General features: G+C 65.3%; 178 protein-coding genes, 2 tRNA genes, 1 other RNA gene and 1 pseudogene. 122 read left to right on the top strand and 60 right to left on the bottom strand.

Features of this window, described 5'->3' with window-relative positions:
* The 4 genes and pseudogenes from EDE12_RS13860 to trxA all read right to left on the bottom strand — a co-directional run.
* A pseudogene (locus EDE12_RS13860) lies at nt 1-1230 on the bottom strand (hypothetical protein); the annotation flags it as partial.
* Between the two features lie 460 nt (nt 1231-1690).
* Nucleotides 1691-2785 (bottom strand): molybdenum ABC transporter ATP-binding protein, encoded by a 1095-nt coding sequence (modC, locus tag EDE12_RS13865; protein ID WP_026598099.1) that lies wholly within the window; start codon nt 2783-2785, stop codon nt 1691-1693.
* Nucleotides 2782-3501 (bottom strand): molybdate ABC transporter permease subunit, encoded by a 720-nt coding sequence (gene modB / locus EDE12_RS13870; RefSeq protein ID WP_026598100.1) that lies wholly within the window; start codon nt 3499-3501, stop codon nt 2782-2784. The genes modC and modB overlap by 4 nt, the downstream gene beginning before the upstream one ends.
* Before the next feature lie 41 nt (nt 3502-3542).
* The gene (gene trxA, locus EDE12_RS13875) at nt 3543-3869 is read right to left on the bottom strand and encodes a thioredoxin (RefSeq protein ID WP_024879349.1); all 327 of its coding nucleotides are present in this window, start codon (nt 3867-3869) and stop codon (nt 3543-3545) included.
* 268 nt (nt 3870-4137) lie between these two features.
* Between trxA and EDE12_RS13880 the strand changes: the two genes are divergently transcribed.
* Together EDE12_RS13880 and EDE12_RS13885 are read left to right on the top strand one after the other, a co-directional pair.
* On the top strand, nt 4138-4878 hold the full coding sequence (locus EDE12_RS13880) for an ABC transporter permease (protein ID WP_024879350.1): 741 nt from the start codon (nt 4138-4140) through the stop codon (nt 4876-4878).
* The gene (locus EDE12_RS13885; protein ID WP_024879351.1) at nt 4868-5608 is read left to right on the top strand and encodes an ABC transporter ATP-binding protein; all 741 of its coding nucleotides are present in this window, start codon (nt 4868-4870) and stop codon (nt 5606-5608) included. The genes EDE12_RS13880 and EDE12_RS13885 overlap by 11 nt, the downstream gene beginning before the upstream one ends.
* A 93-nt stretch (nt 5609-5701) precedes the next feature.
* Here EDE12_RS13885 and EDE12_RS13890 read toward each other — a convergent pair whose 3' ends face one another.
* The gene (locus tag EDE12_RS13890; RefSeq protein WP_026598102.1) at nt 5702-6865 is read right to left on the bottom strand and encodes an LptF/LptG family permease; all 1164 of its coding nucleotides are present in this window, start codon (nt 6863-6865) and stop codon (nt 5702-5704) included.
* Nucleotides 6866-6946: 81 nt separating this feature from the next.
* On the bottom strand, nt 6947-7846 hold the full coding sequence (locus EDE12_RS13895) for a hypothetical protein (RefSeq protein ID WP_026598103.1): 900 nt from the start codon (nt 7844-7846) through the stop codon (nt 6947-6949).
* 272 nt (nt 7847-8118) lie between these two features.
* Between EDE12_RS13895 and EDE12_RS13900 the strand changes: the two genes are divergently transcribed.
* Entirely contained in the window at nt 8119-9336 is a 1218-nt protein-coding gene (locus EDE12_RS13900) for a glycosyltransferase (protein WP_024879354.1), read from the top strand.
* Nucleotides 9337-9350: 14 nt separating this feature from the next.
* On the top strand, nt 9351-10595 hold the full coding sequence (locus EDE12_RS13905) for a glycosyltransferase (protein WP_024879355.1): 1245 nt from the start codon (nt 9351-9353) through the stop codon (nt 10593-10595).
* Here the strand turns inward: EDE12_RS13905 and EDE12_RS13910 are convergent.
* Nucleotides 10586-11602 carry a patatin-like phospholipase family protein gene (locus EDE12_RS13910; protein ID WP_348625810.1) on the bottom strand — a complete coding sequence of 339 codons (1017 nt, stop codon included), beginning with the start codon at nt 11600-11602 and terminating at the stop codon, nt 10586-10588. The two genes, EDE12_RS13905 and EDE12_RS13910, sit on opposite strands and share 10 nt — an antisense overlap.
* A 120-nt stretch (nt 11603-11722) precedes the next feature.
* Here EDE12_RS13910 and EDE12_RS13915 point away from each other — a divergent pair, with 120 nt between their 5' ends.
* The 4 genes from EDE12_RS13915 (at nt 11723) to EDE12_RS13930 (ending at nt 14297) form a co-directional block, all read left to right on the top strand.
* Nucleotides 11723-12004, top strand: a complete 282-nt coding sequence (locus EDE12_RS13915; RefSeq protein ID WP_024879357.1) for a type II toxin-antitoxin system ParD family antitoxin — start codon at nt 11723-11725, stop codon at nt 12002-12004.
* On the top strand, nt 12001-12345 hold the full coding sequence (locus EDE12_RS13920; RefSeq protein ID WP_024879358.1) for a type II toxin-antitoxin system RelE/ParE family toxin: 345 nt from the start codon (nt 12001-12003) through the stop codon (nt 12343-12345). Before EDE12_RS13915 ends, EDE12_RS13920 begins: the two co-directional genes overlap by 4 nt.
* A gap of 116 nt (nt 12346-12461) precedes the next feature.
* The gene (gene hrcA, locus EDE12_RS13925) at nt 12462-13550 is read left to right on the top strand and encodes a heat-inducible transcriptional repressor HrcA (RefSeq protein ID WP_024879359.1); all 1089 of its coding nucleotides are present in this window, start codon (nt 12462-12464) and stop codon (nt 13548-13550) included.
* 33 nt (nt 13551-13583) lie between these two features.
* Nucleotides 13584-14297: a class I SAM-dependent methyltransferase gene (locus tag EDE12_RS13930; protein ID WP_024879360.1), complete on the top strand. Its 714-nt coding sequence runs from the start codon at nt 13584-13586 to the stop codon at nt 14295-14297.
* 80 nt (nt 14298-14377) lie between these two features.
* On the opposite strand, the gene EDE12_RS13935 is transcribed toward EDE12_RS13930, so the two are convergent.
* The 10 genes from EDE12_RS13935 to lnt all read right to left on the bottom strand — a co-directional run bounded on the left by EDE12_RS13935 (nt 14378) and on the right by lnt (nt 23908).
* Complete coding sequence (locus EDE12_RS13935; RefSeq protein ID WP_024879361.1) at nt 14378-15883, bottom strand: ammonium transporter; 1506 nt, start codon at nt 15881-15883, stop codon at nt 14378-14380.
* Between the two features lie 31 nt (nt 15884-15914).
* The gene (locus tag EDE12_RS13940) at nt 15915-16253 is read right to left on the bottom strand and encodes a P-II family nitrogen regulator (RefSeq protein WP_003610684.1); all 339 of its coding nucleotides are present in this window, start codon (nt 16251-16253) and stop codon (nt 15915-15917) included.
* Nucleotides 16254-16570: 317 nt separating this feature from the next.
* Nucleotides 16571-17458: an acyl-CoA thioesterase II gene (locus EDE12_RS13945; RefSeq protein ID WP_026598106.1), complete on the bottom strand. Its 888-nt coding sequence runs from the start codon at nt 17456-17458 to the stop codon at nt 16571-16573.
* Nucleotides 17458-17682, bottom strand: coding sequence for a Trm112 family protein (locus EDE12_RS13950; protein ID WP_024879363.1), 225 nt, complete (start codon nt 17680-17682; stop codon nt 17458-17460). Before EDE12_RS13950 ends, EDE12_RS13945 begins: the two co-directional genes overlap by 1 nt.
* Nucleotides 17683-17813: 131 nt before the next feature.
* On the bottom strand, nt 17814-18482 hold the full coding sequence (locus EDE12_RS13955) for an LON peptidase substrate-binding domain-containing protein (RefSeq protein ID WP_024879364.1): 669 nt from the start codon (nt 18480-18482) through the stop codon (nt 17814-17816).
* A 47-nt stretch (nt 18483-18529) separates the two neighbouring features.
* Nucleotides 18530-19423 carry a co-chaperone YbbN gene (locus EDE12_RS13960; protein ID WP_036290290.1) on the bottom strand — a complete coding sequence of 298 codons (894 nt, stop codon included), beginning with the start codon at nt 19421-19423 and terminating at the stop codon, nt 18530-18532.
* A 109-nt stretch (nt 19424-19532) separates the two neighbouring features.
* A complete protein-coding gene (gene trmB, locus EDE12_RS13965; protein WP_245267248.1) occupies nt 19533-20276 on the bottom strand; it encodes a tRNA (guanosine(46)-N7)-methyltransferase TrmB in 744 nt (247 codons plus the stop codon).
* Between the two features lie 41 nt (nt 20277-20317).
* Nucleotides 20318-21508 carry a methionine adenosyltransferase gene (metK, locus tag EDE12_RS13970; protein ID WP_024879367.1) on the bottom strand — a complete coding sequence of 397 codons (1191 nt, stop codon included), beginning with the start codon at nt 21506-21508 and terminating at the stop codon, nt 20318-20320.
* Nucleotides 21509-21659: 151 nt separating this feature from the next.
* A complete protein-coding gene (locus tag EDE12_RS13975) occupies nt 21660-22103 on the bottom strand; it encodes a helix-turn-helix domain-containing protein (protein ID WP_024879368.1) in 444 nt (147 codons plus the stop codon).
* 119 nt (nt 22104-22222) lie between these two features.
* Nucleotides 22223-23908, bottom strand: coding sequence for an apolipoprotein N-acyltransferase (gene lnt / locus EDE12_RS13980; protein WP_026598109.1), 1686 nt, complete (start codon nt 23906-23908; stop codon nt 22223-22225).
* 217 nt (nt 23909-24125) lie between these two features.
* Between lnt and EDE12_RS13985 the strand changes: the two genes are divergently transcribed.
* The 7 genes from EDE12_RS13985 to der all read left to right on the top strand — a co-directional run bounded on the left by EDE12_RS13985 (nt 24126) and on the right by der (nt 29509).
* The gene (locus EDE12_RS13985) at nt 24126-24587 is read left to right on the top strand and encodes an NAD(P)H-dependent oxidoreductase (RefSeq protein ID WP_026598110.1); all 462 of its coding nucleotides are present in this window, start codon (nt 24126-24128) and stop codon (nt 24585-24587) included.
* Nucleotides 24588-24692: 105 nt separating this feature from the next.
* Complete coding sequence (locus EDE12_RS13990; RefSeq protein ID WP_026598111.1) at nt 24693-25100, top strand: DUF350 domain-containing protein; 408 nt, start codon at nt 24693-24695, stop codon at nt 25098-25100.
* Nucleotides 25101-25105: 5 nt separating this feature from the next.
* A complete protein-coding gene (locus EDE12_RS13995) occupies nt 25106-25531 on the top strand; it encodes a hypothetical protein (RefSeq protein WP_051592365.1) in 426 nt (141 codons plus the stop codon).
* Complete coding sequence (locus tag EDE12_RS14000; RefSeq protein WP_026598112.1) at nt 25528-26682, top strand: glutathionylspermidine synthase family protein; 1155 nt, start codon at nt 25528-25530, stop codon at nt 26680-26682. The genes EDE12_RS13995 and EDE12_RS14000 overlap by 4 nt, the downstream gene beginning before the upstream one ends.
* Before the next feature lie 60 nt (nt 26683-26742).
* Nucleotides 26743-27108, top strand: coding sequence for a 2Fe-2S iron-sulfur cluster binding domain-containing protein (locus EDE12_RS14005; protein ID WP_026598113.1), 366 nt, complete (start codon nt 26743-26745; stop codon nt 27106-27108).
* Nucleotides 27109-27353: 245 nt separating this feature from the next.
* Nucleotides 27354-28061: a tetratricopeptide repeat protein gene (locus EDE12_RS14010; protein WP_026598114.1), complete on the top strand. Its 708-nt coding sequence runs from the start codon at nt 27354-27356 to the stop codon at nt 28059-28061.
* A 50-nt stretch (nt 28062-28111) separates the two neighbouring features.
* A complete protein-coding gene (der, locus tag EDE12_RS14015) occupies nt 28112-29509 on the top strand; it encodes a ribosome biogenesis GTPase Der (RefSeq protein WP_026598115.1) in 1398 nt (465 codons plus the stop codon).
* Between the two features lie 10 nt (nt 29510-29519).
* Here the strand turns inward: der and EDE12_RS14020 are convergent, their stop codons facing one another.
* The 3 genes from EDE12_RS14020 to EDE12_RS14030 form a co-directional block, all read right to left on the bottom strand.
* A complete protein-coding gene (locus EDE12_RS14020; RefSeq protein WP_134188128.1) occupies nt 29520-29804 on the bottom strand; it encodes a hypothetical protein in 285 nt (94 codons plus the stop codon).
* A 16-nt stretch (nt 29805-29820) separates the two neighbouring features.
* A complete protein-coding gene (locus EDE12_RS14025) occupies nt 29821-30441 on the bottom strand; it encodes a hypothetical protein (RefSeq protein ID WP_134188129.1) in 621 nt (206 codons plus the stop codon).
* A gap of 222 nt (nt 30442-30663) precedes the next feature.
* Nucleotides 30664-31170 (bottom strand): molecular chaperone DnaJ, encoded by a 507-nt coding sequence (locus EDE12_RS14030; RefSeq protein ID WP_024879380.1) that lies wholly within the window; start codon nt 31168-31170, stop codon nt 30664-30666.
* A gap of 239 nt (nt 31171-31409) precedes the next feature.
* Here EDE12_RS14030 and EDE12_RS14035 point away from each other — a divergent pair, with 239 nt between their 5' ends.
* The 7 genes from EDE12_RS14035 to EDE12_RS14065 all read left to right on the top strand — a co-directional run bounded on the left by EDE12_RS14035 (nt 31410) and on the right by EDE12_RS14065 (nt 36938).
* The gene (locus EDE12_RS14035) at nt 31410-31829 is read left to right on the top strand and encodes a rubrerythrin family protein (protein WP_018264950.1); all 420 of its coding nucleotides are present in this window, start codon (nt 31410-31412) and stop codon (nt 31827-31829) included.
* A 206-nt stretch (nt 31830-32035) separates the two neighbouring features.
* Nucleotides 32036-33373 carry a heterodisulfide reductase-related iron-sulfur binding cluster gene (locus EDE12_RS14040; protein ID WP_026598118.1) on the top strand — a complete coding sequence of 446 codons (1338 nt, stop codon included), beginning with the start codon at nt 32036-32038 and terminating at the stop codon, nt 33371-33373.
* 161 nt (nt 33374-33534) lie between these two features.
* Nucleotides 33535-34125, top strand: a complete 591-nt coding sequence (locus EDE12_RS14045) for a DUF3501 family protein (RefSeq protein WP_024879382.1) — start codon at nt 33535-33537, stop codon at nt 34123-34125.
* Nucleotides 34126-34221: 96 nt separating this feature from the next.
* The gene (locus tag EDE12_RS14050; RefSeq protein ID WP_026598119.1) at nt 34222-35820 is read left to right on the top strand and encodes a peptide chain release factor 3; all 1599 of its coding nucleotides are present in this window, start codon (nt 34222-34224) and stop codon (nt 35818-35820) included.
* Nucleotides 35821-35881: 61 nt separating this feature from the next.
* Nucleotides 35882-36112 (top strand): DUF433 domain-containing protein, encoded by a 231-nt coding sequence (locus EDE12_RS14055; RefSeq protein WP_026598120.1) that lies wholly within the window; start codon nt 35882-35884, stop codon nt 36110-36112.
* The gene (locus tag EDE12_RS14060; RefSeq protein WP_026598121.1) at nt 36113-36472 is read left to right on the top strand and encodes a DUF5615 family PIN-like protein; all 360 of its coding nucleotides are present in this window, start codon (nt 36113-36115) and stop codon (nt 36470-36472) included. It begins immediately after the preceding gene.
* Between the two features lie 82 nt (nt 36473-36554).
* The gene (locus EDE12_RS14065) at nt 36555-36938 is read left to right on the top strand and encodes a hypothetical protein (protein ID WP_024879387.1); all 384 of its coding nucleotides are present in this window, start codon (nt 36555-36557) and stop codon (nt 36936-36938) included.
* Nucleotides 36939-36949: 11 nt separating this feature from the next.
* Here the strand turns inward: EDE12_RS14065 and EDE12_RS14070 are convergent, their stop codons facing one another.
* Together EDE12_RS14070 and EDE12_RS14075 are read right to left on the bottom strand one after the other, a co-directional pair.
* Complete coding sequence (locus EDE12_RS14070; RefSeq protein WP_024879388.1) at nt 36950-37330, bottom strand: hypothetical protein; 381 nt, start codon at nt 37328-37330, stop codon at nt 36950-36952.
* Nucleotides 37331-37442: 112 nt separating this feature from the next.
* Nucleotides 37443-39188 carry an alkaline phosphatase family protein gene (locus EDE12_RS14075; RefSeq protein ID WP_024879389.1) on the bottom strand — a complete coding sequence of 582 codons (1746 nt, stop codon included), beginning with the start codon at nt 39186-39188 and terminating at the stop codon, nt 37443-37445.
* A gap of 403 nt (nt 39189-39591) precedes the next feature.
* Between EDE12_RS14075 and glyA the strand changes: the two genes are divergently transcribed.
* The 4 genes from glyA to EDE12_RS14095 all read left to right on the top strand — a co-directional run bounded on the left by glyA (nt 39592) and on the right by EDE12_RS14095 (nt 43273).
* Entirely contained in the window at nt 39592-40866 is a 1275-nt protein-coding gene (glyA, locus tag EDE12_RS14080; protein ID WP_024879390.1) for a serine hydroxymethyltransferase, read from the top strand.
* 154 nt (nt 40867-41020) lie between these two features.
* On the top strand, nt 41021-41530 hold the full coding sequence (gene nrdR, locus EDE12_RS14085) for a transcriptional regulator NrdR (RefSeq protein WP_036290296.1): 510 nt from the start codon (nt 41021-41023) through the stop codon (nt 41528-41530).
* Complete coding sequence (gene ribD / locus EDE12_RS14090; protein ID WP_024879392.1) at nt 41527-42666, top strand: bifunctional diaminohydroxyphosphoribosylaminopyrimidine deaminase/5-amino-6-(5-phosphoribosylamino)uracil reductase RibD; 1140 nt, start codon at nt 41527-41529, stop codon at nt 42664-42666. The genes nrdR and ribD overlap by 4 nt, the downstream gene beginning before the upstream one ends.
* 1 nt (nt 42667) lies before the next feature.
* Complete coding sequence (locus EDE12_RS14095) at nt 42668-43273, top strand: riboflavin synthase (RefSeq protein WP_026598122.1); 606 nt, start codon at nt 42668-42670, stop codon at nt 43271-43273.
* A gap of 277 nt (nt 43274-43550) precedes the next feature.
* On the opposite strand, the gene EDE12_RS14100 is transcribed toward EDE12_RS14095, so the two are convergent.
* A complete protein-coding gene (locus EDE12_RS14100; protein ID WP_134188130.1) occupies nt 43551-43922 on the bottom strand; it encodes a hypothetical protein in 372 nt (123 codons plus the stop codon).
* Nucleotides 43923-44212: 290 nt separating this feature from the next.
* On the opposite strand from EDE12_RS14100, the gene ribH reads away from it, so the two are divergent.
* The 6 genes from ribH (at nt 44213) to EDE12_RS14130 (ending at nt 49447) form a co-directional block, all read left to right on the top strand.
* Nucleotides 44213-44713: a 6,7-dimethyl-8-ribityllumazine synthase gene (ribH, locus tag EDE12_RS14105; RefSeq protein ID WP_026598123.1), complete on the top strand. Its 501-nt coding sequence runs from the start codon at nt 44213-44215 to the stop codon at nt 44711-44713.
* The gene (gene nusB, locus EDE12_RS14110) at nt 44710-45168 is read left to right on the top strand and encodes a transcription antitermination factor NusB (protein ID WP_026598124.1); all 459 of its coding nucleotides are present in this window, start codon (nt 44710-44712) and stop codon (nt 45166-45168) included. The genes ribH and nusB overlap by 4 nt, the downstream gene beginning before the upstream one ends.
* Nucleotides 45169-45354: 186 nt before the next feature.
* A complete protein-coding gene (gene thiL / locus EDE12_RS14115; protein WP_026598125.1) occupies nt 45355-46338 on the top strand; it encodes a thiamine-phosphate kinase in 984 nt (327 codons plus the stop codon).
* 202 nt (nt 46339-46540) lie between these two features.
* Nucleotides 46541-48724 (top strand): sodium-translocating pyrophosphatase, encoded by a 2184-nt coding sequence (locus EDE12_RS14120; protein WP_026598126.1) that lies wholly within the window; start codon nt 46541-46543, stop codon nt 48722-48724.
* Between the two features lie 127 nt (nt 48725-48851).
* Complete coding sequence (locus EDE12_RS14125) at nt 48852-49079, top strand: hypothetical protein (protein WP_026598127.1); 228 nt, start codon at nt 48852-48854, stop codon at nt 49077-49079.
* The gene (locus tag EDE12_RS14130) at nt 49076-49447 is read left to right on the top strand and encodes a type II toxin-antitoxin system death-on-curing family toxin (protein WP_026598128.1); all 372 of its coding nucleotides are present in this window, start codon (nt 49076-49078) and stop codon (nt 49445-49447) included. The genes EDE12_RS14125 and EDE12_RS14130 overlap by 4 nt, the downstream gene beginning before the upstream one ends.
* 31 nt (nt 49448-49478) lie before the next feature.
* Here the strand turns inward: EDE12_RS14130 and EDE12_RS14135 are convergent, their stop codons facing one another.
* The 4 genes from EDE12_RS14135 to EDE12_RS14150 form a co-directional block, all read right to left on the bottom strand.
* On the bottom strand, nt 49479-50180 hold the full coding sequence (locus tag EDE12_RS14135) for a hypothetical protein (protein ID WP_026598129.1): 702 nt from the start codon (nt 50178-50180) through the stop codon (nt 49479-49481).
* Nucleotides 50181-50214: 34 nt separating this feature from the next.
* On the bottom strand, nt 50215-51708 hold the full coding sequence (locus EDE12_RS14140; protein ID WP_026598130.1) for a YcjX family protein: 1494 nt from the start codon (nt 51706-51708) through the stop codon (nt 50215-50217).
* 147 nt (nt 51709-51855) lie between these two features.
* Complete coding sequence (locus EDE12_RS14145; RefSeq protein ID WP_026598131.1) at nt 51856-52401, bottom strand: hypothetical protein; 546 nt, start codon at nt 52399-52401, stop codon at nt 51856-51858.
* 57 nt (nt 52402-52458) lie between these two features.
* Nucleotides 52459-52998, bottom strand: a complete 540-nt coding sequence (locus EDE12_RS14150; protein ID WP_348630681.1) for a histidine phosphatase family protein — start codon at nt 52996-52998, stop codon at nt 52459-52461.
* A gap of 363 nt (nt 52999-53361) precedes the next feature.
* Here EDE12_RS14150 and EDE12_RS14155 point away from each other — a divergent pair, with 363 nt between their 5' ends.
* From EDE12_RS14155 to EDE12_RS14170, 4 genes are all read left to right on the top strand, one after another.
* Entirely contained in the window at nt 53362-53667 is a 306-nt protein-coding gene (locus EDE12_RS14155) for a hypothetical protein (RefSeq protein WP_024879401.1), read from the top strand.
* Between the two features lie 115 nt (nt 53668-53782).
* The gene (locus tag EDE12_RS14160; protein WP_024879402.1) at nt 53783-54148 is read left to right on the top strand and encodes a tRNA-binding protein; all 366 of its coding nucleotides are present in this window, start codon (nt 53783-53785) and stop codon (nt 54146-54148) included.
* 33 nt (nt 54149-54181) lie between these two features.
* On the top strand, nt 54182-54631 hold the full coding sequence (locus EDE12_RS22245) for a DUF1778 domain-containing protein (protein ID WP_245511934.1): 450 nt from the start codon (nt 54182-54184) through the stop codon (nt 54629-54631).
* A complete protein-coding gene (locus EDE12_RS14170; protein WP_026598134.1) occupies nt 54628-55149 on the top strand; it encodes a GNAT family N-acetyltransferase in 522 nt (173 codons plus the stop codon). Before EDE12_RS22245 ends, EDE12_RS14170 begins: the two co-directional genes overlap by 4 nt.
* A 45-nt stretch (nt 55150-55194) precedes the next feature.
* On the opposite strand, the gene EDE12_RS14175 is transcribed toward EDE12_RS14170, so the two are convergent.
* Both EDE12_RS14175 and EDE12_RS14180 read right to left on the bottom strand, forming a co-directional pair.
* The gene (locus EDE12_RS14175) at nt 55195-55599 is read right to left on the bottom strand and encodes a DoxX family protein (RefSeq protein WP_024879405.1); all 405 of its coding nucleotides are present in this window, start codon (nt 55597-55599) and stop codon (nt 55195-55197) included.
* Between the two features lie 53 nt (nt 55600-55652).
* The gene (locus EDE12_RS14180; protein ID WP_026598135.1) at nt 55653-55883 is read right to left on the bottom strand and encodes a DUF4287 domain-containing protein; all 231 of its coding nucleotides are present in this window, start codon (nt 55881-55883) and stop codon (nt 55653-55655) included.
* 50 nt (nt 55884-55933) lie between these two features.
* On the opposite strand from EDE12_RS14180, the gene EDE12_RS14185 reads away from it, so the two are divergent.
* A complete protein-coding gene (locus EDE12_RS14185) occupies nt 55934-56593 on the top strand; it encodes a TetR/AcrR family transcriptional regulator (protein WP_024879407.1) in 660 nt (219 codons plus the stop codon).
* Between the two features lie 42 nt (nt 56594-56635).
* On the opposite strand, the gene EDE12_RS14190 is transcribed toward EDE12_RS14185, so the two are convergent.
* Complete coding sequence (locus EDE12_RS14190) at nt 56636-57691, bottom strand: cell wall hydrolase (protein ID WP_036290499.1); 1056 nt, start codon at nt 57689-57691, stop codon at nt 56636-56638.
* 168 nt (nt 57692-57859) lie between these two features.
* Nucleotides 57860-58279: a secondary thiamine-phosphate synthase enzyme YjbQ gene (locus tag EDE12_RS14195; protein WP_026598137.1), complete on the bottom strand. Its 420-nt coding sequence runs from the start codon at nt 58277-58279 to the stop codon at nt 57860-57862.
* A gap of 217 nt (nt 58280-58496) precedes the next feature.
* Between EDE12_RS14195 and EDE12_RS14200 the strand changes: the two genes are divergently transcribed.
* The gene (locus EDE12_RS14200) at nt 58497-58946 is read left to right on the top strand and encodes a hypothetical protein (RefSeq protein ID WP_134188131.1); all 450 of its coding nucleotides are present in this window, start codon (nt 58497-58499) and stop codon (nt 58944-58946) included.
* Between the two features lie 70 nt (nt 58947-59016).
* Here EDE12_RS14200 and ppdK read toward each other — a convergent pair whose 3' ends face one another.
* On the bottom strand, nt 59017-61698 hold the full coding sequence (ppdK, locus tag EDE12_RS14205; RefSeq protein ID WP_026598139.1) for a pyruvate, phosphate dikinase: 2682 nt from the start codon (nt 61696-61698) through the stop codon (nt 59017-59019).
* A gap of 284 nt (nt 61699-61982) precedes the next feature.
* On the opposite strand from ppdK, the gene EDE12_RS14210 reads away from it, so the two are divergent.
* From EDE12_RS14210 to EDE12_RS14230, 5 genes are all read left to right on the top strand, one after another.
* On the top strand, nt 61983-62192 hold the full coding sequence (locus tag EDE12_RS14210; protein WP_026598140.1) for a DUF1192 domain-containing protein: 210 nt from the start codon (nt 61983-61985) through the stop codon (nt 62190-62192).
* Between the two features lie 100 nt (nt 62193-62292).
* Nucleotides 62293-63354, top strand: a complete 1062-nt coding sequence (gene tsaD / locus EDE12_RS14215) for a tRNA (adenosine(37)-N6)-threonylcarbamoyltransferase complex transferase subunit TsaD (protein ID WP_026598141.1) — start codon at nt 62293-62295, stop codon at nt 63352-63354.
* Nucleotides 63355-63384: 30 nt separating this feature from the next.
* On the top strand, nt 63385-63927 hold the full coding sequence (locus tag EDE12_RS14220; protein ID WP_026598142.1) for a phospholipase D-like domain-containing protein: 543 nt from the start codon (nt 63385-63387) through the stop codon (nt 63925-63927).
* Nucleotides 63924-64916 carry an NAD(P)H-dependent glycerol-3-phosphate dehydrogenase gene (locus tag EDE12_RS14225; protein WP_026598143.1) on the top strand — a complete coding sequence of 331 codons (993 nt, stop codon included), beginning with the start codon at nt 63924-63926 and terminating at the stop codon, nt 64914-64916. Before EDE12_RS14220 ends, EDE12_RS14225 begins: the two co-directional genes overlap by 4 nt.
* A gap of 64 nt (nt 64917-64980) precedes the next feature.
* Nucleotides 64981-66534, top strand: a complete 1554-nt coding sequence (locus EDE12_RS14230; RefSeq protein ID WP_134188132.1) for a hypothetical protein — start codon at nt 64981-64983, stop codon at nt 66532-66534.
* Here the strand turns inward: EDE12_RS14230 and EDE12_RS14235 are convergent.
* Complete coding sequence (locus tag EDE12_RS14235) at nt 66515-67570, bottom strand: DUF2865 domain-containing protein (protein WP_245275713.1); 1056 nt, start codon at nt 67568-67570, stop codon at nt 66515-66517. The two genes, EDE12_RS14230 and EDE12_RS14235, sit on opposite strands and share 20 nt — an antisense overlap.
* A 242-nt stretch (nt 67571-67812) precedes the next feature.
* Here EDE12_RS14235 and EDE12_RS14240 point away from each other — a divergent pair, with 242 nt between their 5' ends.
* Nucleotides 67813-68337, top strand: coding sequence for a CreA family protein (locus tag EDE12_RS14240; protein ID WP_026598146.1), 525 nt, complete (start codon nt 67813-67815; stop codon nt 68335-68337).
* 29 nt (nt 68338-68366) lie between these two features.
* On the opposite strand, the gene EDE12_RS14245 is transcribed toward EDE12_RS14240, so the two are convergent.
* Together EDE12_RS14245 and EDE12_RS14250 are read right to left on the bottom strand one after the other, a co-directional pair.
* On the bottom strand, nt 68367-68702 hold the full coding sequence (locus EDE12_RS14245) for a hypothetical protein (RefSeq protein ID WP_024879419.1): 336 nt from the start codon (nt 68700-68702) through the stop codon (nt 68367-68369).
* A 213-nt stretch (nt 68703-68915) separates the two neighbouring features.
* Nucleotides 68916-69314 (bottom strand): carboxymuconolactone decarboxylase family protein, encoded by a 399-nt coding sequence (locus EDE12_RS14250; RefSeq protein WP_026598147.1) that lies wholly within the window; start codon nt 69312-69314, stop codon nt 68916-68918.
* Nucleotides 69315-69399: 85 nt separating this feature from the next.
* Between EDE12_RS14250 and EDE12_RS14255 the strand changes: the two genes are divergently transcribed.
* Nucleotides 69400-69897 carry a hypothetical protein gene (locus EDE12_RS14255; RefSeq protein ID WP_245275714.1) on the top strand — a complete coding sequence of 166 codons (498 nt, stop codon included), beginning with the start codon at nt 69400-69402 and terminating at the stop codon, nt 69895-69897.
* A 191-nt stretch (nt 69898-70088) separates the two neighbouring features.
* Nucleotides 70089-70832 carry a hypothetical protein gene (locus EDE12_RS14260; RefSeq protein ID WP_024879422.1) on the top strand — a complete coding sequence of 248 codons (744 nt, stop codon included), beginning with the start codon at nt 70089-70091 and terminating at the stop codon, nt 70830-70832.
* Here EDE12_RS14260 and EDE12_RS14265 read toward each other — a convergent pair whose 3' ends face one another.
* Complete coding sequence (locus EDE12_RS14265; RefSeq protein WP_026598149.1) at nt 70833-71732, bottom strand: LysR family transcriptional regulator; 900 nt, start codon at nt 71730-71732, stop codon at nt 70833-70835.
* A 94-nt stretch (nt 71733-71826) separates the two neighbouring features.
* Here EDE12_RS14265 and EDE12_RS14270 point away from each other — a divergent pair, with 94 nt between their 5' ends.
* Complete coding sequence (locus tag EDE12_RS14270) at nt 71827-72747, top strand: alpha/beta hydrolase (protein ID WP_134188133.1); 921 nt, start codon at nt 71827-71829, stop codon at nt 72745-72747.
* A 27-nt stretch (nt 72748-72774) separates the two neighbouring features.
* Here EDE12_RS14270 and EDE12_RS14275 read toward each other — a convergent pair whose 3' ends face one another.
* Complete coding sequence (locus EDE12_RS14275; RefSeq protein WP_280949678.1) at nt 72775-73971, bottom strand: beta-ketoacyl-[acyl-carrier-protein] synthase family protein; 1197 nt, start codon at nt 73969-73971, stop codon at nt 72775-72777.
* A gap of 292 nt (nt 73972-74263) precedes the next feature.
* Here EDE12_RS14275 and rnpB point away from each other — a divergent pair.
* The 21 genes from rnpB to aspS all read left to right on the top strand — a co-directional run bounded on the left by rnpB (nt 74264) and on the right by aspS (nt 99217).
* Nucleotides 74264-74656, top strand: an RNA gene (rnpB, locus tag EDE12_RS14280) — RNase P RNA component class A.
* Nucleotides 74657-75182: 526 nt separating this feature from the next.
* The gene (gene rsmH, locus EDE12_RS14285) at nt 75183-76193 is read left to right on the top strand and encodes a 16S rRNA (cytosine(1402)-N(4))-methyltransferase RsmH (protein ID WP_026598151.1); all 1011 of its coding nucleotides are present in this window, start codon (nt 75183-75185) and stop codon (nt 76191-76193) included.
* Entirely contained in the window at nt 76193-76579 is a 387-nt protein-coding gene (locus tag EDE12_RS14290; RefSeq protein ID WP_024879428.1) for a hypothetical protein, read from the top strand. The genes rsmH and EDE12_RS14290 overlap by 1 nt, the downstream gene beginning before the upstream one ends.
* Nucleotides 76576-78345: a penicillin-binding protein 2 gene (locus tag EDE12_RS14295; protein ID WP_026598152.1), complete on the top strand. Its 1770-nt coding sequence runs from the start codon at nt 76576-76578 to the stop codon at nt 78343-78345. The genes EDE12_RS14290 and EDE12_RS14295 overlap by 4 nt, the downstream gene beginning before the upstream one ends.
* Nucleotides 78345-79793 (top strand): UDP-N-acetylmuramoyl-L-alanyl-D-glutamate--2,6-diaminopimelate ligase, encoded by a 1449-nt coding sequence (locus EDE12_RS14300; RefSeq protein ID WP_026598153.1) that lies wholly within the window; start codon nt 78345-78347, stop codon nt 79791-79793. Before EDE12_RS14295 ends, EDE12_RS14300 begins: the two co-directional genes overlap by 1 nt.
* The gene (locus EDE12_RS14305; protein ID WP_026598154.1) at nt 79794-81212 is read left to right on the top strand and encodes a UDP-N-acetylmuramoylalanyl-D-glutamyl-2,6-diaminopimelate--D-alanyl-D-alanine ligase; all 1419 of its coding nucleotides are present in this window, start codon (nt 79794-79796) and stop codon (nt 81210-81212) included.
* 12 nt (nt 81213-81224) lie between these two features.
* The gene (gene mraY, locus EDE12_RS14310) at nt 81225-82307 is read left to right on the top strand and encodes a phospho-N-acetylmuramoyl-pentapeptide-transferase (protein ID WP_026598155.1); all 1083 of its coding nucleotides are present in this window, start codon (nt 81225-81227) and stop codon (nt 82305-82307) included.
* Between the two features lie 4 nt (nt 82308-82311).
* Complete coding sequence (gene murD, locus EDE12_RS14315) at nt 82312-83736, top strand: UDP-N-acetylmuramoyl-L-alanine--D-glutamate ligase (protein WP_026598156.1); 1425 nt, start codon at nt 82312-82314, stop codon at nt 83734-83736.
* A complete protein-coding gene (locus tag EDE12_RS14320) occupies nt 83733-84896 on the top strand; it encodes a putative peptidoglycan glycosyltransferase FtsW (protein WP_026598157.1) in 1164 nt (387 codons plus the stop codon). The genes murD and EDE12_RS14320 overlap by 4 nt, the downstream gene beginning before the upstream one ends.
* Nucleotides 84893-86017, top strand: coding sequence for an undecaprenyldiphospho-muramoylpentapeptide beta-N-acetylglucosaminyltransferase (gene murG, locus EDE12_RS14325; RefSeq protein WP_026598158.1), 1125 nt, complete (start codon nt 84893-84895; stop codon nt 86015-86017). The genes EDE12_RS14320 and murG overlap by 4 nt, the downstream gene beginning before the upstream one ends.
* A complete protein-coding gene (murC, locus tag EDE12_RS14330) occupies nt 86014-87420 on the top strand; it encodes a UDP-N-acetylmuramate--L-alanine ligase (protein WP_026598159.1) in 1407 nt (468 codons plus the stop codon). The genes murG and murC overlap by 4 nt, the downstream gene beginning before the upstream one ends.
* Before the next feature lie 223 nt (nt 87421-87643).
* Nucleotides 87644-88570 carry a UDP-N-acetylmuramate dehydrogenase gene (gene murB, locus EDE12_RS14335; protein ID WP_026598160.1) on the top strand — a complete coding sequence of 309 codons (927 nt, stop codon included), beginning with the start codon at nt 87644-87646 and terminating at the stop codon, nt 88568-88570.
* On the top strand, nt 88567-90081 hold the full coding sequence (locus EDE12_RS14340) for a hypothetical protein (RefSeq protein ID WP_026598161.1): 1515 nt from the start codon (nt 88567-88569) through the stop codon (nt 90079-90081). The genes murB and EDE12_RS14340 overlap by 4 nt, the downstream gene beginning before the upstream one ends.
* 118 nt (nt 90082-90199) lie before the next feature.
* On the top strand, nt 90200-90475 hold the full coding sequence (locus EDE12_RS14345; RefSeq protein ID WP_026598162.1) for a hypothetical protein: 276 nt from the start codon (nt 90200-90202) through the stop codon (nt 90473-90475).
* Between the two features lie 115 nt (nt 90476-90590).
* A complete protein-coding gene (locus EDE12_RS14350) occupies nt 90591-90929 on the top strand; it encodes a hypothetical protein (protein WP_134188134.1) in 339 nt (112 codons plus the stop codon).
* A gap of 202 nt (nt 90930-91131) precedes the next feature.
* The gene (locus tag EDE12_RS14355) at nt 91132-92055 is read left to right on the top strand and encodes a D-alanine--D-alanine ligase (RefSeq protein WP_026598164.1); all 924 of its coding nucleotides are present in this window, start codon (nt 91132-91134) and stop codon (nt 92053-92055) included.
* On the top strand, nt 92052-93050 hold the full coding sequence (locus EDE12_RS14360) for a cell division protein FtsQ/DivIB (RefSeq protein WP_036290310.1): 999 nt from the start codon (nt 92052-92054) through the stop codon (nt 93048-93050). Before EDE12_RS14355 ends, EDE12_RS14360 begins: the two co-directional genes overlap by 4 nt.
* Nucleotides 93047-94360: a cell division protein FtsA gene (ftsA, locus tag EDE12_RS14365; protein ID WP_026598166.1), complete on the top strand. Its 1314-nt coding sequence runs from the start codon at nt 93047-93049 to the stop codon at nt 94358-94360. The genes EDE12_RS14360 and ftsA overlap by 4 nt, the downstream gene beginning before the upstream one ends.
* A gap of 97 nt (nt 94361-94457) precedes the next feature.
* Nucleotides 94458-96164, top strand: coding sequence for a cell division protein FtsZ (ftsZ, locus tag EDE12_RS14370; RefSeq protein WP_024879442.1), 1707 nt, complete (start codon nt 94458-94460; stop codon nt 96162-96164).
* A 218-nt stretch (nt 96165-96382) separates the two neighbouring features.
* On the top strand, nt 96383-97303 hold the full coding sequence (gene lpxC / locus EDE12_RS14375; RefSeq protein ID WP_245275716.1) for a UDP-3-O-acyl-N-acetylglucosamine deacetylase: 921 nt from the start codon (nt 96383-96385) through the stop codon (nt 97301-97303).
* 135 nt (nt 97304-97438) lie between these two features.
* Entirely contained in the window at nt 97439-99217 is a 1779-nt protein-coding gene (aspS, locus tag EDE12_RS14380) for an aspartate--tRNA ligase (protein WP_026598167.1), read from the top strand.
* 230 nt (nt 99218-99447) lie between these two features.
* Here aspS and EDE12_RS14385 read toward each other — a convergent pair whose 3' ends face one another.
* The 4 genes from EDE12_RS14385 to EDE12_RS14400 form a co-directional block, all read right to left on the bottom strand.
* Complete coding sequence (locus EDE12_RS14385) at nt 99448-99924, bottom strand: GNAT family N-acetyltransferase (protein ID WP_026598168.1); 477 nt, start codon at nt 99922-99924, stop codon at nt 99448-99450.
* Nucleotides 99921-100631, bottom strand: a complete 711-nt coding sequence (locus tag EDE12_RS14390) for an aminotransferase class IV family protein (RefSeq protein ID WP_026598169.1) — start codon at nt 100629-100631, stop codon at nt 99921-99923. Before EDE12_RS14390 ends, EDE12_RS14385 begins: the two co-directional genes overlap by 4 nt.
* A complete protein-coding gene (locus tag EDE12_RS14395) occupies nt 100583-101782 on the bottom strand; it encodes an aminodeoxychorismate synthase component I (protein ID WP_026598170.1) in 1200 nt (399 codons plus the stop codon). The genes EDE12_RS14390 and EDE12_RS14395 overlap by 49 nt, the downstream gene beginning before the upstream one ends.
* A 76-nt stretch (nt 101783-101858) precedes the next feature.
* Entirely contained in the window at nt 101859-102293 is a 435-nt protein-coding gene (locus tag EDE12_RS14400) for a MarR family transcriptional regulator (protein WP_036290318.1), read from the bottom strand.
* Nucleotides 102294-102373: 80 nt separating this feature from the next.
* Between EDE12_RS14400 and EDE12_RS14405 the strand changes: the two genes are divergently transcribed.
* The 4 genes from EDE12_RS14405 to EDE12_RS14420 all read left to right on the top strand — a co-directional run bounded on the left by EDE12_RS14405 (nt 102374) and on the right by EDE12_RS14420 (nt 107082).
* Complete coding sequence (locus EDE12_RS14405; protein ID WP_051592368.1) at nt 102374-103135, top strand: SDR family oxidoreductase; 762 nt, start codon at nt 102374-102376, stop codon at nt 103133-103135.
* 123 nt (nt 103136-103258) lie between these two features.
* Nucleotides 103259-104134: a TIGR00282 family metallophosphoesterase gene (locus tag EDE12_RS14410; protein ID WP_051592369.1), complete on the top strand. Its 876-nt coding sequence runs from the start codon at nt 103259-103261 to the stop codon at nt 104132-104134.
* The gene (locus EDE12_RS14415; protein ID WP_024879451.1) at nt 104131-105048 is read left to right on the top strand and encodes a neutral zinc metallopeptidase; all 918 of its coding nucleotides are present in this window, start codon (nt 104131-104133) and stop codon (nt 105046-105048) included. Before EDE12_RS14410 ends, EDE12_RS14415 begins: the two co-directional genes overlap by 4 nt.
* 123 nt (nt 105049-105171) lie before the next feature.
* Nucleotides 105172-107082 carry a S9 family peptidase gene (locus EDE12_RS14420; RefSeq protein ID WP_026598172.1) on the top strand — a complete coding sequence of 637 codons (1911 nt, stop codon included), beginning with the start codon at nt 105172-105174 and terminating at the stop codon, nt 107080-107082.
* A gap of 96 nt (nt 107083-107178) precedes the next feature.
* Here EDE12_RS14420 and EDE12_RS14425 read toward each other — a convergent pair whose 3' ends face one another.
* Nucleotides 107179-107748, bottom strand: a complete 570-nt coding sequence (locus tag EDE12_RS14425) for a transposase (protein WP_245275717.1) — start codon at nt 107746-107748, stop codon at nt 107179-107181.
* Between the two features lie 60 nt (nt 107749-107808).
* Nucleotides 107809-108564 (bottom strand): hypothetical protein, encoded by a 756-nt coding sequence (locus EDE12_RS14430; RefSeq protein WP_026598173.1) that lies wholly within the window; start codon nt 108562-108564, stop codon nt 107809-107811.
* Between the two features lie 183 nt (nt 108565-108747).
* On the opposite strand from EDE12_RS14430, the gene EDE12_RS14435 reads away from it, so the two are divergent.
* The gene (locus EDE12_RS14435; protein WP_134188135.1) at nt 108748-108981 is read left to right on the top strand and encodes a hypothetical protein; all 234 of its coding nucleotides are present in this window, start codon (nt 108748-108750) and stop codon (nt 108979-108981) included.
* 37 nt (nt 108982-109018) lie between these two features.
* Here the strand turns inward: EDE12_RS14435 and EDE12_RS14440 are convergent, their stop codons facing one another.
* A complete protein-coding gene (locus EDE12_RS14440; protein WP_026598175.1) occupies nt 109019-109687 on the bottom strand; it encodes a glutathione S-transferase family protein in 669 nt (222 codons plus the stop codon).
* Nucleotides 109688-109815: 128 nt separating this feature from the next.
* On the opposite strand from EDE12_RS14440, the gene phaZ reads away from it, so the two are divergent.
* From phaZ to mtnA, 3 genes are all read left to right on the top strand, one after another.
* On the top strand, nt 109816-111030 hold the full coding sequence (phaZ, locus tag EDE12_RS14445) for a polyhydroxyalkanoate depolymerase (RefSeq protein ID WP_036290321.1): 1215 nt from the start codon (nt 109816-109818) through the stop codon (nt 111028-111030).
* Between the two features lie 609 nt (nt 111031-111639).
* The gene (locus EDE12_RS14450; RefSeq protein ID WP_024879459.1) at nt 111640-111930 is read left to right on the top strand and encodes a hypothetical protein; all 291 of its coding nucleotides are present in this window, start codon (nt 111640-111642) and stop codon (nt 111928-111930) included.
* 121 nt (nt 111931-112051) lie between these two features.
* The gene (mtnA, locus tag EDE12_RS14455; protein ID WP_026598178.1) at nt 112052-113140 is read left to right on the top strand and encodes an S-methyl-5-thioribose-1-phosphate isomerase; all 1089 of its coding nucleotides are present in this window, start codon (nt 112052-112054) and stop codon (nt 113138-113140) included.
* A 57-nt stretch (nt 113141-113197) separates the two neighbouring features.
* Here mtnA and EDE12_RS14460 read toward each other — a convergent pair whose 3' ends face one another.
* Nucleotides 113198-113848, bottom strand: a complete 651-nt coding sequence (locus tag EDE12_RS14460; protein ID WP_026598179.1) for a class II aldolase/adducin family protein — start codon at nt 113846-113848, stop codon at nt 113198-113200.
* A gap of 89 nt (nt 113849-113937) precedes the next feature.
* Here EDE12_RS14460 and hslV point away from each other — a divergent pair, with 89 nt between their 5' ends.
* The 4 genes from hslV to EDE12_RS14480 all read left to right on the top strand — a co-directional run bounded on the left by hslV (nt 113938) and on the right by EDE12_RS14480 (nt 117284).
* Nucleotides 113938-114504 carry an ATP-dependent protease subunit HslV gene (gene hslV / locus EDE12_RS14465; RefSeq protein ID WP_024879462.1) on the top strand — a complete coding sequence of 189 codons (567 nt, stop codon included), beginning with the start codon at nt 113938-113940 and terminating at the stop codon, nt 114502-114504.
* A gap of 18 nt (nt 114505-114522) precedes the next feature.
* Nucleotides 114523-115830, top strand: coding sequence for an ATP-dependent protease ATPase subunit HslU (gene hslU / locus EDE12_RS14470; RefSeq protein ID WP_026598180.1), 1308 nt, complete (start codon nt 114523-114525; stop codon nt 115828-115830).
* Nucleotides 115831-115949: 119 nt separating this feature from the next.
* Nucleotides 115950-116025, top strand: a tRNA-Ala gene (locus EDE12_RS14475).
* A 143-nt stretch (nt 116026-116168) separates the two neighbouring features.
* On the top strand, nt 116169-117284 hold the full coding sequence (locus tag EDE12_RS14480; RefSeq protein WP_026598181.1) for an acyltransferase: 1116 nt from the start codon (nt 116169-116171) through the stop codon (nt 117282-117284).
* Between the two features lie 22 nt (nt 117285-117306).
* Here EDE12_RS14480 and pstS read toward each other — a convergent pair whose 3' ends face one another.
* Complete coding sequence (gene pstS, locus EDE12_RS14485) at nt 117307-118338, bottom strand: phosphate ABC transporter substrate-binding protein PstS (RefSeq protein ID WP_051592370.1); 1032 nt, start codon at nt 118336-118338, stop codon at nt 117307-117309.
* Nucleotides 118339-118384: 46 nt separating this feature from the next.
* The gene (phnA, locus tag EDE12_RS14490) at nt 118385-119602 is read right to left on the bottom strand and encodes a phosphonoacetate hydrolase (RefSeq protein WP_026598183.1); all 1218 of its coding nucleotides are present in this window, start codon (nt 119600-119602) and stop codon (nt 118385-118387) included.
* 196 nt (nt 119603-119798) lie between these two features.
* On the opposite strand from phnA, the gene EDE12_RS14495 reads away from it, so the two are divergent.
* Nucleotides 119799-120692, top strand: coding sequence for a LysR substrate-binding domain-containing protein (locus tag EDE12_RS14495; RefSeq protein ID WP_026598184.1), 894 nt, complete (start codon nt 119799-119801; stop codon nt 120690-120692).
* Here EDE12_RS14495 and EDE12_RS14500 read toward each other — a convergent pair.
* The 3 genes from EDE12_RS14500 to EDE12_RS14510 all read right to left on the bottom strand — a co-directional run bounded on the left by EDE12_RS14500 (nt 120689) and on the right by EDE12_RS14510 (nt 122736).
* Nucleotides 120689-120991, bottom strand: coding sequence for a hypothetical protein (locus EDE12_RS14500; RefSeq protein ID WP_024879468.1), 303 nt, complete (start codon nt 120989-120991; stop codon nt 120689-120691). The two genes, EDE12_RS14495 and EDE12_RS14500, sit on opposite strands and share 4 nt — an antisense overlap.
* A 78-nt stretch (nt 120992-121069) precedes the next feature.
* Nucleotides 121070-121873 (bottom strand): 23S rRNA (guanosine(2251)-2'-O)-methyltransferase RlmB, encoded by an 804-nt coding sequence (gene rlmB / locus EDE12_RS14505; RefSeq protein WP_026598185.1) that lies wholly within the window; start codon nt 121871-121873, stop codon nt 121070-121072.
* Nucleotides 121870-122736 carry a 4-(cytidine 5'-diphospho)-2-C-methyl-D-erythritol kinase gene (locus tag EDE12_RS14510; RefSeq protein ID WP_024879470.1) on the bottom strand — a complete coding sequence of 289 codons (867 nt, stop codon included), beginning with the start codon at nt 122734-122736 and terminating at the stop codon, nt 121870-121872. Before EDE12_RS14510 ends, rlmB begins: the two co-directional genes overlap by 4 nt.
* A 206-nt stretch (nt 122737-122942) precedes the next feature.
* Between EDE12_RS14510 and EDE12_RS14515 the strand changes: the two genes are divergently transcribed.
* The 10 genes from EDE12_RS14515 (at nt 122943) to EDE12_RS14560 (ending at nt 135589) form a co-directional block, all read left to right on the top strand.
* Nucleotides 122943-123347: a hypothetical protein gene (locus tag EDE12_RS14515; protein WP_134188136.1), complete on the top strand. Its 405-nt coding sequence runs from the start codon at nt 122943-122945 to the stop codon at nt 123345-123347.
* A gap of 73 nt (nt 123348-123420) precedes the next feature.
* A complete protein-coding gene (locus EDE12_RS14520; protein WP_026598187.1) occupies nt 123421-123921 on the top strand; it encodes an RNA polymerase sigma factor in 501 nt (166 codons plus the stop codon).
* A gap of 94 nt (nt 123922-124015) precedes the next feature.
* A complete protein-coding gene (locus tag EDE12_RS14525; RefSeq protein ID WP_026598188.1) occupies nt 124016-124963 on the top strand; it encodes a FecR domain-containing protein in 948 nt (315 codons plus the stop codon).
* Nucleotides 124964-125132: 169 nt separating this feature from the next.
* Complete coding sequence (locus EDE12_RS14530; RefSeq protein WP_026598189.1) at nt 125133-127622, top strand: TonB-dependent receptor; 2490 nt, start codon at nt 125133-125135, stop codon at nt 127620-127622.
* Between the two features lie 797 nt (nt 127623-128419).
* Nucleotides 128420-128920: an RNA polymerase sigma factor gene (locus tag EDE12_RS14535; protein ID WP_026598191.1), complete on the top strand. Its 501-nt coding sequence runs from the start codon at nt 128420-128422 to the stop codon at nt 128918-128920.
* A gap of 83 nt (nt 128921-129003) precedes the next feature.
* On the top strand, nt 129004-129999 hold the full coding sequence (locus tag EDE12_RS14540) for a FecR family protein (protein WP_348630682.1): 996 nt from the start codon (nt 129004-129006) through the stop codon (nt 129997-129999).
* Nucleotides 130000-130111: 112 nt separating this feature from the next.
* Nucleotides 130112-132637 (top strand): TonB-dependent receptor, encoded by a 2526-nt coding sequence (locus tag EDE12_RS14545; RefSeq protein ID WP_245275718.1) that lies wholly within the window; start codon nt 130112-130114, stop codon nt 132635-132637.
* A 160-nt stretch (nt 132638-132797) separates the two neighbouring features.
* Nucleotides 132798-133778 (top strand): MbnP family copper-binding protein, encoded by a 981-nt coding sequence (locus EDE12_RS14550; RefSeq protein ID WP_026598194.1) that lies wholly within the window; start codon nt 132798-132800, stop codon nt 133776-133778.
* A complete protein-coding gene (locus tag EDE12_RS14555; RefSeq protein WP_026598195.1) occupies nt 133775-134923 on the top strand; it encodes a methanobactin export MATE transporter MbnM in 1149 nt (382 codons plus the stop codon). The genes EDE12_RS14550 and EDE12_RS14555 overlap by 4 nt, the downstream gene beginning before the upstream one ends.
* 477 nt (nt 134924-135400) lie before the next feature.
* Nucleotides 135401-135589 carry a hypothetical protein gene (locus EDE12_RS14560; protein WP_134188137.1) on the top strand — a complete coding sequence of 63 codons (189 nt, stop codon included), beginning with the start codon at nt 135401-135403 and terminating at the stop codon, nt 135587-135589.
* Nucleotides 135590-135644: 55 nt separating this feature from the next.
* Here the strand turns inward: EDE12_RS14560 and EDE12_RS14565 are convergent, their stop codons facing one another.
* Together EDE12_RS14565 and EDE12_RS14570 are read right to left on the bottom strand one after the other, a co-directional pair.
* Nucleotides 135645-137000 carry a HAMP domain-containing sensor histidine kinase gene (locus EDE12_RS14565; RefSeq protein WP_026598196.1) on the bottom strand — a complete coding sequence of 452 codons (1356 nt, stop codon included), beginning with the start codon at nt 136998-137000 and terminating at the stop codon, nt 135645-135647.
* Nucleotides 136997-137677 (bottom strand): response regulator transcription factor, encoded by a 681-nt coding sequence (locus EDE12_RS14570; protein ID WP_026598197.1) that lies wholly within the window; start codon nt 137675-137677, stop codon nt 136997-136999. Before EDE12_RS14570 ends, EDE12_RS14565 begins: the two co-directional genes overlap by 4 nt.
* 257 nt (nt 137678-137934) lie before the next feature.
* Between EDE12_RS14570 and EDE12_RS14575 the strand changes: the two genes are divergently transcribed.
* The 16 genes from EDE12_RS14575 (at nt 137935) to EDE12_RS14655 (ending at nt 155258) form a co-directional block, all read left to right on the top strand.
* A complete protein-coding gene (locus tag EDE12_RS14575; RefSeq protein ID WP_026598198.1) occupies nt 137935-140157 on the top strand; it encodes a TonB-dependent receptor in 2223 nt (740 codons plus the stop codon).
* Nucleotides 140158-140166: 9 nt separating this feature from the next.
* Entirely contained in the window at nt 140167-141000 is an 834-nt protein-coding gene (locus EDE12_RS14580; RefSeq protein ID WP_026598199.1) for a DJ-1/PfpI family protein, read from the top strand.
* A gap of 694 nt (nt 141001-141694) precedes the next feature.
* Complete coding sequence (locus EDE12_RS14585) at nt 141695-142171, top strand: RNA polymerase sigma factor (RefSeq protein ID WP_348625813.1); 477 nt, start codon at nt 141695-141697, stop codon at nt 142169-142171.
* Nucleotides 142172-142322: 151 nt separating this feature from the next.
* Nucleotides 142323-143252, top strand: coding sequence for a FecR domain-containing protein (locus EDE12_RS14590; protein ID WP_026598200.1), 930 nt, complete (start codon nt 142323-142325; stop codon nt 143250-143252).
* Nucleotides 143253-143426: 174 nt separating this feature from the next.
* The gene (locus EDE12_RS14595) at nt 143427-145880 is read left to right on the top strand and encodes a TonB-dependent receptor (protein WP_198029869.1); all 2454 of its coding nucleotides are present in this window, start codon (nt 143427-143429) and stop codon (nt 145878-145880) included.
* A gap of 3 nt (nt 145881-145883) precedes the next feature.
* Entirely contained in the window at nt 145884-147104 is a 1221-nt protein-coding gene (locus EDE12_RS14600; RefSeq protein WP_026598202.1) for a PepSY-associated TM helix domain-containing protein, read from the top strand.
* 580 nt (nt 147105-147684) lie between these two features.
* Nucleotides 147685-148203, top strand: a complete 519-nt coding sequence (locus EDE12_RS14610) for an arsenate reductase ArsC (RefSeq protein ID WP_026598203.1) — start codon at nt 147685-147687, stop codon at nt 148201-148203.
* 81 nt (nt 148204-148284) lie between these two features.
* The gene (locus tag EDE12_RS14615) at nt 148285-149166 is read left to right on the top strand and encodes a helix-turn-helix domain-containing protein (protein WP_026598204.1); all 882 of its coding nucleotides are present in this window, start codon (nt 148285-148287) and stop codon (nt 149164-149166) included.
* Nucleotides 149167-149209: 43 nt separating this feature from the next.
* Nucleotides 149210-149656, top strand: coding sequence for a hypothetical protein (locus tag EDE12_RS14620; RefSeq protein ID WP_134188138.1), 447 nt, complete (start codon nt 149210-149212; stop codon nt 149654-149656).
* Nucleotides 149657-149828: 172 nt separating this feature from the next.
* On the top strand, nt 149829-150173 hold the full coding sequence (locus EDE12_RS14625; RefSeq protein WP_026598206.1) for a metalloregulator ArsR/SmtB family transcription factor: 345 nt from the start codon (nt 149829-149831) through the stop codon (nt 150171-150173).
* The gene (locus EDE12_RS14630; protein WP_026598207.1) at nt 150170-150682 is read left to right on the top strand and encodes an ArsI/CadI family heavy metal resistance metalloenzyme; all 513 of its coding nucleotides are present in this window, start codon (nt 150170-150172) and stop codon (nt 150680-150682) included. Before EDE12_RS14625 ends, EDE12_RS14630 begins: the two co-directional genes overlap by 4 nt.
* Nucleotides 150679-151116, top strand: coding sequence for an arsenate reductase (glutaredoxin) (arsC, locus tag EDE12_RS14635; RefSeq protein ID WP_026598208.1), 438 nt, complete (start codon nt 150679-150681; stop codon nt 151114-151116). Before EDE12_RS14630 ends, arsC begins: the two co-directional genes overlap by 4 nt.
* 18 nt (nt 151117-151134) lie before the next feature.
* Nucleotides 151135-151491 carry an arsenite efflux transporter metallochaperone ArsD gene (gene arsD / locus EDE12_RS14640; RefSeq protein WP_026598209.1) on the top strand — a complete coding sequence of 119 codons (357 nt, stop codon included), beginning with the start codon at nt 151135-151137 and terminating at the stop codon, nt 151489-151491.
* Nucleotides 151467-153269, top strand: a complete 1803-nt coding sequence (gene arsA / locus EDE12_RS14645; RefSeq protein ID WP_348630683.1) for an arsenical pump-driving ATPase — start codon at nt 151467-151469, stop codon at nt 153267-153269. Before arsD ends, arsA begins: the two co-directional genes overlap by 25 nt.
* 88 nt (nt 153270-153357) lie before the next feature.
* Nucleotides 153358-154398: an ACR3 family arsenite efflux transporter gene (arsB, locus tag EDE12_RS14650; protein WP_026598211.1), complete on the top strand. Its 1041-nt coding sequence runs from the start codon at nt 153358-153360 to the stop codon at nt 154396-154398.
* Nucleotides 154399-154427: 29 nt separating this feature from the next.
* Complete coding sequence (locus tag EDE12_RS14655) at nt 154428-155258, top strand: class I SAM-dependent methyltransferase (RefSeq protein ID WP_026598212.1); 831 nt, start codon at nt 154428-154430, stop codon at nt 155256-155258.
* Nucleotides 155259-155504: 246 nt separating this feature from the next.
* On the opposite strand, the gene EDE12_RS14660 is transcribed toward EDE12_RS14655, so the two are convergent.
* A tRNA-Ile gene (locus tag EDE12_RS14660) sits at nt 155505-155580 on the bottom strand.
* Between the two features lie 183 nt (nt 155581-155763).
* Between EDE12_RS14660 and EDE12_RS14665 the strand changes: the two genes are divergently transcribed.
* Nucleotides 155764-156510 (top strand): peptidase, encoded by a 747-nt coding sequence (locus EDE12_RS14665; RefSeq protein ID WP_024879503.1) that lies wholly within the window; start codon nt 155764-155766, stop codon nt 156508-156510.
* Nucleotides 156507-157487, top strand: coding sequence for an L-threonylcarbamoyladenylate synthase (locus EDE12_RS14670; RefSeq protein WP_026598213.1), 981 nt, complete (start codon nt 156507-156509; stop codon nt 157485-157487). Before EDE12_RS14665 ends, EDE12_RS14670 begins: the two co-directional genes overlap by 4 nt.
* A 13-nt stretch (nt 157488-157500) precedes the next feature.
* Here the strand turns inward: EDE12_RS14670 and EDE12_RS14675 are convergent, their stop codons facing one another.
* Nucleotides 157501-158538, bottom strand: a complete 1038-nt coding sequence (locus EDE12_RS14675) for a hypothetical protein (RefSeq protein ID WP_024879505.1) — start codon at nt 158536-158538, stop codon at nt 157501-157503.
* Between the two features lie 333 nt (nt 158539-158871).
* Here EDE12_RS14675 and pgi point away from each other — a divergent pair, with 333 nt between their 5' ends.
* Complete coding sequence (pgi, locus tag EDE12_RS14680; RefSeq protein WP_026598215.1) at nt 158872-160512, top strand: glucose-6-phosphate isomerase; 1641 nt, start codon at nt 158872-158874, stop codon at nt 160510-160512.
* A gap of 134 nt (nt 160513-160646) precedes the next feature.
* The gene (locus EDE12_RS14685; RefSeq protein WP_134188139.1) at nt 160647-161603 is read left to right on the top strand and encodes a hypothetical protein; all 957 of its coding nucleotides are present in this window, start codon (nt 160647-160649) and stop codon (nt 161601-161603) included.
* Nucleotides 161604-161611: 8 nt separating this feature from the next.
* On the opposite strand, the gene EDE12_RS14690 is transcribed toward EDE12_RS14685, so the two are convergent.
* The 3 genes from EDE12_RS14690 to EDE12_RS14700 all read right to left on the bottom strand — a co-directional run bounded on the left by EDE12_RS14690 (nt 161612) and on the right by EDE12_RS14700 (nt 164954).
* A complete protein-coding gene (locus EDE12_RS14690; protein WP_036290327.1) occupies nt 161612-162652 on the bottom strand; it encodes a Mu transposase C-terminal domain-containing protein in 1041 nt (346 codons plus the stop codon).
* A 22-nt stretch (nt 162653-162674) separates the two neighbouring features.
* Entirely contained in the window at nt 162675-163193 is a 519-nt protein-coding gene (locus tag EDE12_RS14695) for a transposase (protein ID WP_083967314.1), read from the bottom strand.
* A 423-nt stretch (nt 163194-163616) separates the two neighbouring features.
* The gene (locus EDE12_RS14700; protein WP_026598218.1) at nt 163617-164954 is read right to left on the bottom strand and encodes a hypothetical protein; all 1338 of its coding nucleotides are present in this window, start codon (nt 164952-164954) and stop codon (nt 163617-163619) included.
* Between the two features lie 796 nt (nt 164955-165750).
* Here EDE12_RS14700 and amoC point away from each other — a divergent pair.
* The 9 genes from amoC to EDE12_RS14745 all read left to right on the top strand — a co-directional run bounded on the left by amoC (nt 165751) and on the right by EDE12_RS14745 (nt 175635).
* Nucleotides 165751-166527 (top strand): bacterial ammonia monooxygenase, subunit AmoC, encoded by a 777-nt coding sequence (gene amoC / locus EDE12_RS14705; RefSeq protein ID WP_024879510.1) that lies wholly within the window; start codon nt 165751-165753, stop codon nt 166525-166527.
* A gap of 139 nt (nt 166528-166666) precedes the next feature.
* Nucleotides 166667-167437 carry a bacterial ammonia monooxygenase, subunit AmoA gene (gene amoA / locus EDE12_RS14710; RefSeq protein WP_024879511.1) on the top strand — a complete coding sequence of 257 codons (771 nt, stop codon included), beginning with the start codon at nt 166667-166669 and terminating at the stop codon, nt 167435-167437.
* Nucleotides 167438-167586: 149 nt separating this feature from the next.
* The gene (gene amoB, locus EDE12_RS14715) at nt 167587-168873 is read left to right on the top strand and encodes a bacterial ammonia monooxygenase, subunit AmoB (protein ID WP_051592383.1); all 1287 of its coding nucleotides are present in this window, start codon (nt 167587-167589) and stop codon (nt 168871-168873) included.
* Between the two features lie 332 nt (nt 168874-169205).
* On the top strand, nt 169206-169697 hold the full coding sequence (locus tag EDE12_RS14720) for a hypothetical protein (protein WP_036290329.1): 492 nt from the start codon (nt 169206-169208) through the stop codon (nt 169695-169697).
* Nucleotides 169698-170710: 1013 nt separating this feature from the next.
* Entirely contained in the window at nt 170711-171433 is a 723-nt protein-coding gene (locus tag EDE12_RS14725) for a hypothetical protein (RefSeq protein ID WP_134188140.1), read from the top strand.
* A gap of 954 nt (nt 171434-172387) precedes the next feature.
* Nucleotides 172388-173731, top strand: a complete 1344-nt coding sequence (gene aroA / locus EDE12_RS14730; RefSeq protein WP_026598220.1) for a 3-phosphoshikimate 1-carboxyvinyltransferase — start codon at nt 172388-172390, stop codon at nt 173729-173731.
* A complete protein-coding gene (gene cmk, locus EDE12_RS14735) occupies nt 173724-174380 on the top strand; it encodes a (d)CMP kinase (protein ID WP_024879516.1) in 657 nt (218 codons plus the stop codon). Before aroA ends, cmk begins: the two co-directional genes overlap by 8 nt.
* 13 nt (nt 174381-174393) lie before the next feature.
* Nucleotides 174394-175209 carry a tRNA glutamyl-Q(34) synthetase GluQRS gene (gene gluQRS / locus EDE12_RS14740; RefSeq protein WP_026598221.1) on the top strand — a complete coding sequence of 272 codons (816 nt, stop codon included), beginning with the start codon at nt 174394-174396 and terminating at the stop codon, nt 175207-175209.
* A gap of 93 nt (nt 175210-175302) precedes the next feature.
* On the top strand, nt 175303-175635 hold the full coding sequence (locus EDE12_RS14745) for a hypothetical protein (RefSeq protein ID WP_134188141.1): 333 nt from the start codon (nt 175303-175305) through the stop codon (nt 175633-175635).
* A 3-nt stretch (nt 175636-175638) separates the two neighbouring features.
* On the opposite strand, the gene EDE12_RS14750 is transcribed toward EDE12_RS14745, so the two are convergent.
* Nucleotides 175639-176670 (bottom strand): AI-2E family transporter, encoded by a 1032-nt coding sequence (locus tag EDE12_RS14750; RefSeq protein ID WP_026598223.1) that lies wholly within the window; start codon nt 176668-176670, stop codon nt 175639-175641.
* 152 nt (nt 176671-176822) lie between these two features.
* Here EDE12_RS14750 and EDE12_RS14755 point away from each other — a divergent pair, with 152 nt between their 5' ends.
* Both EDE12_RS14755 and EDE12_RS14760 read left to right on the top strand, forming a co-directional pair.
* Nucleotides 176823-177068 (top strand): hypothetical protein, encoded by a 246-nt coding sequence (locus EDE12_RS14755; RefSeq protein WP_024879520.1) that lies wholly within the window; start codon nt 176823-176825, stop codon nt 177066-177068.
* 112 nt (nt 177069-177180) lie between these two features.
* Nucleotides 177181-177735, top strand: coding sequence for a hypothetical protein (locus EDE12_RS14760; protein ID WP_026598224.1), 555 nt, complete (start codon nt 177181-177183; stop codon nt 177733-177735).
* Between the two features lie 194 nt (nt 177736-177929).
* On the opposite strand, the gene EDE12_RS14765 is transcribed toward EDE12_RS14760, so the two are convergent.
* Entirely contained in the window at nt 177930-179963 is a 2034-nt protein-coding gene (locus EDE12_RS14765) for a M23 family metallopeptidase (RefSeq protein ID WP_026598225.1), read from the bottom strand.
* A gap of 247 nt (nt 179964-180210) precedes the next feature.
* A partial coding sequence (locus tag EDE12_RS22115) for a hypothetical protein (protein ID WP_208326066.1) occupies nt 180211-180416 on the bottom strand: 206 nt, incomplete at its 5' end.

Consider the following 180416-nt stretch of genomic DNA (forward strand, 5'->3'; position numbering starts at 1 on the left):
GGTCGTCGAGAGATCGCCGACGCTTGTCGCGCTGAAGGCCGCGATCTGGCTTGTCGAGAAGTCGGCCGCGTCGATAGCGTCGAGATAGGAGGCGGCGAGGCCGCCGATCTGCGTGGCGGTGAGGCCGCGGACCTGCGTCGAGGTCAGATCAGTGACCTGCGTCGTGGAGAGGTTCGAGATCGCCGTCGTGCTGAGCTTGCCGATCTGCGTGGCGGTGAGGCCGGCGAGCTGCGTGGAGGTGAAGGCCTGCACCTCGGTCGAGGTCAGCGCGCCGAAGGCGGTGGCCGAGAGCGAGCCGATCTGGGTTGAGGTGAGGTTGGCGACCTGGGTCGTCGAGAGATCGCCGACGCTTGTCGCGCTGAAGGCCGCGATCTGGCTTGTCGAGAAGTCGGCCGCATCGATAGCGTCGAGATAGGAGGCGGCGAGGCCGCCGATCTGCGTGGCGGTGAGGCCGCGCACCTGCGTCGAGGTGAGGTCGGTGACCTGCGTGGTGGAGAGGTTGGACAGCGCCGTGGTGGTGAGCTTGCCGAGCTGCGTTGCGGTGAGGCCGGCGAGCTGCGTGGTGCTCCAGGCCTGGACTTCCGTCGATGAGAGGCCGGCGAAAGCCGTCGCCGACAGGGCGCCGATCTGCGAGGCGCTGAGGCCTTCCGCCTGAGTGGTGGAGAGATTGCCGGCCGCGGCGCCGTCGAGTCCGGCGATCTGGGAGGTGGTCAGATTGGCGAGATTGACCGCGATGAGATCGTCGGTGCTCAGCGCATTGAGCTGCGAGGTGGTGAGGCCGCGCACCTGCGTCTGGCTCAACGAGGAAATCTGCGTCGTCGAGAGATTGCTGATCGCCGTTGTGGTGAGCTTGCCGATCTGCGTGGAGGTGAGCGCGCCGATCTGTGTGGCGTCCCATCCCTCCAGCTCGGTCGAGGTGAGCGCGCCGATCTGCGAGGAGGTGAGCGCCGCGACCTGAGTGGCGGTGAATTCGTCGGCTTGCGTCGTCGTCAAATTGCCGATCTGCGCGAGCGAGAGGCCGGCGATGGCGTTGGCCGAGAGCGCTGCGATCTGCGTCTGCGCGAAAGATTGGAGATCGGTCGAGTTGAGCGCGTTGAGCTGCGTCGATTTGAGCGCCGCCGCCTGCGTGGTGCTGAGCGCCGCTATGTCCGTTGTCGTCAGATTGGATATGATCGTCGTGGTGAGCCCGGCAACCTGAGTGGCGGTGAGAGAGGTGAAGATCGAGGTCATCGGGCGCTCCGCTTCCAATGAAGCTGTTTACGAAGAAACGAAAGTTTGACGGCGTGACGGTTCTCGGCCCGAGCGCGCTCGGTCCGCATCGGGCGTGAGCGTAGGACGCAGCGAGGACGCGCGAGCGATCGCTCCGGCGCGAGGGGCCGGCGGCTGTGCCTTGGTCACGAAGGTTTTTGGAGAACACCGTCGCGCTTGGCCGTGCCTCCAGCGGAGTCCTGCGAGCCGGAATGGGCTCGCGAGTTCCTGGCCGGGCCGGCGGCGGACAGATCATCTGTCCTGTTCGGCGCGAATACGAAGCGATCCCTTATCGGAGGCTTCGCGGTTTTGAAGATCGCATGGAGGTCTTAATAAACATCTAAATGAAAGAGCTAACGAATTCCTATGATTTCGGTTCGAGGATTCGTGTCCGAGGGAGCCGTCCGCGAAGCGGCGTCGCCATGCTCGCGCAGCGGCGGGCTCACGCGTTTGCGCGGAGTTCTCTCTCGTCCAGCGCCACCGATTTCACCAGCGCATAGACTTGCGCGCCGACGCTCAGATTCATCTCGGCGACCGATAGCCGCGTCGTCGCCGAGATGAGCCGATCGCCGCCTTCGAGCTCGAGCCGCACGAAGGCGAGCGGACTCGCGTCCTCGTCGATCGCGACGATGCGGCCGAGAAGCACGGTGCGTATGCTGGTGTTCTCCGGCTTGCGGTAGGCGAGCGCCACATCGGTGGCGTTGATGAGCGCGCGCACCTTCCGGTCGCCGTTGACGATATGCGCCGCGACGACGATCTCGCCCGAGGGATGCGCGAGCCGCGTCACGCCATAACGCGCATCAAAGGCGCCGACATGCGCCACCAGCGCGCTGACCACCGAGAAGCGGCCGCCTTCCGTATATCGGCTCGCGGCGGCGAGCGTCTCCGAGGGCAGGCCCTGCGCGACAATGCCGCCGCGCTCGAGCGAGATCACCTCGTCGGCGAGGCGCAATATCTCGTCGGCCGCGTGAGAGACGAGCAGGATCGGAATCGAGAATTCGTCGCGCAGCCGCTCGATCAGCGTCATGATCTCCTGGCGCCGGTCATAGTCGAGCGAGGCCATGGGCTCGTCCATCACCAATAGGCGCGGCGAGCAGAGCAGGGCGCGGGCGAGGCCGACGCGCTGCCGCTCGCCGCCCGAGAGCGCGCCGGCGCGGCGGCGCAGCAGATGCGCGACGCCGAGCGTCTCGACCACGGCCTCGAATGGCACGCGGCGCTCCGCCTTGGGCGTGAAGAAGCGGCCGAACAGAATATTCGTCTTTACGTCGAAATGCGGAAACAGCAGCGCATCCTGAAACACGAGGCCGATTCGGCGCTTCTCCGGCGGCACGAAGAGACGCTGCGCCGTATCGACGAGAAGCGCGCCATTGACGACGATATGGCCCTCGTCCGGCGCCGCGAGGCCGGCGACGAGATGGGCGAGCGTCGTCTTGCCGGAGCCGGACGGCCCATGCAGCGCGAGGATGCGGGCCTTGGAGGTGAAGGCGGCGGCGAGAGTGAAATCGCCCCGGCGCAATTTTATATCGACGCCGATCATTTGCCGGCTCGCGTCGCATCGGCGCGCTTTTGCAAAATCTCCGAGACGACGAGGGCGGCCACGGCGATCGTCGCCGATACGGCGGCGAGCCGCAGCGCGTCGGCGTCGCCGTCCGGCGTCTGGGTGAAGCTGTAGATGGCGGAGGGAATCGTCTGCGTCTCGCCGGGAATATTGGAGACGAAGGTGATCGTTGCGCCGAACTCGCCGAGCGCCTTGGCGAAGCCGAGAATCGAGCCGACGATGACGCCCGGCGCCGCTAGAGGCAGCGTCACCAGGAAGAAGGTCCACAGTGGATCGGCGCCCAGCGAGCGCGAGGCGAGCGCCAGCCGCTCGTCGATGCTCTCGAAGGAGAGGCGAATCGGGCGGATCATCAGCGGAAAGCTCATCACGGCGGCGGCCAGCGCCGCGCCGGTCCAGCGAAAGGCGAAGACAATGCCGAAATATTCCGCGAGGAAGGCGCCGAGCGGCGTCTTGCGGCCGAGCAGCAGCAGCAGGGCGAAGCCGGTGACGACCGGCGGCATGACCAGCGGCAGATGAATGAAGGCGTTCAGCGCCGCATGGCCGGGAAAGCGCCAGCGCGCCAGAGCATAGGCGACGAAGACGGCGAGCGGCAGGGAGAACGCCGTGGCCGTCCCCGCGACCTTCAGGCTGAGGACGATCGCCGTCAGCTCCTGCGGGGAGAACTGGAGGGAAGGCGCAAAATCCGAGAGGTTCATGCTCTGAGGATTTACGCCTTCACTCCCGCTACGTCGAGCGCTTATATAGCGCCGTTGATCCAGCGCAGCAATTCGCCCTTGGGCGCGGCGCCCACCTTCTGCGAGGCGGCCTTGCCGTCCTTGAAGATGATGAGAGTCGGGATGGAGCGAATGCCCAGCATGCCGGCGACATTGGGATTCTCGTCGACGTTGAGCTTGACGATCTTGAGCTTGTCCTTGAGCTCGGTGGCGATCTCCTCGAGCGCCGGCGCAATGGTGCGGCAGGGGCCGCACCATTCGGCCCAGAAATCCACGACGACCGGCTGGTCGGATTTCAGAACCTCGGCTTCGAAGCTCGCATCGGAGACTTTGACGGTCACGGCAGACATGGCTTTCCTTTCGAATTGAAACTTTTCCGAAAGAGTAGGAACCGCGCGGCGCCGCGTCAAGCCGAGGTCGACCCTGGCCGGGCGGCGCCCGGCCGATCCGGCCCGCGCGGCGCCGGACCGTTGACAGAGGCGGCGCCGAGCTGGTCTATGCGGCTGCGCCGCCGCATTCGATCCCAGGAGGTTCGGCCTGTCGCTCGCTCAGATACCGCCCATCGCCTATGTCGCTCCCTTTGAGCGGGCCTGGCACCATAGGGAGCTCATCCGCGCCGTGGTGCGGCGGGAGCTCACCTCCAGATTCCGCGGCTCCGTGCTCGGGCCGCTCTGGGCCGTGCTCGCCCCGCTGATCATGCTGCTCACCTATACCGTTTTGTTTTCTATAACGGTTCCGCAATTGTCCGCGGGCATGAGCACCAGCGATTACGCGGCCGGCATCTTCATCGGGCTCATCGTCTTCAATTTGTTCAGCGAGCTCGCTTATCGCGGGCCGGGCCTGCTGCACGAGCATGTGACCTTCGTGAAGAAGTCGATCTTTCCCAGCGAGACCATCGCCTGGGTGGCGACGATTCGCGCCTTCGTCTATGGCGGCATCAGCCTCGGCGTCTATGTGGTCTTCCGCCTGCTGACGGCCGGCGAATTGCCGATGACGATTTTTTTCGCGCCGCTGCTGATTCTGCCCTTCGCCTGCTTCATGCTCGGCGTGGTGTGGTTTTTGATGGCGCTCGGCGCCTTCACCCGCGATGTGGCGCATATCATGGTGTCGGTCGTGCCGGTGCTGATGTTCGCGACGCCGATCTTCTATCGGCTCGATCAGATGCCCTCGCATATCTCGATCTGGCTGCGCCTCAATCTCGTCGGCGACTATATAGAGATGCTGCGCGGCGTAGCGCTCGACGGCGTGCTGCCCAATCCCATCGCTTATGTCGCGCTGTCGCTGGTGTCTTACGGGATATTCCTGTTCGGCTATCAGTTCTTCATGCGCTACAAATCGGTCATCGTCGATGTCATCTGAACCCATCATCCGCTGCGACGGCGTCGGCAAGGCGTTCCAGCTCTATCTGCATCGCAACGACCAGCTGAAGCAGATCCTGTTCGGCCTGTGGAAGAAGTTCTATCAGGAGCATTGGGTGCTCCACGACATAGGCTTCGAGGTCGGCAAGGGCGAGAAGGTCGGCATTATCGGCCGCAATGGCGCGGGCAAGACGACGCTGCTGCAAATTCTCTGCGGCATCACGCGGCCGACGCGCGGCTCCTTCGAGGTGAAGGGCCGCGTGGCGCCGATTCTGGCGCTGGGCTCGGGCTTCGACGGCCTGCTCACCGGACGCGAGAACGCCATGATCGGCGGCGCGATCCTCGGTCTCAAGCGCAAGGAGGTGGAGAAGCGCCTGCCGGCCATCGCCGAATTCGCCGATATCGGGCCTTTCTTCGATCAGCCAATGCGGCTCTATTCCAGCGGCATGGTGGCGCGCGTCGCTTTCGCCATCTGCGCCAACGCCGACGCCGATATTCTCATCGTCGATGAGGCGCTGTCGGTCGGCGACGAGGTGTTCCAGGCCAAATGCGAGGCCTTCATCGCCGATTTCGCCAAGACCGGGACCATTTTGATGGTCTCGCACGATCTGCGCTTCCTCGGCGATCTCTGCGACCGCGTGATCTGGATCGACGAGGGCGCGGTGCGCGAGACCGGCGCGCCGGATGTCGTCATTCCCCATTATCGCGAGGTCGTGCTCGCCGCCGCGTGATGTCGTCATTGCAAGCGAAGCGAAGCAATCCAGGAGTCGAGGGCGGCCCCTGGATCGCCGCGTCGCTTCGCTCCTCGCGATGACGAAGGTTGGTCAGGCCGCGAGGGTCTGCGGCTCCGCGGCGATGGTCTCGAAGGCCGAGAGCTTGCGCATCGGGCTGGTGTTTCTGTTGCGCCGGTAGATCAGCAGGATCGACACGCCGATCTCGAGCGCCGCCGCTCCCGCCAGAAGAAAGGCGAAGCGCGCATCGGCGCGCAGCAGCGATTCGAGCGCCACCAGAAAGAAAATATGCGTCGCCGGAATGGCGATGATGACCAGCGAGCTCATGCTGCCGCGTCGCCCGGTGACGCTGCCGAAGGTCAAGACCAGCGCCATGGCGAGCAGCGTATGCGCGATGGCGAGCGAAGGCACGCCGAAGCGCTTGGCCGCCTCCGCCATCCATTCGCCGGCCTGGCGGCGGTCGAGCTTGGCGGTTTGCCAATTGGCGATGAATTCCGGCAGAGTCAGCTCATAGACGCCGCGCCAATTGCGCGGCGGCAGCGATTCGCTACCCTGCATCGGCAGCGCCATCGCATATTCGTCGAAATTGGCGATGCGGACCTCGTCCGTGTCGAAGGGCTTGGTTTGAATGCTGCCGTTGGACAGCGCCACCACGACGCCGGAGGGCTGGCGGCGGAACTCTGCACGCGCCGCGGTGATCGTCTCCTCCTGGCGCTTCTCGATGGAAATCTGCCGCACGAAGAGATTGACGGCGACGTCCGGCGACTCCCAGCGCTGGAGATAGAGAGTCTTCACGCCATTGTCGAAAGTGTAGAAATGCGCCGCGTCCAGCATGCGGTGATTGAGCGAGTTGCGCACCACATTGATGACGTCCTGCAGGCCGCTGGCGTAATAGGGCGCCATGAGATTGGCGAGCCCATAGCCGAAGACGACCAGCGCGCCGGCGCAGACGATCGCGGGCCGGCAGATGGACCATACGGACAGCCGCAGCGCATAGAGCACGGCGATCATGCCCTCATTGGACATGCGTGCGAATTCGAGCGCCGTGGCGACGCCTATGGCCATGGGCAGAGTGATGAAGCCGACTGTCGGCATGGTGCCGACCAGCGCCGGGGCCAGCAGGCCGGCGCGAATCGCCGCCGGGGTCAGCGTGTAGAGCAGATAGGAGAGCACGACCGGCACGATGAGCGCGAGCTGGACGACGAGCGTGCTGAACAGGATGCGCCGTGCGAGATAGAGGAAAAGTAGGCGAGGCATGTGTCCTGTTCCGTGCGACGAAATCGACCCGTCCCGGAGGGAGGGCCGCCGCCGCACGGCAGTCTCATAGCGGAATTCGGCCTATTTGCGAAATTTCGTCCAGGCGGCTTTGGAAAACTCCTTCCACGAGGCGTCGAAAACGCCCGTCGAGGGGAGGGCGGTCGCCCCAGCCCAATGGCAGAAGTAGATTTCCTTGCCGTCTGGATCGAGCGGCTTGCCCTCGGAAAAGGTGATTCCGGGCGCCTGATAGAAGCTCTCATGCGAGGCGCGCTCGACGCAGTGCGGCAAAAGCGTGATGGCGAGCCCGCGCCGATGCGTCACGAAATTCACCAGAGGCTGGGCGAAGAGCTGCCCGCGCTTGCGCACCTCGTGGAAGAGCTTGGCGTCCTCGCGCATCGTCTCGATGAAATGGTCGAGCTTCAAATATTGGTTGGACGTGACCCAAAAGCCGTCGTTGAACAGCAGCGCGTCGCGCAGGAAGGGGTAATTGGCCTTCTTCTCGTTATAGACATATTCGAAGCTCGGCGAGGCGACGATGAATTCCGTCTTCTTGGCCTCGAGCCGGCCGAAAATGGGCGAGAAATCGCGATAGAGCACCACATCGACATCGACATAGGCGACCTCGTCGAGCGGCAGGGCGAGGGCCTGCAGCTTGCGCAGCCGGCGGCGATTGCCGTTGAACGGGCCGGGATAGAGCTCGGCGGCGAGTCTGTCGATCGCCTCGGGAACCTCCTCGATGAAATGCGCGCCGTATATGTCCGCCGCGCGCCGCGTCTGCGCGACATTCTCGTCATAGGGGACGAGATAGAGCGGCAGATGCGCGTTGGTCTGCGCATAGCTCTCGAGGAAGGGGAGCAGCCAGTCGATGATCTTGTCATTGCCGACGATGGCGATCCCATAACGCTTGCCGGCCGCGGCCCCGCTCTGATCGGGGGCGGCGCGTGGCAGGGAAAAATCTGGATTTGCGGGTCGAAGGCTCATATACCCCGTCTACTTGGAAACGCGGCCGCAGGGCAAGCGGGGCGGGCCGATACGGGGACGCGCAGGAAGAGGCGTTTCCACCTCCCCCTTCGAGGGGGAGGTCGAGCGCCGAAGGCGCTCGGGAGGGGGTGCTCTCCGAGTCTCGGGGCTTCGCACCACGCCGGCCGAGCCTCTTCCTCATTGGGGGTGGGTGGGGCGCGCCTGCGTCCCATCGTCGCGCGGAACGGGAGGGGTCGATCGAGCAGCTTGTTTCCAACGACGCTTCCGTCGCCGTGGGGCCGCTCGCGGGGAAGACGGTCGCGGTGGTTCACGCCGCCTGGCATTCCTGCGGCAGCTATCAGGTCAATGTCAGCCAGCTCGAGGCCTATCGCGCGCTCGGAGCGCGGACGATTTCCGTCGCTCTGATGGACACGCCGGCCCCGCGGCCGCCGCGTGGGCCGCGCTGGGAGGCCTATTTCGCCGCCTCCGCCGATCTGCCGGCCGACAAGCGCTATTTCTGCGGGCCGAGCCGGCTCGCCGCTCTCTCGCCGTCCTTTCTCGCCCATGCGTGGTGGCGGCTGATCCATGGCGATCAGGCGACCTGGCTCGTCGAGCTCGCCAAGCTCGTCGCTCTTCCTCCCGGCCTCGCAGACGAGAATGTCGATCTCGTGCATGCGAATCATTATTTCACGCTGCCCTTTGTTGCTCGACTGCTTCGTGGAAGAAATGCGCCGGTCATGGTCGAGACGCAGGACATACAAGCGCGACAATATATTCTGCGCAATCAGGGCGGCTTTTTCCTGCCCCCCTACGTGACCTATGACGATATGTTGTCGGTAGAGCTCGAGTGGATGCGCGCGGCGGATCTCTGCATACATCTCAATGAGGAGGAGCGGGCGGAGTTCGTCCGTCTGCTGCCGCAGGCGCGTCATCGCCTCGTCTATCCCGCCATTGCGCCGGTTCCCTGCGGGCCGGGCGGCGATCGCATCATCATCGTCGCCAGCGACAATTACGGAAATTTCGTCAGCCTGCGCTGGTTCCTGCGCGAGGTCGCGCCGCTCGCGCCTAGCGTCGAGGTGGAGATCTACGGCAATATCGATTCGGGCGTGAAGCGCCTCGACAAATCGCTCTACGAGTCTCACCGCGCGCTGTTCAAGGGGCGCATCGACGACATCGGCGCCGTCTATGCGCAGGCCGCCTGCGTGCTGCTGCCGACGATCGAAGGGCATGGCCTCTCGGTGAAGGCGGTGGAGGCGATGGCGAGCGGCGCGCCACTCATCGCCACGCGCCGGGCGTTTCGCGGCATGGCCATCGATCCCGAGCGGCTCGGCAATGTCATTCTCGCCGATGAGGCCGCCGATTTCGCCGCCGCCCTGCGCGAGATCGGCCAGCGTCGCGACGCGGGCGCGCGCGAAGTCTCCGACACGCGCCGCCTCTATGACGATATGTTCAGCCCTGCGGCCTATGCGCGCGCCTTGCACGAGACGGCCGCGCCGTTGCTCGTGCGATGAACGACGCTCACGCAATGAAAGACACTGCTTCTCTGCCGCTCGCCGGGCGTCATGTCGCCATTGTGCATCCGGCCTGGCACTCCTGCGGCACATATCGCGTCGTGCTGGGGCAGGTCGCGGCCTATCGCGCGCTCGGCGCCCGCGTCGCGCCGGTCGCCATATGCGATCTGCCCGGCTTCACGCCGGAACGCGCCTGGCGCTGGCGCGCTTTCGTCGAGGCGACGCCCGAGCTATCGCGAGGCGAACGCTGGTTCGGCGGCGCGTCTTTCCACGCTTTCGCGGCGCCGCGCTTTCTGCGCGATGTTCTGTGGCCCTTTCTCCATGGCGATCAGGCGGTCATTCGCGCCGGCGTCGCCGAGCGCGCGGAGCTGCCGCTGGGCCTCATGGATCGCCGCTTCGATCTCGTGCATTGCAATCATTTCTTCCTGATGTCGGTGGCGAAGCGCCTCGCGCGCGGCGCGCCCATAATGCTCGACAGCCATGATCTGCAAGCACGCCAATTCGCGCTGATGAACGAGCGTGCGCCCTTGCTGCCGCCGCGCGTGACCTATGAGCAAATGCTCGCCCGCGAGCTCGATCTGATGCGCGGCGCCGATCTTCTGCTGCATCTCAATGCGCAGGAATATGATGATTTCCGCGCGCTGCTGCCTCAGAAGCAGCATGCGCTGCTCTATCCGAGCGCGCCGGAAGCGCCGCTCGGCCCCGGCGGCGAGGATATTCTGCTCGTCGCCAGCAACAATAGCGCCAATGTCGATAGCGTCTGCTGGTTCCTGCGCGAGGTTCTCGGCGATACGAAAATTCCGCATTTGCGCATCGTCGGCAATGTCGACGCCGGCGTGAAGGCGCGCGATCCCGCGCTCTATGCGGCGCATCGCGCGTGTTTCGTCGGCCGCGTCGACGATCCGGGCGCCGCTTATGCGACGGCGCGGCTCGTGCTGCTGCCGACGATCAGCGGCCATGGCCTCTCCATCAAGACGGTGGAGGCGCTGGCGAGCGGCCTGCCGCTCGTCTCGACGACCCACGCCTTTCGCGGAATGCATGTCGATCTCGCGCGCTTTACCGATGTGACGATTGCCGACAGCGCGGAAGATTTTGCGCGCGCGTTGAAGGCCGCGGCGGTCGACGCGCGCGTTCCGAGCGAGACGCAGCGCGCGGCGAGCGAGATGCGCCGCTTCTATGACGCGCATTTCTCGCTCGACGCCTATCGCGCCAATCTCGCCGCTCTGGCGCCGACGCTCATCGGCGCGCGTCACACATAGTCCAGCATAGATGCGAGATCGAAGCTCGAGCGCTTCCCCAGCGCATCGCCATTGCGCTCGAGAAACTCCTCTGCGCGGCGTCTTCCTTCCTCGCGCAGCATCAGCAGGAAATCCCATTCGGCGATCAGCTTGGAGGAGGCCGACAGCTCCGCGGCCATGTCCGTCGCGATGGCGTGAATGCGCATGGAGGCCCAGCGCGCGCCCTCGCTATGGCCGGGATCGGCGACCTCGCGCAGCAGCGCGATCATGCGCAGCTCTTTGAGCAATGGCGAGTTGAAGGAAATCTCGTTCAGCCGGTTCAAAATATCGATCGCGCTGCGCGGCGTCTCCTTGCGCTCGATCGGATTGACCTGCACCAAAATCGTGTCCTGCGACGCGCATTCTCGCACCAGCGGCGTGATGGTCGGATTGCCGGCGTAGCCGCCGTCCCAATAGGCCTCGCCGTCGATTTCTATCGCCTGGAACATTGTCGGCAGGCAGGCGGAGGCGAGCAGCGCCTCGGCGCTGAGATCGGCGTTGCGGAAAACGCGCGCGCGGCCGGTGCGCACATTGGTCGCCGTCACGAAGAGCTTGATCGGCGAACGCGCCAGACGCTCGAAATCGATGGTCTCGCACAATATGTCGCGCAGCGGATTGGCGCCGGCGGGGTTGAGGTCATAGGGCGAGACCAGCCGCGAGGTCATGTCCATGGCGACGAAGGCCGGCGAATTGTCCAGCGTCCAGCGGCCGAGCGCCATATCCAGCGGGCTGCGCTGCAGCGGGCTGAAGCGGGCTGCGGCGGCGACGCGCCGCCAGAACTCCTCCATCGTCGCACGGGCGCCCTCGACGCCGCCCTGCGAGAATCCATGGATGAGCGCGGCCGCGTTCATCGCCCCGGCGGAAGTTCCGGAGACCCCGTCTATGCGCAGCCAAGGCTCCTCGATCAGCCGATCGAGCACGCCCCAGGTGAAGGCGCCATGCGCGCCGCCGCCCTGCAAAGCCAGATCGACGAGGATTTCGTCTCGCATCGCGCCTGTCCCGCCCACAACCATATCCAGGAAAGATAGGGCGTCGGCTTCGCTCGCCATCCCGCGCTGCTGGCATTATATGCCAATAGGGGTTAGGATTTGGAAAAAAGGGAGCCGTCCATGCCGACCCGCAATGTCGTCCTCACGGAGAGGCAGGAAAGCCTGATCGAGGCGCTCGTCCAGAGCGGGCGCTATCAGAATGCGAGCGAGGTGTTGCGGGAAGGCCTGCGCCTCGTCGAGAGCCGTGAGATCGAGGAAGCGCGCAAGCTCGAAGCCCTGCGCAGCGCGGCGAGAGAAGGCGCTTCGGCTTTCGACCGGGCCGAGTTCAAAGAATTCGCCGACGCCTCCTCGCTTCTCGCGCATCTAGACGCGCTCGCCGCCTCCGGGGCCTCGGAAAAGTGACCGAGACGTCTTGGCGCATCCGCCTCGGCGCCGAGGCGGAGCGCGATTTTCTGCGTATCCTGCAATATACGGCCGAAACCTTCGGGCCGCGCCAGACCGCAATCTACAAAGCGACGCTCATGGACGCCCTCGCCGAGCTGACGCAAGGGCCGAATGTGGCGGGTAGCAGGGCGCGGGACGAAATCCTCCCCGGTGTTCGCACGCTCCACCTCGCACGGCGCGGCCGCCGAGGACGGCATTTCATCATGTATCGCGCGGCGGAGGGGAAGGTCGTCGAAGTGCTGCGCATCCTGCATGACGCCATGGACCTCGCTCGGCATATTCCGCCCGATATCGGTTGACGCTGTGGCCAGCTCGGCGCGGAGCGCCTATCTGAAATCCCTTCGCTCCTTCACGCAGACCGGGCTTGCACGTAGACCGGGCTTGACCCGCGCCGCCGAGGCGCCATTCTTCCGTCATGATCCGCATGGGCCATCCGATACCTCCCGCCGGCGCGCAGAGCTTCGCCAATCTCGGCGACCGGCCGCGCGAAATCTTTCGCCAGATCGTCGACACCTATCTGTCGAGCGGCGATCCCGTCGGCTCGCGCCAGCTCTCGCGGCTGCTGCCCATGGCGCTGTCGCCGGCCTCGGTGCGCAATGTGATGCAGGATTTGGAGGAGCTCGGACTCGTCTATGCGCCGCACACCAGCGCCGGCCGCATGCCCACAGAGCTCGGCCTGCGCTTTTTCGTCGATTCTCTGCTGCAGATCGGCGACGTCGCCGAGGATGAGCGCGCGCAGATCGAGGCGCAGGTCGAGGCCGCCTCCAAGGACCATGACCTCGAGGGCGTGCTGGCCGAGGCCACGAGCATGCTCTCCGGCCTCACCCGCGGCGCCGCCGTGGTGGTGACGAGCAAGGACAATGCGCGGCTGAAGCAGATCGAGTTCGTGCGCCTCGAGCCCGAGCGCGCGCTCGCCATTCTCGTGGGGGAGGATGGCTCGGTCGAAAATCGCGTGCTGCAGGTGCCGCGCGATCTGCCCGCCTCCTCGCTGATCGAGGCGGCCAATTATCTCAACGCCCGCATTCGCGGCCTCACCCTCGGCCAGGTCCGCTCGGAAATAGAGGATGCGCGCAAGGCGGCGCAGAACGAGCTCGACGAATTGACCGCCCGGCTCGTCGACGCCGGGCTCGCCAGCTGGGGCGGGGCGGGGGCGGAACATCGCCAGCTGATCGTGCGCGGACAGGCCAATCTGCTCGAGGATCTGACCGCTATGGCCGATCTCGACCGCATCCGCCTGCTGTTCTCCGACCTCGAGACCAAGACCGAGGTCATCGATCTCCTCGAGCGCGCCGAGACCGGCGAGGGCGTGCGCATCTTCATCGGCTCGGAGAATCGGCTGTTCTCGCTCTCCGGCTCCTCGATGATCGCCGCGCCGCTGCGCGACGGCAATAAGCGCATCGTCGGCGCGCTGGGCATCATCGGCCCGACGCGGCTCAATTACGCGCGCATCGTGCCCATGGTGGATTATACCGCGAAAGTGGTGGCGCGGGTCGTGGGCGGTTAGCGCTCGCGCGCCGATTTCGGATAGGGAATTTTCATGTCACGGCCCGACGACGCATTCGACGCGGCGGCGCATTTCGACGAGGCTTCCGCGACGCGATACGATCGGCGCATTCGATCGTTCTGTCCGAGCTATGACGCGTTGCATCACATGACGACGGCTTGGCTCTCGCGCCTGCCGGAGCGCGCCGAATTTCTCTCCGCCGGCGCTGGAACGGGCGCCGAGATTCTCGCTCTCGGCAGCCGTTTTCCCCTCTGGCGCTTCACCGCGGTCGAAGTCTCGATCGATATGATGACGGCTTGCCGGAACCGTGTCGCCGCCGCGGGCATGGCGGAGCGCGTCGCCTATTTCCAGGGGCGTGTGCAGGAGTTTCGATCAGCGACGTCCTTCGACGCCGCTTCGTCTATCTTCGTGTCCCACTTCATCGCGGGGCGGGAGGAGAAGCTCGCCTATTTCCGCGCGATCTCGTCGCTGCTGAAGCCTGGAGGATCATTCATCCTCGCCGACCTTTTCGGTGACAGAGCGTCGAGCGAATTCGGCGCGCTGCTGGACGCATGGCTGGCGTCCTACGCGTCCCATGGAGTCGCTGCGCCGGAACTGGAGAAGGATCGCGCCCATATCGAGAATGACATCGCCTTCGTTTCCGAGAGTGAATTGCTCGAATTGCTGCACGAGGCGGGCTTCGACGCGCCCATCCGCTTCTATCAGACCTTCCTCTTCGGCGGCTGGATGATGACGAAACGAGTCTGAGAGCGGTCACGCGTGTCGGCTCTTGCAAACAAAAACGGCGCCCCGTGGGGCGCCGTTCTGCGTTTCGCGAGACGAAGGTCTCAGTAGTTGTAGGCGCGCTCGCCGTGCTCGGCGATGTCGAGGCCCTCGCGCTCCTGATCCGGAGCGACGCGCAGGCCGATCACCACATCGACGATCTTGTAGAGGATCGCCGAGCCGATGCCCGAGTAGAGGATCGTCGCGCCGACGGCCGTCGCCTGCGAGATCATCTGCTGCGCCATGTCGTATTTGCCGGCGAAATTCTCGCCGATGTTGGTGTAGTCGGTGATGCCGACGCCGCCGAGGTCCGGGCTCACCAGAATGCCCGTGGCCAGAGCGCCGGTGATCCCGCCTATGGCGTGCACGCCGAACACGTCGAGCGAGTCGTCATAGCCGAAGAGGTTCTTCACCTTGGAGACGAAGAACAGGCTGATCGGCGAGACGATGAAGCCGAGCGCGATGGAGCCGATCGGACCGGCGTAGCCGGAAGCCGGCGTCACCGCGACGAGGCCGGCCACGGCGCCCGAGATCAGGCCGAGCAGCGACGGCTTGCCCTTCAGCGCCCATTCCGCCAGCAGCCAGGAGAGCGCCGCCGCGGCGGTCGCCACCATGGTGTTGACGAAGGCGAGCGCCGTCGTGCCATTGGCCTCGAGGTTGGAGCCGGCGTTGAAGCCGAACCAGCCCACCCACAGCAGCGAGGCGCCGACCATGGACAGCGTCAGCGAGTGAGGCGGCAGCGCCTCCTTGCCGTAGCCGATGCGCTTGCCGAGGATCAGCGCGCCGACAAAGCCGGCGATGCCCGCGTTGATGTGGACGACGGTGCCGCCCGCAAAGTCCAGAGCGCCCGTGCCGTGCATCCAAGGAGCGAGGCCGCCGGCGATCCAGCCGACAGAGCCGATCAGCGTGTCGATCTCGCCTTGAGCGGCGGTCTTGGCTTCATCCGTCGTCGCGGCGGCGAGCTTGGTGGCCGCATCGACGATGGCGTTCGGATCGGCGACGCCCCACACCCAATGCGCGACCGGGAAATAGATGAGCGTCACCCACAGCAGCACGAAGACGAAGGCTGCCGAGAATTTGATGCGCTCGGCGAAAGCGCCGATGATGAGAGCCGGCGTGATCATGGCGAAGGTCATCTGGAACACGAAATACGCGTATTCCGGAATCACATGGCCGGGGGTGAAGGTCGGCGCGTTGGAGGAGGCGTCGACGCCCTTCATGAGCAGCTTGTTGAAGCCGCCGATATAGGCGTTGAGCGAGCCGCCGTCGCCGAAGGCGAGCGAATAGCCGTAGAGCGTCCAGACGACGCCGACCAGCGCGACGATCGCGAAGGTCTGCGTGAGCACGGACAACATGTTCTTCGAGCGCACCAGGCCGCCGTAGAACAGAGCGAGGCCCGGGACGGACATCATCAGCACCAGCGCCGAGGAAATGAGCACCCAGGCCGTGTCGCCGGGATTGGGAACAGGCGCGTTGCCGGCGGCGAGCGCGGGGTCGGCGAGGCCCACGGCGATCGCCGCGCCGACGAGAGTCGAAGCCGCAGACAGGCTCCGAGGCAGACGAAGTCTCATTTGGAACTCCTGGTGATTTTTCGTGAGTGGGTCAGAGCGCGTCGGCGTCGCGCTCGCCGGTGCGGATGCGGATCGTCTGCTCGAGGGGAAGGACGAAAATCTTGCCGTCGCCGATCTGCCCGGTATGGGCGGCGGTCGTGATCGCTTCGATGGCCTTGGCGACGAGCTCGGACGTCACGGCGACCTCGATTTTCAGCTTCGGCAGGAAGCTGACGGCGTATTCCGCGCCGCGGTAGATCTCGGTATGACCCTTCTGGCGCCCGTATCCCTTGACTTCCGTCACGGTGAGACCGTGGACGCCGATGTTCGTCAGCGCGTCACGGACCTCATCGAGCTTGAAGGGCTTGATGATCGCTGTCACGATTTTCATCTGCCTATCCTGTTGTTCTAGACCTTCATGGCGGTGACTGCTCGCCTTGCGAGACGGCGCCCAATGCGGCGATGGCCATGATGAGCACCGTTGTGCTCATGCCGCGAACCATCAAATGCCGTGCCAGCTCTCGCGCCGCCGCGCGGGGAGACACGCATTGGAAAAGAACTGCGAAGCAAATCAAATCCGTGGCGAAGCGACGCAGGCGACGGGAAGCGCGCTGCGCAAAGGGTTTGCGCCCGCGACCGTGAGGTGCGGCGAGAGGGCGGGGGAAAGCGTAGGCGCCTGCAAAAAGGCAGCAGGCGCCTACTAAACAGTCAATCAGCTGCTCGAGTTTCGGATGAATGATCGCGGATCAAGCCTTCCTGCGCCACAGAGGCGACGAGCCGTCCGTCCGAGGAGAAAATCATTCCCCGTGTGAGCGTGCGCGCGCCGGCGGCGGTCGGGCTGTCCTGCGTGTAGAGCAGCCATTCATCGGCGCGGAACGGGCGATGGAACCATACAGCGTGATCGAGGCTCGCGACCTGCAGCCGCTCGTCGAAGATGGAGCGGCCGTGCCGCGCCAGCGCCGTGTTGAGCAGCGTCATGTCGGAAAGATAGGCGAGCAGCGCTTGATGAACGGCAATCTCGTCGCCGATGCGCTCGGCGATCTTGAACCAGATGAATTGCCGAGCATCCGCCTCAGCATTGTTCAAAAAAAAGGCGCTCGGATCGACCACGCGTATATCGACCGATGGCGATCCGGCGATGCATTCCGAGGCGGCGAGCGGCAGAAAATCGGCGAAGCGCTCGGCCAGCGCGTTTTTCGTCGGCAGCGTCTCGGGCGCCGGCGCTTCCGGCGCGGGAAGGGCGTGCTCGAGGCCAGGCTCCTCGATATGGAACGAGGCCTCCATCGAGAAGATCGTCCGCCCGCGCTGCTTGGCCTCGCAGCGCCGCGTCGTGAAGCTTTTGCCGTCACGCAGCCGCGTGACGAAGAAGTCGATCGGCTCGCGCGGGTCGCCGGCGAGGATGAAATAGGCGTGCAGCGAATGGGCGGGGCGGTCGGCCGGCACGCTGCGCTGCGCGGCGACCAGCGCCTGGCCCACCACCTGACCGCCATAGACGCGCGCATTCTTGCACCGGCTGTAGCCACGGTAGGCGTCCGGGCCGATCGGCTCGAGATCGAGAAGCGCGAGCAGCTCGCGCGTGCTGTTGTGCGCGTCCATCAGTCGACGGGCCGGGCCTCCTCCGGCAGCATGATGGGAATGCCGTCGCGGATCGGATAGGCGAGCCGGGCGGAGCGGGAGATCAGCTCCTGGCGCTCGGAGTCATATTCGAGCGTCGATTTGGTGAGCGGGCAGACCAAAATCTCGAGAAGGCGCGGATCGACCTTCGTCGCCTCGGATGCGTCCTCGCCCTCACGCGCGGGCTTATCGGATTTGTCGCTCATCGTGACGCCTTTCTGCTCTGCGAGCCATAGGGCTTCGGGGAGATCTGGGCTTCGGGGAGATCGCTGCGCGCAGTCTCGGCCGCCTCCTGGTAAAACTATCTCGCTATATGCCGCAGCGGCGGAAAAAGTCTCTAATGGAATTGCGGCGGATCGTCGCTGTTCTGCGCCAGATCGAGCTCGGCCAGCGCGACCAGAATCTCGGCGCGCGAGCGCAGATCGACCGCCTCCAGCAGCGCCTGCTTCTCGCTGGCGCCGAAGGGGCTCATCATGGCGAGCGCATTGACCAGCGCCTCATTGGGGGCGGCGTCTATGCTCGTCCAGTCGACGTCGAGCTGCGAGCCGTCGGCGAACTCGCGCAGCATGCGGATCATTCCGGTGCGATCGACATTGTCCTCGCCGGCGCCGGGCTCGAGATCGACGAGGAAATCGTCATAGCTGACCCGGCAGCTGCGATAGGCCAGAGTCGTCGGCAGCTCTTCTTCTATGCGGAAGCGCGCTATGCCGGTGAGGGAGATGAGATAGCGGCCGTCGCCGGTCTCGGAGAAGCGCGTGATGCGGCCGGCGCAGCCGATCTTGTGCAGCGCGGGGGTCTGCTCGCGCTCGTCCTGGCCGGGCAGCGGCTGGATCATGCCGATGACGCGCTGCGAGGCGATGGCGTCATCGACCATGGCCAGATAGCGCGGCTCGAATATGTTGAGCGGCAGCTCGCCGCGCGGCAGCAGCAGCGCGCGCGTCAGCGGAAATACCGGAATGACGACGGGCAGGTCGCTCGTGTCTTTATAGGGATGATTGACGCTCATGTCGGTCAGCGGCGGTCGCCGCTACTCCTCGAGAAAACGCGCTCGCATCATGAGAACAGCAGCGACGACAGGCGTCGCCTGGCGCCTATGGTCGCTTTGTCGAGCGGTCCCCAGGCGTCGAAGAACTGGATGAGCTGCTTCCTCGCCCCGTCGTCGCTCCAACTACGGTCCTTTCGGATGATGTCAAGGAGCGCGGTTGCGGCCTCGTCGCGCTTGCCTTTGGCGTTGAGCGCGAGGGCGAGATCGAAGCGCGCCTGCAGATCGTCGGGATCGAAGGCGACGCGCTTGTGCAGCTCGTCGATCTCGCCGAGATCGGAGGCTGCGAGCGCATTCTCCAGCGACGCCGCCGCAGCGGCGACCAGAGAGTCGGCGCGGATCGGGGCGGGCAGGCCGTCGAGCAGCGCTTGCGCGTCGGCGAGGCGCTCCTGCTCGACATAGAGGCGGGCGAGCTCGGCCGCCGCTTTCGTGTAAGGGGGCCGGCGCGCGACGAGCTGCAGCAGGATCGCCTCGGCGGCCTCGAGCTGGCCCTCGCCGATCAGCGCCTCGGCGGTGAGGAAGTCGTCGGTTCCCTCGTCCTCGAGCGGGCCGGCGAGGCGCTCGATGAAGCCGCGCAGCTGCTTCTCCGGCAGCGCGCCGACAAAGCCGTCGGCCGGCCGGCCGCGCTGGAAGGCGACGACCGCGGGAATGGATTTGACGCCGAGCTGTCCGGCGACCTCTGGATGCTGGTCGATGTTCATCTTGACGAGCTTCACGCGCCCGCCGGCGGCCTTTACGGCGCGCTCGAGGGCGGGGGCCAGCTGCTTGCAGGGCTCGCACCAGGGAGCCCAAAAATCGACGAGCACGGGCTGGCGCAGCGACGCCTCGAGGACGTCGGCGCGGAAGCTCTCCGTCGTCGTTTCGGTCGTTCGGGCGTCGTCTTGCGCCGTCAGTTCCGCCGCCATCGCACCATCTCCCGCACCGCCTGCCAGAGCTTCGATCGGAAATCGCTCTCGAGAATCATTCGCCGGAGCCAATTCGATCGATCGCGATTCCATTCGACCGGAACGCGCTCTAGGCGTCGCTCGCTCCGTCGCCACGCCGCATGAACGTCAGATAGACCGGTTTGCGTCCGGCCGCCATCGCTTTCGCCTCGTATTTCGTCTGCGTCCAGCCCTGCCAGGGCGTGAGCCAGTCCTTAGAGGCCGCCGCGGTCCATGCAAAATCCGTGGACTCTCGGACGCGCGCCAGCGTCCAGCCGGCATAATCGTCGATATCCGTGGCGAAACGCAATTCCCCGCCGGGGCGCAGCACATGGGCGAGCGCCTCCAATGTCTCCTTCGAGACGAAGCGGCGTTTGCGATGTCGGCGCTTGGGCCAGGGGTCGGGATAGAAGAGGTAGGTGCGGCCGAGGCTCGCCTTCGGCAGCCAGCCGATCACCTCCGCCGCATCGCCCTGGTGGAGGCGGATATTGGCGAGGCCCAGCGCGTCGATCCTCGCGAGCAGCTTGGCCATTCCGTTGACGAAGGGCTCGCAGCCGATGAAGCCGACGTCGGGCCGGGCGGCCGCGGCGGCTATCAGATGCTCGCCGCCGCCGAAGCCGATCTCGAGACGCACCTCCGCGACCGCGGTCGGAAACAGGCCAGCGGCGGAAGGGCAGGGCTGCGAGAGATCGAGCGTCAGCCGCGGCAGCAGATCCTGCAGCAGCCGCGCCTGGCCGGCGCGCAAGGCCTTGCCCTTGCTGCGGCCGTAGAGGCGGCGCGCCACATGGGCCGCGCCGCCGTCGATCGCTTCTTCCAGGTCGCCGTCTCGTTCCATGGCTCAGTCTTTGGCGTCTTTGTCGCCGAAGATCGCCTGCGTCAGGAGAACTGCGCCTTCAGCGCGTCGACGAGATCGGCGCGCTCCCAGGAGAAGCCGCCTTCCTCGTCCGGCGTGCGGCCGAAATGGCCATAGGCCGAGGTGCGGGCGTAGATCGGCTTGTTGAGCTGCAGATGCTCGCGAATGCCGCGCGGCGACAGGCGCATGATCTGCGGCAGAATGGCCTCGAGCTTGTCCTCGGGAACCTGGCCGGTGCCGTGCAGATCGACATAGATCGACAGCGGCTCGGCCACGCCGATGGCGTAGGAGAGCTGCAGCGTCGCGCGATCCGCGAGGCCCGCGGCCACGATGTTCTTGGCCAGATAGCGGGCGGCGTAGGCGGCCGAGCGGTCCACCTTGGTCGGGTCCTTGCCGGAGAAGGCGCCGCCGCCATGCGGGGCCGCTCCGCCATAGGTGTCCACGATGATCTTGCGGCCGGTGAGGCCGGCGTCGCCGTCCGGGCCGCCGATGTGGAACTTGCCGGTCGGATTGACGTGCCAAACCGTCTCCTTGGTGACGAAGCCCGCGGGCAGCGCCTCGAGGATATAGGGCTCGACGATGGCGCGAACGTCCTGCGGCGTCAGATTCTCGTCGGTGTGCTGATGCGAGAGCACGATCTGCGTCGCCTCGACCGGCTTGCCGTTCTCATAGCGCAGCGTGACCTGGCTCTTGGCGTCCGGGCCGAGGCCCTTTTCCTTGCCGGTGTGGCGGGCGTGGGCGAGCTTCTCGAGAATCTTGTGGGCGTAATAGATCGGCGCCGGCAGCAGATCGGGCGTCTCGCGCACGGCGTAGCCGAACATGATGCCCTGATCGCCCGCGCCCTCGTCCTTATTGCCGGCGGCGTCGACGCCTTGCGCGATATCGGCCGACTGGGCGTGCAGCAGCACCTCGACATCGGCGTTCTGCCAATGGAAGCCGGCCTGCTCATAGCCGATGGACTTGATCGCCTTGCGGGCGACGTCGACGATCTGCTCCTTGGAAATCGCGGGGCCGCGCACCTCGCCGGCGATCACGACGCGATTGGTGGTGGCGAGCGTCTCCGCGGCGACGCGGATCTGATAGGGGTCGACGCCGAACTTGGCGCCCTCGCGAAAAAACAGATCGACGATTTCGTCTGAAATGCGGTCGCAGACCTTGTCGGGATGGCCTTCCGAAACCGACTCGCTGGTGAAAAGATAGTTCTGTCGCGTCACATCCAATCTCCGTCAATCGCCGCTCCGCCGTTCTCCGGCGGACAGACCTGTCCATTCGCCCAAATCAGTACAGGCGTCGTTCGTTTCGTCAAGCCGTATGTGCCAAAATGTTCTTTATAGAGAACTCGGTCGGGGTGAGCCGAGCTTCGGCCTATTTGTCGGCCGTATCGCCTATGCCCGGCTCCCGCGCGACTTCGTCCTGCTCGGCCAGCGTCGAGATGAGGTCGATGACACGCTTGCGCACCTTGGGGTCCTTGATGCGGGCGAAGGCGCGATTGAGATGCAGGCCTTCCGCCGTCGAGAGGAAATCGACGACATATTGCGAGGAGGATTCCTCCGCGAAGCCGTCGCCGGAGGCGGGCTGGGAGTTGGGGGCGCCCTCGAAGAAGAAGGAGGGCGGCACGTTCAGCGTCTTGGAAATCTGCTGCAGCCGACTGGCGCCGATGCGGTTTGTGCCTTTTTCGTATTTCTGCACTTGCTGGAATGTGAGGCCGAGCGCCTCGCCGAGCTTCTCCTGACTCATCTTCATCAGGATGCGTTGCATGCGCACGCGACTTCCGACATGCTTGTCGATCGGATCGGGCGCTTTCTTCACTGCGAATGCTTCCTTTTGCTCATCAGGTGCCGCCTTTTGTTCGAAGAGGCTGATCTACAGCGGATTTCGCCCTTTCGATCGCTGGCGCGGACGTGCTCGCCACTGTGTCGAGGGGCGTGTCATCGCGCGCCCACACGACCGGAAGTCGAACCCGCGAGGCCGCGAAAGCGTCCGAACAGGGCGAAAATTATTGTGAAGAACCAAAGCGTTGAAGTCCAGCGAAAAGGATGGGCGGCAAAGGGCGGCGCGTCGGTCGCGCGCGGCAGGCGCGCATCGATGACGCCTTCGACGCCGAGCGGCAGGCGGTGGAGAATGCGGCCATAAGGATCGACGACCGCGGAAACGCCGGTGTTGGCGACGCGCGCCAGCGGCAGCCCTTCCTCTATGCTGCGCAGACGCGCCTGGGCGAAATGCTGATAGGGTCCGCTGGTCATGCCGAACCAGCCGTCATTGGTCACATTCAGCAGCCATTGCGGCCGCTCGCCGGCGGGCTCGACCGTCTCCCCGGGGAAGATCGCCTCATAGCAGACGAGGGGCGCGGCCAGCGGCAATCCCGGCGCGGCGAGCCGTCGCGGCCCGGTTCCTTCGTCCCATGTTCCGGGGACCAGCTGCGAGACGCCGAGCGGCGCGAGAAGCTTGGAGAGTGGCAGATATTCGCCAAAGGGCACGAGATGCGTCTTGTCATAGGCGGCGACGATGCGGCCGCCCTGAACGGCGAGGATCGAATTGAAGATCTTTGTGTGGCGCTTGCCGTCCTCGCGCCGCGCATCCTCCTCCGCGCGCGCCGCGCCGGTCAGCAGCACGGCCCCGCGCATGGTAGCGGCGATGCGCGCGAGCGCCTCCGGATCGCGCGAGAGGATGAAGGGGAAGGCCGATTCCGGCCAGATCAGATGCGTCGCGTCGGCGACGCCGGAGCGGCCGGGCGCGACCGCGCGATCGGAGAGCTCGAGATAGCGGCGCAAAATCTCCGGGCCGTTCTCGGGCTTGAATTTCGCGTCCTGCGGGAGATTGGGCTGCATCAGCCGCAATTTGACGCCCTCGACATATTCCGTCTTGCCGGCGCCGAGCCGCAGCGCGCCATAGCCCGCCATGCCGATGGAAAGGACGAGCGCGACGATGACAGCCGGCGTGAGGCGGCGCGGGCCGTCGATGAGCGTCGCCGGCGCGGCGAACAGAATGACCGCGAGAATATCCAGCCCATGCAGTCCGACGATCGCGGCCGTCTGATCGAGAAAGAGAATGGCGGCGAGCGCCATGCCGAAATCATTCCAGGGGAAGCCGGTGAGGATGTAGCCGCGCAGAAATTCCGAGGCGCCGAGCCCGGCCGCGAGCGCGAAAATGCGCGCCGAGCCGCCCGACCACAACGCCCGCGCGAGCGCGAAGCCCAGCGCCGGAAACAGCGCGAGGACGGCCGGCGCGCCGATGACGGCCAGCGGCAGCGCCCAGGCGAATTGGTCGGGCTCCACCAGCATGGCCGCGCCGAGCCACCACAGCCCTGCGAGAAAATAGCCGAAGCCGAGCCACCAGCCGGCGCCCGCCGCGCGGCGCATGGAGCCGGCGAGATAGGAGAGGCCGCCGGCGCCGCGCGCGGACGCCGAGCCGTCGAGCAGCCACACGGAGACGCACATGGTCACGAGCATGGCCGGGGCGAGATCGAGGGGAGCCAGCGCCAGCGCGCCCACTGCGCCCGCCGCAAAGGCGATGGCGCGGCGCGTCCAGCCCTCGGCGAGGATGATGCGTTGCGGAAGTGTCGGTCCCGTCCGCGCGCCATCGGCGAAGGACCGGGTGAGAAATTGCTGCGCCATGTGCATCCGTTCGATTCGAATTGGCGTAACGACTTTATCCCGTCCAACGGCTACGCCCTAGAGCCGGCTCGAAAACGGCTCTCGCATTTCAATGGGATCGAATTGTGATCGCTCGCGCTATTTACGAGAATCGTTATCATTTTTGCGCGAGGCCGCGCTGTGCGGCGGCGCACGCGGCGACGGCCGCGAGAGACGAATCGAGAGACGAATTCGCCCGATGACGTCCAAACGCCTCCTCATCCTCGCCCATGCGCCTTCGCCCAATACGGAGCGTCTGCGCGAGGCCGTTCTCGCCGGCGCGCGCGAGATCGCCGGCGTCGAGATCGTAATGCGCGCGCCGCTGGAGGCGACGCCGGAGGATGCGCTCGCCGCCGATGCGCTCATTCTGGGGACGACGGAAAATCTCGGCTATATGAGCGGCGCGCTGAAGGATTTCTTCGACCGCAGCTATTATCCCTGTCTCGACCGCATGCAGGGCCGGCCTTACGCGCTCTATATTCGCGCCGGAAACGACGGCGCCGGCGCGCGGCGCAGCGTCGAGACGGTCGTGACCGGGCTGCGCTGGCGCGCCGTGCAGGAGCCGCTGATCTTTCGTGGGCCTTGGCGGGAGGAGTTCGTCGAGGCGTGCCGCGAGCTCGGCATGGCGATGGCCGCGGGACTGGAGGCGGGGGTGTTTTGATGGGCGAATGCCTGCTTCGCGCCTCGGGCATTTGCGCTCGATCGCGCATTGGCTTCTCCCGGCGCCCCTGCTAACCTCTTCGCGATTTTTACGAGAGGACCGACCTTGCCAGCAGATATCGCATCCGGCCTTCTGTCCTTTGCGGCTTATTTTCTCGGGGCCATCGCCTATTGCGCCGCATTCTGCGTCGTCTACACGCGTTTGACGCCGCATTGCGAGTTCGACCTCATCGTCGATGAGCACAACGCCTCTGCGTCCATCGCCTTCGGCGGCAGCCTCATCGGCTTCGCCATCGCGCTCGCCGGCGCGGTGCACAACACGCAGACGGCGCTCGAATTCATCATTTGGGGCTTCGTCGCCTTCGCCACGCAGATCATCGCCTATCTTCTCGCGCGGCTCGCGCATCCGGGCCTTTCGCAGGCGATCGAGCAGAACGCCATAGCCGCGGCGGTGTGGCTCGGCGCCGTTTCCATTTCCACCGGCGTGCTCAGCGCCGCCTGCATGAGTCCGTGAGAGCCATGGCAGAGCCGCCGCGCAAGGAGTTCGGTCGCCGCGGGCTGGCGCCGCCCGTCGTCACCCATGCGCCCAAAGGGCTTCCCGGCGGCGGCGCCTCTCCGTCGCCCTTTCGCAAGCGCTCGCTCGCCATAGCGGCGATAGCAGTCGGCTCGCTGTCGATCGGCGCGCTGGCGCTGATGGAGAAGCCGCGGCGCGATTGTCCCGAGGGCGCCGATCCAGAGCGGCAGGATTGCAGCCATTCGAGCAGCCATTCCAGCAGCCACGGCGGCTCGGGCGGACATTCCTATTCCAGCGGCTCGTCGTCTTCCTCTTCGCATTCTTCCTCGGGCGAGAGCGCGTCCGGCCATGCGGGGGGCTCGTCTCTCGGTCATGCGGTGTCATTCGGCGGTTTCGGCGGCTCCGGCGCGGGGCATGGCGGCGGCTCATGAGGCGCGAGCTCTCGCCGCCGCGGCCGGACTTCGCCGAGGAGGCGCGCAAAATCGGATTTCAATACGCGCAGCCCGATGGCGAGCCCTATTGGGACGAGAGCGCGCGCTATGTTTTCTCCCTGCGCGAGATCGAGGACGATCTCGAGAAAGCGACGGCCGATCTTTCCGCGCTCAGCGAGCATGTCGTCGCGCGCATCGTGAGCGACGAGCAGGCGCTCGAGCGTCTGCGCATTCCGCGTCACGCATGGGGGCTCATCGCCGAGAGCCACGCGCGGCGCGATCCTTCGCTCTATGGGCGTTTCGACTTTTCCTATTCCGGCGAAGGGCCGCCGAAGCTGCTCGAATATAACGCTGACACGCCGACGAGCCTGTTCGAATCCTCCGTCGTGCAATGGCTCTGGCTCGAGCAGATGATCGCGCGCGGCCATTTGCCGACAGGCGCGGATCAGTTCAATTCGCTGCATGATCGCCTGATCGCGCGCTGGCGTGAGATCGCCGACGGCGGGCCTGTGCATTTCGCCTGCATGACGCAGAGCGTCGAGGATCGCGGCAATGTCGCCTATCTCTCCGATTGCGCGACGCAGGCCGGCTCCTGGACCGCGCGCATCGACATGCGCGACATCGGCCTTGCGGGCGAGATGTTCGTCGATCGCCTGGGGCGGCGCGTGGAGCGAATGTTCAAGCTCTATCCCTGGGAATGGATGTTCGCCGACGCTTTCGGCAAATCGGCGGCGATGGGCGCGACGCGTTTCGTCGAGCCGCCATGGAAAGCGATCGCGTCGAGCAAGGGATTTCTCGCCTATTTGTGGGAGGCTGCTCCGGGGCATCCTAATCTTCTGCCCTGCTTCTTCGAGGATGACGCGCGCGCTGCGTCTCTGACGCGATATGCGCGCAAGCCGCTCTACTCGCGCGAGGGCGCCAATGTCGCGCTCCACGACGGCGAGACTCTGCTCGCGCGCACGGGTGGCGACTATGGCGGCGAAGGCTTCGTGCGTCAGCAATTATGCGCGTTGCCGAGCTTCGGCGGACGTTATCCCGTGCTCGGCTGCTGGCTCGTCGGCGGTGAGCCCGCCGGCATGGGCGTGCGCGAGGATGCGTCATTGGTGACGACGGATCGCTCGCGCTTTTTGCCGCATGCGATCATCGATTGACGCCTATCGAGTCGGGGCGTACGCTCTTCCCTGCAAATAAAAAAATAAGGGAGGACGGCCATGCCCGATGTCACCTTCTCCACCCCTCTTCTCCATAAAAATGTGACGGTCTATGCGGTCGCCGGCGACACGCACACGATACTCGCCGTCGCCGAGGCGAATAAGATTCCGATCCCGCATGATTGCAAGGACGGCGAATGCGGCTCCTGCCTCATCGAGGTGACGCCGCTCGACGACAAGACCATGGGCGCGACGCTCACCGAGAAGGAGAAGGCGCAGCTGAAATCCATGGGCAAGATCACAGCGGAGGAGATTTCCCGCGCAGTTGTCGACGACATTCCGCCCAAATATCGGCTCGCCTGCCAATATGTGGTGCGCGACCAGGACATAATGGTGAAATTCACCGGAGAGCCCGGCGGCGCCTGACGCGAGCCTGAGCGCTTTCGATCCAGAGCCGCAGGCCGGCTCTGGATCAGACGCGCCGACAGCCCCCTCGAGCGGGCGCCGCGCTATATCGATCCTCGGCGATTTTCCCGCCGCGTCCGCCTCATGGCCGTGGCGAAGCCGGCTTCGGCGCGGGCGGCGCCGGGGGAACTGGCCTTGCGTGCTCGCGCATGCTAACAGCGGCCTCCGCGCCCGGAACCTCCGGCGCCCACGCGACAGGAGCGGTCATGTCCGACATTTTCCATGAGGTCGACGAAGACGTCCGCCGGGACAAGGCGGCCAACCTCTGGAAGCGCTATCAGACGCCGGTGTTCGTCGGCGCTTTTCTGGTCGTCGTCGCGACGGGCGTCTATAGCTTCTTCGAGACCAATCGCTTGAAGACGGCCGAGGGCGCCAATGTCCGCTTCGACGCGGCCGCCGCTTTGGCGACCGGCGGCAAGGACGCCGAGGCGGTCGCCGCCTTCGAGGCGCTGGCCAAGGATTCGCCGCGGGGCTACGCCACTCTGGCGCGCATGCGCGCCGCCGAGGGGCTGGCCAAGAGCGACAAAGCCAAGGCTGTCGCCGCCTTCGACGCCATCGCCGAGGACAAGGGCGTCGACAAGCTCACCCAGCAAGTCGCCAAGCTGCGCGCCGGCGTGCTGATGCTCGAGCAGGGCGACCGCCAGAAGATGGTGGACCGGCTCGGCGAGCTCGTCACCGCCAATGGCCCGTTCCGCTACACGGCGCAGGAGCTCATCGGGCTCGACGCGCTGCAAGACAGCGATTTCGACGAGGCCGAGCGCGCCTTCAAGGTCATTCTCAATGATCAGGAGGCTCCGCACGCCATGCGCCAGCGCGCCGGCGCCTATAAGGCGCTGCTGGACGCCGCGCGCGGCTCCTCGCCTCCGCCGGCCGCCAAAGAGCCGGCCGCTCCCGCACCCGCTCCCGCCAAGTAAGCGCGAGCTTCACAGGCGACGTCGCCGCGACGTTGGACCAAAGGGCCACAATGTCCTTCACGCTCGCCATCATCGGCCGGCCGAATGTCGGCAAGTCGACCTTATTCAACCGGCTCGTCGGCAAGAAGCTCGCGCTCGTCGACGACCGGCCCGGCGTTACGCGCGACCGCCGCGAGGGCGAGGCGCGCCTCGCCGATCTGCGCTTCACCATTATCGACACGGCCGGCCTCGAGGAAGGCGCCTCCGCCACGCTGGAAGGCCGCATGCGCGCGCAGACCGAGGCGGCGATCGAGACCGCCGACGCCATTCTGTTCATGATCGACGCGCGCGTCGGCGTGACGCCGGACGACAAATATTTCGCCGATCTGGTGCGTCGCGCCGGCAAGCCGGTCATCCTCGCCGCCAATAAATCGGAAGGGCGCAAGGGCGAGGCCGGTGTGGTCGAGGCCTATGAGCTCGGCCTCGGCGATCCCGTGCCGCTCTCCGCCGAGCATGGCGAGGGCCTCGGCGAATTCTACGACGCGCTGCGGGAAGCGCTGCCGGAGGCGACCGCGGTTTGGGAGGAGGATGAAGAGGCGGCGACCGACATCGCCGTCTCGGCCGATGAGGACGGCAGCGAGGTCGATCCGACCAAGCCGCTGCGCATCGCCGTGGTCGGGCGGCCCAATGCCGGCAAATCGACGCTGATCAATCGCCTGCTCGGCGAGGACCGCCTGCTCACCGGGCCGGAGGCGGGCATCACCCGCGACAGCATCTCCGTGCCTTTCCGCTGGCGCGACCGCGATATGAAGCTCTTCGACACCGCCGGCCTGCGCAAGCGCGCCAAGGTCGTCGACAAGCTGGAGAAGCTCGCCGGCGCCGACGCGCTGCGCGCCGTGCGCTTCTCGGAGGTCGTCGTGCTGCTGCTCGACTCGGCCATTCCGTTCGAGAAGCAGGATTTGACCATCGCCGATCTCGCCGCGCGCGAGGGCAGGGCGGTGGTCATGGCGCTCGGCAAATGGGATGCGGTGGACGATCCGGGGACGCGATTCGCCAAGCTGCGCGAGGAGGCCGAGCGCCTGCTGCCGCAGATCAAGGGCGCGCCGGTGGTCGCCGTCTCTGGCGTGACCGGCTATGGGCTCGACAAGCTCATGCACGCCATTCTCGATGCGCATGAAGTCTGGAACCGCCGCATCTCGACGGCGCGGCTCAATCGCTGGCTGGAGAGCGCGATCGACGAGACGCCGCCGCCGGCGGTCTCCGGCCGGCGCATCAAGATCCGCTATATGACGCAGGCCAAGGCGCGGCCGCCGCATTTCATCCTGTTCGGCAATCAGCTCGATGAATTGCCGACGAGCTATCAGCGCTTTCTCACCAATGGATTGCGCCGCGCCTTCGATCTGCCCGGCACGCCGATCCGCATCTCCACGCGCTCGGGGGAGAATCCGTTCGACAAGGGGAGGAAGTAGGCGGGCGGCTTCATTCGCCGCGCTTCTTTGTCGCGAGAGGAGACTTCGCCGGCGCCTCGACGATCAGCTCGGTCGTCTGTTCTCTCCTGAATTGCTCGGGTCGCGTGATGGGGGTCAGCGCAGGCCAAAAATCATAGGCGCCCGGCTTGGTCGGATCGGCGGAGCCCCGGTTGCGACGCTCCGAGCGGCCGATCGGCAGCAGGGTGAGCAGCGCGCCGAAAAGGGCGAGCGTCAAATCGAGCTCGCTCAGCAGAATGGCGGAAATGATGCGGGCGTGCCTTCGGAAAAAGCGCATGTTCGGCTCCGTGCTTTCAGCGCCCACTCTCTGAAATGTCCCTTTTGACGAAATGTTTTTCGATGAGCTGCACGATAATGGCCGCGCCGACGGCGAGGGCGGCGTAGTAGTTTTCTTCCGGCGAGCCGGAGAGCAGCGTTGCGCCGACCACGACGGAAAACAGGACATAGCCCGGGTTGCGAATGATAGCGCTGAGGGTGCGTCCGAATTTTCGATATGGGGGCGCACCATCGATTATCGAAGCTGCCGTTCCGACGTTCTCCGCGCCGCGTGCTGCTTCGATGCGCGCCGCTATGATCTCCACGAGCTTCGCCGTGTCTATGTCGAGGGGCATAGCGGGCAGGAAAATTTCTTGCGGCACTTGGCGATCACATCGGGCGATCCAGTTCAAGAAATCTTTGCGAAGAAGGCATCGCGTCGCGGTAGGCGTCAGTCGCAGCGTCCACCATTCGCGCCCGCCATGCTTTGTCTTGGATATCGTTTCGAAGTCCCGCCAGGGCAGCGGCGCGGCGGACGCCGAGGGATAGACAAGGCCCTCCGCCTCGAGGATCAAGACGGGAGACCGTCTGAACAGCTTCCCCAGCGCCGAAAACGTCGCTGCGCCGCAAAGAAGCGCGCCGATCGCCGCCAGCGTCATGACGACAAGTCCGAACCGTCCCGAGAACAGCACGGAGACGCTGGCGATGGTCAATCCGGCGGCGAGCAGAGCGCGGCCCCAAAGGTTGCCGCCGCGCAAATATCGCGCTTCGATCCTGCAATGATTTGTCGTCTGCCCCATCGCCGCCTCCGGGACTTGCAATGGAGGCAGACTACAACGATCACTGCTTTCCGGGAACGGAAATCGGTCGCCCGCGCTTCCTCAGCTCGCCCCTTCGAACTGCGCCAGCAGCGCGTCGCGCGCCTCGGCGATGCGGCGGTAATCCTCCGCGCTGCCGCCGGCGTCGGGATGCGCGGTCTTGGCGAGGCGGCGGAAGGCGGATTTGATCTCGGCCGGCTCCAGCGCGCCTTCCAGAGGCAATTCCAGCGTCTCGCGATGCTCCTGATTGTCGTCCTCGTCGAAATTGAACATCTTCTGGAAGGCGGCGCGCTGCTTGCGGCCTTCTAAGCGCAGCTCGACCTGATCCTCCTTCCAGCGTTGGAGCGACATCACGAAGCAGGCGCCGAAGGCGATGCGGCCCTGCGTCTCCAATTCGTCCAGGCTGAACGGCCCCACCACATCATAGGGCGGCGCGAGACAGGCCATGCGGACGCCGTCGACGATCTCCACGCGGCCGATCGTGACCTTGTCGGATACGCCGAGCGAGCCGTTCCAGACGACCCAGTCCAATTGATCCGCCGATGTGTCCGTCACGCAGCCCGCTCTCATGCCGTCGGGCGCCCCGTCGCTTTTGTGCGAAAGGGGCCGCCGCATTCGTACAATCTCACGTTACATGCAGTTTCGAAGCCAATTTTGCGCTGCAGCACGGTTTTGAGGCTCCGTCCCCAGCCAAACGCCCTATTGGCGCTTGGCAAGCCATAATTTCAAATTATTCTAAACAAGGGCGTTCCGACTGGCCGTCGGGACAGCGGGCGTCCCCATGAGAGTACATCCAAGGAGCTTTAGTCATGGCTACGCTCAAGGGCACCAAGACCGAACAGAATCTGAAGGATGCGTTTGCCGGCGAGTCTCAGGCGAACCGCCGCTATCTCTATTTCGCTCAAAAGGCCGATATCGAAGGCCATAATGACGTCGCGACCGTGTTTCGCTCCACCGCCGAGGGCGAGACGGGCCATGCGCATGGCCATCTCGAATTTCTCGAGGTGGTGGGCGACCCGGCGACCGGTCTGCCGATCGGCAAGACAGAGGACAATCTGAAGGCCGCCGTCGCCGGCGAGACGCATGAATATACGGATATGTATCCGGGCTTCGCGCGCTCGGCCCGCGAGGAGGGCTTCGAGGAGATCGCCGATTGGTTCGAGACGCTGGCCAAGGCCGAGCGCTCGCACGCCGGCCGTTTCCAGAAGGCGCTCGACGAGCTGAAGTAAGCGCGCGACCCGATTTCCGGCTGATCCTTCGCGCGGCCTTCGCCGCCTTCCTTCTCCCCGCTTGCGGGGAGAAGGTGCGGATGAGGGGCCGGGGGCGTTTTCCGTCTATGGCTCACGCCCCGAGCCCCTCACCCCGGCCCTCTCCCCGCGCGGAGAGAGGGAGAAAACGCATGAGCCGATCGGAATAATTCGACCAGGGCAAAGCGATGAGAGAAGGCGGGCTCGAGGCGCCCTTCCGGCGTCCATTGGATTGGGAAAATCCAGATTTCTACGACGAGGCGAAGCTCGACGCCGAAATGCGCCGCGTGCTGGACATTTGTCACGGCTGCCGACGCTGCTTCAATCTCTGCGATTCCTTTCCGCGCCTGTTCGATCTCGTCGACGAATCCGCGAAAGGCGAAATCGAGACCGTCGCCAGCGTGGATTTTAAGAAGGTCGTGGACGCCTGCACGCTCTGCGACATGTGCTTTCTGACCAAATGCCCCTATGTGCCGCCACATGAGTTCGATCTCGACTTCCCGCATCTGATGCTGCGCTATCGCGCTGTCGAGGCGAAGAAGAATGGCGTCGGTTTCGCGGATCGCCAGCTCGCCGAGACCGACCGCAATGGCGCATTGGCGACGAAGATCGCGCCGCTCGCCAATTGGGCGACCGACTGCTCGCATCATGCGCGCAATGCGCTGGAGAAGGTCGCCGGCCTGCATCACGAGGCTGTGCTGCCGAAATATTCGAAGAAGAGCTTGGAGGCGCTCGCGAAGGAGACGCCGGTCGAGGTGAACAGAGAGGCGCCGGGCTTCGGCCGCAAGGCGGTGATCTACGCCACCTGCTTCGGCGAATATAATGATCCCAGCGTCGGGCTTGCGGCGCGCGCGGTGCTCGCCAAGAATGGCGTCGAGACGGAGATTCTGCACCCGCATTGCTGCGGAATGCCATTGCTCGAGCAGGGGCTCATCGGCGAGGTCGCGGCCTCGGCAAAGCAAGTGGCGGCCGCCTTCGAGCCCTGGATCGACAAAGGCTATGACATTATCGCGCTGGTTCCCTCCTGCGCGCTGATGCTGAAATTCGAATGGCCGCTGATCGTCACCGATGATCCAAAAGTGAAGCGCCTCGCCGCCTCGACCTATGATCTCAGCGAATATGTCGTCGGCATCTCGCGCAAGGAGGGGCTGGCGGAAGGGCTCTCGCCGATCGAGGGCGGCGTCGCCTTTCATGTCTCCTGCCATTCGCGCGCGCAGAATATCGGGCGGAAAGGCGCGGAGCTGCTGGGTCTCGTCCCGCAGGCGGATGTCGCCGTCATCGAGCGCTGCTCGGGCCATGGCGGCGCCTGGGGCTATAAGACGGCGAATTTCGAGACGGCGCTGAAAGTCGGCAAGCCGGTGGCGCGGCAGGCGCAATCGTCGGGCAAAGCCTATATCGTCTCCGAATGTCCGCTCTCCGGCCCGCATATCGTGCAGGGAATGGAGCGGCTGGACGCGGAAGCGAAAAAGCCCGCGCTTCTCGCGCATCCGATCGAGATTCTCGCGCGGGCCTATGGGGTGAAGTGACGGCGTCGCGCCCTTCCGCCGTCATTGCGAGGAGCGAGGCGACGAAGCAATCCAGAGTCGAGGGCGGCTCCTCGATTGCTTCGCTTTGCTCGCAATGACGCCCGAGGCGGCGCGTTCGTCCCGCCATCGAACCGACCGAGAAGAAACTGGAGCGATCCAAAATGGCGCAAAAGCACCACATCACCGTCGCCGATCTTCTTCCGCCGGACGAATACGCCAAGGTCCGCGTCGAGAGCCGCCGCCGTATCGCCGCGCGCAAGCGCAATCGCCGCGTCGAGGTCGGGCCTTTCGTGACCTTTTATTTCGAGGATTTCGAGACGATCTGGCTGCAGATCCAGGAGATGATCCACATCGAAAAGGGGACGCTCGAGCAGGCGCCGAGCGAGATCGCGGCCTATGAGCCGCTGATCCCCAAGGGCCGCGAATTGGTCGCCACCTTCATGATCGAGATCGACGATCCGCTGCGGAGAAAGCGCGTGCTGGACACGCTGGGCGCGATCGAGGAGACCGCCTTCATCGAATTGGGCGGCTCGCGTATCGCCGGCGTCGCTGAAGCCGATCAGGACCGCACCAGGGCGGACGGCAAGGCCTCGGCCGTGCAATTCGTGCATTTCCCCTTCACCGATGCGCAGGCGGCCGCCTTCCGCGAGCCCGGCGCACGCGCGCTGATCGGCTTCACGCATCAGAATTACGGGCATATCGCCGTCATGCCGGAGGCGGTGCGGGCGGAGCTGGCGGGGGATTTCGCGTAACGTCTCCAGCTTCGGCGGAGGAGGTCGCTCTGGCCTTATCCGCCGATTGCCCTTAAAGGGCGTTGCGAACCCGCCACTTTCCAGCGAGCCTCAGCCTTGACCAGCCCACAGCCGAGCGACCCCGTCTCGCGGCGGCGCACCTTCGCCATCATCTCCCACCCGGACGCGGGCAAGACCACGCTGACCGAGAAGCTTCTGCTGTTCGGCGGCGCGATCCAGCTCGCCGGCGCGGTGAAGGCCAAGCGCAACGCCCAGCAGACGCGCTCCGATTGGATGAGCATAGAGCGCGAGCGCGGTATTTCCGTCGTCACCTCGGTGATGACCTTCGAATATGGCGATTGCGTCTTCAACCTGCTCGACACGCCGGGCCATGAGGACTTTTCGGAGGACACCTATCGCACGCTCTCCGCCGTGGACGCGGCGGTGATGGTGATCGACGCCGCCAAGGGCATAGAAGCGCGCACGCGAAAACTCTTCGAAGTGTGCCGGCTGCGCGATATTCCGATCGTCACCTTCATCAATAAGCTCGATCGCGATGGCCGCGATCCGTTCTCGCTGCTGGACGAGATCGAGAAGACGCTGGCGCTCGACACCGCGCCCGTCACCTGGCCGATCGGCTCCGGCCGCAGCTTCGCCGGCACCTACTGCTTCGCGACCAAATCCGTGCGCAAGATCGACGCCGATACGGAGCCGATGACCGTCTCCGGCCTCGACGATCCGGCGCTGCTCGCGCTGCTGCCGGCGCATGAGGCGGACGCCTGGCTGGAAGAGGCCATGCTCGCCGAGGAGGGCTGCAAGAAGTTCGAGCTTTCGGCGTTTCGCGAGGGGCATTTGACGCCGGTCTTCTTCGGCAGCGCGCTGCGCAATTTCGGCGTGCGCGATCTCATCGACGCAATGGCAGAATATGCGCCCTCGCCGCGCGGGCAGGACGCCGACAAGCGCCATGTCGAGGCCAAGGAGCCGAAGATGGCCGGCTTCGTGTTCAAGATTCAGGCGAATATGGACCCGAACCATCGCGACCGCATCGCCTTCATGCGCGTCTGCTCGGGCAAGCTTTCGCGCGGCATGAAGGCGAAGATCGTGCGCACCGGCAAGACCATCTCGCTCAATGCGCCGCAATTCTTCTTCGCGCGCGACCGCTCCATCGCCGATGAAGCCTATGCGGGCGATGTGGTGGGCATTCCCAATCACGGCATATTGCGCATCGGCGACACGCTCACCGAGGGCGAGGAGATTTCCTTCCGCGGCGTGCCGAGTTTCGCGCCGGAAATTCTGCGCCGCATCGCCATCTCCGACGCGATGAAGGCCAAGAAGCTGCGCGAGGCGCTGCGCCAGCTCGCGGAGGAGGGCGTGGTGCAGCTCTTCCTGCCCAATGACGGCTCCGGCGCTCTGGTCGGCGTCGTCGGCGCGCTGCAGCTCGACGTGCTGGCGACGCGGCTCGAGGCGGAATATGGGCTGGAGACGAAATACGAGACCTCGCGTTTCGGCATATGCCGCTGGATCACCTCTCAGGATCCGATCGCGTTGAAGAGCTTCATCGAATCGCACGGCTCCTCCATGGCGGAGGATATAGACGGCGCGCCCGTGTTCATGTCGTCGAGCGAGTTCCAGCTGCGCTATGACGCGGAGCGGCATTCGGCGATCGTGTTCTCGGATGTGAAGGATTATCAGAAGAACGGGGCGGGAAAGGGGTGACGAGCGTTCTGGCGATTCGCCGGGAAAGGGCTATAATTTCTCTATAGCGAGGAGCGCCATCATGACCGACGAAGCGCGCATTGTTCTCGACCCCGCCGTGCTCGCAGGAAAGCCCGTTGTGCGCGGCACGCGGCTTTCAGTCGAATTCATCATCGGGCTAATGGCCGATGGCTGGAGCGAAGCCGATATTCGACGCAACTATCCCGTTCTCGAGCGGGAGGATATCGTGGCCTGCCTCGGATATGCGCGCGATGCGCTGCGATCGGAAAAAATTTTCCCCAGCGCCGTGTAGATGCGATTTCTCGCTGACGAGAATTTTCCGGGCGACGCAGTGTCGGCCTTGCGAGCCGCCGGTCACGATGTTTCCTCTTTGAGCGAGAGGTCGCCGGGCGCCCGGGACGTGGACGTTCTCGTCATGGCGGAGACGGAGCTACGCATTCTTCTGACCTTCGACAAGGACTTCGGCGAGCTCGCTTGGAGCGCGGGGCTTCCGGCTTCCTGCGGGATAATCCTCTTTCGAATGCCGACGCCGCCCGCCGCCGCAATCGGGGAGGCGCTCCTCGCTCGCATCGAAGAACGCAGCGACTGGGCGGGCCATTTCTCGGTCATCGAGGCCGGCCGCGTGCGAATGCGCTCGTTGCGCCCGGCCTGACGAGGCTCGCCGCGGCGAAGCGAGACAATTCTTTCGCCTTCGCCTATGCTGCCCGATCGCAAGAGCAAAGGAGAACCGACCCATGTCCGAGGCGTCGTCCGGCCTCAATCTCGATCCGATCGGCGAGGATTTCATCCTGAGCCGGAAAGGCGACGATGGCGTGACGGCTAGAATCGTCCTCACCGCCGCCGATATTCTCGAGCTGACCCGCTCCGCCCTCGCGCTGCGCGAGAAGGGCCTCGCCCAGCGGCAGCCGGCCAGCGGCGAGGTCGAGGCGGTGCTGGCGACGCCGGTCGAGTCGATCGCCGTGCATCGGGAGATGATCGGCGACAATCTGCTGCTCACGCTCGTCTCGCCGGATGGCAATCGGCTCGCCTTCGCTCTTCCCTCGGCGGTCGCGGGCGATCTCGTGGAGCGGCTGGTGGGCGTTCTCGAGACGCGAGGGGCCGCGCCGGCCCGGCAGTGAGCCTCTCGCCCTCAGGGCGAGACGCGATATTCCTCGGTGAGGTCGCCGCGGATCAGCGTGACGATCTTCTCCGTTCCCGAGCGGACCCAGCGCGCGTGACAGATCTTCGGCCCGCACAGCACCTCTGGAAAGCGATAGAGCGGCTTGCCGGAGGGGAGCTTGAGGCCGAAGCCGGCGTCCGGCCTCCAGCCCTGCGAGGCGAGCTGGTCGCGAAACTCCCGATAGATCGGCAATTGCGAGAAATCGGCGTCCTGCGCGACCGCCGCTCCCGACAGGAAAACGAAGAGCGAGCCGGCGCAGGCGAGCATCGCGCGCCGACCGGAGCTGGAGGAATTCATCTTGTCGAGCCCCCTCTGCGGCGCGGGCGAACGAGCCGGCGCCGCGGGCTTCATCGCATGATCGCGCGGCTCTGAAAAGTTCGACGCGACTTTCGGAACCGAATGCGAGACCCGCAACGAAAACGGCCCCACTCGCGCGGGGCCGTTTCCTTGGCGGTCGCGTCGCTCAGCGCTCGGCGGCTTCCAGCGCCCGCGCGAGGCTGTGGACCTCCGCATCGCGCGAGGCGAGCGGGGCGAGATGGTAGCGCTCCTCGATCAGCTTCAGGATCGAGGTCGTGTCGTAATTCGCATGATCCACCCCGGAGCGATCGAAGCGCTTGGAGATCAGCAGCGCCGGAATGCGCGTGCCGGGACCCCAGCGATCATGCGCGCCGCCGCCGGCGTGATGGTCGTGGCCGTGATGATGCTCTCTTTCGGCCACATGCTCGCTCTGATAGGGCGGCGGCGGCACATGGTCCCAGGAGCCGCCGAACTCGTCATAGGTGACGATGATGAGCGTCTCGCGCCCGTCCGGGCCGTTGACGATGGAGGCGATCAGATCGACGAGATGCGAGCTGCCATCCGCCTCGCTGGCGTAGCCGGGATGCTCGTTCTCCGCGCCGATCAGCTTCACGAAGCTGACGGGCTTGAGCCGGCCGGTCTTGGCGAGCTGGACGAACTCCGCCTCGTCGCGCAGATGATCGCGGCGCGCCGCCGCGCCCGGCGCATAGGCCTTGAAATAGTTGAACGGCTGATGGTGGAACTGGAACAGCTTGTCCGGGCAGTTCGGAAAGGTCGCCGTCGCCATCGCGTTCGGATCGGCGCAGCTGGTCCCGTTTCCATTGGTCCAGCCGGGCGCGCCGATGTCGCCATTGGCGTTGGACCAGCCGCCCGAATACCAGGCCCAGTCGATCCCGCGCGCGGAAAGACGGTCGCCGATCGTCGCATTTTCCAGCGGCGGCAGGCGCTTCGCATCCGCCGTTCCGGGCGCGTAGGGCTGATAGTAAGGCTGGATCGTATTGATCGCGAAATCGCCACAGGCGACATTCTCCGGCGTCGCCGGACGTCCCGAGGGCGGATTGCAGGAGGCGGTCAGCTGCGCGTCCTTGGCGGAGGAGCCGAGCAGATTCGTATAGAGCGTGGTGCTCGCCGCCATGCCATTGGCGTCAACCACGGAATGGAGGTCGTTCGCGCTCGCGTCATTGAGCGCATTGGCGAACACCGGCGTCGCCGCGGCGACGAGCCATTGGTGATTGAGGAAGGAGCCGCCGAAGGCCGATTGGAAGAAATGATCGGCGATGACGTAATGCGGCGCGCCATGCTTGTGGAGCGCGGCATAGATCGGCAGCTTGGTGGTGTCGTAATAGCCCATGGAGAGGCCGGCGGCGTCGCTGCCCGTCACATAGCGATTCTGCTTGCCGCCATTGATCTGGAACTGCTCGCTGTAATAGCGATGCACGAGATCGCGCGTGCAGCCGCCCGTGAGGGCGCCGGCGGCATTCTTCAGCACGCCGTTCGCAGCGGAGACGCCCGGCGCGGGACAGGTCTTGTCGGCCGCGGCGATATAATTGTCGATCTCGAAGGGCTTGTTCTGGAAGGCGCTGACGAAGGTGGTCGCGCCGGTCGCATCCGTGCAGCTCGTCGCCAGCGGCGACGGCGAGGCGAGATTCACATCGTTCTGCAGCAGGCAGGAATAGGCGGTGGTCCCATCGGCGCGGACCTGCTTGGTGTGCGCCGGATCGGCGAAGGGTAGGCCCTGCACTGGCTCGCCATTCACCGCGCCCCACAGGCCGAACAAATTGTCGAAGCTGTGATTTTCCTGGTAGATGACGACAATATGGTGAAATTCGCGCAGAGATTCTGAGCTGGCGGGAGTAGCCGACGCCGCGCAGGCGAGGGCCGCGAGGCCGCCGATCGAATGCTTCAGGAACATTTTGTAGCCCCCTAATATTGGCGGGGCGGACGCTAGCGAGGCAACATATCCGGTCGATGACAGTCGCGGCGCCGCTTCGATCGCCCGCGACGCGCCGGAAACGGGAGTGAATTGGCCGGCGCCGCGACAAACTCCGTCCCCGCGTCGGTTGCGCCTCTTTTCGTCCCTGCGAGAGCGTGATAAGCGAACCCTCACACCGATGCGCGAGCGCGCATTCTGCGGCCGGATTTCGATCGGCCGAAAGAGTTTTGCGCTGAAAACGGGAGCTCGAGGCCGTTTCGGGATCGCCGTTTCCGGCGACCCCGAGCGAAACCTCGCTTCCCGCGAACGGCTCCGCCCGAAGGCGCGGGCGAGCCGGGAGCCGCCGTCACTTGCCGCGCCTTGTCTCGATAGAGGATGCTAAATGAGCCAATCCGCTTTCTTCACTGCCTCGCTCGCCGATTCGGATCCTGATCTCGCCAAGGCCATCGGCCTCGAGCTCGGCCGTCAGCGCGACGAGATCGAGCTCATCGCCTCCGAGAACATCGTGTCCAAGGCGGTTCTGGAAGCGCAGGGCTCCGTCCTCACCAACAAATATGCCGAAGGCTATCCGGGCAAGCGCTATTACGGCGGCTGCCAGTTCGTCGACATCGCCGAGAATCTGGCGATCGAGCGCGCCAAGCAGCTGTTCGGCTGCGGATTCGCCAATGTGCAGCCCAATTCCGGCAGCCAGGCCAATCAGTCGGTCTTCCTCGCCCTTGCGACGCCGGGCGACACCTTCATGGGCCTCGACCTCGCCGCGGGCGGCCATCTGACCCATGGCTCGCCGGTCAATCTCTCCGGCAAATGGTTCAAGCCGGTTCCCTATACGGTGCGCAAGGACGATCAGCGCATCGATATGGAGCAGGTCGCCGCGCTCGCCGCCGAGCACAAGCCGAAGATCATCATCGCGGGCGGCTCCGGCTATTCGCGCATTTGGGACTTCGAGGCCTTCCGCAAGATCGCGGATAGCGTCGGCGCCTATTTCATGGTCGATATGGCGCATTTTGCCGGTCTGGTGGCGGCGGGCCTGCATCCGTCGCCCTTCCCGCACGCCCATATCGTCACCACCACCACGCATAAGACGCTGCGCGGCCCGCGCGGCGGCATGGTGCTGACCAATGACGAGGACATCGCCAAGAAGATCAATTCGGCGGTCTTCCCGGGCCTGCAGGGCGGCCCGCTGATGCATGTCATCGCCGGCAAGGCGGCCGCCTTCGGCGAGGCGCTGAAGCCCGAGTTCAAGGCCTATCAGCAGCAGGTCAAGGACAACGCCCAGACGCTGGCCCAGACGCTCGTCGACGCCGGCCTCGCCATCGTCTCCGGCGGCACCGACAATCATCTGATGCTGGTCGATCTGCGTCCGAAGAAGCTGACCGGCAAAGCCGCGGAAGCCGCTCTCGGCCGCTCGCACATCACCTGCAACAAGAACGGCATCCCCTTCGATCCCGAGAAGCCCTTCGTCACCTCCGGCATCCGTCTCGGCTCGCCGGCCGCCACCTCGCGCGGCTTCGGCACGGCGGAGTTCAAGCTCGTCGGCGGCTATATCGTCGAGGTGCTGGACGGTCTCGCCGCCAAGGGCGAGGCGGATAACGCCGCGACCGAAGCCGCGGTGAAGGAGAAGGTCCACGCGCTGACGGCGAAGTTCCCGATCTATTGATCGGGTTATCGCAGGGCGCCTTCCGTCCCTTCTCCCCGCTCGCGGGGAGAAGGTGAGGATGAGGGGCCGGGGGCTTTTCCCGCTGGGGAACTACGCCCCGAGTCCCTCTTCCCACGACGGGGAGAGGGAGCAGCATCGGCGGTAAGGTGAGTCCATGCGCTGTCCCTATTGCGGCTCGCCCGACACGCAGGTGAAAGACTCCCGGCCGGCCGAGGATTCGTCCTCGATCCGGCGTCGGCGCGTCTGTCCCGGCTGCGGCGGCCGTTTCACCACTTTCGAGCGCGTGCAGCTGCGCGAGCTGATCGTGGTGAAGAAATCGGGCCGCCGCGTGCCGTTCGATCGCGACAAGCTGATGCGCTCGCTGGAAATCGCGCTGCGCAAGCGGCCCATCGATCCCGAGCGCGTCGAGCGCATGGTCAATGGCGTCGTGCGCCAGCTCGAGAGCTCCGGCGATACGGAGATCGAGAGCACGCAGATCGGCGAATTGGTGATTCAGGGCCTCAAAACGCTCGATGACGTGGCCTATGTGCGTTTCGCCTCCGTTTATCGCGATTTTCGCGAGGTCGGCGATTTCCATGCGCTGATCGACGAATTGTCGCATAGCGAGGGCGAGCAGCGCGCGGATACGGTGGTGGGCCCCGAAACCGCGCCGGGCGGGAGATGACCGCGACGAAGCCGCAATCCGAGTCTCAGACCATCATAGACGACGCCTTCATGGCGGCGGCGCTGGCGATCGGCCGGCGCAATCTCGGCCGCACCGGGCCTAATCCCGCCGTTGGCGCGATCATCGTCAAGGACGGCGTCGTCATCGCGCGCGGCTATACGGCGCTGGGCGGGCGCCCGCACGCCGAGGCGGTCGCCGTGGCCGCCGCCGGCGAGGCGGCGCGCGGGGCGACGCTCTACGCCACGCTGGAGCCGTGCTCCCATCACGGCGCGACACCGCCTTGCGTGGACACGATCATCGCCGCTGGAATCGCCCGCGTCGTCTCCGCGCTCGAGGACCCGGACGATCGCGTCGCCGGCCGCGGCCACGCCCGGCTGCGCGAGGCCGGCGTGGAGGTGACGACCGGCGTGCGCGCCGCGCAGGCCCGCGCCGATCATCTCGGCCATATATTGCGGGTGACGCAGGGCCGGCCCATGGTCACTCTCAAGCTCGCTCAGACGGCGGATGGCTACGCCGCCGGGGCCGAGCACGACCCGCGCCTCTTCATTACCGGCGCGCTCGCCGATAGCGTCACCCATATCGAGCGCGCGCTGCACAGCGCGATCATGATCGGCTATGGCACCGCCTCGGTCGATGATCCGCTGCTCACCGTGCGCCTTCCCGGCCTCGAGGCCTTCAAGCCGCTGCGCGTGGTGCTGGACGCGCGGCTGCGCCTGTCGCGCAGCTCCCGCCTCGCCGCCACAGCGCGCGAGACGCCGACTCTCGTCATCGTCGGGGAGGGCGTCGCCGAGGCCGAGGCGCAGGATTTCGCCGCCGCTACCGGAATCGAGGTCACACGCGCCGGCGTGGACGCCGCCGGCCGTCTCGCTCTGCGCGAGGCGCTGGGCGAGCTGGCGCGGCGCGGCATCACGCGCGTCTTCAGCGAGGGCGGCCCGCGCGTCGCCGAGAGCCTGCTCGTCGCCGCGCTTGCCGATGATGTCGTCCTTCATACCGGGCTGAGGCCGCTGGGCCGTCAGGGCCGGCTCGCGCTCACCGCGACGGCGCGCGCCATTCTCGAGGATGAGAGCCGCTATCGTCTCGCCGATACGTCCATGCTCGGCGTCGATCGCATGACACGCTACGAGAGGATCGGCTGAAATGTTCACGGGCCTCGTCACCGACGTCGGCGAAATTCTCTTCGTCGAGACGCGCGGCGAATTGCGCCGTATCGCCATCGCCTGCGCCTATCCGCTGGAGAGCATCGCCCTCGGGGCCTCCATCGCCTGCTCCGGCCCTTGCCTGACGGCGGTGGACCTGCGCCGCGAGGGCGCGCGCACGGTCTTCGAGGTGGACGCCGCCGCCGAGACATTGGCGCGCACCACGGCCGGCGAATGGGCCGTCGGCCGCCGCATAAATCTCGAGCGCTCTCTGAAGATCGGCGACGAATTGGGCGGCCATATCGTCACCGGCCATGTGGACGGGGTGGCGACGATTGTCTCCCGCGATGATTTCGACGGCATGTCGCGCTTCTCTATCGAGACGCCGCATGACTACGCCCGCTTCATCGCCGAGAAGGGCTCTGTGGCGCTGGACGGAACCTCGCTCACCGTGAATGCGGTGGAGGGCGACCGATTCTCCGTTCTCATCATCCCGCATACGCTCGCGGTGACGACCTGGGGCGGCTACAGGGCAGGGGACCGCCTCAACCTCGAGGTCGATCTGATGGCGAGATACGCCGCCCGGCTGGTGGAAGCGGGCAAGTAGGGTCATCGCTCGGCTCGCGACGACGGCGTTTTCGTCGTCTTGCAAAACGCCGTCCTGGCTGGGCTTGTCCATCCTGAGACATCGCAAGCTATTGAGGCGATTGGTGTTGTCTTTTCGTGTCGGACAGACCGTCGAGCGGCGCTCTAACCTGGATGATGCTGTGGATCCGTAATTTTCAAATGTTCGTGAAATTGCTGAATTTAAAGTATGAGGATTCCTCTCCGACGAGACGCTCGAACTCATCAGTGAATTTCTTCAAATCTTCATAATAGAGAAATTAGCTGCAACGCCCCCCAAAACCTAGTCCTTTTTTCCAATATTCAGGGTGTGGTGTAAACGCTCTGACATTCATAACCAAAAGTCCAGATGTCTTTAATTGAGACACGGAAATATAGAAGTTCTCGTTAACGATATTATCGCCAGCGTCATCAAGATATCCTCCAGATATAAATGGCTCTCCGATCAATGGAAAATCGCGAAGCGCAGACACAAAAATTTTGAGCTCCGCGACGCTGAAAAATGCCGCTCCGCGCGCACAAAAACCTTCACCGAACACTCGTATTGCCAACTCGACAGAGTCGTCGGCTCTCTCTTTAGCGGACAAAGAGATGTGCTGCGCTCCCGTCTCAGACGAACTCGAGATAGACATTCAGTCCTCCTCGTCGGTCGAAAAATAATTGATTACGAGCCGATAGCGATCGGCGCAAATATGTGTCCGCCGACATTCGCGAGCTGTAGGCTTTCCCCGAAAAAATGTGTATCCATCGCCGCTTCGTTTCATAGAGCGTCGCGCGCCCCCTCCCCAACCCTCCCCCGCTTCGCGGGAGAGGGAGCAGGTTGCGCACTTCATAGAGAGTTCGCGGGACGCTCGCCGCATCCCTCTCCCGCATGGCGGGGAGGGTGAGGGAGGGGTGCGCCCCTCCGCCCATGGAGTCGTGAATGGCAGGGTCTTACCGCGCCGATGACGATGATCTCGCGCCTGTCGAAGGCGCGCGCATTCTCGTCGTCGAATCGCATTTCAACGAAGATATCGTCGAGCTTCTGCACGAGGGCGCCGTCCATGCGCTGGAAGAGCTCGGCTGCGACGTCACCACCATCACCGTCCCCGGCGCGCTCGAGCTGGCGGCCGGCGCGGCCATCGCGCTGGACGCGGCGGAGGCCGCCGGCGCGCCATATGAGGGCGTGGTGGCGCTCGGCTGCGTCATTCGCGGCGACACCTATCATTTCGAGATCGTCGCCAATGAGAGCGCGCGCGCTCTCACCGATCTCTCGGTCTCGCGGCGCCTGCCGCTCGGCAATGGCGTCCTGACCGTGGACAATGAGGAGCAGGCGACTGTGCGCGCCGATCCCAAGCAGGGCGGGGCCGACAAGGGTGGCGACGCCGCGCTGGCGGCGCTCGCTCTGGTGCGCTTGAAGCGCAAGCTCGGGGGCCGCTCGTGAGCGTCGAGGAGAGATCGGCGGCGCGGCTCGCCATCGTGCAGGCGCTCTATCAGATGGAGGTCGCTGGCAAGGGACTGAACGAGATCTATGCCGAATTCGAGTCGCATTGGATCGGCCGCGAGATCGAGGGCGTGCAATATAAGCCGGCCGAGCTGCAGTTCTTCCGCGATATCGTGAAAGGCGTGCTCGACAATCAGGAGACCATCGACCGCGCGCTCGATTCCGCTCTGCAGGGCGGCTGGCCGTTGCAGCGCATCGAATCGGTGATGCGCGCGATTTTGCGCGCCGGCGGCTATGAGCTGGGGTTTCGGCGCGACATACCTGTCAAAGTGGTCATCAAGGAATATGTGGACGTCGCCGGCGCCTTCTTCGGCGCGACCGAGTCCGGCATGATCAACGCCGTGCTGGATCGTCTGGCGCGACAGGCGCGGCCGGAGCATTTCGCCGAGAAGTGAGGCGTGCGATCCAAAACCCCGCGCCCTCATCCTGAGGCGCTTTTTGCGGAACGCAAAAAGCCTCGAAGGATGCTCCAGAAAGCGCGGCGGCCCATCCTTCGAGACGGCCCCTCCGGGGCCACCTCAGAGGGGACTGGTTCGTCTAGGGTGATGCGAACGGAAAGGCTCGCTTCCGAGAGAGACCGCATGACAGAGCGCCGCTTCAGCGAGGACGAGCTGATCGCCGAAATCTTCGCGCCGCTTGCGGGGGAGGGCGCCTTCGGCCTGCGCGACGACGCGGCTCTGCTGCCGCTGCGCGGGGTGCGGGAGGTCGTCGTCACCACCGATGCGCTGGTCGCCGGCGTGCATTTCTTCCCCGACGATCCGCCCGGCCTCGTCGCCAAGAAAGCTTTGCGCGTAAACCTCTCCGATCTCGCGGCCAAGGCGGCGGAGCCTGTGGGCTTCCTGCTCACTCTGGCGCTGCCGCCCGATTGGACGAATGACTGGGCGCGCAGCTTCGCCGCCGGCCTCGCCGAGGATGCGCGGGCCTTCGCCTGTCCGCTGCTCGGCGGCGACACGACGGCGACGCCCGGACCTCTGACCATCTCCATCACCGCCTTCGGCCGCGCGACGCGCTTCGTCTCGCGTGCGGGCGCGCGGCCGGGGGATCGCATTTTCGTTTCCGGAACCATAGGCGACGCGGCTCTCGGCCTCGGCGTCGCGCGCGGCGAGGCTTTCGCCTCGCGGCTGGGGCATGGGGCGCGGGCGACGTTGCTCGAGCGCTATCGTCTGCCGCAGCCGCGCCTGCCGCTGATTGCGGCGCTGCGGGACCATGCGGGCGCCGCGATGGACGTTTCTGATGGTCTCGTTGGCGATCTCGCCAAGCTGCTTCGTGCGAGCGGGGCGAGCGCGCAGGTGGAGGTCGCCAAGGTTCCGCTCTCGGCTGCCGCGCGCGAGGCGATCGCGCTCGAGCCGGAGCTGCTCTCTCGCGCGGTCACGGGCGGGGACGATTACGAGATCCTCTGCTGCGCCTCCGCCGGCGCCGCCAGCGCACTGGCGCTCGCGGCGGGGGAGGCGGGGGTCGCTCTCGTCGAGATCGGCGTCGTCACAGCCGGCGCCGAGCCGCCACAATTCTACAATTCATCTGGAACTATTTTAAAATTCAGTCGTCTATCCTTCAGTCACTTCTAACCGCGCGGCGGCGCGCGACCTTTGCCGCCATTGCCGAAAACCGGCGTTTCTGGCATGACTGGCGCGCTATTCCCCGGCGCCGCAGCCGTACGATTCGACTGTGGTCGGAATATCGTTGTCGCCGGGACGAAAACTGCCGCAAGCGCGGGCCACGAGAACAAATCAGCGCGCGCGGCCGAGGAACGGAGAGGGCGCAATCGTCATGGTATTGTTTCTCAGCATCGTCTTCGGACTATTGTCTGTCGCCTATGGCGTCAAGACTTGGCAAGAACTCGAGAAGGCGGACGCCGGCTCTGCGCGCATGCAGGAAATATCCGGCGCCGTCGCGGAGGGCGCGCAGGCCTATCTGAAACGCCAATATACGACGATCGGCTATGTCGGCGGCGTCATCTTCGTGCTGCTCGTCATTCTGCTCGGCTGGGCGGTGGCCTTCGGCTTCCTCATCGGCGCGCTGCTCTCGGGCGCGGCCGGCTTCATCGGCATGAATGTCTCCGTGCGCGCCAATGTCCGCACCGCGCAGGCGGCGACCATCTCGCTCGCCGGCGGCCTCGACATCGCCTTCAAGGCGGGCGCGATCACCGGCCTTCTGGTCGCCGGTCTCGCTCTGCTCGGCGTCGCGATCTATTACTTCATCCTCACCGTTTTCGCGGGCTATGCGCCTTCCGACCGCACCGTCGTGGATGCGCTGGTCGCGCTCGGCTTCGGCGGCTCGCTGATCTCCATCTTCGCGCGTCTGGGCGGCGGCATCTTCACCAAGGGCGCCGATGTCGGCGCCGATCTTGTCGGCAAGGTCGAGGTCGGCATTCCGGAGGATGATCCGCGCAATCCCGCCACCATCGCCGACAATGTCGGCGACAATGTCGGCGATTGCGCCGGCATGGCGGCCGATCTCTTCGAGACCTATGTCGTAACCATTGTCGCGACCATGGTGCTGGCGTCGATCTTCTTCGCCGGACAGGCGGGACTCTATTCGGCCATGGTCTATCCGCTGGCGATCGGCGGCCTTTCCATCGTCACCTCCATCGCCGGCACCTATTTCGTGAAGCTCGGCGCCGATGATTCCGAGCTCGGCAAGATCGCCAGCCCGCTGTTCGAGAAGATCGGCGTGCCGGACACGATCATGGGCGCTCTCTACAAGGGCCTCATCGCCGCCGGCGTGCTGTCGATCGGCGGCCTCTTCCTCGCCACCACCTTCACGGTCGGCTGGGGCGAGATCGGCAAGGCCAATGGCGAGGCGATCCATGGCTATGGCCTGTTCTTCGCCGGCCTCATCGGCCTGCTGGTGACGGGCCTCATCGTCTACATCACCGAATATTACACCGGCACGGGCAAGCGTCCCGTGGTGTCGATCGCCCAGGCCTCGGTGACGGGCCATGGCACGAATGTCATTCAGGGCCTCGCCGTCTCGCTGGAAGCGACGGCGGCGCCGGCGATCGTCATCGCGCTCGGCATCATCTTCGCCTTCCAGGCCGGCGGCCTCTATGGCGTCGCCATTGCGGTGACGACCATGCTCGGCCTCGCCGGCATCATCGTTGCGCTCGACGCCTTCGGCCCCGTCACTGACAACGCTGGCGGCATTGCGGAAATGGCCGGCCTGCCCAAGGAAGTGCGCCACAATACCGACGCGCTGGACGCGGTCGGCAACACCACCAAGGCCGTCACCAAGGGCTACGCCATCGGCTCGGCGGGCCTCGGCGCTCTGGTGCTGTTCGCCGCCTATTCCAATGATCTGCGGCATTTCACCGAGACTGGCGTTCCTTACTTCAAGGATATCGGCAAGGTCGATTTCGATCTCGCCAATCCTTATGTCGTCGCCGGCCTCATCCTCGGCGGCCTCATCCCCTATCTCTTCGGCGGCATCGCCATGACGGCGGTCGGCCGCGCGGCGGGCTCCGTGGTGGAGGAGGTGCGCCGGCAGTTCAAGGAGAAGCCCGGCATAATGGACGGCTCGCAGCGGCCCGACTATGGCCGCGCGGTAGATCTGCTGACGCAGGCGGCGATCAAGGAGATGATCATCCCTTCGCTGCTGCCGGTGCTGGCGCCGATCGTCGTCTATTTCGGCGTGACCATCATCTCCGGCTCCAAGGCCAATGGCTTTGCGGCGCTGGGCGCGGCGCTGCTCGGCGTCATCGTCAACGGCCTCTTCGTCGCCGTGTCGATGACCTCCGGCGGCGGCGCCTGGGACAACGCCAAGAAGAGCTTCGAAGACGGCTTTGTCGATAAGGACGGCGTCACCCATTACAAGGGCGGCGACGCGCACAAAGCCTCGGTGACCGGCGACACGGTCGGCGACCCCTATAAGGATACCGCCGGCCCGGCCGTGAATCCGGCGATCAAGATCACCAACATCGTGGCGCTGCTGCTGCTGGCGATTTTGGCGCGGTGAGGCGAGGCGAATAGCGAGTAGCGAATAGAGGCGGGGGAGACCCCGCCTTTTTCGTGTCGGCTTCAGTTCTTGATTTATCTTGACGTTTCTTGACACGGGCCGATATTCGCTTTCGAGGGAGAGCGCTATGGCCGTCGTTCGGGAGAAATTTGCCACGCAGGTGGATCGCGACATGTTGGCGGCGATCCGAAAGATCGCCAAGGAAGAGGGGCGGCAGCTTCAGTCGATCGTCGAGGAGGCGCTCGGCGCCTATGTCGAAAAGCATGACAAGGCGCGGCCGCGAGCGCATGTCATGTCCGCCTATGAGTCCAGTCTCGAGCGTTTCGGATCGCTTTATGAGAAGCTGGCCAAGTGACAGATTTTCCGACCGTGGTCGAGGTGCTGGCGATCCACTATCACCAGATAGAGCGATTTGGCGGCGCGCATGGCGTTCGCGACCTCGGGCAGCTCGAGGCGGCGCTGTTCCGACCGCAGTCGGGATATTATTCGGACTTGATCGCTCAGGCGGCGGCGCTGTGGGAAAGCCTATCGCAAAATCATGCCTTCGTGGACGGCAATAAGCGCACCGCCTTTGCCGTCATGTTCACGTTCCTGGCGATAAATGGCATTCGGCTGACCGCTGACGCCGATCAGACTTGGGTTTTTCTGTCTCGTCTCTACGAAGCCGGCGCCTTTCGTTTCGATGCGATCGACCAATGGCTTAGGCAGAACACGGCTCCTTGATCGCGCGTCAACTCTCGTCAGGGCGGCGGCCTCACCTTTGCGTCGACCCCACGCCCTCATTCCGAGCAACCCATTGTCGAAATTGCCCGAAATCCATCTCTGGCGAGGAGGAGTCTCGCGTCTCCCTGCGGGCTGTCGTTACGCGCGATGTGATCTGGATGGCCTCTAGCAACTCGTCGACGGCGTCGGCGATGGAGCGATCGGCTTCCGATGGCGAAGTCTCCAGCCGAATGGAGATCGAACCACAATCGTCGCTCGCCAGCGCCACGACAATGTCGTGGCTCCTGCGTCCGTCTTCCTGTAAAGCTTCGAAGTGGCGTCGCCATCCGACAAAATTCGAGAAGCGCACCGAATGCGCCTTGCCTATCGGTCTCGCGCGCGCGTAGGAGGTCAAGAACCAAGGAATAAAGGCAGGGTCGACGATGTCTCGCGATACGGATTGGTCATCCAAACGCTTTTTGATCCCCGTCAACCAGACGTGCGCGCGAATGACCGCTCCCGCCTCGCAATGCGCGCATTCGATCACCGCCGTCGTATGATAGCCGAAAGGCTGCAATTCCCAGCGAGAGTTGGCGCTCGACATTGTATAGGCGATCTCGTTTCCGTCGCCATTTCGAACGACGGTGAAAGGATAGCCTCGCCAAACGAGTTCGCATCCGAACTCTTCGGCTCGGACCTCTCGGACAAAAATCGAGACGATAAAAATCATGATGAACGCGCGAAGCATCGTCATGCTCCAATTTTTCTGTAAATGAGACGCGGCTACCTCACCCCACCCTATCCCCGAACAAAAACTCCATCGCCCGATCCAGCCGAATATGCGGCAAGGGCAAAGGCTCCTTGTCGCGGCCGAGGGAGGCGATCGGCGGGCGGAACTTCAAAAAGCGGAAATCGGCGTCCTCCTCGGCCAGCGCCAGAGCGTCGCCGCGGAAGACATGGCGCGGATCGGCCGGCAATTCGCCGGGGAAGATCGCGCCCTCCGCCACGCCGTCGAAAACGTCGTCGCCGATGCGCTCGCCCTCGATCGGCGTGCCGACGATGGCGGCGAGCGATTCCCCGTCATGCTTGACGATGGCCTCGCGCGTCGCGCGCACGGCGGCGAGCGCGATCACGTCTATGGTCGCGCCGACGCCCTCGGCCCGCTCGATCGCGCGCGAGGTGAGATGCCGCAGCACGGCCTCGAGCCGATCATGGCTCGTATGGTGGAGATGATCGGCCTTGGTGGCCGCGAAGAGGATGCGGTCGATCTTCGGGCGGAAGATCGTCGAGAGCAGATTGGAGCGGCCGGTGCGAAAGGCGGTCAGCACATCGGCGAGCGCGGTCTCCAGATCGCGCACGGCGGCGGGGCCGGAGTTCAGCGCCGCGAGCGCGTCCACCAGCACGATCTGCCGATCGAGCCGGGCGAAATGATCGCGGAAGAAGGGCCGCACCACATGGGTCTTATAGGCCTCGTAGCGGCGCTCCATCATCGCCGCGAGGCTCCCGGACGGAGGCGCCGAGCCTTCCTCCACCGGCAGCGGCGCGAAGGTCAGCGCCGGCGAGCCCTCGAGCTCGCCCGGCATCAGAAAGCGCCCCGGCGGCAAGGTGGAGAGGGCGAAGCGCTCCGTCTTGGCGGCGCGCAGATAATTGGTGAATAGCGCCGCGAGCTTGCGCGCCACATCCTCGGAGGCGGGCTCCTGCGGCTCGACGCCCGCCGTCGCGCCGCGCCAATCGGCGGCGATGGTCGCGCGCGCCGCGGCCGAGGCGGCCTCCAGCGTCTCGCGCGACCATTGCGCATAGGATTTTTCCAGGAGCGGCAGGTCGAGCAGCCATTCGCCGGGATAATCGACGATGTCTATGTCCAGCCGCGCCGGACCGGGCCGGAAGCTCGACAGCAGCCCGGCGGATTTGCGGTCATATTCCAGCGTGACGCGCAGCTCGGAGATGCGCCGAGTCGATTGCGGCCAATGGCGATCGGCGCCGGTCAGCGCGGAAAGATGCTCCTCATAGGAGAAGCGCGGCACGGCGTCGTCCGGCTGCGGATCGAGATGGGCGCTGCGCAAGCGATTCTCGGCGGCGACGCGGAAGACGGGAAGCTGATTCTTGCGGCCATGCGCGGCGACAGCGCGCGTTAGATGATGCACCAGCGAGGTGATGAACACCGTCTTGCCGGAGCGCGACAGGCCGGTGACACCGAGCCGCAAGCGCCCGCCCGCCAGAAAATCCTTGAGGCTGGCGGCGGCGACGGTGGTGTCGAAGAGAAGATCGGAAATCTGCGACAAGGTGGCGGCTTCGGCTGGATGGGAGAGGACAGCCTCATCTAGCTCCTGGCCGAGACTTTGGGTAGTCGATCGAAGCGCAGTTCCTCGGACTCGTCGTCGACTTCGGCCCGATATCCGCCCTTCCTCGGGCTTCGCGCCTCCGCCCTATCAGGCCGGGGGCTCGTCGATAGGGATCGGCCTCCCAATGGATCGCATCAGGCGCGCAAGCTCAGAATTAGCGAAAGAATGACTTTTCGTGATGCAAAGAGGCTTTTCAGACATGGCCAGCTCATCGATCGCCGGCACGAAAACCTGTATCGTTTCGCCCTTGAAGTAACTCGACGCCTCGAGTCCGATCACGCCATCTTCTATGACGACCACATAGTGACATCCATCGTCAGGCGTGTTGTGCGAACGAAATTTATCTCCGAACTCGGCATCCAAATAGGGGCGTAAATCTTTTTCTTGCTCCTTCCGGTTGAGAGCAAGTGTCGTCAGCAGCTCCGCTTTCTGCTCTTCGGAGCGCGTTTCGAGAACGGACTGCCAATGGCACAGCGTTTTATTCCAATCGAATTCCTTTCCTTTGCAAGACGAGATCAGCAACTCCTGTTCGGAACTCCCGTCTCGGGGCGTAAACCAGACGGTGCGCTCGTACATGAAATGCACGCGCACCCTTGCCTCGATCTTCTGAACCCATTCGAGCCAGCCGACCATATCGGGCCTCACATCAATGAACAAAGGTGACCGAATGCAACAATGCGTCCGCACCCCTCAGTCCGGCTCGTCGGCGACGCCGCCGCGCAGATCGCCAGGCGTCACGAAACGCTCGAGATGGCCGGCGCCTTCGCCGACCATCGCCCAATCCTCGGCGTCGAAATCCAGCACAGCCAGCGCCGCGGTCGGATATTTGGAGCGCATGCGGGTGAGCGCCTCGGGCTCGCCGTCGGAGGCGAGGGCGGAGGCGAGCTCGGCGAAGCCGGGATTGTGCCCGATGGCGAGCAGGGTGGAGATTTCGGCCGGCGTCTGACGCACGGCGTCCAGCAGCCGATCGGGCGTCGCGAGATAGAATTCGTCGTCCAGCCGGCGCTCGACCTCCTTGGGGAAGGCCTCGAGCGTCAGATCCAGCGTCCGCTTGGCCCGACGCGCGTCGGAGGCGACGGCGAGATCCGGCGCCAGCCCGGCCTCGGCCAGATAGCGGCCGACGGAGCGGGCGTCCTCCTCGCCGCGCTTCGTCAGCGGGCGCTGGCGGTCGCCTCCCGCGGAATGGGCGTCGGCTTTGGCGTGGCGCAGCAGGATGAGACGTCGCATCATTCTTTCGGCCCGATCGCTAGACGGCGGCCCGGAGCGGAAGCGCCCCGAGCGACATTTTTTCGTAAAAGGCGCCCGCAGGCGCGCCGGAGCCTGTCCGGCCGGAAATCACTCTTTGCCGATCATAGCGAAAGTTTCGCGACGCGGCGCGCCCATATGCGTGGCGCCGCCCGCCGGTCCCGCGAGCGAAATGCCGCGCTGATCCGCTCGCGCGCGAGGTTTTCGAAGCGCCTCGGTTGCGCTATAGCAATTTCCCCAATGGCGGCCAGCCGCCGTTCCGCGCGCCCGAGGACGGAAATCTCTTGCGCGCGGCGGACTTTGTCGATTGGCGGCGCTCGCGCCGTGGGAACTGGGGGAAGGGAACGCATGATCCGCGAATTCCAATATCGTGGCGAAACTTTCAGGGTCAACGCGCATGGCGTCGCCGGGCACGAGGAGGTGTTCATCATGCACCTCGTCGAGGGCGAGGAAGAGGGCGAGATCTCCATCGATCGCATGACCGAGGAGAACGACACCAGCGCGCCGATCGACGCCATCTGCGTGATGCTGTGTGACAAGCTCATCATCGAGAACAGCATCGCCGTCGCTGATCCGGACGGAGCCTTCGCCTGGGTCGAGATGAAGACGCAGCGTGACGTGCTGCCGACGCGCGACGACTGGGCCGCGCACTGAGACGGCGCCGGCCCGCCGCGAGCGTGGGCCGGCGGCGAGTATTCTTTGTCGAGAGGCCGCCTCGTGCGGCTTCTCGACGAAAAGCGGCGCGCAGCCGCGCCACGGATTTTTACGCATGAGCTCCGACCTCGCCGCGCCTGCGGCCGAACGGATCGATTTCACGCATTTTTTGGCCGTCGACATTCGCATCGGCACGATCGTCGCCGCCCATGCCTTTCCCGAGGCGCGCAAGCCCGCCTATAAGCTCGAGATCGATTTCGGCCCTGGCCTCGGCGTGAAGCGCTCCAGCGCGCAGATCACGGCGCATTACGATGTTTCGACGCTGGTCGGGCGTCAGGTGGCGGCGGTGGTGAATTTCCCGCCGCGGCAGATCGGCAAATTCATGTCCGAGGTGCTGACGCTCGGCTTTCCGGACGAAAATGGCGATGTGGTGCTGGTCGCGCCGGAGCGGGCCGTGCCGAATGGAGCGCGGTTGTATTGAGGGGGCGGCGGCTCGCCGCTTTATTTGAAGACGTTGAACCAACCGAACAGATCCACCAGAGACTCGAATGTCTCCAGCCAGCCGTTCCAGGCGAATATCCGCTCTCGAATCGTCGGTGGTTCTTGTTCCGACATCGTCGCGGCGGAACCGTCGTCCCGCTCCCCTCGAATTGAAATTTCGAGTCTGTATGCTATTGTCATACGCATGAAAGAGCAATCCACCGCAACCTCCGTCCTGAGCGTCCGGGTCTCGCCCGATGAGCGCGCGCTGCTCGAGGAGGCGGCGGCTCAGTCGCGCACGACGTTGAGCGAATTCATGCGTCGCAAAGCCGTGGAGGCGGCGGAGGCCGAAGTGCTCGAGCGTGGCGTCGTCGCCATACCCGCGAAAGATTGGGAGGCGTTCGAGGCGTGGCTCGAACGTCCCGCCGAGCCGATAGCTGCGCTTTCAGCATTGGCGCGCCGAACGCCCTCTTGGAAAAAATGACGATCGCGGCGCCGTCGCCGCCGCGGCCGCTCCGGGAAAGCGACGACCGCAGCCAGTTCGATTGCGGGCGAGCGTCGCTCAATGACTGGTTTCGCCGCCGCGCGTGGATCAACCACCTCAATGATGTGTCGCGCGTCAATGTGATGACGGCCGGCGACACGGGCCTCATTGTCGCCTATGTGGCGATGAGCGCGGCGCAGATCGAGCGCGCCTATCTGCCGAAGCCGCAGCAACGCAATCGCCCCGACCCCGTGCCCGTCCTACTGCTCGGACCGCTCGCTGTGGACAAAGCTTGTCAGGGAAGGGGATACGCCGCCGACCTTCTCTTCTTTGCTTTCGAGACAGCCTTGCGCGTTTCCGAGATCATCGGCGGCGCCGGCCTCGTCACGCATCCGCTCGACGACAAGGCGCGGAGCTTCTACGCGCGATGGGGGTTTTGCGAGCTGCCCTATGATCCGCGCCGCGCGATGATTATTCGCATGGCGGATCTGCGGGCGAGTTTCGCTGGGCGTTCTTGAAACTGTGAAGCGAGCGCGAGCCTTCAGGCTCGCATTTTCTTGCCTCTATCGGCTGATGGGGATCAAGCTCCGTAGGCGATCGCTCCTCAAATAGAGAGCGCCCCAGAGCGCTATGCCCACATAGACGCCGAACAGCGTGTGGCTGAAAAGCGGGCTGCCGATACGCATATGTGTCGCGACGGCGCCGCCGAGATATGCGGTGAGCAATATGGCCCCGAGAATGGAGGTTCTCGGCATCGCGTATAACGCTGTGCTTATCAGCAAGACGAGCCCGAGCGGGACGACGGTCGCCGTCGGCCAGCCGAGCTGCGCCGTCGTTTCCAACACGATGGGAAGCTGCGCGAGCTTCATGGCCACGTCCATCAGCATGAACAGGCCCACCAGTCCGGTGAGGCCATAGCCGGTCCATCGCATCCAGTTTCCAGTCGCGGCCGTGTCCGATCGTGTCATATGCGCCTTCCTTCCTTCGAGGCTCGCAGAGTCGTTGCTTTCGATATGCGCCGCTATTCGGGGAGCTGTGGTTTCCCGCCCTTGAGCACAGCGTAAATTGCCATGGCGTGGCCGTGACCGAGCCCGAAATCCTCTTTGAGCCACTTGACGACCTCGCCGGCCTTGACGCCTTTCTCGAGCGTTCCTCGTCGCGTGAAGCCCTTCTCCTCGGCGAGCTTCCTGAAGTCGTCGGCGTCCTTGCCCGTCTTCGCTTTGATGTTGTCGAGATAGGCTTGGAACGTCATGGGCGATCTCTTGGAGTTACACATATTGAATATAGTGAGATGTATCTAAAATGGCGGCGAGTGGCAAGCGGCGATATGCATCAGCGCTTCGGAGCCGATCCGCCGAGGCGACGAAGACTCGCGTTCTCGACGCTGCGAAGGAGCTGTTCACGAATCAGGGCATAGACGGGGTGACGATCGCCCGGATCGCCGAAACAGCGGGCGTCGCCGCGGCGACCGTTTATGCGCTGTTCAAATCCAAGGAGGGCATTCTTCGCGCCCTCATGCGCGCGTCCCTTTTCGGGCAGAAATTTCAGGACGCGCTCGCCCTGCTCGAAGGAGTGACCGACCCTGTCAGTTTGATCGCGCTGACGGCGCATGTGGCGCGCGCCATTTACGAGAGCGAAAGCGCCGAGCTCGGTCTCTTTCGCGGCGTTTCGGCTTTTTCACCCGCGCTTCGCAAGATGGAGCAAGAATTCGAGACGACCCGATTCGAGATGCAGGAAAAGCGCGTCGATCACCTCTTCGCGAAAGCGAAGCAGCGGGAGGGGCTCCGATTGGACGAGGCGCGGCGCATTCTCTGGATGTACACCAGTCGCGAGATCTATCGAATGCTCGTGCATGAGGGCGGCTGGACGCCGGATCGGTATCAGCAATGGCTGTCCGAAACGCTGGTGCGCGCGCTGGTGGATGACGCGGCGGGACGAGAATGGGCGTCCTCGCGGGATTGAATTGCGAGGCCGCCTATTTCGAGCTCGGCGCCTTTCTTTGTCTCACGTCTGCCCCGGCCGCAGCCGATAGAAGATATGATTGCCGATCTTATCCATCTTCTTCAGCTGCTTGGCCCAGCGCGGCTTCACGTAATTCGCATGGTAATGCGTCGAGCGGCCCACATCCGAAATATAGGTGTGGCCGTTCATCACCTCGTCGGCGACGCGCTGCGCCGTAGCCCAGGAATCGGGCTCGGTGACGCGCAGCTTGCGGCCTTCGCAGGCGAAGGAGAATTGGCAGGCCTTGTAATGGCTGCGGTTCTGATAGACGACGCCGCAGACGCTGGTCGGATAGAGTCCCGAGGACACGCGGTTCAGCACCACTTGCGCCACCGCCGCCTGACCCGTCTCCGGCTCGCTGCGCGATTCGAAATAGACCGCCTCGGCGAGGCAGCGCTTCTCGCGCGCCAGCTTGTCCGGGTCGATCAGCGAGGCGTAATCGGGCGGCGCCTTCATGTCCTTCAGCGCGCGCGAGGGGGCGAAGGAGGCGACGGCGATCGGCACCGCATCCGGCTGCGCCGGCGTGGAGGAGGCGAGCGCCGCGGCGCGCGCGACCTGCGGCGTGGCGCCATGGGCGGCGCGCTCGCGCATCGCCTCGGAGATGCGCTGCGTCGTCGCCGAGCCGCGCTGCAGGGGCGAGGCCTGGCCATTGCCGCGCTGCGTCGTCGGCGCGCCGCCGGAATCGGCGGGGAGGTCGGACGCTTCCGGGCCGGCGAGGGAGATGGTCGTCGTTTCGCCATCGGCGCCGAGCGAAACCTCCACCGTCTCGCCGTCATTGCGCCGCGTGTCGAAGGAGGGGCGCATGGCGATGACGGGATCGCCCTTCTTGGTGCGGTCCACCTCGGGGAAAGCCTCGGCGTGGGGCTTCAGCGCGTCATGAGGCTCGCGCTCGTCCGGCTGCGCGTGAATATCCTCCTGCGAGCCGATGGCGAGGCGCGCCGTCTGCATGCGCGCCAGATGCGGCGCTATGTTCCAGCCTTGCGAAGGGTCCTGGCCGGCGGCCGCGGTGAAGGACACCAACAGGCCAGCGCCCAGCCACCAGGGCGCGATGACGCCCATGGCCCAGCTCACTCCCGACCGACGACCCATACGCTGACGCCCCGTCTCGACTCGCGAAGCGTGGCCGAAACGCCACACGCAAACGCAGAAAAGCTTACGGGGAAAACTTATCGCGCATTAGGCTTGCGGGTCGGTTAAGGCGGCGCTCTTCGCATGTCCCGCTTTGGATCATTCGCCGAGAAGATGCGCCACCAGCTCACGCGTCTGCGCGCCACGGCGATGCTCGAAGAGATAGATCGCCTGCCATGTCCCCAGAACCAATGCGCCGCGCGACAATGGAATGGAGAGCTGCGTCTGCGTCAGCGCCGTGCGGATGTGAGCGGGCATATCGTCCGGGCCTTCGGTGTCGTGCTCATAGAGACCATCGCCCTCGGGCGCGAGGCCCGCGAAGGCGCGTTCGAGATCGCGCAGCACGGCCGGATCGGCGTTTTCCTGAATGGTGAGCGAGGCCGATGTGTGCCGGCAGAACAGCGTCAGCAGGCCGGTCGTCAGCCCCTCGCCGCGCGCCCAGGCGGAGATGACGCGGGTGATGTCGTAAAAGCCCTTGCCGCGGGTCTCGACATGAAAGTGATGGAGCGATTGACGCATGGGCGCAATGTGCGGGCGGCGTGCGGCGAAGTCCAGCGTGGCGCGGCGCAGGCAGGTGAGGGGAGGCGGAACGCGGGCGCGGCGTTGGTTCTGTATTCGTTCTATGGATTATCGGAAGCGGCGACTGGATCGTCAAATTATTAGGGGACCGTTAATCAACGCGCGCGAGCCTGCGTTCATTGAGTTTTTACAATGTTTACTTTCCTAGGAGGGACCTATGTGGCGATTCTTCACCACGCTTGGCCTTGTGGCCGTTTGGGGCGTCCTCGGGTTGCAACAAGGAGTCGGCGCGCCGCAATCTCGAAAGCCTATCGCGCTCGGGGCGGCGGCGAGCGCCGAGCCTCTCGTTTGGCAGCCCCCAGCGGAAATCGCAGATAAAGCTCTCGCAAAGGATGAGGTGACGGGCTCGGTCGGCTACGAGCGCAGCGACGTGCATGGGTCCGCGTCGATCGATGCGGCGGCGTTCGAGAAGTTGCGCACCGAGGTGTCGGCGTTGCGCCGCGCGATCGACACGATTTCCACCCATGAAAACCAGTCGTCCGAACATGCGGCGACGTTCGGCGGCGTCGTCAAGGCGATAAGAGGGGTCGAAAAACGGCTTGCCGTTCTCGAAGCGCGCCGTTCTTCGCGATCGACGGTCGCGGGCTCGTCCGTTCCGCGGCCTTGACGGGCGAATTTCGAGCGAACGGGGCTGCGCTCCCCGTTCGACTCGCGCGCTTGAAAATCGTCGACGCAGCTCACATCGTCCCGGCTGCGGCCTCTTTGCCCAGCGCCGCCTGCGCCGCGGCGAGCCGCGCGATCGGCACGCGATAGGGCGAGCAGGACACGTAATCGAGGCCGACGCTCTCGAAGAAGGAGATGGAGGCCGGATCGCCGCCATGCTCGCCGCAAATGCCGAGCTTGATCGAAGGGCGGATGGCGCGGGCGCGCTCGGCCGCGATGCGCACCAGCTCGCCGACGCCCTGCTGATCGATGGTCACGAAAGGATCTGTCGCCAATATGCCCTTTTGCGTATAGGCGCCGAGGAAGGAGCCGGCGTCGTCGCGCGAGACGCCGAGCGCCGTCTGGGTGAGGTCATTGGTGCCGAAGGAGAAGAACTCCGCCGTCTCGGCGATCTCTGCGGCGCGCAGGCAGGCGCGCGGCAGCTCGATCATCGTGCCGATGTGATATTTGGGCGAGAGGCCGGTCTCGTCCTCCACCGCTTTGGCCATCGCCCTTATGCGCTCGGCGACGAAATCGAGCTCCGCCTTGGAGAAGACCAGAGGCACCATGATCTCGACCATCGCCGGAACGCCGGTCTGCGCGGCGGAGGCGATCGCCGCCTCGAAGATCGCGCGCGCCTGCATCTCGGCGATCTCGGGAAAGGCGATGGCGAGGCGCACGCCGCGAAAGCCGAGCATCGGGTTGAACTCGGAGAGCTCCTTGGCGCGCTGGCGCAGCTTGGCCGGATCGGCGCCCATGGCCTGCGCCACCTCGGCGATCTCGGATTCCGTATGCGGCAGGAACTCGTGCAGCGGCGGGTCCAGCAGGCGGATCGTCACCGGCAGGCCGGCCATGATCTCGAACAGCTCCTGAAAATCGCCGCGCTGGATCGGCAGCAGCTTGGCGAGCGCGGCGCGGCGGCCCTCGACATCATCGGCGAGGATCATCTCCCGCACGGCGACGATGCGGTCGTCCTCGAAGAACATATGCTCGGTGCGGGCCAGGCCGACGCCCTCGGCGCCGAAGCGCCGCGCCGCGCGCGCATCCGCCGGTGTCTCGGCGTTGGCGCGCACGCGCATGCGGCGGGCCTGGTCGGCCCAGGACATCAGCACGGCGAATTCGCCGGTGAGCTCGGGCTGGCGCATCTTCACCGCGCCGGCGATGACGCGCCCGGCCGAGCCGTCGATGGTGACGAGATCGCCCTTGGAAAAACGCCGCCCGGCGACCGAAAAGCTCTGATCCTCGTAATTGACGCGGATCGCGCCGACGCCGGAGACGCAGGGCTTGCCCATGCCGCGCGCCACCACGGCGGCGTGCGAGGTCATGCCGCCGCGCGTCGTCAAAATGCCCTCGGCGGCGTGCATCCCGCCAATGTCCTCCGGGCTCGTCTCGACGCGCACCAGAATGATCTTGCGGCCCTGCGCGGAGAGTTCCTCGGCCTCCTCGGCGTCGAAGACGATCTCGCCGACGGCGGCGCCGGGGGAGGCGGGCAGACCGCTGGCCAAAATCGTCGGCTTCACATCCGGGTCGATGGTCGGATGCAGCAATTGGTCGAGCGACAGAGGATCGATGCGCAATATCGCCTCGTCGCGCGTGATGAGCCCCTCATTGGCCATGTCCACGGCGATCTTCAGCGCGGCCGGCGCGGTGCGCTTGCCGGTGCGCGTCTGCAGCATCCAGAGCTTCCCGCGCTCGACGGTGAACTCCATGTCCTGCATGTCGCGATAATGCTTCTCGAGCAGCGCCGAGACGTGGCGGAACTCCTCGAACACATCCGGCAGCGCCGCCTCCATGGAGGGGCGGCTGGAGCCGCCGGCGCGGCGCGCGGCCTCGGTGATCGATTGCGGCGTGCGAATGCCGGCGACGACATCCTCGCCCTGGGCGTTGATGAGGAACTCGCCATAGAGCTCGCGGACGCCGGTCGAGGGGTTGCGGGTGAAGGCGACGCCGGTCGCGGAATTATCGTCCATATTGCCGAAGACCATGGCCTGCACATTGACGGCCGTGCCCCAATCCTCGGGAATATTGTGCAGCTGCCGGTAGATGACGGCGCGATGATTCATCCAGGAGGAGAAAACGGCGCTGATCGCGCCCCATAATTGCTCGCGCGGCTCCTGTGGAAAGGGGCGGGCAGTCGCTTTCTCGACAATCGTCTTGAATGTGTCGACGACAAAGCGCCAATCATCGGCCGAGAGATCCGTGTCGAGCGAGAGGCTCTTCTTCTCCTTATAATGCTCGAGCGCGTCCTCGAACTCGTGATGCTCGAGGCCGAGCACCACTGTCGCGTACATTTCGATGAAGCGACGGTAGGAATCATAGGCGAAACGCTCATTGCCGGCGATCACCGCCAGCGCTCCGACGGTTTTGTCGTTGAGGCCGAGGTTCAGCACCGTATCCATCATGCCGGGCATTGAGGCGCGGGCGCCGGAGCGCACCGAGACCAGCAGCGGCCATTTCGACTCGCCGAAACTATGGCCGGCGAGCTTGCCGAGACGCTCCAGCGCCGCGTCGATCTGAGCGCCGAGCTCGGCCGGATAGGTCTTGCCATTCGCATAGAAATGCGAGCAAACCTCGGTGGTTATGGTGAAGCCCGGGGGAACCGGCAGGCCGAGCCCGGCCATTTCGGCGAGATTGGCTCCCTTGCCGCCGAGCAGGTTCTTCATCGCGGCCGCGCCTTCGGCCGCGCCGCCGCCGAAATTATAGACCCATTTGGTCATAGCATCATTTTCCGGGCGCCACGCTGCGGCGCAACATACAAGAACCGGACCGCCGAGAGCTTTCCACGAAGGTTTCGCATATTCGAGCTCACGCTCGCAACCGGCGGCGTCGGGATTGGCCGGCGAATGGCCGGTCCTTGTCACAAAATAGGTCGGCCGAGACGAATATTCCGTGAACAGCGGCCTCGCCTGCGCAGAAAAGGGACGCGCGTCCCGATGCATGGCGAGCGGCGCGCTTTTCTGGTCTAATGCAATTCCGCGAGGAAAGCTTCGGGAACCACGCCATGATCGACGACCAGGATGAGCGTCCGCGCGCCGGAGCGGGCGGCGGCAAGACCGTCTCGCATGAGATCGGCCAGCCGTTGGACGCGCTCTCGGTCGCCGAATTCGACGAGCGCATCGCGCTGCTGCGCGCCGAGATCGCGCGGCTCGAGCAGGCGCGCGCCGCCAAGGCGGCCTCGCTCGCCGCCGCCGACGCGTTTTTCAAGAAATAGATCGACGATTTGCTTTGCCGGGCCGCGCGCCTATAGGTTGGCGCCAGTTTTCGCTCCCGCCGGCAGGGCGATTCGTCCGTCGGCGCTCAAGGACCCGTCCATGCGCGTTCTCGGCATTGAAACCACCTGTGACGAGACGGCGGTCGCCGTCGTGGCCTCGCGCATCGGCGGCGATGGCGGCGACATTCTCTCCAATGAGGTGATGAGCCAGATCGCCCAGCATGCGGCCTATGGCGGCGTGGTGCCGGAGATCGCGGCGCGCGCCCATATCGATGTGCTGGAACGGCTGATCGTCCGCGCGCTCGACACGGCGGGAACCGATATCGCCGGCGTCGACGCCATAGCGGCCTCGGCCGGGCCGGGGCTCATCGGCGGAATTCTCGTCGGTCTCACCGCGGCCAAGGCGCTGGCGCTGGCCGCCGACAAGCCCTTCATCGCCGTCAATCACCTCGAGGCCCATGCGCTCACCGGCCGCCTGACCGAGCGGCTGGACTTTCCCTATCTCGCTCTGCTGGTCTCGGGCGGGCATACGCAGCTCGTCGCCGTAATGGGCGTCGGCGATTATAAGCGGCTCGGCTCGACGGTCGATGACGCAGCCGGCGAGGCCTTCGACAAGGTCGCCAAAATGCTCGGCCTTCCCTATCCCGGCGGCCCGCATATCGAGCGCTTGGCGGAAGAGGGCGATCCCGCCCGTTTCGATTTTCCGCGTCCCATGTTCGGCCGTGAGGGGGCGGATTTCTCGCTCTCCGGCCTCAAGACCGCGGTGCGCCAGGAGATCGCCCGGATCGGAACGCCAACCGAGCGCGACGTCGCCGATCTCGCGGCCTCCTTTCAGGCGGCGATCGTCGATGTGCTGGTCGATCGCGTCCGTTCCGGCCTGCGCATCTTTACGCAGAGCGGCGGCCAGCCCAATGGCCTCGTCATTGGCGGCGGCGTCGGCGCCAATGGCGCGATCCGCCGCGCGCTCACGCGTCTGTGCGCCGAGACGGGGCTGCGCTTCGTCTCGCCGCCGCCGGGCCTCTGCTCCGACAATGGCGCGGTGGTGGCCTGGGCCGGGCTCGAGCGTTTTGCGCGCGGCATGACGGATGATCTCACCTTCGCCGCCCGCCCGCGCTGGCCGCTCGACGCCAACGCCGGCGCGCTCCATCACGGCAAAGCGTGAGCGGACGATGCCTTCGGCGGGGCGGATGAGATGAAGCGGCTCTTGCTGGCCGCGGCGGCGACCTTCTCGGTTCCGCCGCAGCCCGGCGGCCTGCTGTCGCAGGAGCCGCTCGCCGTCGGCGTGCGCGTTTTCTACGGACCGCGCCCCGGCTTCGAGGATCTCGATCTGCGCCTCATCGGCGGCGCCAAAAAATCCATCGACATGGCCGCCTATGTCCTCACCGATCGCGCGGTGATCTCGGCGCTGGGCGGCGCCGCCATGCGCGGCGTGCGCGTGCGCATCTATCTCGATGGGGAGGAGCGCGGCCTCAGCCCGGCCATAGAGGCCATAGCCGCGGCGCGCAACATGCAGATCAAGCGCAAGGGCCGCTCGCGCGATCTGATGCATTTGAAATCCTATCAGGTGGATGGTCGGGCGCTGCGTAGCGGCTCGGCCAATTTTTCGGTCTCGGGCGCCGAATTCCAGGACAATGACCTCATATTGATCGAGAGCCCGGCCGCGGTCGAGCAATTCGAGGAGACTTTCGAGCGGCTATGGGCGCGTTCGGACAATCAGAAGATCGGGACGAGATGACGAGCGAGGAGAAGATCGCCGTGCTGGGCGCAGGCGCCTGGGGCACGGCGCTCGCCAATGTGGCCGCGACCGGACGCACGGGCGTCGTGCTCTGGGGCCATGACCCCGCGCATACCGCCGCTCTCGCGCGCGACCGCGAGAACCGCGCCTATCTGCCGGGCCTGCCGCTGGCGGCGGGCGTCGCGCCGCACGCCGATCTTTCGGCCGTGGCGGGGGCAGGGGTCGTGCTCGCCGTCGTTCCGGCGCAGGCGATGCGCGAAGTGGCGCGGCGCTTTCGCGACATTCTCGCGCCGGGAACGGCTTTCGTCATCTGCTCCAAGGGCATAGAGCGCGGCACGCGACGTTTCATGAGCGAGGTGGCGGCGCAGGAATTGCCGCAGGCGCAGATCGCCATTCTCTCCGGCCCGAGCTTCGCCGCCGATGTCTGCCGCGGCCTGCCGACGGCGGTGACGCTCGCCGCGCGCGACGAGGCTCTGGCCAAGCGCCTGTGCGAAACATTGTCGACGCGCGCCTTCCGCCTCTATCGCTCCACCGATGTGCTCGGCGTCGAGATCGGCGGCGCGGCGAAGAATGTTCTCGCCATCGCCAGCGGCATGGCGGCGGGCAGGGCGCTCGGCGCCAGCGCCGGCGCCGCGCTGATCGCGCGTGGCTTCGCCGAGCTGACCCGCCTCGGCCGCGCCTATGGCGTCAATCAGGAGACTTTGATGGGCCTCTCCGGCCTCGGCGATCTGGTGCTCACCTGCGGCTCGGCGCAGTCGCGCAATTTCGCCCTGGGCGCGGCGCTGGGGCGCGGCGAGGCGCCGCTCGAGGCCGCCCATGGCAAGCTCGCCGAGGGCGCCTTCACCGCCTCGGCCCTCGTCGCCATGGCCAAGGAGCGCGGCGTCGAAATGCCGATCGCCGAGGCTGTGGATGCGATCCTGTCGGGCGCGATCGGAGTCGATCAGGCGATAGAGGCGCTGCTGATGCGGCCGCTGAGGGCCGAGGCTTGAGCTTTCGTTGACGGCTCTGTGAGATTCTCTCGGGCTGAAGCAATGCGAGGCCGAAGTCTGCGTCGTGAAGCCGTTCGCGCCCCCTCCCCAACCCTCCCCCGCTTTGCGGGAGAGGGAGCAGAGTCCGCGCGTCATCGACGTTTCGCGTAACGTCGCCGTTCCCCTCTCTCGCGAAGCGGGGGAGGGTGAGGGAGGGGGCCTCGGCGCCTTCCGTTACGCCCTCATCGCCCTTACCCTGCTCGGCGCTGCGCTGCGCCTCTACGCCGCGCAGGGCGATCTCTGGCTTGATGAAATCTGGACGCTGAACCTGCTCGAGCGGGCGCATTCCTTCGGCGATGTCTTCATCGGCCTGCATCACGACAATAATCACGTCGCCAATTCCGCCTGGCTCTATCTCATCGGACCGAACGCGCCCGTTCCGCTGATGCGCCTCGCCGCGATCGCGTTCGGGACGCTGGCCATTCCCGCCGCCGCCGCCGCGGCCGCGAGCCGCCGCTATTGCGGGGCCGCCGGCCTCATCGCGGCTTTCGTCTTCGCGACCTCTTACTTCTTCGTCCATTACGGCTCGGAGGCGCGCGGCTATGCCGGCATGACGCTCGCCGTGCTGCTGGCCTATGGTCTCGTGGACGCCATTCTGGCCGAGGGCGCCTCGTGGCGGCGTCTGCTGGCGCTGGCGGCGGCGATCGGCTTCGGGACCTTCTCCCATCTCACCATGATCGAGGCGAGCGGCGCGCTGGCGCTCACGGCGATGCTGCGGTTTCGCCGCAGCACTCTCGGCCGGGCGGTCGCCATAGGGGCTGTCGCCGGGCTCGCCAGCCTTCCGGCTCTGTTCTGCTTCGCCTATGGCGCGCTGGCGCCGGATTTTCAGGTCGGGGCCATGGTTCCGCTGAGCCCGGCGATCTTCGCCGAGGGCGTCGCCGGAATGGCGCGGGCGACGCTGGGCTTTCCGCGCGGCGTCGATGATTTCGCCCTTCTCGGCGCCGCCGGCCTGCTCGCCCTCGGCCTGCTGGCGGTTCTGCCGGCGGAGCGGCGGGTTTTCCCGGCCATCGCCGTCTTCGGCCTGCCGCTGCTGCATATCGCCGCCGGCCTGCCGAGCCAGCAATATCCGCGCTTTCACGCCACCGCCGCGATCGGCCTGACTCTGCTCGCCGCCGAAGGCTGCGCCGCCCTCTATCGTGCTGGAGCATTGCGGCGCGGGGCGGCGGCAGTCCTGCTCGGCGCTTTCGCCATAGGCGACGCTGGGCGGCTCGCCGATTTCTACCGCGACGGCCGCGGCCATTACGCCGATGCGGTGAAGATCATGGCCGAGCGCAAGGAGGCGCCCTACGCCGTCGATTTCGCGCGCGGCGAGACCAAGGCGGTCGTCGCCTATCACGCCCGCAAGCTGGGCGTCGTCGCGACGATGGTCTCTCCGGCCGAATGGTGCGCGACGCCGCCGGCCTTTCTTCTGGTGGTCGATCTGCCCGATTCACTGGCGGACCATGCGGAGCGGCGCTCCGCCGGCCCGCGGGATTGCCGCGCGGACTTTCTGCGCCGCGGATATTTCCCGGCCTCGGGCCTCTCGGGTTTCGCCTGGACGCTCTATGAGCGCGAGGAGGTCACAAAGTCGGCGCGATGACGCGGACGCGCTTCTTGACGCCATCGGCGCCGACGATCTCGCGCGTTGTCTCATGCGCGTCGAGCGGGCGCTTCTCCGGCTGCGCCGCCTCCGTGGCGGGGAGGTTGGGCGAGACGGCGCCCCGCGCCGCACGCACGCCGATCGGCCGCGACATTTCCTCCGCCTTCTCCGCCGAGACGACGAGATCGCCCTTATTGCGCTCGGCCAGCAGCCGCTCCGCCTCGGCGAGCGTCTCGGCCCAGCTGCGGCCGGGCGGCCGGCAGGAGCAGGTCGGATCATAGCTCTTGGTGAATTTCAGCGCATTGGGATGGTCGCCATAGGCTTCGCCATCCATCGAGACCGCTGTCTCTATGTCGCGCGAGGGCGAGCGCGTGTAGAGCGCTACTTCCACATTTGGGCATTGCGCGCGGCACAATTCCTGGAGATCGGCGAGATTGGCGCGCCGCGCCGAATAGCTGATGGGGAAGAAGCCGCCGTCGCAGGCGCGCACGCAGACGGCCAGCGAGCCGCCGCGCGCGACAGGCCCGCCATTGTCGTCCTCGTCGCGTTCCTGCTGCCCGTTGAGGGGCAGCTCGCGGACCGGCGTCGGCTCCTCCTCCTGCGAGCCGAACAGCTCCTCGAAAATATTGCGCTGGCGGGAGGCGACGCGCACCGGCTGCTGCGGCTGCCGGCACTGCTGATCGAAGCGCGCCTGCAGCGCCTGCCGCTGGCCGTCGCCGGAGTTTTGCTGGAGCGAGGCGAGGTTGGAGCGCATCTGCGCGATGCGGCCGTTGATCGCGCCGCATTGCGCCGGCGGCGCGCTGCCGAAGAAGAGGAACTGCTGCCGGTCGCAGCCGATGGAACGCCCATAGGCGACCGTGCGGTCGATCTCCTTCTGCTGGGTCGCGGCGGCGGCGCGATAGCGGGCGGAGCCGCTATTATTGCCGGCGGCGGCGATCTGCGCCCGCAGATTGTCGCAATAGGCCGATTGCGCCATCGCCTGCGCGGAGAGCAGAGCGGCGGCAGCCAGAACGAGCGCGCCCGCGAGGCGTCGCAACGGCCCCTTTCGGGAAAGCGTCTTCCGAATGATATGTTTCGCCGACATTGGTCCTATATTTCGCGATTCGAAAGGCGAGGCGCCGCGGGCCGGCGAATCCGAAACCGTCGAGCTCGAGACCATATCGGCCATATCATCCGTCCGATCAATCGGCGCGCGATTGTCGCGAGCTTCTTGTCGCGAACAAGGCGCGTCACGACATTTGTCGAGGGAATTTCCTGGCGCTCTGGAGGAACGCAGTTATGAAGCCGTCCAAATTCGTCCTGTCCGCTCTCATCGCCTCGGGGCTCTTCGCCGCCGCGGGCGCAGCGCCCGCCCGGGCCGACGGGCCGGATCTGATCTTTCGCAAATCCACCGACTTCAAGCTGCTGACGCCCAACGACAAATTGGCGACCTATGTGCTCGACGATCCCGATATAGACGGGGTGGCCTGCTATTACACCGTGCATGAGAAGGGCGGCGTCGCGGGAATGTTCGGCGTCGCGGAGCAGACCTCCGATGTGTCGCTGTCCTGCCGTCAATATGGGCCGGTGAAATTCAAGGACAAATTCGGTCAGGGCGACGAAGTGTTCAGTGAGCGCCGCTCGGCGCTGTGGAAGCGCCTGCATATCGTCCGCGGCTGCGACGCCAAGCACAATGCGCTGGTCTATATGGCCTATTCCGACCGGCTGATCGAAGGCTCGCCGGAGAACTCCACCTCGGGCGTGCCGATCCAGCCCTGGGGCGCCGGCGATGTCGAGCAATGCGGCGAGTTTTTGAAGAAATGACGCAGCGGCGGGCCTGCGCCCGCCCACGCTCATTCGCTGCAGGAAACGACGGCGGCTTCCGCCGTCAAGGGCTTGCGCGCCGAGGCCGGGCCGATCGCCGAGGTCACATCGTCGGCGCGGCCGAAGGCCACCGCGGGGCCGTGGCCATGCGACTCGCACCAGCTGTCGGCGACGATCTTCCCGCAATCTTTCTTCTGCGTGATGCATTCGACGACGCCATAGCCTTCGTGGCCGGAAATCAAATAGACATTCTTCGGCGCCTCGGCGGCGCGGGCGCCGCCCTGGGCCGCCGCGAGCAGCAATCCGCCCAGCAGCGGAAAGGCGAGACGCGGGAGAACGAGACGCTGAAATTCGGTGGAGAGCATCGGGGGGCACGCCTCGCGCGGGGACGCTCATTCGCCTCACCGCGCCGGCTCCTGGTATATGCGATCGCGGTTAAGGCGCGGTTAAGTTCGCGCCGATTTGCGTAAGAGACGTCGAGGGCGGGCCATTCACGCCACGACGAGCGCGGGCAAGACGCTGGCGCGAAGGTTTTGCCGACCCGGACTCTCGGAGCCCGCGGGCGTGGGCGTCGCCGTTCAGCGAATGTCGTATTCAGCGTCCACCTCCACGCCCAGCGCGGTGACGAGGCGATTGGTTTCCGCGGCCATGCCGACGATGGCGAGCAGCTCGTTGAATTCCGCCTCGGTCATGCCCTTGGCGCGCGCGCTCGCCGTGTGGGAGTGGATGCAATAGCCGCAGCCATGCGCGATGGAGACGGCGATATAGATCATCTCCTTCACCTTCGGGTCCAGGACGCCCGGTCCCATCACCGCCTTTATGCTCTCCCATGTGCGTTTCAGCGTCGCCGGATCATGCGCCAGAGCGCGCCAGAAATTATTGACGAAATCGCTTTTGCGCGTCGCGCGAATATCGTCGAAGACCGCGCGGGCTTCGTCCGAGAGCTCATCGTCGCCGAGCAGCTTCACAGTGGCCATTGTTCCCTCGCTTCCTCTCACATTCGCCTTCGGCCTATCATAGCGGCGGCGTGCGCGGCGCGCATGTCTCGAGATGGAGAGGAAGATGTCGATCGGCGTATTGGCTCGCAGGGCGCCCGCGGCGCTCATCGTCGCGCTTTTGGGGATTGCGTCGCCGGCGGCGGCGCAGCAAGGGCGCATATGGAGCTTCTCTCTCGACGAGGCGAAGCCGCCGATGGCCTTTCTCAACTATGGCGTCCCCGAAACGGACGATTCCCTCGGCGGCTTTCATTGCGACGCCCATAGCGGCGCGACGACGCTGTTCATCTCCGAAACCGACGGCAAGCAGAATGCCGGCAAGGCCGCGACGGCGATTTTGGCGGTCGGCGACGCGCAGACGAAGGTCGCGGGAAAGCTCGTGCCGAATGAGGAGGCGGGCGTTCCGAGCTTCGAAGGGCGGATCGCTGCCGATGATCCGATCTTCGCCGCCATGGCGCGCGGCGAGACGCTCGTCGTGACGATCGGCGGCTCGAAACAATCCGCGCCGCTGAAAGGCGCAGGGGCAAAGATCGGCAAATTCGTCGACGCCTGCAAGAAGAGGTGACGGCGGCGCGGCGCTTTCCTGCGCCGCCGTCGATCTCGTCCTGATGCGCCACCCGCGGGCCGGGCTGTCTCGACAGCGCTCATAAAATAGTTATAATCGATCGACTTTATATGAATATGGATCGGCTATGCGCTTCGCCGGCCTTCTGAGCGCGGCGCTATCCGATCCTTCTCACGCCAAAGGTCGTTCCCATGAGCGAAGCCGTCGATAGCCTACCCGTCGCGTCCAAAATTCATCTGCCGAAACAGGGCTGGTTCGTTGGGCTCGCAGTCCTGCTGCTGCTCGTCGGCTTTGCGCCGACCTTCTATCTGAAGCCGGTCTTCGGCGCCGGAAAGCCGCTGACCCTGCTCGTTCTCGCGCATGGCGTGACGACGACGGCCTGGCTCGCCGTCTTCATCTATCAATATGTCGCCGCGAGCCGCGGCGCGCTGAAGAATCACCGCACTGTGGGCGTGATCGGCGCGGTTCTCTTCGGCCTCGTCATCGCATTGTCGATCGTCACCGCGGTGGCGCGCGTCGCCGCCGCGGACCCCAAGGTCGCGGGAACGGCGCCTTTGATCGGCCTCGCCTATCCCTTCTGGGTGATCACCGAGGTCGCCTTCTTCGGCATAGGCGCTTTCGTCACTGTACGTCGTCCCGAGTGGCACCGCCATTTTCAGCTGGCGAGCTTCTTCACCTTCATCGCTCCGGCGACGGCGCGTGCGCTGCGCTTCGTCATTCCGGGCGGACCGGCGGTGACTTATGGATCGCTGCTGATCTCGCTTCTGCTCTATGTCGGGGCGAGCCGTCTCGACGACGGCGCCGGAAAATTGTCGCGCGCGGCGCTGGTCGCCATCGGCGTTCAGCTCGCGGCGGCGGCTCTGATTTTCGTCAGCCTCTCCGGCGCGGATCCATGGCTGTGGTTCGCTTCCGCCATCACGGGCTATTCTTTGTAATTAGAATATCCCTTCGATGCGGCGTAGCGCCGGCGTGGCGAAATCCACGAAGGCGCGCACCGCGGGTCGCAGGAATTTCGTCGAAGGATAGACGAGGAAGAATTCGCTCGGCTCGATCTCATGATCGGGCAATGCGCGGGTCAATGCGCCGCTGCGCAGCTCTTCGGCGACGAGCAGGAGCTGCGTGGTGGCGACGCCGCGGCCGGCGCGCAGCGCCTCGAGGAGAACCTGCGCGCTATTGGTCGTGAGCTTCGGCCGAACGGCTATGTCTTCCGCGCTGTCGCCCTTGCGCAGACGCAGCGCGCCATTGCGCAACGACGCGTCGGTGACGAGAAGATCATGCGCGGCGAGATCGGCGGGCGTGCGTAGAGGCGCCGCGCGCGAGAGATAGGCGGGCGCGGCGACGAGGATGCGCCGGCTGAAGCCGATGCGCTTTTGGATCAGAGATTGTTCTCTCGGCCGGCCCATGCGCAGCGCGAGGTCGATATTCTCGAAAATGAGATCGACCGGACGATTTTCGAGCGACAGAGCCACGGCGACGGAAGGATGCGCGTCCTGAAACGCCATCGCGATGCGAAACAAATGTCTCTCGCCGATGCAGCTCGGGCCATGCAGGCGCAACTCGCCGGCGATCGCCGCGCCGTCGCCGCGAAGACTTTCCAGCGCGGCGTCTATCGCCGCGAGCGGGCCGCCGGCGGCCTCATAGAGCGCGAGGCCTCGCGCCGTTGGACGTAGCGCGCGCGGGCCGCGCTCCAGCAGGCGCGCGCCGGCATGCGCTTCGAGATTGCGCAGCATCTTGCTGACGGCAGGCTGCGACACGCCGAGGTCGGCGGCCGCGGCGGTCATCGAGCCGCGCTCGACGATGCGGATGAAAGCGCGAAGGGCGGCGGCGAGGTCCATGCATAACATTTGGTTATAATAATTCGATCCGCCTATTCGATAGACGCATGAGCGACGATCGGCAACTCTCGCGAAGCTTTCGAAGGAGGAGAGGATGACGATCGACAGGCGGGCGTTTCTGGCCGCCGCTGGAGCCGTCGCGACGCAGGGATTCGCGGGGGCGCATGCCGAAGAGGCGCGACTTTTGCCGCAGGGGGCGGAGAGCCGTTGGCTCGCGCTCGACGGCGCGCGGCTGCATTTCGTCACATTGGGCGCGGGGCCGACGGTCGTGCTGCTGCACGGCTGGCCGCAGACATGGTTCGCCTGGCGCGCGACGATGGAGCGACTGGCGCCTCGCTTCACCGTCGTCGCGCCGGATCTTCGCGGCCTCGGCCTCTCCGAGCCCGCGCAGTCCTATGACAAGCGCGCTGTCGCCGGGGATATCGTCGCTCTCATCGATCGCGTGGCGGGCGGGAGGGCGCATGTGATCGGCCATGACATGGGCGGCAAGGCGGCCTTCATGCTCGCGCTGCTTCATGCGGAGAAAGTGGAGCGGCTCGTCCTCGTCGACTGCCTCCTTCCGGGAACCGAGAATATGGACGCGCGGCGCGGCGGCGCCTGGCACTACGGTTTTCACATGGCGCGCGACATTCCCGAGCTGCTGACGCGCGGACGCGAGAGGGATTATATCGCGGCGCAAATTCGCGCCTGGTCGCATCGCAAGGACGCGGTCGGCGCGGCGGCGATCGACGAATTCGCGCGCCATTATGCGAGGCCGGGCGGCATGGCCGCGGGCTTCGACTATTATCGCGCGCTGCCCGAGGATGCGCGTCTCGTGGCGAGCCTTTCGGATCGTAGGCTCGACATGCCGGTGCTCGCCATCGCCGGGCGACATGGCGTCGGGCCGCGACTCGCCGAAGCGCTGGCGCCGCGGACGCGAGCGCTTTCCTCTATTGTCGTCGAGGAGAGCGGCCATTTCGTCCCCGACGAGGCGCCGGAGACGTTTTTTCGGGAAGTCGAGCGATTTCTCGCGTGACGCGTGAGATGGCGCGAGACGCCGGCTCTATCGCGCCCGCCGCACCACCAGCACGGCGTTGATGCCCCCAAAGGCGAAGGAATTGGACATGGCCGCGCGGATCGGCACGCGGCGGGCCTCGTGCGGCACGGGGTCCACCGGGCATTTGGGGTCCGGCGCCTTGAAATGGATCGTCGGCGGGGCGAGCTGCTCGCGCAGGGCGTTTATCGTGATGGCGAGCTCGAGCGCGCCGGAGGAGCCCAGCGCATGGCCGTGGATCGGCTTGGTCGAGGAGACCGGCAGACGCGCGCCGCGCTCGCCGAAGACGCGCAGGATCGCCTCCGACTCGGTGATGTCATTGGCGTAAGTGCCGGTGCCATGGGCATTGAGATAGTCGATATCGTCGGGCGTGAGGCCGGCGCTCTCCAGCGCTTGCCGCATGGCGGCGGAGGGGCCTTCGACATTGGGCCGCAGCGGATCGAAAGCGTCGCTCGACGTGCCATAGCCGGCGAGCTCGCAGAGCGGCGCATGGCCGCGGGAATGCGCGAGCTCCTCCGTCTCCAGCACGAAGATCGCGGCACCCTCGCCGAGCACTATGCCGTTGCGGCCGGCCGAGAAGGGCCGGCAGAAATCCGGCGTCAGCACGCGCAGCGCCTCCCAGGAGCGCAGCGAGCCATTGATGACGGCCGCCTCCGCCCCGCCGACGATGGCGCGATCGGCCGCGCCGGAGCGGATCATCTCCAGCCCGACGCCGATCGCCTGGCTCGCCGAGGAGCAGGCGCTGGCGATGGCGAATGTCGGCCCATTGCAGGAAAAGCGCATGCCCAGCATGGTGGGCGCGGCGCTGGGGATGAGGCGCGGCACGGTCAGCGGATCGGCGCGCTCGCGCGTGTTGTATTCCTTATGCGCCTCGTCATCGATGGTCTTGGAGCCGCCTATGCCGGAGCCGATGATGACGGCCGTGCGCGGCCCGGCGATATCCTTGCGCGCGAAGCCCGCCTGCGCCATGGCCTCGTCGGCGGCGACGATGGCGTATTGGGTGAAAGGGTCGCAATAGGGAAGAATCTCGGGCTCGAGATAGGCGAGCGGATCGAAGTTCTGCGGCTGCGCGGCGATCTTGATGCGGCCGCCATAGGGTCGCTCGAGCTTCAGCGGGCGGACCTGACATTGGCCGTCGCGCGCCGCCTCCCAAAGTGGCTGCGCCCCGACGCCGGCGGCCGAAACCGCGCCCATGCCCGAGATCACAACCCGTCTCTCGTTCGATTTCACCGCTGTCGCCAAAGTAGAAATTCGCTCCGTTGCCGCCGTCTCCAGTCCGACGGGACCAGACGTTAATCCTTTTTGCCGTCACGATCGCCTCGCGCGCAAGCAGAGGTCCTCGCTTTTCCCCGAAAAGGCGCGCGGCGCGGCGCCGCAGCGGTCTCTACTCGACTGATTCATAAGTTGTTCTACTGAGACGTGCGGCTCTGCGCAGCCGCGGCCGCTGGTTTTTGCGGCGTCTTGACCTTCCGCGCCGGTCTGCCTATTGGCTCATCAGCCAGTCGGCTGGATGGCCGCTGTCCTTCGGGATAGAGGAAAGTCCGGGCTCCACGGAGACACGGCGCCGGATAATGTCCGGCGGGGGCGACCCCAGGGAAAGCGCCACAGAAAGCAAACCGCCGCGACCTTCGGGCTCGCGGTAAGGGTGAAAGGGTGCGGTAAGAGCGCACCGCTCGGGCGGCGACGTTCGAGGCATGGCAAGCCCCGCCGGGAGCAAGACCGAATAGGGGCGACTGGAAATAGCGATATTTCCTGGCCCGTCTCCGGGTCGTCGCCCGGGTTGGTTGCTAGAGGCGGCGCGCAAGCGTCGTCCCAGAGGAATGGCCATCGCGCGTGGAAGGGGCGATCCGACCGCGCCATACAGAACCCGGCTTATAGGCCGACTGGCGATTTTTTGGGTGAGCGATACGAGCGCCGGAAGAGGCGCTTTTACCTCCCCCTCGAGGGGGGAGGTCGAGCGCGAATGCGCTCGGGAGGGGGTGAACGCCCCGAGTCTTTGCTGTCGAACCCCACCCCGGACCGCTGCGCGGTCCGACCCTCCCCCTAAAGGGGAGGGTAGATACGGCGCCTGTGGAATTTGCTACGGCCTACCGCCACGGCCGCCCCCATGCCTAACGCGAAATGCGCGGCTCGCGCCCGCGTCAACGCTCTCTTAACCCTGACGACGGCTAATAATCGCAAGCGCCGCGCCGCCCGCGCCGCTCCGTCGCCCGTGGTCTTTCATGATATGCGTTGTTGTTCAGAGCGATGACACGTCTCTCCGGGAAAAGTCGCGCCCGCGCCTCGCGCGCGTCGGCGCTTTCGCGTCTGCGCGCGGGCTCGGCGGACGGCCGCGTCGACGCCAAATATCCGCCCTGGAGGGCGCGTCCGACGGGCGCGGACCGGCCCTGCGGCGACATTTTCGGATCGGAGGAGAGATGACGGCGAGCGGCGCTGAGCGGCATGTTCCCGTGCTGCTCGAGGAGGCGGTCGCCGCCCTCGCGCCACAGGCGGGCGGCGTCTATCTGGACGCCACCTTCGGCGCAGGCGGCTACACGCGCGCCTTGCTGGCGCATGAGGGCACACGCGTGCTGGCGCTCGACCGCGATCCGAACGCCATAAGGGGCGGCTATGCGCTGGTGGAGGAGGCGGGCGGACGGCTGACTCTGGTGGAGGCGCGCTTCTCCGAGCTGGCGCAGGTCGCCGAGCGCGCGGGGCTGGCGCCGCTCGACGGAATCGTCGCCGATATCGGCGTCTCCTCCATGCAGTTCGACGAGGCGGCGCGCGGCTTCTCCTTCCGCAATGACGGCCCGCTCGACATGCGCATGGAAGGCCGCGGACCGAGCGCCGCCGACATTATCGCGGATGCCGAGGAAGAGGCGCTCGCCGATATTCTGTATCACTATGGCGAGGAGCGCGCCTCGCGCCGCATCGCCCGCGCCATCGTCAAGGCGCGCGAGGCCGGCCGCATAGAGACGACGCGCGCGCTGGCGCAGATCATCGAGCGCGCCGCGCCCGGAAAGCCGGGCGATATTCACCCGGCGACGAGGAGCTTTCAGGCGCTGCGCATCGCCGTCAATGACGAGCTGGGCGAATTGGTCGCCGCGCTGGGCGCCGCCGAGCGGGCGCTGAAGCCGGGCGGTCGGCTCGCCGTGGTGACGTTTCACTCGCTCGAGGATCGCATCGTCAAGCAATTCTTAGGCGAGCGCTCGGGCCGCGGCGAGACGCGCTCGCGGCTCCTGCCGGGCGAGCCGGTTCCGCCGCCGCGGACCTTCATCAGTGAAGGGCGCCAGCCGGTGACGCCTTCGGACCGCGAAATCGCCGCAAATCCGCGCGCGCGCTCCGCCAAGCTGCGCTTTGCGACGCGAACGGACGCGCCGGCGCGCGCGATCGACGAGCCTCTGGCGCGTCTCGCCCGCCTGCCGGAACGCGTGAAAGGAAGACGCTGATGCTGCGCATTCTCAATGTCGTCGCCATTCTCGCGCTGATCGGCTCGGGCTTCTACGCCTATTCGATCAAATATCAGACCATGCTGCGCGCCGAGCAGATCAACAAGATGAAGCGCGAGGCGAAGAGCGAGCGCGACGCCATCGCCGTGCTGCGCGCCGAATGGGCCTTCATGACGCGGCCCGAGCGCGTGCAGGATCTCGCCGACAAATATCTCGATCTGAAGCCGGTCGCCGTGACGCAGATCGCCACGGCGCAATCGCTGCCGGAAAAGCCCGAGCGCATCGACTCGATCGGCCGCAAGCTGGACGCGCTCGGCCTCGGCGGCGCCGCGACGACGCCGGCCGCGAGCGAGGCGCCGACGACGCCGAAAGGAAAGCCGCGATGACGACCGCCGAAACTGTGACGAAAGCCGTGAAGCGAGGCCTGCGCGGGCCGCTCGACGGGCTGTTCACCACCTCGCTCGGCAAGACAGGCGCGCGCATGCGCCTCGTCGCCGTGGGCTTTTGCTTCCTTTATGTCGGCATTGGCGCGCGTCTCGTCGCCATCGGCTTCAAGCCTGATCCGACGACGATGCGCCGCGCCTCCGGCGAGCCCATCGCCGCATCGCGTCCCGACGTGCTCGATCGCAATGGCGAGATACTCGCGACCGATGTGAAGACCATGTCGGTCTTCGCCGAGCCGCGCCGGCTCATCGACAAGGACGAGGCGACGGAGCTGCTGACCGCGGTGCTGCCCAATGTCGACTCGCGCGAATTGCGCGAGCGTCTCGCCTCGCGCAAGGGCTTCGTCTGGGTGAAGCGCGAGGTGACGCCCAAGCAGCGCGACGAGGTGTTTCATCTCGGCTTGCCGGGCGTCGGCCTCGCGCCCGAGAATAAGCGCGTCTATCCCAATGGGCCGGCGGCGGCGCATGTGCTCGGCTATGTCAATATCGACAACGCCGGCATCGCCGGAATCGAGAAATATATCGACGGGCAAGGCCTCGCCGATCTTCACGACGCCGGCTTCAGCCTGACGCCGGAAGAGCTGAAGCCCATCTCGCTGTCGATCGACATAAAGGCGACGCACGCCATTCGCGACGAGCTGGAAAAGGGCGTCGCGCATTTCAAGGCCAAGGCCGGCGCCGCCGCGATCATGGACGTCAACACCGGCGAGATCATCGCGCTCGCCTCGCTGCCGGATTATGATCCCAACAAGCCCGGCGACATGCGCGATCCGACGATCATCAATCGCATGAATGTCGGCGTCTATGAGATGGGCTCCACCTTCAAGGCGCTGACCATCGCCATGGCGCTAGACTCCGGCAAGGTCAATCTCAACTCGCGGCTCGACGCGCGCGGCACGCTCAATTTCGGCCATTTCCGCATTCACGATTATCACGCGACCAATCGCGTGCTCACCCTGCCGGAAGTGTTCACCCATTCCTCCAACATCGGAACGGCGCGCATGGCGCTCGGCCAGGGCGTCGAGCGGCACAAGGCGTTTTTGCGCAAGATGGGCCAGCTCACGCGCATGCGCACAGAATTGCCAGAGAGCGCCGAGCCGATCGTGCCGAAGAATTGGGGTGAGCTGAACACCATGACCATCGCCTTCGGCCATGGTCTCGCCGTCGCACCGCTGCAGGCGATGATGGCTGTCGGCGCGCTGATGAACGGCGGCTATCTGATGGCGCCCACTTTCCTCAAGCGCAACGAGGAGGAGGCGAAGAAGAGCGCCGTGCAGGTGATCAGGCCGGAGACCAGCGAGTCCATGCGCTATCTCATGCGGCTCAACGCCGAGATCGGCTCCGCCAGGAAGGTCAACATCAACGGCTATTTCGTCGGCGGCAAGACCGGAACCGCGGAAAAGGTGATCGGCGGCCATTATTCCAAGACCCGCCTCTTCACCACTTTCATGGCGGTGGCGCCGGCGGACAAACCGAAGTATCTCTTCCTCACCATTATGGACGAGCCGCAGGGCCTGCCGGAGACCGGAGGCTACGCCACGGCCGCCTATAACTCGGGCCAGGTGACGGGCCAGATCATCGAGCGCGTCGGCCCGCTGCTCGGCCTGCCGCCGCGCTTCGAATTGCCGACGCAGCCTTTCCCGCTGCTCGCCAAGCTCGGCTATGGCATGGCCAATAATCCCGCTGTTCCCGGCGGGGGAGGGCATTGATGCGATTTTCCGACCTTCTCGATGAAGCGACGGCGGCGGGCTGCGGCGATCTCGATATCGTCGGCGTCACGGCCGACAGCCGCGACGTGCGCGAAGGCTATGCTTTCTTCGCCGTGCCGGGTCATGCCGGCGACGGCCTCGCTTACGCCGCCGATGCGCGCGCGCGTGGGGCGCGCGTGGTCGTCGCGCCGCACGCGGCCGAGGTCGGGCTGCCGTTACTCGTCGTCGCGGATGTGCGCGCGGCGCTCGCTCATGCTGCGGCGCGATTTTTCGCGCGTCAGCCGCAGATCGTCGCCGCGGTGACAGGCACCAGCGGCAAGAGCTCGGTCGTCGATTTTCTGCGCCAGATCTGGCTGACGCTCGGACGCGACGCGGCCTCGCTCGGCACGATCGGAATCGTCGATAAAAATGGTGCGCATTACGGCTCGCTGACGACGCCGGGACCTGTGGCGCTGCATCAGTCGCTCGACGCGCTGGCCGCGCGCGGCGTCACCCATCTCGCCATGGAGGCGTCCTCGCTCGGCATAGACCAGCGCCGCCTCGATGGCGTGCGTCTGACAGTCGGCGCCTTCACCAATTTCTCGCGCGATCACCTCGATCATCATCGCGATCTCGAGGAGTATTTCGAGGCGAAGATGCGCCTCTTCGACACGCTGCTCGCGCCCGGCCAGACGGTCGTGATCGACGCCGACAGCTCGGTCGCCGCGCACGTGATCGACATTTGCGAGAAGCGCGGGCTGACGATCTTCGATGTCGGCGAGAAGGGCCGCGCCATATCGCTGCTCGAGGCGGATGCGCAGGCGCTCGGCTCGCGCTTGCGGCTGCGCTGCGGCGACGAGACTTTCGCCGTCGCTTTGCCGCTCGCCGGCGCGTTTCAAATTTCCAATGCGCTGGTCGCCGCGGGAATGGCGATCTCCTGCGGCGAGGAACCGGCGCAGGTTTTCGCAGCGCTGGAGAAATTGCGCGGCGCCCCCGGACGGCTGGAGCTCATCGGCGCGCGCGACGGCGCGCCCGTCTTCGTCGATTACGCGCATAAGCCCGATGCGCTGGACAAGGTGCTGGCCGCCGTGCGCCCTCTGGCGAAAGGACGGCTCGTTGTCGTTTTCGGCGCCGGCGGCGATCGCGACAGAGGCAAGCGTCCATTGATGGGCGAGATCGCGGCGCGCGCGGCGGATGTCGTCGTCGTCACCGACGATAATCCGCGCAGCGAGGAGCCGGCCTCGATCCGCGCCGCTATATTGGAGGCGGCGCGCCACGCGAAGGGCGCGGAGATTCACGAGATCGGCGACCGCGCCGCGGCGATCCGCGCGGCGGTCTCCTGGCTGCGCGATGGCGACGCGCTGGTGGTCGCCGGAAAGGGCCATGAAACGGGCCAGATCGTCGGCGATCAGGTCCTGCCATTCTCCGACCGTGCGGCGGTCGAGGCGGCCTTGCAGGGTGGGACTTGAATGAAACAGCAAGCGCTATGGACCGGACTGGGGCTGATCGGCGCATTGCGCGCGCGCATCAGCGGCGGCTTGCCGCGCGACGTCAATGGCGTCTCCATCGACACGCGCACGCTGGCGCCGGGCGATCTCTTCTTCGCCATAAAGGGCGAGGCGCGCGACGGTCATGATTTCGTGCGCATGGCGTTCGAGCGCGGCGCCGCGGGCGCGGTGATCGACGACGCACACGCTGGCGAGTTCCGTGATCTCTCGCCGCTCTATGTCGTGCGCGACGTGCAGGAGTCGCTGGAATATCTCGGCGCCCGCGCGCGTGAGCGCTCGCCCGCCTATATTGCGGCGATCACCGGTTCGGTCGGCAAGACATCGACCAAAGACATGGCGAAGACAGTGTTCTCGCGCTTCGGCGAGACGCATGCTTCGGCCGCCTCCTACAACAATCAATGGGGCGTGCCGCTGTCGCTGTCGCGCATGCCCGCCTCGGCGCGCTACGGCCTGTTCGAGATCGGCATGAATCACGCGGGCGAGATCGCGTCGCTCGTGCGCTTCGTCGAGCCGCATGTCGCCGTGGTGACACGCGTCGCGCCCGTGCATCTCGAGCATTTCGACTCGCTCGAGGCCATAGCGGCGGCCAAGTCCGAGGTTTTCTCCGGTCTCGTCGAAGGCGGCGTCGCCATCATCAATCGCGACGACGAGACTTACGAGACGCTGCTGGAAGGCGCCGCCGCCTCCAGAGCCGCGCATGTCTTCTCCTTCGGCGAAAGCGAGGCCGCGCAGGCGCGGCTGCTCTCCTATGATGGCGAGAGCCAAGTCGCCGAGGCGGAGATTTTCGGCCGCCGCCTGCGTTACCGCATCGGCGCGCCGGGCCGGCATTTCGCGGTCAATTCGCTCGCCGTGCTGACCATCGCCCATGTCTTCGGCATAGATCTCGCCGAGGCGGCGGAGACGCTCGCCGATTTCGCCCCGCCCAAGGGACGCGGCCGTCGGGAGACGCTGGTGATCGGCGGCGGCGCCCTCACACTCATCGACGAGAGCTATAACGCCAATCCCACCTCCATGCGCGCTGCTTTCGATCTCATCGGCGCGGAGAAGAGCGCGCGGCGACGCATCGCCGTGCTCGGCGATATGCTGGAGCTCGGGCCGAGCGCCGGCGAATTGCACGCAGGCCTCGCCAAGGACCTCGAGGCGGCGAGCGTCGATCTCCTCTTCACCGCCGGCCCGCTGATGGCGCGGCTCTTCTACGCCGCGCACGAGTCTATGCGCGGCGCGCATCGCGCCAACGCCGCTGAGCTCGAGGAAGCGGTTCTCTCGGCGCTGGCGCCGGGCGATGTGGTCATGATCAAGGGCTCGAACGGCTCGCGCATGGCGCGCATCGTCGAGGCGATCAGAACGAAATTCCCGGCCGAAACCGAAGCGGCCTCGTAAAGGAAAAGACGAATGCTGACGCTGCTCGCGGACTTCTCGCATCTCTTCGGTCCGCTGAACCTCTTCCGCTACATCACCTTCCGCGCCGCCGGCGCGGCGGCGACGGCGCTGTTCTTCGTCTTCTTCTTCGGCCCCACCATCATCGACGCGCTGCGCTTGAAGCAGGGCAAGGGCCAGCCCATTCGCGAGGATGGTCCGGCCTCGCATCTGCTAACAAAAAAAGGCACGCCGACCATGGGCGGGCTGATGATCCTCTCGGGTCTGCTCGTCGCCACTCTGCTCTGGGCGAATCTGAAAAACCCTTATGTGTGGATCGTCATATTGGTGACGGCCTCCTTCGGCGCGATCGGCTTCTACGATGATTATCTGAAGGTGACGAAGCAATCGCACAAAGGCTTTTCCGGCAAGGCGCGGCTCGCGCTCGAGTTCGCCGTCGCCGGCCTCGCCTGCTATGCGCTCACCACGGTCGGCGGCGACAATATGTCCAAGCTGGCGCTCCCGCTGCTCAAGGGCTACGCCTTCTCGCTGGGCTGGCTGTTCATTCCCTTCGGCGCCTTCGTCATCGTGGCGGCGGGCAATTGCGTCAATCTCACCGATGGTCTCGACGGCCTCGCCATCGTGCCGTCGATGATCGCCGCCGGGGCCTTCGCCATCATCGCCTATCTCGTCGGCAATTCGATCTTCTCGGATTATCTCGGCGTCAATCACGTCGCCGGCACCGGCGAGCTCACCATCGTCTGCGCGGCGCTCATCGGCTCCGGCCTCGGCTTTCTGTGGTTCAACGCGCCGCCGGCGCAGATCTTCATGGGCGACACCGGCTCGCTGGCGCTCGGCGGCCTGCTCGGAACCATATCGGTCGCCATCAAGCAGGAGTTCGTGCTCGCCATCATCGGCGGCCTCTTCGTGCTCGAGGGCGCTTCGGTCATCGTGCAGGTGGCGAGCTTCAAGCTCACCGGCAAGCGCGTGTTCCGCATGGCGCCGATCCACCATCACTTCGAGCAGATGGGTTGGACCGAGCCGCAGATCGTCATTCGCTTCTGGATCATCTCCTTCGTTCTCGCCCTTCTCGGGCTCTCCTCGCTGAAGCTGAGGTGAGCGCATGACTCCGGCGACGACATTTGCAGGGCGCAAGGTCGCGCTCTTTGGGCTCGGCGGCTCCGGCCTTGCGACGGCGCGTGCATTGATCGCAGGCGGCGCGAATGTCGCCGCCTGGGACGATGGCGAGGCGGGCCGCGCCAGGGCGCGCGAGCAGGGCGTGGAGATCGTCGATCTGACGAGCGCGGATTGGCGCGAGTTCTCCGCGCTCATTCTTTCGCCCGGCGTGCCGCTGACACATCCAGAGCCGCATTGGACGGTCGCGCGCGCGCGCGAGGCGGGCGTCGAGGTGATCGGCGACATAGAGCTTTTCTGCCGCGAACGGCAGGTGAAGGCGCCGGGCGCGCCCTTCATCGCCATCACGGGCACCAATGGCAAATCGACGACCACGGCGCTGATCGCGCATCTCTTGCGCAGCGCCGGCAAGGATGTGCAGCTCGGCGGCAATATCGGCACGCCGATCCTCGATCTCGAGCCGCCCTCCGAGACGCGCATTCACGTCATCGAATGCTCCTCTTTTCAGATCGATCTGACGCCTTCGCTCGCGCCGTCGATCGGCATTCTCATCAATCTGACGCCGGACCACATCGACCGTCACGGCACGATGGAGAATTACGCGGCGGTGAAGGAGCGCCTCGTCGCCGGCGCCGATGTCGCGCTGATCGGCGTCGATGACGCCTTCTCGCACGCGATCGGCGCGCGGCTGACCGAGCGACGCCGCGAGGGCCAGCGCGTCTATCCCGTCTCTGCTGCGCGCGCGCTCGATTGGGGCTTTTTCATCGAGGATCGCAAGGCGCTCTATCGCGAGGCCGGCCATGGGTCGGAGGAGACCGAGACGCTCGGCGATCTCGAGGGCGCGCGCACATTGCGCGGCGCGCATAATGCGCAGAACGCCGCCTTCGCCGCCGCGGTCGCCTGGCATTGCGGACTTTCCTGCGCGGAGATCGCGCGCGGGCTGCTCACCTATCCCGGCCTGCCGCATCGCATGGAGGAGGTGGGGCGTCGCGGACGCGTCGTCTTCGTCAACGACTCGAAAGCCACCAACGCCGACGCCGCGGAGAAGGCTCTGCTCTCCTATGACGATATTTTCTGGATCGCCGGCGGCAAGGCGAAGGAGGGCGGCATAGAGCCGCTGCGTCCGCTGTTCCCGCGCATCGCCAAAGCCTATCTCATCGGCGCGGCGGCGCAGGATTTCGCGCGCACGCTCGAGGGCGCCGTGACGTATGAGCAATGCGGAACGCTCGATGTGGCGATCGCGCGCGCGGCCGAGGAGGCCGCGTTGAGCGAGGCGCGCGAGCCCGTGGTGCTGCTGTCGCCGGCCTGCGCCTCTTACGATCAATTCGCCAATTTCGAAGCGCGCGGCGACGCTTTTCGCCTGCTCGCGCGCGAGCTGCATGCGCATGCGCCCATTGCCGGAGAAAGCCTATGATCTCGCGCGCGGAGCGTTCCACCTTCTCTGATTGGGCCTGGACGATCGATCGCTGGCTCCTCGCCGGCGTCGCGCTGCTCATCGTCTGCGGCCTCGTCTTCGCTATGGCCGGCAGCCCGCCCGTCGCCGAGCGGCTGCATCTCTCCACCTTTCATTTCGTGCATCGGCAGGTGATCTATCTCGCGCCGGCGATCCTCGTGATGATCGGCGTCTCCTTTCTCACGCCGCGTCATGTGCGGCGCGCGGCGATTTTGCTGTGGATCGTCTCGCTCGCGCTCGTCGTCGGCACGCTGTTCTTCGGCCAGGAGGTGAAGGGCGCCAAGCGCTGGATCTTCGGCGTTCAGCCCTCCGAATTCTTGAAGCCGGCCTTCGTCATCATGGCCGCATGGGCCTTTTCGGAAGGCGCCAAGCGCAAGGACGTTCCCGGCAATCTTCTCGCCATCGCTCTGCTGCCCGTCACCGTCGCGCCGCTGGTGATGCAGCCGGACATCGGCCAGACCATGCTGATCTCGCTCGTCTGGGCGGGGCTCTTGTTCATGGCCGGCATTCACTGGTTCTGGATTTTCGGCGTCGGGGGCGCGGGCGCGGTGGGCGCGGTCGCGGCCTATAAATTCCTGCCGCATGTGCATGCGCGCGTGACGCGCTTTCTCGACCCGCAAGCGGCGGGGCAGGGCGTCGCCGATACATTCCAGGCCGACACGGCGCTCTACAGCTTCATCAGCGGCTCCTGGTTCGGCAAAGGGCCGGGCGAAGGCACGCTGAAGCGCATATTGCCGGACGCGCATACGGATACGATCTTCGCCGTCATCGGCGAGGAGTTCGGCCTCTTCGTCTGCATGGCGGTGGCGGCGATCTATGGCCTCATCGTGCTGCGCGGACTCTATTCCGCCTCGCGCAACGACGACGCCTTCTGCGGCTTCGCGACCGCCGGCCTCGTCATGCTGTTCGGCCTGCAGGCCGCGATCAATATGGCGGTCAATCTTCAGCTCATGCCGTCGAAGGGCATGACGCTTCCATTCATCTCCTATGGCGGCTCCTCGCTCATCTCGCTGGCGCTCGGCTTCGGCTTTCTACTCGCCGTCACGCGTCGGCGCCCGCATATAGAACCCGTCGTCGAGACGGAGCATGCGAGCCATGCGCCGATGGGAGCGGTGGCATGAGCGCGCCTTTTCTGCTCGCCGCCGGCGGCACCGGCGGTCATCTTTTTCCGGCCGAGGCGCTGGCGCATGCGCTGCGCGCGCGTGGGCTCGAGGTGGAACTCGTCACCGATGAGCGCGCCTTGCGCTATGGCGGCGAGTTTCCCGCGCGCGCCCTGCATACAATCGCTTCCGCGACTCCGCGCGGCGGCTCTGTCTTCGCCAAGGCGACGGCGATCGCGACACTCGGCGTAGGCGCCGCGCAGGCGCTGTTTCTTCTGCGGCGCATTCGGCCGCTCGCCGTCGTCGGCTTCGGCGGCTATCCCAGCGTGCCGCCGCTCTTCGCCGCCACGCTTCTGCGCATTCCCGCAGTGCTGCATGAGGCGAATGCGGTGATGGGCCGCGCCAATTCCTTTCTCGCCGGCCGCGTCGATGCGGTCGCCTCGGGCTTTCCGCTCTCCGGCGTTTCGGATGTGCTCACGGAAAAGATCGTCGTCACCGGCAATCCGCTGCGACCCGCCGCGCTCGCGGCGGCTGCGCTGCCCTATCCCGGCTTTGAGGACGGCAAGCTGCGCCTTCTCGTCACCGGCGGCTCGCAAGGCGCGCGGGTGATGTCCGATATCGTGCCTGCGGCGCTCGAATCTCTGCCGAAAGAATTGCGCGAGCGCATCGAGCTGACGCAGCAGGCGCGCGAGGAAGATCTCGCGCGCGTCACCATGACTTACGCGCGCGCCGGAATCGTCGCGCAGATCGCGCCCTTCTTCGCCGATCTGCCGGAGCGCATCGCGCATGCGCATCTCGTGATCGCGCGCGCCGGCGCCTCCACCGTCACCGAGCTGGCGGCGATCGGGCGACCGAGCATTCTGGTGCCGCTGCCGCATGCGTTGGACCAGGACCAGGCGGCAAACGCCGCCGTGCTGGCGAAATCGGGCGCGGCGGAGGTCGTGCGCCAAGCTGATTTCACGCCGCAATGGCTCGCCGAACGCATCGCCGCGCTCGTTGCGGACAGCGGCGAATTGCAGCGGCGCGGGCAGGCGGCAAAAAGCGTCGGCGTGACCGACGCGGCCGAGCGGCTCGCCGATCTCGTGCTCGCCGTCGCGCAGAAGAGAGAGAGCGCCGCGCTGGCGCGAGGGAGCCTCACATGAGAATGCCGCGCCGTCTCGGCCCCATTCATTTCGTCGGCATTGGCGGAATTGGAATGTCCGGCGTCGCCGAAATTCTGCTCGCACAAGGCTATGATGTGCAAGGCACGGACGCCGCCGACAGCGCCAATCTGCAACGGCTCGCCGGCAAGGGCGCGCGCGTGCATGTCGGCCATGACGCCAAATGTCTGGGCGAAGCAGCCGTCGTCGTCGTGTCGAGCGCGATCAAGCGCGACAATCCCGAGCTGGCGGAGGCGCGCGCGCGGCGCCTGCCCGTGGTGAAGCGCGCGGAAATGCTCGCCGAGCTGATGCGCGACAAGCGTTGCGTCGCCGTCGCCGGCACGCATGGCAAGACGACGACCACCTCGTTGGTCGCCACTCTGCTCGACGCCGGCGGTCTCGATCCGACAGTCGTGAATGGCGGCATCATCAACGCTTACGGCACAAATGCGCGGCCGGGCGCCGGCGAATGGATGGTGGTCGAAGCTGACGAGAGCGACGGCACATTCTTGAAGCTGCCGGCGGAAGTCGCCATCGTCACCAATGTCGATCCCGAGCATTTGGATCATTTCGGCGATTTCGACGGCGTGAAGAAGGGCTTTCGTAGCTTCATCGAAAATCTGCCGTTCTATGGTTTTGCAGCCGTCTGTCTCGATCATCCGACCGCGCGCGAGATCATCGGCCAAATCGAAGATCGCCGCGTCATTTCCTATGGCGAGAGCGAGGAGGCCGAGGCGCGTCTGCTCGATCTCGATCTTTCCGGCGGCGTCGGACGCTTTTCGGTGCTCCTGCGTGATCGTGATACGGGCGCAGAGACGCGGCTCGACGAGCTTCTGCTGCCGGCAGCGGGGCGGCACAATGCGCTCAACGCCACGGCGGCCATTGCGGTGGCCCATCGGCTCGGCGTTCCCGCGGATAAGATTCGCGAGGGGCTCGCGCGCTTCGCCGGCGTGAAGCGGCGCTTCACCAAGACGGGCGAGTGGAAGGGCGTTTCCATCTTCGACGATTACGGTCATCACCCGGTCGAGATCGCCGCCGTGCTGCGCGCCGCGCGCGCTTCCACCAAGGGCAAGGTGATCGCCATCATGCAGCCGCATCGCTACACGCGGCTGCAGTCGCTGTTCGATCAATTCGCAGGCTGTTTCAGTGACGCGGATGTGGCGCTGATCGCCGATGTTTATCCGGCCGGCGAGAGCGAGATAGAGGGCGTCGACGGCCCGGCGCTGGCGCGCGCCGCCGCTGCGCAAGGGCATGAGCGCGCGAGCGCCTTCGCTTCGCCGCAGGAGCTGCCGGGATTGATCCGCGAGATCGCCGCGCCGGGCGATTATGTGGTGTTTCTCGGCGCCGGCGACATTACGAAATGGGCTTATGCGCTGCCGGCGCAATTGGCGGAGCTCGCACCATGACAATCGCGCAGACATGGAGAACGCGCGTCCCTTCTCCCGCTCGCGGGAGAAGGTGGCCCTCGCGTCAGCGAGGGTCGGATGAGGGGCCGCGTAGAAGTGCGGGGCTCTTCGTTTTGCTGCGTTCAAGTGCTGCGCGTAATGTCGATGGACCCTCATCCGACCCGGCTACGCCGGGCCACCTTCTCCCACGAGTGGGAGAAGGAGACGCGCACGGAGATTGCGGATGAGCTTTCCGGATATCTCGGCCGAGATCGTCGCGCTCGCGCCGGAATTGCGCGGGCGTCTCGCCGCAAATGAGCCGCTCGCGCCGCTCACCTGGTTTCGTGTCGGCGGGCCGGCGCAGCTTCTCTTCTCGCCGGCGGACGAGGCCGATCTCGCTTACTTTCTCGCGCGACTGCCGCGCGAGATTCCGGTCACGGTCATCGGCCTCGGCTCCAATCTCATCGTGCGCGACGGCGGCGTCACGGGCGTCGTCGTTCGGCTGACGGCCAAGGGCTTCGGGGCCATCGCTGTCGAAGAGGGCGAGCGCATTCGCGTCGGCGCCGCGGTTCCCGATGTGAAGCTCGCGCGCGCGGCGGCGGACGCCGGCATAGACGGGCTCGCTTTCTATCGCGGCATTCCGGGCGGCGTCGGCGGCGCGCTGCGCATGAACGCGGGCGCGCATGGCGGCGAGACCAAGGATGCGCTGATCGAGGCGCGCGGCGTCGATCGCTCCGGCAATGCGCGCGTCTATGCCAATGCCGATCTCGGCTTCTCCTATCGCCATAGCGATGCGCCGGACGATATGATTTTCACGCAGGCGCTGTATCAGGGCCGCAAGGGCGATCCCGCGACGATCCTCGCGGAGATGGAGCGCATCACGCAGGCGCGCGAGGCCTCGCAGCCCATTCGCGAGAAGACGGGCGGCTCCACTTTCGCCAATCCGCCGGGCCATAAAGCGTGGCAATTGATCGACGAGGCTGGCTGCCGCGGGCTCGTGATCGGCGATGCGCAGGTCAGCGAGATGCATTGCAATTTCCTCGTCAATCGGGGCCAGGCGACGGCCGCCGACGTCGAGGCGCTGGGCGAGGAGGTGCGGCGGCGCGTGCAGGAGAAGAGCGGCGTTCTCCTGCGCTGGGAGATCAAGCGGATCGGCCTCGCCCTCGCATGACGGTCCTCGAGAAGAGCGCGCGCGCGAGCGTCGAGAGCGACGGGCTCGCGCAGCTTTTGTCGAGCCCGCTGCTCGGCGTGGCGCTCGCTGTTGTCGCCGTCGCGCAGCAGCTCATCGGCCATATCGATTGCGACGTCTCCTGGTTCTCGACCTTCGCCGAGAAGGTTCTCGATGGGCGCGTCGCTTATGTCGAGGTGAGCGATCCCAATCCGCCGGCGGCGTTTCTCTCGCTCATGCCGGCCGTGCTGCTGGCCCGCGCGCTGCATCTTCCGACGGAGGCGATGGTCGCGGCGCTGGTCTTTTTCGCCGCCGCGGGCTCCATCGGCTTTTCTTTTCTGCTGCTGCGCCATGGCGCGGCGCGCAGCTGGCGCGAATGGATGCAGCTGCTCAACGCCGCGATCTTTCTGCTGCTGGTCGCGCCGGAGATCGTCTTCGCCGAGCGCGAGCATATTGCTCTGCTCGCTCTGCTGCCGCTGCTCGCCGCGCTGGCGGCGGAGGGGCGCGCGCCGGCGCCGCGGCTCGCGCATATCGTCGCGGGAGTTTGCGGCGGTCTCGCCGTGGCGTTGAAGCCGCATTTCATCCTCGCCATCGCGCTGCCGGCTCTGGCGATAGTTCTCCGGGAACGCAGCGTGCGCGCCTTGCTGCGAGCGGAACTGATCGCCGCGGCGCTCGCCTCCGTCGCCGTGACCGGCGCGACGCTGATCGCTTTTCCGGCCTATGTCGGCGAGGCGCTGCCGCTCGCGCTCGAGGTCTATGGGCCGGCGCGCGACGAGCTCGGCCATTTTCTCGCGCATTCGCTCGCGCTCGCCTATGTGGCGCTGCTCGCGGGCTTTGTCGTCGCGGCGCGCGGGGCCGCCCTCGGCCGTGCGAGTCTGGTCGCGCTCTATTCCTCACTGGGTTTTTTCGCGGCCTTTCTGCTGCAGGGGAAGGGCTGGATGAATCATGCCTATCCCGCGATCGTTCTGCTGCTATTCGCCTGGATATTTCTCGCTCTGCGCGACCGCGCGGCCCCCGTCGCCGGCGTGCGCGCGGCGCTGACGAAATTCCTGTTCGTGCCGGCGCTGCTCGCCGCGCCGGCCTATTTCGGAATCGTCGAGCAGCTGACCGATCACGAGGAGCACGAGGGCCTGCTGGCCGCCGTGGCCGCGGTCGCGCCGCCGCATCCGCGCATCGCGACCATCGCCAGCCAGCTCGATTTCGGTCATCCTCTGACGCGGCGGCTCGCGGGCGAATGGGTGGGACGGCAGAATGCGCTCTTCGTCACCGCGGCCGTGGGCCGGCTGCTCGAAGCGGCGGGACCGGAACAGCGCGAACGGCTGGAGGCGCGGCGCAGCGCCGATCTCGCCGCTCTCGCCGAGGATATTCGCGTGGGGCGCCCCGATATTATCGTCGCCGAAGATCGGGCGACGCGGGAGTGGGTCCTGCGGCGGCCCGAGATGGCCGGCGCGCTCGACGCCTACAGGCTCGCGAAACGGGCGGGGGATATCGAGATTTGGCGGCGGACGGAGTGAGAGTGGGGGAGGCGCCGCCTGACCGATTCCTAGTCGCTCGGGGAATTCTCGAGGTTGCCGAGCCCCATTTGCGAATTGCTCGCGCTGCTGGCAGAGTGCGTTCGACGAGGGACGACCTATGAGAGCGGATGATTTTCAAATTTGGCTCGAGGAAAAGGGAGCCCTCGGCGGCTGCCCCTTTTGCGGGACGAACAATTGGATCGGTGAATCTGCCGCCGACAATGAGCAGCAATTGGTGAAGGTGTCCGTCGATTCTCTCGGAAAATCGTTTTCAGACGATTCTGGCCGCCCGTATTCGGTGGAGATGGTCCGACACGACTGCTATATGCTTACGTGTAGTCATTGCGGCTTCGTGCGCTTACATAACGTGTCGGTGGTCGACAAAAATGACTGAAAAGCCTCGTCTGCATGTCGTCGGCGGCTCGACGGCTCCCCATGATAGAAACATCGCCCAGGCAAGCGCTGGACCTGCAAGCGTTGGACCTGGAGGAGGCGGCGGAGGAGAGGGGATGAGCGATCTCGAGCGTCGTGTCACCACACTCGAGTCGGACATGAAGAAGCTTCTTCAGGACACCGCCGAGATCAAGGGGCTTCTCCGCGCAATGCCGACGTCCTCCGACTTCAAGGACCTGAAGGCGATGTTGGCTGCGGATATCGGCGAGCTGAAGGGGCGTGTGGCCGGCCTTCCTTCCGCGGTCGAGTTTGGCGAGCTGAAAGGGCGTGTGAACGCCCTTCCGACTACGGCTAAGATCGCGTCGATCGTCTCGATCATCGGCGCCGTGGTCGCCATCATTCTGCGCTGGCAGGAGATCGTCGCCTTCACCGCCGGAATGGTAGCGAAGCATTAATTTCGCGCTGCCACTCCAAGGCGCGAGCCGATCGTCGATAGCGTCGTCGCGGGCCGGGCGCCATGTCTCGGAGCCTTCCCAAGGCGGCTCTGATCTGCCTTGGCGTCACATGTGACGGGCGTCGGAGCGCGCCAGCGCCGCCGCCGGCCCATTCGCAAATCCATCCGAGGGTCGAAGCCCTCGCACAACTCGAAGGTGCGTCATGACTGCTCACGTCGCCGTGCTCATGGGCGGATTCTCCTCGGAGCGCGATGTCTCGTTGCGATCGGGCGAGGCGAGCGCCAAGGCGCTGGAGAGCGTCGGCTATCGCGTCACCCGCGTCGATGTCGGCCGCGACGTCGCCGAGGTTCTGGCCAAGCTCGCGCCGGATGTCGCCTTCAACGCGCTGCACGGCCGCTTCGGCGAGGATGGCGCCATTCAGGGCGTGCTGGAGATTTTGCGCATCCCCTACACGCATTCGGGCGTGCTCGCCTCCTCTCTGGCGATGAAGAAGGATGTCGCCAAGAGCGTCATGGCGGCGGCCGGCGTGCCGGTGCCGCGGGGCAGGGTGCTGCATCGACTGGAGGCGGCCAAGGCCCACGCGCTGCCGCCGCCTTACGTGCTGAAGCCGGTGAGCGAGGGGTCGTCCTTCGGCGTCTTCATCGTCAAGGAGGGGCGCTCGCATCCGCCGCAGGAGCTGGCCGCCGCCGATTGGCGCCATGGCGATTTCATGCTGGCGGAGAATTTCGTCGACGGCCGCGAGCTCACTTGCGCGGTGATGGGCGACCGCGCTCTCGACGTCATCGAAATCCTCCCCGTGTCGGAGGACTTCTACGGTTTCGACGCGAAATACGCGAAAGGCGGGTCGAAACACGTGCTTCCAGCGAATCTTAAACAAAATATTTACCAAGAGGTCCAACAGTTGGCGCTCGAGGCTCATCGGGCTCTCGGCTGTCGTGGCGTCAGCCGTGCGGACTTTCGATACGACGATCGCCCCGGAGGTACGGGCGAGCTCGTCGTGTTGGAGGTCAACACGCAGCCGGGCATGACCGAGACCTCGCTGGTTCCCGAAATGGCGGCATATGCCGGATATTCGTTTGGCGAGCTCGTAAGATGGATGGTGGAAGACGCGTCCTGCGATCGTTGAGGGAGCCTGTCGAGGCTCTCTTCGATGTCGCGCATCCGCATCCCGTCCAAGCTGGTTCGATCCACGCCGGCTCGCTTCAGCCCGGCGCCTATTCCGCTCCTTACGTAAATTCCACCGCATCCCAGCCGGCCGAGCGGCGCGTCCGCCCGCCGGCCGCCGCGGCTCCGCGCGCGGAGCGCGGGCGTCTCTCGCGGCTTGCCGCTCTGCCGGGAATCGGCACGGCGGCGCTCGCTCTGCTGTTCGGCGGAGTGGGCTTCGCCGGCGTCGCGCATAATGGCGGCTATGCGGAATTCGTCGCCCGCAATGGCGCGCCGCGCGATATCGTGGCGCGCGCGCTCGGCTTTTCCATCGAGGTCGTCACCATCAGCGGGCTCGGCGAGCTCTCCGAGGGCGACGTGCTCGCCGCTTCGGGCGTGAAGCCCACACATTCGCTGCTCTTTCTCGACGCGGAGACGATTCGCGAGCGGCTGACCGCGCTGCCGCTGGTGGAGAGCGCGCGTGTGCTGAAGCTCTATCCCGATCGGCTCATTATTGCGCTCGAGGGGCGTCGGCCCTTCGCGCTCTGGCAGCGCGACGGCAAGCTCTCGGTCGTCGCCGCCGATGGCGTCGTCATCGACGAGATGCGCGACGAGCGATTTTTGGGCCTGCCCTTTGTCGTCGGCGAGGGCGCGGAGAAGCGGCTCGACGAATATATGCGGCTGCTGGAAGCCGCCGGCGATCTCAAATCGCGCGTGCGCGCCGGCATTCTCGTCTCCGGGCGGCGCTGGTCGCTCGACATGACCAATGGCGTCGAGGTCAAGCTCCCCGAGCAGGATCCGGAGGCGGCGCTCGCCGTCCTGCAGCGACTCCAGCGTGAGGCCAGGATCCTCGATAAGGATGTGATCTCGATCGATTTGCGCGCGCCGGGACGCGTAGCGGCGCGCCTTTCCGAGGAGGCGGCCGCCGCGCGTGCGGCCGCGAGTTCGCGTGGTTCACACAAGGGCGGCCAGACATGAAGTCACATCTCTTCCCGCCGCGAATGAAGCAGCTCGGCGCTCGTCGCAGCGCGACCATGGCGGTGCTCGACGTCGGCACGTCGAAGATCGCCTGCATCATCGCGCGGCTGACGCCGGTCGGCGACGGCTCGCCGCGCGGGCGCACGCATCGTGCGCGCGTGCTCGGCATCGGCCATCAGCGCTCGCGCGGCGTGAAGGCCGGCCAGATCGTCGATATGGAGGAGGTGGAGAGCGCGCTGCGCCGGACCGTCGACGCGGCCGAGCGCATGGCGCGCTCGCAGATCGACGCCATCATCGTCACCGCTTCCGGCGGCCGCCTCGCCTCGCAGCATTTCGCCGCCAAGACGCGCGTCGTCTCGGGCGCCGTCGCGCCTTCCGATGTGCATCGCGTGCTCGAGGCCTCCGCCGCCCATGTGACGGAGCGCGGCCGCGTCGTCGTCCATTCGCTGCCCACCGGCTTCTCGCTGGACGGCTCCGCCGGCATTCGCGAGCCCGCCGGCATGGTCGGCGGCGAGCTCGGCGTCGATCTCCATGTCGCCAGCTGCGATCAGGCGGCGATGCGCAATCTTCTCGTCGCCGTGGAGCGCTGCCATCTCGGCATAGAGGCGGCCGCTGCGGCGCCTTACGTCGCCGGCCTCGCCGTGCTGGAGGCCGATGAGGCCGAACTCGGCGCCATCGTCATCGATATGGGCGCGGGCGTCACCTCGCTCGCCGTCTTCGCCGGCGGCGCGCTGGCGCATGTCGATGCGGTGACGCTCGGCGGCAATCACATCACTATGGATATCGCCCGCGGCCTCGACTGTCGTCTGAGCGACGCCGAGCGTCTGAAGACGCTCTATGGCGCGGCGATCTCCTCTCCCTCCGACGATCGCGAGACGATCGCCTTCGATCATGTGGGCGAGAGCGGCGAGCATCCGGCGCATGCGCCGAAATCGCATCTCGTGCGCATCATTCGTCCGCGCGTCGAGGAGACCTTGGAGTTCCTGCGCGACCGTCTGGCGGCGTCCGGCTTCTCGGCGCATGCGGGGCGGCGCGTGGTGCTCACCGGCGGGGCCTGCATGCTCACGGGCCTGCCGGAGGCGGCGCGCCGCATTCTGGGCGGACAGGTGCGCGTCGGCCGGCCGGCCGGCATAGACGGCCTGCCCGAATCGGCCAGGAGCCCGGCTTTCGCCGCGGCCGTCGGTCTGCTCGTCTATCCGCAATTCGCGGGGCGCGAATATTTCGAGCCACGCCGCGAGGCGGAGATGCGCGGGACCGGGACCAATGGGTACATCTCTCGGGTCGGACAGTGGTTGAGAGACAGTTTTTGAGAATTTCGAGCATGGAGAGCGAGGCGCGCGTCGGCGACACGCTCCGGGGATGGCAACCGACGCGCAGTCGCATGAAAATCAGTCGAAAGGTCTGGCGATGACGATCAATCTCAAGGCGCCCGAGCTCCGGGAATTGAAGCCCCGCATATTGGTGTGCGGCATCGGCGGCGGTGGGGGCAACGCCGTCAACAACATGATCATGTCGGGCCTGTCGGGCGTGGACTTTCTGATCGCCAACACCGACGCGCAGGCGCTCGCCTCCTCGCGCGCCGAGCGCATCATCCAGATGGGCCTGCAGGTGACCGAAGGCCTCGGCGCCGGCGCGCAGCCGGAAGTCGGCCGCGCCGCCGCGGAAGAGGCCAAGGACGAGATCCGCGAGCACCTCACCGGCGCGCATATGGTGTTCGTCACCGCCGGCATGGGCGGCGGCACGGGCACGGGCGCCGCGCCTGTCATCGCGGCCATCGCCCGCGAGATGGGCATTCTCACCGTCGGCGTCGTCACCAAGCCCTTCCATTTCGAGGGCCAGCGCCGCCTGCGCATCGCCGAGGGCGGCATCGCCGAGCTGCAGAAGTCGGTCGACACTCTGATCATCATCCCGAATCAGAATCTTTTCCGCATCGCCACGGAGAAGACGACCTTCGCCGACGCTTTCGCCATGGCCGATCAGGTGCTCTACTCGGGCGTCGCCTCGGTCACTGATCTCATGGTCAAGGAAGGCCTCATCAATCTCGACTTCGCCGACGTGCGCTCGATCATGCGCGGCATGGGCAAGGCGATGATGGGCACGGGCGAGGCCACCGGCGAGCGCCGCGCCAGCCTCGCGGCGGAGGCGGCCATCGCCAATCCGCTGCTCGACGAAGTGTCGATGAAGGGCGCCCGCGGCCTCTTGATCTCGATCACCGGCGGCAACGACCTCACCCTCTATGAGGTGGACGAGGCGGCGAGCCGCATCCGCCAGGAGGTGGACGAGGACGCCAACATTATTCTCGGCGCGACCTTCGACTCCTCGCTCGAGGGCGTCGTGCGCGTGTCGGTGGTGGCGACGGGCATCGATCTGCCTTCTACCGCCGCCGAGGACGCCGCGGCCGCGGAAGCCCGCGTGCTGGAGGCCGCCGAGCGTCTGCGCGCCCAGGTGGCGGCGCAGGGTCGGGTCTCCTTCGTCCAGACCATCTCCGAGCCCGCTCCGCAGCCGGCGCCTCAGGCCTATGCGCCCGAGCCCGCGCCGGCCCCGATCGAGCGCCAGCCCTCGCCCTATTACGGCGAGCCGCAGCAGGCGCAGGCGCCCTCGCGCGACGTCTATCTCGAGCAGGTGGCGGCGCGTCCGGTCTATGCGCCGGAGCCCGCGCCGCAGCCGGCCCATATGATGGAGGCGCATGAGCCCTACATCCCGCCGGCCGCCGAGCTGCCGCGCATGCGCATGCCGCAGATCGAGGACTTCCCGCGTCCGGTGCAGGAGCAGTATCGCCAGGCGCGCGGCGACGTCGCCGGCGCTCAGGCGCCGGAGGCCGCCCGCCGCCGCACGCTGCTGGAGCGCCTCGCCTCCTTCGGCGCGAGCCGCCAGGAGGACACGCTGCAGGGGCCGGCCGCCGCCGCCGCGCCGCGTCCGCAGATGCGCCCGCAGGCTCCCGCGCCCACGCAGAGCCATGCGGAATACGCCAAGCGCCCGGTTCCCCAGGCGCCGCAGCAGCCGGCGGGACACGCCGGGCTCGATCCGCATGGCCGCCGCGTCGCGCAGGCCCGCTCGATCGAGGAGGAGCAGCTCGAGATCCCGGCCTTCCTGCGCCGCCAGATCAACAGCTGATCTTTCGCCGATCCTGCGCCGCATGATCGCGAAATCTGTGAAAGGCCCGCTCCGGCGGGCCTTTTCTCATTCGTGTCGGCTGTAACATTTTGTAAAAAACCGTGACTGGAGCCCCGCTGCGGCGCGGATTATTCTGCGCCGGCGCCGCTCCGCCACAATCGCGCATCATCGCGCGCGTGCGGCGGGCCGGACCGCTTTCCCGGAGTGAGACGAAATCGATGACGTCGCATCGACCGACGAGGATGCAGACGACGCTCGGCGCCGCAGTGGCGCTGGACGGCGTCGGCGCGCATAGCGGCCTCGCCTCGCGGCTCCTCCTCATGCCCGCCGAGGCGGGCTCGGGAATCGTCTTCACGCGGCTCGGCGGCGTGGATGCGCTACGCGCTGAGGCGCGCAATGTCTCCTCCACCGATCTTTGCGTGCGCCTCGGCTCCGGCGCCGCGTCCATCTCGACGATCGAGCATCTGATGGCGGCGCTGCGCGGCCTTCGGGTCGACAATGTGGCGATCGAGGTCGACGGGCCGGAGGTTCCGGCGATGGACGGCTCGGCGGCGGCTTTCGTCGAGGCGATCGACGAAGCGGGAATCGTCGCGCTCGCCGCGCCGCGCCGCGCCATTGTGATTCGCGCGCCGGTGCGCGTCGCCGACGGCGCCGCTTGGGCCGAGCTCACGCCCGCGCCAGCCGGCGGCTTTTCCATGGATGTCGAGATTTCCTACGCCGCCGCGCCGATCGGCCGCATGCGGCGGCGGATGCGGCTGACGCCGGCGAGCTTTCGCGCCGAGATCGCCCGCGCCCGCACCTTCGGCTTTCTATCGGACGCCGAGCGTCTGTGGCGCGAGGGCAGGGCGCTCGGCGCCTCGCTGGACAACACCATCGTCCTTTCGGACGGCCGCGCGCTCAATCCGCAGGGGCTGCGCTTCGCCGACGAGTTCGTCCGTCACAAAATGCTGGACGTGCTCGGCGATCTCGCTCTCGCCGGCGCGCCGATCATCGGCGCTTTCCGCTCCTATCGCGGCGGCCACAGGCTCAATCTCGCTCTGGTCGAGACGCTGCTGGCGACGCCTTCCGCTTTCGCCATCGTCGGCGGCGAGCGGCGGCCGCACGGGCGCCCCGCCGCCCGCATCGGCGCGTCTGGCTGAGGCTCCGCTTCCGCTCGTCCGCCATGTTGCAGTCGGAGCGCCCGCCGCGTGACGCTCCGGCTTGACACCGGCGCTTCCCCCTGCGCTTCTCCGCGGCTAGAAACGTCCCTCCCTACGAGACAAAAGACACGCAAAATGCATCGCTATCGTTCGCATAATTGTGGAGAGCCGCGCGAGGCCCATGCCGGCGAGAAAATCCGGCTCTCCGGCTGGTGCCACCGCATTCGCGACCACGGCGGGGTTCTGTTCATCGATCTGCGCGACCATTACGGCCTTACCCAATGCGTGGTCGACCCCGATTCGCCGGCCTTCAAGGCCGCGGAGAAGCTGCGCTCCGAATGGGTCGCGCGCCTCGACGGCGAGGTGCGCAAGCGCCCCGCCGGCACCGAGAATCCCGATATGCCGACCGGCCTCGTCGAGGTCTATGTCACCGAGATCGAGGTGCTCGGCCCCGCCGCCGAGCTGCCGCTGCCGGTCTTCGGCGATCTTCCCTATCCCGAGGAGACGCGGCTCAAATACCGCTTCCTGGACCTGCGCCGCGAGAAGCTGCACGCCAATATCATGCTGCGCGGCCAGGTGATCGATTCGCTGCGCCAGCGCATGAAGTCCCAGGGCTTCTTCGAGTTCCAGACGCCGATCCTCACCGCCTCCTCGCCGGAGGGCGCGCGCGACTTTCTGGTGCCTTCGCGCATTCACCCCGGCAAATTCTATGCATTGCCGCAGGCGCCGCAGCAGTTCAAGCAGCTGCTGATGGTGGCGGGCTTCGATCGCTATTTCCAGATCGCGCCCTGTTTCCGCGACGAGGACGCCCGCGCCGACCGCAGCCCCGGCGAGTTCTACCAGCTCGATATAGAAATGAGCTTCGTGACGCAGGAAGACGTGTTCGCCTCGGTCGAGCCCGTGCTGCGTGGCGTGTTCGAGGAATTCGGCGGCGGCAAGCCGGTGACGCCGGTCTTCCCCAAGATCGCCTTCCGCGACGCCATGCTGAAATATGGCTCCGACAAGCCCGATCTGCGCAATCCGCTGATCATCGCCGATGTGAGCGCGGAATTCGCGCGCGACGATGTGAGCTTCAAGGCCTTCAAGGGCAAGGTGGTGCGCGCCATTCCGGCGCCGGGCGCGGCCGCGCAGCCGCGCAGCTTCTTCGACAAGCTCAATGATTGGGCGCGGTCAGAGGGCGCGCCGGGCCTCGGCTACATCATCTTCGACGAGGAGAATGGCGCGCTGATCGGCAAAGGCCCGATCGCGAAATTCATCCCGCCGGAGGCGCTGGCTGCGCTCGCCGCCAAGGGCGGCGTGAAGGCCGGCGATGCGCTGTTCTTCTTGGCCGGTGAGGAGCTGAAGGCCGCCAAGCTCGCCGGCGCCGCGCGTCTGCGCGTCGGCACGGAGCTCGGCCTTTCGAAGACCGATGTCTTCGAGTTCTGCTGGATCGTCGACTTCCCGATGTACGAGTATAACGAGGACGACAAGAAGATCGACTTCTCGCACAATCCCTTCTCCATGCCGCAGGGCGGCCTGGAGGCGTTGGAGGGCAAGGACCCGCTCGATCTTCTCGCCTATCAATACGACATCGTCTGCAACGGCATCGAATTGTCCTCGGGCGCGATAAGAAACCATCGCCCGGACATTATGAAGAAGGCCTTCGAGATCGCCGGCTATGGCGAGGATGTGCTGATCGAGAAATTCGGCGGCATGTATCGCGCCTTCCAATATGGCGCCCCGCCGCATGGCGGCATTGCGCCGGGCGTCGATCGCATCGTTATGCTGCTCGCGGGCGAGGAGAATTTGCGCGAGGTGGTGCTGTTCCCGATGAATCAGCGCGCCGAAGATCTGCTGATGGGCGCGCCATCCGAGGCGACGGCCAAGCAGCTGCGCGAATTGCACATCCGCTTGAACCTGCCCGAAAAGGGCTGAGCCTATCAGCTGCGCCCCTTCTCCCACTCGTGGGAGAAGGTGGCCTCGCGAAGCGAGGTCGGATGAGGGCGGCTGCGGTTGGCGGCCCTCTTGAAATTTATCTCCATGTCGGATCGCAATGAAAATCCGCGCATGGATTTGTTATTTCGCCCTACGTCGAAGAACCCTCATCCGACCCCGCTTCGCGGGGCCACCTTCTCCCACGAGTGGGAGAAGGAAGGGATGCGGCGTCATTTTTCCGCGAGAGCTTCCAGCGCGGCGCCGGTCATGCGGCAGATTTTCCATTCATGCATGAGCTTTGCGCCTTGCCCTTCGTAGAAGGCGAGGGAGGGCGCGTTCCAATCCAGCACCGACCATTCGAAACGGCCGAGTCCCTCGGCGACGCAGCGCCGCGCGAGATGGGCGAGCAGCGCCTTGCCTATGCCGGCGCCGCGAAATTGCGGGCGCACGAAAATATCCTCGAGCCAGATTCCGTGCCGGCCGCGAAACGACGAAAACGTATAGAACCAGAGCGCGAAGCCCGCCGGCGCGCCGTCCCATTCGGCGATATCGCAGAAGACGCGCGGAGTAGGGCCGAACAGCGCCTGCGCGAGCATTTCCTCCGACGCTTCGACTTCATGCGAGAGCTTTTCATATTCCGCGAGCTCGCGCACGAAAGCGGCGACTAGCGCGCCATCCGCGCGCGCGGCGGGGCGGATGTGGATCACGCCTCCTCGTCCTCGGCGGTCTCGTCCTCGACGGTCACTTCCTCGACGATCAGAGCCGCGCGAACGAGCCCGCGCACGGAATTGCCGAAATAAAATTCCGCGTCGCCGGCAAAGTCCTCGAGCCGCAGCAGGCTCTCGCGCGCCTTGCCGCTGGCGAGAAGATGCGCGCGCAATGTTCCCGGCAACAGCCCGCTGGAGAGCGGCGGCGTCAGTAGCACGCCATCGCGTGCGAGAAAGACATTGGTGCGCGCGCCCTCGCAGACTTCGTCACGCTCATTGCGAAACAGCACCTCGTCGGCGCGGCAGCGCATCGCCGCTTCGGCCAGCTCGCGCTCATAGAGCTCGCGTCGCGTCGTCTTGTGGCGCAGCATCGGATCGTCGGATTCGAAGCGCGCCTCGGCGATGGCGACGCGCCAGATCGTATCCGGCGTGATCGCGTCGATCGGCAGCGAGCTGGCCTCGAAACGGCCGTCGCGGCCGAGCGCATAGCGCACGCGCAGACGGTCGTCGAGCGGATCGGCGACCTCCTCGTTCAGCGCCGCGAGAAAGGCCTCGTCGCTATGGAGAAAGCCGAGCGCGCGCGCCGAGGCGGAAAGCCGCGCGACATGCTCGTCCAGATAGAGAAAACCGCCGTCCTGCGTCCACAGCAGCGTTTCGATCAGGCCGAAGTCTTCGCTCCGGTCAGGAATTTCGCCTTGATCAGACATTCCTCATATTCCTCGCGCGCCCGCGAATCGGCGACGACCGCAGAGCCGACGTTGCAGACGAGCTCCCCATCGGGGAAAAGTGTGAGCGTGCGGATCGCCACATTGAAACGGATCGCCCCGTCGGGCGCGATGAGGCCGAGCGAGCCGCAATACACGCCGCGGGGCGCGCATTCGAGATCGCGAATAATCTCCATGGCGCGGATTTTCGGCGCGCCGGTCACGGAGCCGCAGGGAAATAGCCCGGCGAAGAGATCGGCGAGCGTCACGCCGTCGCGCAGCTTGGCCTCTATGCCGGAAGTCATCTGATGCAGCGTCGGATAGGTCTCGACGGTGAAGAGATCGGTCACGCGCACCGAGCCGACCTCGGAGAGGCGCGAGAGATCGTTGCGCAGAAGATCGACGATCATCAGATTTTCGGCGCGCGATTTCTCGTCCTGCGTCAGCAGCGCGGCGCGCGCCATATCCTCGGTCGGCAGAAAGCCGCGCCGCGCCGTGCCCTTCATCGGCCGCGCGCGGATCACGCCTTCGCAGGCGTCGAAAAAAACCTCCGGCGAGAGCGAGACGATTTTCTCCTCGCCGAGCGCGACCACGCCGCCATAGGCGACCGGCTGGCGCTTGCGCAGCGCGCGATAGAGCGCCGTCGCCTCGCCCTCGTAGCGGCCATGCATGGGGAAGGTCAGATTGATCTGATAGACGTCGCCCGCATAGATGAGCTCGCGGCAGGCGTCGAAGCGCTCGGTATATTCGGCGAGGCTCCACGCGGGGGTCAGCGCGATCTCGACCGGCGCGGTCTCGGTCGCGAGCGAGGCGGCGTTGCGCCACTCATATTGGCGCGGCGCGCGAAACGCGCCGAAGAGCAGCAGCGGCGTGCGCGCCCGGGGCAGGGGGCCGCTCGCGAATTTCGCTTCCAGCGCATAGCCCAGCTCATAGCCGGCGTAGCCCGCGAGAAAGAGCCCGCGCCGTGTCGCCGCCTCCATGCGCGCGAAAGCCTGCGGGACCTCCGCCGCCGTGTCGGCGCGGATGATCTCCTCCGGCTCGTCGAAGAGCAGGGCGGCGCCGTTTCGTCCGTCCTCGAAGACGACGAAGGGGCCATCGGGCGCCTTATTGGGGTCGAAAGGCTCGCGCCCGCGAAGCTCGGCGATATGGAACATGAGGGACGCGGCGCTCCGGTTCGGAAAGCCCATCTTATATCAGCCGGGCCTGCGGATGAAGCCGCGAGTTGGAGCTTCATAGCGAAGCGCCTGAAGCTTTCGCCGGCGCGATTTTGTCGAGCAGCCGGATCAGCTGCTCGATCTCGGCCGCGCTAAGCTCGGAAAAGGCGCTCTGCAAGGCTTCTGCAAGCAGAGGCGCCGCGCGTTCGAGCAGCTCTCTTCCCGAATCTGTCAGATGGTGGCGGATCGCGCGGCCGGGTCCGCTCACGCGTTCGACGAGGCCACGTTTCGCCAATTTGCTCACCAGCTCGCCGACGGATTGATCGGTCATCAGGCTCGCCTCGGCGAGCGCATGGGTGGATAGGGCCGGATTGGCGCGAATTCGTTCGAGGACGACCCAGAGCGCCATCGTCAGGCCGATGCTCGCGAGACGTCGGTCGAGAAGCGCGCTCTTTGCGGCTTGCGCGCGCTTCAGCCCGAGCGCCGCCGCCCTCAATCGGTCATCGACCATATAAGGCCCCTTGTATAATTGCCTCGATCAATATATAAGGGTCCTTGTATAAGGGGCCTTTAATTTTCAGGAGAGCGCTCATGTCCATCGTCGAGTCCGCCGATTCCACGGGCGATACCGCCCGCGTCGCTCTTATAACCGGAGCCACTGCCGGCATGGGGCTCGAAATCGCGCGTCAGCTGGCGGCGAAAGGGTTGAAGGTCGTCATCGGCGCGCGCGACGTCGAGCGCGGCGACTCTGTCGTGACGGAACTTCGCGCGGGGGGAGGGGATGTCGTCGCGCTCGCGCTGGACGTCACCGATTCCGCCGGCGTCTCTCAGGCCGCGATCCGGCTCGCCGGCGAGATTGGTCGGCTGGACGTGCTGATCAACAATGCGGGGATCGCCCGGGACCAGCACAAGCGCCCGCCGGAAACGACATTGCAGGATTTTCGTGAAACCTATGAGACCAATGTCTTCGGCGTGGCCGCGGTGACCAATGCATTTTTGCCGCTGCTGCTGAACGCGCGAGACGGCCGCATCATAAATCAATCCGCGGCGCTCGGCTCGCATAGCATGACGGCGCGCATGGAGCCGCCTCTGGTGAAGCTCAATTGGCTCGCCTACAACAGCTCGAAAGCGGCGCTGAATTCGCTCACGCTGGAATATGCGAAGCATTTGAGAGAGACCTCGGTCAAAGTCTATGCGACCTCGCCGGGCCAGGTCGCGACCGCGCTCAATGGCTATCGCGCGGGCGGGGTGACGCCGGCGGAGGGCGCCGAAGTCGCCGTGCGTCTCGCGACGCTGGACCCGGCGCCGCCGAGCGGAGGCTTTTGGGGGCCTGCCGGGCGACTGGACTGGTAGCGTCGACCCCAGCGGAAAATTGCTCCCCGCCCCATTGCGCTATATGGAACATCTGAGCTTCCCTTCCGTCCCACGAGCGTTCTCATGCCCCATTCCCCCGATCATTCGCCGAGCGAGCGCGGTATGCGCCTCCTCTTCATCGGCGATGTGGTGGGGCGGGCCGGGCGTAAGGCGATACAGGAGCGGCTGCCGGAGCTGCGCCGTCGTTGGGCGCTCGATTTCATCGTCGTCAATGGCGAGAACGCCGCCGGCGGCTTCGGCATAACCGAGGCGATCTGCGACGAGACGCTCGCCGCCGGGGCCGATTGCATCACCACCGGCAATCACGCCTTCGATCAGCGCGAGGCGCTGGTCTTCATCGAGCGCCAGCCGCGGCTGCTGCGCCCGGTGAATTATCCACCCGGCACGCCCGGCCGGGGCGCCAATCTCTACACGGCCGAGAACGGCCGCCAGGTGCTGGTGGTGAACGTCCAGGGCCGCGTCTTCATGGATGCGCTGGACGATCCCTTCGCCGCCATAGAGCGGGAAGTGGGCGCCTGTCCGCTGGGCATGGCTTGCGACGCGCTCATCGTCGACATACATGCCGAAACGTCCAGCGAGAAAATGGCCATGGGCCATTTCGTCGACGGACGCGCCTCTCTGGTGGTGGGCACCCACACCCATGTGCCGACGGCGGATGGGCAGATCCTGCCGCATGGCACGGCCTATATGACCGACGCCGGCATGACCGGAGACTATGATTCGGTCATCGGCATGGAGAAGGAGGAGCCGCTGCGTCGCTTCACGCGCAAAACGCCGGGCGCCCGTTTCGAGCCCGCCCAGGGCGAGGCGACGCTCTGCGGCGTCGCGGTGGAGCTTTCGGCCGATGGCCTCGCGCGGCGCATCGCCCCGGTGCGGATCGGCGGCCGGCTGGCGCAGGCCAAGCCGGACTTCTGGCAGGAGGAGGACGAGGCCCGGGCAGGGCGGCTCGTCGAAGCTATCGGAGCGCCAAGGCGATGAGATGGGATCAGCTCGGCCAGTCCGACAACATTGAGGATCGTCGCAGCCAGGATTACGCCGACGCCGGCGCGGGGCCGAGCTTCGGAGGCGGCGGTGGGCTCGGGCTGGGCACGATCGTCATTCTCGGCGTCCTCGCCTATGCGTTCGGCATAAATCCGGCGCTGCTGATCGGCGGCGCGGAAGTGCTCAGCAATATGCGCGGCGGCGGGCAGGTGGCGCAGCAGCGGCTCGATCGCCCGACGCGTCAGGCGCCGACTGGCGCGCCGGCCGATCGCCAGGGTCAGTTCATCTCCGCCGTGCTCGCCGGCAATGAGCGCGTGTGGTCGCAGATTTTGCCCGAGCAGAAGGGCATTCGCTTCGACCCGGCGCGGCTCGTTCTGTTCAACGGCGTCACCGGTTCGGCTTGCGGCCGCGCGCAATCGGCCATGGGGCCTTTCTACTGCCCCGTCGACCGGAAAATCTATCTCGACACATCGTTTTTCCGCGACATGGATCGGCGCTTCGGCGGCGGCGGCGATTTCGCCTATGCCTATGTGATCTCCCATGAGATGGGCCATCACATCGAGAATCTGCTCGGCATTCTGCCCAAGGTGCAGCGCGCGCAGCAGATGGCGTCGAGCCGTTCCGAGTCCAATAATCTCTCGGTCCGCGTGGAGCTGATGGCCGATTGCCTCTCCGGCGTCTGGGCGGCGCACGCCGATCAGAATTGGAAGATTCTCGAGAAGGGCGACATCGAAAAGGCGATCAACACCGCGCAGGCGATCGGCGACGATCGTCTCCAGCGTTCCGCGCAGGGCTATGCGGTGCCGGACAGCTTCACCCATGGCTCCTCGGCGCAGCGCGTCGAATGGTTCCAGCGCGGTCTGCAGACCGGCAAGATCGACGCCTGCAACACATTTACGGCGCAGCGCTAGCGTCTCGCGTCATTGTTCGACTGAGAAGCGAGCCTGAAGGCTCGCGGTCCAAAGAGCTCCCTGGACCGCGAGCCTTCAGGCTAGCTCTGTGAAGCGGTTTCGATTTTGCGGAGATCGATTGCAATGCCCGACCGGCTCATTCCCAGAGCGCATCTTTTCGGCAATCCGACCAAGGCGGGGACGCGGCTGAGCCCGGACGGGCGGCGGCTCGCCTGGCTGCAGCCGGATGCAGGCGTGCTCAATATTTTCGTCGCGCCGCTCGATCGCCTCGAGGATGCGCGCGTAGTCACCAATGATCGCAAGCGCGGCGTGCGGAACTTCTCCTGGGCCTATGACGGCCACAGCCTGCTCTATATGCAGGACGAGGGCGGCGACGAGAATTTTCACGTCTATGTCGTCGACGCCGAGGGCGGTCCCGCGCGCGACCTCACGCCCTTCGAGGGCGTCGCCGCGCGCGTCAGCGGAACCAGTCGCAAGATTCGCGATCGAATCCTTCTCTCCATCAACCGCCGCGACAAGCGCTTTCACGATCTCTATTCGGCGATCATCGCCACTGGCGAACTGACGCTGGTGCAAGAAAATCCAGGCTTCGCCGGCTTCATCCACGACGATGATCTCGCGCCGCGCCTCGCCATACGCAGCGGCAAGGATGGAAGCAGCGAGATTTTGCGTCCCGATGGCGGCCGTGGCTGGACGCAATGGATTACCTTTTCGCCGGAGGATGCGCGCACATCATCGCCGCTGCATCTCGACGCCGCGGCGAAGACCTTGTTCTTGCGCGACAGCCGCGGGCGTGACAAGGCTGCGCTGTTTCGCGTCGATGTCGCCTCTGGCGAGACCAAGCTCATCGCCGAGAGCGACAAGGCCGATATCGGTCATATCATCGGCGATCACGACAGCTATGAGCCGCTCGCCTATAGCGTCGAGCGCGAGCGCTTCGAATATGTCGCGCTCGACGATCGCATAAAGGCGGATATCGACTTTCTGAACGCGCGCGGCATCGGCGATTGGAGCATCGGTAGCCGCACCGAGGATGATTCTCTCTGGACCGTCTCGGCGCAATCCGACACCAGCCCGTCCGCCTCCTATCTCTATGATCGCCGCGCGAAGAGCCTGCGCCTGCTGCATCATGCGCGGCCGCAGCTCATTGGCGCGCCTTTGCGTCCGATGCGGCCGGTGACGATCAAATCGCGCGATGGGCTCGATCTCGTCTGCTATCTCACGTCGCCGCAGACGGCGGAGGCGAAGGCGCCGCAGCCCATGGTTCTCTATGTCCATGGCGGGCCATGGTCGCGCGATTCCTTCGGCTATAACGCCGCGCATCAATGGCTCGCCAATCGCGGCTATGCCGTGCTCAGCGTGAATTTCCGCGCCTCGACCGGGCTCGGCAAAGCATTCGTCAACGCCGGCGATCACGAATGGGGCCGGCGCATGGACGATGATCTCAACGACGCCGTCGATTGGGCGATCCGCCAGGGGATCGCCGATATGAGCCGCATCGCCATAATGGGCGGCAGCTATGGCGGCTATGCGACTCTCGTCGGCCTCACGCGCAATCCGCAGCGCTATGTTTGCGGCGTCGATGTCGTCGGCCCGTCCAATCTCGAGACGTTGATCGCGACCATTCCGCCCTATTGGGAATCCGCACGCGCGCAATTGGTGAAGGCGCTCGGCGATCCGGCGACGGAGGAGGGGCGCGTGCTGCTGCGCGAGCGTTCGCCGCTCCATTCCGCCGATCGTCTCGCCAAGCCGCTGCTGATCGCGCAAGGCGCCAATGATCCGCGCGTGAAGAAAGCCGAGGCCGAGCAAATGGTCGCGGCGCTGGAGGCCAAGAAGATTCCCGTCGCCTATCTGCTCTATCCCGACGAGGGCCATGGCTTCGCGCGGCCGGAGAATGCGCTCTCCTACCACGCCGTCGCGGAGAATTTCCTCGCCCGTCATCTCGGCGGTCGCGCCGAGCCGGTGCGGGCGGAAGAGCTTTCTGCGAGCAGCCTGAAGATAGAAAAGGGCGCGTCGGAGCTGGCGCTGCCGTAGCGGCCGCCCGCCGCTGGACGAGAGCGAGCCTGAAGGCTCGCGGTCCAACGCGCGCCATGGACGGCGAGCCTTCAGGCTCGCATCGGAGAACCCACGTCAGATTGCGCGGCGGGCTTTCGTCGTCAGCTCGGTCGCGCGCAGCTTTTTGGCGAGCGTCGCCAAATCACCGGCGGCGCCGAAATCCTCGCGCCGGGCGACGAGGCCGACGGGCTCCGCCAGCCGCGGCGCGATGCGCGTCAGCAGCGAGCTGGGCGCGGCGCGCAGCACGAGCGCGCGGTCGCGTCCGCCATAGGCGAGAGCGTCGCGCACTTCATCGACGAAGCCGCGCTCGGGCGCATGGCCGGCGCGCAGAACAAGCACATCGGGATAGCGCATCGCTGGCAGCGCGCGGGCGAGGCCGGAGCGCGCGTCGACGGCTTCCACCAGCCCACAGCCGGCCTCCTCGGCAATGATGCCGAGGCCGGAGTCGGGCGGCCCCACCAGCACGGCGTCGGCGACGAGGCCGGCGACGCAAGCGTCGATGAGCGAGGCGAGCGTGCGCACGATCGCGTCGCGCTCGGCCGATTCCCGGGCGCGCCCGCCCGTCGCCGGGGGCGTGTCGAATGCGAGTATGACGGCCGAAAGCATGAGCGTCGCCAGAGAGAGCGCCTGTCGTAAGACGCTCATATCCCATATTTTCGCCCTGCTCGGCAAATGCGCCGCGTCAGCCCCGCCAAATGTGCCGCGTCAGCTTCGCAACGTGTCGAATGTCGCGGCGATCTCGGCGGCGTCGAAATCCGCTATTGCGGCGGGCAGCAGCGGGTCCTCGCCGTCGATCCAGCGCTGCTCGGCGTCGGCGTCGTCGAGCGCTATGGCGACTGCGCCATTGAGCTCATAGAGGCGCCAGGCGAGGCCGGCCGAGCGCATCGAGGACATCATCGCATTCTGCACCATGCTGCGGACCATGAGATGCGGCGTCGAGACGGCGGTGTCGGCGTCGTAGCCGTTGGTCGCAGCGAGGCAGGCGTTCTTGTCATAGGAGGCGTGCCCGCGACAGGCGAGCGGACGCAGCCGATAGAGCAGGCAGAGGCCCGCCTCGATATAGGGGCAGGGCTGGCGCAGCGCCATGCGCGCGCTCTCCGAGCAGCCATTGGCGAAAGCGTTGATCGCCGCTATGCGCCCCGGCAGATCGACGCCGCGCTGCGCGAGCGCGCGCTGATTGGCGTTGACGAAACGCGCGATGAGAAACACCTCCGGCGCCGTGGCGACAACGCGCAGCACGCAGCAGGCGGGACAATCGCCGGCGCAGGCGATGGCCGGCGCGCCTTCCGTCTGAATGACGAGATTGCCCTCGAAGCTGTCGAAGGCCTGGAGGCAGAGCGCGCCGATGAATTCCGGCCGCTTGCGGCGCTCGCGGATCGTCGCGTCGAAGGCGTTCGCCATAGCTTTGAAGAAGGAGGAGGGGCCGTCGGAGGTCGGATCGGTCGGGCTCGGATCGGTCATGGGCGCGCTCGGGTCGTGGCTCTCGTTCGTGTTATGTAACCATGATACATAACGATGGGCAAGCCGCCGAATCCCCCCCAAAGCCGGCGGTCGCAGCGCCGGACGCCCGCGGCGGCCGGAACTCGCATCCTGCTCGCGCGTTTTCTAGCTCTTTGGGGCCGGGCGCGTAAAGAGGAGACCGTTATGGGACGAAACGCGTTGAAATTGGCCTCGGCCGCCGTCGTGGCCTCAGCCTTCGCCGGCGCCGCGCAGGCGCATAATGATTTCACCGATCGCGCGGAAAATTACGCCGCCACGCCGCAGTCCCCGGCCTATTACGAACCGCAGTATTATTACGCTTATCCGAGCTATGTGGAGCCGTATTATTCGGGACGCTCGATCTATGTCGCGCCCCGGCGCAGGTGGCGCTATCGCTAGGCGATGTCGGAAACCTAAAGAGCGCGAGGCGCGAGCTTCAAAACTCGACCTCGAGCTCCTCGATCTCTTCCTTCTCGAGCAGCGCCGCAGCGATCCATTCCTGCATTGCAGGCAATTCGAAAATGCGATCGCAATAGGCTTGGCTGACGTCGTCCAGAGGAACGTCGTAAGTGCGAAAGCGCGTCGCCACCGGCGCGTACATCGCGTCGGCCATGGATATCTGGCCGAAGAGATAAGGCCCGCCATAGGTCTCGAGGCATTCGCGCCAGATCTGCGTGACGCGCGCGATGTCGCCTTGCGCCTTCGACCAGACCTTGAACTTGGGGAAATGGCCTTTCAGATTCATCGGCAGCGCCGAGCGCAGCGATGTGAAGCCCGAGTGAATCTCGCCGCAGATCGAGCGGCAATGCGCGCGGCGCATGCGATCGGCCGGCAATAGTCCCGCCGTCGGCGCGATCTCGTTCAAGAATTCGCCAATCGCCAGAGTGTCCCAGATTTTCGCGCCGTCATGCGTGAGGCAAGGCACGAGGATGGACGGCGACAGCAGGAGAATTTCCGCGCGCGCCGCGACATCGTCGGGACTGACGACGACTTCCTCGAAAGAGACGCCGGAAAGCTTGGCCATCAGCCAGCCCCGCAAGGACCAAGACGAATAGTTTTTGCTGCTGATCGTGAGCGTCGTCGTCGCCGCCGTGTTCGCCGCCATGAGAAACGCTTCCTCCTTTTCCTTTGGTGGACTGTGCAGCAAGCGCTGTGCCATGCTAGAGCCCGTCCATGGCACGGGGCTTGCTCGACCTGCCCCATCGGTAACGGAAGGTTTCGCTCAGCCGCATGATGTATGACGCATATCAGAGCTACGCCGACGTGAGCAATCGACTTCGTCTGGCGGCGGCGAGCGGCGAGCGACTTGCTCGCCTATGGAAATCGACGCCTTACGCGTCGCCTTTGCGGTGCTTCGAGGCCTATTGCGAGCTGGTCTCGCTGCTCGGCTTCACGCATGTGCGTCCCGACTATGGCGTCACGCAGATCACGACGCATAATGGCGCCGCCATCGACGTGATAGAGGAGCCGGTCTACGCCACGCCCTTCTGCCAGCTGCTGCGCTTCGTGCGCAAGGATGCGGAAAATCTCCCGCGCGTGCTGCTCGTCGCGCCAATGTCCGGGCATTTCGCGACTCTGCTGCGCGGCACGATCCGCACGCTCGCGCAGGACCACGACGTCTATGTCACCGACTGGATCAACACGCGCGACATACCGCTCTCGCAGGGCGTTTTCGGCATGGACGAGTTCGTCCAGCATCTGATCGATTTTCTGCGCTTCCTCGGCCCGCCCGCCCATGTCGTCGCGGTCTGCCAGCCGACGGTCGCGGCGCTCTCCGCCGTCGCCATAATGGCCGAGGACAATGACCCCGCGCAGCCGGCGAGCCTCACGCTGATGGCGGGGCCGCTCGATGTCAGCGTCTCGCCCACCAAGGTCAATGAATTCGCCGTCTCCAAGCCGATCGAATGGTTCCGCAGCAATGTGATCGGCACAGTGCCGCGCATGCTGCCGGGGGCGGGGCGGCGGGTCTATCCCGGCTTTCTGCAAATCTCCGGCTTCATGAGCATGAACGCCGAGCGCCACGCCAACGCCTTCATCGATCTCTTCCGCCACCGCGTCGAGGGCGACCATGAGAAGGCGGACCGCATCCGCACCTTCTATGAGGAATATTTCGCGATAATGGACCTCGATGCGGATTTCTATCTGGAGACGATCGAGACCGTCTTCCACAAAAATGCCCTTTCCGCGGGCAGTCTGCTCTTTAAAGGGCGGAAGGTGACGCCGCGCGCGATCAAGAAGACCTTCCTGCTCACGGTGGAGGGCGAAAAGGACGATATTTGCGCCGTGGGCCAGACACTCGCCGCTCAGGATATGTGCAGTGGCCTGCGTCCCTATATGAAGTCACACCATTTGCAGGCCGGCGTCGGCCATTATGGCGTCTTCAACGGCAAGCGCTGGGACAATCAGATCTACCCCGTCGTACGCGACCATATCCAAAACAGCCTGTGAGCGAGGCGCCGCAGGGGCGGAATCTGGGCGATCGGACGGGCGCCGAAGGCGTTGCGCCGCCCCGGGGCCGTTGAGCCCGCCCGAGACCGCCGCCTCTCGCCTTCGTCGTGCCGCGCAAGCCGCCAGCGCCTTCCTCTCACGATGCTGGACCTCAACGCGCAGCAGCAGGCCGGCGTCGGCATTATGGCGTCTTCAATGGTGAGCGCTGGGACAATCAGTTCTGCCCCGGTCCCGCGCGACCACATTCAGAACAGCCTGCGAGCGGCGAGCCGAGGCCGGGACTGTGACAAATTGTTGCAGGGCGTCACGGCGGCGCCGCAGGGGCGCGAGCCGGGCGTCCAGCCTCGGCGTAAAATGCACGACAAGCATATGATATAAAACAAAATAAGTCGGTCTTTTAGGCGTCATAAGGGTTACTGGACTATTACGTTCCTCTATAGCCCAACGGGAATTTTTCCTTGAAATTTTTGTGCGGCGCAATATTCTAAGTTCACTGAATTTCGGCGCGCTCCGTCGAGCATCGTTCCCGAGCCGCGCCGCCGGAATCGAACTTTAAAAGAAGCCTTCCGACCCGTTCGACCGTGGCTGTGAAGGCGAGACGAGGTCACTATGGAATCGATCAAGACTTGGTTTCAGGACTGGTCCGACGCCTGCGAATACGCCAAGGAATGCGCGCCCGACCTGTCTTTCCTCCCTGGCGAGCCCTTCACCGCGCTCTTCGGCATCGCCGCCGTGTGCTTCCTCGTCTGGTGGTGGAACGAGCGTTCCTTGCGCGCCCAATTGGCGATCGTCGCCAGCGCTTGGGCCACGCCGCAGCAGGTCGAGGCTCCTGCGAGCCCGGTCGCCGCTCGTGACCGCGCATGGGCTTTCTCTCCGGCCGCTCTGAAGCGCGCCGCTTGATCTGGACGAGCGGGCGGCGGCGCGACAGCGCGGGCCGCCCGATCGCTTTTGGGCGAAAGGTCGACAGGACGGCGGCCATAGGCTAGGCGTGGAGCAGGACTCCGCCGGACACGCCGCCGCGATGCGCATCAACTCACGCCACTACCGCACCATCTGGGAAAACGCCGACGGAAGCGTCGAGGCGATCGACCAGACCAAGCTCCCCCACAGATTCGAGTCTAGAAGACTCGCCTCGCTCGACGACGCCGTCGCCGCGATTGCGACCATGGTCGTGCGCGGCGCGCCGCTGATCGGCGTCACCGGCGCCTATGGGCTGGCGCTCGCCGCAGCCGTCGATCCGAGCGACGCTGCGCTGGAGGAGGCCCATGCCCGGCTCGCCGCGGCGCGCCCCACGGCTGTCAATTTGCGCTGGGCGCTCGATCGCATGCGCAGGCTGCTGCTTTCCGCGGCGCCCTCGGACCGGCGCGCGCTTGCTTTCGGCGAGGCCGGCGCCATCGCCGATGAGGACGCGCTCTGCTGCGAGGCGATCGCCGACCATGGCGCGACGCTGATCTGCGCCGCCGCCGCCGAGCATCCGGGCCGGCCGGTGAATATCCTCACCCATTGCAACGCCGGCTGGCTCGCCGCCGTCGATTGGGGCACGGCGCTCGCGCCCATCTACAAGGCGGCGCGCGATGGAATCGATCTGCATGTGTGGGTCGACGAGACGCGGCCGCGCAATCAAGGCGCGAGCCTCACCGCCTTCGAGCTTTCGGGCGAAGGGATTCCCCACACCGTCATCGCCGACAACACCGGCGGCCATTTGATGCAGCACGGGCTCGTCGATCTCTGCATCGTCGGCAGCGACCGCACGACGCGAATCGGCGATGTCTGCAACAAGATCGGCACCTATCTGAAGGCGCTCGCCGCCCATGACAATGGCGTGCCCTTCTATGTCGCGCTGCCGAGCTCGACGATCGATTGGGCGATGCGCGACGGCGTCGCCGAAATCCCGATCGAGCAGCGCGACGCGAGCGAGGTGACGCATATCTCCGGCCTCGCCGAAGATGGCGCGGTGACGCGCGTGCAGGTGACGCCGAAGGGCTCGCCGGCCGCCAATTACGCTTTCGACGTGACTCCGGCGCGTCTCGTCGGCGCGCTGATAACGGAGCGCGGCGTATGCGCCGCGAGCGAGGCGGGACTGCGCGGATTGTTTCCTGATCTGGCGTAAGCGATGTGCGCGATTCCTTCTCCCACGAGTGGGAGAAGGATGCGCAGCGGAGCGATCTCACTTCGACGATTTCAATCCATAATTTTCGAAACGCGTGATCTCGCTCTCTATCTCGTCCTCTGAAATCAGCGCCGGCTCGCCGGCGATGCGCGCGAGATAATAGAGCCGCGCCAGCGTCTCCAGCTCCACGGCGCGCCACATTGCGCGATCCAATCCTTCGCCGAGCGCGATCATGCCGTGATTGCCGAGCAGCACGCCATGCGCGCGGCCCAATCCTTCGACCGCGAGATCGGAGAGCGCCTGTGTGCCGAAAGGCGCGTAATCGGTGCAGCGAATGCGGGACGTGCGGAAAATCCCGATCATATAATGCACGGGCGGAATCTCGCGCCGCAGCGTGGCCAGCGTCGTCGCATAAATGGAATGCGTATGCACCACCGCCTGCACATCCGGCCTGGCGCGTAGGATATCGCGATGCATGCGCCATTCGCTGGAAGGCGCCAGTGGTCCTTCAGACTCGCCGTCGCCCGCGAGCGGCATGCGCGCGATCATCTGCGGGGTCATTGTGGCGTAGGAGATTCCGCTCGGCGTGATCAGCATCGCCTCGCCGTCGCGCACCGATAGATTGCCGGCGGTTCCTTGATTGAGGCCGAGCGCATTCATGCTCCGCGCCGCTTCGACGATCGCCTCTCGCTTGCTCGCATCCGTCATTCCACCCCTCCGTCTGCGAATGCGCGCCCCTTGCCGAGCGACGCCTCAATCCCTACATCCTCGAAACTCTTTTTCCAGCCGAGGCTCGGATGACACAAGAACAAAATACGAAACCGGCGAGCTGGCACGCGACGACCATCGTTCTGGTGAAAAAGAACGGCAAGACCGTCATCGCGGGCGACGGACAGGTGAGCCTCGGCCAGACCATCGTCAAGGCGAACGCCAAGAAGGTGCGTCGTCTCGGCAAGGGTGATGTGATCGCGGGTTTCGCCGGCGCAACGGCTGACGCCTTCACTCTGTTCGAGCGGCTCGAGGGCAAGCTCGAGCAATATCCCGGGCAATTGACGCGCGCCTGCGTGGAGCTCGCCAAGGATTGGCGCATGGACCGTTATCTGCGCCGGCTCGAGGCGATGATGCTGGTCGCCGATCGCGAGGTGGGGCTGACGCTGACCGGCGCCGGCGACGTGCTGGAGCCGGAAGCCTTCGAGCATGGTTCGGTGGCGGCGATCGGCTCCGGCGGCAATTTTGCGCTGGCCGCGGCGCGCGCGCTGCTCGATCAGCCGATAGAGGCGGAGGTGATCGCCAAGCGCGCGATGGAGATCGCCGCCGACATCTGCGTCTACACCAATCGCAACATCGTGCTCGAATCGATCTGAGCTTTCCGAGGAACTGATATGGCCGATTTTTCCCCGCGCGAGATCGTCTCGGAGCTCGACCGATTCATCGTCGGACAGAAGGACGCCAAGCGCGCCGTCGCCATTGCGCTGCGCAATCGCTGGCGTAGGCTGCGCCTCGAAGGCGCTATGCGCGAAGAGGTGCTGCCGAAGAATATTTTGATGATCGGCCCCACCGGCTGCGGCAAGACCGAGATCGCGCGCCGTCTCGCCAAGCTCGCCAATGCGCCCTTCCTCAAGATCGAGGCGACGAAATTCACCGAGGTCGGCTATGTCGGCCGCGATGTCGAGCAGATCGTCCGTGATCTTGTCGAGGTGGCGATCCTGCTGGTGAAGGAGCGTCGGCGCAAGGACGTCGAGGCCAAGGCCCAGCTGGCGGCGGAGGAGCGCGTGCTCGATGCGCTCGTCGGCCCGGCGGCCTCGCCGGCGACGCGCGATTCCTTCCGCAAGAAGCTGCGCGCCGGCGAGCTGGACGATAAGGAGATCGAGATCGAGCTGGCGCAATCGGGGCCGCAGGTCCCCATGTTCGAGCTGCCGAACATGCCCGGCGCCAGCGTCTCCGCCTTCTCCATCGGCGATATTTTCGGCAAGGCGTTTCAGGGCCGGCCGAAGCGCCGAAAAATGCTGGTGAAGGAGGCCCGTGGCCCGCTGCTCGCGGAGGAGAGCGACAAGCTCATCGATCAGGAGGAGAGCGTCCGCGAGGCGATTTCCGAGGTCGAGAATAATGGGATCGTCTTCCTCGACGAGATGGACAAAATTTGCGCCCGCGAGGGCAGGGGCGGAGCCGATGTCTCGCGCGAGGGCGTGCAGCGCGACCTGCTGCCGCTGATCGAGGGCACCACGGTCGCGACCAAGCACGGGCCGGTGAAGACCGACCATGTTTTGTTCATCGCCTCCGGCGCCTTCCATGTCGCCAAGCCCTCCGATCTCCTGCCGGAGCTGCAGGGCCGCCTGCCGATCAGAGTGGAACTCGCCTCGCTGGACGAGGAGGATTTCCGCCGCATCCTCACCGAGACCGAGGCCTGCCTCACCAAGCAATATGTGGCGCTGCTGGCGACAGAGGGCGTCGCGCTGGAGATCGCGCCCTCGGCCGTGGACGCCATCGCCCGCGTCGCCGTGCAGGTGAATTCCTCGGTCGAGAACATAGGCGCGCGCCGCCTGCAGACGGTGATGGAGCGGGTGCTGGACGAGGTGAGCTTCTCCGCCTCCGATCGCGCCGGCGAGACGGTGACGATCGACGGCGCCTATGTCGAGGAGCACATCGGCGACCTCGCCAAGAACCGCGATTTGAGCCGCTTCATTCTCTGACGAGAAAGGACGAAAAGCGGGCTTGCGGCGCGCGGCGGGCTGCACTATACAGCCCTCGCGCTGCAGCGGCGACGCCGCGGTTCGCCCCGCCCTCACCCCAGAGAGGGCGGCAAAAAAGTGGGGCCATAGCTCAGTTGGGAGAGCGCTTCAATGGCATTGAAGAGGTCGTCGGTTCGATTCCGTCTGGCTCCACCAAAGACATCCCGCTGCAGATACGCTCATGCTTCCGCTCCGAGCCTCGGCGCTCGAAGAGCCTTGAAGCAGGCATGATTCTCTGATCTCGAAGGCGCCGGAACGAACGGGCGCGCTCGCCCCTCGGCGACCAATCGCGAAGCCCCATGCAGCAGCCTCGAAAGCCTCGTCTCCAGCATCTCGACATGCTGCGCGGTCTCTGCGCGCTCGGCGTGGTGGTGAGCCATTTGCGAGCGCTGCTCGTCGTTCCCTATGCCGAGGCGGCGCGACATGGCCTCCTCGACAAATTCCTCTTCACGCTCGGCGGTCTCGGCCATGAATGCGTGATCGCCTTTTTCGCGCTCAGCGGCTTTCTCGTCGGCGGCTCGACTCTCGCTGCGATGCGGGCGGGGCGCTTCTCCTGGGCGGATTACGGCGCCGCGCGGCTCTCGCGTCTGTGGACCGTGCTGATTCCCGCGCTGGCGCTCACTGCGCTCTGGGACTTCGCCGGCGCGGCGCTCGGCCCCGCCGGCGCCTATCAGGGCGCGCTGGCGGCGGTGCTGCAGAGCGGGCCGACGCCCGCCGAGCCGGCGAATCACTCGCTCGCGACGCTGCTCGGCAATCTCTTTTTCCTGCAGACGATCGAGACGCCAGTCTTCGGCTCCAACCGGCCGCTGTGGAGCCTCGCCAATGAGGCCTGGTATTATCTCGCCTTCCCGCTGCTCGCCTTTGCCTTTTTCCACCGCGCGTCGCTGGTGCGGGGGCTGTGCGCGAGCGCGGGCCTGCTGACTCTGGCGCTTCTGCCGGCGGAGATCGCGCTGCTCGGCCTGCCATGGCTCGCCGGGGCGCTGGCCGCCGATCATTCGGCGCGCCCGTCGCCGGCGCGCGCCATCGGCGGCGCGCTCGCCACCGTGGCGGCGATCGGCGTCGCCCATGCGTGGCGCAATATTTTCGGCGATATGATTCTCGGCTGCGTCATCGCCTTCTGGCTGCGCGATCTCGCCGCCTTTCGGCCTTTCGGCGGGCTCTATGGCGGCGCGGCGCAGGGGCTGTCGGAAATTTCCTACACGCTCTACGCAGTGCATTTTCCGCTGCTGCTGATGCTGTGGTTCTGGCTGCTGGCGCCCGGCCAGAGCCAGCCGGGCGTCGCCGTCCTCTTGCGAATGGCCGCGCTGATGGCCGTCGCGCTGCTCTATGCGACGGCCGTCTGGTTCCTGTTCGAGCGCCGCACCAATTTGGCGCGCGGCTGGATGCGAGGGCTGGCGCGCTGGCGGCCGCTCTGAAGGCGAGCGCGCGAGCAGGCGATCAATCCTTGGCGCGGAACGCCACTTTCTGACGCCAGGCGGCTCTGATCTGATCCTTCACCGCATGGGGCAGCGGAACATATTGCAGGGCTTTCGCCGCCTTGTCGCCATGAGCGAAAGCCCAATCGAAGAACTTCAGCAGAGCCGCCGTCCGCTCCGCCTTGGCCGGAGCTTTCGGCGCCAGCACGAAGGTCGCCGTCACCAGCGGCCAGCTTTTCTCGCCCGGCATATTGGTGAGATCGACGGCGAAATTATCAGCGGCCGCCCAATCCGTATTGGCCGCCGCCGCGGCGAAGCTCTCTTCATTCGGCGCGACATATTTGCCGGCGCGATTGAGCAGCTTCGCCGGCGCGAGATGATTGGTCGTCACATAGGAATTTTCGGCATAGCCGATCGAGCCCAGTGTGCGCGGAACCTCGCCCGACGTGCCGGCGCTGCCATGCACGCCGACGCCGCTGGGCCATTCCAGAGTCAGCGCGACGCCCATGCGTGTCTTCCACGCCTCGCTCACCTTGGAGAGATAGCGCGACAGCGCGAAGGTCGTTCCAGAAGCGTTGGAATGATGGATCGGAATGATCAGCAGATCGGGAAGCGCGAGACCATGATTGAGCGCGACGATGCGCGGATCGTTCCAGCGCGTGATCGCGCCGAGATAGATATCGGCGATGACCGGTCCGTCGAGCTTCAGCGCATTGGCGCCGACGCCGGGAATGTTGACGATCACATCGAGGCCGCCGACGACGGTCGGAAATTGCAGAAGATCGGCGTCCTCTATGCGCTTTGCTTCCATCGCGACATCGGAGGCGCCGAAATCGACGGTTCCCGCCGCGGCCTGCTTTTGGCCGACGCCGGAGCCGGTCGCCTGATAATTCACTTGCACGCCGAGGCTCGGCTTCGCCTCCTGCGCCCAGCGCGTGTAGATGGGCGCGGCGAAAGCAGAGCCTGTTCCCGCAAGGGAAGTCTCGGCGCGCGCGGCGTCGAGACAGGAGATGGCGGCGATCGAAATGATGAAAATGCTGCAGGCGTTACGCATGGTCGTTCATCCTGTGGCGGATAGAAAATCGGGAAGCTCGCGCGCGTCAGATCACGCGATTGAGGGCGAGCGCGAAGACGTCGAAATTCCGCAGGCGCGCATTGCTCTCGCGTCTGACGGGTCGATTGAGCAGCAGCGGAACCTGCTGCTCCGAGAGGCCGCCATGCGAGCGCAGCGGCGCGGTCAATCCGCCGAGGTCATGGCTCGTCGCGGATGTGCCGAGCGTGAAGAGACGTTCCGCGAGCACGACGAGATCGCCGACGCGCTCATTGGGCAATTCGAAGCGCGCGCAGGCGGCCCGATTGTCGAGCACGCGATCGACGCCTTCGAGCGCGGCGACGCATTGCGCGACTTCGCTCAATATCGACTGAGGCGCCGAGACCGTCGCATAGGAGCCGAGCGCGCCGTGATGCACGACATAAGGATCGGTGATCGGCAGGATCACGCGGCATGTCCCGGCGCCGAAGCGCATGTCCAGCACGTCTTGCAGAAAGACGATATTGGGGCGGCCGATCGAATCCGTCTTGGCGTTCATGCCGTGATCGGCGGTGATTCCGATGACGGCGCCCATCGCGTCGAGCTGCGTGAGATATTTGTCGAGCATCGCATAGAAGGCGTTGGAGACGGGCGTTCCGGGCGCATGCTTGTGCTGCACATAATCCGTCGTCGAGAGATACATGATATCCGGCCGCATCGTCCGCATGAGCCAGACGCCGGCGGCGAGAACGAATTCCGACAATTCTGCGCTATAGACGGCGGGAAGCGGCAGGCCGATTTTGGCGAGAAGATCGTCGACGCCGTTTTGCGCGAGCGTCGCCTCATTGGCCTTTTCGGCGGAGAAGCGAACGCCCTCGAGCCCGCTGCCGAGCAGGGCGCTGAGCTTGTCCTTCGCCGTCACCGTCGCGACCTTGCGGCCGGCCTTGGAAAACTCCGCGAGAATCGTCGGCGCGCGAAGATATTTCGCGTCGTTCATCAGCACTTCGACGCCCTGCTCGGGGTCGAAGAAATAATTGCCGCATATGCCGTGAACGCTCGGCGGCGCGCCGGTCACGATGGAGAGATTATTGGGATTGGTGAAGGAGGGCATCACGCAATCGGCGGCGAGCACGGCGCCGCGCTCGCCGAGGCCGGCGAAGAAAGGCGCAACGCCGGCGCGGATCGCCTGATTGATATAGTCCTGCTCGCATCCGTCGATGCAGACGACGACGGTCGGCTCGGAGGGCGCGGCGTAGCGCCTTCCGTTGACGATGATTTCGGATGTCATTTTCGCGCCCCGCATTCTCTCGTCGCATCATTGGCGACTTCGCTTCGGCGCTGGTTCATCTATCAGGCGGGGACGCCATCTCGAAACGAATAAATCTCACAGACCCTGTGAGCGAAGCCGATATGCTTCACAAAAGCGTCACATCCGCAGGATGTTCATCGCGTGATACTGCATATGAGAGAGTGAGTGACACGAGATGGCGCGCAAGCCGCTACCGCTGAAAATGCTGCAGACGCTCGAGGCCGTGGTGCGGCTCGACGGCGTCTCCAACGCCGCCAAGGAGCTCGGCGTCACTCATGGCGCGGTGAGCCGGCAGATCGCCGCGCTGGAGGATTGGCTCGGGCGCGCATTGTTCGAGCGTGATCGCGGACGTCTGCGGCCGGTCGACGAAACGCGCGAATTCGTCGCCGTCATTACCGATAGCTTCGAGCGTATGGATGCGGCCATGGGACGCGTCGCGACGGCGCGCCGGCGTCTCAAGGTTTTCGCCCATGCGACTTTCGCGATGCATTGGCTGGTGCCGCGGCTCGAGCAATTCTATGCGCTGCATCCCGATGTGGATGTGCATGTGCAGACGCGTCAGACAGGAGAAGATCCCGCTTCGTCCTTCTTCGACGTCGCCATCATGCGCGGGTCCGAGCAGATCGGCAATTGGGAGGCGTCTCCCATATTGCAGGAGACGCTCACCCTGCTGACGACGCGCGATCATGCGGCGAAGCTCGCCGCGCGCGGCGTCGCGTCTCTTTCCGGCGAGACATTCGCGGTGAGCGACACGCGGCCGGGCGAGATCGAGCGATGGCTCGAGATCGCTGATCTGCCGCCGCTGCAAAAGTGGCGGGAACGTCGCTTCGGCCATTTCCACACGGCGCTGATGGCCGTGCTCAACGGGCAGGGCGTTACTGTCGGCCCGATCGAGCTGACCGGCGGGAAAGTGGCGGAAGGGCTGCTCGCCGCGCCTTTCCCGCACATCGTCGCGCCCGGTCCGCGCCATGTCGCCTTCATCGATCCGCATTCGGAGAGCTATCCGATGGCGAAGCGCTTCGTGCTGTGGCTAGGCGAAGCCGCGAACGCTGCGGAACGAGGGGTTTAATACACGAATTTCGAGGTCCCGCCGCGGCCGCGCGGGACGGGACCGCTCTGCGCCCCCGGCTTGCCTTCGACGCCCGGCGCGCCGGCGGCGAGGGCGCTCGCGTCGAGCGCGAAGCCCTCGTTCTCATCGATGAAGCTGGAGCGTCCCTCGACGGATTTCTGCGTCACCGTGCTCGGCGTCACATTCTGCCCGGTGGCGGGGCCGGAGGTGCGGCCGCGCTGCGTCATCTGCTGCTCGGCGATGGCCGCGCCGCCGAGGATTAGAACGAGGCTCGTCGAAAAGAGCGCGAGCTTGCGCATGGTGTCTCCTCCTTCGCAAATTCGATCCGCCCCTTACATCGAACCGCCCCGCCGCGCGGCAAGCGGAGGCGGTTTCGATCAGCCGAGGCGCAGGCGCAGCGCCATTAGAGCGGCGGCGCAGGCGTTGGAGACATTGAGGCTCTTGATCGGCCCCGGCATGTCGAGCCGCGCGAGAATATCGCAGCGCTCGCGCGTCAGACGGCGCAGGCCCTTGCCTTCGGCCCCCAGAACCAGCGCCAGCGGCTTGCGCAAAGGGCTCGCCTCCAGCGGCTGCGGACCTTCCGAATCGAGGCCGACGATCAGAAAATCGCGCTCCGCCAATTGCTCGAGCGCGCGGGCGAGATTGACGACGGAGACGATCGTCACATGCTCGAGCGCCCCCGAGGCGGCCTTGGCGAGCACGCCGGTGAAATCCGGGCTGTGCCGCTCGGTCACGATCAGCGCATCGACGGCGAAGGCCGCCGCCGTGCGCAGAATCGCGCCGACATTATGCGGATCGGTCACTTGATCGAGGACGAGGACGAGTCCGCTCTTTGGCTCTATGTCGGCGATATCCGCCTCCGGCAGCGGGCGCGCCTCCAGCATCAGCCCTTGATGGACGCTCTCCTCGCCGAGCCGCTGCGACAGCGCGCGCGGGTCCACGATCTTCGGCGCGAGGCCGGCGGCGGCTGCCAGCGGCGCGATGCGCTCGGCGGCGTTCTCCGTCGCATAGAGCGCCAGCAATTTGCGCCGGCCGGCGATGAGCGCCTCGCGCACCGCATGGGCGCCATAGAGCACCACGACATCGGCCGCAGGCCGGCGGAAGGGCGTCTCCTCCTTGGGCGGATGACGCGGCGGCGGCAGGCGGCGGCCGCGGTCCTTGCCGGCGGGCGGGCGGCTCATCGCAGCACCGCGGTCTTCACCCACCAGTCCGCGTGCTGGCGGCGGATCACCGCCGCCGCGCGGGCGGCCGCCTGACGGGTCGAGAACAGAGCGAAGCAGGTCGCGCCGGAGCCGGACATTCGCGCGAGCCGGCAGCCTTTGGCTGCCGACAGCACGGCGAGCGCATCGACGATGACCGGCGCCTCGACGCAGGCGGCGTCCTCCATATCGTTGCGGCCGCGGCGCAGCGCCGCCGCTATCCCCTCCGCGCCGAGCGCTGGCGCGATCTCTGGATGCGCCGCCGCGCCGGTCTGCTCGCCCGCGGCGAGGCCGAGGCGGGCGAAGACGCCGCGCGTCTCGACCGGCGCGCCGGGATTGATGAGCACGGCCGGCAGCGGCGGCAGGCCGAGCGGCGCGCCGATCGTCTCGCCGCGGCCGAGCATGAAGCGCGCGTGCGGCGAGAGGCAGACGGGCACGTCGGAGCCGGTGGCGCGGGCGGCCTCGAGCAGGCGCGGATCGTCGGCGGAAAGGCCATTGGCGCGGGCGAGCAGGCGCAGCGCCGCCGCGGCGTCGGAGGAGCCGCCGCCTATGCCGGCCGCGACCGGCAGATATTTGGTGAGATGAAAGGCGCCGAGACGCAGGCCATGGACGCGCTCGGCGAGACGCTGGGCGGCGCGCAGGACCAGATTATCGGCGTCCGAGCCGGCGGCGGCGGCGGTGGGGCCGTCCACGGTCAGCGACAGCGCCTCGCCCGGCTCGAGACGCAGGCTGTCGCCGGCGCCGGAGAAGGCCACGAGGCTCTCGAGCTCGTGATAGCCGTCGGCGCGGCGGCCGAGAATGTGAAGCGTCAGATTGATCTTGGCGGGGGCGCGCGTCGCGAGCATGAATTCCCGTGTCTTCGCCTGTGGAACGGTCCGGGCGCGCCGGAAGCGGGCGACAGATGCGCCGCCCGCGCCGGACCTGTCAAGAACGCGCCGACCTCCAGCTAGACCGCCGATGCGGCCGAAATTCGTCCGCGCCGTGGCCCGCGTCTCTCGCGGATGATGCGCGGCTCTTGACGGCCGTTCGCCGATCATGGGACCTTTTCGGCATGGCGAAGCTATGGGCCAATTCTGGGTGGATGGCGCGCGCGCTCGTGCTGAGCGGGATCGTCGCGCTGTTTCTCGCGCAGGCGCTCGCCATTGCGCGGCCCGACTCGTCGCGTCGCGACGGCTCCTCGTTCGCGGCGGCGGATCGGCCCTGCCTCTCCGCCGCAAGTCATGACGTCGCCGATACAGAAGGCGGTCCTGCGGGCGGACGCCATCATTGTGAGATGTGCCCCACCGCCTGCGGAGGAGCCGCGGCGGACGCCATTGTCGCGCCCATGCGGCTCGGCGCGGTTTTGCCTCATGCGCCGCCGGCCATTGCGGCGTCGCGGCCCCTCGAGGCTCCGGCTGTCTTCCGGTCTGGATGGCGCGGCTCCTGGTCGTCGCGCGCGCCGCCGTTCGTCGCCTGATCGCGCCGATCCACGCGACGGCGCCGCGACTCCTCCCGCCGCCATTCCTCCCGCATGCATCCGGACGCCGCGTATGTCGGACAGCAAATTCTTGTCGTTCCGCGAGCTTTTCCTCCGCAACAAGCGCGGCTTGCTCGCTTTTTTGACGCGCCGGGTCGGACGCGAGGAGGCCTCTGATCTGCTGCAGGAGACCTTCGTGCGCGCGCTCCGCCACGACCGTTTCGAGAGCGTCGCGGATTCGACGGCGTTCCTGAAGCAGATCGCCGTCAATCTCACCAGGGATTTCGCCCGTCGGCGCAAGACCGAGACGCGCTATCTCGATTTCGGCGATCCGCCCGTCGAGGCGCCCTCGGAAGCGGCGACGCCCGAAGAGTCGCTCGATCGCCGCCACAAGACGCGCATCGTGCTGGAGACGATCGAGGCGCTGCCGCCCCGCTGCCGGGAGGTCTGCCTGCTGGTGATGCACGAGGGCGTCTCCCTGAACGAGGCGGCGCGGCGGCTCGGCATTTCCGAGACGATGGCGCGCCGGCATTTGCGGCTCGCTCTGCTGCGATGCCGGGCGGCGCTCGATTGATTTTTTTTCTCGCCCCCCGTTTCGTTTTCCGTTCCGGCGCGTCCTATGAGACAGCGGCCGGCGGAGGAGCCGCGCCGATCGATGGCCGTGACCAATGACCGACTATAGCGATGGTTTCGATCACGACAGCCCGCGCGTCGCCGCCGTCAATTGGTGGATACGGATGCGGGCCGGCGCGCTATCGGCCGCCGAGAAGGCCGAGTTCGACGCATGGCGGGCGGCCGATCCGGCCAATGCCGCGGCTTTCGACGATATGGCGGAAATGTGCGGCTTCGTGGAGAGCCTCGCGCCCAGCCGGCAGGCGGAGCCTCCTCGCGCAGCCACCCGCCGCCCCTCGCTGGCCGGCGTGGCGACGATTGCCGCCGCGCTCTGCCTCGCTATAGCGGTCGGCTTCGGCGATCTCGCGACCTGGCTTCGCTCCGACATTTACGCGGGCGTCGGCGACCGCAAGAGCGTGACGCTGGAGGATGGGTCGCGCGTCGAGCTGGACGCCCATTCGGCCATTGCGCTGCATTTCGAGCCCGGCCGTCGGCGGCTCACCCTCCTCGAGGGCGAGGCCTGGTTCCAGGTCGCGCCGGACGCCGCGCGGCCCTTTGTCGTGGAGGCGGCCGGCGGCTCGGTGACGGCGCTCGGCACGGCTTTCGACATCGCCATCGACAAGGGCGAGGCGCGCGTCACCGTCACCGCGCACAGCGTCGCGGTCGCGAGCGGCGGCGATTCCGTGGTGGTGGAGGAGGGCGCGCAGAGCGCCTTTTCCGCCGAGCGCGCCGCGCGCGCGCCCGAAACCGTCGACGTCAAGCGCGCCACCGCCTGGCGGCGCGGCAGGCTGATCTTCGAGAACAAGCCGCTCGGCGAAGTGCTCGCGGCGCTCGGCAGACACCGGCGCGGCTATGTCTATTGCATCGGCGAAGCGAGCTGCGCCCGGCGCGTGACCGGCGTTTTCGACGCCGAGAATCCGGCCCAGGCGCTGCGCGAGATCGAGGCTTTTCTCGGCCTGCGCGCCATTCACGTCACCGACTATCTGATCCTGCTCCACGGCTGAGGCGTTTCGCCTCGCGCGAAAAAAATTTTCTCCGCGACGTTTCGTTTTCCGCATCGACCGCGTCCAGCAAGACAGGGGCCTTTCAGCGCCCCGAGGCGGACGATCGTTACGGAGATGCGGAGACATGGCGAGGAAGTCGGCGCGCGGCGAGCGGCGAGGAAAAGCGAATATGGGTTCGGCGGTCGCGGCGGCGGCGTTCGGCGCCTTGATGACGGGAGCGGGAGTCTCGGATTCTCCTGCGCAGGCCGCTATTGCGCCGCAGGAGCGTTCGGGAGCGATTTTGGCCTACCGCATTCCCGCGGGCTCGGTGGCTTCGGCGCTGAATGTCATCGCCGATGAGAACGATCTCCATGTGCTCTATGACGCGCGCCTCACCCATGGGCGCGTGACGCCGGGGCTCTCCGGCAAATATTCCGTGCGCGAGGCGCTCGGCGCGCTGCTGGCGGGCACCGGCCTCACTTATGAATTCTCGCGCGACGGGCAGGCGGTGTCGATCGTGCTGGCGCAGAATGACGCCGCGACGCAGAACGACGCGAGCGGCGCGACGCCGCTGCCGACGATCGACATAGGCGCGCAGCCTGGGCGCAAAGACGCCGCGCCGACTGGCGGCCGCGCGGCGCCGGGGCCGGGCGATCGCTATACCGGCTATAACGCCGCGAGCGCGCCGACGACGTTGAAGGTCGACACGCCGCTGTTGAAGACGCCCGTCGCCGTCGAGGTGGTGACGCGCCAGACGATGGACGATCAGCAGGCCATCTCCGTCGGCGACGCCGTGCTGACCAATGTCTCCGGCGTGACGCCGCTTCCCAATCTTCTCGACGTCTACAAGGTGCGCGGCTTCACCGTCTCGCAGAGCACCTATAAGAACGGCCTGATCGAGCTGCGGTCGCGATATCTCGACACCGCCAATCTGCAATCCATCGACGTTCTGAAAGGTCCGGCCGCCATGCTGTTCGGCCGCAGCGAGCCGGGCGGCCTCATCAATCTCGTCGTGAAGCGGCCTCTGGTGACGCCCTATTACTCGATCCAGGAGCAGGTGAAATCCTATGGCGGCGCGCGCACGACGATCGACGCGACCGGCCCGCTGACGGCGGACAAATCCCTGCTCTATCGCGTCAACGCCGAATATTACCGCACCGATTCCTATCGCGACTTTGTCACCGACCGCAATTTTTTCGTCGCGCCGACGATCTCCTATCGGCCGATCGAGCAGTTCCGCATCAATGTCGAGTTCGAATATCAGAACAAGACCTGGGTCGATGATTACGAGCTGCTGCCGGCGGTCTACGACCATCCCGCGAATATTCCGATCAGCCGCTATCTGTCGGCCCCCTATCTCACCACCAATCTGAAAAATCACTTCGACAAGAAGCGCATCGCCTATGATTGGACCTATGACATATCGAAGGATTGGAGCCTCACCAATCGGCTGAGCTATACGAGTGTGGGCACGAGGAACGGCAATGTGGCCGGCGCCGCCTTCAATCAGAACACCGGCGTGCTGAACCGCACTTACGTCTATTTCCCTGGCAATACGGATAACACATTCGCCACCAATCTCGATCTCAAAGGCAAGTTCGAGACGGGGCCGCTCTCGCATTCGATTCTCGTCGGCTTCGACTATTTCAGCAATTATTGGGGCATGAAGAGCCAGATCATCACGCCGATCAGCGCCATCAATATCTACGCCCCCAACTATTACACGCTCGACGTTCCGCGCGGCGGCGGCTATGCGCATTCCGGCGAGCAATGGACCGGCGTCTACGGGCAGGACATGATCTCCTTCCTCGACGACAGCGTCCATGTGCTGCTCGGCGGACGCTATGATTGGAACGCCGTGGGTTCGTCTGGCGGCTATAATTCCAATTGGTGGACGGCCTATGGCAATTACAAGACCGCCTATTCCTCCGCCTTCAGCCCGCGCGTCGGCGTCGTCTATCAGCCGCTGCCCTGGATGTCGGTCTACGGCAATTTCGCGCAGTCCTTCGGCTCCAACAACACGACCAATTACAGCCAGCCGCAGCCGCCGCAACGCGGCGAGATATGGGAGGCGGGCGCCAAGGCGGAGCTCCTGGACAAGCGCCTGACGCTGACCATGGCGTATTTCGACATCACCAAGACCAATATTCCGACCGCCGATCCGCTCAATTCGACCATCACCTATCTGATCGGCAAAGCGCGCAGCCAGGGCTTCGAATTCGATCTCACCGGCCGCATCGACGACAATTGGAGCGTCATCGCCAACTACACACATGACGATGTGCGCACGGTCGAGGGCTCCTCGGCCAATGCGCTCGCCGTCTACAACAGCAACCTCGCTGTGGCCGGCAAGGTGCTGGCCTCGAGCCCGCGCAACTATGGCAATCTCTGGGTGAAATACGACGCCGACGACGCTTTCAAAGGACTGAGCCTCGGCGCCGGCCTCACGGTGACGGGCAGCGCGCTCGGCGACAACGCCAATTCCTATGTGCTGCCGGGCTATGCGCTGCTCAATGGCATGATCGCCTATACGACGAAGATCGAGGGCTACAATGTCACTGCGCAGCTCAATGTTAAGAACATCACCGACACGGTCTATTACCCTGCGTCTCAGGACCGCACCTATATCATGACCGGCGCTCCGCGCACCTTCCTCGGCTCGCTGCGGTTGGAGTTCTGAGTCTCACTCCAATGTCGCGCCGAGCCCGTGACGTTGGAGCGATCCCTTTATCGCCGCACGGCTCTCTGCGCTCCGGGCGGCCCGCGCCGTTGACTTGCCGCGAAGGCGTGTTCTAGAGTCACTCCGGTTCAATCTGAACCGGAGTGACTCTAGATCTCCTTGTTCGGGCGTGCTTTCTTCACGCGAGCCGGTTCCCGCTTCGCTCGAAGGCACTCTCAAGCGACAGAGCGCGGTCGTCCCTTCGCGGATCGTTCGCTCGTCGCCGGATCATTCGATATGGCCAGGTCGCGCGGCAAAAGAACTCTCTGGGAGCGTGCGACGATCGCGCGGCTCGCTGTTCTCGCGTCGATCCTGCAAGCCGTTCTGCTGCTGGCCGCCGTTGCCGGGAACGGCGCTTGCCGCTCTCATGACGCGCCGGCGAGCTTCGAAATCGCGAGCGCCGATTGCGGCGCGTCGGCGGCGGGCCAGCAGAGCCCGACGTCGCCGACCATGCCGCATGATCGGCAATGTTGCATCATCGGCTCCGCGGTCTCGCTTTCTGACGCCGTCGAAGCGTTCGTTTCGCTTTCGGCCGGGGCCGGCGAAACGGCCGTGATCGGCTTTTCCTGCGCCCCCGGAACTCTCGGTCCCGAGCCGGCGCGGCCCTGGTCGTCGCGCGCGCCTCCATCTCTTTGACCGATCGCTGATTTTCACTCTATTCGTCCAGGCGGGCGCATTGCGTCGATGACCTGTTCCTCGCCAATTCCTCGCCGGCCTCGGGCGCGCCCGGGCGCTTCGGCAATCGTCGGCCATCGTCCATGTCAGATGAGAAATCGAACCTCGTCGCTCGATTATTCGCGCGCAGCCAGCGCCAGCTCCTCGCCTATCTGTCGCGAAAAGTGGGACGCGATGACGCCTCCGACCTGCTTCAGGAGACCTTCGTGCGCGTGCTGCGGCACGGCCGCATCGATGCGCTGGCCGATCCGCCCTCGCTCCTGCAACGTATCGCGACCAATCTCGCCCGTGACCATGCCCGCCGACGGCGGACGGAGGCGAAATATCTGGCGGTCGGCGTCGACGCCGGAGAGGCCGTCGCGGTGGGCGAAAGGCCCGACTCTCGCCTCGAGGCCGAGGAGAGATGGCGTCTGCTGCAAGAGGCGGTCGAAGGCCTGCCGCCCCGCTGCCGCGACGTTTTTCTCCTTTATGTGCAGGAGGGGCTCGATCTCGGCGAGATCGCCGCTCGGCTCGGAATATCGCGCAATATGGCGCAAAAGCACATGCGCCTCGCCATGGCGCGCTGCTGGGCGGCGCTGGATTAGAGTGTTTTCGAGCGAAGCAGGAACCGGAACGGCTCTCGATTTTGCGCGGAGAGCGCCTCCCGTTTCGCGTTCTCGCGCGTGGTATGAAGCGCAGGCTCCCGCTCATCGGCGTCGGCCGCGCGCACAGCTCTGTGACGGATGACGCAATGTCCGAGAAGAAGCCCGCCGCCGCTCCACCCGACGTCCGCGACGCTGCGATAGGCTGGTGGCTGCGGCGGAACGAAGCGACATTCTCCAAGCGAGACGGGGCCGCTTTCGAGGCCTGGCTGGCCGAGGACGCCGCTCATCGCGCCGCTTTCGACAAGCTCGCAGCGCTCGGCGACTTCATGGCGCCGCGCTGGCCGGGCGTCGGACCTCTGCGCAAAGCGCGCCGCCGGCGGCGAAGAGCGGCGGCTGCTGCCACAGCGACGCTGCTTGCGCTCTTCGCCTATGACGAGATCGCGTTGCGCCTTCGGGCGGACTACGCGACCGGCCCCGGCGAGACGCGCCAGGCGACGCTGGAGGATGGTTCGCGCGTCGAGCTCGACGCCCGCAGCGCGCTGGCCGTGCGGTACAGCGCCGGACAAAGGCGCGTCGTCCTTCTCGACGGCGAGGCTTGGTTCGACGTCGCGCCCGATCCGGCGCGGCCTTTCGTCGTCGAGGCGGCCGGCGGAACGGCGACCGCGCTCGGCACGGCCTTCGATGTGGCGCTCGACGGCGGAAAGGCGCGCGTGACGGTGACGAGCCATCGGGTTCGCGTTTCGACCGGCCGCGGCGAGGTCGTCGTCGAGGAAGGGCAGCAGAGCGCCTATGACGAAGGCGGGGCGGCCGCGGCGCCGGAGCCGGCCGATATCGCTCGCGCCACCGCCTGGCGGCGCGGCAAGCTGATGTTCGAGAACCGTCCTATCGGCGAGGTCGTGCGCGCGCTCGGCCGCTATCATCGCGGCTTGGTCTATTTCGTCGACCCGGCGTTGAAGGCGCGGCGCGTGACCGGCGTGTTCAACGCCGATGATCCGATCGCCGCGCTGGACGAGATCGAGACGTCGCTCGGCCTCCATGCCGTGCATGTCACGCGATATCTGACGATCGTCTACGAATGAGCGCCGCGGCGCGCGAATTTTTTTGCGCGCCGACCTCCTCTTTGGCCTCTTGCCGCGTGGAGCGCTGACGAAGGGGGCGAAACACGACCCCTCATGACAAAGAGGCGGCGCAATGGCGGGGCAGAATTTTCGTAAAAAGTTCGGAGCAGGCGAGGCCGATATGAGCTCGACGCTGGCGATCGCGGCAATGGGCGCTTTGGCGCTGGGCTCGAGCGTCTCCGACTCGCCGGCGCAGGCCGCCATTTCTCCGCAGGAGCGCGCCGGCCTGGCGCAGAGCTATCGGATCGCCTCGGGTCCGCTGCCGGGCGCCTTGAACGCTTTCGCCGATCTCAATGGATTGCAGATTCTTTATGATTCCGAAGTCACCAGCCGGTTGAGGACGGTGGGGCTCGACGGTGATTTCGCGGTGGACGAAGGGCTCGATCGGCTGCTGTCGGGAACGGGATTGTCGTGGCGCTTCGCGGCCAAGGGCAAGACGGTGTCGATCATTCTGGCGCAGAACGATCGCGGAACGGCGACCGACGCCTCCGGCGCGGCGGCTTTGCCGCCGATCGATGTGGGGGCTGAGGCCAAGGAGCGGACGCGCGGGGCGCCGCAGGGGCCGGGCGACCGCTTCACCGGATATCGGCCGAGTCCGACTGCGGCGACGACGCTGAAGACCGATACGCCGATCATGCAGACGCCGATCTCCGTCCAGGTGGTGACGCGCCAGACGATGGACGATCAGCAGGCGATCAGCATGAGGGACGCCATCGTCTCGAATGTCAGCGGCGTGACGCTCTCACCGAATTTCTTCGACATTCTCAAGATTCGCGGCTTCTCCTCCTTCGGGAGCACATTCAAGAACGGCTTGCAGGACTATCGCGCCCGCAATTACGACACGACGAATCTGCAATCGATCGATGTGCTGAAAGGGCCGGCCGCTATGCTCTTCGGCCGCATGGAGCCCGGCGGAGTCATCGACATGGTCCTCAAGCGGCCGCTGGAGACGCCCTATTATTCGGTGGAGGAGCAGCTCGGCTCCTATGGGCTGACGCGAACCACGATCGACGCCACTGGCCCCATAACAAGCGACAAATCCATTCTCTATCGCGTCAACGGCGAATATTACCGCACAGATTCCTATCGCGATTACGTCACCGATAGAGCCGTTTTCATCGCGCCGACGGTCTCCTTTCATCCGATCGAGCAATTCCGGATGAATGTCGATTTCGAATATCAGAACAAGACCTGGGTGGATGATTATCCGATCTACCCCGCCGTGGCGGGCGGCCCGGCGAATCTTCCGCGCAGCCGCTACCTCTCGCCGGCCTTCCTCACGGTGAACATGCCGAACAATATCAGCAAGAGGCGCATCGCCTATGATTGGACCTATGATCTCTCGCCCGACTGGAGCGTGACCAATCGTCTGAGCTATGCGCTGACGAACAATCGGACCGACAATGGCTTTCCGCTCGGATTCAATCAGGCGACCGGCGTTCTCACGCGGTCTATGACGCTCAATCTCGGCTATGTGGACAAGGTCTTCTCGACCAATCTCGACGTGAAGGGAAAATTCGCCACCGGCCCGCTCCAGCATTCAATTCTGGTCGGCTTCGATCATTTCGACTTTTTCTCGCCGATGAGCGTCGGAGCGTCGTTGAGCGCCAGCGCGATCAATGTGTATGCTCCGAATTCTTGGCAGTTCGAGAATATTCTGGGCGCGTCGCAGTATACGATACAGGGCCAGAAATGGACCGGCGTCTACGCTCAGGACATGATCTCCTTCCTCGGCGACTCCGTGCATGTTCTGCTCGGCGGCCGTTACGATTGGGCGGAGACGGCGATCAGCCGATACCGGACTTCCCCCTATCTTGCCGCGTCTACCTATTGGGCGAGCTACGACAAGGGATTCAGCCCGCGCCTCGGCGTCGTCTATCAGCCGTTTTCATGGTTGTCGCTCTACGGCAATTTCACTCAGGCGCTGGGCGCAAATCAGGTCACCACGCAAGGCGTGACGCTGTCGCCGCAGAGAGGCGAGCAATATGAGGGCGGCCTCAAGGCCGAATTCTTCGACAAGGGTCTTTTGTTGACGATGGCCTATTTCGACATCACCAAGACGAATGTGCCGGTGACCGATCCGAGCAATGCGAACAACACGCTGCTGATCGGCAAGGCGCGCAGCCAGGGTTTCGAGATCGATCTGACCGGCCGCATCGACGACAATTGGAGCGTCATCGCCAATTATACGCATGACGATGTGCGGACGCTCGTCGGCACGGCCACCGATCCCGTCAGCGCCTATACGCGGCAGGTCGCGGTCAGCGGCGGCATTCTGCCGGGCAGCCCGCGCAACTACGGCAATCTGTGGGTCAAATACGACGCGGATGGCGATCTGCGCGGGCTGAGCGTCGCCGGCGGCGTCTCCGCGAGCTCGGATCAGCTGGGCGACACGGCGAACTCCTTCGTTCTGCCGAGCTATTCCATCTTCAACGGCATGATCGCCTATCGGACGAAGATCGAAGGTTTTAACGTCACCGCGCAGCTCAATGTGAAGAATATCGGCGATAGAACCTATTACCCTTCGGCGGCCAGCCGATACCTCATCCAAACCGGGACGCCCCGCACTTTTATGGGGTCGCTGCGGGTGGAATTCTGATCGGCGTGCGTCGCGGGACGGGAGATCTTGCGCTTGCCGCAAAAAATCTTTCGTCCCGACGTTCCTTTTTCGCCTCCTCGCGCGTCCTATAAGACAGGCGAGGCCCTCGGGAATTTTTGCGGCGGGCGGAACGCCCGGCCGAAAAGCGGAGGAAGTCGAGATGCGGATTTTACGAAACCTCGGATTTGCGGCCATGGCGGCCGGCTATTTTTGCGGCGTTTCCGGGCCTGTTCTCGCCGCCTCCAGCGAGACGAAGCCGGTGTCCATTTCCTTCGTGCTGATGGACGACGGCAAGGAGGTCGGCTGCGGCGCGCCGCTCGCCAATCTGGGGACGGGCCATCTGTCCGCCAAGCTCCATGAAGCGCGTCTCTACGTGTATGGCTTCAAGCTGGTCGACGCCAAGGGCAAGCGCACGCCGGTGGCGCTGGAGCAGAGCGAATGGCAATATGGCGATGTCGCTCTGCTCGATTTCAAAGATGCGCGCGGCGGCAATAGTCCATGCACGCCGGGCAATCCGGCCAAGAACACGACAATCGTCGGCAAAGCGCCGGCGGGCGCCTATGTGGGCCTCGAATTCTCGGTCGGCGCCCCGGTGGAGACGATCGTCGACGGCAAGCCCGTTTCGATCAATCATTCCAATGTCGAGACCGCGCCGGCGCCGCTCGATGTGGTCGGCATGGCGTGGAACTGGCAGGCCGGCCGCCGCTTCGTGACTTTCGAGTTCGATCCGGAGACGCCGGTCGTCAAGGCCGACGGCTCCAAGACGCGGACGTGGATGGTGCATATCGGCTCCACCGCCTGCAAGGGCAATCCGGCGACCGGCGAGATCGTCGCTTGCGCGCATGAGAACCGCTTCTCTGTGGCGCTCGACCGCTTCGATCCCAAGACGCAGCGCGTCGAGTTCGATTTGACCCGTCTGCTCGCAAATTCCGATATCGCCGCCGACAAGGGCGGGGCGATCGGCTGCATGAGCGCGCTCGACGACCCCGAATGTATTGCCGTTTTCGCCGCGCTCGGCCTCAATCTCGGCGACAGCGCCGCGGGCGCCGGCGACGCCGGCAAGCAGACCAAGCCCGGCCTCTCGCCGATTTTCAAGGTCGGCGCGACGACGCCGGCGAAAGTCGTGGGCGCAAAGCAATGAGCCGGGCCGCGCTCTTCGGAATAACGCTCACCGTCGCGGCGACTTGCGTCGCGACGGCAGAGCCGACGGAATGGAAATGGGAGCTTCCCAAATATGTTCCGCCGCCGCGCGTGCCTGCCGACAATCCCATGTCGGAGGAGAAGTTTCAGCTCGGACGGCGCTTGTTCTTCGACAAGCGCGTCTCCGGCAATGCGACCGTCTCCTGCTCCTCCTGTCATTTGCAGGAGCGCGCCTTCACCGACGGGCGCGTCGTCAGCGTCGGCTCCACGGGCGAGAAGACGCCGCGCAATGCGCCGTCGATCGTCAATTCCGGCTGGCATGCGACGCTCACCTGGGCCAATCCGGCGCTGGTGACGCTCGAGCGGCAGATGGAAAATCCGCTCTATGGCGAGCGGCCGATCGAGATGGGCGTCAATGACGCCAATAAGGCGGAGATCGTCGCGCGCTTCCGCAATGACGCGGATTATAAGAAATGGTTCGCCGCCGCTTTTCCGGAGAAAAAGCCGGCCGAGCAGATCTCCTTCGAGACGATCATCAAGGCGATCTCGGCTTTCCAGCGCGGCGTCGTTTCCTTCGACAGCCGTTACGATCAATATCTGCAAGGCAAGATCAAGCTGACCGAGGCGGAGCAGCGCGGGCACGATCTCTATTTCGGCGAGAAGGCGGAATGTCATCACTGCCATGGCAGCGTCAATCTCGACGATCAATTCGTGCACGCCAAGACGCGGGAGGCGGAGACGCCGTTCCACAATACGGGGCTCTACGACATCAACGGAAAGGGCGCCTATCCAGAGCCCAATCACGGCCTCTACGACATCACGCAAGACCCGGACGATATGGGCAAGTTCCGCGCGCCGGGACTGCGCAACATAGCGGTGACAGGGCCTTATATGCATGACGGAACGGTCGCGACGCTCGAGGAGGTCATCGATATCTATGCGCGCAGCGGGCGGAAGATCGCGAGCGGCCCCAACGCCGGCGACGGCGCGGCCAATCCGTTGAAGAGCCCGCTGATCGTGAAGGTCGATCTGACGCCGCAGGAGAAGGCCGATCTGCTCGCTTTTCTGAAGGCGTTGACCGACGAGACTCTGCTCACCTCGCCGCGCTTCGCCGATCCCTGGAAGACGCAGGCCGCGGGGAAATAGCTGCGCAGAGGGGCAATATTACGTATCCGGCTGTATGTATTGTGAGCGTATTGCTTCTATACGGATAGAAATTACATGTATCTACGTTATGTATTTTGCTTGCCTGAAGTTATTTCTATTATATATTCCTCGTTCATTGGCGTGTAAGGCGGTAGAGCAGGGCGCAATCTCCGACGACGAGGAGGCTCGTCTCGGAGAACGATGAGGGATTGCTCGTCGAGCGCTGCGTCCGACTGCCGGAAGCGCGTCGCATTCACCGAAACGTCCATAGCGACATTCACGCAAGCAGATTTCGACATGACAAATATTGCTCGAGATATGGATTCTAACGACGTCGACCCGGCGCGCGCCGCCGACGCTCGCGGGCTGATCGATGCGCTTCGACCCTGCTTGCCTCTTATGGCGCATCCGAGGGGACGGTCGCTGGCTCTGTCGATCGCGGCCGCGCGGCGTCGCGGCTCGGACCGGCGATGCACTGTGACCAATGTTTTCGACGCCGGCGACGCCTTCGGCCTCATGTGCCAAGTCGAGGTCGGCGGCGGCGCAGCTCCCGCGATCTTCGTGGCGCCCATCGCCGAGCTCGCATTCGGTCGGCATCCGATCGCGCGCGCGGTCGCCGATTATCGACGCCGCCGCGCGCGAGCGCATGTCGCCGCATCCTCGTGAGCGTCGTCCGCGGACGTCGCAACGGCGCATTTCGCGTCCTGCAGCTCGCTGCGCGTCATGACGCTCCCAGATCCGGCAGCGCGAGGCCGAATGTCGCGCCGCCGCCCGGGGTCTCGACGACGAAGACTCTGCCGCCTTGCTTTTCCGAAAGTTCCTTGACGATGGAGAGGCCGAGGCCGGCTCCGCGCGTCGTCTCGGTCCGGCGCCAGAAGGGCTCGAAGACCAGTTCCCGCTCGCTCGCCGCGACCCCTTCGCCATGGTCGGCGACCTCCAGGCTGGCGCCGGCGCGCACGCGAAGCTCGATCGTCCCGCCGACGGGTTCGGCGCGCAGGGCGTTATTGATGAGATTGGACAGCATGCATTCGAGCGCTTGCCGATTGGCGCGGACGACGACCGGCGTCGCCGGGGGATCGAAGGCGATCGCCCGGCCATTGTCGACGATCAATGGCAGATAGTCGGCGATCATATGGCGGGCGAGCGCGCCGAGATCTATGTCCTCGGCGACGAGGCTTCCACGCTCCGCTCCGCGGGCGAGAACCAGCAATTGCTCGACGATGGACTGCATGCGCCGAATGTCGCGGGCGAGATCGCCGAGAAAGCCCGGCTCGTTGGGCGCGTCGAGACGCGCGCGCAGAATCGCGATCGGCGTGAGCAGCTCATGCGCGGCATTGGCCGTGAAGCGCCGCTGCTGCTTGGCGCCGTCCTCGAGCCGCGCCAGAGCGGCGTTGAGCGCGCCGAGAAACGGCGCGATCTCCTTGGGCGCCTTGGAGCCGTCTATGCGCTGGTCGACCGATTTGAAATCGATGCTGGCGAGCTGGTCCTTCGCTTTGTAGAGCGGCGTCAGCCCGAAGCGCGTCATCAGCCAGGAGATGAGAATAGCCGACACGACGAAGGGCAGGAAAGGAATGATCTGCGTGCGATCCGCCAGCATGCGCATCACGGCGCCGAGATCGTCCCAATGCAGCGTGTAGCCATAGATCGCCACCCGATAGGGCGGCTTGGCCTCCCGCAAGACGCCGCGGGCGTCGGGATCGGGATCATTCGGAAGTCGGAAATAATTTCGGATGGCGATGATCCCGCCGCCGCTCGGCAAAACGCGCGCGAGCGCCTCCGATGAGCCGGCGAGCGCGGCGCCGTTGCGGCTGTCGATGATCGCGAAACGGAAATTGGGATTGCGGGCCTGATAGGCGCGCAGCGCCGGCGTCTCCTCTATATGGGCGGCGTCTTTCACCAGCGCGGCGTCGACCACCTCGATGGCCCGAAACTCCGCCCAATAATTGACGGAGTCGGTCACTGCGAGCCCCATGTAAGTGGCGAGGATCGCCGTGACCGGCCAAATGAGAAAATAGGTGAGCAGCTCGATCGCAGTGATGCCGAGCACGAAGCGCGTGAGCAGGGATGGGCTTCTCATTTCTCCTTGCGCTCCGTCAGCAGATAGCCGACGTCGCGCGCCGTGTGAATCTCGACGCCGGCGTCGAGATCGAGCAGCCGGCGTCGCAGGCGCGAAACCAGCATGCTGAGCGCGGTGGCCTGCACATCGTCCGCGAAACCGTAGATTTCCGCGAGCAGCCGGTCGCGCAGCACGGCGCGTCCGGCGTTGAGCAGCAGAATGTCCAGCAGAGCGCGCTCACGCTTGTGAAACAGAACCAGCGCGCCATCGACGCTGACGTCGCGCGTATCTGGATGAAAGACGATTCTGCCGACCGCGATCGGGGTCGCCGCCTCGCCGCCCGGCCGCCGCAGGCAGGCGCGCACGCGCGCGATCAGCTCATTGGCGTCGAAGGGCTTGGTCACATAATCATCGGCGCCGGCGTCGAGCCCTTCGATCCGATCCTCGACGGCGTTGCGCGCGGTCAGCATCACGATGCGGATCGACGGCTGCGCTCGACGAATCTTGGGCAATATGGAGATCGCGTCGCCGTCCGGAAGACGACGGTCGAGCAGCACCAGCGAATATTTGTGCTGCCGCAGCGCCTCCATCGTCTCGTCGAGCGAGCCGACGCGATCGGCAACGAAGCCCGAACGCGCGAGCTTCCCCGCGACGAGCTTCGCCATCTCCGGCTCGTCCTCCACCATCAGAACCCGCATCTTTCGGCGCCGCCTCGCGTCTATCGGGAGCGCGGATTATCGTGGCCAATTGTGGCGGTGGCAAGCGGACGCGAGCGTGACTGTTGCGCCGGCGCCACAGTCCGCGAAAAGCCATGGAGGCGGCGCTCACGTTACATTCGGGTTAAGTGGGGTCCTTAGAGCGCTGCTCCGAGGGTTGGAGGCTGGCGGGCCTCGCTCCCCTGTCGGACGTTACGACATCCACGCCGTCGAGAGAGCGGCGATCAAGGAGGCCACAAATGAATCGTCGTTTTTCCCTGCGATCGGTCAGCGCGCTCGCCCTCGTCGTGGCCGGCCTGCCCGGCGCCGCCGCGCAAGAGGCGCTGCCGCCCATCTCCATCGCTGCGGATGAGCGCCGCGCGGCCGCCGCAAAGACCGCCACGGATGTCGAGCAGACCACCGCCGGGCCGGTGCGCGGCTATCAGGCGCTGACCGCGCGCATCGCGCGCATGGCCACGCCGCTCAAGGAGCTGCCGCTTTCCGTCGTCGTCGTCCCACGCAAGCTGATCGACGACCAAAACGCCATCTCGCAGTCCGAACTCTTCCACAACATCTCCGGCCTCACGCCGCTCGATCCGCGCTTTCCCGGCGGGCTCGGCGTCAAGCTGCGCGGAATGGACGCGGAGCGCTATATCGACGGATTGCCGAATTACGGCTCGCTCGGCGAGCGCGATCTGCTCGTCAATGTCGAGCGGGTCGAGGTTTTGAAGGGTCCCGCAAATATATTGTTCCAAGGCGGGTCGAGCCCGATCGGAGGCGTCGTCAACATCGTGTCGAAGCTCCCCACACCGGATCGGTTCGCGGAAGTGGGCGTGCGCGCCGGCGGCTATCGCTTCGGCAGTCCTTATCTCGACATCAATCAGCCGCTCAATGACTCCAAGACGCTGCTGTTTCGCTTCGCCGGCCAGTTCGAGACCTCGCAATCGATTGTCGACACGATCCGCCGCCAGAGCTACACGCTCGATCCGACGCTGACCATCACCAATAACGCGGGAACCTCGCTCACGCTGCAAGGCCATATCGCGCGGCGCGAGCAGCAGGATTATCCCGGCCTGCCGGCCGTCGGCTCTGTCGATCGCTCATTCTATTCCATTCGCCGCTCGGCCTTCCTCGCCAACGCCGGCCTTCCCGTCACCTCCACGGAATCGCAGTCGGTGACGGCGCGCTTCGATCACGCCTTCGACGACACATTTTCCACTTTCACCACGGCGCGCTACTCGGTCACGAAAATTCACGAGCCGTCGCAGCTCCTCTTCGGCAATGAGCCGACCACGTACGACTTCGGTCCCTACGGCGTCTATGGCGGGCCGTCGCAATTCTATGTCGCGAACGACATTCTCGATCAGAAGCTGACCGAATTCTCGATCAGCTCCAATTTCGTCGCGAAATTCGACTATGGCCCGACCCGCAATCGTCTGCTCGTCGGCGGCGATTTCAATCGCGTCGTCGATCACGGAGTCATGGCGGGCAATAATGCGACAGACGCCGATCCCTTCTTCGGCTTCCCTCAGCTGATCGACTTTCGCGCGCCCTATTTTCCGGCCTTTCGGCTGCCGGTCGAAGGAGCGGCGGACACGGTGGTGTTCACGAAGATCGCAAATAGCTATCAGAACGCCGGCGCGAGCGTTCAATTGCAGTCGACGATCTTCGATCGCTTGCATTTCCTCGGCGCTCTGCGCGTCGCCACGGTCGATATCCATTTCACCGAAAATGCGGTCACGCCGCCGACTCATTATGACGCGAGCGCGACGCGCGTGCTGCCGCGCGTCGGCGCGACCTATGATGTGACCGACTGGCTCTCCGTCTATGGGAGCTATTCTGAAGGCTTGCGCGGGGTCAGCTATTTCTCGGGCGCCAATAATGCGCCGCCCAAGCCCGAAGGGTCGCGACAGCTCGAAGGCGGCGTGAAGCTCGACGGTCCGTTCGGCCTTTCGGGCACGCTCGCTTATTTCGATCTCACGCGCACCAATGTGCCGACCGCCGTGTCCGGCTCCCTCACTCAGAGGCAGACCGGCGAGCAGAACTCGCATGGATTCGAGGCCGACCTCGTCTGGCAGCCGACGCCAAATCTCTCTTTCCTCGGCAGCTACGCCCATATCGACGCCAAGGTCACGAGCGATGAGAACACGCAATATATGAACGCGCGCCTCGTCGGGACGCCCAGCGACTCCGGCCGTTTCTGGGGCCATTACGCCTTCGACGGCGCGCTGCAGGGCTGGTCCTTCGGCGCCGGCTTCTACGCCGCCTCATCCTCGCGCGTCGAACTCGGCCGCACCTGGACGACGCCGGGCTACATCACATTCGACGCCGATGTCGCCTACAAGCACGAGAATTTCACCTTCTCGATCGCCGCCAAAAATCTCGGCGATCGACGCTATTACGTCCAATATCCCTATCTCTCCGGGCGCGTCGCGCCGGGGGAGGGGCGCACATTCTTCGCCACCGTTTCCGTGAAAATGTAGGAGGGGCCATTGGACACGCTCGATCGCCGCCGCTTCGGCGAAGCCTTGGCCGCATTCGCCGCGCTCGTCGCCGGCGGCGCGCTCGATGCGCGCGCCGATCAGAAGGTCACGGCCGATCATGATATGTCGAACATGCCGGCCTCGTGGTCCGGCAATGAGAAGATCGGCTTTCTGATCTATCCGGAGTTCACCGCGCTCGACATGATCGGCCCGCATTACATGCTCACCGGGCTGATGGGCGCGACGGCTTTCGTGATCGCAAAGAGCAAGACGCCGGTGGTCAGCGATACGGGATTGACGATCACGCCGGACGCGAGCTTCGACGATGCGCCGGTCGATCTCGATATTCTCTGCGTGCCCGGCGGCGCCTCCGGCACGCTCGCCGCCATGCAGGACGAGCCGACGTTGCGCTTCATCAAAAGCCGCGGCGCGCGCGCGAAATATGTCACCTCGGTCTGCACGGGCTCGCTTCTGCTCGGCGCGGCGGGCCTGCTCGACGGCTATCGTGCGACGTCGCACTGGTCGGCGAAGCCGCTGCTGCCGATCTTCGGCGCGACGCCGACGCCCGGCCGTTTCGTGCGCGATCGCAATCGCATCACCGCGGAGGGCGTGACGGCGGGCCTCGATTTCGCCCTGGCTCTGGTCGGCGAATTGCGCGACCGCACTTACGCCGAGGGCGTGCAGCTCATCGCGCAATATGCGCCCGAGCCGCCATTCGACGCCGGCCAGCCGGAGCGGGCTCCGGCGGCGGTCAAAGCGATGATGGAGCAAATGTTCGCCGGTTTCCGGCTGTCCGCCGACAAGGTCGGCCGAGACGCTTTCGCGAAATCGAAGCGGCTCTGAGGTCTCGAAAAATCACGGCGCCTTCGGTTCGCGCGGCGAAGGACCGGGGTGGGTTCCGGCTTCGTCGGCGCCGCGGCGGTCTCTGTTGCGCTTCTGCAACAGGGAAAGGGTTTCGCTGGCTCGCCGTCCCCCGCGCTTGACACTCGCCAGCATCCGGGGGTTCCGTATGGAGAATGGATAAGTTCGCGCTCTGGCCGAAGGGAATAGCCCGCCTATTGATCGTGGGCCTCTTGGCTTGGGCTCTCGTCTTGCCCGGCATGGCGGTCGCGGCTTTGTCCGCTGTCGAACCGGGGGTCGTCGCCGCAGAGGCCGGCCATTGCGCCACGTCCGGCGGCGCCGATGGCCATCGCCATTCCCCTGGACCGCATTTTTCTTGCTCCTGCTGCATTCCGTGCCGGGCCGGCCAGATCGATGGTCCGACGGGTTTTCTCTCGGTCCTCCCAGCCGGCGCCGTTCTCTCATTCCGGGCCGCCGAGATCGTTCTGGGCGACGAGTCTCGGATGGTGGAGCCATCATCGCCGGCCGGCTGGATCAGCTCGTGGTCGCAGCGCGCCCCGCCGCGCTTTTTCTCGATCCCATTGCCGCCAGCCCTAGAGGCGTAGCGATCTCCCTGCCGGGACCGCCGCTCGGGCTTTTTGCGATCTCGATCAGCCCTCGCCGGTGCAAAATGCTCGATTCTGCATTGCGGCGCTCCGTGGGCGAGCTTTTCAAGCGCCACGGTCGTCAGCTTCTCGTCTACCTGCGCGGCAAAGCGGGCGCGAACGACGCGCCGGACCTGCTGCAGGAGACCTTCATCCGCGCTCTGCGCCGTGGCGGGCTCGAGGCCATGCCCGATCCAGAGGCGTTTCTCCATACGATCGCGACAAACCTCGCGCGGGATCTCGCGCGGCGGCGCAATACCGAGGCGAAATATCTCGAATTCAAGGAAGAGCTGCCGGAGGCGCCCTCGGCCGAAGCCTTGCCCGGAGCGTCGAGCGAGGAGAGCGACAGATCGCGGCTTTTGATCGCGACGATCGAAACGCTTCCGCCCCGATGCCGCGAGGTCTTTGTCCTCGTCATGCAGGAAAACCTGCCGGTGAAGGAGGCCGCTGCGCGGCTCGGCATTTCCGACAGCATGGCGCGGCGGCATATCCGCCTCGCCTTTCGGCGCTGCCGCGAGGCGGCGCGCTGATCATGCTGTTACATCGCGAGGTTCCGTTTTTTCCATCCAGCGCGTTGTACTCTATAGAGGGCGCGGGCAAAGCGATCAGGAGCGGGGCCAGGCGGCGCGCTGCGGCGTCATTCCCGAAATCAATGTCCATGCCGATCAGGCGGCGACGCGCATGAGCTTCGACAGCGATACGCCGGAAGACCCGCACGACATTGCGGTGGACTGGGTCCTTCGAAAGAAGGAAGGACCGTTGACGCGCAAGGAGCAGGCGGCGCTCGACGCTTGGCTCGCGGCCGATACCGCGCATGCGGCGGCGTTCCGCGAGGCCGAGGGATTATCCGCCGAGTTCGCCGCGCTGAGCGTGCGCCGCCCTGCGAAGCAAGCTCCGGTGAGGCGCAGGGGCCGCCCGGTCATGGCCGGCGCCGCCGCCGCTATGGCTCTCGCCTTGTTGCTCGGCGATCTCTCCATTCCGTTTGTCGCCGACTATTCCACCGGCGCCGGCGAAACGCGTCGCGTGACGCTCGCGGACGGATCGCATGTCGAGCTCGGCGCGCGCTCGGCGATCACGCTCCACTTCACGCCGGCGCGCCGTCGCCTCACGCTGCTGCGCGGGGAGGCATGGTTCGATGTGGCGCCGGATGCGTCGAGACCCTTCGTCGTGGAGGCCGCCGGTGGCTCGGCGACAGCGCTCGGCACGTCTTTCGACGTCGCCCTCGACGAGAATGGCGCGCGCGTGACGGTCACGGAGCACAGCGTTTCCGTGGCCAGCGGCGGCGCGGAGGTCGTCGCTCGGGAAGGGCAGGAGACGAGCTTCCTACGCGGCTCTTCCGCGAGCGCGCCGGCCGGCGCGAATGTGGCGAAGCTCACCGCTTGGCGGCGCGGCAGGCTGATCGTCGAGGACGAGGCGCTCGGCGATGTGCTCGCCATGCTCGGCCGCTATCGTCATGGCGTCGTCTATTGTCTGCGCCGCGAGATTTGCGCGCGCCGCGTGACCGGCGTCTATCGCACGGATGATCCGACGCAGGCCCTCGCCGATATCGAAACCGCGCTCGGCCTCTCGGCCTATCGCTTGTCGAATTATCTGATCCTGCTCCACGAGTGACGTCCTTCGCCGAAATTCCACCTGCCCGGAAAAAAGTTCGAGGCTTTTTTTTCGGCATGGTTCCGAGGCGCAGATCGACCGCGTTGAATCCAATGAGGGGGCATTTTCGCGCCCTCGATGAATTCAAAAGGCGGCGCAATGGCGAGGACGAAGGCCCCGAAGGGGAAGAGCGACATGGGTTCGGCAATCGCGGCGGCGACAGTCGGCTTTTTGATGGCGGGCTCAGGATCGACCTCCCGTCCGGCCGAGGCCGCCATCGCTCCGCAGGAGCGGACCGGCGCCGTCAAATTCTACCGCATCGACCAAATCCCGCTCACGGAAGCGCTCACCGCCTTCGCGGATCAGAACGATCTTCGGCTCTCCTATGACGCGCGGCTGACGCGCGGCGTGCGAACGCGCGGATTGTCCGGCCAATTCACCACGCAGGACGCCTTGCGCGCTCTGCTGGAGGGAACCACGCTCACTTACAGATTCGCCGATAACGGCCGCTCGGTGCTGATCACTCTGGCGCAGGCGGACAATGGCGTGCGCAATGACGCCGGGGCCGAGTCGCTGCCGCCGATCGATGTGGGGGCGGAGCGCGCCGTGCCGGCAGGACGGCCGGGCAATGGCTCCGGCGGGGACGCCAAGACCTACAATCCCAAGAACACGTCCACAGCGACCAAGATCGACACGCCGATCATGGAGACGCCGTTCTCGGTGAAGGCCGTGCCGCAGCAAGTGTTGCAGGATCAGCAGGTGATCCGCGTCGAGAAGGCGCTGCAGAATGTCAGCGGCGTGCTGCCCATGCCGGGCAATCAGGGTCTCGGCGACATATTCATCATTCGCGGCTTCTTCAATGATACGATCTACCGAGATGGCTTCGCTCTGCCCGGCGTGCTCGGCGGCGGCACGACGAAGCGCTACACCGCCAATCTCGAGCGCATCGAAGTGCTGAAAGGGCCGGGGTCCATTCTCTACGGCCGCAGCGAGCCCGGCGGCATCGTCAATCTCGTCACCAAGCAGCCGCTGGAGACGCCCTATCACGCCATTCAGCAGCAGGCCGGATCATTCGATTTCTACCGGACGACGATCGATTCCACCGGCCCGCTCAACGAGGAGAAATCGCTCCTCTATCGTGTGAATATCGCTTATGAGAACGCCGGATCGTTTCGCGATTTCGTCGAGAATGAAGGCGTCTTCATCGCGCCGGTGGTGCGCTGGAACATCGACGCGGCGACGCGCGCGAATTTCGAATTCGAATATCAGCAATTCGACGAGCGTCCCGATCCCGGCATACCGCCGCTCGGCTCCGGCCCTGCGCCTATCCAGAGGACGCGCTTCGTCGGCGATCCTCTCAACAGCGTCAACAAGGGCTATCGTACGCTCTATGGGTTGAACTGGTCGCATGATTTCGACGAGAATTGGACGCTGACGCATCGATTCACCTTCGAGCACATGGCGTTCGATAATCGGACGATGTTTTTCGGCAAAGCGAACGCTGACGGAACATTGGGACGCTTCTACAATCAGGCGCCCGACACGACGTCCGATCGCTATTACACGACTCTCAATCTCACCGGAAAGATCGACACCGGCCCCGTGCGGCACAAGCTGCTCTTCGGTTACGACTACTTCCACATCGACGACAAGCTCGTCGGTCTTCGCAATTGCTGCGTAGTGGCGTCCCCGTTCAATATCTACGCTCCGACCTATCTGCCCTACACCGTCATACCGGTGTCGCCAGCGACGATCGGGCGGCTCGATCTCTCCCAGGAATGGCACAGCCTGTATTTCCAGGATCAGATGGAGCTTCCCTATAACTTCTTCGCGATGGGCGGATTCCGATTCGACAGCGCGACGGCCGTCAACAATCTCGCGAATGTGATCACCACGAAAGAGGAACAGGTCAGTCCGCGCGGCGGCCTGTTGTGGCGCCCCGCGCCTTGGCTCTCGGTATATGGAAGCTATTCGCAAGGATTCGGCGCGGCCAATAGCGTCTTACGATCCGATGGCGCGCTCTTTCCCGCGCAAACGTCCGAGCAATGGGAAGCGGGCCTGAAAGCCGAAGCCGATGATGGACGTCTGACAGCGACTTTCGCCTATTTCGACCTGAAAAAGCGCAATCTCCCTGTGCCAGATCCTCTGAACCCGAACCTACGACGGACGATCGGCGAAGCCGAAACGCGCGGAATCGAATTCGATGTTTCCGGTGAGGTCCTCCCCGGGTTGAGAGTCATCGGCGCCTATTCCTATCTGCCTTTCGCGAAGATCACGAAGGACAGCGACGCCAGCGGCGGCTATCGCAATCAGGGCAAGCGCCTCTATCTCGCGCCCGAACACTATGGGAGCTTCTGGACGACATACGAATTCCAGCAGGCTTCGCTCCTCGGCTTGAAGGTCGGAGCCGGCGTGGTGGCCGTGGGGCCGCGAGAGGGCGATCAGGGCAATAGCTACCAGTTGCCCGGCTATGCGATCGTGAATGTGATGGGCAGCTATTCGTGGCGGATAGGGCCGACGCGCGTCACCGCGCAGCTCAATATCGACAATCTTGCCGACGAACATTATTTTGTCGGCTCGAACAGCGGCAATTTCATCATGCCCGGCGCGCCGCGCACCTTCCTCGGGTCGCTCAAAGTCGAGTTCTAAAAGATGCGGCGTTCCTTCTGGGTTATCGTACATCGCTGGGTCGGCCTGACCATGGCCGGGTTTCTGATCCTGGTCGGCCTCACCGGCGCGCTGCTCGCCTTTCTGCCGGAGCTGAACCAATGGCTATCGCCGCGGCTCTTCCCCGGCGCGCGGGCGAGCGTCGCGCGCGACGCCGGCGCGCTTGCGCTTCGGGCCGAGGCGCTGGCCCCGGAGGCGCAAGTCCAATCCGTCTTCTTCAACGGAATGGGCTCGGCGACCATTCGCATGGAGGCGCGCCCTGGCGCGTCTCCGCTCGACTTCAATCAGCTCTTCCTCGACGAAGGCTCCGGCGAGGAGCTGGGCCGCCGCTCGACCAAGGGGCTGCCCGACGGAGCGAGCACGATCCTGCCCTTCGTCTATCGTCTGCATTATGCGCTGGCGCTCGGCGAATTCGGCGGCTGGATTCTCGGCCTTGTCGCGCTCGCCTGGACGATCGATTGCTTCGTTGGCTTCTACCTGACTTTGCCGCCGCAGGGCGGAGCGCACAAGCGCGGCTTTCTCCAGCGCTGGAGACCGTCCTGGCTCGTGAAATCCAGCGCGTCCTTCTATCGCATCAATTTCGATCTGCATCGCGCCGGCGGCCTGTGGCTGTGGGTGGCGCTGCTCGTCTTCGCCTGGTCCAGCGTGTTCATGAATTTGAACGGCCTTTATATGAGCGTGACGGAGCTGCTGTTCGATTTCGAGCGGCCGATCTGGGCGCAGCCGGCGCCGCCATCCGCTTCCGACGGTCGCGAACCGCTGGGGTGGCGGGAGGCGCAGGCGATCGGCGCGCGGCTGATGGACGAGCAGGCGAAAACGAAAGGCTTCACGGTCGAAAGGCAGGTCGCGCTCGCTCTGGAGCGTGAGGAGGGACGCTATCGCTATAGCGCGCACAGCAGCCTCGACATCGGCGAGAAATATGGGAGCACTTCGGTCTATTTCGACGCTCATGGCGGCGAGCTATCGAGCTTTGCTCCGCCCTCGGGCGCGCGCACGGGCAATACGCTGACCGCATGGCTGATGGAGCTGCACATGGCGAATGTGTTCGGCCTTCCATATCGCATCTTCGTCTGCGCGCTCGGCCTCGCTATCGCTATGCTTTCGGTCACAGGCGTCTATATCTGGTGGAAGAAAAGGAAAGCGCGCGGATTCCGCAAGCACGGCGCTGCGACCAGCGCGTCGCCGGAGCCGACGACCGCCGAGTAGGCGCGGCGTTCGAAGCCATCTGCTCGAGGCCATGCCGGCGCCGGCTTCGAATGGTCTGCGTCCGAACGAGCGCGAGCCGCGAGCGTCCGCGATATGACGAGCGCGAGAGGCGCCCATGTCCCGCCCGGTGAGCGCCGTCGCCATGAGGTCGGGAAATTGCGTCTACGACCGTGTCGAGCTCGGGGGTCGGCGGCGTCTTTTCCGACAGCACGGCGATGAGCGGGTCCTGCTGCTCCTCGAGGCGAAGGATGCTTCCGTCCTCCATGGCGCGGGTCAGCGTAGCGGATGCGATTCTCATACGTGCGGGCGGCGCATTGGATGAGCCGCTTCGGCGCGCGATCTGTCGCCAGCGTCGCGGATGGGGTGAGCGACAGCGCGGAGCTGGCCGTCTTCTTCAGCTGGTCGAAAAGCTGCAGGTTGTCGCGACGCTCGCACTTCTTCCGGGATGCGGCGAAGCCCAGGGGCGCGGCGTCAAAATCGGGATCGAGGCTCCATCTCGCGCTTTGCAGAAAAGGCGAGGAGCGATATATCAATATGTCGAGAGGTCCAGACATAACGGCAATAGCCGGGAGGGAGCCCAATGACGGAAGACAAAGTCTATAATGTTCTTTTTCTCTGCACCGGCAATTCCGCGCGCTCGATCATCGCCGAGGCGATCCTCAATCGCGTGGGCGCAGGTCGATTCAACGCCTATAGCGCGGGCTCCCGCCCAAAAGGCGAGGTCAATCCGTATACGGTGGCCGTATTGGAGAAGTCCGGGTTCAAGGCGGACGGCTATCGCTCGAAGAGCTGGAGCGAATTCGCCGAGCCCGGCGCTCCGCCGCTCGATTTCGTCTTCACCGTCTGCGACGACGCTGCGAAAGAAGAGTGTCCCTATTGGCCAGGCCAGCCGATGACGGCGCATTGGGGCTTGCCCGACCCCGCCGCTGTCGAAGGGACCGAGGTCGAAAAGCATCTGGCCTTCGCCGACGCATTCCGCATGCTCAATAACCGTATCTCGATCTTCGCTTCCTTGCCGATGAAGGGTCTGGACAAGCTCTCCTTGCAGAGGCGGCTCGAGGAGATCGGCAAGGCGAAGCCCGTCGACGGCGCCGCCTGAGCGCCGCCATTGGCGCATTTCGTCGAGACATAGCGAAATATCGACGAATGGGCTATCTTCCGCGAAGGGCGGAGGAAGAAAATGGCGGAAGATCGGCTCACCGCGGAGGAGATCGTCGGCATTTTCGAGGCCTTGGCGCAGACGACTCGGCTCGAGGCCTATCGTCTGCTGCTGCGCTATCTTCCCTATGGGCTGCCGGCGGGCGACATCGCCCGCCTGCTGGCCGTGCCGCACAATACGCTCTCGACCCATATCGCCCATCTCGAACGCGCGGGCCTCGTCCTTGGACGACGCGAGGGGCGCTCGGTGATCTACGCCGCCAATTCCGGCAAATTGGGCCATGTGCTCACGACGATGCTGGCCGATCTCGGCGCGTCGCTGGATGATCTCACGCTCTCCGCGCCCGCCTTTCCGCAGAAGCGTCCGAAATCGGCGAGCAGGCGGGCGCGCAATGTTTTGTTTCTCTGCTCCGGCAACGCCGCGCGCTCAATTCTGGCGGAGGCGATCCTGAACCGTGAGGGCGGCGACCGCTTCCGCGGCTTTTCCGCGGGTAGTCGGCCCGCCGAGCGGCCCGATCCGATCGGCGTCGAATTGCTGTCGTCGCTCGGCTATGACACACGGGCGTTTCGTTCCAAGAGCTGGAAGGAATTCACGAGGCCCGACGCGCCTCGCATGGATTTCGTCATCACCCTCTGCGACGACATATGCGAGCAGCCCTGCGGCCCCTGGCCGCGCAACGCGCTGCTGGCGCATTGGGGCGTCGCCGACCCGGCGATAGTGAAGGGCGATGACGCGCAGAAGCGCGCCGCCTTCATGGAAGCCTATCGCCGCCTCGGCGCGCGGCTGACCGCCTTCGTCAATCTGCCGTTCGAAACGCTGGACCGGGCGGCGCTGAAGTGCCGTCTCGCCGATATTGCGACGATGGAGGGGGCGACGGAGCTGGCGATGACGAGCGCGGCGTGACCGGAGGATGATATTATCCTTTCGTAAATTGATTGGAGTCTCAATGCGCGTCCCAATGCCACATTTTCCTTGCGGCTTTGAAATTCCGGACGACTGGCTTGTCGAGTCGGGTATGGATGCCTTCACCCCGGCTTCCTCGTCCTACCGCTCGACAGCTAACGCCGTAATTGTCCCGCTTGATGAGATCGAACCGCCCTACCGGGCGAAGACGTGTCCGAATGATTGGCTCGGCTTTGATCGCACAAGGATGATCCGCGTTATGAGCTGGATCGCAACGGAGTCCGAGATTGAAGCGATCCCATTAATCCAACTACCTGAACTCAATGAGCGCCTAGCGTCTACGCCGTTTCGCTATCGCCGATATTCTTACGGTACGACCGATGGTTTTCATCGATTCTATGCATCGGTCGTCGCGCGGTTTGAAAATGTGCCGGCAACCATCACGACCGTTTCCGAGCTAATGGATTTGGCAGAAAAGCTGGAACTGTGACCTGATGTAAGCTGACTACATCGGCGGTAAATTTTGACCCGCTCTTTCCGCGTTGCGGAGTAGAAACTCGGAATAAGCACAACAAGCGCGGGCATGACTGTGTGCATCGAGGTGAGCTCAGAAACCACCGTAAAGCGCTTGATCTCCCCCATAATTCAAATATATTGGAATTATGGAAAAGACATCCGCCATCACGGCCCTCGTCGCGCTCGCGCACGAATCGCGGCTCGATATCTTCCGACTGCTGATGCAGGCCGGCCCGGAGGGGCTGCCTGCGGGAAAAATCAGCGAGCGGCTGGGGCTTCCTTCGACCACTCTGTCTTTCCACCTCAATCAGCTCAAGCACGCCGATCTCGTGACCTTCCGTCGGGACGGCCGCTCCTTGATCTATTCGGCCGCCTATCCCGTCATGAATGCGCTGCTCGCCTATCTGACGGAGAATTGCTGCAAGGGCGACGCCGCCGCTTGCTGCGTCACGGAAGCCGATACGACCTGCCAGACCGAGAGGGTTCCATGAAGCGCCTGCATCTGCATGTGTCCGTCGATGACCTGCCGCGATCCATTCAATTCTACAGCGCGCTGTTCGGCGCCGCGCCGACGGTCGCAAAGCCCGATTACGCCAAATGGATGCTCGACGATCCGCGCGTGAATTTCGCCATTTCCGCGCGAGGCGGGTCGAGCCTCGGATTGGAGCATCTCGGCATTCAGGTCGAAACCGCGGACGAGCTGCAAGACGTCTATGGACGCCTGAAGCAGGCCGGCGGGCGCATCTATGAAGAGGGCGCGACCACCTGCTGCTATGCGCAGTCGGAAAAATCCTGGATCGCTGATCCGCAAGGGCTGATGTGGGAGACCTTTCTCACGACGGGCGAGAGCGCGGTCTATGGCGGCGATCCGGTGCTGGATGCGCTGAAGGGCGAGGCGAACGCCTGCTGCGCGCCGACGACGCCGCAGGGCGAATGCTGTCCGCCGAAGCCGGAGCTTCCCGCAAAGGCGCCGTGCTGCGGCGCGAAGGAGCCCGCATGAGCGCGTCCGATGTGATCATCTATCACAACCCCGATTGCGGAACCTCGCGCAACACGCTCGGCCTCATCCGCAACGCCGGCATAGAGCCGCATGTGATCGAATATTTGAAGTCGCCGCCGACGCGCGCGCTGCTGGCACAGCTCATCGCGCGAATGGGGATATCGACGCGGGCGCTGCTGCGGGAAAAAGGGACGCCCTATCACGAGCTCGGCCTCGGCGATCCGACGCTGACCGACGAGCAATTGCTCGATGCGATGATGGCGCATCCCATCCTCATCAATCGGCCGATCGTCGTCACCTCCATCGGCGTGAAGCTGTGCCGTCCGTCGGAGGCGGTGCTGGACATTCTGCCGCTGCCGCAGCGCGGCGCGTTTTACAAGGAGGACGGCGAGCTCATCGTCGATTCCGCCGGCCGGCGCGTGGCGACGGCATAGCAATCGAGGGAGACGGATATGACGGCAATCGAAGTCTATGACCCGGCGCTCTGCTGCAGCACGGGCGTGTGCGGAACAGAGGTCGATCAGGCGCTGGTGAGCTTTGCCGCCGATGTCGATTGGGCCAAGCAGAACGGCGCCCGCATCGAGCGATTCAATCTGGCGCAGCAGCCGCTCGCCTTCGCCGAGAATGCGATCGTGAAAGGCTTTCTCGAGCGCTCTGGACAGGAGGCGCTGCCTCTGGTGCTCGTTGCGGGCGAGGTCGCTCTCGCCGGGCGCTATCCGAGCCGCAGCGAGCTGGCCCGCTGGGCCGGGCTCGTCGAGACCGCGACGGAGCCGAAGCCGAGCGGATGCTGTGGCGGTGGCAGCTGCTGAAGGCCGTGATGAAATTCCTCGAGCAGCCGCCGCGCTTCCTGTTCTTCACCGGCAAAGGCGGGGTCGGCAAAACGTCGATCGCCTGCGCGACGGCGATCGCGCTCGCCGAGGCCGGCCGCCGCGTGCTTCTGGTCAGCACCGATCCGGCGTCCAATGTGGCGCAAGTGTTCGGCGCGATCATCGGCAATCGGATGACCGACATTCCCGGCGCGCCGGGCCTGTCGGCGCTGGAGATCGACCCGCAAGCCGCAGCGCAGGCCTATCGCGACCGTATCGTCGGCCCGGTGCGCGGCCTGCTTCCGGACGCGGTGGTGAAAGGGATAGAGGAGCAATTGTCGGGCGCCTGCACGACGGAGATCGCCGCCTTCGATGAGTTCACCGCGCTATTGGTCGATTCCGCGCTGACCGCGAATTACGATCACATTGTCTTCGACACCGCGCCGACGGGGCATACGATCCGTCTCCTGCAATTGCCCGGCGCGTGGAGCGGCTTTCTCGAATCCGGCAAGGGCGACGCTTCTTGCCTCGGGCCGCTGGCGGGGTTGGACAAGCAACGCGCGCAATATGGCCGCGCCGTGGAGGCGCTGGCTGACGCCGCGCGCACGCGCCTCGTGCTTGTCGCCCGCGCGCAGCGATCGGCGCTGAACGAAATCGCCCGCACGCATAAGGAGCTGGCGGCGATCGGCATCGCGCAGCAATATCTCGTCATCAACGGCTTGCTGCCGGAAGAGGAGGCGAAGCAGGATGCGCTCGCCGCCGCCATCTATGAGCGCGAGCAGGCGGCGTTGCGCGCGCTGCCCGCCGAGCTCGCCGCTTTGCCCTGTGATCGCGTCGCGCTCAGGCCGTTCAATCTCGTCGGCTTGGACGCCTTGCGGCAATTGCTCGTCGCAGCGCCGTCGCCGGCGAACGCGAGCGATGACGAGCCGATCGCGCTCGACGCGCCCAGCCTGTCGGAGCTGGTCGACGCAATAGCGGCGGACGGTCACGGCCTCGTGATGCTGATGGGCAAGGGCGGCGTCGGCAAGACGACTCTGGCGGCCGCCGTCGCCGTGGAGCTCGCGCGCCGCGGCCTGCGCGTGCATCTCACCACCTCCGATCCGGCTGCGCATCTTGCGGAAACGCTCCATGGATCATTGGAGCATTTGAAAGTGAGCCGTATCGATCCGCATGCGGAAACGGAGCGCTATCGTCGCGAGATCCTCGCCGCCAAGGGCGCCAAGCTGGACGCCGCGGGCCGCGCGATGCTGGAAGAAGATTTGCGCTCGCCCTGCACCGAGGAAATCGCCGTGTTTCAGGCCTTCTCGCGCATCATCCGCGAGGCGGGCGAGAGTTTCGTGGTGATGGACACGGCGCCGACCGGCCATACACTGCTGCTGCTCGACGCGACCGGCGCCTATCATCGCGAGGTCGCGCGCCAATTGGACGCCAAAGGCGCGCATTACACGACGCCGATGATGCAATTGCAGGATCCGAAACAGACCAAGGTTCTGCTGGCGACGCTCGCCGAGACGACTCCCGTTCTGGAGGCGGCCGGCCTTCAGGCCGATCTGCGGCGCGCCGGAATCGAGCCTTGGGCGTGGATCATCAACAATAGCGTGGCCGCCGCGCGCCCGCATTCGCCGCTGCTCCGTCAGCGCGCGCGCAATGAGATACGCGAGATCGACGCCGTCGCCGCCACGCATGCGCGACGCTATGCGATCGTCCCGCTGCTGAAGGAAGAGCCGGTCGGCGTTTCTCGTCTTCTGGAGCTGGCGGGCCACGCTGTCGAAGCCGCCTGATATTTCACCGAAAGGAAATCCGATGGAACTGCGCGCAACTCCGGCCGCCATGGAGCCGGATCGAAGCAAAGCATCCGCAGCGCCCGCCATGGGTGTTTTCGAGCGCTATCTGACCCTATGGGTCGCGCTCTGCATCATCGTCGGCATCGCGCTCGGCCAGGCGACGCCCGTCGTTTTCCACGCCATTGGAGAAGCGACGGTCGCGCAGGTGAATCTCCCGGTCGCGGCGCTGGTGTGGCTGATGATCATTCCCATGCTGCTGAAGATCGACCCCGCCGCGCTCGGCCGAGTGCGCGAGCATTGGCGCGGCATCGCCGTCACCGTCGGCATCAATTGGCTAGTGAAACCCTTCTCCATGGCGCTGCTCGGCTGGCTGTTCATCGCGCATCTGTTCCGGCCCTTTCTGCCGGCCGATCAGATCGACGCCTATATCGCCGGCCTCATTCTGCTGGCGGCGGCGCCTTGCACGGCGATGGTGTTCGTGTGGTCCAACCTCGTCGAGGGCGAGCCGCATTTCACTTTGTCGCAAGTCGCGCTCAACGACACGATCATGATTGTCGCCTTTGCGCCGCTCGTCGCTCTGCTGCTCGGCCTGTCGTCCATCACCGTGCCTTGGGGCACGCTGCTGCTGTCGGTCGCGCTCTATATCGTCGCGCCGGTCATCGCATCGCAGCTCTGGCGGCGCGCGCTGTTGGCGAAGGGCGGCGCGGCGGTGTTGGCAGCGACGCTGCGCGTGCTCGGCCCGCTCTCGCTCGTCGCGCTGCTGCTGACGCTCGTCATTCTGTTCGGCCTGCAGGGCGAGGAGATCATGCGTCAGCCATTGGTCATCGCGCTCTTGGCGACGCCGATCTTGATCCAGGTCTATTTCAACGCCGGCCTCGCCTATTTGCTCAATCGCCGCCTCGGCGTCGAATGGTGTGTCGCCGGCCCTTCGGCGCTGATCGGAGCCAGCAATTTCTTCGAGCTGGCAGTCGCGACGGCGATCGCTTTGTTCGGTTTCCAATCGGGCGCGGCGCTCGCGACCGTCGTCGGCGTGCTGGTGGAAGTGCCGGTCATGCTCTCCGTCGTCCATATCGTCCGCCGCTCGCGGACATGGTACGAGAACGCCGGCGTGTCCTCGCGCGCGTGAGCGACGCATAGCGAGATCAGGGAAATCGGATGAACGAATTAGAAGCAGCAAAGGCGAAAGCCGCCGCCGCCTACAATGCCGCCGCCGACTATTTCGACCACCCCGTGAGCTCGTTTTGGCATCGCTTCGGACGAGAGACCGTCGCTCGTCTCGATCTTCGGCCCGGCGCATGTGTGCTCGACGTCTGCTCGGGCAGCGGCGGATCGGCCTTACCGGCCGCCGAGCGCGTCGGACCGAAGGGCAGAGTGATCGCCGTCGATCTCGCCGAACGCTTGATCGCATTGGCCGCGTCGAAAGCGCAGAGCAAGGGCCTCGACACTATCGAGTTCCGCGTCGCCGACATGCTCGCCCTCGGCTATCCGGACGACGCATTCGATGCGGTAATTTGCGTGTTCGGCGTCTTTTTCGTGCCCGACATGACCGGGGCGGTCCGGGAACTGTGGCGCATGGTGCGTCCGGGCGGTCGGCTCGCCATCACGACTTGGGGACCCGATCTGTTCGAACCCGCGAACAGCGCCTTCTGGAACGCGATACGGCAGGAGCGCCCCGATCTCTTTCGGGGCTTCAATCCCTGGGACCGTATTTCCCAACCGGCGGGTCTGCACGAAATGCTGGCCGCCGCAGGCGTGAGCGACGTCGACATAGCGGCTGAAGCTGGCCGTCACCCCTTACAGTCGCCCGATGATTGGTGGGCGATCGCGATGGGCAGCGGCTATCGCGGGACACTCGCGCAACTCGATCCCGAGACCTTTTCGCGTGTCAGAGAGACAAATTTGTCTCTCCTGCGCGCGAGCGGTGCGACTTCGATCGAGACGAATGTCCTTTACGCCGTCGCCACCAAGAAATTGTCTCCCGAGTGACGCTCGCGTCCAAGGAGTGCGGTCCGTCGACTGTTTTGGGCGACGGCTGCATTAGGTTATGCAGTTCTTGCGGGCGCAAGAGCCCGGCCGGAGAGACAGGTCGTGCCCGCTGCGGCGCCTTTGCCGGTTCCTCATCCTCGGGCGTTACTCGGGTTCACGTCCTGGAGCGATTCTGACCGCCGCATGGGATCGGTGGACCATCAAGGCCACCGAATTCAATTTCGAAGCTTATCCATTTGATTTCATTGGTGGGCCGGGTAGGACTCGAACCTACAACCAGACCGTTATGAGCGGCCGGCTCTAACCATTGAGCTACCGGCCCAGCCGCCGTTTCGGCCGGGAATAGTGTTCCTATAGCGGATTCGCGCCGCGCCGCAACGTCCGATCGAAAATTGGGCGCCGGCTGAATTTCGCGCGACCAAATCCCTTGCGATGCGCTAAGTTGCGCCGCCCGCCCTCCGGACGCGCCAGGCGTCGGAGCCGGGCCAGAGCTATCGGAGCGGCGATGACCTATTGTTGTGGCATTCTCGTGCGCGGCGGCCTCGTCATGATCGCCGACACCCGCACCAATGCGGGGCTCGACAATATCTCCACATTTCGCAAGCTCCATGTCTTCGAGCAGCCGGGCGAGCGCGTCATGATGCTCGCAACTGCCGGAAATCTCTCCGTCACTCAGGGCGCGGTCACTCTGCTCGCGGAGGGGCTCGAAAATCCCGAGACTCATGAGATCGAGCGCCTCGTCGACGCGCGCGGGATGCTGCAGGCGGCGCAGCTCGTCGGCCGCGCCGTTCGGCGCTCGCACGCCATCGCGGGGGAGGGGGCGGAGGATTCGGGGGTCAGCTTCGATGTCTCGCTGCTGTTCGGCGGGCAGATCGGCAACGGCCAGCTGCGGCTGTTCATGGTCTATACGGCCGGCAATTTCATCGAATGCACGCAGGACACGCCCTATCTGCAGATCGGCGAGCACAAATATGGCAAGCCCATCCTCGACCGCGCGGTCTCCTTCGACACCGATGTGCTCGATGCGCTCAAGATCGGGCTCATCTCCATGGATTCGACGATTCGCTCCAATCTTTCCGTCGGCCTGCCGGTCGATATCGCTCTGCTGCGCCGTGACGCGCTGCGCACCGACGTCTCGACGCGCATAGACGGTTCTGATCCCTATTTCCGGGATTTGCGGGAGAGCTGGTCGCGGGCGCTGCGGGCCGCGCATATCGCCATTCCGGCGCCGCCCTATGGCGGGGCGCGATGACGCTGAGCGAGGACGGCGCGGCGCGGCGCGCGCCGGCCGGGGAGGAGGCGATCGAACGAGGCGCGCGCATTTTGCGCGAGGGCGGGCTCGTCGCCTTCCCCACTGAGACGGTCTATGGGCTCGGGGCGGATGCGACCTCGCCCGCGGCGGTGGCGAAAATCTACGCCGCCAAGGGACGGCCGAGCTTCAATCCGCTCATCGCCCATGTCGCCGATATCGATTCGGCGCTGCGGGAGGCGGAGCTGCCGCCGGCGGCGCTGCGGCTCGCCGAGGCTTTTTGGCCCGGGCCGCTGACTTTGGTGGCGCCGCGGGCGGCAGGCGGCTCAGTCTGCGAGCTCGCGCGCGCCGGCCTCGAGAGCGTGGCGCTGCGGGCGCCGTCGGCGCTGGTCGCGCGGGCGCTGATTTTGGCTGCGGGGCGGCCGATCGCGGCGCCTTCGGCCAATCGCTCCGGCCATGTCAGCCCGGTGACGGCGGAGCATGTGCTGGAGGATCTCGGCGCGAGGGTCGATCTCGTCATCGATGGCGGGCGGGCGGACAAAGGCGTTGAATCGACGATCGTCGCCTTTCTCGGCGCGCGGCCGCGGCTGCTGCGGCCGGGCGCATTGGCGCGAGAGGCGCTGGAGGAGCTTTTGGGCGCGCCGCTGGAGGGCGAGGGCGGAGGGGCGGCGATCGTCGCGCCGGGGATGACCGCCTCCCATTATGCGCCATCGGCGCGGCTGCGGCTCGAGGCCAAGGATCTGCTCGCGGGCGAGGCCGGGCTCGACTTCGGCGGCCGTCTCGCCGAACGCGGAGGGGTGGGGCTCCTGCTGGATTTATCGCCCTCCGCCGATCTCGAGGAGGCGGCGGCCAATCTCTTCCTCTATTTGCGCGAGCTGGACGCCCGCGGCGCAACGGCCGTGGCCGTCGCGCCGATTCCGGCGCATGGGCTCGGCGAGGCGATCAATGATCGGCTGCGGCGGGCCGCGGCGCCGAAGTAATCAGGGGCACTAATCATGCCGCGAGGGCGGCTGCGCCGTCTCCGAGGCGGAAATCCATCGTCGCCGGCTCCGGCAGGCTGCGCCAGGGCGCGCATTCATAGCCGCGCGCGGCGAGACCATCCGCGTGGGTGGAGCTCATCTCGACCACGAGGCGCGTCGTGTGATTGAGCACGGGCGGAATGGCCCAGGCGAAGGGCGCGGCGTTGGCCGATGTCTCGCGCATCAGCGCGCGGCGGGCCTCATTATTCTCCGGCCCCATGCGCCCGCGCCAGCCAGCGCGCGGCTGCTGCCAATCATTGGCGACGATGACGGGACCGCGCAGCACATGGGCCTCGCGCTCCGTCCGCTCGATCAGCGCGATCTCATGCGGAGCCGTTCCCGTCAGCGTGAACAGCACGGGCCGCGCCAGCGGCTCGCGCGCGAGCAGAGCGACCGCCTCTTCGAATGTCGCGCAAGTCTCGAAAGCGTAGCGCAGCAGATGATCCGGCGGCCAGCCGGTCTCGTATTTCAGCGCATTGGCGAGATTGAGCGCGAAATCATAAGGGAAGGCGGCGACGCCTTCGATGCGGCGGCGCATCGGCGCCTGATTGATCACAGCCGAGAAGCGTCCGGGCGCCATGGCCGTCAGCACGCCGATCGCCCCCGGCCAGGTCACATTGTAGAAGCCGCCCGCTGGGCCGGCGGCCCAGGCGATCTCGACGCCGCGGCCGAGGCCGCGAAACGGCCAGTCGAGCGAGCGCCGAATCGTCGGAGCGCCGTCGGGCGCGACAAAGGCCTGGGTGGTGCAGGCGAAGAGATAGGACATGTTGAGCGTCGCCGCGCCGTGAAATCCCAATATTTCTGCGATGCGCTCCAAATCCTCGAAATAGCGGGAGTCGGATTTCTGCAGCCAGGATCGCGCCAGCCGATCGAGCGGCGCGAGGCAGACGTGACCCCAGCGCGGCATGGGCGCGAGACAGGCGTCGCGCAGCGCCTCGGCCGCCGCGATACGCGCCGCCGCATGGGCGATGGGACCGCCATCTCGCACATCCAGAAAAGGAATTTGCCGCACCAAGGCTCCTCCGCCATGTCATCCGAACGAGATAAATCACACATGTAACTGTCATAATACAGTCAGAAAGCAACCAGACGTATATCTCTGCCGAGACAAGGCTGGGTGATTCGCATGAGAGCCTCCGATCCAATCGGAGCGGAGAGGGCTCTAGAGTCTCAGTTTTGGAGTGAGTTCTGATCGATCGAGCGATATCGTTCGATCGGAAAGCGCTCTAATCTCGCGCCGGCGAAAATCGTTGCGCTGCAGAGCGCGCGCATTCGCTGCGGATCGGCTAAAGAAAACAGCGAGGCGGAGACCGCGAGCGTCGCCGTCGTCCCGGGAGGAGATCGAATGTCCCGTCCGCGCGTTCTCGAAGCGATGGCGGCGCTGCAGGATCGCGCGCGGGCGTTGCGCGCGTCGCGCACGCTGGATCTATTCGCCGCCGATGCCGATCGTTTCGCGAAATTCTCGGTGGCGCTGGATGATTTCCTGCTGGATTTCTCCAAGCATCGGATCGACGGCGAGACCATGCGTCTGCTCGTCGATCTCTCCCGCGCCGCCGATCTCGAGGGAGCGCGCGCGTCGCTGTTCGCCGGCGAGCCCGTCAATCTCACCGAGGGCCGCGCCGCCGCGCATTGGGCGCTGCGCGATCTCTCGGATCGCCCTCTCATCGTCGGCGGCGAGAATGTGCGCGGCGTGGTCGAGGCGGAGCGCGGGAAGGTCTACGCCTTTGCGCGCGCGCTGCGGTCGGGCGAATTGCGCGGCGCCGGCGGCGCGCCTTTCACCGATATCGTCAATATCGGCATCGGCGGCTCCGATCTCGGCCCGGCCATGGCCGCGCGCGCGCTCGCGCCTTTCGGCAAAGGCGGCCCGCGCGCGCATTTCGTCTCCAATGTCGACGGCGCCGATATGGCGGACACGCTCGCGGGTCTCGATGCGGCGCGCACGCTGTTCATCGTCTCCTCCAAGACATTCACGACACAAGAGACCATGGCCAATGCCGCTCTGGCGCGCGCTTTCATCGTGGAGCGATTGGGCGAGGCGGCGGTGGCCGCGCATTTCGCCGCCGTGTCGACGCGGCTCGACAAGGTCGCGGAGTTCGGCGTCGATCCTTCGCGCGTCTTCGGCTTTTGGGATTGGGTCGGCGGCCGCTATTCCATCTGGTCGGCCATCGGCCTCTCGCTCGTCATCGCCATAGGCCCGGAGAATTTCACGGAATTTCTGCGCGGCGGCTTCGACATGGACGAGCATTTTCGCAGCGCGCCGCTCGATCGCAATATTCCGGCGCTGATGGGGCTGATCGGCGTGTTTCATCGCGACGTCGAGGGCAGGGCGGCGCAGGCGATCATTCCCTATGACCAGCGCCTCGCGCGTTTTCCCGCCTATCTGCAGCAGCTCGACATGGAGTCGAACGGCAAATCGGTGGCGCGCGACGGGGGCGTCGTGGAATTCGCGACCGGGCCGATCGTGTTCGGCGAGCCGGGGACCAATGGCCAGCACGCTTTTTTCCAGCTGCTGCATCAGGGAACCGACGTCACGCCGATCGATTTCCTCATCGCCGCCGAGCCGATCGCCGCCGATGCGCATCATCACGCGCTGCTCTTTTCCAATTGCCTCGCGCAGAGCGAGGCCTTCATGCGCGGGCGCACGCTCGCCGAGGCGAAAGCGCAGCTCGCCGCCGCAGGGCTAGACGCCGCGCGCGTCGAAGCGCTGGCGCCGCACAAGGTCTTCACCGGCGATCGGCCGAGCAGCGTGCTGCTCTATCGCCGGCTCGATCCGCGCACGCTGGGTCGCCTCGTTGCGCTCTATGAGCACAAGGTCTTCGTGCAATCGGTGATCTGGGACATCAACCCCTTCGATCAATGGGGCGTCGAGCTCGGCAAGGAGCTGGCCAATCGTTTGGCGCCGATCGTGGAGAGCGAGACCGCGCCGCTCGCAGGGCTCGACGGCTCGACGGCGGGGCTCATCCGCTGGCGGCGAAGAGAAGCCTGACTGTCCGTCGCTGGCGGGAAGGAAGACGCCGTGCGTTGCGCGGCGCGCGCGATTGACGCGCGGCCCTGTGCGACGATAATATTTTTATCAATTCAATCCTAGTGGTTTGCAATTTTTCAAAGCTGGGCCGCTGCATGTCGATCCTGTCCGAAGATCAGATCGCAGAATATAGCGCCAAGGGATTTGTCGCCGTCCCCGGCTTTCTCTCCCGAGAAGAGATCGAGCGGCTGCGCCGCGATTTCGACGATGCCTCGCGCGTCAGCTTCCGCTTCTATGGCGTGAAGGACGTCACGCCCGATTGCGCGAAAGCGATGAAGCCGCGTCTGCTCGAGGTCTGCCGCGCCTTGGCGGCGGGCAGCGAGACGCGAGCGGATATGCTGAGCGGCGCGGTCTATTGGTCGTCGCGCAAGGCCAAGGCGGGCGTGACCGACGCATGGCATCAGGACCATGACAGCTGGTGGTTGTGGGGTGAGAACCATGTGGACTATCTTCACATGTTCATTCCCATCGCCAAGCCCGATCCAAACAAGACAGGGCTGACCTTGGCGGCGCTCGACCGTCTCGAGGCGGCGGCGCCCGAGGCGCATCGGCTGACGGTCGGACGAGGCGCCATGTCGCTGAAGCGCGCATCGGGCGCCACGATGGTTCTCGTTCGCGACACGGGGAAAAAGCACGCTTTCGATTTCGACGTCGAAGCGATCGCCGAAACGCCGCGACTCGCCGAGGGCGATCTGCTGCTGTTTCGCGGCGATGTCTTTCATCGCACGCAGGATCGCGAATGCGATCGTCTGGCCGTGTCCTTCCGCATGGCGCGCGGCGGAACGCCGGTTCGGCGCGAGCATCTGCTGAGCTGGGGCAGTCTCGAGAAATTCGTGCTGTCCATGACCAATCACGAAAAATATCGCTATGTGCTCGAGGCGCTGGATCGTCATGGCGACGGCTGTCCGCTCGGCGATGTGGCGTCGCATCTCGAGGCCGCTTACGATCGGCCGCCGCGCGTGAGCTTCGCCGCGCTCCTCGGCCAAAAGCTGCGCGCCGTAGCGTCGGGGCTGCTCGGCGCGCGCGGGACAGGCTTGGCGCGCGAGAGCTAGTCCAGTCTCTACGCTCGGCGCTCTACGGGCAGGAAAGGGCAGGCGATCACGCATTTGCGCGCGCAGGGGATAGCGGTCGTGCTCGTCACGACGGATGCGCTGATCGTGTCTTCGGACAATTCGACGTCGAACGGCGGCGGCGCCTCCATCGCCGTCGTGATCGTCAGCGCGCATGTGTCCATTGCGCGCGCCTTTACGAGTCGGCCAGAGGGGCGACGGACGAATATGCGCGAGGGATCATTCGGATCATAGCGCGCCTCGAGCCGCTTGCGCCCGGCGGCGAAATCATCGGCGATGGCGCGCGACCAATAGAGGCGGCCGTGCAGGCGCAGTCCGTCCTCGTCCAGCACGCCTTCGTCGTCCGGCAGCAGCGATAGGCGGAAGCTCACGCAATCGAGCGGCAGGCGCAGCAGATCGCCGCGCATATGCTTGCGCCACAGCGTCAGCGGCGCGCGACCGAGATCGCGATGCTTGCGGCAATGATAGACGCCGGCGATCTCTGCGCCGATCCAGCTGTCGAGCTCGCGCAGCGTGAGACGTTGCGCATGCGGCCCGACATAGAGGTCGCGCTCGCCGCGCTCCATGGGGCCGACATCGGTGATGAGCGGAACGCAGCCCAATCGGCTGCCGATCAGCTCCTGTATGTGCGCGCCATAGCGTGCGCTCGCCGGCTCGCTCCAGACCGTCTCTATGCCGATTTCACGACAGGCGCGCAGGAAGGCGCGGCGACCGAAGAAGCTGTTGGCGTCGACATGGATCGCCTCCGGCAATCCGGCGACCGGCCAATCGAAATCGACGCCGCGCTCGTTCAGCCAGCGCGTCTTGTCGCAGACGGAGTGGAGAATGGCGAGGCTCGCCGACAGCCGCGTCGGCGGCGTGAGCGCGAGGTGAAAGCCCGTCGCCATTCGTGTGAGCGCGTCTACGCCGAGCGTGATCCACGGCCGGCCGAGCTCGCGGCCGGAGTCTTCGTCGACGATCATCACGTCGACTTTCGCGTGATCGATCTGCACGGCCTCGAGCGGCCGTGTGGCCTCTGATCTCTTCCGCACCTTGCTCGCCGCCGCTTTTGTTCTACTCGGTCTCGCTACGCCGCCGCGCCCGCGTCTGAATGTCGATGTCGTGCACGCGCGCCTTGATCGTGCGCCAATTGGGCGCCGGCAGCCGCTCCTTCAAGCAGCGCTTGGCGATCTCGCGCACCAGCTGGCTGAACTTGGGCCGCGATGGCTGCAGATAGAAGGTCTCGATCGTGTCGCGAATGAGCGTCTCGCGCGCCGAATCGAGCACGCGCGCGCCCTTGGGGCGGCCGACCGGACGCGTCATCGGCGCGGTGACGGCGCCGCAGCTGCGGAAGGTCTTGATCATGCGATAGGCGGTGGCGCGGCTGACGCCGAGATCGCTGGTCAGCTTGCGAATGACCTCCTGCGACAGGCGCTCGCCCTCACGCGTGAGAACCTCGCGAATGACCTCCTCGCGATGACGATTCTCATCCGGGCGCCGGCTGCGTCTCTCGCGTCCAATCGACGTCTCGAGCTTGCGTTCGGGCGCCGGGGCCAGGCGGGGATGGTCAGGATCGAGAACATTTCCGCTCATTTCCAGGCGTTCCTCGTGCAGACTGAACCTCCGCGTCGCACGCTCGTCGATCGTATCGCCGCGCGGCTCCGCGAGGTGGCATTTTTCTCATGATTTCAAAACCGAAGACAATGTTCGATTTTGCACAGTCCACGCGCGCCTGTGGAGCCGAACTGCGGCTCTCGCGCGAGCGCGCCCGCGTCCGCGCCGGGGCGCAGGCGCGAAAACCCTAGTAAACCATGTGTTTCGATGATGTTTCACGGAATTGGAATAGTTCAAAATAGCAAGAATGACGGCCGAGAATCGAATAGAGCCAGTCTTGCTACATAATGTCGCAGCGTAGACTCTCGCCAATTCAGTGGAGTGCGTATCCGTACGTAGTCGATTTCACGAGGAGCGCCGAGAGGGCCGCCGCACGCCGCGCTTCGATCGCGCGAATCGGCTCTACCGAGCGCTCGGCCCGCCGAACGGCCGGAAGCGAAACATCTCCCATTTGTAAGGACCGTCGCGATCGCAGGCGACCGAGCTCGCCGGATTGGCGGAGAGATATTTGGCGTTGTGGCGAATGGCGAATTCGTCGTCCTCATTGTGAAGGAACTCGAAGGTCATGCCCTCCCGCCGCCCTTTGCTCGCGAAGGCGAGCGATCCATCCTCCGCCACGGACAGTGGAAACCTCGTTCCGCCGATGGTCGCGAGCAGCGTGACCTCGGCGCCGTGGAATTCGGCCTCGACCAGAAATTCCCACGGCGCGAGCGGCCCGGCCTTGTGAATCGCTCTGTTCTCGGAGACGTCATAGACCAACGACGAGTCATGAGTCGTCGCAATGGCGACGCGCGCGCCGGTCACGCTGGTGAGAAAAGCGCCGATCAGCAGCTGTTCCGCAGGGCCGGGGATCAGCGACGCATGTTCCTCATAGAAGGCGATCGCGCGCGGCGCGCCGGCCGTCTCCGCGATATGGCTGATGAGCTGCGGGAAATAGCGCCAATTCTCGCGCAGCAGCTCGCGATTGTCGGAGCCGGCGAGATAGGAGGCGGCGAGGCGCGGGAAGCGGCGCATCGCATATTGCAGAATGCGGCTCTGCCAGCGCCAATGGCTCTTGCGAATCTGACGTGCGATTCTGCGCAGCTCCGCCATATCGCGCGTCAGCGCGCCGTCGATGAGCGCGCGCAGATTGGCGGCGCCGGCGAAAACAGTGGTCACATGGTGATCCACTCTCGGCACCTTGATGAAATGCGCGTCGGGGTAGTTCTCCACGATCTTTCGGCAGTGAAAATCGTCGATCGCATTATAGGAGTCGGCGAATATGAACACATCGCCGGCGACGTCCGCGGCGCGGATCGCCATGCCGCGCATGAAGGGGATGAAGTCCTGCTGCCAGCCGGGGTCTCTGCCGTCGCATTCCTCGCGATCGATCGACCATTGCGGACACATTGCGATGACATGTGTGGCGGCGAGAAGACGCGAGAATTTCACCGCGCCATAGCCGCCCATGGAGCCGCCATAGGCGACACGCGTCTCATAGTCCGCGATCGTCTCCAAAATGATCTGCGACGCTCTGCGGAGATTTTCGGACGGATACCAATTGGCGCGCTTGGCCATCACGCCGATCGCCGAAGTCCCCGATTTCCGCAAAGGCGTATCGGCGAAAAAACGATGATCCTTGGCCGGCGTGATCGCATCGCCGAAAGTGATCAAGACGATTTTCGAATCGGCGGGAGCCCAGATGACCCGTATCTCGTCGTCGTCATAGAGAATCGTCGTCGTCGTCAAAGTATGATCCATCCCGCCGCCCACGGTTTCGAGCCGCGGCGGATATAGACCAATTCGCTCGGCGCGGAAACCTCCCGCCGTTTCGGCGCAGGCGGATTTTTCCTGCCTGCGCCGACCTTTGCGTGCGGCGAGCGCGCAGCGCGCAGGATCAGAGATTGAGCGCTCTGTTCACCGTCGGAATGAAGATCGCGAATACGAAGACCGTGACGAGGATCCACAGCACGACCCATTTGAGTTCTTCGACCTTGTGCAGCATTCGAGCTTTCTCCTCCCGTTTTTTAAAATTGGTCCACGCCGCGTCTCGAAGGCGGCGCACGCTCTGTTTTTGAGCCAAGACGCCACGAGTCACAACAAGCATATGCAGGCGGCACAATGTCGCAGTACTTAATAATACGGGATAATCTCATATTTTGTAATTCGTATCATTCAAAAGTGCAGCGTAAAAAGTGACATTATCCGCGAGTGTCTCATTTTGTATAATATGCAAATATCATATTATCGCACGATATAAGTATTAACTGCAGTATATGCAGCATAATGTCGCATATGTATTCTTTATGATCAATTGACAGGCGCCGAGCGCGGCATGATAGGCTCCGACATGCAAAGAGCTTTCGGGCTCTACTGCAAAGAGGCGCGGCGCCGAAATAGTTCCGGCGTCCGCCGCATGCGCCGAACGTCGCGCGCGGCGTCGCGAGGCTGCTGGGATGGCCTTCGCGGCGACCGCGGTACGGGGAGACGAAACGTCATTCGGAACGGCGGGAGACCGTTTTCGAACCGATGACTTCTAAAGAGGAGGAACCCGACAATGAGTCTGACAACGGAGAAAGCGGCCGGATCCGTCCGAGCCGCGGAGAGCGACACCATCGTCAATTACTGGCCTGCATATTGGACGATGATCTGTCTCTTCGTGTTCTATGTGACGATCCGCATCTATGAGCAGTATTTCGGCTGGAAAGCGGGTCTCGATTCTTTCGCGCCCGAGTTTCAGACCTATTGGCTGAATCTCATGTGGACGGAGCTGCCGCTCGAATTCATCGCCTTCTGCGGCATCGGCGGCTATCTCTGGAAAACGCGCGACCGCAATATCGACGCTGTCACGCCGCGCGAGGAGATGCGCCGTCTGCTGACGCTGATCGGCTGGCTCGCGATCTACGCTTTCACCGTCTATTGGGGCGCTTCCTACTTCACCGAGCAGGACGGCACCTGGCATCAGACGGTCATTCGCGACACCGACTTCACGCCGAGCCATATTCTGGAGTTCTACCTCAGCTATCCGATCTACATCATCGCTGGCTGGGGCGCCTTTATGTATGCGCGCACGCGCATTCCGCAATTCGCGAACAAGATCTCGCTGCCCTTCCTGCTGTTCTTTGCCGGTCCGTTCATGATCTTCCCGAACATTGGCCTGAACGAGTGGGGTCACACCTTCTGGTTCATGGAAGAGCTGTTCACGGCGCCGCTGCATTGGGGCTTCGTGTTCTTCGGCTGGTTCGCGCTCGCCGTCTTCGGCACCGCCTGCCAAGTGCTCGATCGCGTGATCGAGCTCTCCAAGGAATATGAGAAGGACGCGCTCTCTCTCTGATCCTTCGCGCTCTCGCGCATTCTCCTCCTCGGCAAAGCGACCGCGTTTCGCGCGCGGTCGCGGCGGAGGCGGAGCAAGCAAAAGAAATATCCGGCGCAGATGCGCCGGGGAGGCGACAATCTCAAGGAGCAAGAACGAAATGTCCATTTCCACAGAGGCCGGCGCTCCAGCCGGCAAGGCATGGAAATCGAAGGAGGAGTTTCTCGGCTGCGTGATGCTGACCGATTGGATTCTCCTCGTCGTGCTATTCGCCGTGGTGCTCGGATCCTTCCACATCCACTATATGCTGCTCGCCGGCGACTGGGACTTCTGGATCGACTTCAAGGACCGCCGCATGTGGCCGACGGTGGCGCCCATCGTCGCAATGTGCTTCGCCGCCGCGGTGCAATCCTTCCTGTGGCAGAAGTTCCGTCTGCCGATCGGCGCCACGGTCGCGTGCCTCGCGCTGCTCACCGGCGAATGGATCAATCGCTACGACAATTTCTGGGGCTGGACCTTCTTCCCGATCAATCTGGTCTTCCCGTCGGCGCTGATCCCCATGGGCTTCTGGCTCGATGTGGTGCTGATGATGTCGGGCAGCTGGCTGGTGACGGCGCTGGTCGGCTCCATGGGCTGGGGCCTCTTGTTCTATCCGATCAACTGGCCGGTGCTGGCGCAATATCACCAGTCCGCCGAGATCGACGGCGTGCTGCTGACGCTCGCCGATCTCATCGGCTTCAACTATGTCCGCACGGGCACGCCGGAATATATCCGCATGGTCGAGCGCGGCACGCTGCGCACCTTCGGCAAGGACGTCGTTCCGGTCGCGGCCTTCTTCTCCTCCTTCATTTCCATGCTGATCTACTTCCTGTGGTGGAAGATCGGCACCTGGTTCACGAACACCAAATACATCGAGGTCGACGATATCTGATCCGCAAATATTCGCGAGCGCGAGGCGGACCTGCGGCCCGCTTCGCCGAGATATCGCAAGAAATCCAAGACGTCGCAGAAGATTCAAGAGGCTCGTCGCAAATGACGGCGCGGCCGAGAAAACAAGGATAAGGGAGACCGATCGAAATGATGAACAAGCTCCTCGCGACACTGGCGGGATGCGTGAGGCCGGGGGCGCTGCGCGCCTTGGCCTTCGGCCTCGCCGCGGCGATCGCCGCCACCACTCTGCCGGCGGCGACGCCCGCATCGGCGCATGGCGAACGCTCGCAGCAGGCCTTTCTGCGCATGCGCACGCTCAACTGGTACGATGTGAAATGGTCGAAGACCGAGGTCAACGTCAACGAAGAGATGGTGCTCTCGGGCAAGGTGCATGTGTTCTCCGGCTGGCCGCAGGCCGTCGCCAAGCCGGATGTCGCCTTTCTGAACGTCGGCGAGCCCGGCCCGGTGCTCATTCGCAAGGGCGCTTATGTCGGCGACGTGCCGGCGCCGCGCTCCTTCTCTCTGCAGGTCGGCAAGGACTATGAGTATAAGCTCGTGCTCAAAGCCCGTCGGCAGGGGCGTTTCCACGTCCATGTGCAGATGAACGTCGAAGGCGGCGGACCCATCGTCGGCCCCGGCGAGTGGATCACCATCAAGGGCGACATGGCGAATTTCACCAATCCGGTGACTTTGCTCGACGGCTCGACCATCGATCTCGAGACCTATGGCATCACCTGGACCTACATCTATCATTTCGCCTGGATGGCGGCCGCGGCGGTCTGGATCCTCTACTGGTTCATGACCAAGGGCCTCATCGTGCGCTATTGGTGGGTGAAGGCCGGCAAGGCCAATGAGCTCATCACCGTGCGCGAGAAGCGCATCGGCGGCCTGTGGCTGGCGGCCACCTTGCTGGCGGTTCTGTTCGGCTACGCCTGGGCCAATAGCGCCTTCCCGCGCACTCTGCCGATGCAGGCGGGCCTGCTCAAGGGCATCGATCCGATCGCTCTGCCGGCGGCCACTGTGACCGCGCAGTTCAAGGGCGGCTCCTACACTGTGCCGGGCCGCGAGCTGTCGGTGAAGCTGCGCATCACCAATAGCGGAACCGAGCCGGTGAAGATCGGCGAGTTCACCACCGCGGGCCTGCGTTTCCTCAACCCCTCGGTGTTCACCACGCGGCCGCAGTTCCCCGAATATCTGCTCGCCGATCGCGGCCTCGCCGTCAGCGACGAGACGCCGATCGCGCCCGGCGAGACGCGCGACGTCACGATCATCGTTCAGGACGCCCGCTTCGACATCGAGCGCCTGTCGGACCTCGCCTATGACACCGACAGCCAGTTCGGCGGCCTGCTGTTCTTCTTCAGCCCGTCGGGCAATCGCGTCGGCGTCGAGATCGGCGGCCCGGTGATCCCGCGCTTCGCGGCCGGAGCCACGCTCTGAGCGCAATAGAGCTTCACGCGGTTCTCTTCACTCTTCTCCGCGTGTTGGTGTGAAACTTCCTCCCCCGCCCGGTTCGTCCGGGCGGGCCTTTTTTTTGCCCGCCGCTCCAGGGCGATGGGGTGAAGGTTTCCTCATCCTGAGGAGCCGCGAAGCGGCGTCTCGAAGGACGAGGGAACCTTCATGCGCTGCCGTCTGGAGCTCCCCCTCGTGCTTCGAGACGCCCGCTTTGCGGGCTCCTCAGCATGAGGGGGAGGGGCGCCTCGTATCGGGGCATGGGGCTTGCGTGCGGAGAGCGCATCCCGGCCTCCGCCGGGCGAGCGAGCAGGGGTGCGATGTACGAGCACGAGCAGGCCGGGGACGTCCGCGCCGTTCCGGCGCAAATGTTGGAGCGCGGCTTTCGGCTTCTCGTGCTCCGAGAGTTTCGCGCGACCGATCAGCCGCCGGCTCTGGCTTTGATTCAGCAGAGTATTTTGCGCGACGTGCATCGCGTTCATCGCCATGGCGTCTCTTTCGGCTGCACCTTTCTGCCCGAGATCATGCAATGGCTGATCGATCTGCTCGGCCGTCCCTCGCTGCATCCGCCGGATTATCCGGCGAGTCCCGCCTATCGCAACCCGGCCTGGCCGTCCTTTCATTGGCGCCCGGAGAGCCGGCTGTGGGAGGAGGGCGTCGAGACAGTGGAGTGGCATGTCGATGTGATCTTCGCCGATTCCGCGTCTTTCGACGCTTTCGCGGCGCGCTGGCGCGACCGTCTGACCCAAGGCGGCCCGACCGAAGCCGGCGCGCCGAGCGACGCCGGAGAAGGGTCGAAGGCCGGGCTCTGACGAGCGCCCTCGGCTTTCGGACGCGGGCGCAGGCTGCTAGGAACAAATTCAGCCCGCGCGGGCGCGCCCCGGCGCCTCGCGGCGGCGGGGAGGGAAGGGCGGTTCGGGACGCTCCGGCCCCTTCGGCCGGTGCGCGAGGAAATCATCCGGGGCCGGAGCGTCCCGAAACGCGGTTGTCGTTCTCGTCGACATCCTGAGGCTTGGTCGAACCCGCGAATCCTGGGATTTCTCGATCAAGACGCGATCGAGTCCGACGGCCTTGGATCACGGAGCGGTTCTTTTTTCTCCCTATGGACGGGAGAAGAACGCCGTCCGGCGACGCGCTGCCTGTCCATGGATGGGGGTCGCCATCCCGGATGGAGCCGCCCCCCGCCCGCGCTCCCTGACCCGAGAAACGCGCCCTTAATGGGCGGAGGTGGGACGGATATAGGAATATTTTCAGGATGTGTCAAGGGGCGCTGTTCCGGTGGGCGGGGTTTCGGTTATGAGTTATAGTGAGTATTCGCGGAAGCTGGGCGACTTTGGACCGAAGCGACGCTCGACTTTTGCGCGTATCTTTTGCATGATCCAACCCATTGAAAATTTGGGTGTGCGGCGACCGTGCAAAAGTCTTGATTTGTGCATTTCGCAGAACATCTGCATAATGGCCTCCACTCGGTTGCGCGCTTGACGACGCATGTTGAAGGCTATAACTTTTCAGCTTGAAACAGGCCTGATGGAGGCTTTTCAAAGTCTATTTTCTGGACAAACGGCGAAATCCGAGGAATAGATGACGGATCATACGAAGAACCTCTCCGACCAGCAAATCATCGGCCTCGTCACGGGAGCCGCCATTGCGGCGACAGTCCCCGTTTGCGCTCTGATGAAAGCCCTTATTTAAAATAAGGCGGTCGACAAAAAGCTCCTCAAGGCTTGCCTCGAAGAAGAAACGAAGCTTGATGAGTTTCCTGCGCACCTGAAGGCGATGCTTCAACCAATTTGGGAGCCCCTGATTCAATGCTGCGGAGATTCAGGTGAATCAGATGAATAGTATTGAATCGAAAACTGGCTCAGAGTTCGATGCTATTTGGGCGGTACGGGCAAGTGCGGAACTTCTGGCGTTAAATAGAATAATTTCGCTTGCTATCATTCCAGTTTGTTTTATAGGCTTTTTAAACATCCAAGATTTGATGAGCGGTAGAGTGCCTCCGGTCGGGCCGAGTGCGGTTGTTGTTGTGGGATTTTTTGTCGTATACGCGCTTAGCGTTCGGATTCTTGGCAGAAGAACTGTATATGTCGGTAGTCAGCGCGGAATATGCGTTTGCTATTGTAAGATATTAGGCGAAAATCATATGGTGGCGAAATACACTAGTGATTTTACCGAATATAGCAGAATTAAAAAAGTCAAGCTTCTGAATGTGCTCGGCAAAAATATAATAGTATTTGAGCAAGATCATGATTCGAAGCCTGTCCGGCTGTCGGCTGATGGTGCGCCGTTTGGATCTGTCAGGCAGTATCGCAATCTAACGATTGCACTCAACTCCGCAGGTATTTGGTCTGGATCTTCGAAATCAGCCGAAAGCGCGGAAGAAAATTTAGTCTCCAGGTTCATTGAAAAAACTTCTGAAAACATTAGTATATTTAAGTTCGTATATTCTAGTGTTTGGATTAGCGGCGGCATATTTTGTGACGAGCAGGCGACGAAATTTGTTATCGCGCGTATTTTGCGTTCTGACAGCCGTCGGTATGGTCAGTAAATCTTTAGCTAAAGACGAACCGTGATGCGGAGGCTTAATTATGGCAAATTGGGCGGAAGTTGCGGGTCTTGGTGGGCGTGGGACAACGGCAGGCGCGGGAAAGTCCGCGTCAACGAAAGAGTTTCATGATGGAAAACTCTCGGTTCGCTCCACGGTCCCCGTCGCACGATCGGCCAACGCTTTTGATCGGCCAAGGCGACGGGATTCTTTCATGCGGGCTCCGCATCGAACGCGAGAAGCCGAAACCCACGCCGTTCTTAAGCTCGGTTCTGCAAACGGCGTAGCGTTTAAATGCACACATGGAACTCGGAAGGCCCGCTTCTTGGTGGGCTTTCGAACGAACGGAAATCGTTGCACTCCTGCGTCGAACGTCGTCAGGGGGTCTCGCGCTGAAGACGCCCTCATCATGGCTCGAGAACTTTACCATCGGGAAAAGGATAGTTGTTGACACCCCGTTAACGACGATCAACAATAATTTGTCCCTCTAAAAGCACAGCCCTTCACCGGCAAATTTTTGCTGAAAGGAGGGTTCTGTGTCGCTCGATCACCAAACCGCCGAAGACATAACCTCGCTTTTGCAGGCTCTCGGGCCTGTTCTTGCCGGGGCCGCAGGTGTTATCGGGGCTATAGCCTATCTCATTCATGGGCGAACCACCGACAATCAAAAGAAAAACTAAGCTGAAAGGCCGAGCAGGGCGCGTCCCCCGCCGCAAAGGCGCGGGGGACACTCTCCGCGCTGATTGTCCTCGCGGCGCGCCTTACTCGTCCTCACGCCCGGCCATGACGCTGGAACGACGTCTGCCCCTCAGCCCGAATTCGGAACCCTAAGCCGGCGGCTCGCGACCTCCCGCGCTATCGCCCGCCCGCGGCATTTGTGACGCGGCGGCGCGCGTTGTATATGCCGATGCCGCGCGGGCCATGGGAAACGGCGCCGCGGCCGGAGATCGAGCCAGATTGCACACCGACGCCGAACATTCCCCCTCGCCGCTCAGCGCTTTGCGCGCGCGGCTCTCCGGACGCTGCCGCCCGCCCGGCGATAAATCCGTCTCGCATCGCTCGCTGATCCTCGGGACGCTGGCGGTGGGCGAGACGCGGGTCGAGGGGCTGCTCGAGGGCGACGATGTTCTGCGCACCGGCGAAGCCTGTCGCAAGCTCGGCGCGCGCATCGAGCGGCTCGGGCCGGGTAGCTGGAGCGTGCGCGGGCCGGGCCTCGGCTCGCTGCTGGAGCCGCGCGAGACGCTGGATTTCGGCAATGCCGGCACCGGCTCGCGGCTGATGATGGGCGTCGTCGGCGGCCATCCGATCACCGCGCGTTTCGATGGCGACGCCTCGCTGCGCAAGCGGCCGATGCGCCGCATTCTCGATCCGCTGGTCCTGCAGGGCGCCCGCGTGCTGGAGCAGGCGGAGGGCGGGCGCTGCCCCATTCTGCTGCAGGGAACCGCTGAGCCTCTGCCGATCGAATATAAGACGCCGGTGGCCTCGGCGCAGATCAAATCCGCCGTGCTGCTGGCCGGGCTGAATTCGCCGGGCCGCACTGTGGTCATCGAGACCGAGGCCTCGCGCGACCATACGGAAAAAATGCTGATCCATTTCGGCGCCCGCGTCGTCAGCGAGCCTTATGGCGAGCATGGGCGCAAGGTGACGCTGGAGGGAAGGCCCGAGCTGCGCCCGAGCCTGGTGCGCGTGCCGGCCGATCCGTCCTCCGCGGCTTTCCCCATTGTCGCGGCGCTGATCGCCGAGGGCTCGGAGATCGTGGTCGAAGGGGTGATGACCAATCCGCTGCGCTGCGGCCTCCTCACCACGCTCGCCGAGATGGGCGCGAAAATCGCGCTCGAAAACGTCCGAGAGGAGGGCGGCGAGGAGGTCGCCGATATTCGCGTCGCCGCCTCGCGCCTCACCGGCGTGGATGTGCCGGCGGCGCGCGCGCCGTCGATGATCGACGAATATCCGATCCTGGCGGTGGCCGCCGCTTTCGCCGAGGGCGAGACGCGCATGCGCGGGCTCTCCGAGCTGCGGGTGAAGGAGTCCGATCGTCTCGAGGCGATCGCCGCGGGGCTGAAGGCCAATGGCGTCGATTGCGAGATCGTCGGCGACGATCTCATCGTGCGCGGCGGGGCTGGCCGCGTGAAAGGCGGGGGAAATGTCGAGACGCATCTCGACCATCGCATCGCCATGAGCTTTCTCGTCATGGGGCTCGGCGCCGACGCGCCTGCGGTGGTGGACGACGATCGCATGATCGCCACGAGCTTTCCGAATTTTCGCGCCCTGATGGAAGGGCTGGGGGCTCGCTTTGCCTGAACGGGGACTTGTCATCGCCATAGACGGGCCGGCGGCCTCGGGGAAGGGCACGCTGGCGCGCCGGCTCGCGGCGCATTTCGGCCTGCCGCATCTCGACACCGGCCTGCTCTATCGCGCCACCGCCTGCGCGCTGCTCGACGATGGACGCGCGCTCGACGATATTCGCGCCGCTGTGGAGGCGGCGCGCGGCCTCGCGCTCTGCGATTTCGACGAGGCGCGGCTGCGCTCGCGCGAATTGGGCGAGGCCTCCTCCGTCGTCGCCGCCATTCCGCAGGTGCGCGCGGCGCTCATCGAGATGCAGCGCAGCTTCGCCTCGCGCTCGGAAGGCGCGGTGCTGGACGGGCGCGACATAGGCACGGTGATCTGTCCCGACGCCGTGGTGAAGATCTTCGTCACCGCCAGCGCCGAGAAGCGCGCGCAGCGCCGCGCGCTGGAGCTCGCCTCACGCGGCGAGCGCGTCGATTATGCGCATATTCTAGAGGATATCCGCCGGCGCGACGAGCGCGACAGCGGCCGCAGCTCGGCGCCGTTGAAAATCGCCGATGACGCCACGCGGCTCGACACCACCGATCTCGACATAGAGGCGGCCTTCGCCGCCGCGCGCGACATTGTGCGGGAGAAGGCGGAGCTCGTCGGAAAGGTCGGCTGAGCGAGGCGGCGCAATGAGCGAGGATGCGAGAAAAATTTTTCGTTTCGCGCCGTCGCCCAATGGCTATCTGCATCTCGGCCACGCCTATTCGGCGCTGCTCGATTTCGATCTCGCGCAGCGCGAGGGCGGCCGCTTCCTGCTGCGGATAGAGGATATCGACCAGGGGCGGGCGCGGCCGGAGTTCGAGGCCGCGATCTATGAGGATCTGGCCTGGCTCGGCCTTTCCTGGGAGGAGCCGGTCCGCCGCCAATCCGAGCATTTGGACGACTACGCCGCGGCGCTCGCCGAGCTCGACGCGCTGGATCTGCTCTATCCTTGCGTCTGCTCGCGCGCCGATATCGCCGGCGCGAGCGGCGCGCGCGATCTCGACGGCGCGCCGCTCTATCCTGGAACCTGCCGCGGCAAGAGGCTCGCGCGCGCCGGCGCCAATCTGCGGCTCGACATGGCGAAAGCCGTGGCGCTCGTCGGCGGCGAGGTCTCCTGGTTCGAGCATGGCAAGGAGATCGTCGCCGCGCCGCAGGAGTGGGGCGATGTCGTGCTGGCGCGCAAGGACATTGGAACGAGCTATCACATCGCCGTCACCATCGATGATGCGTTGCAGGGCGTGACCGATGTGGTGCGGGGCAGGGACCTCTATGAGGCGACCCGGATTCATCGGCTGCTGCAGGAATTGCTCGGCCTGCCGGCGCCGGCCTACCGCCATCACGCGCTGGTGCTGGACGAGGACGGCCGCAAGCTCGCCAAGAGCCGGCTCTCCAAGCCGCTGCGGGATTTGCGGGCCGAGGGCGCGACGCCGGCCGATGTGCGGGCCATGCTCGATCTGCCGTGACGGTCGGGGCGGATGCGGCGCTTGTCGTCCCGGATCAAATCATGCATGTTTGCTCGAGTTTAAATCTCCCGCCTTTCCGCGAAGGAACATCCCGTGAGGACATTGCTCGCCGTCCTGGCCGCCCTGGCGGCCACGACCTCCGCCGCCCATGCCAATTACGGCTATTGCTTCACCCATGGCCTATTGGGCGGGACCAAGGTCGTCGTTCACGATCAGGTGCGCGAGGCCGATTTTTGGGACGGCGCCACGGTGACCGCCTATCGCCAGAGTCTCGAGGCTTCGCATCGCTTCCGCTTCGGGCCGCTGACCTGCCCGGGCTTCGATACGCAGAAGGAGGCGCAGGACAGCCTCACGCAGCTGCGGCGCGCCTCGGTCGAGCAGGGCTTCGCCGATTTCCCCTTTCCGCCGCAGCCCGTGGTCGATTGAGGCTCAGCCCTCGTCGCGCGGCCCTTTGTCGGAGAGCAGCGCCGCGACCCAGCGGCTCGACGGGAATTGATCGCAGAGCGTCAGAAAGGCGATGGCGATCGGCACGCCGATGAAGGCGCCCGGCAGGCCCCAGAGAAAGGTCCATAGCAGGACGGAGAAGACGACGACCGTCGGCGACATGGCCAGCGCCGAGCCGGAGAACGCCGGCTCCAGCCCGCTGCCGATGACGAGCTGAACAAACGCCAGCACGCCGAGCACGAGAAGCGCCATCTGGCCCGAGTCGAATTGCGCATAGGCGAAGAGCGCGGGCAGCAGGGTCGCCACGGCCGGGCCGATATAGGGCAAATAATTCAAGGCGAAGGTCAGCACGCCCCAGGCCGCGGCGAGATCGAGGCCGATCGCCAGAGCGAAGAGGAAGACGACCGCGCCGGTGGCGAGGCTCGCCACTGTGCGCACCAGCATGTAGCGGCGCAGCTTTGTGGCGATGTTCGCGCCGGCTTGCAGCAGCGAGCGCGCCGTCGCCTCGCTGCGGGAGGCGGCGAGCTTCTTCTCGAATCCGCCGGCTTCGGCGAGGCCCATGATCACATAGATCAGCACCACCAGCGCGAAGCCGACGAATATGTTGACGCGGGTCGCCGCCGCCCGCAGCAGCGCCAGCACCCAGGCGGCGTTGAAATGCTCGGTGACCAGCGAGGCCACGAAAATATCATGCGCCTCCAGCCATTTTGTCGCGTTCTCGAAGGCGGCCTTCACGCGCTCGATATTGCGGATGAACCAATCGACGATCTCGCCGCCGCTCCACACGATCAGCGAGGACAGAGCGATCATGACGCCAAGCGCGATGAGAATGCTGAAAGTGAGCGCCACCGGCCGCGGCGTCATCTTCTGCAGCCATTGCTGCAATGGCCAGATGAGCGCGATGATGAAGAGCGCGAAGACGACCGGCTCCAGCACGGATTGGCCGATCGAGAAGGCCGCTAGCATCACGAATGCGATGACGATGACCGCCGCCGTGTCGGCCGCTCGCTCTCCCATCGCCGCCCCCGTTCATTCGCGCCCATCCATCGCGCCATGCGCTCGCGAGAAAAGGTAGAGCGCCGCCGTCTTTGGAAAACGCCCCGCGATTGTCGAAAGCGCGCCGAGCGCTAATTCTCCGCGAGCGTTTTCGGACGAATTGGAGAGATGAGATGTCGACCACAGAGGAAAACAAGGACGAAAATTTCTCCCGCCGCGCTTTCGCCGCTGGCCTTCTGGCGGCGCTGGTCGCTGCGCCGCTCGCCGCCGTCGTCGCGCCGTCCGAAGCCGAGGCGCAGGAGCGGCAGTTCGTGCGCCCGTCCCATACGCCGCGCGTGCAGCGTCCGCGCAGCCATGTGCGCGGTCCGGTGACGCATCGCAGCCTGTTCCGCCGGCGTGTCCGCGTTCCCGTGCGTTGACGCGATAGAACCCATTCGAGCGTGCATGTCCGCCTTTGGGCGGCATGCCTTCAAGGGCAGGGGTGCGCATGTCCGCCTTCGGCGGCCATGCCTTCAAAGGCAGGGGACAAAGATGAACGACTATAGCGTCGCGCCGGAATTCGGAGAGCAAGCCGTCGCGGCGCGGGCGGGCGCCTGGCTGAAGCGCAAGGCGCCCTATCTCATCGTGCTCGGTCTGGCGATTTTCGGCGTCGCCTATACGAGCCTCGCCCAGCAGCCGCTCTATGGCTATTGGGAGTTTCTGGGCGTCGCGATCGGCGTCGCCTGCGTCGCCATAGGCTGGCGCCAGGCTCCGGATCGCCAGGCGCGCTTTATACTCGCGCGCACGCAGGCGCTGCATTGGGCGGCGTTTCTCGTCGCCATGAACATCGTGCTCTGGCCGAGCGTGAACAGCTTCCTCAATGCGCCGGCGACCGGGCTCGCTCTGCTGCTGCTGCTGGCGCTCGGCACATTCGTCGCCGGTATTCAGGTTTCCTTCGACATCGCCGTGCTCGGCCTCGCTATGGCGGTCGCCGTGCCTGCCATTGCCTGGTTCAAGCAATCGGCGCTGTTCCTGATTTTGGCGGTCATTGTCCTCGGCGCGCTGGCCGCCGCCTTTTGGCGACGCGGCGGCGAGGCCTCGGCGTGAGACCTCGGGGCCTCAGCGCCAAGGGCGATGGGTTGAAGGTTTCCTCATCCTGAGGAGCCGCGAAGCGGCGTCTCGAAGGACGAGGAAACCTTCATGCGCGGCCATCTGGAGCTCCCCCTCGCGCTTCGAGACGCGCCCTTCGGGCGCTCCTCAGCATGAGGGGGAGGATTGGACTTCACCCGATCGCCCTGGCCTCAGCGCCCCTGTCGCGTGGCGACATGAGGATTGTTCGGCGCCTTGGCCATCAGCTGATCGATACGGTCGCGCTCGCGCTTGAAATCGGCGAGCAGCCGACCGTCGAACTCGCGCGTGCGCGCCAGCTTCACGCGCATCGGATCGACGAAATGGCCGTTGACCATGACCTCGTAATGGAGATGCGGGCCGGTCGAGAGGCCGGACGAGCCCAAAAATCCGACGATCTGACCCTGCTTTATGCGCAGCCCCTCGCGAATGCCGCGCGCGAAGCCGGACATGTGATTATAGGCGGTCGAATAGCCATTGGCGTGCTGGATCTCGACGCGGCGGCCGTAGCCGCTGTGCCAGCCGGCCTCCACCACGACGCCATTGCCCGCCGCGAGAATGGGCGTGCCGATGGGCGCCGCCCAATCGACGCCCGTATGCATCTTGTAATAGCCGAGGATCGGATGGCGGCGCATGCCGAAGCCGGAGCGTGTCTCGCCCGCGGCGATCGGCTTGCGCACCAGGAATTTGCGGCTCGAGCGGCCGTTCTCGTCATAATAGTCGACGAGGCCGTCGTCGGTCGTCTGATAGCGGTAATAGCGAAAGGTCTCGTTGCGCGTCGTGATGGAGGCGTAGAGCAGCGCCTCGCGTCCGGAGCCTTCCTCATTCTCGTCATAGAGGACATCGAGCGAATCGCCGCCGTTCACGCCGCGCTGCAGATCGAGATCATTGGCGAATATGCGCACGAGATCATTGATGATCGGCCGTGGAACGTCCTGCTTCAACGCGGTTTCGTAGAGCGAATCATAGAGGCGCATGCCGCCGGGATCATCGTCGCCGTCGCCGCCGTCCTCCTCTATGCCGGCGGAGCCGCGTCGCCCGACCTTGGCCAAATTGGAGGGGGCCGTCACCTGCAGGAAGGTTCCGCGATCGGTCGCCGCGACCATCGTCTCCAGCCGATCATCCGTGTAGATCGAGATGCGCGCGAGCTGGAGATTGGCGCCCGAGCCGTCGAAATCCGCGAAGAGCAGCTTGACTTTCTGGCCCTCGCGGGCCGCCGTCTCGACGCGCTTGGCCCCGAAAGCCGCAGCCACCGCGCCGATGCTGGCCTTGGGCACGCCATTGGCGAGAAGCGCGTCGACCAGAGTCTCGCCGCGGCGGAGCACGATGAGCTTCTCGTCCATCTGCGTCGGCTGCGGCCCGGCCGAGCGCGGCGCCAAGGTCACATTCTCCGGCACCATGCGCACCTCGATCGCCGAAAAGGGCGCCGTGACGGAGGGCGTTCCCGCCGCCGCATAGGCGAGCGCCTGCGGATCGAGCGAGGCGCGGCTGGTGCGCGACAGCAGCAATTGGCCGGGCAGGGGCAGGGCGGGCTTGGCGCCCGAGGCGAGCTGCGATTTGGCCTGCTCGGCGACCTGCGCCTGACATTCCTCGAGCGAAAGCGCGGCGCTCTGCCGTTCCGGCTCCCCGGTGGCGAAATCCCGGGTGACGAAGGAGACCTCGGCGTCGTCCGGCGCAATGTCCGGCTCGGCTGCGCTATCGGCGGCGTTGCGCGAATCCGCCAGCAGCTTGAGCGGATTGAAAGCGGGAACCTCCTCCGCGAAGCTGGTCGGCGCGAGCGTCAGCGTCGTCGCCACATGCGTGTAGGCGCGCGTGCGCATCACCTCCTTCTCGCCCGCGCGGGAGGTGGTCGTGGTCTTGAAGGTCTGCTTGGCGGCGACAATGTCCACCGAGCGGACGATGCGGTCGCCCTTCTTGGGATTGACGACCTGACTGTCCTTCTCATCCTTGTGGCCGAGCTGCGCCCGCGTCGGCGCCTCGGCGAAGCGCGACTGATGATCGAGCGCCGTATAGGCCGCCGAGCTGATGAGCAGCGCCCCGGACAGGCCGGTGAGCACAGTGCCGGCGAGCCAACGAATGGAGACGCGCCGACGGTCGAGAGGGGAGTGGCGCTGGCCGTCGGCCTCTATGGCCGGCTGATCGCCGATGTCGGTCCAGTCGACCTCCGCCAGAGCAGAAACGAGGCGCCTATTCGCATCGAGGGGCATAAAGGGGCGGCCGATCCGTTTTCGGTTGCGATAAACGACTGAGACGCGGGGCGCTTCGATGGACGGGCCCGGGAATGGCTCCCAGGATCGCAAAACGAAGCCTGCGCATTATGGCTCAATTGCGGCGCTGAAGTTATCCACCGCCGAAACCCCTGGAAACCCGAGGGTTGACGATCTCGACGACGGTTTCGTGAAAAATCTCCAAAACGGTCGTTGACAGTCCGGAGGGGGTAGTCCTATAAGGCATTCATCGACGGCGGCGCTGCCAACGAGCGGCGAACGAAGTCGTTTCTTCGTCTTTAGCGGAGTTCAGCCACCCGGCTGGTTCGTCGGGACGAAGAAACGTCTCTGGAATTGAGGCTTCGGCCTCGGCGTGGTCGACTGCTGTTTGACAATCGAATCGGAAGAAAGAGAAACGTGGACGGCGGATGTCCTTGCGGATGTCCTTCATCT

The sequence above is a fragment of the Methylosinus sp. sav-2 genome (assembly GCF_004366495.1).
Taxonomy (GTDB): Bacteria; Pseudomonadota; Alphaproteobacteria; order Rhizobiales; family Beijerinckiaceae; genus Methylosinus.

Coding starts and splice junctions, on each gene's coding strand:
- modC (WP_026598099.1), bottom strand. CDS start 2,785: ATGATCGGCGTCGATATAAAATTGCGCCGGGGCGATTTCACTCTCGCC.
- modB (WP_026598100.1), bottom strand. CDS start 3,501: ATGAACCTCTCGGATTTTGCGCCTTCCCTCCAGTTCTCCCCGCAGGAG.
- trxA (WP_024879349.1), bottom strand. CDS start 3,869: ATGTCTGCCGTGACCGTCAAAGTCTCCGATGCGAGCTTCGAAGCCGAG.
- EDE12_RS13885 (WP_024879351.1), top strand. CDS start 4,868: ATGTCATCTGAACCCATCATCCGCTGCGACGGCGTCGGCAAGGCGTTC.
- EDE12_RS13890 (WP_026598102.1), bottom strand. CDS start 6,865: ATGCCTCGCCTACTTTTCCTCTATCTCGCACGGCGCATCCTGTTCAGC.
- EDE12_RS13895 (WP_026598103.1), bottom strand. CDS start 7,846: ATGAGCCTTCGACCCGCAAATCCAGATTTTTCCCTGCCACGCGCCGCC.
- EDE12_RS13905 (WP_024879355.1), top strand. CDS start 9,351: ATGAAAGACACTGCTTCTCTGCCGCTCGCCGGGCGTCATGTCGCCATT.
- EDE12_RS13910 (WP_348625810.1), bottom strand. CDS start 11,602: ATGCGAGACGAAATCCTCGTCGATCTGGCTTTGCAGGGCGGCGGCGCG.
- EDE12_RS13915 (WP_024879357.1), top strand. CDS start 11,723: ATGCCGACCCGCAATGTCGTCCTCACGGAGAGGCAGGAAAGCCTGATC.
- hrcA (WP_024879359.1), top strand. CDS start 12,462: ATGATCCGCATGGGCCATCCGATACCTCCCGCCGGCGCGCAGAGCTTC.
- EDE12_RS13930 (WP_024879360.1), top strand. CDS start 13,584: ATGTCACGGCCCGACGACGCATTCGACGCGGCGGCGCATTTCGACGAG.
- EDE12_RS13935 (WP_024879361.1), bottom strand. CDS start 15,883: ATGAGACTTCGTCTGCCTCGGAGCCTGTCTGCGGCTTCGACTCTCGTC.
- EDE12_RS13940 (WP_003610684.1), bottom strand. CDS start 16,253: ATGAAAATCGTGACAGCGATCATCAAGCCCTTCAAGCTCGATGAGGTC.
- EDE12_RS13945 (WP_026598106.1), bottom strand. CDS start 17,458: ATGGACGCGCACAACAGCACGCGCGAGCTGCTCGCGCTTCTCGATCTC.
- EDE12_RS13950 (WP_024879363.1), bottom strand. CDS start 17,682: ATGAGCGACAAATCCGATAAGCCCGCGCGTGAGGGCGAGGACGCATCC.
- EDE12_RS13955 (WP_024879364.1), bottom strand. CDS start 18,482: ATGAGCGTCAATCATCCCTATAAAGACACGAGCGACCTGCCCGTCGTC.
- EDE12_RS13960 (WP_036290290.1), bottom strand. CDS start 19,423: ATGGCGGCGGAACTGACGGCGCAAGACGACGCCCGAACGACCGAAACG.
- trmB (WP_245267248.1), bottom strand. CDS start 20,276: ATGGAACGAGACGGCGACCTGGAAGAAGCGATCGACGGCGGCGCGGCC.
- lnt (WP_026598109.1), bottom strand. CDS start 23,908: ATGGCGCAGCAATTTCTCACCCGGTCCTTCGCCGATGGCGCGCGGACG.
- EDE12_RS13985 (WP_026598110.1), top strand. CDS start 24,126: ATGACGTCCAAACGCCTCCTCATCCTCGCCCATGCGCCTTCGCCCAAT.
- EDE12_RS13995 (WP_051592365.1), top strand. CDS start 25,106: ATGGCAGAGCCGCCGCGCAAGGAGTTCGGTCGCCGCGGGCTGGCGCCG.
- EDE12_RS14000 (WP_026598112.1), top strand. CDS start 25,528: ATGAGGCGCGAGCTCTCGCCGCCGCGGCCGGACTTCGCCGAGGAGGCG.
- EDE12_RS14005 (WP_026598113.1), top strand. CDS start 26,743: ATGCCCGATGTCACCTTCTCCACCCCTCTTCTCCATAAAAATGTGACG.
- EDE12_RS14010 (WP_026598114.1), top strand. CDS start 27,354: ATGTCCGACATTTTCCATGAGGTCGACGAAGACGTCCGCCGGGACAAG.
- der (WP_026598115.1), top strand. CDS start 28,112: ATGTCCTTCACGCTCGCCATCATCGGCCGGCCGAATGTCGGCAAGTCG.
- EDE12_RS14020 (WP_134188128.1), bottom strand. CDS start 29,804: ATGCGCTTTTTCCGAAGGCACGCCCGCATCATTTCCGCCATTCTGCTG.
- EDE12_RS14025 (WP_134188129.1), bottom strand. CDS start 30,441: ATGACGCTGGCGGCGATCGGCGCGCTTCTTTGCGGCGCAGCGACGTTT.
- EDE12_RS14030 (WP_024879380.1), bottom strand. CDS start 31,170: ATGAGAGCGGGCTGCGTGACGGACACATCGGCGGATCAATTGGACTGG.
- EDE12_RS14035 (WP_018264950.1), top strand. CDS start 31,410: ATGGCTACGCTCAAGGGCACCAAGACCGAACAGAATCTGAAGGATGCG.
- EDE12_RS14040 (WP_026598118.1), top strand. CDS start 32,036: ATGAGAGAAGGCGGGCTCGAGGCGCCCTTCCGGCGTCCATTGGATTGG.
- EDE12_RS14045 (WP_024879382.1), top strand. CDS start 33,535: ATGGCGCAAAAGCACCACATCACCGTCGCCGATCTTCTTCCGCCGGAC.
- EDE12_RS14055 (WP_026598120.1), top strand. CDS start 35,882: ATGACCGACGAAGCGCGCATTGTTCTCGACCCCGCCGTGCTCGCAGGA.
- EDE12_RS14060 (WP_026598121.1), top strand. CDS start 36,113: ATGCGATTTCTCGCTGACGAGAATTTTCCGGGCGACGCAGTGTCGGCC.
- EDE12_RS14065 (WP_024879387.1), top strand. CDS start 36,555: ATGTCCGAGGCGTCGTCCGGCCTCAATCTCGATCCGATCGGCGAGGAT.
- EDE12_RS14070 (WP_024879388.1), bottom strand. CDS start 37,330: ATGAAGCCCGCGGCGCCGGCTCGTTCGCCCGCGCCGCAGAGGGGGCTC.
- EDE12_RS14075 (WP_024879389.1), bottom strand. CDS start 39,188: ATGTTCCTGAAGCATTCGATCGGCGGCCTCGCGGCCCTCGCCTGCGCG.
- glyA (WP_024879390.1), top strand. CDS start 39,592: ATGAGCCAATCCGCTTTCTTCACTGCCTCGCTCGCCGATTCGGATCCT.
- nrdR (WP_036290296.1), top strand. CDS start 41,021: ATGCGCTGTCCCTATTGCGGCTCGCCCGACACGCAGGTGAAAGACTCC.
- ribD (WP_024879392.1), top strand. CDS start 41,527: ATGACCGCGACGAAGCCGCAATCCGAGTCTCAGACCATCATAGACGAC.
- EDE12_RS14095 (WP_026598122.1), top strand. CDS start 42,668: ATGTTCACGGGCCTCGTCACCGACGTCGGCGAAATTCTCTTCGTCGAG.
- EDE12_RS14100 (WP_134188130.1), bottom strand. CDS start 43,922: ATGTCTATCTCGAGTTCGTCTGAGACGGGAGCGCAGCACATCTCTTTG.
- ribH (WP_026598123.1), top strand. CDS start 44,213: ATGGCAGGGTCTTACCGCGCCGATGACGATGATCTCGCGCCTGTCGAA.
- thiL (WP_026598125.1), top strand. CDS start 45,355: ATGACAGAGCGCCGCTTCAGCGAGGACGAGCTGATCGCCGAAATCTTC.
- EDE12_RS14120 (WP_026598126.1), top strand. CDS start 46,541: ATGGTATTGTTTCTCAGCATCGTCTTCGGACTATTGTCTGTCGCCTAT.
- EDE12_RS14125 (WP_026598127.1), top strand. CDS start 48,852: ATGGCCGTCGTTCGGGAGAAATTTGCCACGCAGGTGGATCGCGACATG.
- EDE12_RS14135 (WP_026598129.1), bottom strand. CDS start 50,180: ATGACGATGCTTCGCGCGTTCATCATGATTTTTATCGTCTCGATTTTT.
- EDE12_RS14145 (WP_026598131.1), bottom strand. CDS start 52,401: ATGGTCGGCTGGCTCGAATGGGTTCAGAAGATCGAGGCAAGGGTGCGC.
- EDE12_RS14150 (WP_348630681.1), bottom strand. CDS start 52,998: ATGATGCGACGTCTCATCCTGCTGCGCCACGCCAAAGCCGACGCCCAT.
- EDE12_RS14155 (WP_024879401.1), top strand. CDS start 53,362: ATGATCCGCGAATTCCAATATCGTGGCGAAACTTTCAGGGTCAACGCG.
- EDE12_RS14160 (WP_024879402.1), top strand. CDS start 53,783: ATGAGCTCCGACCTCGCCGCGCCTGCGGCCGAACGGATCGATTTCACG.
- EDE12_RS14170 (WP_026598134.1), top strand. CDS start 54,628: ATGACGATCGCGGCGCCGTCGCCGCCGCGGCCGCTCCGGGAAAGCGAC.
- EDE12_RS14175 (WP_024879405.1), bottom strand. CDS start 55,599: ATGACACGATCGGACACGGCCGCGACTGGAAACTGGATGCGATGGACC.
- EDE12_RS14180 (WP_026598135.1), bottom strand. CDS start 55,883: ATGACGTTCCAAGCCTATCTCGACAACATCAAAGCGAAGACGGGCAAG.
- EDE12_RS14185 (WP_024879407.1), top strand. CDS start 55,934: ATGGCGGCGAGTGGCAAGCGGCGATATGCATCAGCGCTTCGGAGCCGA.
- EDE12_RS14190 (WP_036290499.1), bottom strand. CDS start 57,691: ATGGGCGTCATCGCGCCCTGGTGGCTGGGCGCTGGCCTGTTGGTGTCC.
- EDE12_RS14195 (WP_026598137.1), bottom strand. CDS start 58,279: ATGCGTCAATCGCTCCATCACTTTCATGTCGAGACCCGCGGCAAGGGC.
- EDE12_RS14200 (WP_134188131.1), top strand. CDS start 58,497: ATGTGGCGATTCTTCACCACGCTTGGCCTTGTGGCCGTTTGGGGCGTC.
- ppdK (WP_026598139.1), bottom strand. CDS start 61,698: ATGACCAAATGGGTCTATAATTTCGGCGGCGGCGCGGCCGAAGGCGCG.
- EDE12_RS14210 (WP_026598140.1), top strand. CDS start 61,983: ATGATCGACGACCAGGATGAGCGTCCGCGCGCCGGAGCGGGCGGCGGC.
- tsaD (WP_026598141.1), top strand. CDS start 62,293: ATGCGCGTTCTCGGCATTGAAACCACCTGTGACGAGACGGCGGTCGCC.
- EDE12_RS14220 (WP_026598142.1), top strand. CDS start 63,385: ATGAAGCGGCTCTTGCTGGCCGCGGCGGCGACCTTCTCGGTTCCGCCG.
- EDE12_RS14225 (WP_026598143.1), top strand. CDS start 63,924: ATGACGAGCGAGGAGAAGATCGCCGTGCTGGGCGCAGGCGCCTGGGGC.
- EDE12_RS14240 (WP_026598146.1), top strand. CDS start 67,813: ATGAAGCCGTCCAAATTCGTCCTGTCCGCTCTCATCGCCTCGGGGCTC.
- EDE12_RS14245 (WP_024879419.1), bottom strand. CDS start 68,702: ATGCTCTCCACCGAATTTCAGCGTCTCGTTCTCCCGCGTCTCGCCTTT.
- EDE12_RS14250 (WP_026598147.1), bottom strand. CDS start 69,314: ATGGCCACTGTGAAGCTGCTCGGCGACGATGAGCTCTCGGACGAAGCC.
- EDE12_RS14255 (WP_245275714.1), top strand. CDS start 69,400: ATGTCGATCGGCGTATTGGCTCGCAGGGCGCCCGCGGCGCTCATCGTC.
- EDE12_RS14260 (WP_024879422.1), top strand. CDS start 70,089: ATGAGCGAAGCCGTCGATAGCCTACCCGTCGCGTCCAAAATTCATCTG.
- EDE12_RS14265 (WP_026598149.1), bottom strand. CDS start 71,732: ATGGACCTCGCCGCCGCCCTTCGCGCTTTCATCCGCATCGTCGAGCGC.
- EDE12_RS14270 (WP_134188133.1), top strand. CDS start 71,827: ATGACGATCGACAGGCGGGCGTTTCTGGCCGCCGCTGGAGCCGTCGCG.
- rsmH (WP_026598151.1), top strand. CDS start 75,183: ATGACGGCGAGCGGCGCTGAGCGGCATGTTCCCGTGCTGCTCGAGGAG.
- EDE12_RS14290 (WP_024879428.1), top strand. CDS start 76,193: ATGCTGCGCATTCTCAATGTCGTCGCCATTCTCGCGCTGATCGGCTCG.
- EDE12_RS14295 (WP_026598152.1), top strand. CDS start 76,576: ATGACGACCGCCGAAACTGTGACGAAAGCCGTGAAGCGAGGCCTGCGC.
- EDE12_RS14300 (WP_026598153.1), top strand. CDS start 78,345: ATGCGATTTTCCGACCTTCTCGATGAAGCGACGGCGGCGGGCTGCGGC.
- EDE12_RS14305 (WP_026598154.1), top strand. CDS start 79,794: ATGAAACAGCAAGCGCTATGGACCGGACTGGGGCTGATCGGCGCATTG.
- mraY (WP_026598155.1), top strand. CDS start 81,225: ATGCTGACGCTGCTCGCGGACTTCTCGCATCTCTTCGGTCCGCTGAAC.
- murD (WP_026598156.1), top strand. CDS start 82,312: ATGACTCCGGCGACGACATTTGCAGGGCGCAAGGTCGCGCTCTTTGGG.
- EDE12_RS14320 (WP_026598157.1), top strand. CDS start 83,733: ATGATCTCGCGCGCGGAGCGTTCCACCTTCTCTGATTGGGCCTGGACG.
- murG (WP_026598158.1), top strand. CDS start 84,893: ATGAGCGCGCCTTTTCTGCTCGCCGCCGGCGGCACCGGCGGTCATCTT.
- murC (WP_026598159.1), top strand. CDS start 86,014: ATGAGAATGCCGCGCCGTCTCGGCCCCATTCATTTCGTCGGCATTGGC.
- murB (WP_026598160.1), top strand. CDS start 87,644: ATGAGCTTTCCGGATATCTCGGCCGAGATCGTCGCGCTCGCGCCGGAA.
- EDE12_RS14340 (WP_026598161.1), top strand. CDS start 88,567: ATGACGGTCCTCGAGAAGAGCGCGCGCGCGAGCGTCGAGAGCGACGGG.
- EDE12_RS14345 (WP_026598162.1), top strand. CDS start 90,200: ATGAGAGCGGATGATTTTCAAATTTGGCTCGAGGAAAAGGGAGCCCTC.
- EDE12_RS14350 (WP_134188134.1), top strand. CDS start 90,591: ATGAGCGATCTCGAGCGTCGTGTCACCACACTCGAGTCGGACATGAAG.
- EDE12_RS14355 (WP_026598164.1), top strand. CDS start 91,132: ATGACTGCTCACGTCGCCGTGCTCATGGGCGGATTCTCCTCGGAGCGC.
- ftsA (WP_026598166.1), top strand. CDS start 93,047: ATGAAGTCACATCTCTTCCCGCCGCGAATGAAGCAGCTCGGCGCTCGT.
- ftsZ (WP_024879442.1), top strand. CDS start 94,458: ATGACGATCAATCTCAAGGCGCCCGAGCTCCGGGAATTGAAGCCCCGC.
- lpxC (WP_245275716.1), top strand. CDS start 96,383: ATGACGTCGCATCGACCGACGAGGATGCAGACGACGCTCGGCGCCGCA.
- aspS (WP_026598167.1), top strand. CDS start 97,439: ATGCATCGCTATCGTTCGCATAATTGTGGAGAGCCGCGCGAGGCCCAT.
- EDE12_RS14390 (WP_026598169.1), bottom strand. CDS start 100,631: ATGTCTGATCAAGGCGAAATTCCTGACCGGAGCGAAGACTTCGGCCTG.
- EDE12_RS14395 (WP_026598170.1), bottom strand. CDS start 101,782: ATGTTCCATATCGCCGAGCTTCGCGGGCGCGAGCCTTTCGACCCCAAT.
- EDE12_RS14400 (WP_036290318.1), bottom strand. CDS start 102,293: ATGGTCGATGACCGATTGAGGGCGGCGGCGCTCGGGCTGAAGCGCGCG.
- EDE12_RS14405 (WP_051592368.1), top strand. CDS start 102,374: ATGTCCATCGTCGAGTCCGCCGATTCCACGGGCGATACCGCCCGCGTC.
- EDE12_RS14410 (WP_051592369.1), top strand. CDS start 103,259: ATGCGCCTCCTCTTCATCGGCGATGTGGTGGGGCGGGCCGGGCGTAAG.
- EDE12_RS14415 (WP_024879451.1), top strand. CDS start 104,131: ATGAGATGGGATCAGCTCGGCCAGTCCGACAACATTGAGGATCGTCGC.
- EDE12_RS14420 (WP_026598172.1), top strand. CDS start 105,172: ATGCCCGACCGGCTCATTCCCAGAGCGCATCTTTTCGGCAATCCGACC.
- EDE12_RS14425 (WP_245275717.1), bottom strand. CDS start 107,748: ATGAGCGTCTTACGACAGGCGCTCTCTCTGGCGACGCTCATGCTTTCG.
- EDE12_RS14430 (WP_026598173.1), bottom strand. CDS start 108,564: ATGACCGATCCGAGCCCGACCGATCCGACCTCCGACGGCCCCTCCTCC.
- EDE12_RS14435 (WP_134188135.1), top strand. CDS start 108,748: ATGGGACGAAACGCGTTGAAATTGGCCTCGGCCGCCGTCGTGGCCTCA.
- EDE12_RS14440 (WP_026598175.1), bottom strand. CDS start 109,687: ATGGCGGCGAACACGGCGGCGACGACGACGCTCACGATCAGCAGCAAA.
- phaZ (WP_036290321.1), top strand. CDS start 109,816: ATGTATGACGCATATCAGAGCTACGCCGACGTGAGCAATCGACTTCGT.
- EDE12_RS14450 (WP_024879459.1), top strand. CDS start 111,640: ATGGAATCGATCAAGACTTGGTTTCAGGACTGGTCCGACGCCTGCGAA.
- mtnA (WP_026598178.1), top strand. CDS start 112,052: ATGCGCATCAACTCACGCCACTACCGCACCATCTGGGAAAACGCCGAC.
- EDE12_RS14460 (WP_026598179.1), bottom strand. CDS start 113,848: ATGACGGATGCGAGCAAGCGAGAGGCGATCGTCGAAGCGGCGCGGAGC.
- hslV (WP_024879462.1), top strand. CDS start 113,938: ATGACACAAGAACAAAATACGAAACCGGCGAGCTGGCACGCGACGACC.
- hslU (WP_026598180.1), top strand. CDS start 114,523: ATGGCCGATTTTTCCCCGCGCGAGATCGTCTCGGAGCTCGACCGATTC.
- EDE12_RS14480 (WP_026598181.1), top strand. CDS start 116,169: ATGCAGCAGCCTCGAAAGCCTCGTCTCCAGCATCTCGACATGCTGCGC.
- pstS (WP_051592370.1), bottom strand. CDS start 118,338: ATGCGTAACGCCTGCAGCATTTTCATCATTTCGATCGCCGCCATCTCC.
- phnA (WP_026598183.1), bottom strand. CDS start 119,602: ATGACATCCGAAATCATCGTCAACGGAAGGCGCTACGCCGCGCCCTCC.
- EDE12_RS14495 (WP_026598184.1), top strand. CDS start 119,799: ATGGCGCGCAAGCCGCTACCGCTGAAAATGCTGCAGACGCTCGAGGCC.
- EDE12_RS14500 (WP_024879468.1), bottom strand. CDS start 120,991: ATGCGCAAGCTCGCGCTCTTTTCGACGAGCCTCGTTCTAATCCTCGGC.
- rlmB (WP_026598185.1), bottom strand. CDS start 121,873: ATGAGCCGCCCGCCCGCCGGCAAGGACCGCGGCCGCCGCCTGCCGCCG.
- EDE12_RS14510 (WP_024879470.1), bottom strand. CDS start 122,736: ATGCTCGCGACGCGCGCCCCCGCCAAGATCAATCTGACGCTTCACATT.
- EDE12_RS14515 (WP_134188136.1), top strand. CDS start 122,943: ATGGCGAAGCTATGGGCCAATTCTGGGTGGATGGCGCGCGCGCTCGTG.
- EDE12_RS14520 (WP_026598187.1), top strand. CDS start 123,421: ATGTCGGACAGCAAATTCTTGTCGTTCCGCGAGCTTTTCCTCCGCAAC.
- EDE12_RS14525 (WP_026598188.1), top strand. CDS start 124,016: ATGACCGACTATAGCGATGGTTTCGATCACGACAGCCCGCGCGTCGCC.
- EDE12_RS14530 (WP_026598189.1), top strand. CDS start 125,133: ATGGGTTCGGCGGTCGCGGCGGCGGCGTTCGGCGCCTTGATGACGGGA.
- EDE12_RS14535 (WP_026598191.1), top strand. CDS start 128,420: ATGTCAGATGAGAAATCGAACCTCGTCGCTCGATTATTCGCGCGCAGC.
- EDE12_RS14540 (WP_348630682.1), top strand. CDS start 129,004: ATGAAGCGCAGGCTCCCGCTCATCGGCGTCGGCCGCGCGCACAGCTCT.
- EDE12_RS14545 (WP_245275718.1), top strand. CDS start 130,112: ATGGCGGGGCAGAATTTTCGTAAAAAGTTCGGAGCAGGCGAGGCCGAT.
- EDE12_RS14550 (WP_026598194.1), top strand. CDS start 132,798: ATGCGGATTTTACGAAACCTCGGATTTGCGGCCATGGCGGCCGGCTAT.
- EDE12_RS14555 (WP_026598195.1), top strand. CDS start 133,775: ATGAGCCGGGCCGCGCTCTTCGGAATAACGCTCACCGTCGCGGCGACT.
- EDE12_RS14565 (WP_026598196.1), bottom strand. CDS start 137,000: ATGAGAAGCCCATCCCTGCTCACGCGCTTCGTGCTCGGCATCACTGCG.
- EDE12_RS14570 (WP_026598197.1), bottom strand. CDS start 137,677: ATGCGGGTTCTGATGGTGGAGGACGAGCCGGAGATGGCGAAGCTCGTC.
- EDE12_RS14575 (WP_026598198.1), top strand. CDS start 137,935: ATGAATCGTCGTTTTTCCCTGCGATCGGTCAGCGCGCTCGCCCTCGTC.
- EDE12_RS14590 (WP_026598200.1), top strand. CDS start 142,323: ATGAGCTTCGACAGCGATACGCCGGAAGACCCGCACGACATTGCGGTG.
- EDE12_RS14595 (WP_198029869.1), top strand. CDS start 143,427: ATGGGTTCGGCAATCGCGGCGGCGACAGTCGGCTTTTTGATGGCGGGC.
- EDE12_RS14600 (WP_026598202.1), top strand. CDS start 145,884: ATGCGGCGTTCCTTCTGGGTTATCGTACATCGCTGGGTCGGCCTGACC.
- EDE12_RS14610 (WP_026598203.1), top strand. CDS start 147,685: ATGACGGAAGACAAAGTCTATAATGTTCTTTTTCTCTGCACCGGCAAT.
- EDE12_RS14615 (WP_026598204.1), top strand. CDS start 148,285: ATGGCGGAAGATCGGCTCACCGCGGAGGAGATCGTCGGCATTTTCGAG.
- EDE12_RS14620 (WP_134188138.1), top strand. CDS start 149,210: ATGCGCGTCCCAATGCCACATTTTCCTTGCGGCTTTGAAATTCCGGAC.
- EDE12_RS14625 (WP_026598206.1), top strand. CDS start 149,829: ATGGAAAAGACATCCGCCATCACGGCCCTCGTCGCGCTCGCGCACGAA.
- EDE12_RS14630 (WP_026598207.1), top strand. CDS start 150,170: ATGAAGCGCCTGCATCTGCATGTGTCCGTCGATGACCTGCCGCGATCC.
- arsC (WP_026598208.1), top strand. CDS start 150,679: ATGAGCGCGTCCGATGTGATCATCTATCACAACCCCGATTGCGGAACC.
- arsD (WP_026598209.1), top strand. CDS start 151,135: ATGACGGCAATCGAAGTCTATGACCCGGCGCTCTGCTGCAGCACGGGC.
- arsA (WP_348630683.1), top strand. CDS start 151,467: ATGCTGTGGCGGTGGCAGCTGCTGAAGGCCGTGATGAAATTCCTCGAG.
- arsB (WP_026598211.1), top strand. CDS start 153,358: ATGGGTGTTTTCGAGCGCTATCTGACCCTATGGGTCGCGCTCTGCATC.
- EDE12_RS14655 (WP_026598212.1), top strand. CDS start 154,428: ATGAACGAATTAGAAGCAGCAAAGGCGAAAGCCGCCGCCGCCTACAAT.
- EDE12_RS14665 (WP_024879503.1), top strand. CDS start 155,764: ATGACCTATTGTTGTGGCATTCTCGTGCGCGGCGGCCTCGTCATGATC.
- EDE12_RS14670 (WP_026598213.1), top strand. CDS start 156,507: ATGACGCTGAGCGAGGACGGCGCGGCGCGGCGCGCGCCGGCCGGGGAG.
- pgi (WP_026598215.1), top strand. CDS start 158,872: ATGTCCCGTCCGCGCGTTCTCGAAGCGATGGCGGCGCTGCAGGATCGC.
- EDE12_RS14685 (WP_134188139.1), top strand. CDS start 160,647: ATGTCGATCCTGTCCGAAGATCAGATCGCAGAATATAGCGCCAAGGGA.
- EDE12_RS14695 (WP_083967314.1), bottom strand. CDS start 163,193: ATGAGCGGAAATGTTCTCGATCCTGACCATCCCCGCCTGGCCCCGGCG.
- EDE12_RS14700 (WP_026598218.1), bottom strand. CDS start 164,954: ATGGATCATACTTTGACGACGACGACGATTCTCTATGACGACGACGAG.
- amoC (WP_024879510.1), top strand. CDS start 165,751: ATGAGTCTGACAACGGAGAAAGCGGCCGGATCCGTCCGAGCCGCGGAG.
- amoA (WP_024879511.1), top strand. CDS start 166,667: ATGTCCATTTCCACAGAGGCCGGCGCTCCAGCCGGCAAGGCATGGAAA.
- amoB (WP_051592383.1), top strand. CDS start 167,587: ATGAACAAGCTCCTCGCGACACTGGCGGGATGCGTGAGGCCGGGGGCG.
- EDE12_RS14720 (WP_036290329.1), top strand. CDS start 169,206: ATGTACGAGCACGAGCAGGCCGGGGACGTCCGCGCCGTTCCGGCGCAA.
- gluQRS (WP_026598221.1), top strand. CDS start 174,394: ATGAGCGAGGATGCGAGAAAAATTTTTCGTTTCGCGCCGTCGCCCAAT.
- EDE12_RS14750 (WP_026598223.1), bottom strand. CDS start 176,670: ATGGGAGAGCGAGCGGCCGACACGGCGGCGGTCATCGTCATCGCATTC.
- EDE12_RS14755 (WP_024879520.1), top strand. CDS start 176,823: ATGTCGACCACAGAGGAAAACAAGGACGAAAATTTCTCCCGCCGCGCT.
- EDE12_RS14760 (WP_026598224.1), top strand. CDS start 177,181: ATGAACGACTATAGCGTCGCGCCGGAATTCGGAGAGCAAGCCGTCGCG.
- EDE12_RS14765 (WP_026598225.1), bottom strand. CDS start 179,963: ATGCCCCTCGATGCGAATAGGCGCCTCGTTTCTGCTCTGGCGGAGGTC.